Annotated in this window: 207 protein-coding genes, 2 tRNA genes and 1 pseudogene (1 of these 210 cut by a window edge); 89 read left to right on the top strand and 121 right to left on the bottom strand. The window is 54.0% G+C overall.

What is annotated here, in order from left to right; translation table 11 throughout:
• From DTL42_RS21765 to DTL42_RS21735, 7 genes are all read right to left on the bottom strand, one after another.
• Positions 1-683, bottom strand: partial view of a DUF1559 domain-containing protein gene (locus tag DTL42_RS21765; protein ID WP_114372147.1) — the 5' portion only. The gene continues 235 nt to the left of window position 1, outside the view; the window shows 683 of its 918 coding nt (coding positions 1-683); the start codon lies at positions 681-683; the stop codon falls past the left edge of the window.
• An 85-nt stretch (positions 684-768) separates the two neighbouring features.
• Entirely contained in the window at positions 769-1,209 is a 441-nt protein-coding gene (locus DTL42_RS21760; RefSeq protein ID WP_114372145.1) for a hypothetical protein, read from the bottom strand.
• A gap of 585 nt (positions 1,210-1,794) precedes the next feature.
• Entirely contained in the window at positions 1,795-2,430 is a 636-nt protein-coding gene (locus tag DTL42_RS21755) for an HAD-IA family hydrolase (RefSeq protein WP_114372143.1), read from the bottom strand.
• A 59-nt stretch (positions 2,431-2,489) separates the two neighbouring features.
• On the bottom strand, positions 2,490-3,083 hold the full coding sequence (locus tag DTL42_RS21750; RefSeq protein ID WP_114372141.1) for a hypothetical protein: 594 nt from the start codon (positions 3,081-3,083) through the stop codon (positions 2,490-2,492).
• A 377-nt stretch (positions 3,084-3,460) separates the two neighbouring features.
• Positions 3,461-3,661 carry a YjfB family protein gene (locus DTL42_RS21745; RefSeq protein ID WP_105350582.1) on the bottom strand — a complete coding sequence of 67 codons (201 nt, stop codon included), beginning with the start codon at positions 3,659-3,661 and terminating at the stop codon, positions 3,461-3,463.
• A gap of 222 nt (positions 3,662-3,883) precedes the next feature.
• A complete protein-coding gene (locus DTL42_RS21740) occupies positions 3,884-5,587 on the bottom strand; it encodes a VWA domain-containing protein (protein ID WP_114372137.1) in 1,704 nt (567 codons plus the stop codon).
• A 12-nt stretch (positions 5,588-5,599) separates the two neighbouring features.
• A complete protein-coding gene (locus DTL42_RS21735) occupies positions 5,600-7,039 on the bottom strand; it encodes a magnesium chelatase (protein WP_114372135.1) in 1,440 nt (479 codons plus the stop codon).
• Between the two features lie 504 nt (positions 7,040-7,543).
• Between DTL42_RS21735 and DTL42_RS21730 the strand changes: the two genes are divergently transcribed.
• From DTL42_RS21730 to DTL42_RS21720, 3 genes are all read left to right on the top strand, one after another.
• On the top strand, positions 7,544-8,236 hold the full coding sequence (locus DTL42_RS21730) for a hypothetical protein (RefSeq protein ID WP_114372133.1): 693 nt from the start codon (positions 7,544-7,546) through the stop codon (positions 8,234-8,236).
• Complete coding sequence (locus DTL42_RS21725; protein ID WP_114372131.1) at positions 8,233-9,000, top strand: hypothetical protein; 768 nt, start codon at positions 8,233-8,235, stop codon at positions 8,998-9,000. Before DTL42_RS21730 ends, DTL42_RS21725 begins: the two co-directional genes overlap by 4 nt.
• A 72-nt stretch (positions 9,001-9,072) precedes the next feature.
• On the top strand, positions 9,073-9,843 hold the full coding sequence (locus DTL42_RS21720) for a hypothetical protein (RefSeq protein WP_147274399.1): 771 nt from the start codon (positions 9,073-9,075) through the stop codon (positions 9,841-9,843).
• 62 nt (positions 9,844-9,905) lie between these two features.
• Here DTL42_RS21720 and DTL42_RS21715 read toward each other — a convergent pair whose 3' ends face one another.
• Positions 9,906-11,834, bottom strand: coding sequence for a hypothetical protein (locus DTL42_RS21715; protein ID WP_114372127.1), 1,929 nt, complete (start codon positions 11,832-11,834; stop codon positions 9,906-9,908).
• Between the two features lie 280 nt (positions 11,835-12,114).
• Here DTL42_RS21715 and DTL42_RS21710 point away from each other — a divergent pair, with 280 nt between their 5' ends.
• Together DTL42_RS21710 and purB are read left to right on the top strand one after the other, a co-directional pair.
• A complete protein-coding gene (locus DTL42_RS21710; RefSeq protein WP_234824308.1) occupies positions 12,115-13,518 on the top strand; it encodes an HD domain-containing protein in 1,404 nt (467 codons plus the stop codon).
• A gap of 521 nt (positions 13,519-14,039) precedes the next feature.
• Positions 14,040-15,467, top strand: a complete 1,428-nt coding sequence (gene purB, locus DTL42_RS21705) for an adenylosuccinate lyase (protein WP_114372125.1) — start codon at positions 14,040-14,042, stop codon at positions 15,465-15,467.
• 173 nt (positions 15,468-15,640) lie between these two features.
• Here purB and DTL42_RS21700 read toward each other — a convergent pair whose 3' ends face one another.
• Together DTL42_RS21700 and DTL42_RS21695 are read right to left on the bottom strand one after the other, a co-directional pair.
• On the bottom strand, positions 15,641-16,147 hold the full coding sequence (locus DTL42_RS21700; RefSeq protein ID WP_114372123.1) for a Fur family transcriptional regulator: 507 nt from the start codon (positions 16,145-16,147) through the stop codon (positions 15,641-15,643).
• Between the two features lie 254 nt (positions 16,148-16,401).
• Positions 16,402-16,680: a flagellar biosynthesis anti-sigma factor FlgM gene (locus DTL42_RS21695; protein WP_114372121.1), complete on the bottom strand. Its 279-nt coding sequence runs from the start codon at positions 16,678-16,680 to the stop codon at positions 16,402-16,404.
• A 1,084-nt stretch (positions 16,681-17,764) separates the two neighbouring features.
• Here DTL42_RS21695 and DTL42_RS21690 point away from each other — a divergent pair.
• Both DTL42_RS21690 and DTL42_RS21685 read left to right on the top strand, forming a co-directional pair.
• A complete protein-coding gene (locus DTL42_RS21690; RefSeq protein ID WP_114372119.1) occupies positions 17,765-17,977 on the top strand; it encodes a hypothetical protein in 213 nt (70 codons plus the stop codon).
• 148 nt (positions 17,978-18,125) lie between these two features.
• On the top strand, positions 18,126-18,371 hold the full coding sequence (locus DTL42_RS21685) for a ribosomal protein L7/L12 (RefSeq protein ID WP_114372117.1): 246 nt from the start codon (positions 18,126-18,128) through the stop codon (positions 18,369-18,371).
• A 9-nt stretch (positions 18,372-18,380) separates the two neighbouring features.
• On the opposite strand, the gene DTL42_RS21680 is transcribed toward DTL42_RS21685, so the two are convergent.
• Both DTL42_RS21680 and DTL42_RS21675 read right to left on the bottom strand, forming a co-directional pair.
• Positions 18,381-18,983 carry a hypothetical protein gene (locus DTL42_RS21680; RefSeq protein WP_114372115.1) on the bottom strand — a complete coding sequence of 201 codons (603 nt, stop codon included), beginning with the start codon at positions 18,981-18,983 and terminating at the stop codon, positions 18,381-18,383.
• Positions 18,984-18,992: 9 nt separating this feature from the next.
• Positions 18,993-19,526 carry a hypothetical protein gene (locus DTL42_RS21675; protein WP_147274397.1) on the bottom strand — a complete coding sequence of 178 codons (534 nt, stop codon included), beginning with the start codon at positions 19,524-19,526 and terminating at the stop codon, positions 18,993-18,995.
• Between the two features lie 287 nt (positions 19,527-19,813).
• On the opposite strand from DTL42_RS21675, the gene DTL42_RS21670 reads away from it, so the two are divergent.
• Entirely contained in the window at positions 19,814-21,109 is a 1,296-nt protein-coding gene (locus tag DTL42_RS21670) for a Gfo/Idh/MocA family protein (RefSeq protein ID WP_114372111.1), read from the top strand.
• Between the two features lie 108 nt (positions 21,110-21,217).
• A complete protein-coding gene (locus DTL42_RS21665; RefSeq protein WP_114372109.1) occupies positions 21,218-22,165 on the top strand; it encodes a sugar phosphate isomerase/epimerase family protein in 948 nt (315 codons plus the stop codon).
• Positions 22,166-22,175: 10 nt separating this feature from the next.
• Here the strand turns inward: DTL42_RS21665 and DTL42_RS21660 are convergent, their stop codons facing one another.
• Positions 22,176-23,132, bottom strand: coding sequence for a serine hydrolase (locus DTL42_RS21660; protein ID WP_147274396.1), 957 nt, complete (start codon positions 23,130-23,132; stop codon positions 22,176-22,178).
• Positions 23,133-23,556: 424 nt separating this feature from the next.
• On the opposite strand from DTL42_RS21660, the gene DTL42_RS21655 reads away from it, so the two are divergent.
• Both DTL42_RS21655 and DTL42_RS21650 read left to right on the top strand, forming a co-directional pair.
• Positions 23,557-25,587, top strand: a complete 2,031-nt coding sequence (locus DTL42_RS21655) for a methyl-accepting chemotaxis protein (RefSeq protein WP_147274395.1) — start codon at positions 23,557-23,559, stop codon at positions 25,585-25,587.
• A gap of 372 nt (positions 25,588-25,959) precedes the next feature.
• Positions 25,960-26,550 (top strand): ANTAR domain-containing response regulator, encoded by a 591-nt coding sequence (locus tag DTL42_RS21650; protein ID WP_114372101.1) that lies wholly within the window; start codon positions 25,960-25,962, stop codon positions 26,548-26,550.
• Positions 26,551-26,584: 34 nt separating this feature from the next.
• On the opposite strand, the gene DTL42_RS21645 is transcribed toward DTL42_RS21650, so the two are convergent.
• The 5 genes from DTL42_RS21645 to DTL42_RS21625 all read right to left on the bottom strand — a co-directional run bounded on the left by DTL42_RS21645 (position 26,585) and on the right by DTL42_RS21625 (position 32,521).
• Positions 26,585-28,165, bottom strand: coding sequence for a hybrid sensor histidine kinase/response regulator (locus DTL42_RS21645; RefSeq protein ID WP_114372099.1), 1,581 nt, complete (start codon positions 28,163-28,165; stop codon positions 26,585-26,587).
• A gap of 12 nt (positions 28,166-28,177) precedes the next feature.
• Entirely contained in the window at positions 28,178-28,564 is a 387-nt protein-coding gene (locus DTL42_RS21640; protein WP_114372097.1) for a response regulator, read from the bottom strand.
• Between the two features lie 2 nt (positions 28,565-28,566).
• Complete coding sequence (locus DTL42_RS21635) at positions 28,567-30,846, bottom strand: ATP-binding protein (protein WP_114372095.1); 2,280 nt, start codon at positions 30,844-30,846, stop codon at positions 28,567-28,569.
• Positions 30,843-31,436: a biliverdin-producing heme oxygenase gene (locus DTL42_RS21630; protein ID WP_114372093.1), complete on the bottom strand. Its 594-nt coding sequence runs from the start codon at positions 31,434-31,436 to the stop codon at positions 30,843-30,845. Before DTL42_RS21630 ends, DTL42_RS21635 begins: the two co-directional genes overlap by 4 nt.
• Before the next feature lie 299 nt (positions 31,437-31,735).
• Complete coding sequence (locus tag DTL42_RS21625; RefSeq protein ID WP_234824307.1) at positions 31,736-32,521, bottom strand: enoyl-CoA hydratase/isomerase family protein; 786 nt, start codon at positions 32,519-32,521, stop codon at positions 31,736-31,738.
• 638 nt (positions 32,522-33,159) lie between these two features.
• Here DTL42_RS21625 and DTL42_RS21620 point away from each other — a divergent pair.
• Entirely contained in the window at positions 33,160-34,695 is a 1,536-nt protein-coding gene (locus DTL42_RS21620; RefSeq protein ID WP_114372089.1) for an RNA polymerase sigma factor RpoD/SigA, read from the top strand.
• 125 nt (positions 34,696-34,820) lie between these two features.
• Here the strand turns inward: DTL42_RS21620 and DTL42_RS21615 are convergent, their stop codons facing one another.
• The 3 genes from DTL42_RS21615 to DTL42_RS21605 form a co-directional block, all read right to left on the bottom strand.
• A complete protein-coding gene (locus DTL42_RS21615; protein ID WP_114372087.1) occupies positions 34,821-35,111 on the bottom strand; it encodes a barstar family protein in 291 nt (96 codons plus the stop codon).
• On the bottom strand, positions 35,111-35,683 hold the full coding sequence (locus DTL42_RS21610) for a ribonuclease domain-containing protein (protein ID WP_199590195.1): 573 nt from the start codon (positions 35,681-35,683) through the stop codon (positions 35,111-35,113). Before DTL42_RS21610 ends, DTL42_RS21615 begins: the two co-directional genes overlap by 1 nt.
• A 330-nt stretch (positions 35,684-36,013) precedes the next feature.
• Positions 36,014-36,097: transfer RNA gene (locus DTL42_RS21605), tRNA-Leu, on the bottom strand.
• Positions 36,098-36,506: 409 nt separating this feature from the next.
• Between DTL42_RS21605 and DTL42_RS21600 the strand changes: the two genes are divergently transcribed.
• Positions 36,507-37,646, top strand: coding sequence for a DUF6268 family outer membrane beta-barrel protein (locus tag DTL42_RS21600; protein ID WP_114372084.1), 1,140 nt, complete (start codon positions 36,507-36,509; stop codon positions 37,644-37,646).
• A 20-nt stretch (positions 37,647-37,666) separates the two neighbouring features.
• On the opposite strand, the gene metF is transcribed toward DTL42_RS21600, so the two are convergent.
• Both metF and DTL42_RS21590 read right to left on the bottom strand, forming a co-directional pair.
• A complete protein-coding gene (metF, locus tag DTL42_RS21595) occupies positions 37,667-38,569 on the bottom strand; it encodes a methylenetetrahydrofolate reductase [NAD(P)H] (protein ID WP_114372082.1) in 903 nt (300 codons plus the stop codon).
• 9 nt (positions 38,570-38,578) lie between these two features.
• Positions 38,579-39,829: a putative sugar nucleotidyl transferase gene (locus DTL42_RS21590; RefSeq protein WP_114372080.1), complete on the bottom strand. Its 1,251-nt coding sequence runs from the start codon at positions 39,827-39,829 to the stop codon at positions 38,579-38,581.
• Between the two features lie 365 nt (positions 39,830-40,194).
• On the opposite strand from DTL42_RS21590, the gene DTL42_RS21585 reads away from it, so the two are divergent.
• The 3 genes and pseudogenes from DTL42_RS21585 to DTL42_RS21575 form a co-directional block, all read left to right on the top strand.
• Positions 40,195-41,298 carry a GGDEF domain-containing protein gene (locus tag DTL42_RS21585; RefSeq protein WP_114372078.1) on the top strand — a complete coding sequence of 368 codons (1,104 nt, stop codon included), beginning with the start codon at positions 40,195-40,197 and terminating at the stop codon, positions 41,296-41,298.
• A 134-nt stretch (positions 41,299-41,432) separates the two neighbouring features.
• A complete protein-coding gene (locus DTL42_RS21580) occupies positions 41,433-42,422 on the top strand; it encodes a succinylglutamate desuccinylase/aspartoacylase family protein (RefSeq protein WP_114372076.1) in 990 nt (329 codons plus the stop codon).
• An 85-nt stretch (positions 42,423-42,507) separates the two neighbouring features.
• A pseudogene (locus DTL42_RS21575) lies at positions 42,508-42,810 on the top strand (four helix bundle protein); the annotation flags it as partial.
• An 82-nt stretch (positions 42,811-42,892) separates the two neighbouring features.
• Here the strand turns inward: DTL42_RS21575 and DTL42_RS21570 are convergent.
• From DTL42_RS21570 to flhA, 5 genes are all read right to left on the bottom strand, one after another.
• On the bottom strand, positions 42,893-43,681 hold the full coding sequence (locus DTL42_RS21570; RefSeq protein WP_114372074.1) for a FliA/WhiG family RNA polymerase sigma factor: 789 nt from the start codon (positions 43,679-43,681) through the stop codon (positions 42,893-42,895).
• Positions 43,682-43,864: 183 nt separating this feature from the next.
• Positions 43,865-44,101 (bottom strand): hypothetical protein, encoded by a 237-nt coding sequence (locus DTL42_RS21565; protein ID WP_114372072.1) that lies wholly within the window; start codon positions 44,099-44,101, stop codon positions 43,865-43,867.
• A 220-nt stretch (positions 44,102-44,321) separates the two neighbouring features.
• Positions 44,322-45,191: a MinD/ParA family ATP-binding protein gene (locus DTL42_RS21560; protein WP_114372070.1), complete on the bottom strand. Its 870-nt coding sequence runs from the start codon at positions 45,189-45,191 to the stop codon at positions 44,322-44,324.
• Between the two features lie 39 nt (positions 45,192-45,230).
• Positions 45,231-46,385 carry a flagellar biosynthesis protein FlhF gene (flhF, locus tag DTL42_RS21555; protein ID WP_114372068.1) on the bottom strand — a complete coding sequence of 385 codons (1,155 nt, stop codon included), beginning with the start codon at positions 46,383-46,385 and terminating at the stop codon, positions 45,231-45,233.
• Between the two features lie 9 nt (positions 46,386-46,394).
• Positions 46,395-48,509, bottom strand: coding sequence for a flagellar biosynthesis protein FlhA (flhA, locus tag DTL42_RS21550; RefSeq protein ID WP_114372066.1), 2,115 nt, complete (start codon positions 48,507-48,509; stop codon positions 46,395-46,397).
• Positions 48,510-48,813: 304 nt separating this feature from the next.
• Here flhA and DTL42_RS21545 point away from each other — a divergent pair, with 304 nt between their 5' ends.
• The 3 genes from DTL42_RS21545 to DTL42_RS21535 all read left to right on the top strand — a co-directional run bounded on the left by DTL42_RS21545 (position 48,814) and on the right by DTL42_RS21535 (position 53,261).
• Positions 48,814-49,989: a sulfotransferase family protein gene (locus DTL42_RS21545; RefSeq protein ID WP_114372064.1), complete on the top strand. Its 1,176-nt coding sequence runs from the start codon at positions 48,814-48,816 to the stop codon at positions 49,987-49,989.
• 135 nt (positions 49,990-50,124) lie between these two features.
• Positions 50,125-52,047, top strand: a complete 1,923-nt coding sequence (locus tag DTL42_RS21540; RefSeq protein WP_114372062.1) for a DUF4332 domain-containing protein — start codon at positions 50,125-50,127, stop codon at positions 52,045-52,047.
• A gap of 98 nt (positions 52,048-52,145) precedes the next feature.
• Positions 52,146-53,261, top strand: a complete 1,116-nt coding sequence (locus DTL42_RS21535) for a pyridoxal phosphate-dependent aminotransferase (RefSeq protein WP_114372060.1) — start codon at positions 52,146-52,148, stop codon at positions 53,259-53,261.
• 10 nt (positions 53,262-53,271) lie between these two features.
• Here DTL42_RS21535 and DTL42_RS21530 read toward each other — a convergent pair whose 3' ends face one another.
• Together DTL42_RS21530 and DTL42_RS21525 are read right to left on the bottom strand one after the other, a co-directional pair.
• The gene (locus DTL42_RS21530) at positions 53,272-53,847 is read right to left on the bottom strand and encodes a hypothetical protein (protein WP_147274394.1); all 576 of its coding nucleotides are present in this window, start codon (positions 53,845-53,847) and stop codon (positions 53,272-53,274) included.
• A gap of 233 nt (positions 53,848-54,080) precedes the next feature.
• On the bottom strand, positions 54,081-54,773 hold the full coding sequence (locus tag DTL42_RS21525; RefSeq protein WP_114372056.1) for a hypothetical protein: 693 nt from the start codon (positions 54,771-54,773) through the stop codon (positions 54,081-54,083).
• 487 nt (positions 54,774-55,260) lie between these two features.
• On the opposite strand from DTL42_RS21525, the gene DTL42_RS21520 reads away from it, so the two are divergent.
• Positions 55,261-56,874, top strand: coding sequence for a transglutaminase-like domain-containing protein (locus tag DTL42_RS21520; RefSeq protein ID WP_158545509.1), 1,614 nt, complete (start codon positions 55,261-55,263; stop codon positions 56,872-56,874).
• A gap of 31 nt (positions 56,875-56,905) precedes the next feature.
• Here DTL42_RS21520 and DTL42_RS21515 read toward each other — a convergent pair whose 3' ends face one another.
• Both DTL42_RS21515 and DTL42_RS21510 read right to left on the bottom strand, forming a co-directional pair.
• The gene (locus DTL42_RS21515) at positions 56,906-57,355 is read right to left on the bottom strand and encodes a bis(5'-nucleosyl)-tetraphosphatase (protein WP_114372052.1); all 450 of its coding nucleotides are present in this window, start codon (positions 57,353-57,355) and stop codon (positions 56,906-56,908) included.
• Between the two features lie 8 nt (positions 57,356-57,363).
• On the bottom strand, positions 57,364-58,455 hold the full coding sequence (locus DTL42_RS21510; protein ID WP_114372904.1) for a TolB family protein: 1,092 nt from the start codon (positions 58,453-58,455) through the stop codon (positions 57,364-57,366).
• 334 nt (positions 58,456-58,789) lie between these two features.
• Here DTL42_RS21510 and DTL42_RS21505 point away from each other — a divergent pair, with 334 nt between their 5' ends.
• The 3 genes from DTL42_RS21505 to glnD all read left to right on the top strand — a co-directional run bounded on the left by DTL42_RS21505 (position 58,790) and on the right by glnD (position 63,426).
• A complete protein-coding gene (locus DTL42_RS21505; protein ID WP_114372050.1) occupies positions 58,790-60,253 on the top strand; it encodes an ammonium transporter in 1,464 nt (487 codons plus the stop codon).
• Between the two features lie 102 nt (positions 60,254-60,355).
• Positions 60,356-60,694: a P-II family nitrogen regulator gene (locus DTL42_RS21500; protein WP_114372048.1), complete on the top strand. Its 339-nt coding sequence runs from the start codon at positions 60,356-60,358 to the stop codon at positions 60,692-60,694.
• A 95-nt stretch (positions 60,695-60,789) separates the two neighbouring features.
• Positions 60,790-63,426, top strand: a complete 2,637-nt coding sequence (gene glnD, locus DTL42_RS21495; RefSeq protein ID WP_114372046.1) for a [protein-PII] uridylyltransferase — start codon at positions 60,790-60,792, stop codon at positions 63,424-63,426.
• Positions 63,427-63,447: 21 nt separating this feature from the next.
• Here the strand turns inward: glnD and DTL42_RS21490 are convergent, their stop codons facing one another.
• The 3 genes from DTL42_RS21490 to mutM all read right to left on the bottom strand — a co-directional run bounded on the left by DTL42_RS21490 (position 63,448) and on the right by mutM (position 66,838).
• Complete coding sequence (locus DTL42_RS21490) at positions 63,448-64,797, bottom strand: DUF1570 domain-containing protein (RefSeq protein ID WP_158545508.1); 1,350 nt, start codon at positions 64,795-64,797, stop codon at positions 63,448-63,450.
• A gap of 81 nt (positions 64,798-64,878) precedes the next feature.
• Positions 64,879-65,901 carry a DUF3500 domain-containing protein gene (locus tag DTL42_RS21485; RefSeq protein ID WP_114372042.1) on the bottom strand — a complete coding sequence of 341 codons (1,023 nt, stop codon included), beginning with the start codon at positions 65,899-65,901 and terminating at the stop codon, positions 64,879-64,881.
• Between the two features lie 97 nt (positions 65,902-65,998).
• Entirely contained in the window at positions 65,999-66,838 is an 840-nt protein-coding gene (mutM, locus tag DTL42_RS21480; RefSeq protein WP_114372039.1) for a bifunctional DNA-formamidopyrimidine glycosylase/DNA-(apurinic or apyrimidinic site) lyase, read from the bottom strand.
• Between the two features lie 172 nt (positions 66,839-67,010).
• Here mutM and trpB point away from each other — a divergent pair, with 172 nt between their 5' ends.
• From trpB to DTL42_RS21465, 3 genes are all read left to right on the top strand, one after another.
• Positions 67,011-68,225, top strand: a complete 1,215-nt coding sequence (trpB, locus tag DTL42_RS21475; protein WP_199590194.1) for a tryptophan synthase subunit beta — start codon at positions 67,011-67,013, stop codon at positions 68,223-68,225.
• 106 nt (positions 68,226-68,331) lie between these two features.
• Complete coding sequence (gene trpA, locus DTL42_RS21470; RefSeq protein WP_114372035.1) at positions 68,332-69,135, top strand: tryptophan synthase subunit alpha; 804 nt, start codon at positions 68,332-68,334, stop codon at positions 69,133-69,135.
• A gap of 371 nt (positions 69,136-69,506) precedes the next feature.
• A complete protein-coding gene (locus DTL42_RS21465; protein ID WP_114372032.1) occupies positions 69,507-70,046 on the top strand; it encodes a hypothetical protein in 540 nt (179 codons plus the stop codon).
• 24 nt (positions 70,047-70,070) lie between these two features.
• Here DTL42_RS21465 and DTL42_RS21460 read toward each other — a convergent pair whose 3' ends face one another.
• The 6 genes from DTL42_RS21460 to trpE form a co-directional block, all read right to left on the bottom strand.
• A complete protein-coding gene (locus DTL42_RS21460; protein ID WP_114372030.1) occupies positions 70,071-70,556 on the bottom strand; it encodes an LURP-one-related/scramblase family protein in 486 nt (161 codons plus the stop codon).
• Between the two features lie 25 nt (positions 70,557-70,581).
• Entirely contained in the window at positions 70,582-71,508 is a 927-nt protein-coding gene (locus DTL42_RS21455; RefSeq protein ID WP_114372028.1) for an ABC transporter ATP-binding protein, read from the bottom strand.
• Between the two features lie 42 nt (positions 71,509-71,550).
• Positions 71,551-74,247: a hypothetical protein gene (locus DTL42_RS21450; protein WP_114372026.1), complete on the bottom strand. Its 2,697-nt coding sequence runs from the start codon at positions 74,245-74,247 to the stop codon at positions 71,551-71,553.
• 70 nt (positions 74,248-74,317) lie between these two features.
• On the bottom strand, positions 74,318-74,563 hold the full coding sequence (locus DTL42_RS26100) for a hypothetical protein (protein WP_147274392.1): 246 nt from the start codon (positions 74,561-74,563) through the stop codon (positions 74,318-74,320).
• 92 nt (positions 74,564-74,655) lie between these two features.
• A complete protein-coding gene (locus tag DTL42_RS21445) occupies positions 74,656-74,964 on the bottom strand; it encodes a putative quinol monooxygenase (RefSeq protein ID WP_114372024.1) in 309 nt (102 codons plus the stop codon).
• Positions 74,965-75,075: 111 nt separating this feature from the next.
• Entirely contained in the window at positions 75,076-76,587 is a 1,512-nt protein-coding gene (trpE, locus tag DTL42_RS21440; RefSeq protein WP_114372022.1) for an anthranilate synthase component I, read from the bottom strand.
• A 292-nt stretch (positions 76,588-76,879) separates the two neighbouring features.
• Here trpE and DTL42_RS21435 point away from each other — a divergent pair, with 292 nt between their 5' ends.
• The 3 genes from DTL42_RS21435 to DTL42_RS21425 all read left to right on the top strand — a co-directional run bounded on the left by DTL42_RS21435 (position 76,880) and on the right by DTL42_RS21425 (position 80,982).
• Positions 76,880-77,389 carry a UvrB/UvrC motif-containing protein gene (locus tag DTL42_RS21435; protein ID WP_114372019.1) on the top strand — a complete coding sequence of 170 codons (510 nt, stop codon included), beginning with the start codon at positions 76,880-76,882 and terminating at the stop codon, positions 77,387-77,389.
• A 105-nt stretch (positions 77,390-77,494) separates the two neighbouring features.
• Positions 77,495-78,535: a protein arginine kinase gene (locus DTL42_RS21430; RefSeq protein WP_114372017.1), complete on the top strand. Its 1,041-nt coding sequence runs from the start codon at positions 77,495-77,497 to the stop codon at positions 78,533-78,535.
• Positions 78,536-78,675: 140 nt separating this feature from the next.
• Positions 78,676-80,982 (top strand): TIM44-like domain-containing protein, encoded by a 2,307-nt coding sequence (locus DTL42_RS21425; RefSeq protein ID WP_114372015.1) that lies wholly within the window; start codon positions 78,676-78,678, stop codon positions 80,980-80,982.
• On the opposite strand, the gene DTL42_RS21420 is transcribed toward DTL42_RS21425, so the two are convergent.
• The 3 genes from DTL42_RS21420 to DTL42_RS21410 form a co-directional block, all read right to left on the bottom strand.
• Positions 80,979-81,449 (bottom strand): hypothetical protein, encoded by a 471-nt coding sequence (locus tag DTL42_RS21420; RefSeq protein ID WP_199590193.1) that lies wholly within the window; start codon positions 81,447-81,449, stop codon positions 80,979-80,981. The two genes, DTL42_RS21425 and DTL42_RS21420, sit on opposite strands and share 4 nt — an antisense overlap.
• A gap of 5 nt (positions 81,450-81,454) precedes the next feature.
• A complete protein-coding gene (coaD, locus tag DTL42_RS21415) occupies positions 81,455-81,958 on the bottom strand; it encodes a pantetheine-phosphate adenylyltransferase (protein WP_114372013.1) in 504 nt (167 codons plus the stop codon).
• 102 nt (positions 81,959-82,060) lie between these two features.
• Positions 82,061-83,221 carry an aminotransferase class V-fold PLP-dependent enzyme gene (locus tag DTL42_RS21410; protein ID WP_114372011.1) on the bottom strand — a complete coding sequence of 387 codons (1,161 nt, stop codon included), beginning with the start codon at positions 83,219-83,221 and terminating at the stop codon, positions 82,061-82,063.
• A 286-nt stretch (positions 83,222-83,507) separates the two neighbouring features.
• Here DTL42_RS21410 and DTL42_RS21405 point away from each other — a divergent pair, with 286 nt between their 5' ends.
• Together DTL42_RS21405 and DTL42_RS21400 are read left to right on the top strand one after the other, a co-directional pair.
• Positions 83,508-83,690, top strand: coding sequence for a hypothetical protein (locus DTL42_RS21405; RefSeq protein WP_114372009.1), 183 nt, complete (start codon positions 83,508-83,510; stop codon positions 83,688-83,690).
• Positions 83,691-83,862: 172 nt separating this feature from the next.
• Positions 83,863-84,897: a prenyltransferase/squalene oxidase repeat-containing protein gene (locus DTL42_RS21400; RefSeq protein ID WP_114372007.1), complete on the top strand. Its 1,035-nt coding sequence runs from the start codon at positions 83,863-83,865 to the stop codon at positions 84,895-84,897.
• A gap of 63 nt (positions 84,898-84,960) precedes the next feature.
• Here DTL42_RS21400 and cobA read toward each other — a convergent pair whose 3' ends face one another.
• On the bottom strand, positions 84,961-86,505 hold the full coding sequence (gene cobA / locus DTL42_RS21395) for a uroporphyrinogen-III C-methyltransferase (RefSeq protein WP_234824305.1): 1,545 nt from the start codon (positions 86,503-86,505) through the stop codon (positions 84,961-84,963).
• 167 nt (positions 86,506-86,672) lie between these two features.
• Here cobA and DTL42_RS21390 point away from each other — a divergent pair, with 167 nt between their 5' ends.
• Complete coding sequence (locus DTL42_RS21390) at positions 86,673-88,115, top strand: tetratricopeptide repeat protein (protein ID WP_114372004.1); 1,443 nt, start codon at positions 86,673-86,675, stop codon at positions 88,113-88,115.
• A gap of 72 nt (positions 88,116-88,187) precedes the next feature.
• Positions 88,188-88,466 (top strand): 30S ribosomal protein S20, encoded by a 279-nt coding sequence (rpsT, locus tag DTL42_RS21385; protein WP_114372002.1) that lies wholly within the window; start codon positions 88,188-88,190, stop codon positions 88,464-88,466.
• Between the two features lie 177 nt (positions 88,467-88,643).
• On the opposite strand, the gene DTL42_RS21380 is transcribed toward rpsT, so the two are convergent.
• From DTL42_RS21380 to DTL42_RS21365, 4 genes are all read right to left on the bottom strand, one after another.
• Positions 88,644-89,495: a dihydroorotate dehydrogenase electron transfer subunit gene (locus DTL42_RS21380; protein ID WP_114372000.1), complete on the bottom strand. Its 852-nt coding sequence runs from the start codon at positions 89,493-89,495 to the stop codon at positions 88,644-88,646.
• Between the two features lie 28 nt (positions 89,496-89,523).
• Complete coding sequence (locus tag DTL42_RS21375) at positions 89,524-90,498, bottom strand: pseudouridine synthase (RefSeq protein WP_114371998.1); 975 nt, start codon at positions 90,496-90,498, stop codon at positions 89,524-89,526.
• 77 nt (positions 90,499-90,575) lie between these two features.
• On the bottom strand, positions 90,576-90,938 hold the full coding sequence (locus tag DTL42_RS21370) for a hypothetical protein (RefSeq protein WP_114371996.1): 363 nt from the start codon (positions 90,936-90,938) through the stop codon (positions 90,576-90,578).
• Between the two features lie 98 nt (positions 90,939-91,036).
• Positions 91,037-92,008, bottom strand: coding sequence for a type I phosphomannose isomerase catalytic subunit (locus tag DTL42_RS21365; RefSeq protein ID WP_234824304.1), 972 nt, complete (start codon positions 92,006-92,008; stop codon positions 91,037-91,039).
• 365 nt (positions 92,009-92,373) lie between these two features.
• On the opposite strand from DTL42_RS21365, the gene tatC reads away from it, so the two are divergent.
• Positions 92,374-93,504 carry a twin-arginine translocase subunit TatC gene (gene tatC, locus DTL42_RS21360; protein ID WP_114371994.1) on the top strand — a complete coding sequence of 377 codons (1,131 nt, stop codon included), beginning with the start codon at positions 92,374-92,376 and terminating at the stop codon, positions 93,502-93,504.
• Positions 93,505-93,615: 111 nt separating this feature from the next.
• Complete coding sequence (locus DTL42_RS21355) at positions 93,616-95,271, top strand: formylmethanofuran dehydrogenase subunit A (RefSeq protein WP_114371992.1); 1,656 nt, start codon at positions 93,616-93,618, stop codon at positions 95,269-95,271.
• A 46-nt stretch (positions 95,272-95,317) separates the two neighbouring features.
• Here the strand turns inward: DTL42_RS21355 and DTL42_RS21350 are convergent, their stop codons facing one another.
• Together DTL42_RS21350 and DTL42_RS21345 are read right to left on the bottom strand one after the other, a co-directional pair.
• Positions 95,318-95,905 (bottom strand): Uma2 family endonuclease, encoded by a 588-nt coding sequence (locus DTL42_RS21350; RefSeq protein ID WP_114371990.1) that lies wholly within the window; start codon positions 95,903-95,905, stop codon positions 95,318-95,320.
• Positions 95,906-96,273: 368 nt separating this feature from the next.
• Positions 96,274-97,980 carry an NADPH-dependent assimilatory sulfite reductase hemoprotein subunit gene (locus DTL42_RS21345; RefSeq protein WP_114371988.1) on the bottom strand — a complete coding sequence of 569 codons (1,707 nt, stop codon included), beginning with the start codon at positions 97,978-97,980 and terminating at the stop codon, positions 96,274-96,276.
• 397 nt (positions 97,981-98,377) lie between these two features.
• On the opposite strand from DTL42_RS21345, the gene folD reads away from it, so the two are divergent.
• The gene (gene folD / locus DTL42_RS21340; RefSeq protein WP_114371986.1) at positions 98,378-99,259 is read left to right on the top strand and encodes a bifunctional methylenetetrahydrofolate dehydrogenase/methenyltetrahydrofolate cyclohydrolase FolD; all 882 of its coding nucleotides are present in this window, start codon (positions 98,378-98,380) and stop codon (positions 99,257-99,259) included.
• A gap of 6 nt (positions 99,260-99,265) precedes the next feature.
• Here the strand turns inward: folD and DTL42_RS21335 are convergent, their stop codons facing one another.
• Positions 99,266-100,063 (bottom strand): TrmH family RNA methyltransferase, encoded by a 798-nt coding sequence (locus DTL42_RS21335; protein WP_158545507.1) that lies wholly within the window; start codon positions 100,061-100,063, stop codon positions 99,266-99,268.
• 109 nt (positions 100,064-100,172) lie between these two features.
• Positions 100,173-101,063, bottom strand: a complete 891-nt coding sequence (locus DTL42_RS21330) for a class I SAM-dependent methyltransferase (protein ID WP_114372898.1) — start codon at positions 101,061-101,063, stop codon at positions 100,173-100,175.
• A 152-nt stretch (positions 101,064-101,215) separates the two neighbouring features.
• Here DTL42_RS21330 and DTL42_RS21325 point away from each other — a divergent pair, with 152 nt between their 5' ends.
• From DTL42_RS21325 to DTL42_RS21285, 9 genes are all read left to right on the top strand, one after another.
• Entirely contained in the window at positions 101,216-102,421 is a 1,206-nt protein-coding gene (locus DTL42_RS21325) for a PDZ domain-containing protein (RefSeq protein ID WP_158545506.1), read from the top strand.
• A gap of 117 nt (positions 102,422-102,538) precedes the next feature.
• Complete coding sequence (locus DTL42_RS21320; RefSeq protein ID WP_114371980.1) at positions 102,539-103,582, top strand: glycosyltransferase family 9 protein; 1,044 nt, start codon at positions 102,539-102,541, stop codon at positions 103,580-103,582.
• 53 nt (positions 103,583-103,635) lie between these two features.
• Entirely contained in the window at positions 103,636-104,661 is a 1,026-nt protein-coding gene (locus DTL42_RS21315; protein ID WP_234824303.1) for a M28 family peptidase, read from the top strand.
• A gap of 31 nt (positions 104,662-104,692) precedes the next feature.
• On the top strand, positions 104,693-105,115 hold the full coding sequence (locus DTL42_RS21310; protein ID WP_114371978.1) for a hypothetical protein: 423 nt from the start codon (positions 104,693-104,695) through the stop codon (positions 105,113-105,115).
• Between the two features lie 11 nt (positions 105,116-105,126).
• Positions 105,127-105,372 (top strand): hypothetical protein, encoded by a 246-nt coding sequence (locus DTL42_RS21305; RefSeq protein WP_114371976.1) that lies wholly within the window; start codon positions 105,127-105,129, stop codon positions 105,370-105,372.
• Positions 105,373-105,565: 193 nt separating this feature from the next.
• Entirely contained in the window at positions 105,566-106,597 is a 1,032-nt protein-coding gene (locus DTL42_RS21300) for a DUF1559 domain-containing protein (protein ID WP_114371974.1), read from the top strand.
• Between the two features lie 184 nt (positions 106,598-106,781).
• The gene (locus tag DTL42_RS21295) at positions 106,782-107,087 is read left to right on the top strand and encodes a hypothetical protein (RefSeq protein WP_114371972.1); all 306 of its coding nucleotides are present in this window, start codon (positions 106,782-106,784) and stop codon (positions 107,085-107,087) included.
• Between the two features lie 549 nt (positions 107,088-107,636).
• A complete protein-coding gene (locus DTL42_RS21290) occupies positions 107,637-108,683 on the top strand; it encodes a DUF1559 domain-containing protein (protein ID WP_114371970.1) in 1,047 nt (348 codons plus the stop codon).
• A gap of 254 nt (positions 108,684-108,937) precedes the next feature.
• On the top strand, positions 108,938-109,135 hold the full coding sequence (locus DTL42_RS21285; RefSeq protein ID WP_147274391.1) for a hypothetical protein: 198 nt from the start codon (positions 108,938-108,940) through the stop codon (positions 109,133-109,135).
• 121 nt (positions 109,136-109,256) lie between these two features.
• Here the strand turns inward: DTL42_RS21285 and DTL42_RS21280 are convergent, their stop codons facing one another.
• Positions 109,257-110,387 (bottom strand): sialidase family protein, encoded by a 1,131-nt coding sequence (locus DTL42_RS21280; protein WP_114371966.1) that lies wholly within the window; start codon positions 110,385-110,387, stop codon positions 109,257-109,259.
• 213 nt (positions 110,388-110,600) lie between these two features.
• On the opposite strand from DTL42_RS21280, the gene DTL42_RS21275 reads away from it, so the two are divergent.
• The 3 genes from DTL42_RS21275 to DTL42_RS21265 all read left to right on the top strand — a co-directional run bounded on the left by DTL42_RS21275 (position 110,601) and on the right by DTL42_RS21265 (position 112,607).
• Positions 110,601-111,113 (top strand): hypothetical protein, encoded by a 513-nt coding sequence (locus DTL42_RS21275; RefSeq protein WP_114371964.1) that lies wholly within the window; start codon positions 110,601-110,603, stop codon positions 111,111-111,113.
• 54 nt (positions 111,114-111,167) lie between these two features.
• Positions 111,168-112,046, top strand: coding sequence for an RNA polymerase sigma factor SigJ (sigJ, locus tag DTL42_RS21270; protein ID WP_114371962.1), 879 nt, complete (start codon positions 111,168-111,170; stop codon positions 112,044-112,046).
• A 156-nt stretch (positions 112,047-112,202) separates the two neighbouring features.
• Positions 112,203-112,607, top strand: coding sequence for a hypothetical protein (locus DTL42_RS21265; RefSeq protein WP_114371959.1), 405 nt, complete (start codon positions 112,203-112,205; stop codon positions 112,605-112,607).
• A 37-nt stretch (positions 112,608-112,644) separates the two neighbouring features.
• Here the strand turns inward: DTL42_RS21265 and DTL42_RS21260 are convergent, their stop codons facing one another.
• From DTL42_RS21260 to DTL42_RS21230, 6 genes are all read right to left on the bottom strand, one after another.
• Positions 112,645-113,889: a GspE/PulE family protein gene (locus tag DTL42_RS21260; RefSeq protein ID WP_234824302.1), complete on the bottom strand. Its 1,245-nt coding sequence runs from the start codon at positions 113,887-113,889 to the stop codon at positions 112,645-112,647.
• The gene (locus DTL42_RS21255; RefSeq protein ID WP_114371957.1) at positions 113,870-114,229 is read right to left on the bottom strand and encodes an STAS domain-containing protein; all 360 of its coding nucleotides are present in this window, start codon (positions 114,227-114,229) and stop codon (positions 113,870-113,872) included. The genes DTL42_RS21260 and DTL42_RS21255 overlap by 20 nt, the downstream gene beginning before the upstream one ends.
• Positions 114,230-114,370: 141 nt before the next feature.
• Positions 114,371-115,147 carry an SDR family NAD(P)-dependent oxidoreductase gene (locus DTL42_RS21250; protein ID WP_114371955.1) on the bottom strand — a complete coding sequence of 259 codons (777 nt, stop codon included), beginning with the start codon at positions 115,145-115,147 and terminating at the stop codon, positions 114,371-114,373.
• 101 nt (positions 115,148-115,248) lie between these two features.
• Entirely contained in the window at positions 115,249-116,310 is a 1,062-nt protein-coding gene (locus tag DTL42_RS21245) for a 3-isopropylmalate dehydrogenase (protein ID WP_234824301.1), read from the bottom strand.
• Positions 116,311-116,610: 300 nt separating this feature from the next.
• Complete coding sequence (locus tag DTL42_RS21235; RefSeq protein WP_114371949.1) at positions 116,611-116,925, bottom strand: hypothetical protein; 315 nt, start codon at positions 116,923-116,925, stop codon at positions 116,611-116,613.
• Between the two features lie 343 nt (positions 116,926-117,268).
• Positions 117,269-117,547: a ferredoxin family protein gene (locus DTL42_RS21230; RefSeq protein ID WP_114371947.1), complete on the bottom strand. Its 279-nt coding sequence runs from the start codon at positions 117,545-117,547 to the stop codon at positions 117,269-117,271.
• 280 nt (positions 117,548-117,827) lie between these two features.
• Between DTL42_RS21230 and DTL42_RS21225 the strand changes: the two genes are divergently transcribed.
• Positions 117,828-118,199 (top strand): hypothetical protein, encoded by a 372-nt coding sequence (locus DTL42_RS21225; protein WP_114371945.1) that lies wholly within the window; start codon positions 117,828-117,830, stop codon positions 118,197-118,199.
• A 29-nt stretch (positions 118,200-118,228) separates the two neighbouring features.
• On the opposite strand, the gene DTL42_RS21220 is transcribed toward DTL42_RS21225, so the two are convergent.
• From DTL42_RS21220 to DTL42_RS21210, 3 genes are all read right to left on the bottom strand, one after another.
• Positions 118,229-119,398, bottom strand: a complete 1,170-nt coding sequence (locus tag DTL42_RS21220; RefSeq protein WP_114371943.1) for a hypothetical protein — start codon at positions 119,396-119,398, stop codon at positions 118,229-118,231.
• Positions 119,399-119,421: 23 nt separating this feature from the next.
• Complete coding sequence (locus DTL42_RS21215; protein ID WP_114371941.1) at positions 119,422-119,919, bottom strand: hypothetical protein; 498 nt, start codon at positions 119,917-119,919, stop codon at positions 119,422-119,424.
• Positions 119,920-120,210: 291 nt separating this feature from the next.
• On the bottom strand, positions 120,211-120,447 hold the full coding sequence (locus DTL42_RS21210; protein WP_114371939.1) for a hypothetical protein: 237 nt from the start codon (positions 120,445-120,447) through the stop codon (positions 120,211-120,213).
• Between the two features lie 522 nt (positions 120,448-120,969).
• On the opposite strand from DTL42_RS21210, the gene DTL42_RS21205 reads away from it, so the two are divergent.
• Complete coding sequence (locus tag DTL42_RS21205) at positions 120,970-122,484, top strand: 2-isopropylmalate synthase (protein WP_114371937.1); 1,515 nt, start codon at positions 120,970-120,972, stop codon at positions 122,482-122,484.
• Positions 122,485-122,895: 411 nt separating this feature from the next.
• Positions 122,896-123,783, top strand: a complete 888-nt coding sequence (locus tag DTL42_RS21200) for a hypothetical protein (RefSeq protein WP_147274390.1) — start codon at positions 122,896-122,898, stop codon at positions 123,781-123,783.
• Positions 123,784-123,803: 20 nt separating this feature from the next.
• On the opposite strand, the gene DTL42_RS21195 is transcribed toward DTL42_RS21200, so the two are convergent.
• Positions 123,804-124,622: a glycerophosphodiester phosphodiesterase gene (locus DTL42_RS21195; RefSeq protein WP_114371933.1), complete on the bottom strand. Its 819-nt coding sequence runs from the start codon at positions 124,620-124,622 to the stop codon at positions 123,804-123,806.
• 281 nt (positions 124,623-124,903) lie between these two features.
• Between DTL42_RS21195 and DTL42_RS21190 the strand changes: the two genes are divergently transcribed.
• Positions 124,904-126,157 carry a sialidase family protein gene (locus DTL42_RS21190; RefSeq protein WP_114371931.1) on the top strand — a complete coding sequence of 418 codons (1,254 nt, stop codon included), beginning with the start codon at positions 124,904-124,906 and terminating at the stop codon, positions 126,155-126,157.
• A gap of 23 nt (positions 126,158-126,180) precedes the next feature.
• Here DTL42_RS21190 and DTL42_RS21185 read toward each other — a convergent pair whose 3' ends face one another.
• Entirely contained in the window at positions 126,181-126,666 is a 486-nt protein-coding gene (locus DTL42_RS21185; RefSeq protein WP_234824300.1) for a DUF420 domain-containing protein, read from the bottom strand.
• Positions 126,667-126,946: 280 nt separating this feature from the next.
• Between DTL42_RS21185 and DTL42_RS21180 the strand changes: the two genes are divergently transcribed.
• Positions 126,947-127,696 (top strand): hypothetical protein, encoded by a 750-nt coding sequence (locus DTL42_RS21180; protein WP_114371927.1) that lies wholly within the window; start codon positions 126,947-126,949, stop codon positions 127,694-127,696.
• 19 nt (positions 127,697-127,715) lie between these two features.
• The gene (gene lpxB / locus DTL42_RS21175) at positions 127,716-128,939 is read left to right on the top strand and encodes a lipid-A-disaccharide synthase (RefSeq protein WP_114371925.1); all 1,224 of its coding nucleotides are present in this window, start codon (positions 127,716-127,718) and stop codon (positions 128,937-128,939) included.
• A 51-nt stretch (positions 128,940-128,990) separates the two neighbouring features.
• Here lpxB and DTL42_RS21170 read toward each other — a convergent pair whose 3' ends face one another.
• Positions 128,991-129,698, bottom strand: a complete 708-nt coding sequence (locus tag DTL42_RS21170; RefSeq protein WP_114371922.1) for a metal-dependent hydrolase — start codon at positions 129,696-129,698, stop codon at positions 128,991-128,993.
• A 333-nt stretch (positions 129,699-130,031) separates the two neighbouring features.
• On the opposite strand from DTL42_RS21170, the gene DTL42_RS21165 reads away from it, so the two are divergent.
• Entirely contained in the window at positions 130,032-131,240 is a 1,209-nt protein-coding gene (locus tag DTL42_RS21165) for a 2,3-bisphosphoglycerate-independent phosphoglycerate mutase (protein WP_114371920.1), read from the top strand.
• A gap of 84 nt (positions 131,241-131,324) precedes the next feature.
• On the opposite strand, the gene DTL42_RS21160 is transcribed toward DTL42_RS21165, so the two are convergent.
• From DTL42_RS21160 to DTL42_RS21045, 23 genes are all read right to left on the bottom strand, one after another.
• Positions 131,325-132,530, bottom strand: coding sequence for an NPCBM/NEW2 domain-containing protein (locus DTL42_RS21160; protein ID WP_158545505.1), 1,206 nt, complete (start codon positions 132,528-132,530; stop codon positions 131,325-131,327).
• A gap of 11 nt (positions 132,531-132,541) precedes the next feature.
• Positions 132,542-133,609 carry a prenyltransferase/squalene oxidase repeat-containing protein gene (locus tag DTL42_RS21155; protein ID WP_199590191.1) on the bottom strand — a complete coding sequence of 356 codons (1,068 nt, stop codon included), beginning with the start codon at positions 133,607-133,609 and terminating at the stop codon, positions 132,542-132,544.
• Between the two features lie 17 nt (positions 133,610-133,626).
• Positions 133,627-134,541, bottom strand: a complete 915-nt coding sequence (locus tag DTL42_RS26095) for a hypothetical protein (protein ID WP_147274389.1) — start codon at positions 134,539-134,541, stop codon at positions 133,627-133,629.
• A complete protein-coding gene (locus DTL42_RS21140) occupies positions 134,531-138,307 on the bottom strand; it encodes a DUF4175 family protein (RefSeq protein ID WP_114371912.1) in 3,777 nt (1,258 codons plus the stop codon). The genes DTL42_RS26095 and DTL42_RS21140 overlap by 11 nt, the downstream gene beginning before the upstream one ends.
• A 22-nt stretch (positions 138,308-138,329) precedes the next feature.
• Entirely contained in the window at positions 138,330-140,732 is a 2,403-nt protein-coding gene (locus DTL42_RS21135; protein WP_114371910.1) for a hypothetical protein, read from the bottom strand.
• The gene (locus DTL42_RS21130; protein ID WP_147274388.1) at positions 140,729-142,945 is read right to left on the bottom strand and encodes a BatA domain-containing protein; all 2,217 of its coding nucleotides are present in this window, start codon (positions 142,943-142,945) and stop codon (positions 140,729-140,731) included. The genes DTL42_RS21135 and DTL42_RS21130 overlap by 4 nt, the downstream gene beginning before the upstream one ends.
• A gap of 28 nt (positions 142,946-142,973) precedes the next feature.
• Positions 142,974-143,867 (bottom strand): DUF58 domain-containing protein, encoded by an 894-nt coding sequence (locus tag DTL42_RS21125; RefSeq protein WP_234824299.1) that lies wholly within the window; start codon positions 143,865-143,867, stop codon positions 142,974-142,976.
• Positions 143,833-144,873 carry an AAA family ATPase gene (locus DTL42_RS21120; RefSeq protein WP_114371905.1) on the bottom strand — a complete coding sequence of 347 codons (1,041 nt, stop codon included), beginning with the start codon at positions 144,871-144,873 and terminating at the stop codon, positions 143,833-143,835. Before DTL42_RS21120 ends, DTL42_RS21125 begins: the two co-directional genes overlap by 35 nt.
• 81 nt (positions 144,874-144,954) lie before the next feature.
• Entirely contained in the window at positions 144,955-147,420 is a 2,466-nt protein-coding gene (locus DTL42_RS21115) for a PQQ-binding-like beta-propeller repeat protein (protein ID WP_114371903.1), read from the bottom strand.
• 179 nt (positions 147,421-147,599) lie between these two features.
• Positions 147,600-147,926 carry a hypothetical protein gene (locus DTL42_RS21110; protein ID WP_114371901.1) on the bottom strand — a complete coding sequence of 109 codons (327 nt, stop codon included), beginning with the start codon at positions 147,924-147,926 and terminating at the stop codon, positions 147,600-147,602.
• A gap of 4 nt (positions 147,927-147,930) precedes the next feature.
• Complete coding sequence (locus DTL42_RS21105; RefSeq protein WP_114371899.1) at positions 147,931-148,380, bottom strand: DUF420 domain-containing protein; 450 nt, start codon at positions 148,378-148,380, stop codon at positions 147,931-147,933.
• A 3-nt stretch (positions 148,381-148,383) separates the two neighbouring features.
• Entirely contained in the window at positions 148,384-149,592 is a 1,209-nt protein-coding gene (locus DTL42_RS21100) for an SCO family protein (RefSeq protein WP_114371896.1), read from the bottom strand.
• Positions 149,589-150,455: an ABC transporter permease gene (locus DTL42_RS21095; RefSeq protein ID WP_114371894.1), complete on the bottom strand. Its 867-nt coding sequence runs from the start codon at positions 150,453-150,455 to the stop codon at positions 149,589-149,591. The genes DTL42_RS21100 and DTL42_RS21095 overlap by 4 nt, the downstream gene beginning before the upstream one ends.
• The gene (locus DTL42_RS21090) at positions 150,452-151,390 is read right to left on the bottom strand and encodes an ABC transporter ATP-binding protein (protein ID WP_234824298.1); all 939 of its coding nucleotides are present in this window, start codon (positions 151,388-151,390) and stop codon (positions 150,452-150,454) included. Before DTL42_RS21090 ends, DTL42_RS21095 begins: the two co-directional genes overlap by 4 nt.
• A gap of 12 nt (positions 151,391-151,402) precedes the next feature.
• Entirely contained in the window at positions 151,403-151,858 is a 456-nt protein-coding gene (locus DTL42_RS21085; RefSeq protein WP_114371892.1) for a cytochrome C oxidase subunit IV family protein, read from the bottom strand.
• 12 nt (positions 151,859-151,870) lie between these two features.
• A complete protein-coding gene (locus DTL42_RS21080; RefSeq protein ID WP_114371890.1) occupies positions 151,871-153,082 on the bottom strand; it encodes a cytochrome c oxidase subunit 3 in 1,212 nt (403 codons plus the stop codon).
• A gap of 34 nt (positions 153,083-153,116) precedes the next feature.
• On the bottom strand, positions 153,117-154,028 hold the full coding sequence (gene cyoE / locus DTL42_RS21075; protein ID WP_114371888.1) for a heme o synthase: 912 nt from the start codon (positions 154,026-154,028) through the stop codon (positions 153,117-153,119).
• On the bottom strand, positions 154,025-155,047 hold the full coding sequence (locus tag DTL42_RS21070) for a COX15/CtaA family protein (RefSeq protein ID WP_114371886.1): 1,023 nt from the start codon (positions 155,045-155,047) through the stop codon (positions 154,025-154,027). Before DTL42_RS21070 ends, cyoE begins: the two co-directional genes overlap by 4 nt.
• A gap of 6 nt (positions 155,048-155,053) precedes the next feature.
• Positions 155,054-156,868 (bottom strand): cytochrome c oxidase subunit I, encoded by a 1,815-nt coding sequence (locus DTL42_RS21065; protein WP_114371884.1) that lies wholly within the window; start codon positions 156,866-156,868, stop codon positions 155,054-155,056.
• Between the two features lie 6 nt (positions 156,869-156,874).
• Positions 156,875-157,633, bottom strand: a complete 759-nt coding sequence (coxB, locus tag DTL42_RS21060) for a cytochrome c oxidase subunit II (RefSeq protein WP_234824297.1) — start codon at positions 157,631-157,633, stop codon at positions 156,875-156,877.
• Between the two features lie 121 nt (positions 157,634-157,754).
• Positions 157,755-159,128 carry a c-type cytochrome gene (locus DTL42_RS21055; protein WP_114371882.1) on the bottom strand — a complete coding sequence of 458 codons (1,374 nt, stop codon included), beginning with the start codon at positions 159,126-159,128 and terminating at the stop codon, positions 157,755-157,757.
• A gap of 184 nt (positions 159,129-159,312) precedes the next feature.
• A complete protein-coding gene (locus DTL42_RS21050; protein ID WP_114371880.1) occupies positions 159,313-160,092 on the bottom strand; it encodes a cupredoxin domain-containing protein in 780 nt (259 codons plus the stop codon).
• Positions 160,093-160,121: 29 nt separating this feature from the next.
• Positions 160,122-160,907 (bottom strand): cupredoxin domain-containing protein, encoded by a 786-nt coding sequence (locus tag DTL42_RS21045; RefSeq protein ID WP_234824296.1) that lies wholly within the window; start codon positions 160,905-160,907, stop codon positions 160,122-160,124.
• 519 nt (positions 160,908-161,426) lie between these two features.
• Here DTL42_RS21045 and purD point away from each other — a divergent pair.
• On the top strand, positions 161,427-162,722 hold the full coding sequence (gene purD / locus DTL42_RS21040) for a phosphoribosylamine--glycine ligase (protein WP_114371877.1): 1,296 nt from the start codon (positions 161,427-161,429) through the stop codon (positions 162,720-162,722).
• 54 nt (positions 162,723-162,776) lie between these two features.
• Here the strand turns inward: purD and DTL42_RS21035 are convergent, their stop codons facing one another.
• The 4 genes from DTL42_RS21035 to DTL42_RS21020 all read right to left on the bottom strand — a co-directional run bounded on the left by DTL42_RS21035 (position 162,777) and on the right by DTL42_RS21020 (position 167,831).
• Complete coding sequence (locus DTL42_RS21035) at positions 162,777-163,508, bottom strand: NYN domain-containing protein (protein WP_114371875.1); 732 nt, start codon at positions 163,506-163,508, stop codon at positions 162,777-162,779.
• 124 nt (positions 163,509-163,632) lie between these two features.
• The gene (locus DTL42_RS21030; protein WP_114371873.1) at positions 163,633-164,919 is read right to left on the bottom strand and encodes a dihydroorotase; all 1,287 of its coding nucleotides are present in this window, start codon (positions 164,917-164,919) and stop codon (positions 163,633-163,635) included.
• A gap of 77 nt (positions 164,920-164,996) precedes the next feature.
• Positions 164,997-165,959, bottom strand: coding sequence for an aspartate carbamoyltransferase catalytic subunit (locus DTL42_RS21025; RefSeq protein WP_114371871.1), 963 nt, complete (start codon positions 165,957-165,959; stop codon positions 164,997-164,999).
• A 198-nt stretch (positions 165,960-166,157) separates the two neighbouring features.
• Positions 166,158-167,831 (bottom strand): efflux transporter outer membrane subunit, encoded by a 1,674-nt coding sequence (locus tag DTL42_RS21020; protein ID WP_114371869.1) that lies wholly within the window; start codon positions 167,829-167,831, stop codon positions 166,158-166,160.
• A gap of 387 nt (positions 167,832-168,218) precedes the next feature.
• On the opposite strand from DTL42_RS21020, the gene DTL42_RS21015 reads away from it, so the two are divergent.
• Entirely contained in the window at positions 168,219-168,722 is a 504-nt protein-coding gene (locus DTL42_RS21015; RefSeq protein ID WP_114371867.1) for a hypothetical protein, read from the top strand.
• Here DTL42_RS21015 and DTL42_RS21010 read toward each other — a convergent pair.
• The gene (locus tag DTL42_RS21010) at positions 168,719-170,410 is read right to left on the bottom strand and encodes an ABC transporter permease (RefSeq protein WP_114371865.1); all 1,692 of its coding nucleotides are present in this window, start codon (positions 170,408-170,410) and stop codon (positions 168,719-168,721) included. The two genes, DTL42_RS21015 and DTL42_RS21010, sit on opposite strands and share 4 nt — an antisense overlap.
• Positions 170,411-170,943: 533 nt before the next feature.
• Here DTL42_RS21010 and DTL42_RS21005 point away from each other — a divergent pair.
• From DTL42_RS21005 to DTL42_RS20990, 4 genes are all read left to right on the top strand, one after another.
• On the top strand, positions 170,944-171,948 hold the full coding sequence (locus DTL42_RS21005) for a DUF1559 domain-containing protein (RefSeq protein ID WP_147274387.1): 1,005 nt from the start codon (positions 170,944-170,946) through the stop codon (positions 171,946-171,948).
• Between the two features lie 4 nt (positions 171,949-171,952).
• Complete coding sequence (locus DTL42_RS21000; RefSeq protein WP_114371861.1) at positions 171,953-172,417, top strand: carboxypeptidase regulatory-like domain-containing protein; 465 nt, start codon at positions 171,953-171,955, stop codon at positions 172,415-172,417.
• 158 nt (positions 172,418-172,575) lie between these two features.
• On the top strand, positions 172,576-172,764 hold the full coding sequence (locus DTL42_RS20995; RefSeq protein ID WP_147274386.1) for a hypothetical protein: 189 nt from the start codon (positions 172,576-172,578) through the stop codon (positions 172,762-172,764).
• 109 nt (positions 172,765-172,873) lie between these two features.
• Complete coding sequence (locus DTL42_RS20990; RefSeq protein ID WP_234824295.1) at positions 172,874-174,055, top strand: Gfo/Idh/MocA family protein; 1,182 nt, start codon at positions 172,874-172,876, stop codon at positions 174,053-174,055.
• An 8-nt stretch (positions 174,056-174,063) separates the two neighbouring features.
• On the opposite strand, the gene DTL42_RS20985 is transcribed toward DTL42_RS20990, so the two are convergent.
• The 4 genes from DTL42_RS20985 to DTL42_RS20970 form a co-directional block, all read right to left on the bottom strand.
• Positions 174,064-175,563 carry a sulfatase-like hydrolase/transferase gene (locus DTL42_RS20985; protein WP_114372879.1) on the bottom strand — a complete coding sequence of 500 codons (1,500 nt, stop codon included), beginning with the start codon at positions 175,561-175,563 and terminating at the stop codon, positions 174,064-174,066.
• Positions 175,564-175,608: 45 nt separating this feature from the next.
• Entirely contained in the window at positions 175,609-177,069 is a 1,461-nt protein-coding gene (locus DTL42_RS20980) for a sulfatase family protein (RefSeq protein WP_114371857.1), read from the bottom strand.
• Positions 177,066-178,577: a sulfatase family protein gene (locus DTL42_RS20975; protein ID WP_114371855.1), complete on the bottom strand. Its 1,512-nt coding sequence runs from the start codon at positions 178,575-178,577 to the stop codon at positions 177,066-177,068. The genes DTL42_RS20980 and DTL42_RS20975 overlap by 4 nt, the downstream gene beginning before the upstream one ends.
• A 157-nt stretch (positions 178,578-178,734) precedes the next feature.
• Positions 178,735-180,225, bottom strand: coding sequence for a sialate O-acetylesterase (locus DTL42_RS20970; RefSeq protein WP_114371852.1), 1,491 nt, complete (start codon positions 180,223-180,225; stop codon positions 178,735-178,737).
• Between the two features lie 265 nt (positions 180,226-180,490).
• On the opposite strand from DTL42_RS20970, the gene DTL42_RS20965 reads away from it, so the two are divergent.
• The 3 genes from DTL42_RS20965 to DTL42_RS20955 all read left to right on the top strand — a co-directional run bounded on the left by DTL42_RS20965 (position 180,491) and on the right by DTL42_RS20955 (position 183,634).
• Complete coding sequence (locus DTL42_RS20965; RefSeq protein WP_114371850.1) at positions 180,491-181,684, top strand: substrate-binding domain-containing protein; 1,194 nt, start codon at positions 180,491-180,493, stop codon at positions 181,682-181,684.
• Positions 181,685-181,838: 154 nt separating this feature from the next.
• Positions 181,839-182,702: a KPN_02809 family neutral zinc metallopeptidase gene (ypfJ, locus tag DTL42_RS20960; RefSeq protein ID WP_114371848.1), complete on the top strand. Its 864-nt coding sequence runs from the start codon at positions 181,839-181,841 to the stop codon at positions 182,700-182,702.
• Between the two features lie 101 nt (positions 182,703-182,803).
• Positions 182,804-183,634 (top strand): alpha/beta hydrolase, encoded by an 831-nt coding sequence (locus tag DTL42_RS20955; protein WP_114371846.1) that lies wholly within the window; start codon positions 182,804-182,806, stop codon positions 183,632-183,634.
• 87 nt (positions 183,635-183,721) lie between these two features.
• Here the strand turns inward: DTL42_RS20955 and DTL42_RS20950 are convergent, their stop codons facing one another.
• Positions 183,722-184,588, bottom strand: coding sequence for an alpha/beta hydrolase (locus tag DTL42_RS20950; RefSeq protein ID WP_114372878.1), 867 nt, complete (start codon positions 184,586-184,588; stop codon positions 183,722-183,724).
• Positions 184,589-184,756: 168 nt separating this feature from the next.
• On the opposite strand from DTL42_RS20950, the gene DTL42_RS20945 reads away from it, so the two are divergent.
• From DTL42_RS20945 to DTL42_RS20935, 3 genes are read left to right on the top strand one after another with little or no spacing between them, the layout of a single operon-like run.
• Positions 184,757-185,728 (top strand): YHYH protein, encoded by a 972-nt coding sequence (locus DTL42_RS20945; protein WP_234824294.1) that lies wholly within the window; start codon positions 184,757-184,759, stop codon positions 185,726-185,728.
• 29 nt (positions 185,729-185,757) lie between these two features.
• Complete coding sequence (locus DTL42_RS20940; protein WP_114371844.1) at positions 185,758-186,120, top strand: low molecular weight protein tyrosine phosphatase family protein; 363 nt, start codon at positions 185,758-185,760, stop codon at positions 186,118-186,120.
• A gap of 5 nt (positions 186,121-186,125) precedes the next feature.
• Entirely contained in the window at positions 186,126-186,833 is a 708-nt protein-coding gene (locus DTL42_RS20935) for a phytanoyl-CoA dioxygenase family protein (protein ID WP_158545504.1), read from the top strand.
• Between the two features lie 26 nt (positions 186,834-186,859).
• On the opposite strand, the gene DTL42_RS20930 is transcribed toward DTL42_RS20935, so the two are convergent.
• Positions 186,860-187,681: an amidohydrolase family protein gene (locus DTL42_RS20930; RefSeq protein WP_114371840.1), complete on the bottom strand. Its 822-nt coding sequence runs from the start codon at positions 187,679-187,681 to the stop codon at positions 186,860-186,862.
• Positions 187,682-187,852: 171 nt separating this feature from the next.
• Between DTL42_RS20930 and DTL42_RS20925 the strand changes: the two genes are divergently transcribed.
• The gene (locus DTL42_RS20925; protein WP_114371838.1) at positions 187,853-188,551 is read left to right on the top strand and encodes a hypothetical protein; all 699 of its coding nucleotides are present in this window, start codon (positions 187,853-187,855) and stop codon (positions 188,549-188,551) included.
• Between the two features lie 90 nt (positions 188,552-188,641).
• Here DTL42_RS20925 and DTL42_RS20920 read toward each other — a convergent pair whose 3' ends face one another.
• Positions 188,642-188,806: a hypothetical protein gene (locus tag DTL42_RS20920; protein WP_199590190.1), complete on the bottom strand. Its 165-nt coding sequence runs from the start codon at positions 188,804-188,806 to the stop codon at positions 188,642-188,644.
• 528 nt (positions 188,807-189,334) lie between these two features.
• Here DTL42_RS20920 and DTL42_RS20915 point away from each other — a divergent pair.
• Entirely contained in the window at positions 189,335-190,246 is a 912-nt protein-coding gene (locus DTL42_RS20915) for a YybH family protein (RefSeq protein ID WP_234824293.1), read from the top strand.
• Positions 190,247-190,303: 57 nt separating this feature from the next.
• Positions 190,304-191,974, top strand: a complete 1,671-nt coding sequence (locus tag DTL42_RS20905; protein WP_147274385.1) for a protocadherin — start codon at positions 190,304-190,306, stop codon at positions 191,972-191,974.
• 73 nt (positions 191,975-192,047) lie between these two features.
• Here DTL42_RS20905 and DTL42_RS20900 read toward each other — a convergent pair whose 3' ends face one another.
• The 7 genes from DTL42_RS20900 to DTL42_RS20870 all read right to left on the bottom strand — a co-directional run bounded on the left by DTL42_RS20900 (position 192,048) and on the right by DTL42_RS20870 (position 198,334).
• Complete coding sequence (locus DTL42_RS20900; RefSeq protein ID WP_158545503.1) at positions 192,048-193,319, bottom strand: OmpP1/FadL family transporter; 1,272 nt, start codon at positions 193,317-193,319, stop codon at positions 192,048-192,050.
• A gap of 303 nt (positions 193,320-193,622) precedes the next feature.
• Complete coding sequence (locus tag DTL42_RS20895; protein ID WP_114371831.1) at positions 193,623-194,126, bottom strand: glutathione peroxidase; 504 nt, start codon at positions 194,124-194,126, stop codon at positions 193,623-193,625.
• 12 nt (positions 194,127-194,138) lie between these two features.
• A complete protein-coding gene (locus DTL42_RS20890) occupies positions 194,139-194,519 on the bottom strand; it encodes a YkvA family protein (protein ID WP_199590189.1) in 381 nt (126 codons plus the stop codon).
• Positions 194,520-194,686: 167 nt separating this feature from the next.
• Complete coding sequence (locus DTL42_RS20885; protein WP_114371829.1) at positions 194,687-195,259, bottom strand: hypothetical protein; 573 nt, start codon at positions 195,257-195,259, stop codon at positions 194,687-194,689.
• 87 nt (positions 195,260-195,346) lie between these two features.
• Positions 195,347-196,069, bottom strand: a complete 723-nt coding sequence (locus DTL42_RS20880; RefSeq protein WP_114371827.1) for a hypothetical protein — start codon at positions 196,067-196,069, stop codon at positions 195,347-195,349.
• Positions 196,070-196,100: 31 nt separating this feature from the next.
• Positions 196,101-196,808 (bottom strand): hypothetical protein, encoded by a 708-nt coding sequence (locus DTL42_RS20875; protein WP_114371825.1) that lies wholly within the window; start codon positions 196,806-196,808, stop codon positions 196,101-196,103.
• A 311-nt stretch (positions 196,809-197,119) separates the two neighbouring features.
• Positions 197,120-198,334: an argininosuccinate synthase gene (locus DTL42_RS20870; RefSeq protein WP_114371823.1), complete on the bottom strand. Its 1,215-nt coding sequence runs from the start codon at positions 198,332-198,334 to the stop codon at positions 197,120-197,122.
• Between the two features lie 327 nt (positions 198,335-198,661).
• Between DTL42_RS20870 and DTL42_RS20865 the strand changes: the two genes are divergently transcribed.
• The 4 genes from DTL42_RS20865 to DTL42_RS20850 all read left to right on the top strand — a co-directional run bounded on the left by DTL42_RS20865 (position 198,662) and on the right by DTL42_RS20850 (position 202,200).
• Positions 198,662-199,417 carry a hypothetical protein gene (locus DTL42_RS20865; RefSeq protein ID WP_114371821.1) on the top strand — a complete coding sequence of 252 codons (756 nt, stop codon included), beginning with the start codon at positions 198,662-198,664 and terminating at the stop codon, positions 199,415-199,417.
• Positions 199,418-199,667: 250 nt separating this feature from the next.
• Complete coding sequence (locus DTL42_RS20860) at positions 199,668-200,486, top strand: hypothetical protein (protein ID WP_114371819.1); 819 nt, start codon at positions 199,668-199,670, stop codon at positions 200,484-200,486.
• A 67-nt stretch (positions 200,487-200,553) separates the two neighbouring features.
• On the top strand, positions 200,554-201,363 hold the full coding sequence (locus tag DTL42_RS20855) for a hypothetical protein (protein WP_114371817.1): 810 nt from the start codon (positions 200,554-200,556) through the stop codon (positions 201,361-201,363).
• 27 nt (positions 201,364-201,390) lie between these two features.
• Positions 201,391-202,200 (top strand): hypothetical protein, encoded by an 810-nt coding sequence (locus DTL42_RS20850; RefSeq protein ID WP_114371815.1) that lies wholly within the window; start codon positions 201,391-201,393, stop codon positions 202,198-202,200.
• Between the two features lie 29 nt (positions 202,201-202,229).
• Here the strand turns inward: DTL42_RS20850 and DTL42_RS20845 are convergent, their stop codons facing one another.
• Positions 202,230-203,669, bottom strand: coding sequence for a sulfatase (locus tag DTL42_RS20845; protein ID WP_114371813.1), 1,440 nt, complete (start codon positions 203,667-203,669; stop codon positions 202,230-202,232).
• 264 nt (positions 203,670-203,933) lie between these two features.
• Here DTL42_RS20845 and DTL42_RS20835 point away from each other — a divergent pair, with 264 nt between their 5' ends.
• The 4 genes from DTL42_RS20835 to DTL42_RS20825 all read left to right on the top strand — a co-directional run bounded on the left by DTL42_RS20835 (position 203,934) and on the right by DTL42_RS20825 (position 207,626).
• Positions 203,934-204,596 carry a 3-keto-disaccharide hydrolase gene (locus tag DTL42_RS20835; RefSeq protein ID WP_114371809.1) on the top strand — a complete coding sequence of 221 codons (663 nt, stop codon included), beginning with the start codon at positions 203,934-203,936 and terminating at the stop codon, positions 204,594-204,596.
• A gap of 702 nt (positions 204,597-205,298) precedes the next feature.
• A complete protein-coding gene (locus DTL42_RS20830) occupies positions 205,299-206,288 on the top strand; it encodes a DUF1559 domain-containing protein (protein ID WP_234824292.1) in 990 nt (329 codons plus the stop codon).
• Positions 206,289-206,301: 13 nt separating this feature from the next.
• The gene (locus tag DTL42_RS26440) at positions 206,302-206,475 is read left to right on the top strand and encodes a hypothetical protein (RefSeq protein WP_158545502.1); all 174 of its coding nucleotides are present in this window, start codon (positions 206,302-206,304) and stop codon (positions 206,473-206,475) included.
• Between the two features lie 215 nt (positions 206,476-206,690).
• Positions 206,691-207,626: a DUF3472 domain-containing protein gene (locus tag DTL42_RS20825; protein WP_114371805.1), complete on the top strand. Its 936-nt coding sequence runs from the start codon at positions 206,691-206,693 to the stop codon at positions 207,624-207,626.
• Positions 207,627-207,666: 40 nt separating this feature from the next.
• Here the strand turns inward: DTL42_RS20825 and DTL42_RS20820 are convergent, their stop codons facing one another.
• The 3 genes from DTL42_RS20820 to DTL42_RS20810 all read right to left on the bottom strand — a co-directional run bounded on the left by DTL42_RS20820 (position 207,667) and on the right by DTL42_RS20810 (position 209,810).
• Positions 207,667-208,362, bottom strand: a complete 696-nt coding sequence (locus DTL42_RS20820) for a hypothetical protein (protein ID WP_147274384.1) — start codon at positions 208,360-208,362, stop codon at positions 207,667-207,669.
• Positions 208,363-208,443: 81 nt separating this feature from the next.
• Complete coding sequence (locus DTL42_RS20815) at positions 208,444-208,908, bottom strand: hypothetical protein (protein ID WP_114371801.1); 465 nt, start codon at positions 208,906-208,908, stop codon at positions 208,444-208,446.
• Between the two features lie 35 nt (positions 208,909-208,943).
• Entirely contained in the window at positions 208,944-209,810 is an 867-nt protein-coding gene (locus DTL42_RS20810; RefSeq protein WP_114371799.1) for an SDR family oxidoreductase, read from the bottom strand.
• 284 nt (positions 209,811-210,094) lie between these two features.
• On the opposite strand from DTL42_RS20810, the gene DTL42_RS20805 reads away from it, so the two are divergent.
• The 3 genes from DTL42_RS20805 to DTL42_RS20795 all read left to right on the top strand — a co-directional run bounded on the left by DTL42_RS20805 (position 210,095) and on the right by DTL42_RS20795 (position 212,815).
• Positions 210,095-211,183, top strand: a complete 1,089-nt coding sequence (locus DTL42_RS20805; RefSeq protein WP_114371797.1) for a S1C family serine protease — start codon at positions 210,095-210,097, stop codon at positions 211,181-211,183.
• A gap of 106 nt (positions 211,184-211,289) precedes the next feature.
• Complete coding sequence (locus tag DTL42_RS20800; RefSeq protein ID WP_114371795.1) at positions 211,290-212,462, top strand: trypsin-like peptidase domain-containing protein; 1,173 nt, start codon at positions 211,290-211,292, stop codon at positions 212,460-212,462.
• A 74-nt stretch (positions 212,463-212,536) separates the two neighbouring features.
• Positions 212,537-212,815: a DUF4404 family protein gene (locus DTL42_RS20795; protein WP_114371793.1), complete on the top strand. Its 279-nt coding sequence runs from the start codon at positions 212,537-212,539 to the stop codon at positions 212,813-212,815.
• A gap of 93 nt (positions 212,816-212,908) precedes the next feature.
• Here the strand turns inward: DTL42_RS20795 and DTL42_RS20790 are convergent, their stop codons facing one another.
• On the bottom strand, positions 212,909-214,171 hold the full coding sequence (locus tag DTL42_RS20790) for a PQQ-binding-like beta-propeller repeat protein (protein ID WP_158545501.1): 1,263 nt from the start codon (positions 214,169-214,171) through the stop codon (positions 212,909-212,911).
• A 293-nt stretch (positions 214,172-214,464) separates the two neighbouring features.
• Positions 214,465-215,760, bottom strand: a complete 1,296-nt coding sequence (locus DTL42_RS20785; protein ID WP_114371789.1) for a 6-phosphofructokinase — start codon at positions 215,758-215,760, stop codon at positions 214,465-214,467.
• A 345-nt stretch (positions 215,761-216,105) separates the two neighbouring features.
• Between DTL42_RS20785 and DTL42_RS20780 the strand changes: the two genes are divergently transcribed.
• The 5 genes from DTL42_RS20780 (at position 216,106) to DTL42_RS26435 (ending at position 220,684) form a co-directional block, all read left to right on the top strand.
• Positions 216,106-216,618, top strand: a complete 513-nt coding sequence (locus tag DTL42_RS20780) for an alpha-ketoglutarate-dependent dioxygenase AlkB (protein ID WP_114371787.1) — start codon at positions 216,106-216,108, stop codon at positions 216,616-216,618.
• A gap of 117 nt (positions 216,619-216,735) precedes the next feature.
• The gene (locus DTL42_RS20775; protein WP_147274383.1) at positions 216,736-218,415 is read left to right on the top strand and encodes a hypothetical protein; all 1,680 of its coding nucleotides are present in this window, start codon (positions 216,736-216,738) and stop codon (positions 218,413-218,415) included.
• 79 nt (positions 218,416-218,494) lie between these two features.
• Positions 218,495-218,938 carry a hypothetical protein gene (locus tag DTL42_RS20770; RefSeq protein WP_147274382.1) on the top strand — a complete coding sequence of 148 codons (444 nt, stop codon included), beginning with the start codon at positions 218,495-218,497 and terminating at the stop codon, positions 218,936-218,938.
• Positions 218,939-219,334: 396 nt separating this feature from the next.
• The gene (locus DTL42_RS20765; RefSeq protein WP_114371781.1) at positions 219,335-220,315 is read left to right on the top strand and encodes a DUF1559 domain-containing protein; all 981 of its coding nucleotides are present in this window, start codon (positions 219,335-219,337) and stop codon (positions 220,313-220,315) included.
• A 201-nt stretch (positions 220,316-220,516) separates the two neighbouring features.
• Positions 220,517-220,684 carry a hypothetical protein gene (locus DTL42_RS26435; protein WP_158545500.1) on the top strand — a complete coding sequence of 56 codons (168 nt, stop codon included), beginning with the start codon at positions 220,517-220,519 and terminating at the stop codon, positions 220,682-220,684.
• Positions 220,685-220,767: 83 nt separating this feature from the next.
• On the opposite strand, the gene accC is transcribed toward DTL42_RS26435, so the two are convergent.
• On the bottom strand, positions 220,768-222,111 hold the full coding sequence (accC, locus tag DTL42_RS20760; RefSeq protein WP_114371779.1) for an acetyl-CoA carboxylase biotin carboxylase subunit: 1,344 nt from the start codon (positions 222,109-222,111) through the stop codon (positions 220,768-220,770).
• Positions 222,112-222,161: 50 nt separating this feature from the next.
• On the bottom strand, positions 222,162-222,671 hold the full coding sequence (accB, locus tag DTL42_RS20755) for an acetyl-CoA carboxylase biotin carboxyl carrier protein (protein ID WP_114371777.1): 510 nt from the start codon (positions 222,669-222,671) through the stop codon (positions 222,162-222,164).
• A 322-nt stretch (positions 222,672-222,993) separates the two neighbouring features.
• Between accB and DTL42_RS20750 the strand changes: the two genes are divergently transcribed.
• On the top strand, positions 222,994-223,941 hold the full coding sequence (locus DTL42_RS20750) for a hypothetical protein (RefSeq protein WP_114371775.1): 948 nt from the start codon (positions 222,994-222,996) through the stop codon (positions 223,939-223,941).
• 50 nt (positions 223,942-223,991) lie between these two features.
• Here the strand turns inward: DTL42_RS20750 and DTL42_RS20745 are convergent, their stop codons facing one another.
• The 4 genes from DTL42_RS20745 to DTL42_RS20730 all read right to left on the bottom strand — a co-directional run bounded on the left by DTL42_RS20745 (position 223,992) and on the right by DTL42_RS20730 (position 227,500).
• Positions 223,992-225,098, bottom strand: a complete 1,107-nt coding sequence (locus DTL42_RS20745) for a M24 family metallopeptidase (RefSeq protein ID WP_114371773.1) — start codon at positions 225,096-225,098, stop codon at positions 223,992-223,994.
• 305 nt (positions 225,099-225,403) lie between these two features.
• Positions 225,404-226,081, bottom strand: a complete 678-nt coding sequence (locus DTL42_RS20740; protein ID WP_114371771.1) for an HAD family hydrolase — start codon at positions 226,079-226,081, stop codon at positions 225,404-225,406.
• 44 nt (positions 226,082-226,125) lie between these two features.
• Positions 226,126-227,256, bottom strand: a complete 1,131-nt coding sequence (locus tag DTL42_RS20735; RefSeq protein ID WP_234824291.1) for a S1C family serine protease — start codon at positions 227,254-227,256, stop codon at positions 226,126-226,128.
• A gap of 173 nt (positions 227,257-227,429) precedes the next feature.
• Positions 227,430-227,500: transfer RNA gene (locus DTL42_RS20730), tRNA-Gln, on the bottom strand.
• A gap of 215 nt (positions 227,501-227,715) precedes the next feature.
• Between DTL42_RS20730 and DTL42_RS20725 the strand changes: the two genes are divergently transcribed.
• Complete coding sequence (locus tag DTL42_RS20725; RefSeq protein WP_114371767.1) at positions 227,716-229,401, top strand: SpoIIE family protein phosphatase; 1,686 nt, start codon at positions 227,716-227,718, stop codon at positions 229,399-229,401.
• Between the two features lie 121 nt (positions 229,402-229,522).
• On the opposite strand, the gene DTL42_RS20720 is transcribed toward DTL42_RS20725, so the two are convergent.
• A complete protein-coding gene (locus DTL42_RS20720; protein ID WP_158545499.1) occupies positions 229,523-230,458 on the bottom strand; it encodes a 3-keto-disaccharide hydrolase in 936 nt (311 codons plus the stop codon).
• Between the two features lie 7 nt (positions 230,459-230,465).
• Between DTL42_RS20720 and DTL42_RS26640 the strand changes: the two genes are divergently transcribed.
• Positions 230,466-230,686: hypothetical protein (locus DTL42_RS26640; protein WP_214608593.1), on the top strand; the 221-nt coding region annotated here is incomplete at its 3' end.

Genomic DNA, 230,686 nt, shown 5'->3' with positions numbered 1-230,686 from the left:
TCGGTAGAGTTGGGGGCCAAGTAAGCCGTAAAGCTGGAGGCATCCCCCCACCACGAAAAGCCACGTAGATCAGTCTTCTGTCCTTGCAAGACCTCGCCAACTAGCAACGTGTTCGATGTACCATCTACGACATCTTTAAAGCCATAAAATTCGTTTGAGCCGCCACTAACATACTCGAATGGAGCTCCTCCAAAGATAACCCCGTTCAGGTCAGCTTGTTGGGCATAGCCGGTATTGCCGTAGTTCGCAGCATAGTTGTGCGAAGTAATCGAACTCAGGGGAGCGTTGGGGATATCGCTAGGGCAAGTCAATGCATCCAGACGAACCCGCGTGACATCTGTGTTATCGCTGCCGCTGTATCGAGATTCGGAAGTTGCGTACTTGTCGGTGATGTTGTAGTTCTCGTACAGGTTTTTTTGCTCAATGTACGGCAAGATCGATACCTGCCAGGTTCCCCAACAGCAGCCGTAAGCCCCCGCAGGGAAGCTGTTGTACGTGTCATGGTAATTGTGCATTGCCAAGCCGATTTGCTTCATGTTATTCGAGCATTGCATACGGCGGGCCGCTTCTCTGGCTTGCTGTACGGCAGGCAACAAAAGCGCGATTAAAACGCCAATGATCGCAATGACCACTAGCAACTCGACGAGAGTGAATGCGTTACGGTTTCCCTTAAATGACTTCACAGTGAAAGCTCCTGAAAAGAATAAATAAATGAGGACTCTAATATCGAAAGGTAGAAGTTGTTTGGTTTGGGTGAGTGCTGGTCAGCTAGGGAATCGCCAGGACAAAATGGTTTTCACCACCATCTTCAATGGTGACCGTTTCCTCACTTTTGGTGTTCCAACTGGCGGGAATTCGGTCGGGGGCCAATTTACGAGAATCGCCAGGAGCCTCGTCCGGAGTGACGGGAGTTGCCGATTCATCCGCGCTGGTGATACGGACCTTATAGGTTCCCGGCGGCAAACCTCTTTCTTGAGGAAGCGTGAACTTGCCCTGTTCGATGCTGGCTCCTCCCGGTCTGCCGGTGGTTTGATCAACCGGATCGAAAGAAATGTTGCCGGTGTCTAACGCCACATTCTTCAAAGTGACTTCTCCACTGACTGCTTGACGATTCAACGGATCGGACGGTCCAAAACATCCGGTCAAACTGACGGCAGCAAGGCCCAAAAAGAAGATGGACCAGTGGAAACAATGTTTCGTGTAAGGCATAGAGAATCCAACCTTATGCTTAGAGAGGAGAAGAGAGTGGGGCAAAAGATGTCACGTGGCATCATTGCCTGGCATCTATGATACCGCAGTTTAAAAGCAATCAAGATGCCAATTTCAAAAAACAGGAAAATTCATAATGTCGCCCATGTGGCTTTGCATGATCCTCCATTAAGTCTGCTTGTTTCATCTCACTGCGAAACAAAGGGGAGCATTAAATGATTGACGTATTTTGATCCATGAGGCGAAGGCAGAAATGTGATACGAAATAGCGTTGCCTCCTGGTTTGAGCGAGAGAATACTCCTTAGCCTGTCGTCGTACTGCGATCTCGTGCAATCTGGCGGTGTGCGCGGTGAGGCCATGCGGCAATTGGTAGTGAGATTTCCAACCAAGTTGCTATTCAAAATGGTTATGTTGTTCTCTCTGACAATTATCCTGCAAAGCGCAATGTGAGACGTAAGAAGTTTGGCGAGCGGCTTCCCTTTCTGCCACAGTGTTAGGCAGCGTTGCCCAATTAGGTAACGGGAGATGAAGAGGAGCAGCGGGTGGTGGCTAGAAAATGGCCATCAGCACCGGCGCTTTTTGGATCAGCGAAGATCTAGCGATAGTTCCTGCAAAAGCGATGGCAGTCGTTTCATCTCGCGGAACTCGGTGACTTCGGGCGAGGTGTGAGGAAAGCCGTAACGTAGAACGCGTATCCCGGCTGCTAAGGCTGCGACCACGCCGACATCGCTGTCTTCAACCACCACGCACTGCTGAGGAGTAACGTTCATCGCGTGAGCTGTGTGCAGAAAAATCGCTGGGTCAGGTTTCCAGGTGTTGATCTCGTAGCAGCTGAAAACATTCTGGCCGAAGTAATGATCAATGCCGCAGACGTTCAAGGCCAGCTGAATCTTGGCTGGCGGTGCGCTCGAGGCGACTGCCAAGGGAAACGTTAGCTGCTTGAGCATCTCTACCACGCCAGGCATTGGCTTTAAGTGGGTACGCATCCTGGCGGAGGCATGGTCGCGATAGTGATGTTCAAAGTCGGCAGGCAACTTGCGATTTAGCCGACGCTCGACATCGGCCAAGATGGTGGCCATTCGTTGACCGCGATAAGCTGCGATGAGTGTTTCTAGCGGGGCGTCCAACTCGGGCAGCAATTCCAGAAGCGATTCGGTACCCAGCGTTTCGCTATCGACGAGTGTGCCGTCTAAATCAAAGATCACGCACAGGTTCGACATCGAAGTTCCTAGGCAGCAGAGAGAGCCAGGCGAGAAGCAAAACGAATCGCCACGAATGCTTACCAAACACGACGCGGAGAACAGGCCGCGAGTCGTTTCGAGGCCAAGCGTGGGTGAGCCGGCGAAGTGCTGAGCTTGAGGCGATTTTCTAACTGAGCCGATGCGACAACCTCGCTAAGGAGGAAGCAAAGCTGATCGCCGGTCGTGGTCGTGACCATATCTAGCAGGCCTAACGGGGCATGTACGAGATGTTGTTTCTCGACGTTTGCACTGAAATAAGCCAGTAAATCATGGCGATCCGAGAGGTACGTTACCTGGTAAGGATCGTGCGGCGAGCCATCCCCTGTTTCTAGAAGCCCTTGCAGCAAAGACTCAGTGACGAAACGTTCTAGCTCGGCATCGTCTGGACAACCCATTTGCTGGGCTGCGATCGAGGCATAAAGATGTGCCGACGGGCTGGCAACCCAACCAAACGGCATTAACTCGGTCTGCTCGAACATCTGCTCGTAGCAACCGCGTTGGCATAGATCGGCCAAGTGATCTACAAAGCTGCCTACCGCACAGTAGTCGGCATCCACTTGAACTTCCTCTTGGAGTTTGAGAAAGCCAGCGCGGCTTGGTGCTTCGAGAAATGCTTGGTAGTGATCGATCATTCAGAGCCTTCAGAACGTGTTCGCTAGGGAGCAAATTCGCGGGTTCGTTTTCCTACGCGTTGATCTGCTTTTGCGATTCGCAAACACACACAAGTGTGTCACTCTTCTTTAGACTAACGACGACGTTTTAAAAACGCAATAACTTACATCTTGTTTGTCGCGTGATTTTGTGGCACGCGAGGTTCGTTGAATCGTCAACCAACACGCACACCCCATGCATAACGAACCATAGCTTCTCAATGCGTGGTGGCAACTAACTAACGTTGCGCGGCGAGTAACATTCGCGAATTGTTTCCTGGTTATCAAGAAACAGAAACGCCGCGAGTCGACTTTTCAACTCGCGGCGGCAATCGTTTTTCAAACTTGATTTAACTCGCTTAGCCGCTGGTGTTAATCAAATTACCAGTGCCAGGCGACTTGCTGATGCGGGCGGCCGATTCAATCAGCTGCACAGCGGCATCCCCTTGTAGTTTTTGTGCGTCTAATGTCTTCTTGGCGACGGCAATATCGACCTGATTCTGCGTTTGAGATTGCTGAATCGCCGATCCTGCTGCGGCAATGCCTTCCACACTTGTCATGTTCTGCTCCCGAAAGTCACTTCTATATTCTTGCTGGCAATGCTGACCGCAAGAAAAGGTGAGCATGCCGTATCCAATTCTTCGGCAATTTGTCTAACCAAGCTTGCCGAAAAGCAGAGCGAGACGAAGTTGTGCTTGTTTTTCCGTTTGAAAGGCGCAGATTAAGCGTTTGAAAGCGGTATTCCAGGCAAATACCGACGTCAGATCGTAGAAACCGCAACCCTAGCCCAGCACTTCCCGTTTGCGGTTCACGTAGTCCCATATCACGTAGCGGTCTAAATCTTTGCCGGCGGTGAAAAAGACGCGTCCCTTGGTTGATTCCGCCAGGCGGTACGCAAAACGAATGTCTTCTTCACTTTGCGACCAACTGGGGACCAAAAACATATTTATCGTGATGCCTTGCTGCTGGCACAACTTTCCTTCTCGCATCGTGGCCGCTTCGGTTCTGGGATCTGGGGGGTAGAGCAAAAAGAGCTCAGAACCCTCGAAATGAGCGGTCGGGAGGCCGTCGGTAATCAAAATGATTTGCCGATTAGGTGTGTCCTGGCTGCTGAGGAACAAGCGAGCTTGCTGCAATGCGTGCTGAATGTTGGTGAAGTGGGGCGGGATTCGATACTCACTCACCTCTGGCTTGCTCATATCGGCCCTTAAACGCACTACAGGGTCGTGAATGGTGACTGGCTTAGGCAGCAGACCGATCACTTCCCCAGGGGCAACCGGCTTGGCGAACGAGTACATTTCGATCATCTGTAGGAAGTCGCCAGGGAATTCGCTACGGATCAGTCCCTGCATGGCCAAGGCCATCCGTTTGACGTTCGCGTACTGGTAGTCGTAACGCATGCTCCCGCTCATATCCATGATGACGCAGGTCGCACACTTAGGGTTGTTTTTCGTTTTATGGATAACGATGTCGTCGCTGTGCATTCGCAGTGGACGCTCGTTCCCTTGGCGCAGCATGGCATTGATCAGCGTTTGGGGGATATCCATATTCGTGAGCGAGTCGCCGAACTCGTACTGCTTGGTCGATTGCAGTTCAACCGCCCCCTCCCCCACAATAGGCCCTTGATGGCGACCGCTGCGGGAGGCTTGGAGATTACTGAAGATCTTCTCGAGTAATTTCCCCTGAAAAATCTTGTACGCTTGCGGCGTTAGGTGGATGTTCCCTGATTGATTGGTCAGGCCTTGTTGTTCGGCTTGCTCGCGAAGGTACTGTTCGACTTGACGCTGCAGTTCCATCAACTGCTCGATTTCGCCTGGGTCGGCGTACTCCGAGAGCTGCTCCATGTCGATGATGCCGATCTGAGCATTCTCTTTGGCTTGTTTAAGTTGTTCCAGCAACTCGTCAATCTTCTCCAGCTCTTCCTTGACCTCAATCGCCTTGTCGATGGTCAGCGGCGTACGTCCGGTGAAATGGTAGTTGGCCGCTAATTGATCGACTTCGTACTTGCGGCTTAAATGCTCGACCAATTGCACAAGCTGCCGCCCGAAGAGAGAACGCTCGTCGTCTAGGCTAAACCAGACCCGTTCCAGGTCGTACAACTGTTCTTGGTCGAAGCCAAGTTGAAACCGCTCGCGGAGCGGCTTGGGGGCCTCCATCGGCTCGCCATGGTCGCGGTATGCTTTTTTGGCGGAACTTTGGGCGGCGTCGGTTTCGTACGTTTCTAAGATCTTCCGTTTGCGTTCCTCCAGCATCTTGATCAACGAATCGATGCTCGGCCCTAATCCCGAAATTTGACTCGGGTCGATTTTGACTGCGTTGGCCAACTGTTCTGGCGTCAGTTCGTACTCGTTGCCGAACATCAACCAGTGCTCCATCGCCGGCGAAACCATATCAGGCGGTGGTTGCTTGGGGCTGGGGAACTTGGCGGGATCGTACTTCTGGTAGGTATGGATGATCCCGCCAGGCATCTGTTTGTTCTTGGCCATGAAGTTCTCGTTTTACTCAAACTCGTAGGTAATCTTACCGTGGTGCTGCGCGCGGCTGATGCGATCTAACGCGTACAAACCGGCCAATACAAACTCGACGCAGGAAGCTCTCATCGCCGGGACTTCCGAGGCGTTTACCTCGAAGGCCCGATCCCAAACTGGGGGAACACGTTGCAGGCGATCGGTGTAATGCGAGGAAGGCAACAAGTCGCCGACCTCGATCTTCACCCCCTTCTGGAAGATCTCGCCAATCTGCTCTAGGCCGTGCTCTTGGATGTACTCTTGAAAGACGGTACCAACCGCTTCGGCAATCAACGCGTCGAGCACCTGACGTTCTGACATCTGGTGGCTTCCCATCATGTCGAGTTCCAGCTTGCCGAGGCTGGACGCGTAGATGTGCCCCAAATCGCTCAGACGCACCACCGAAGGCTTCTCGCCGAGCAGAATGCCGCGATGCCGGGCCGAGGCAATCACCGTGGCATAGTTAGCAATGCTAAAACGGGCGCTGACGCCTGATTGTTGATCGACAAACTTGCTGCGACGGGCCGCTTCGGTGATTTGCTCTAAGACTTCTTTCATGAAGTAAGGGATCACTACCGGAAATGGCCCCTCCATGTTGACGTCAGCTTCCTGCTCCATGATCTGAATCCCAATATCGCGTTGTCGCGGATAGTGGGTATGAATCACCGAGCCAATCCGGTCTTTAAGCTGCGGAATCACCTTGCCGCTACGGTTGAAGGTGGAAGGGTTGGCCGAAAAGAGCAACACCAAGTCGATGTCGAAGTTCACCGGGTAGCCGCGGATCTGCACGTCCCGTTCTTCCAGCATGTTGAATAGCCCGACCTGGACCAGTTCGTCCAGCTCTGGCAGTTCGTTCATCGCAAAAATGCCCCGGTGCATGCGGGGAATGAGACCGAAGTGCAACGCCTCTTCCGTGCTCATGCTAACTCCCCCGGCCAACTTGGCGGGGTCGATCTCGCCGATCACATCAGCAAACTTGGTGCCGGGAGCCAAACGCTCGGCGTAGCGGTCTTCTCGCTTCCACCAGGCGATTGGAATATCTTCGTCGGAATGCTCTGCCACAAACTGTTTACCGGACGAGGTAATCGGATGATACGGATCTTCATGCACCGGGCAGGCAGGAATGTTGAGATAAGGGATTGCCTCGTCGAGAAAACGAACCATCGTCCGCATCATGCGACTTTTTCCCTGCCCTTTTTCCCCTAGAAAGAGCATATCGTGCCCGGCAAGCAGCGCCAGGTGGATTTCCGGCAGAACGGTGTCTTCGTAGCCGATCATGCCGGGAAAGGTTTCTTCCCCGTCGGCCAGCATCTGCATGAAGTTCTCTTGGATTTCCTGCTTAACGGTACGCGACTGCCAGCCGCTTTCCTTCAACTGTTTGAGATTCTCAGGTCGGGATGGGGCATCGGTTAATTCGTTCGAGCTTGTCACTATCAGGTCTTTCCCGCAGATTCTCGGATTATTGGAACTCCCGGAATTATAGCGCAGTTAGCCTAAACGCCAAGCTTTTGCGATCATCCGGGGTCGATCATCCCAAGATAGGCCTTTTGCGGACGCTTAAAAAGCCAGGCCAACCAAGTCAACCTTGTGCGTGCCGAAAAAGCTCCGTACGCGTGGAAAAGACACTCGTGAATAGCATTTGCAGCTGCCCCGACAATCAAGTGTACAGCGGGCTTTGGCTCAGATAGGCTAAGGAGACTTGAATGAAGCTTATGATGCCAACCGAACAAGGGCGATCTGCGTTATTGAGGTCTGTGTCACCAATCCAAGAGGGGCGACCAACGGAAGCCCCGGATTCGTGGCAAATCGGTCCGTTGCTATGTTGGATTACCGGCGCAGAAATCTATAATCCTGAAATTCGTGGTGAGCGCGTTTGAGTTGTTTGCGTATTAAGTAAGCAGACATTCATACCTTCCCTATATGTGGGATCGCTACATGTCTTCAGAGACATCTCCGGAAACTGAAATCGAACTGGAAACGGTCGACGAACGCCCGCAACAGTTTCGTTTGCTCGACATGATGATCGGTATGACGATCGTGGCGATTGTCTGCGCGCTTATGGCTCCCCTGTTTCGGATGATGGTGGCCGAGAACCGGTTGCCGGTATTTATCATCTTTCTCGTTCAAGCGATGGTCACGGCGGGGGCAATCTTTTATGCCTCTAGCCGACGCCAGAAAATGCTGGTTGATGCTGGCAAACGGATTGGCCTGGGATACAACGGGCGATTGCCTGGCAAGTTTTGGCCTCAAGTGGTGAACTTCGGCGCGATGGCTTTTCTGGCGGTGATGCAGTTTGGCTTGACGTTGTTTCTGGCCATGGACAGTTTTCCTTGGTTTTTGATGGCTCAGCAGATTCAACTTGGCATCTACAGCGGCATGATGTTGTCGCAATTTCGCTGGGGAAGAACTCCTGGGACGACCGAGTTCTTTGAACAAGGGGTTGTCCTGGGCGGTTTCCATTTGGTGCCGTGGTCATACGTAGTGCTTCGCCCTAGCAAAATGGCCGAAGATCGATTAGTCATGGTGATGAAATCGCAATCAAACAGCATCGGGGGAACAACCTCGACCATCCAAGTCAGCGATTCGTTGCGAGATTATCTGCTGACCCACCATGGGGAAGCAGCATGAGTGTTTCCCCTCGTGATCCCTTGGCGATCGAAGCGGATGATCCGTTCGATGTGCCGCGTAAAGCCGAGTTCGATCCGGTTGTGTTTCACCTGAGCGACTTGATTGGGCTGGTGGCCTGGTTTGCGATCTTGTTTGCGTTGATCCGCCCCTTTGGGCCGATGATTCCCCTGCAATTTCAGTTCATGATGATGGCGGGGATCGCCATTCAAATGACCGTCTTCTTGATTTCGGTAGCCTCTCAATCACGCGCTCGGCATCATGCGATGAACTTGGGAAAAAACTGGCTTGGCATCTCGGTCGGAGGGCGTGTGTGGTGGTTTTGGCCTCGAATCGTTGTTGGCTTTGTGGCGATTTCGATCATCATAATTTTTCAGTTCTTCATCTCGATCTCCCTGGCATTTTTCTGGACCCCAGGATGGCTGCTCTCTGTTTTTAGCTTGTGGTTGCCGTGGGAGAGTGGGAAGAATTTTGCCAAGCTGCGGTTTGGACACATGAACAAAGCGATTGAATTCTTCGAGAACGGAATCATCGTCGACTCAACCCAGTTCGTTCCCTGGGAACAAGTCCGTCTGAAGTGGTGGCCATCGGTAGCGGAGCAACTGACGGTGATCACCTACCTACCGAAAGGATCTCCCATTGCTACCGTCTACGAGGTCGGCATCTCCTCTCAGTTGCGAGGTTTGCTCCAGCAGCAAGGCGTTTTGATGGACGAGAACCTACGAGGCGAAGCATATGTAAAGCCGGAGCTTTGGGAGAGCGAATGAAGCGTTTCCTTCACGTAGACGACTCCATATCGCTTGTGCCTGTTTGGAAAACCACTCATGTTTGGGAATTCAATGGAATCAGACCCCTTGATTGCCGCAGACCAACCCTTGCCGCTCGATCAACGGCACCAGTTCCAGTTGATTCACTTGTTGTGGCTAATGACGGCGGTGGCCTTCTTTTGTGCGTTGGCTGCGCCGCTGATACGGGCGATTGAGCCTGGCCAGCATCTCACGTTTTTGGGGCTGTTCGTGGTTCAACTGGCGATCACCGGCGCGACGGTCGGGTATTACTCGGCTCGCCGCGTTCAGGTTATCCGCTCGATTGGCAAGCGGATCGGGATTGGTTATCCCGGGACGATTCCAGGCAAGCATTGGCCGAAGATTATCAGCGGCGTCACGCTGCTGGCGTTTGCTTTGTTCCAGTTGACACTTGCTGTTGTGCTAACCGTGGCTATGCCAAATGAAGCGGCACCAATCGCCCTTGCCCCTTTCTATGCCCAACTAGCGTTCTTCACGGGATCGACGCTAACGCAACTTTTTTGGGGGCGTAGTCTTGGGGCGACCGAGTTCTTTGAAAAAGGAATCGTTCGTGGAGCCTTTGAGTTGATTCAGTGGGAAACGGTTACGGTACGTAAGAGCCAGTTTATGGAAGACCGAATCGTGATCACCGTCAAGCCAAAACTGATCTATATTGACGGATTGCCTACCCAGATGGCGACTTGGACAACCTCGCTGCAAGTCCCGGAGGACTTGCGAGACTATCTTTTGGCACGCTATCCGGAAGGCCCCAAGCCGCAGCTCAAACAGATTTCGACCGCAATTGCTTATTCGCCGGAGAGATGAAGGCACGAAAAAAGCCTCGGCGAACCGAGGCTTTACTGTATTTTCGTTTGGCGACGGACGTGTTACTTCTTCAGCATCAAGCCAGAAATGTACCAGCCGTTGTTTTCAGTGCGTGCGTACGAACCGGAGGGGCCGAGATAACCTTCGACTTGGGCGAAAGGAGGCAGCTTGCTGGCATCGATTTCCTGCTTTCGCGTGGCCGTTTCGTCTTCCTGACCGAGGCTCCAGAGTTGGTTGATCACCTTGCCAAGGGCCGATTCCGATTCGGGCATCTTGCCTTGCTGCATCAATTCGTAAGTGACCCGAGCCGCTTCGTCCGTGCGGACAAAGTGACGGAAGCTATCAGCGCCACTGCCAATTTCAGCCAAAGCTGCTTCGATTGCCAAGTAGTCAGGAGTATTGGCTAGTAGTTCCGCGTTCGGGCCAGCCAAGCGGGTTTCGATGGCTTTGCGAATGACTTCCTTGTTGTTGGCAAAGAAGAGCCAATCATCCATCACCGCGACCGAAGCGTTCGGCACTTTCGGGCCGACCTGGTTGGCGTTGAACTGGTGGTTCACGACCATCGCATCTGGAAAGCCTGGCCCGCTGATCACGAGTGTCGGGATTTCCTCTTCTTCTTCGTGGATCTCCCAGATCTCGTACTTGTCGCCAACCGAGTGTTTTTCGGCGTTGGGATCTTGTTCCATGATCTGCGTAACGGCCGCTTTCACAGGGGCAGCATTCAGCAGGTGCACAGCCACCAGGCGTTGTTCCGATTGCGGTGTGATAGGCTGCTTCACGTCGACCAGCATGCACACCTTGTTGTCCAAGTGATTGACAATCTGGGTGACAACGTCCACGCGAGGGCCCGCTGGGTCGGTCTTCAGACTGTCGATCAATTCGTCGAAGATCTCGTCGTCAGCGTATTCGTTCACGATTGTTTCGCTGTACTTGAAAGCCGCTTGAATGTTCCAGCGGAAGTCAAGGAAGGTGGCCAGCTTAGCGGGAACCCAATTGTACGTCTGAAACGATTTGTCGTTGGGGAATTCCAGCACGCGGGCCCCCAAGCGGAAGCGATCTCCGCCTTCGGCGCCGGGATCTTGCGGGGCGTAAATGAATGTGCTGTGAACCATTTCGGCTTTGAGGTTGGCTTTGTTCACCACGAAGTTGACGTAGCCACCCAGGCCTTTAACGGCGTCGAAACCTTGGTTACGCAACAAGTGCAGCATGTCGGTGCCACGCTTTTTACGGCCTCCTTGCTGCGAGCGAACCACTTCCGCGTAGCCGAACGGTTCGACGAACCACTCGAAATCGTAGCCATCTGCCATGCGGCCAGTAGCGGCTCGTTTCAAAACGGCTTGGAAAGCTTCCAGCGAAGCCAGGTTGTCGGCTTTGGCAGCGGCCATCGCTGGCAGAATGTAATTCAGCGTTGGCAGCGAGTCGGTCGCGATCAGCAAGTCTTGGTGGACCACATAGTAGGCTTCTTGTGGGCCGATTTCGCCAGCTTCTTTGGGCAGGACGAACTTGGTGACCTGAGTGCCCATCAAGTTAATCTTGGATTCTTTTGCACCGTTGGCGATTTGATTTTGAGTGATCTTGGCCAATAAGGCATCGACATTGGCCTTCTTGCCGGTGACATCCACCGTCAGGACCACGCCGTCCGTCTTCTCGCCACTGGGCTGATTGGTCGCAAAGCAGATTTCGCCAGCGTACACATCTTTCAGATCTTCCAGCGTGATTCCCAGCTTCACCCCGCCAGCAATCAACTTTTGCTTGATCTGATCTTTCAGGTCATCGGTAAACGGCTGCATGACCGGATCGGCCATCAACTTGCCGATCTGGGTTTCATCGAAATTGGCAGCAGCCTGATCGTAATTAGGGATCGAGACGTAGCTCTTGGTGGTATGCGGAAGAATAGAAGCCGCTGGTGGTGCAGCTTCACTCTGCTGCTGAGCAAAAGATAAAACACCTACGGCGAGTAGGACGAACCGGGCCCAGCGTATTTGTACCATCACTATGTTTTCTCCTCCGCCTTGAGTAATGCGGATTTCCCCAAAGGGTTGCCTGATGTTCATTCGGGAAAATCCGAGGTGCTATTTCTATCGGCTACTGCGGTTAAAATTCCAAACTCGGAACTACCCAGGTTCCGTACTTTCACCCGCAAGACAGCTATGGATTTCCGTTGAATGTAACAGTTATACCAGTTAACGAACTTCCTTGATTCTGCGAAACTAGCGAATCTGGTGCAAGCTCTGCTAGCCTCAATGCCCCATTCAACCCAAAGGAGTAAGGGTGAATCTGGATAAATTTGCTGCCGAAAGTCTCTGCTACGACCCCATTCATGGTTATGTTCCCTTTGTTTCGCTCGGAGAATCGCCCGACGAAGTCACTGAACGGGATGTTATCGACCATCCTTGGCTACAGCGGATGCGTCAAATTCATCAGTTGCAAACGGCTTGGTGGGTCTATCCGACGGCGGAACATACTCGTTTTCAGCATATTTTAGGCGTGATGCACCTGGCCAGCCGCTTGGTGAACCAGTTGTATCCCAGCTTGAAGACGGCATGCCCCGATGCCCCCTCGCGTGGCTATGTCGAATCGCTACTCCGCATGGCTGGCCTGCTGCACGATGTCGGTCATGGGCCATTTGGACACTTCTTCGATAGCCATTATCTGCAAGGGTACGGATTAACCCATGAATCACTGGGGGCTCATATTATTCGTACTCAGCTGGGGGAAATGCTGACCAAATTACGGCGAAACCCATTTTCTCAGTTGGAAGAGGAAGAGCAGCTCGATCCGGAGCAAATTGCCTGGATGATCCAAAGGCCCCAAGCTGGCGATGCCGCGAACCGACCGAAGTGGCTGGTCTTTTTGCGGAGTCTGCTGTGCGGGATCTATACGATCGACAATATGGACTTCGTGCTCCGCGATGCCTACATGACCGGCTACAGCCAGCAGTCGTACGATTTGGAACGGCTGATTCGCTATAGCTTCTTCACGGAAAAAGGGCTGACGATTCACGAGCGAGGCATGGCCGCGTTGATCCGGTTCATGAATGTCCGCGCCGAGCTCTTTCAAACGGTTTACTTCCATCGCGAAGTCATTGCGATCGACAAAACGTTAGAAGATTTGTTCGCTGCTAGTAAGCCGTGGCTGTTGCCAGGCAACCCAGTCGAACACCTTGATGCTTACCGAGGCTTTACCGAATTCAGCTTGCTGGTCGACGCGCCACGCTGGCAGCACTCCAGCGACCCACACCAAGCCGAAATCGGTCGTCAGTGGAACGATCTGCTCAGCCGCAAGATTCCCTGGCGTTTCATCTGCGAACGTTCGCTTCGTTTCGACGAAGGAGAAAGCCAGGAAACGACTATCTTCCGTAGCGAAAGCTTTGCTGCCGCCGCGATTCGCGATGTGCTGCCAGCCGAGTTAAAAGAAATTCCACTGAAGATCGCCCTCAATCGAACCGTCTTCCGCCCCAACACCCGTGGGCCGAGTGATCACCAAAACTTCCTATACGATTCAGCTCAGAAGAAGATCAAGGAACTGACGACCGATAAGATCTTCCGCTCGCTCCCGGTTAGTCGCCTGGTTTGCCGGATTTACGCCCAGGACTTGTCGCTTGCCCCGCAACTTGCTGCGGCCCTTGATCGTTTGGTGGGGAATCATGCGGTAGATGATTTGACGAATATGTAGTTCGCTGTGGTAGTTTCGCGCGGCTCCAGGTCGGGTCGCGCCAACGATCACGCAAACCACTGGCGCTTGGCTGGAATACGTTCCTTAAGAAGTACCAAGTCAGGCTAAGCATGATGAACACAATCGAAACCAGCATGACGGCTGTTAGCATGGCGAATGCTGGGTTTTCGTGAGCGAGCGAATGTCTGGCAATCCCTAGCGTTACACCAAGTAGGGCCATTCCGCCAAGCAGTTTGCCGAGCGAGAAGCGGGTTCTAAGCAGCAGCCTGGGAAGGTCGCTCCAGGGGACCAATACAATAAAGATCACGACCATCAGTAGGAATGTGGTCAGCAGAAAGGTGGGAATTCTGCCTAACATGGTATTCTCCGAAGCGACAAGTGGAGCGGCTGCGTTTACTTATTCGTTGCAGCCTCGGTTTTCTTGCGTACCGAGCACACGTCAGGCCCTGCCGAAACGGTCTATTTTGCGTTAAAATCAATCGATTCCATCGCCCATTCGATTGTAAACAGGGATTTGCCACGTGTCGCACGAACAATACGAAAACCCGTTGATCTCTCGGTATGCCTCGCGAGATATGAGCTTTCTGTGGAGTCCCCAAAAGAAGCACTCGACCTGGCGGCGGCTGTGGCTGGCCCTGGCCGAGGCTGAGCAAGAGCTGGGGCTAACGATTGGAAACGACCAGCTCGAAGCGATGCGGGCACACCTGGACGATATCGATTTCGACCTGGCCGCAAAGCACGAGAAAAGCCGTCGCCATGACGTGATGGCCCATGTCGAGACATTCGCCGAGGCTGCCCCGGTTGCCAAGCCAATCATCCACCTGGGGGCAACGAGCTGCTTTGTCACCGATAACACCGATTTGATTCTGCTGCGACAATCGCTGGAACTGGTTCGTGATCGCTTGGTTCGCACGATCGTGCTGCTGTCGGACTTCGCCAAACAGTACCGCGACCTCCCCTGCCTCGGCTTCACGCACCTGCAATCGGCTCAGCCAACGACTATCGGCAAGCGTGCCACCCTGTGGTGCTACGACTTGGTGCTCGATCTGGAAGAAGTCGAACATCGCCTGGCCCAGTTGCGGTTCCGCAGCACCAAAGGAACCACCGGCACCCAGGCCAGCTTTCTGGAGCTGTTCCAAGGAGACCACGCCAAGGTCAAGCAGTTGGAAAAGCGGGTCGCCGAGAAGATGGGCTTCGATCAGGTGTACGCCGTCACCGGGCAAACCTATTCGCGAAAAATCGATAGCCAAGTGCTGGACTGCCTGAGCGGTATCGCCCAAACGACCCACAAAATTGCCACCGACCTACGAATTCTGGCCCATCGCCGCGAGGTGGAAGAACCGATCGAAGAAAACCAAATCGGCTCGTCCGCCATGCCCTACAAGCGGAATCCAATGCGGAGCGAACGCATTTGCGGGCTGGCTCGTTACGTGATTAGCAATCAGGCCAATGGGGCGAACACCTTGGCAACGCAGTGGATGGAACGCACCTTGGACGATAGCGCCAACCGACGCTTGAGCTTGCCACTTTCGTTCCTGGGGATCGACGCGATCCTGATTATTCTGGCCAATGTCTGCAAAGGAATGGTCGTTTACCCAGCGCTGATTCGCCGGCATTTGGCCGAAGAGTTGCCGTTCATGGCGACCGAAAACCTGATGATGGCCGCTGTCGCAGCTGGGGGGGATCGCCAAGATCTGCACGAGAAAATTCGCGTCCATTCACGCAACGCCGGCGCACGAATCAAAAACGAAGGGCTCTCGAACGATTTGCTTGATCGCTTGAAGGAAGACCCTGCGTTCCCTGAGTTCGATGCCGCGGCGGTTTTAGAACCACTGCAATATGTGGGACGTGCCCCTGAGCAAGTCGACGACTTCCTAGCCGATGTCATCCAGCCAATTCGCGATCGCTATCCGAACGTTTCGCTCGAAAACGAGGAGCTGAAGGTCTAATAGCCTAACCGCATTGAGCCAGGTAGGGTCCGCTGTGCGGACCACCAATCCGGCTTAAATTGCCGCAATAGCCAAAGAAAACTAAGGCGTTTCGGTCCGCACAGCGGACCCTACGCAGAGGCAGGCCTGCTTTCTGAGCACTGAAAACATCAAACGATCGATCGCCAGGTCGATCAAATTAAATCGATTCGCCGCTTCTTCCGGCGCGATTTCTTTTGGCATTCTTCGCAGACACCGTTAATGATGAAACGGTGTCCGGTAGCGCGGAATTGGTGCAGGCGAGCCACTTGGTCGCGTAGTTCTTTCAGTTCTGCACTTTGGAACTCGATCAGGTTTTGGCATTGGGTGCAGTAAAGATGGTCGTGATCGGGGTAGCCGTAGTCGTGTTCGTAAACGGCACGACCGCCGATTTCCATTTTTCGTAGTAGGCCAGATTCGACCAGTTCGTTCAGGGTGCGATAGACCGTAGGACGACTAACACGATCAGCCCCCTTGCTTTGGTGGGAAAGCTCATCGATCAAGGCGTCAGCATCGAAGTGCTCGTGATGGCTGAAGACATGCTCGATCAGGATTCGCCGCGGCTGCGTAATCCTCTTGCCCTTACTTTTGAGGTATTCCTCAAACCGCTCTATTGGGGAAAGAGCGACGTCAACGGCTTCCAATGCAAACGGGTCTGACATGCGAGTCTCAATAGTGACAATAAGGGGCACCGCTTTATTGAGACTGAATTGCTATTGCTATGTAGTTGCGGAGTAAAGGGATACGCAATAACGTTGGCTATCAGTCTCAATATGGAATTCTAGGTTATAGTTGCCCAGGTACAACCCCTATTTACCTAATTGAGATATCCTTGCTGTCACGAAAAAAACGGCCAGTTTCCTTGATCGGAAACTGGCCGAGGCGTGGGTCTTTTTTTAGCGTAAGTGGTTGCTGCTTAACCGATTTCGTCGAGTAGCCGTTCCAAGGCCAAGTCGAGCTTGTCGTCGGTAAGGTAAGTCCCATCGGCGATTTGGGCTTTGATCTGAGCAACACGATCAGCGCGAATATCCGGAATGTCCTTCACCTGGCTGGCGAAGTCGGCTTCGTGCGAGATGTCGAGTTCATCCACAGTATCAAACTGCGGACGCTGTTCGATCGCCGTAGCTTGGTGGCTGCGGTGTGGACCTTGGATGGTTTGGGCCGGGTGGACTGCGGTTGGGCCATTAATATGCATGGTAAATCCTACTCCCTTTGGACGTCGTTTTGCTCAAAGCTGTGGGTTGTTTGGGTCGGCTTAAAGCAGGCGTCCCGAAAAATCATGACCGGAATCGGAGGTCTGGGTTTTCCCTAATCGTTTTGCCTGGCTTCGTCAGGCAAGCGCTGGGAGGCAGTTTCCCTACCTCGCAAATATAGTTCATTGGCGTCTTCCATGTAGCCGCATTCCGTGTCAGGTCTAGCCCATCCGTGTGAAGCAAGTGACTCACGGCGAAGTGATTGTTAGGAAGTACCCTACTTATCGACTTGCTAGCACTGGAGGTTCAGCCAGTTCTGACTCGGTCTTATTATGCAGTCCCTGGCAACGTCGCCGACCAGGAAAACTCGTCTAACCAGGCAAAACAAACGGTTTAATCCGGTTTTGGCTGGCCATTCAAGGTCTTTGGGCGGCGAAATACTGCCTTGCGTTTTGCATAATCGATACGATTGCTCCACGCAAATGGTTTGCCAAAAAACGTTGGCATGTGCTCTTCCAGCGGAAATTCTGATATTCCGCCAGGCAAACGAGCCTGAGGTTACGCGAATCGCCGATAGGGCTCAATCGCAATTGCGGCTCATCGGTAACGAAACTTGAGAAAATAAGAACGCCAAGCCGAACAATTCTCGAAAATATGGCATCTTTAAAGGAAACCAAATGTGGTCGGGGCACGTTTATAACTAGAGAGGGCGACTTGCGAGATTCGGCGGAAAGAAGATTTTGGCCCCAAAAGCCACTCATAAGGCCTCTCCTTCAGCGAATACCTTGAAGGAGACACCGATCATGCTTGGGCAAGGTTAGCTTGAATACCCAGTCTGGGGTGCGTCAAATTAACCTAAAAGTCCGCGCCATGTGATTTTCTTCCACGCTGCGGGCTCTTTGTGACTAATTAATTTGCATTAGTCGTATTGCACCCGAAGCCCTTTTTCAATTAATCTAACCAAAGATGTGAACGCGGTGACTCGCTTTCGCGTCTAAATATTGAGCAGACTACAATGTGCAACGCATGATACGTTGCCGTTAAGCTACAGGGAATGTAGTGAACTTTCCCCCCGGGAGTTCGCTAATGAACGAATCGCTTTTCGATACCATGCAAATCAAGCTGGAAGATGCTCGGGACCAGGACGGGACTCACATCATGGTAGGTTTGGCTCCTTATTTGGAGCTGGATACCTGGATGGACCAACAAATGGTCAAGTTGCGTCTGGAATTTCACGACTTTGAAACCAATAAATCTCAGCGTTTGAGTGATTGGGCCAAGGTCGCTCCAAGTTCTTAATGAATTGTCAGTAACCTAAAACGCGTGCCAACGCGACGCTATCCATTTCATTCCTTTTTTGGCGTCCTCAATTTTCCAAATATGACCTAAAATAAGGGTGCTCCTCAGTCTGGGGGGCACCTTTTTACGTTCTTGCAGAAAGAAAGTCATGTCGGAAGAACCCTCGTCATTGGAAGACATCAAGAAGCTGCTCCGCGACGGCCAAAAGATCCAGGCCATTAAGCTTCTTCGTCAAGAGTCGGGCTGCGGGCTGAAAGAAGCCAAAGATCAAGTCGATGCCATCCAGGCTAAAATGGTCGCTGACGGCGAAGAATTACCCAAAGGCAAAGGTTGTGCCGGAGCGGCCGTTATTATCGTGGTCGGACTTGGCCTTTTGAATTGGATTTGCAGGTAAGATCTGTAGTTACCAGAATCGCCAGAACGGCTTATGGCGATATTGCACCAGACCCTGTTTCGTGAGTCGCCAGTTCTTAGTTTTGACCGTTCGCTGCTGCCCATGTTGAATATGGCCAACGAGAACTTCTTCGCCTGGGATCTCCAGTGATTGCCACTGGGCCAAACCGGTGGGTATGTCTGCGGCTACGAAGCACAGTTCATCATTTTGAAAGAAGCTTTTCTGGTCGAGATCTTCTATCGATCGACGAAAAACGTTGTAGCGAATTGTTTCATTTCCTAGCGACACGGAAATCTGCATCGTCGATAACGTCGCGATATTGAGTACTCGAAACGTGGTCACAATATCTTCGAGCGACGGCTCGAGTTGAACGCCGTCGGCCAGTTTACTGTACCAGGGCGATCGATCTTTCAACTGTAGGTCTTGCCAGAATAGAACGGAGAGCCACAATGTTTCCTGCCAATGGAAGCCTGGGCAGCCAAGCCGCCACGAACGAATCACTGAATAACGAAACAGCCACTGCCCGATCGTTTCCTCCCCTGGTAGCGGAGCGAGAACAAAGGTTGCTGGTTCTTTCACGTCTAGCGGGCTGGGTTGGGTATCGATCGACATCACAACGCCTCAATTCGCTAACCAAAATTTCCACCACGGCGCCGGTGGAACGTAGTCGAGATAAAAGACCATGTCTTCCGTAGTGCTGATCGTTTTACTTGGTTGCCCAGTGTCGAGATTGTAACCGAGAGGATCCATGCCGACTTGAACCGGTTCATCCCATTGAAAGTAGGCCTGCCGCTCGGTCCGCAGTACGTTGATCGGATACGATCGATCCTCTGCACACAATTCGAATGTTCGCACTTCTCCGAACTTCGCCGGCGTGAAGTGCGGTATTCCGCCGACAAGTTTTTCGAACGCGAAGGACCAAATATCGACTCCGCCGGCTTGGCCACACTGGGCGATTCCATCTTGAAAAGTCAGCGCCTCGTGCCACACTACCGCAGTACCGGCCAAAACCGGTTGCCATGAGAAGCCACGCATATCCCAGTCCCAGTAGTCCGATCGAGCGAACAGCATTCGTAGTAAGAACTTCCCTTGGCTCTCCCATTGGGGCAATGTGCTATAGTGAAACTTGGCCCTGGTATTGTGTGTTTGCGGCATCTAGGTGAGCCTCGCCTTGGCTTGCCCTTCGTTGTTGCGATCATATCTCCATTATGTCATTTGAGCACGATACGTTGCAACGTATTGGTGGCTCGATCGACATCCGCATTCTGCAGACCTCCAACGAATCGAGAAACTTCTCTTGCATCTCGTTTCTCAAGAAGTGACGATGGGGCATGTCGTGGTTTGCCGCCGCGAGGCTTTCCTCGGGGCGATCACAAAGATCCAACTCTCATCCGTCCAGCTTCCCACCTAGCTCCCCTTCCCTACTTCGATAGGAACTTGCCATGCCCAATGGTCATGTGAACCGTCGTCAATGGATGACTCATGTTTCCGCCGCCGCTTCTTCCGCAATGGTCTTCGGGGCGGTCGCTTCTTCCTCTGCAGATGAAAAGCCGCGTGATGTCAACTCGCGGCTGGGCGTGGGGGCGATTGGCTTGAGGTATCAAGGTTCGGTAATCACTGAGAAAGCGGCCGCGCACGGAGATATCGCTGCCCTGGCCGATGTCGATCGCGAGATCCTAGCGAAAGCCAACCGTGATTTCGGCGGCAAGTCGGCTTTGATGGAAGATTATCAAGACCTGCTCGCCCGAGATGATGTCGACGTGGTGATGATTGGTACGCCTGATCATTGGCACGCCAAGATGGTGATCGATGCCTGTCGTGCCGGTAAGGATGTCTATTGCGAAAAGCCACTGACGTTGACCATCGACGAAGGGAAGAGACTGCGCGACGTAGTGAAACAAACAGGCCGTGTCGTTCAAGTAGGTTCGTGGCAACGGAGCGATCATCGCTTTCGCACGGCGGTCGAGATGGTGCGCCAAGGCTGGGTCGGCAATTTACAGCGTGTTGACATCGTGCTAGGCAAGAACAAGACCGGCGGGCCATTCACGGTGAAGCCGGTTCCCAAGACCTTCAACTGGAATTTGTGGCAAGGCCAGACACCGGACGTGGCTTACATTCCAGAGCGTTCACACTACACGTTCCGCTGGTGGTACGAATACAGCGGCGGGCAGATGACCGATTGGGGCGCTCACCACATCGACATCGGCCAATGGGGAGCCGACGCCTTGCCGGTCGAGATTGAAGCAACCGCTAAGATGCCTCACGTAAAGGACGGCTACAACGTGGCAATCGATTACCACGTACGCTACCAACTCGACAACGGCGTCGAGATGACCGTCGCCGACGAGGGACGTAACGGAGTGATGTTTACCGGCGACAAGGGACGCTTGTTCGTCAATCGCGGTTCACTGGAAGGAGCCCCAACCAACAAGCCGCTCCCCCGTAGCGACTTTCAGGTTTACAACTTCGACAATCTCGATCGCCCTGAGCGGGCCGGAAAGCTCGACGCGATTATCAATCACATGGGCAACTTCTTCGATTGTGTTGCCAGTCGCAAGGTGCCGATCTCCGATATCGAAAGCCAGCACCGCAGCGTCAGTACGTGCCATCTGGGGAATATCTCGATGAAACTAGGCCGCAAGCTGACCTGGGATCCGAAAGGAGAACAGTTCGTGAACGACAACGAAGCCAACCAACATTTGGCCCGCGAACAACGGGCCGGATTTGAAGTCGCGTAGCCTTCATCTTCGTAGGTCAGGCTGTCCTGATGCATCCGAGGATACTTGTCGGAAAACCATATCCGCTGTCTGGCACGCACAGCGTGCCCTACCTGGAATAACTTGATTATGACCAACGCTTCTTCAATCAATCGTCGTACGTTCCACGCATTGGCTGCCGGGGCGGTTGGGGCTGGGCTTTGCTCTGTCGGTGAGGCAAACGCTACCAAAAAGTTTCAACTGAACTACATGCTTCCCTCGTGCATGTACGGCTACCTTCCGTTGGCCGAGGTCTTGCCGGAAGCCAAGAAGATTGGCGCGAAGACAATCGACGTTTGGCCTAAAGTGCATGGCGATCAACGGGAACAGATCGACGTGTTAGGGGCAGACAAGTTTGCTGCACTGCTGAAAGAGAACGATGTTGCTTTGGGCTGCATCACGCAGTACAAGCTGGGCCCATTCGGTTTACAGAACGAAATGCGTTTCGCTCAACGTTTTGGTTGCCAACTGATGGTGACCGGTGGCGAGGGGCCGAAGAATTTGCAGAGGAGCGAACTCAAAAAAGGAGTGGCAGACTTCTTAGAGAAGATGAAACCGCATCTGGAAGTCGCAGAAGAAACCGGGGTGACTATCGCCATTGAGAATCACGCGAACAATCTGATCTTCGAGCCCGACTCGCTCAAGTGGTTGTTAGAACTGCGGCCATCAAAGAACCTCGGCATCGCTTTGGCTCCGTATCACTTGCCGCAAGACCCTGGGCAACTAGCCCAGTTGATTCGCGATCTGAAGGAAGGGCTGGTGATGTTTTATGCCTGGGAGCATGGCAACGGCTGCCACAAACCAATGCCAACCGAGCAGCAGCTATTGCAGATGCCTGGTCGGGGAACCCTCGACTTCCAACCGCTTGTCGAAGCTTTAGCCGAGATTGACTATCAAGGGTGGACCGAAGTGTTCATGCACCCAGTGCCTCGTGGAATTCCGATCTTGCCGACCTTGAAAGAAACAACCGACGAAATCAACCGAGGGCGTGCGTACTTGGATGCTTGCGTCGCGAAGGTAAATGCTGGTCGAGCGTAACACTTGGGTTTTATTCTTTCTTCACGAAGTAATCGTAAACGGCCTTACCGATCTTGGCTGACAAAACATCACCTTCGTTGTCGTCGGTCCAGCTTTCATCTTGATTGTTCATAGTCAGAACACAGAAGAGGATCGCCCCCTTCCCATCTGGTAGGTCGATGATTCCGGCATCGGTGCGGGCCGCGTTGACAGAACCGCCTTTGTGGGCGACTTTCACGTTGGCAGGCAAGTAGCGGGCTGCTTTCATGCGATCTTCGCAGTCGTACAGGTGCTTTAAGATTTGCTCAGACGTAGCCTGATCGACGAACGAACGATCGTGCAACGCCCTTAGCATCCGCTGCATATCATTTGCCGAGGTGCTTCCCAAGCCGAACGCTTTGCTACGTTCCATGTCGTTGGAAGTATCGCGCCGAAAAACTTTGGAATTGAGGCGTGTCTCGTCACAGCCGAGCTTCTTCATAAGTGTGTTCGTGGTGTCTAGACCGACGGTGTCGATCACTAAGTTGGTGGCGGTATTGTCGGAATAAGCGACCATCAACTGGATCGCGTCTCGAAGGCTAAGCGTCAGGCCAGGCGAAAAGTGTTTGGTCAGAATGCCAGAGCCAGGGACCTTGTCGGCTTCTGTCAAGGTAATCATCGTGTCGAGCGAAACGCCGCCGTCGTGAACTTTAGCGTAGGTCGCCATCAGTAGCGGCAGTTTAATCAAACTGGCGGTCGACATTGGTTTGTCTGCCTGATAGGCGAACGACTCGCCACTGGGAAAGTGCTGGATCACGACACCGACATCTCCACGATGCTTCTCGATGAGCGGAAGGAGCAATGCCGAAAGCTCAGGCGAGCTCGTGTTTGCCTGCGGGGTGGGCTTGTTGGGCTCAGCGCCGTGAATTGGATTTAGCTGCGTGCCTGGCAATAGGCAAAGAGTTCCCAGAATGCCGAGCAGAAGAGTTCGCCGATAAGTTAGCACCACGAGATCACCGTATTTAGGTAGAAGTAAATGGCAGTTGGGAAAGTTCGATCATAGACTTTGGCGAATAGCTTCCCAAGTCTTTGTTGCGCAGAAGAATCTTCCATCGGCGCAGAGCAGGTCTAAGCGGTCCCCTTCACATTGCTGACGAAAAGCCAGGCAGAAGCTCGGATTCTTCTCACGGTAACCCAAACGAGGAATTCTGTTTTGTGTATAACTGGCATGCAAAACATGGGCTTTGTCAGGCACTAAATGCGACTGCTCACGTAGTGCTCAAGTCGTTAGCAATCCGAGCGGGTAAGCCGATTATGCGGACTGCGGTCCGCCGCAAGGTACGAGCCAATTTGTCCAAGCGAGGGGCTTTTCTGAAAAAGCAATGTAACGTTGGAAGTCGTTTTTCAACTTGACGATCCTGGGGGCAGGTTTTATGCGTTGGGATTTTACTATCCGTCGACGGTTGTGGTTTTTAGTGGTAGCGGCCATCCTGCCGACGCTTTTGCTGGCATATTGCCAAATCAGCCGTTGCTGGGAAGCCTACCAACAAGCCCAACAAGGGCCTGAGATCGTGGCGGTCACACGGTACTTGGGTGATCTTACTCACGAACTTCAAAAAGAGCGTGGGATGAGTGCCGGTTTCATTGCTGGGGGTGGAACGACGTTTGTCGATGAGCTGAAAAAGCAACGGCAAGAGACCGACGCCGTCTTGCAGCGTATCGACTCTGGACTGCAGGAGGCAGTCGCCGCTGGGTTGATCAACGCCGCTGCCATGCAAGAGATTCGGCAGCGACAATCGCGAATCGTAACGGCAAGAACCAACGTCGATGCACTGCAGGAAGCGGGGCCAATCTTGAAGGAGTATACCAGCTTCATTCAGGCGAATTTTGACCTGGCGATTGCGTGTGCTCGCACCACCCACGATGGCCGCTTGGTCCAAACGCTGTTGGCTGCTGAAATGTTGGCCATGGCCAAGGAGTACGCCGGTTTAGAGCGGGCGAACGTATCTCAAGCGTTGGCTGGCAAGCAGGCCGATGCGGCACTTCGGCGCAAAATTGCTGACTTGCAACGTGCCCAAGAAGAGCATCTGCTGCATTTTGAATCGCTGGTGCCGCTGGAAGTGTTGAGCATGCTAAGCGATGCTCAAAAGGCTTCTCATACGCTTCGTGCGGCTGAAATCGCTGCGCTGGTGACCAACGCCATGGACGGAGATCATTTCGATATCGAGCCGAACGAGTGGTGGAAAGTACAAACAGCTCGTCTGGGAGATTATCGCCAGATTCAATTAGTCCTAGCAGAGGAAATCAAAGCTCAGGCGGCTCAGACTGCCAGCCAGGAGCTACGCCGCTTGATCGGAGCGGTAGTTATTTGTGGACTAGCGATTTTGTTTGTCGGTGGAATTGGTTTCCAAACCGCGCGGACGATCGCCAAGCGGACCAAACGATTAACGTCATCGATTCGTAAGATTGCCACCGGAGAAGCGAGTTTGCAAGAACGCTTGCCCTGCATGGAAGGTGAATTGGGCGAGATCGCCGCCAGCTTTAATCAAGTACTAGAACGCTTGGACAAAGCGGGCGAACTATGTTCGTCTAGTTCCAGTAGCCTGGCTTCCTCCGGGGAAGAACTTTCACGCAATGCCGAATCGGTGAAGCGAGACATCACCCAATCGCAAAATCAGAGCGAAGAGATCACGCGCGATGTCGCTTCGATGTTTGAAAGTATTCGAGGCGCCTCCGGTTCAATCTCTTCGGTTTCGGATTCGCTGCAATCTGCTTCGCAGTCGATTCAGCGTTTGGTTGATGATATGGAGAAAGCAAGCAAACAAGCCAATCAGGCTTCTCAAACAACCCAGTCCGCAGCTGAAATTGTCTCGCAGAATTCCGCGCAAATTGAACGTCTCGAGTCGGCGGCTGCGGAGATCGGCGACGTGGTGCAATTGATTCGAGACATTGCGGACCAAACGCAACTGCTTAGCCTGAACGCGACCATCGAGGCCAGCCGAGCGGGGGAAGCTGGTCGTGGTTTTGCTGTGGTTGCCACGGAAGTCAAACAGTTGGCGTTGCAGACAAGCAGTGCCATCGAAGGAATCGAGAATCGGATTGCGGCGATTCAAAGTGCGACGAGTGCGACAACCAAATCGACAACACAAGTCAGCGATCTGTTTCAAAAGATCCTCAACGCTACCGAACTTTTGACAGAAGTAACGCAAGAGCAAGGCCGCGCGGCTACCGCTTTAAGCGAAGAAGTCGGTCGCGTGGTCGAGAGTTCGCAAAGTGCTCGTGGCAACATGGATACCACCGTCGATCAAACCCAGGCCATCAATCAGCGGCTCAAGTCGATCGATCAGTTGCTTAATACAGCTGTGGTCGGGATGGGACAGGCCTACGATGCCAGCCACGACCTGAGCGAACTGGCCAGCACGATGAAAGAGCAGATGAATATGATGCTATGCCGACACAACTGACCGTGCCTAGCGTTCCTCATACCCAACTCGAGACACGCCGTGTCTGATTGACCAAGACGTGTCTCAAACCTCGTGGAACCGGTAGTCCTGCCCAGTAGTCCCCAACGCTACCTGGCAGCACCGGTTCCCGTTGTTTCTTGAGCCGTCTCGGTGTGCGTCTAAGCGGTGACCGAGAACGTTACCGGTCGTTCGTAGGCTACTGGTTGGGTGGCCCCCTCGCTTGGCAAACGGAATACGGCTCTGCAGGTTACCAACGGCTGAGCTTGTCTTGTCTCCGGCCACTGAGGAGGGCTTGTGCCAAAGGGTGGCAGTAAGTAGCCTTTTTCTAGCTACTTTCATTTTCCCTGGCCGATGAACTCGCCTTGAACCTTCATGAAGATTGATCCAGAACAGATCGAAGTAATTATTGCTCATTGTTCCGCAGAGATTCGGCAGAGCATGAGCGAGCTTGTGGAGGAGATGGGGTTTCGGTTGCGGGCGATTTGTTCGTCAGCGAAGCAACTGTTAGATTCCGGGGTGCCGAAACCTCCAGATCTCATTATCTCGGGCATCGAGTTAGAAGATGGCGAAGCGATTCATGCATTGATTGCGATTAGCAATCTTGATCCTACGCCTGCGATTGTGATCACACCCAAAGAATCGTTGCTGGATGTCGAGAAGGCCCTGAAGGATCACGTCATGGCCTATTTGGTCGAACCGATCGATACGGAGCAGATCAAGCCAACGATCTATCTCGTGCTCGAGCGGTTTCAGCAATTCGAGTCTCTCAAGGAAGAGAATCGCGACCTGAAACAGGCCCTGGAAGATCGTAAAGTCATCGAGAAGGCGAAAGGCTTGATCATGGGGCGCTTAGAGCTGGACGAGAGCCGAGCCTTTCGCGAACTGCAAAAACAAGCAACCGCAAAGAGAATGAAATTAGCAATCTATGCTAAGCAGTTGATCGCGGAAGAAAATGGCCGCTAGGGAAGACAGCGTCTGGCGACAACCTAGCCGTGGGTTAGCCAAAATAGTCGATTAAGAGCGACTGCAATTGACCCACGCTAACCGGTTTCACCAACACCTGATTGCAGCCAACTGATAAACAGCGTTCGACATCTTCACTTAACGCCGCTGCGGTTAGCGCGACCACTGGCGTCTCAATTCCCTTTGCTTTCAAGAGCGAGGTTGCCTCGTAGCCGTCCATCACCGGCATCTGCATGTCCATCACAATCAGGTCGAATGGGGATTCTCGGGTGAACACCGAGTCACAGGCCTCTTTTCCATCCTTGACGAATTCAGGTTCAATACCGAAACGGCCAAACACCTTCTTTAGCAGGTATCGATTGGCGTCGACGTCCTCAGCAATCAAAATCGATAACTTGGTCCACCCATCCCTCGGTATTGAATCCTCGCGAGGCGGAGTCACAGGCGATAACGTTTGTTTTGTAGGGGCGCATTCTGCGGCGTCAACTTCCAAAAGAAACGTCGAGCCGTTCTCCGACGTTTCCTCTAGCTTCAGGAAGCCTCCCATCATGTTGGCCAGTTGTCGACTTATCGCCAGACCGAGGCCAATTCCCAGCAGTTTCTTTTCGCGGCTCGCTGGCCCTTGATCGAAAGGTGTGAAAATACTTTCCACAACATCGGCGGAAACACCTGGTCCGGTATCGATGACCCGAATCTGCAATTTCTCGGTGGCGTAGTTGTATTCAGCCAAGCACTCGATGCCACCTTGATCGGTGAATTTAATGGCGTTGCCTAAGAGGTTGATTAATATTTGCCTCAGACGCACCGCGTCGACCATGAGAAGCGATGGGCAATTGTTTGGCGTTTGCCAGCGAAACTTCAGACCGTTCTCGGTGGCCCGATATTTAAGGAGTTCGCACGCCGAGTCGATCAAGCGGCAAATGTCTGTCGGACTAGCGCTAACTTCCAGTTTGCCTGCTTCGACCTTCGCAATGTCCAGCAAGTCGTTGAGCAGTTCTAGCAAGTGCTCTCCGCTATTGGCGATCATGCCTAACATCTTCTCAGCGTCATCTGCGGAAAGGTCTTGCTGGAGGATCTCGGCAAAGCCAATAATTGCCGTCAGCGGGGTTCTCAGTTCGTGACTTAACGAAGTGAGGAACTGCGACTTGGAACGGTTGGCCTGTTCCGCCAGGGTCATCGCACGTTCCGCTTTGCGTTCACTCTCGACCACCTTTTGTAAGAGCTTATGGCGCTCGATGGCATTCTGAGTAATACGAGGCAGGATTTGTTCTGTGATTTGTGACTTCCCAAAGAAGTCTTGCACGCCTCGTTCGAGAAACGACGCGTCAAACCGATCAGTGCCGACGCTGCCGGTAATGAGCACAATTGGGATCGGGGGAATGCTGGCTCCGGCCAGGAGAAGCTCCACGAATGTCTTCGCGTTCATATCTGGCATGCGATAATCGAGAATGACCAGGTCAATTTCCGATTTCAAAGTCGCGATCTTTTCAAGGCCATCCGTACCGGTAGCCGCTTCTGTGAAGCGATAACGCACGTTCAAATTACGGCGCAACGCGGATATGACGGCGTTTCTATCCTCGGGAGAATCGTCGATGATGAGGAAATGGTACTTCAAAATAAGCCTGACTTAGCTGAGCGACGATGACATCATGCGGCGAACCGTCTGCAGGTATTCTTCTGGGTCGGCTGACTTGGTTTGAAAGTCTGAGACACCGAGTTCTAAGGCCCGGGTGCGATCTTGAGGATTGGACGAAGTGGTAAAGACCACGATTCGGCGCAAACGATCAGGAATCGCCTGGGCAATGTGCTTTAGGATTCGGAACCCATCGCATCCTGGCAGGTTTAAATCTAGGATCATTAACTGAGGATCATTGTCTTCCATGAGCTTCAGTCCGTCCTGGCAGGACTTCGCTCGCAAAATCCTTGTGAGCGGGTTTTCAAGCTGGATGGCCATACGCCCCAGCTCGAAATCCAAGTCACTATCTTCCACAAAACAAACCAGTATGGGAGGCATCGCTAATCTACCTGTTCCAGCGTAAACAAGAAGGTGGAACCAAGGCCTGGTTCCGATTCAATCCAGATTTCACCCCCATGCCGGTCGACGATCTTCTTACAAATCGTCAGGCCAGCACCTGAGCCTCCACCGAACTGATCGGGAAGGTGCAGGCGGCGAAAAATCTGAAATACGTCTTGTTGAGCCTCTAATGCAATTCCTATACCGTTATCTCGAACAAATAGCACTGTTTCCTTCGAATTGGCTAGGTGGTGATCTTCTAAAACCCCTATTTCCAAACGTTTTATCTCACTTGTGTTGTACTTTAAACTATTGGAAATCAAGTTTGTAAATAACTCCCGTAGACAGAGGTAGTCCGCCCAAAGGAGGGTCTCTCCCGCAATAACGATCTCGATTCCCTGGGGAGTCGGTCGACCAACGACCATTTCCACGGCTTCTTCCACAAGTTCTCGTAACGAGACCTTTTCGAACTCGAGGTTGGCTTGGCCAACGCGGGATAATCTGAGAAGCCCCTGAACAAGCTCGTCCATGCGAGATGCTAGTTTTGAGAGCGACTTTAGGCGCGAGTCAGTCGCATCGTTGATGCTTTCCCCAAGTTCATGTTGCAAGAGGAAAATGGTCTGCTTGATCCCTCGCAGTGGTTCCCGCAGATCGTGAGAGGCGGCATAAGCGAACGCGTCAAGATCGGCGTTGATCTTGGCGAGTTCCTCGTTTAGGCGATGCAGCTCAGCAGCCCTCAAGCTAAGTAGCTCCATCAGCCCACTATGAAGCTCTTCGGCCATCTCGCGGTCGACCAGCGACCAACGACGCGATTGGCGATGGACGGTCGTCTTCCATTCCTCGAAAGATTTACGGGGGGAAAGCCGAACACCGTCACCGGACTTAATGGTCGACTTTTCGGGATTGCCTGCCCAGGTAACCTCGCTGACGTACTCATCACGAAAAAACAATAGCCAATTGACGTCGGGGGCGAATAAGCGAACCGCCAAGCAGCCGCACGCAGCTCCCACGGTTTGGGTAGATAGCTCAGGGAAGCTCTCGGCCAGCGAATGGGTTGACCAGATCTTGGTGGCGTCCTCGGGCCGAGCCTCTAGCCGCTTGATAATCGCTTGAACCGTCTGAGTATCAGGCGTGGAGCCGATCAGATGACATTTGCGATCCGTGGCGACGGCCAAGCCACTTGCTTCCACAATTTCTCGCAGGTCAGGCCAAATTTTCTCGACCGATTGCCAAATGTTGGTTATTCGTGTGATCTGATCGAGGACATGATGGTAATGTTGGCGGCGGCGAACGCGTTCTTTGTTGACCTCGGATTGAACTCGTGCCGAAAGGTAGTTGCCAGCCACCAAACCCATGATTTCACACGCCGCTCGCTCTTCGAGGAGCAGCGGTTTGGCTGAATAGTGATGGCAGGCAATCAGTCCCCACAATTGATTATCGATGACAATCGAGATCGACATCGACGCTTGGACGCCCATGTTTTGTAGATACTCGATATGAATCGGTGACACCGCGCGGAAACAGCTCAGGCTCAAATCAAGTGGCAATTCGGCATCAGCGTGGCAACTCGGCACGATCGGCACTGGATTAGCGTTCACGTCGCCGATGGAACGCACCGTATTGAGAACATACAAGCGGCGAGCTTGCTCTGGGATATCGGTGGCCGGGTAATGCAGGCCCAGAAACGGTTCTTTCCCTGCAACGACCGACTCGCCGATCACCTCGCCATGGCTGTCTTCAGCAAAGCGATAGAGCATCACACGATCGAACCCACTCATATCGCGAATTTCGTCCGTGATTGCCTGATAAAGTTCCGGCAAGCTAAGGCATTGCTGCAGCCGCTGATTCGCTTTGGTAAGTTGTAGCGGTAAGCTCAACTCTTCTGGCTTCTTGGATGTGCCGTTGGCAACACGGGGCTGTTCCAGCTCGACAATGAGCATGCCTTTGTACACATGCGCTGCGGCCGAGAGCGAAGCTTGTGACTCCCCTGCCCTGCTACGCAGTTGCATAGGACGCACGACAGCCCGTAGGCCGGTAGCAACTTTGTGCAGCAGTAGGACCGAGTCGTCGTCCAGTAAAGAAGCCAAAGGAGTGCCGGGCTCAGGCATTGTGCCTAGCCACTGCGGAATATTGGTCGAGGCATGACGCAGCGTGAGGTCGCCCAGCTGAAAGGCTAGCAACGCACCATGCGGTTGAACGGCACCAGCCAGATGGATGGGCTCTCGATCGCAATTGGTCAGGTCAACCGAGGAGGCTGTGTTGTTCGGTTCCGATTTCGTCATTTCTGGCTACCCAACTGCTCTCCATAAACCACAAACATCTTCTTAGCGGCATCCACTGCCTTGGCTTGGTCAGCCGTGGCCTCTAAAAACTGATCGAGCCAGGCCTTGGTCTGCTGCCACCGGCTTCTCGTATTCGTTCCATATCCGTTCAGATATTTCAGCGGAACCTCTGCCTCAGCAGGAAAACTGTTTCGGACAAGATGGCAAAGTTGCTGACCTCCCATCGTGGAGCCCTCCAAGACATACAGAACCCCTGCCGCCGTCGGCGCATCAGCGATCCAGGTAAATTGACTGGTATCGGCTGAAGGAGCAATCGCCGGCTCTTCACTACCTGCGTGTAGATCGGAATCGCGTAGGGCGCAAAGATCGGACAAGGCCCATTCCCCTTTCCTCCGCTTACGAAACCAGTCTTCCGGCACGGCTAACAGTTGATCAAGACGTTGATCGACTTCCGGCAGGAAGCTGACCATCCGGATTAAGAACTGTTCGTACTGGGGAATTGTCTTCAGCCAACCGGACCAATCAATCGATTGCTCGACTGCCGTATGCAGTTCGCTAGTCTCGGTTTTAAGAAGATCACTAACACTCATGTTGTTGCCGGCTTCAATAGATATGGCGATGGGAAGCTTTATGAGTACCAAGGTATCTCGGTACGACTCAAGTTTCGAAACGCGCCCTTCGCGAGTTCTCGTTCGTAAACCTAAGCCGGGCTGCCATAGGCCGGCACGGCAGGTTAAGAAAACCTACCATTGAAATAACATCATAGAGTCATACGGTTCCCCGTCAACTGGTTGTCTTTCGGGAGACCGTACTTGAGAAAGGGATCGCTTCTAGCTAAGTAGATCGCGGCACGTTTTTGGGAATTCTTTCCTGTGGCAGACACTTCCGATTATGGCCACTGTGGTTCCCGTTTTTCGACGAATGCGGTCAAACCTTCTTTGGCGGCTTCGGTCGTGCGACTGGTAGCACTTGCGGCTGCTCCTAAAGCGATGTGCATCTCAAGCAGCTCGCCAACCGTTTCGTTGAGTTGCTTCTTGGTAAGCTGAATTGCCTGAGGAGCCGACTGGGCGATCTGTTGAGTAAGTTCGGCGCCACGTGCCCACAGGTTATTCAACGAGACAAGCTCGCTGACCAAACCTATTTGAAGGGCCCGTTCGGCGGAAACCGCTTCTCCTGTTAGCAGCAATCTGGCCGCGTGGCTTCCTCCTACTCGGAAATGCAGCAGCGGAGTGCAAAGCCCCGAGACAATACCGCGTTTCGGCTCAGGAAAGCCAAAGGTCGCCTCTGGACTGGCAATTACAATGTCGGCGGCCAAAGCAAGTCCGGCACCTAAGCCCATTGCCGGACCATTCACCGCCGCGATAATCGGCTTAGGGAATTGCAGCATTTGCTGCAACAGCTCGGCTAAGCTGGTGGTGTCTTGATGCCAGCGATCTTGGTTGTCGTCTTCTTGGACGATTGCGTGCATCTCTTCCAAGCACAAGCCAGCACAGAACGCCGCTCCGCCCCCGGTCAGCACGATCGCTCGTACCTTCTTTTCGCCATGCAAGTCACGAAAAGCTTGAATCAGGTCGAAGATCATCGAACGCGTCAACGCATTCCGTTTCTCATCGCGATGCAGCGAAATGGTTCCTACGTTCTGGTGAACTTTAACCTTGATCTGGGGCTCTGACATCTTGATCACGATGAGGCAGTTGGGGTTAGGAGGAAACAATTCGACTACACGTTCATCGTAGCATGATCGTGCAAAAAAGAACTACCGGGGCAATTCGCCTTTATGAGGGGAAATCAATGACGCCATTTAGGGAGTATTCTTTCAAAAACGGGCAATTAATCTAAGGCAGAAATGGCGTTGCCTGGTTATTTCTCCTGTATGCCACGCCCGCCTGTTGTTTGGCCCTGGGTGCGATGATGCCAAACAACCTCACGCCGTCCGGGACCCTGCCTGCGCGGTGCCTAGCCTAGTTAAAAAGTACCGATTTTGCTCTGGATTTCCTCTTGGACCAGTTCTAGGGAACGAAATTCGGCGGCCTTCCCTCCAACTTCTTGGACTAACAACTGGGGTTGGCGGCAAATCTAGGGTGCGTTGGTGGAAATTATCAACCGGTTTTCGGCCTGATTTGTTGCTCTAGGGCAACATCCACGATGCAAACTAGATCGGACTGAATTGCTGCAACGTTTTATGTAGTAATAAGTTAGGGTATTCTTTTGACGCAAAATATACCTTTCGGCACAGGGGGTGCATTTCATCGTGGTGTCGCCCGATCGTGGTCAACACGGTCGTCAAAAATACCAACGATGGAGAACGCACCCATGGCTCACTCGCACGAAGCTTTTCACGAAGATGATGATTTCGATTCGGTTTCGATCAACAACTTGTCCGTTGTCAGCGATACGGCTGATGAAGAAGAAGTCGTTGAAGAAGTCAGTCAGGTCGACGACCCTGTCCGGATGTACTTGATGCAGATGGGCGAGATTCCGATGCTGACCCGGGCCGAAGAAATCTCTGCCGCTACCCAAATCGACAAGTGGCGTAGTCGTTTCCGCCATGCGGTGATTGCCAACGATCTAATCTTGCGTCACGCGTTCGAGCAGCTCTCGAAGGTTCGCGATGGCCAACTTCGCTTGGACCGCACCGTGGAAGTCTCGGTGACCAATGCCAAGGAAAAGAAGCTGATCATGAAGCGGATTGTTCCGAACCTGATCACGCTCAAGGCAATGCTGGAAGCCAACGCCGCCGACTGGCGAATTGCTATCTCGATTAAGGCCAGCCCGGCCGATCGCCAAAATGCGTGGAAGCGTCTCTGCCGCCGCCGCAGCAAGGGAGTTCAACTTGTTGAAGAACTGAACCTGCGAACCAACAAGATCACTCCGCAACTGTCCAAGTTGCGAGAAATCTCGCACCGCATGGACACCTTGCTCGAAAACATCGAGCTGGCTCGCGAATACGGTGGGCATCTCAATGGTCAATCGCTGGAAGACATGCAAAAGGAACTACGCGGTTTGATGCGGGTTACCTTAGAAAGCCCGGCTACGCTTCGCCGTCGTGTTCAGAAGATTGCCGAATACCAGGAAGAATACGATGCCGCCAAGCGTCGCCTTTCGGCTGGTAATCTGCGTTTGGTCGTTTCGATCGCCAAAAAATACCGCAACCGTGGTCTCAGCTTCCTCGACTTGATCCAAGAAGGAAACACAGGCCTCATGCGAGCGGTCGACAAGTTCGAGCATGAACGAGGCTACAAGTTTTCGACCTACGCCACCTGGTGGATTCGTCAGGCGATTACCCGAGCGATTGCGGATCAAAGTCGTACGATTCGCGTACCGGTACATATGATCGACACCATGGGTAAGGTACGTGCCGTCACACGTGAATTGGTGCAGGAACTGGGCCGCGAGCCATCGCCGGAAGAAGTCGCCCAGCGGATGGATATTTCGGTCGACGATGCCAAGGTCATCGTCAAGATGAACCGCAATCCTCTTTCGCTCGATCAACCGGTCGGCGATCACGACGACAGCTTCTTCGGCGAATTCTTAGAAGATCACCGCAACGATGACCCGTTGTACGAAACCCACCAGGAAGCTTTGAAAGAGCGTCTGGGGGAAGTGATGCAGCACCTCAACCACCGCGAACGAGAAATCATTCGCCTCCGCTACGGCCTGACCGACGGTTACGCCTACACGCTGGAAGAGGTCGGTAAGATCTTCAGCGTCACTCGTGAACGCGTTCGCCAAATCGAATCGAAGGCCGTCCGCAAGCTGCAACAACCTTACCGCTCGCGTGGTTTGGCCAGCTTCCTGGAAGGTGCCGAAGACATCATTGCCGCTTCCGATACCGCCGAAACCGCGTAACGAAGCGAGCCCTCTCGCATTGCAAGTGTTCTCCTGATTGGGTGTGTGAAAGGACGGATGGCCAGGCGACAAACGGCCTCCGTCCTTTCTCCGTTTCTTGCACGAAGGTGCTTCGGCTGAGGGAATCAGCCCACCAGTTCAATCCGCAAGCACTCGTTCTCTGCGGCGGCGTCTTTTAGCGTGTCTAGCACCTTCAATCCTTTCCACCATAGATAAGGATTGCCAGAGTCCCAGTGCCGGGGCCAGGCCAGGCAAACAGGCTCGGTGATGTCGCTGGTCGCGCAGTCGAACAGGGCGTCGAGGTTGTGCCCGAAGTAGCTGGGGAAGTCGAGGTTCGCTTGCAGAAATGTGTAAATGGCTTCTAGCGAGGTCAGGCTCGCCGGGACCACCACGCGGCGTTCGTTAGTGCTGGGCATTAGTGGGTTTTCACCTGTTGAAACGAACGGTAATGGTCGCGGGTTACAAAGATCAGCCCGTCGTTGGAATAAACCAACCGCTCTGCGCCGCGGTGGCCTCCGTGGTAGTCCAAGTCGGCCTCGAAATATTTGCGGCCTGGGGCTTCGGGCAACTCTCCTTCCCGGTTGTAGAAGCGATCTCCCCCGATACTCTTGCCAGGGGCGACTTTCCCCAAGTTTCCTTGCGAGGCATTCCAGCCCAACTTATCTGCCTCGCGCTTGGTGATAAACGAGTCGGGAAGTGTGCCATGTTGCACAATGTGCTGCACAACCGCCACTTCTTCCGGACTATCGAGCACGCCACGATTCAGCGCTGCCAGGTCGTCCGTTTCGCTCGAAGAGGATGCGGCTGGTTTTTCGCCGTCGAGCTTGGCATCGCCAGGGATCTCATGCACCGGATTCTCGATGGTGACTTCCATCGGCTTGGTCGGCGCCTGCGGGCGATTGTCCGGCTCGGTTTGATAGATCGAGCTGATCAACGAAACGACGATAATCACTGCCACCATGATCAGCCGCAAATGTAAACGTGACATCAAACGTCCTTCAGAACAAACAAACCACCCCGGTCGACAGGGCAAACAACGCACCTTATCAAACCATCCCGGCTGTTGGGGCTCAAGACGTCTGCCGAGGATTGTCACTTCAGGTCGGCGGTCCCAACATCGCTACCGGCATCGGGTGCCATGCCTCACGTCCGCGTGAGCATGACGAGCTGGTTGGGATTTACAGATAGTTTGGATGCCTGCACTCGGCCACGATTCAATATCCTTAGGCGAAGAGGATGGCCTTAAGAGGCATGCTCACGAAGACGTGAACATGGCACCCGGTTTTGAAGTGAAAGTTCGGGTGTGTTAGAAGAAAAGTACCAGAGGGGGGAATCGAACCCCCACTCCCTTGCGGGAACTGGATTTTGAATCCAGCGCGTCTGCCAATTCCGCCACTCTGGCACATTGGGGATGTCCGCGTTATTGAGGGCCGTTTTGGGCGGCCTGCGGGGCATCCGGCGGCAATGTTAAGGGTTGCCGCTGCTGTGGAAAGGTCGGATTTTAAACTGAAATGCCTTGGGGGGCAATGACCTGGGGAAGATTCGCCGGGGCCTTTTTCCCTTCTCTTATGAAGCGGCTTGTGGGCGGGCGATGCTTCTCGCCTGGTTGGGGGGCAGGTTGGTGCTAGCGAGACTGGCTTGACGGGGTAAACGTTGACACGATTCGCTGGAATCTCTATACGTTTGCCTCCTAAGTTGTTCCCCAGCTTTTGAGCGGGATAAAACATGGGTTACGCGACCTCTGTGGACGCAGTAATGGACGGGAGGCCATTGGTGCGGAGAGACACGAGGGAGAGCGATTGGCCAGGGGTATGATAAGAACACAAATTTGGTTGCTGGCGATCTTGTCGGCTGGGGGCCTGTTTGGCCCTGGCTGGGTTGCTGCGCAGACGACCTCCCAGACCGAACCGGTGCGGCTGCCTGCTTTAGAAGAAGAGCCGCCTGTGTGGACGTTTGCGCCGCAAGCAGAGGAAACCGAGTCTGTCCTGCTGATGGACTCGGAAGTGATCTTGAACGAACGCAAGCCACCCCCCAAGGACTTTGGCGGCATGGGAGGAGGCGGACCATTCGGCGGGCAAGGCGGCCCGGGCTATGGATCGGTCTGGTACCCGACCAAGCTGGTCAAAGGACAAGATGTCGACTTTCAACTGATCCGCCAAAATGCCTCGGCCGCCCTGCCGGTGTGGCGGGGAGATAAGGGAATCATGCTGATGAGCATGAACGTGGGGAACTCGCTATTCTTCACCGACGCGGTGCTGCCGGACTCGCAGCGTCCTTTTCCCGCCGAGTTGTGGCGGGTGAATCTAGGTTTGAATTACATCCACAAGTTTGACAACGGTTCGACCTTGGTCGTGCTGACGGGCTTGGGATCGTCTAGCGATAAGCCGTTTCATAGCTGGGAGGAAATGAACTTCACGCTCGGAACCTTCTGGCGACGGCCCGCGCGAAACGAACGGGACGCGTGGATGTTGGGGGTGATGTACTCTCCGTCGGGCTCGCTGAATTTTCCGATCCCGGCGATCGCGTATCAGTGGAATCCGTCCGATAGTTTTCAGATGAGCGTGGGGCTACCGTTGTCGGTTACCTGGCATCCGTTTGCCTGGGAGAATTGGACGGTCAGTTTCTCGTACTTGCCCCTTACCAACGGAAGCTTGATGGTTACGCACGACTTTACCGAGCGAATCCATCTGTACAGCGGGTACCAGTCGATCTCCGATTCGTACTTTCTCAGCGATCGGGAAATTGAAAGAGACCGGTTTTATGCAACCGAGCTGCGGATCGTCAAAGGTTTGCGGTACGACTTAGGACGTAATGCCGTGTTTGATATTTGTGCTGGTTACGCGTTCGATCGTAAGTATGGCGAAGGAGCGAACCAAGGGGCCTCGCTGCACGACAACGTGGACGTGCAGCCAGGCGAGTTTGTAGAAGCTCGGATTCAGCTTCGCTTTTAAGACGGCTACGAAAGCGACGGTTAGGCGTTAACCGGATCGCCGCTGGTTTTGCCGTCTAAGTGGTCTTTCAGCTGGGTTAAGATCTGCCCGGTCGCGTCGGCCTGGTTCAGGACGTAGAAGTGAAAACCAGGGACCGTATTATCGACCAGATCGATGACCTGCTGGGCAGCGTACTCGGTGCCGACTTGAGCCTGCCAAGCGGTATCGTCATGCTTTTCGTTCAGCTTCTCGGACAGCTCGGCAGGAATGTTGGCGCCGCATAGCTTCGCGATCTTCGAGATCTGAGCCAGGCTTTGAACCGGAAAAATGCCAGGCACAATCGGCACCGTGATGCCCGCCTTGTCACAACGTTCGCGCCACGCGTAGAAGTCGGCGTTGCGGAAGAAGAGTTGCGAAACGATGACCTGAGCTCCCGCATCGACCTTTCGTTTCAAGTTGTCGAGATCGGCCTCAGGGCTGAGGGCTTCGCGGTGCGTTTCAGGGTAGCCAGCGACCAAAACGCCCAGGTCGCTGAACTCGGCGTTGATCAGCTCGACCAGTTGGTTGGCGTATCGCAGCCCGTCTGCGTTGGGCTTGAACGAGGTCTCGCCTTGGGGCGGGTCGCCACGCAGGGCCACAATGTAGTCGACCCCGCGCTGTTGGGCTTCGGTGAGGAACGACCGTAGATCGTCGACGCTCGAACCGACCACGGTCAGGTGGGCAGCGACCGGAACCGAGAAGCTCTTTTTAACCGACTCGACGATGTCGAGCGTACGGCCGCGAGTCGAACCACCGGCGCCGTAAGTGCAGGTGATATAGGCCGGATTGAACTTGACGAGCTGCTCGACTTGCAGCATTAACGACTGCATCCCCTTCTCGGTTTTAGGAGGATACAGTTCAAACGAAACCGGCAATTGGCCTGGTTGGTAAAAATCGGAAAGCATGAGGCAGTTCTAAAAAACGAGGGGCTCACCCGTAAGATGACGTTCTTCCTGGGTGAGAAGATACATATTGTGAATGAGTTGGATATCGCAGTCGGTTTGGGGGACATTTCGGCGAGCAAACATGCGCTGCTGCGTCGAGATCATCACGTCTGGTGGCAACTCGGTCACTTGACCGAACAGGCGGGCGTAATTCACGAAGCTGGGAACGTTGGTGGTGACGAACCCATACAGCATACTGCAGACGCCGATTGTCTTTCCCGTAAATATACCGGTATTGATGGCGGTCTTTGAGTAGTCCCCGAAAATCGAGCCGACGAATTGCATCTTGGTGGCGACCCGACCGGTGGGATACTCCATGTTGACGGTGCCGTAAGTATTCTTCAAGTCGCTGTTGGATGTCCCTGCGCCCAGGTTAATCCAACTGCCAAGGTAGCTGTGTCCGAGGAACCCGTGGTGCTGCTTGTTCGAGTAGGGTTCGATGACCGTTGCTTCGACTTCTCCGCCAATTTTTGTGGTATGCCCTAACGAGACGGCGTCTTTAATGGCCGAATGCTCGATTACTTTCACGTTTTTCCCCAGATAGGCAGGGCCACGTAGAAAGCAGAAAGGTCCGACCGACGTGCCTTCTTCAAGCAAGATTGGCCCACTTGTAGCATCAATGGCCAAGTTCTCGCCCAAGCGAACATCGCCAGCGACAAACAGCCCGTCGCGAACTTCCTGATAACGCCCTGTTTTCAGGCGTGCTTCGAGGTTCTCGTTGATGATGGCCTCGTTGAAGTGAACCACATCGTGCGAGTATTCAAACAGGTTGAGTTTCAGCGTGCAAATCGGTAAATCGCCGGACTGCGTCAAGTTTTGGACGAAGGTAAGGAACTCGTCGTAATTCGATTTGTGCGTCGGTATACGGGCTTCGGGGGGCAGCAACGCGGCAACCAAGCGACCTTCGTGCTGAATCAGCCCGGCCTGCGTTTCGGCTGCCCACTGGGTGATTTGGCGCAGATTGGAAACACTGGGAACCAGGCTTGCGTTCAGGATCAAGGTAGGCTGATCGGCGGCAAGTTGGGTTTCGTGAAGTTCAGGAAACGATTGTTGCTGGAGCGAAGTAAGGTGGTGCCGTACAATCCCCCGACAGGCAGCAAACTGGCTAAGTGCCAACTCGGCCAGGCGATAACTACCACACAAAATAGCGTATGCCGGTCGTCCTAAAACGATCGGATACAGCTTAGAGACCGTTCGATCCTCGAAAATAATGCAGTTCATACGGTAAGCTAATAGTGGAACAATCGATTGGGCATGAATTGGTTGTAACAATTGGAACGAATGCCGTGAACATCAGGGGGCGGCTGCGGCAATCCCGATATCATTTGATGCCCCAACCGGGGGAAAACGTACGGATTCGGACCAATAGTTGAGTAATCCTTGCTTACAATCTATACGCATCCCTGGTTGTACCTGAAGAATTTACGGAAGGATTCCCCCTGAACTACTGTTGCCCCCTCGCTTTGTTCAACCTGTAACCTAATGTTTGTCAACGAACTTGCTCAAAACGAGTAAGTCGAAAGGGGGAACGGCTAGCCAGCAAGGGCTTGGTCATTGCAATACAACTTGAATTACGAACAGAGACCATGGCTGAGCTACTAACCTTTATCCTGGGGGACTTGTTTGGAATTCTTACCCTGCTTCTTGGAATTGCGGTAGGAATTACTTTGGGACGCATGTGGGCGGCCTACCTCACGCTTGCTAAGATCAATGCGGCTGAGAATAAAGAGCCAGCCACCAACTATCGCGAGCAGTTGGCTGGCATGATCCAGTTTACCCACCTCTTCTCTGGCGATTTAACGAAGCAGATTGAACAGTTAGAGACATTAGGTGAAAAGCTCGATTCTCCCTCGGATTCGGCACCGGTCGACGACGAAGCTCGATCGACCAAAGCAGTGCAACTGGTGGCAGAAATTGCAGCAGCTAATCAGCGTTTAAAGCGTCGCTTGGAATCGGCCGAGGCCACACTTAAAACGCAAGCTCAAGAACTGGAAGATTCGCTTTCGGAAGCGAGAACCGACGCCCTGACGCGCTTATTCAATCGGCGTGCATTCGATGAAGAACAGGGGCGTCGCTGGGCACATTGGCAGCGTAAACAGCAGCCGTACTGCATGTTGTTACTAGATATCGACCATTTCAAGCAGGTAAACGACAAGTACGGTCACGATGCTGGCGATCTCGTTCTTAGGGAAGTGGCCAGCCGTTTAATGGCCGTCATGCGCGAGACCGATTATCTGGCTCGCATCGGTGGCGAGGAATTGGCTGTCTTGCTACCCGAGGGAGATTGGGATGCCATCGCAGCGGTCGCGTGCAAGTTGCTGGATGCCATTCGCCGATTACCGGTGATTTATGGCGAATGCGAGATCTACGTTACCGCGAGTTGTGGCTTGATGTCGGTCACGCATGCCGAGTCAAGCAGTGGTTTGATAAAGGGAGCGGACGAAGCGTTGTACGCGGCCAAGTCGAATGGACGCAATTGCGGCTATATCAACGATGGAACCACTCTTATTCCAATCGAGGATCTAGCCTCTGGAAAAGTCACCGCGTTGAAGAAAGTTCCCCGCGATCAATTAGAAAGAAAAAAGCCTGACTCTTCAGACGTGAATTCTGCGGCAACGGTCAGTGATATCGAAATTGCGGCCTCGGAACTGAAGAACCGTTTGTTTCGGATGTCTCAGCGAGCTTGCTGATATCCGCGTCGGTAGCTCAAACAGGGGCGAACTGAGGATGCCTAGAAACGCGTTTAAAAGCGGTCAGATTGATGATTAGATTTGTTGCGTAGACATCGAAAAATGCTGCGAGCCAACCGAAGGGATAACGCAGGATGGATTCCGGTCCCCATTCCAACTCACGAACCAGCCGGCCTAGTCGCACTTTTGTTATCGGTGGTCAATCGATTTCCCCTGGGAATCGATTACGTTTCGAGATCCCGGTTGCTCGCCTGCCGACAGGAACACACATTAACTTACCGATTGAGGTCATTCACGGCCCTTTCGAAGGCCCTACGGTCTGGGTTTCTGCAGCCGTGCATGGGGATGAGCTCAATGGTGTCGAGATCGCACGTTTGGTACTCGACAAGCTAAAGCCGAACCGATTGTTCGGTACGTTGATTGTCGTTCCGATGGTCAACGGCTTTGGTGTGATCAACCAAAGCCGTTACTTGCCAGACCGTCGCGATTTGAATCGCTGTTTTCCAGGTTCCAAGTCTGGCTCGCTGGCTTCACGTCTGGCGCACTTGATGATGACCGAGGTGGTGCAGCGTTGTCAGTACGGAATCGATTTGCATACCGGGGCCAACTACCGCACCAACTTGCCGCAGGTTCGTGGCGACATGGACGACATCGAAACGTACGAGTGCGCTCTGGCATTCAATAGTCCGGTGGTCGTACATTCCGACGTACGCGACGGCTCGCTACGGGCTGCGGCCAAGGCCAAGGGAATTAAGGTTCTCTTATACGAAGCTGGCGAACCGATGCGTTTCAATCCGGATGCCATCAAGTTGGGTGTCTCGGGCGTGATGCGTGTGCTGACTTATCTGAACATGCTGAAAACCCCATTTAAGATTCCCAACAAAAAACCAGCCCTCATTCGCGAATCGACCTGGGTCCGGGCGAGGCGTAGCGGCATCGTGCGGCTTTCGGTTGAATTGGGGGACAAGGTCACTGCCGGCCAGAAGATCGGCCTCATCGCGGATGTCTTCGGCGATGACCCATATACTTTGAAGGCCCCGTTTGATGGGATTGTGATTGGGCACTCGAATAATCCGATCGCGCACCAAGGAGATGGAATCCTCCACGTCGGGGCCTTCGTTTGAAGTTTTCAGTGTTCAGTTTTCAGTAAGAGAAGAGACGGGCGTGTACCAGTCGTTTGAGGATCTCGAAGTTTGAAAACGCTCTTGTAAGCTGGCCGTTCGTGTTTACGAACTGCTTCGCGAGAGCAAAGAGTTTGCATTGAAGGATCAAATGCAGCGAGCAGCGGTCTCAATTGCCTCGAATATTGCCGAAGGAGCTGAACGTGGTGGAAAAGAGTTTGGACGGTTCCTGCGAATTGCAAGAGGCTCTGCCGCTGAACTACGTACCCAATGCTACATCGCCTCCCGGATCGGAATACTCTCCCACGAGCAGCGCAGCGAACTTGTGCTGGAGCTGAAAGAGATCGCGAAAATACTAACTGGCCTGTCGCGTACTCTTACTGAAAACTGAACACTTCAAACGAACCAAAAAAAACGGCGGCTTCTCAGAAGAGAAGCCGCCGTGTGGTTTGTTGGTGTCACTCGAAACCGCGTTAAACGGTTCCAAATTCAGGTTTTCGGCGTCCGAGCTGCGTTTGCAGGCGTTGGACGATGCTGCTGTGCATCTGGCTGACTCGGCTTTCGCTCAGGTCGAGCGTAGCGCCGATTTCTTTCATCGTCAGCTCTTCGTAATAGTACAGGATGATGATCAGACGCTCGTTGCGATTGAGCCCCTTGGTCACCAGTCGCATCAAATCGTTCTTTTGAATGCGACGTGTGGGGTCTTCCCCCTTTTTGTCTTCCAGAATGTCGATCTCACGGACATCTTTATAGCTGTCCGTCTCGTACCATTTCTTGTTCAAGCTGATCAGCCCGACGGCATTTGCGTCGGAGACCATCTTCTCAAGTTCTTTGACGGGCATTTCCATGTGCTGGGCTAGCTCGGCATGCGAGGGCTGGCGACCGAACTTGGCTTCCAATTGCTTGGTTGCTTCGTTCAATTTGCTGGCCTTCGAGCGGACCAAACGTGGTACCCAGTCCATGGTTCGCAGTTCGTCCAGCATTGCCCCACGAATACGTGGGACGCAATACGTTTCGAACTTCACGCCTCGGCTCATGTCGAACGCATCGATTGCGTCCATCAAGCCGAAGACGCCTGCCGAGATGAGGTCGTCAAGTTCGACCCCTTCTGGAAGACGAGCCCAAATCCGTTCACCGTTGTATTTAACCAACGGCAAATAGCGTTCTACGAGTCGGTTTCTTAATTCTTTCCGCGACGGGTCTTCCTTGTAGCTCGTCCACAATTCAGACACGTCATCCCTGGTCGCGGTCGTCGTTGCCATGCGTTCCTCCGTGAATCGCCTGTGCTAGGCTAACACGTCTTTTCTTATGAAATCGACGGACCTGAATCCTTCAGGTCACTTCCCCGTTGTTGGCAATGTGCCATCTTCGGAAAGGGAATCGATCAGGTTATCCAATACGCGTAAGGGACTCGGAAACTCCCGGGGAGGAATATCTTTGTCGGCCTATGCCGCGGTTTTCGTGGAGCTGTTCATGAAGGAGGCCGTGGCGTCGCCACTTTGCTCCATCTTGTCCAGCTCCGCGTTGATGCGCTGCCGCACCGATTCGTCCACAATTCGAGCGGCAGCATTTCCCATCAGCCAGCCCAGTCCCGCAAACAGGAACAAGGCTCCAATTGCCACAAGCAGGATTGATTCCAGACCGCCAGACATGACCAGTCCCCGTGCAATCACGGTGGTCATCGCTGTTGTTCCCAGAATTCCCGCGTAGTCGCGTCCCATCGTTCCCAGGCTGGTTGATTTTTATCGATCCGCAAACCTCGACCGTCACGTGCGCACGTGACGTTATCTCGTTGAATCGACGCTCTGAAAACGAGAATTGAAGTAATTTTGCGGATGTCATTTGTTTTGCTTGAAAAACTTGTTGCCAGTTATGAAGTGATTGCAGCGATAGCATGGTGGTTTAAGCAGCTCGTTTCGGTTGGATTAACTGCGAAAGAGCTGACGCTTCGCGAACCAGACGATCGGCGATTCGTTGAATCGATTTGCTGGCCACGTGTTCCGCGTATCGCTGGACAAACGGTTGGGCTGCATACGAGGCGGCTCCGACCTCGGAGGCGACCTCTACGTGCCCGCACGACTTAATCTCCAGGTGGAGAAACTTCTGAGAGGTCGCGTTCATACCGGCAACCAAGTCGGTGTGCCCCGCCGCATGCGAGGCACGATTCATCAAAACGTGTGTTTGGTAACGAGGCGTCTGGGTTTGCAGCGTGCGAATCCGTTCGTAACCTGCCGTGATGACATCGGCGGTCGGATGTAACGCCACGAGAAACAATTGAGCCATGCGCCAAAGAGCCAGGGTAATTGGCGTGATGTGGCTGCCGGCATCGATCAGCACGATATCAGCGTGCCTGCCAAGTCCCATGAGTTGTTCGATTAGTCGATCTGCCGCGGCGGCGGTCCACTCCCCTGCTCTTTCGCTGGCCTCGGTTGGCAACAAAAGGGAAGCGGCTAAGCCCGGCACGAGGTATTCGTGCAGATCGAGTTTGCCGGAAAGGAGTTCGTCGATCGTGACTTGCGGTGTTCTTCCGGTCAGATGTGCCAAGCCGCGATTGGTGGCATTCAAGTCGACCACGGCTACGCGCTGGCCAGCCAAGCCCATCGCACAAGCCAGGTTGTGGCAAAGCGTGGTGGTGCCGACTTGTGCGCTGCCACCAAACAGCACAAAAGTCTGGGCCTTCGCGAAGGCAGGTGTTCCGCCAATCATTGCACGCTTGGCCAGCATTCGCAGGAGCGTAGCTTGATCGCGGGGAAAAGAAGGTTCAATCGACATAGTTTGTACGAAAACGCGGTGCTTGGTGAGTTGGGCGGGTTAAAGGATACGGCTTACCAGATCTTCTGGATCGGCGGCGGCAATTGCCTGAGGGACATCTTGTCCATTGGTCACATACGCCAGCGGTAACTGGGGATCTTGTAGAAAACTCAACGTGTTACCCAACGATCCAACCTCATCGATTTTGGTAAGTACCCAACTCGTTGGCCCGACACTGGTGAACTTTTCCACCGCCTCAGCCAGGCTTCGCGAACTGCTGGGGGCGGAAAGTACCAAATAGGTCTCATCAGGGGAAGCGGCTTTTATGAGAGATCGCAACTGTTGCACCTGAACTTCGTCGCGCGGGCTACGGCCTGCGGTGTCGATGAAGATTTGCTGGCAGTCCGATAATTCATTGATAGCATTGCGAACCTCCATCGGCGTGGCGACGATCTTCATCGGCAGGTCCATGATTTCGGCGTAAGTCTGCAGTTGATCGACTGCCGCAATCCGATAGGTATCGACCGTGACTAAACCAACACGACGCTTGAAATCGAACTTGGCCCGGGCCGCCAGTTTGGCAATGGTGGTTGTCTTGCCCACACCCGTCGGGCCGATGGCAGCCACAACGCGGGGATAAAGCAGCGTGTCGTCGATATCTCTGCCCATCGGAATGGATTGCATGAGTTCTTGGCGAACCGCATCGATTAAGGCAGCCTCTTGCTGCTGCGATTCTTCCGGATAAGCATTGAGAACTCGCTCGCACAAACTATCGGCCAAAATGCCAGGCACTTCGGCTTCCACCAGACGCTCGCGAATTCGCAAAAGAGCCGGCGGGTAAGCAGGGCCGTTGCCAAAGAATGTTTGATTGAACGACATCGCTTCCAGATCGATCCCCTGATCAAACGGGAGCGTTGGAACACTGGCCGTCGGCGTTTCCTCTGGCGGGGCGATGTTCTGTTCTAGCGTCGGTGGTTCAAAGGCTTCCGGCTCTTCTTCGTCGTCTTCTTCCAGAGGCTCTTCAATTTCGAAGCGACTTTTGAGATTGGCATCGCGAGCTGCCGCCAGTTCGATTTCTTTGCCACCGAAGAAACCTCTCAGGCCACGCTGAGGAACTTCTCGAGAGTGGAGCAATGCGGCATCAGGCCCTAGTTCCTGGCGAACAAGTTCCAAGGCTTCGTGCATCGATTTGGCGCGAAAAGATTTAATGTTCATAAGCTTCACTTACTGAGGCTGCGCCCCTTTGCCGGGAGGAGGATTGCCAGGCATCGCGTCGCTGATGAGCCCCATCGATTCAATCATCGTGTCGCGGGTGATTTCGTTGTGGCTAAGCACGATCAGGTCGGGAATAAAGTTGCCGGTCAGTTGCTTGACGGCGGGACGAATTTGCGGGTTGACCAGCACGATGGGCGGTTTGCCAATTTCACGCAGTTTCTCGACCCCGGTAGCGATCGACTTGCAGGTCATTTCAATCGCTTGAGGGCTCATGCGAGCGAATGCGCCCCGTTCCATGTCGATGCCTGAAGCAATCCGATCTTGCATGGCCGGATCCATGGGAACGACGTGGATACGATTTTCGGCGTCGCGATACTTGGTGCAGATCGAACGAGCCAGTTTGTGGCGTACGAATTCGGTTAGCCAAACCGGATCTTTGGTGCGGCCGATGTTGTCGCCGAGGGTTTCCAAGATACGCGCCAGTTGGCGGATCGAAACTTCTTCCTTCAGTAGCAATTGCAGCACCGCTTGAACATCGCCAACTTTCATGGCCCCAGGGACCAACTCGTCGACCACAGCCGGAGAAGTCTCTTTCAGTTCGTCCAGCAGATGCTTGGTTGCGTCGCGGGTAAGGAGTTCGTCGGCGTGCTTCTTGGCCACGCGTTGGAGGTGCGTTGCCAAGACCGAGGTCGGTTCGACAATGGTGTACCCCATCATCTCGGCTTGTGGCCGTAAGCCAGGCTCAATCCAAACAGCGGGCTGGTTGAATGCCGGGTCACGTGTTTTCTGACCAGGTAAATCCCCTTTGGCGCCAGCCATGGCAATCGCTAAGAGGCCGTCAGGGTAGACAACATTTTCGGCGACGACGTTGTTGCTGATCTTGATCCGGTATTGGTTTTCGGTGAGCCGCATGTTGTCGCGAATGCGGACCTTGGGCAGGATGACGCCAATTTCGCTGGCTACGTTTTGTCGCACGCCGGTAATACGCGGCAACAAATCTCCACCCCGAGCAGGCGCGGCTAAGCGGACTAGCCCGACCCCCAGTTCCATTTCCATGGGATCGACCGTTAAGTAGTCCTCGATCCGGTCGTCCTTCTTGGCAGCTTCCTGTTCTTCCTGGGCCTTCTTTTCATGCTCTGCCGCATCGGTCTTGTTTTGCTTTTCCGTTTGCCCCTTCTTGGTCATTACGGCGATGCTAACGCAGCCTGCGCCGAGGAGTAGTAATGGAAGCATGGGCAAGCCCGAAAAAATGAGCAGGCCAAGGAAACAGCCGGCGACACCCAGGGCTTCAGGCCGCGAGAAGAGCTGACGAATGAATTCAACCGGAAGGTTGGTTGCTTCCGTACTACGAGTCACCAGCAAACCAGCGGCGAGCGAAATCAAAAACGCCGGCACTTGGCTAACCAAACCGTCACCGATGGTCAGCTTGGTATAGACTTGGCCTGCTTCCATGACATCCATGCCGGACGTGACACCGATGACCAGGCCGCCAATGATATTGATCAACGTGATGACAATACCGGCAATCGCATCGCCCCGGACGAACTTACTGGCACCGTCCATTGCCCCGAAAAAGTCGGCTTGCTGGGTGATTTCGGCTCGGCGTTGTTGGGCTTCGACTTCATCGATGATGCCTGCGTTCAGGTCGGCATCGATTGCCATCTGGCGCCCTGGCATCCCGTCTAAGGCAAAACGTGCCGCCACTTCACTGATACGCGTGGCACCCTTGGTGATCACCAAGAACTGGATGAGCACGATGATAATAAAGATGATGATCCCGACTTCTACCCGATCGCCGGCGACAAATTCGCCAAAGCTTTGAATCACCCCCCCAGCGGCATCCATCCCTTCGGTCGCCGCCCCGGTGAGAATCAAACGTGTAGTCGCCACGTTCAGCACTAGCCGAGCTAAAGTGGTGGCCAGCAGCAGCGAGGGGAAAATATTGAACTCAAGGGGAGTCTGCACGTAGATCGTCGTGAGCAAAATGATCACGCCCGCCGTGATGTTGGCGGTCAGCAGCAAGTTCATCAGCGGAGTCGGCAACGGCATCAGAATCACCAGAACGCTGGTGATGATACCAATCGGAAGGACCAGGTCCTTAAGTCTGCTAACGCTGAAATTCACGGTTTTCTACGTTCTTTTGGGTTTTTGTCTCAAGTTTTTCCAGGCTCGAACCGACACGAGCGTGGCGAAGAGTACAGAAAACCAAGGATCGGTGTCCAGATCGATCGATTCTTTGGAAGTCGTTATGGCCAGTCAGGTTATCGCCTGCCTAATTTTGGGCCCCTTGACCGCCGGGGGAGCAGCCAATTAGCGTGAAGTGCTAGCGGTAACGGCCTGTCCGATGTCGCTGGTGAGGCGAGGCGTTTTCGCATAAACTCCGTCTCTCGGTTGCTCCCTTTGTCTCTGAATCAGGAAAGCGGTTTCTTTGAACGCTCCATCCCCCGCTGTTGACAGTTCCACCAAGCCAGTCGATAGCAAGCCAGCTAAGAAGCCTAAGGCCAACAATTATCCTTGGTACACGCCCCGGGTCTGGCACGGCATGCGTATGGGAACTTGGAGCAGTCTGCTAGCAAAGAACGGTTTCAAGGTGCATCCGATGAAGCTGGGGCTGGCCATGACGGCCTCCGCTTTTTCAGTCAATAACAGCATCTGCCACCAGCTACAGCGGCTGGCTTTCGGCACGCAGATCGACAACGCCAAAATCGAAGCCCCCATCTTTATCTTGGGGCATTGGCGAAGTGGTACCACGCTTTTGCACGAGCTGATGTCATCTGACGATCGCTATGCCACTCCGAATACCATTCAGTGCTTCGCGCCGAATATGTTTTTGATTTACGGACGGCTGATCGAGAAGTACTTCAATTTTTTCATGCCTCGGAATCGTCCGATGGACAACATGACGATGGGGTGGTCGAAGCCGCAAGAGGATGAGTTTGGTCTGCTGAGCTTGGGAGAGATGTCCCCTTATGTGCGGATGGCTTTTCCGAATAATGCTAAGCCAGATCCTGACTATCTCGACTTGGCAGCCGTTTCAGCGGAGGAACGCCAGGCGTGGCTCGATACGCTCGATCTGTTCATGCGAATGGTTACCGTGCAGGAAAAGAAGCCGCTGATCTTGAAATCGCCCACGCATACCGGACGGATCGGCGAACTGGCCGAGCGGTTTCCGGAGGCCCGCTTCATTCATATTGCCCGCGACCCGTATGACGTGTTCGCTTCGACCGTGCGGCTGTGGCATACGATGGACGAAGTGCAATCGTTTCAAGTTTCTAAGGACGACTATCGCGAATACGTCTTCGATTGCTTCGAGCGAATGTATGCTGCCTACGAGCGAGGCTTGGCGGAAGTGCCTGCCGAGCGTGTGGGACATACGCGTTACGAAGACCTGGTGAAAGATCCGATTGCCGAGTTGCGTCGTGTTTACGATTCGATTGGATTGGATGGCTTCGACCGGATTGAGTCTGGAGTGAAAGCGTATGCCGAACGCACAAAAGACTTTCGCCGCAATAGCCACACCATGGACGATGCGACGCGAGAAGAGATTCAGCGGCGTTGGCGAGGCTATTTCGAGCGTCATGGCTATGCGTTAGACGATGCCTAGTTCGGCTGGCAGTGCTATCAAATCTCCCTTGGGGAAACTGGGCGTTTTTCGCTAGAATGCGAAGCGTTCGTTAGATAGCACCCACCAGGAAAGGTTGCGGGAGGCGATCAAGCTTCCGTCGGGAAGGATGCCCGGATGCATTTGTTGTTTGACATTCTGTACGCTGCACATGCCAATGGTACGCACCATAAGCTGGCGCTGGATGCGTTGAACTATTTGCATGGCGACGAGGCATCACGGCGGCGGAATCTCTTTCTGAAATATTACGAGCCCTATCTGCGGGGCTCGAAAGACCCTGATAAGAAGTTCAAGGACTTTCGCAATCATGTGCTGCACGTTTCGCAGGACTATTGGGGAGGTGCCGAGAAGGCTGCACGCAAGTGGTACGATGCTTTGGTCGAGGCGCTTCGCCATCAAAAATGGTCCGATGCTGCCTACAGCGCTGGCGTATTGAGTCATTACTACTCCGATCCGATCATGCCCTTTCATACGGCCCAGTCCGAGGCGGAAAACAATATCCACCGGGCGGTCGAATGGAGCATTAGCTGTAGCTATGATCGTCTGCGTGCCACAGCCGTTTTACGCGGGCAACTGGGGGTTCATGTTCCCAGCGGCAACGATTGGCTGGAGCAGATGGTCCGTGAAGGGGCGGAGAAGTCACATCAGCAGTATCAGGTGCTAATCGATCATTACAATTTCAAGCTGGGGCGGCGTAATCCACCTCGCGGGCTGGATGTTGTTTGCCGCGATATCGTCTCGGCTTTGCTGGGGCATGCCATCGGAGGTATTGCTCGCATTCTGGAACGAGCGTTCGACGAGGCGGCTGTTGCTCTGCCACGCGTCCTGTTGGTGGCCGAAACGGTGCTTGCCACCATCGAGATGCCCATTCAGTGGGTGACCAACCGGATTGAAAACCAAGAGCAAGCCGAACGGATTCGCCAGATGTTTCGCGAGTACCAGAAGACTGGGAAGGTCGAGCGGAACTTGCCGGAAGATGTTCGGGCGGTTCGAGACGAGCTGTTGGCCGAACAGAATCAGGTGCCAGAAGAGACCGAGCAATCCGAACAGTATGAAGGTTACAACTTGCCGGAAGTGAATCTGGCCAGCCTCACGCGTAGCCGCCTTGGCCTTAGCTCTGCGGGAAAACCAGCGAAAAAGACGCAGACCGATCGTGTCGTCGAGCGTCGTTCAGAGCCCGCGAAGGTCAAGCCTGGCCGAGTGGAAAAACTTGACGTCGGATCGGAGATGCAACGCCCTACTCTTCCCCGAGAGGTGCCTGTCGAGCAGGTTTCGTCGCGTGAAGTCCCGCAGGCGGAGGAGGTAGGCCCGTTGCACGAGTCCTCATCACCAGAGTTTCAACCAGCGAAGGGAGTTAAGATTCGCCCGAAGCTTTCCCCCAAAAAGAAGATGGAACCTGCGGTCGATGAGTTTCAGGCCGAAGCTGCGAGCGAAAAGCCTGCTAAGTCAGGAAAACTGAAAATTGCTCGCACTGAGCAGGTGGCGGAATCGGAGCGCCAGGAAGAATTGCCCCAAGCCAAGAAGAAGAAGTCACAGCGAAACGAAGTGCCGGCTCGCGACGGTCGGGCGATCGAAGAGAAGAAGCCGGTCGAAGGCAAGCCGTTGAAGTTTTACCTGGAGGCCAGCGATTTGGTGGTAGACGCGCCTTCCATTGGTAACAAGACGGCCAAGCGGCTCAATGGAGTGGGGATTCGGACGGTCGCACAATTGATTGCCGCCGATCCAGATGCGGTGGCCCCCAAAATTAAGGTTCAGCAAATCAATGCCGATATCTTGGCCGAGTGGCAAGCCCAAGCGGTGTTGGTTTGCCGCATTCCGATGCTGCGTGGCCACGATGCCCAGTTGCTGACCGGCTGCGGCTATGAAAGTCCAGAGGCGGTCGCCCGTGCAAATGCCGAGATGCTGCTGATCGAGGTGGAGGAGTACGCAGAAACGTCCGCTGGACAACGCATTTTGCGGGGAAGTTCGCCCCCTGACTTGGAAGAGGTGACCAACTGGATTGCCTGGGCTGGGCAGGCTCGGCGGCTGCAAGCCGCGTAAAACCGGGCGTTTTTCTCTGTCTCTTGTCGCTGGAACGGTTCTGGGTAATACTGGCAGATCGGTTTTCGATCGCACCCCTTGTATGAACGTATCTTTCCATGACCCATCCTTGGATAGCCGAACGAACGGCTTCTTTCGACAGTAGTGGCATCCGTAAGGTTTTTGACCTGGCGGCCAATATGACCGATCCGATTAATCTTTCGATCGGTCAGCCTGATTTTGATGTGCCGGATGAAGCCAAGCAGGCCGCGATCGATGCGATTGAAGGTGGGCGAAATGGCTATGCTCTGACGCAGGGTATGCCGATTTTGCGCGATAAGCTGCAAGCTCAGGTCGACGCCGAATATGGTCACCCGGATCGTAAGGTGTTTGTTTGTTCCGGAACGAGTGGTGGGCTAGTGCTGACGATGTTGGCCATGGTCAACCCAGGGGATGAAGTCATCATCTTCGATCCGTACTTTGTCATGTATAGCTCGCTGGTCAAGCTGGTAGGTGGCAAGCCGGTTGTGCTGGGTACCTATCCCGATTTTAAGATCGATATCAACCAGGTTGCCGACGCGATTACGGACAAAACAAAGCTAATTCTGCTGAACAGTCCAGGTAACCCGACGGGGATTGTCGCTAAAAAGGAAGAAGTGGCCGCGTTGGCCAAGCTGGCGGAAGAGAAGAACATTGCGATTATCTCGGACGAGATTTATCGGCTGTTCACGTACGACGACAGTTTCGCGTCGCCTGCCTCGTATAACGAAAACACGATTGTCATCGATGGCTTCTCAAAGAGTTACGGAATGACAGGCTGGCGTTTGGGCTATGTGCATGGGCCGGCTGCGGTGATCGAAACGATGATTAAGCTGCAGCAGTACACCTTCGTTTGTGCCCCTCAGCCAATGCAGTGGGCCGGAGCGGCAGCGATGGAGGTTGATATGTCCGAGCATGTCAACGCTTATCGAGTGAAGCGAGATAAGCTCATCGATGGGCTTTCCGACCTGTACGAAATTGCCAAGCCGGAAGGGGCTTTTTACGTTTTCCCGAAGGCTCCTTGGGGAACCGGGAGCGAGTTCGTTACCAAGGCAATCGAGAACAACTTGCTAATAATCCCGGGCAAGATCTTCAGTGGCCAAGACACCCATTTCCGTATTTCGTACGCCGCTTCCGATGCGACGATCGATCGCGGGATTGAAGTGCTACGCAAGCTGGCCAAGCAAGGCGGCTAATCGCACGCCGTTATTGCAGCAAACCGAACGGTTTCGAGGGTTGTTCGTCCTCGATGCCGTTAAGCCGAGCGAGAATATCTTGCAAGATACGCTGTTCTAGCAGCACGTCGCGGCAAAGGGGAATCCAGCCCTCGATTTCTGGGCCGAGTTCTGGTTGTTCCATGCCGCTACGCAAAGTGCCGTCGAAGCGGGCACCATCCAGGGCCATGTCCACATCGGATGGCCCCGTGACGTCTTCCATTTCTTTGTAAACTTCAACACCGATAAAGAACCCTTCTGGTTCCGGTGTTACGCGGACGATGCAGCGTCGGCGAATGGTTTGGAGGGTGCTTTCCAGTTTCTCGTAACCACGAGTCGAATCGGTGTGCCACGGTTCCAGAATGGTGCTGCCGATGCGTGGGTACGTTTCCAGGCGCCCATCGGTTAGTTGTCCGGCGACAACTCGGACGCGTTGTTCGCGCCGAATTTTAAAGTGGTCGTCCACCGCATCGACAATCTGTTCCCACATCAAGTCGTAGTTCTTGATCGGGACGAAGTGTGGATTATCGACCATCTGGCGAGGCGCACTGCCAGTATGATGCAACAACGGCACAACGCTGCTGCAACCAAGGCAGCAAACGACTAGAACCAAACCGAATTGAGGTAACCACCTCGCCAAGATCTTCAACTCCCGCTTACCAGAAAATTGGGTGGCGGAGTTTGACGGATCTGGGTATTCCAAGCAAGGGCAATCTGACCGCTGCTAGCAAACAATCAGGCCGCAAACCCAGAGGACTCGGCCTGAACTGTTTTCTGGTGGTTTTTTCGCATTCCTAAGGGCTAGCCGTAATGTTCGTCCATTCCTAGACGCATCCGAAGCTCATCCAGTTGCTGTTGATAGCGTTGATGCGACGAGTGGACATGCTCCGCCTCGGTGATGAAACGCATCTCAGGCGTTGGGTAAATGTCGCGGTCGATCATCACGTTTTCAAACGGCTTCAAATCGGTACCGTAAACGATCAGCAATTTATGTTCGTCGAACTGAACTTCCATCGGTAGATGGGGGTTCAGCACGGCGATACCAGTGCAGCCGTCGTTCAGCAACATATCTTCATAATCGTAAAGAATGCTTTTGAGGACCGGCAGATCGATATGTTCGCGATACATGTCGCAATGGGAAGGAGACTGCTGATAGTGACTCGACTCGAGCACCACATCCACCTCGTTGCCCAGGGGATCTAGCAATTCGATAAACGTTTCGAACAGGTTGGATCGAGTCGCGCTTGCCATCAAGACAGGAACGCTACTTCCAGTTTGTTCGTCACGATAGACTTCACGGCGGAAGCCTTGCGTGGGGACGACCTTCAGGTCGAAGGAAGGACGGACGGCTTCGGTCAGTTCAAATCCGTTGTAGCTGCCAACGTCCAGGTGTGCTTCCAGTTGTTCTTCCGAGAGATGTTCGAAACTGTTCCCAATACGGGCCAGTTCGTTCTCGTGGAAGACGCTTTTGAAAAATCGTTTAAGGAAGCCCATAAGTGACCTCTGCTGCTGTTTTCTTGGCCTTGAACGGGAACACTCAGTGTCCCTGCTCAAGTCGTTCATTTTTTTCTTTTTGAATCCTAGGTTGAATAATTCGCTGTGCGGTTGTGTTTGCCGCAATCTGTGGCGGAAACCTCGGTAGCTAACTAGCTTTTTGACCGGAAGGCCGAAACAAGAGAGCCAACTCACGCGAATCTATTAAAAACATAGCTCTCTAAAACGTGTTAGCACCTTGTCTTACGGAACAATTTTTCAAAACAAGAGATCCAAGTTCTTTGACGCTTGCGGGCACAAATCGAGTGCTATGGAACGCAACAGAATGGCGGGTTGACCGATATAACCGTTAGATTTCACCACGCATGTTGCGTTAACGAATCACCAATTGCCCTGCGATGAATCAAGGAAGAAACGTTCGTCCGGTTTGGTATACTTTGAGAGAAAGTTCCCATTCTTGTTTCTTGGTTTTCTCCCCCGGATGGCCATGCTCTCTCTTCGCCGCCATTTCGCATGGATTTTACTACTTGGGGTCGCTGGGGCTGGTCTTGCCGGTTGCGATAGTGCTCCGCGAGGAAATTCCACGAATTCAAAACAGAATGCTACGTCAGCCCCGGTGGTGCCTAGTCCGGCCCTGAAATTCAAAGATGACGTCGAGCAAATCAATTCACCCCACGCCGAATGGGGGGCTCTTTTCTATCAAGGAGAGAAGATTGGCTTCATGATGACGAATTTCGAGCGTCTTAAGGGGGAAGACGGTTCGTATGTTCGCGGAACGATGGTCCAAAGAATGGTGCTGCGGCGTGATGGTCAGGCGTTGGATATCCGCAGCGAGAATATCACACTCGAAACACTTGATGGTCAGCTAAGAGAGTTCAGCACAAAGATTGAGGAAGGAACCGCAGTGAGGCGGTTTGTTGGTAAGGTGAGCCCGGACGGCAAGTCGCTAATGATCACGAGCGAAATGACCGCGGGAGGGAAGGTTTCGACGGACAGAGTTAATTGGTCCGCGGAATACGGAGGCTTACTGGCAAATTACCTGCTAACCCACAATCCTCCTCTCAAGTCAGGCGAGCAAAGGGAAAAGACCATTTTGCTCCCCTCGCTTAATCAACCAGGCATGACGCGTGTGGAAGTACTGGATGAAGAACTGGTACGAATGCTTGATGGATCGAACGTGCGGCTACTGAAAGCAAGACTCATCACCCAAATTCCTGGCCAATCGCTGCTTAGCACCACCATCTGGATGGATGACTCTGGCGAGATCGTGAAGTCGACTTCCCCCATTCAGCAGATTGAAACCTATCGCTGTTCGAAAGAATTTGCCTTGAGTAAGGGTAAGCCGGTAACGTTCGATTTGGTCACCGACATGATGGTGCCAGTCCGAGGCATGCCACGGGTGAATGTGCCCCTGATGCCTGAATTAACTTACCGCTTGAATCTGAAAGGTAGCGATCCGGCTGAGGTTTTTGCTTCGCAGACCAACCAGGTCGTAACTCCGATCGATGAGCACACGGCTAATCTCGAAGTCTGGCGGGTTCGCCCAGATACGAAACTTCCCGCAGCCTTGGCAAACGCTCCGATACCAACTGCGGAAGACCTGGCCGCGAGTCCCTTGATTGAGGTTAATTCTCCGGCAGTACAATCGCTCGCCAAGTTGGCCTCGCTGCCGGAAGAGGATGTTTGGCAGAAAGCCGTCGCCCTAGAGAAATTCGTCCATCAAACGATTCAGCAGAAAAACTTTTCGCAAGGCTTTCTTTCTGCTGCTGCCGTGGCCGAGCAGAAAGTGGGCGACTGTACTGAGCATTCCGTTTTGTTGATCGCCTTGCTGCGAGCGAACAAAATACCGGCTCGGGCCGCGATGGGAATGGTGTATGTTGATTATGGTGGCAAGCAAGGTTTCGCCTACCACATGTGGACCGAGGCTTGGATCCACGATCGTTGGATTCCCCTAGACGCCACGCGTGGTGAAGGGGGAATTGGTGTCGACTACATTAAGGTCACACAAACCAGTCTCACAGGATCGAGCGCGTTTGCGGCATTTCTACCAGTGACCCAAGTGATTGGGCATCTGGAGGTCGAGGTGGTCGAAACGAAGTAGTCCTTCGCAGGTGAAGCTCTGCCCTGCCCTGTTATTGTTGCGAGCTTTCACTCAAGTACTGAGCTACGGCGGCTAACAGCGGGTTGATGGTTTGTTCCTGAATGTTGTGCGGGGGTTTCCAGGGAAACCACTGAAAGTCGCCATGCTCGGTCAGGTTCAACTTGACGTCTCGTTCCAGGCGAGCGAGAAAGTAAACCACCGTCTTTAGGGCATCGCTACCGCCGAATTTTCGCTTGTAGTTCACTACGTATTGCAGCTGAAAGCGAAAGCCAGGATCGACTGTGATGTCGTCGGCCTGAATACCGGTTTCTTCTTCCAGTTCGCGCAGGGCACACTCCATTTCCGATTCGCCGTCGTCGACATGCCCCTTAGGTAAGTCCCAGCGTTTGGGGTGTTTCATCAACAAGAATGACTCGATCGGATTGCCTTTTACAATCAGAAAACCGCAAGCTTTAGTCTGGGGTAGTGAGGTGTCGGCCATGATGCGAATTATTGTCCTGCCGTGGATTCGTCTTCAGGGAAAGTAAAGTCAGCGATGAAGAGTTGGCTGCTGTGGTCATCGGTACGGGTGCTGGTCCACATTAGTTGTTTGCCATCTGGCGAAAAGACCGGCAATACGTCGGCGGCGGGGCTATCCGTAATACGCCACACTGGGCCCGGCTTGATGGTGTCGTCGGTCTCTTCGTACTTCATCAGCCACAAGTCGTAGTTCGGGCGCCCTGGCTTCGAGTGATCGGCCCCAGCCCAAATGATATAGGGCTTGGTTGGATGCCAATAGGGAGCCCAATTGACGCCGACGTTATCGGTCAAGGCAATTTCCTTCTCGCCATCGATCGAGACCACATAGATTTGCAGGAAGCCTTCTTTTTTGCGGTCGCTGCGGAAGACAATCCACTTGCCATTCGGCGAAATGAAGGGCCCACCATCGTATCCCTTGGCGTTGGTCAATTGCTTGAGATTTGTGCCGTCGGCATCCATCAGGTAAATATCAGGATCGCCATCGCGGTCGCTGCAGAAGGCGATCTTCTTGCCATCGTACGAGAACGCCCCTTCGGCATCGTAGCCCTTTTCGGACGTGAGCTGCGTCAGCTTGCTGGTGGCCATGTTTTTCAGATAGATATCGGTATAAGGATCGAAGTCCCACGAATAGCGACGGCGTTGGCCACTTTTGCGTTCTTCCTCTTGCCGTGCGATTTCTTCCTGCTCGGTTTGTGTCATGTTGGGGTCGAGATGGCTGCTGGAGAACAAAATGTCTTTGCCATCTGGCGTGAAATAAGCACAAGTCGTACGTCCACGACCGGTGCTCACCAGTTCCGGTTTACCACCTTCCAGTGGCTGGGTGTAGATCTGGTAGAACGGGTATTGGGGAGGAACGGCTTGGTAAACGATTTGCTTGCCATCTGGCGAAAAATAGCCTTCACCGGCTTTGACCATCCCGGAAGTGACTTGACGCACGTTTGAGAGGTATTTCCCTTCGATCGATTTCTCGGTCGTAGCCTCCTGCCCTAACGTCAACCCTGAGCAAGCAGCAACGAGGAGTAAGCAAAGCAGAGGAGAAACAAAACGACTCTGAAGTGGCATGGCGGTGGGCTCCCAAACAAGGAATCGGCAGGTCGACAACGGGGCTTTTCGTTTCATTATAGGCAGAACGCCCCCATTCGTCCGAGAATAACGATAGAGGGGGAAGCGAAAAAAGTTGCGAGAACTAGACTTATCCACTTTACGTGGAGCCTGCCTCCCCCTATTTTTTGTACTGGCTTGCTGTCCGTTTCGCATCAGGCAAAACGTTGAACCTTCTCTCCAGGCTCGGCGGCGGAACCCAGCTTAAGTCCTATAGCGCGATGATTCAGGCAAATCATCAGGCGGCGCGTTCCCTATTCAAATCATTATTTTATTGGTTTTGAGGTGGAGATTCATGCGCACGTTTATTCTCCGCAGGCTATCGGTCTGCGCGGTGGTCGGATTCATGGTTGGCCTTTTGGCTACAGCAACCATGGCTCAATCTTCGAATGAGGAGCCGGCACCGGTAGCCCCTGCCGCACCTGCTGAAGATGGATTGCCCAATCTGACTGCTGGCGAAACGCAAATCGAATCGGAATCGCCCCCCCAACTTGATACCGGGGATAACGCCTGGATGCTGACCTCGAGCGCTCTGGTCCTCTTTATGACCGCCCCAGGCTTGGCAATGTTTTACAGCGGGCTCGTCCGCAAAAAGAACGTGCTGGGCGTGATGATGCAGTGCTTGTTCCTGATGGGCTTAATGACCGTGGTTTGGGCGTTGTGGGGATACTCACTTTCGTTTGGCGGCGATAATCCTTACTTCGGCAACGACGAATTCTTGTTCATGAACAACGTTCAGGCAAGCTTTAATCCCGAAACCAACGCGGTGGAGTTTCCTATGGCGGATACGATCCCCATGTACACCCACATGTTGTTTCAAGGGATGTTCTTCATTATTACTCCGGCCTTGATTTGCGGTGCGTTTGCCGAACGGATGAAGTTCTCGGCGATGGCCGTTTTCTCGGTCTTGTGGGGCACGCTGGTTTATTGCCCCCTGTGTCACTGGGTATGGGATGGTGGCATCTTGGCTCACGGCCAATCTACTTCACTGGCAGGCGGAGCTTTGGATTTTGCTGGCGGGACGGTCGTGCATATCAGTTCAGGGATTTCCGCTTTAATCTGCGCGATTTTCGTCGGTCGTCGTTTGGGGTATGGCCACGATGACATGCGTCCCCACAACCTGACGTATACTACCTTAGGGGCCGCGATGCTGTGGGTGGGGTGGTTTGGTTTTAATGCCGGAAGTGCCCTGAAAGCGGATGGAATCGCCGCGAATGCCTTTGCCGTAACGCACTTCTCGGCGGCAGCCGGGGCGGTGGCTTGGGCTCTTATGGAGTGGCTACTTCGTGGCAAGCCTAGCGTTCTGGGATGTGCCTCCGGCGCGGTGGCTGGGCTGGTGTGTATTACGCCAGCGGCTGGCTTCGTGTTGCCGATGCCTGCCCTGGCAATGGGGGCAGCAGCGGGCATGTTGTGTTATTACACGTGTGCGGTGATGAAGCAAAAGATGGGCTACGACGATTCGCTGGACGCGTTCGGCGTGCATGGTGTCGGTGGTACGCTGGGTGCCGTGTTGACGGGCGTTTTCGCGACTCGCAATGTCATGGGGGGCGAACCGATCGGCCTGTATGAAGGTGGTGGCGCGACGCTGTTGATCGGCCAGGTCGTGGCCGTGCTGGTGACGGTTGGCTTTTCGGTGGTTGCCACTTTGATCTTGCTCAAGCTGATCGATGTGTTTATCGGACTGCGAGTTACCCAAGAAAGCGAAATTCGTGGTCTTGATATCTCCGAGCATGGGGAAGAAGGTTACATTTTCAGCTAACACTGGCATCGGTTTATCGATGTTAGCTCATTCATACGGCTGGGCCTGGTAAATCAGGCTCGGCCTAGCAAAACAAAACCAACGCGCATTAGGAGATATTCCATGAAAAAGGTCGAGGCGATCATTCGCCATTTTAAATTGGATGACGTCAAGAACGCGCTGAGCGAACAAGGAGTGTTCGGAATGACCGTGATTGAGGTCGCTGGCTACGGTCGTCAGAAAGGGCACACGGAAACTTACCGGGGCACGGAATACGCCGTTGACTTTGTTCCCAAGAAGAAGATCGAGGTCGTTTGCAGCGACGAGAACCTGCAAAAAGTGATCGACACGATCCTGCGAACGGCACAGACCGGGCAGATTGGTGACGGCAAGATCTTTGTGACGAACTTGGAAGACAGTATTCGGATTCGCACCGGCGAGACTGGCGAAGACGCGATTTGACTGACCTAGTTTTCGTCATGCACTAATCAAAAACCTAAACGGCGTATCTCTGAGTAGCTGACGCCGTTTTTTTCAATGCGACGATAGAAGCACCCATGGCAGCATTGCGACTCCGCGAATCAGTTTTAGAAGCCAAGCAGAAACTAGCCGCCGGGCGAGAAAAGCTCCGACGGCAGCACGAGGCTGGTGTGCCTGGGGTTCAGCTTTGCGCCCAGAATACCGACTGCTTTGATGGGATCATTCTCGATCTGGTCAATGCGGCCGCCGATGACGTGCCTGGCTTCACGCCTGAAAAGGTAATGTCGAAGCTGGCCATCGTGCCGCATGGCGGGTATGGTCGCCGGGACACGGCCCCGTATTCCGATGTCGATCTGATGATCTTGCACGAGGGAACGTTTCGCGAACCTGCGATTCAGTTTACCAAGCGATTGCAGCAAGATGTTTTTGACGTTGGTTTGATTCTAGGTCATAGCTTACGAACCCCGTCGCAAGCGATTTCTGCCGCGATGGCCGATGCCACGATCTTTACTTCCTTGGCCGAGAATCGCTACTTGGCCGGAAGTGTCAGTTTGTTTCGTCAGTTTGCCGATCCATTTCGTCATCGAGCCAAACAAAATTTCCGTAGCTTATACCACGCCATCATGAGTTCGCGCGATGAAGAGCGGATGCAGTATGGCGAGGTTGTCCATATGCTCGAGCCCAATATTAAACGTTCGAGCGGGACGCTGCGTGGTATTCAAATGGTGCGTTGGCTTGGTTTCGCCAAGTATGGTGAAGTGGAACTCGACGCGTTGAATCGGATGGGAGTAATCACGGACAAAGACCGCAAGATCCTCCGCGATGCTCGTGACTATTTGTTGCGGCTACGAAACGAACTGCAATTTCACGCCGGCAAGTCGAGTGATTTACTGGATCGAACCGAGCAAATTCGCCTTGCCGAAAAGTATGGCTACCAAGGAACCGAAGGGTTGTTGCCGGTCGAGCAGTTCATGCAGACCTACTTTGAGCATACCAGCGGTGTACGCGATGTGGCCCGTCATTTTATAGCCTCGATCCGTCCGAAATCGCTCGTCGTTTCGCTGTTTGGGCCTTTGATGACGCGGCGAGTCGATCGAGACTTTCATGTTGGCCCCTACCAGATCAGCACGTCAAAGCGATGGAAACAGCAACGGGCGGTTCAGTTGGATGAAGTATTAGAACTGATGATCGCTGCCAATCGCTTTGAACGCCATATCGATCATCCGACTTGGGAAGTCATTCGGAACAAGTTTCAAGGGGTTGGCGAAATCGAACTTACCGAGGCGACGCGTCGATCGTTCTTGGCGTTGCTTTCCGAGCCAGGCCGATTGGGCGAGTTGCTCCGGCGTTTGCACGAACTGCGGCTGCTGGAAAAGATCGTCCCCGGGATGGCCCATGCCCGTTGTCTTTTGCAGTTCAATCAATATCACAAATACACGGTCGATGCCCATTGTATTAAAACGGTCGAGTGTGCCACCGAGTTTCTACATCGCGACGACACGCTAGGGGCCGTTTATCGGTCGATCAAAAAGAAGTGGCTGCTGCACCTGGCGTTATTGATTCACGATCTGGGAAAAGGTTTCTCGGAAGATCACAGCATCGTCGGGGCGCGGATCGCTAATGAAGTGGCCGATCAGTTTTGGCTGACTCCCCAAGACAAAGAGACACTACATCACTTGGTGCTGTATCACTTGACGATGTCGCATTTGGCATTCCGGCGAGACACTTCCGACGAACAGCTTGTGCTGCGTTTTGCCATGGAGAATGGACCAGCCGAGCGTTTGAAAATGTTGTTTGTGCTGACCTGTGCCGATTTTGCTGGCGTGGGACCTAATACGCTTAACGATTGGAAGGTGCGTGTGCTGACCGATCTATATCGCCGGGCGATGCAGCATTTGGGCGGTGACGACACGATCGATACCGTGGCATTACGACGTAAGAAACTAGATGCCTTGGCAACGAGCGTGCATGGTCGAGAGAACGAGGCTTGGTTCCGTAAGGTGATAGATTCCCTGCCAGATGCCTTCCTGCAGGAAACGCCTGTCGATCGCATTCTGAGCGATCTGGAACAACTTTCCGAAATGAAGGAAGACTCGCCGATGGTCGCGTGCCAGTTCCGACCGGATCGGGGCGTTTTGGAAATCACGATCGGCACCAAAGAAGAACTCATGCAAGGCGTCTTCCACCGTCTAACCGGCGCCGTGACCAGCCAACGCATGACCATCTTGGCCGCAGAGATCAATACCTTAGCCGATGGTTTGGTGCTGGATCGTTACTTCGTCCAAGACCAAGACCACGACGGCCAGCCACCCGATGAACGAATCGAGGACATTTGCCAGCGGATTCGTAAGTACGTCACCGATCCGAACGACCAAGCGCCGACTTTCACAACGACTTGGGCGTCACGCAATCAGCGCATGGCAGAAGAAGCGATTCCGATCCCCACGGAAATAAAAATCGACAACGACACGGCCGAGAACTATACGATTGTCGAGGTCTTCACACAGGATCGCCAAGGGTTGCTCTATCAGATCTCGCGTTTGCTTTATGAGATGGGCTTGAGTGTGCACGTGGCACGAATTACCACTCATCTAGATCAGGTTGTCGACGTGTTTTACGTTACCGACGAGCATGGGGCAAAGATTGTCGAAGGCGAACGACTTGAGCGAATCAAACGCGAACTTGGCGAATCGCTGCTCGAGCAGAAGTCGTAATCGCGGCTGATAGCCAACCCGTTACGGTTCTAGCTTGCGCATGAAGTCAACCCAATTCGCTTGGAGCTGAGAGACCGGTTCGCCGAACGTATCCTCGATCGTTGGTTGAGGTGTACCACGACGATGAACGTACTTTTCCAACCGTTCCGAGGTGAACAGTTCTTTCTGGAACACAAGGTACCACGCCAGTCCCCAGGCCACGTCGTAGTCGAGTTGGCTTTTGTGCAGGTTCTCGAACAAGAGAAAACTGCCTGATTCGGTTTGCAGCATCCTTTGCAGGCCCAGCCCGTGGTCGCGTTCGATGCGGGCTTTTAATTCGGCCAGGAGTTTTCGCGGAGGCTGGTCGATACGAAAGCTGGCGTTCTCGAATTGGGCATGTTCAAACAATTGGGCCAAACCTTCGTTCAGCCAGACCGGTACGTCGTACTGGTCTTGAGGGAAGAGGAAGTTCTCGACATAAGCGTGAAACGATTCATGGCACAGGTGCTGTGTCGTTTGCTCGAGCAGCGAACGAAGCTGGGCCTGATTGCGGCGGTTCGTGGTTTGGATTTGGCCTTGCTTCTGGCGGTAATCACGTTGCCAAGCCTCGCGTCGGGACTGGACTTCCGAGGCAATCTCGTTGGGGGACCACCCCATATCCTTGAGTTGTTTGGCCAGCGCATTCAGGTTGGGGGACAGTTCTTTGTCCGCCATTTGCCATTGCTGCAAAGTAATCGCGTGTTGCTGTTCGATTAACGCCAAACGTTTTTGAAACGCCCCCAGGTCGCTACCAATTAAGACTTGATTGGTGTGCGGAACGTAAACGGCCGGGTTGTCGATTTGCAGGCCAATTCGCCGGAGATATGCTGAATAACTGCTGATCGAATCGAAAACAATGATCTGGATCTTGGCGTGTGGCTGGGTTGCTGGCGGCATCCAGTGTTCAAACGCTTGGAAGATTTGATCAAGACGCAAAGCGAGGGTTCGTGTCAGATCTTCTTCCAGCGGGCTTGTCAGCACAAAGTGGTCGCTAGAGTATTGCCACACGCTGTCCGATTCGAGAACATCGGACTTCACTTGGACAAGCTGTAGCAAACTTTTTTCCGCCTCGCGGATTTGCGTGCGATTGCGCAGATGATCGACCAACACGGCCAACTGCTGACGATCAGGGCCGCTGATCTTTTCTACATTCAAAACACGTTCAGACGAGACCGTGTGGATGACGGCAAACATTGGCTTGCCTGGCGGGCGATTGATTTCTAAAAACTCGGTGCCACGTGGCGATTGCTCCAGCAGCATGCCACTTAGCTGCGATCCATCTTGCAAGTGAAGATGGTCCATCGCTAAGTCCTGCAAAGGACCGACGGTTTGGGCCGATAGCGGCAATGCCATACCCAGCATTGCCGCCCAGACAAATAGAAAAAGAAACAAGACTCGCTTCACCGTGCAAACCTGCCCTGCTGAAAAACAAAATTAGGCGGTGTTCGTCGGCACGTCAGGCGAATCGGCCACATTGACCCAGCAGTGGACATGAGGATTGCCGCGGAAGTACCAAACAAACGCAGGCCCTTCCAAACGCCAATTGTCGTAGACTTTGTCTTTGCCTAGGTCGCCATCTTCATAGAAGGCCAAGTGGCAAGCGTCTAGTCCGCCATTTTTATTCAGGCAAGCAACTACTTCGTCCTGATCGCTTTGACGATACGGTTCAATTAGCACTTTCAACGTATCTTGTACAGCCGATTTTTGATCGCTGGAGAGGTCGGCCACTTTAATGCCAGAGAACTTTCCTTCGGGGCCTTGAAAGGCCACTTTCTGTTCAATGGGGCTCTTTTTAACAAGAGCAATCTCCTGTTGCTTGCCATCCAAGATTTCATACACCTTGTTGGCCGCTTTGGCTTGATGCCAGAAAACGTTGCCGGGGTGGTTGGGTTTTTCGTTGAAGCTTTGCGCGGCGTGGCCATAGAAGATGGGACCGCCGAAAGCGACGTGCTCGGCCGAGTTGCCATCGCAACGCATCGTCATGTGACGACCGGTGATAACCAGCTCAAACTTCCCTTCCCCGGGGTTGCCGAAGATGGCGATGTTTTGCTGTTTGCCGAAGCCACCGGCATCGTCTTTTAGTTGACGATCGAACTTCTCGACCCAATCAGGATTGACGATTCCGACGAAAATCTGGCGGACCAGTTCCTTTTGGTCGCTCGTGAAATAGTTGCTGTCGATGGTCTGGTCGGTGATGTGCCAGTTGTTTTCGACATGGTTGCGTAGTTTGCCCAGCAGTGGATCTTCGTAGTCCCAAGCGAAGGCAAGCTCTTGTTTCTGCTTGGCCGATAACGATTCGTACAGCACCTTCACCAGGGATTCTGCTTGGGGATTAGCTGCGGCCTGATCGGCTGCTAACAAGGAAGTCCCCCCAAGGGCAAGGCCCGCCGTGGTGGCTGCTGCGGTTTGCAGGAAGTCACGGCGATTAGGAGAGAGGAGTGGTTTGCGATCCGTCATTGGGTGGGCCTCCGAAAAGGGGCAATAGGTGAGAAGTGTATCGATCTTCATTAAACCGAACGCACGCTCGGAAAACAATGAAAATGTTTTCGGCCAGCTACTTACTCTTCTGGCAGCGGGGACAAAAGAAAGTTGCTCGTTGAGCCTGCACCGTGCGAATGATTGTCGCTTTGCCACAAGAGCGGCAGACCTCGCCTTCCTTGGCATAAACCCGATGATGGTTCTGGTAGCTGCCTGATTGATTGAGGGCGTTGCGGTAAGTACCGTCGTTGAGTGTCGAGCCTTCGTACGCGATCGCTTCAAGCAGAATTTCACGCATGCAAGCATGAATCCGCTTCCAGTCTTTGGGCTTTAGTTCGTGGCAGGCCTGTGCCGGATCGATTTTCGCCTGGTGTAAGATTTCAGAAGCGTACAGATTGCCTATTCCGGCGACTCGCTTTTGATCGAGCAAGGCGACCTTGATCGGTTGCCGCGTGGTGGCGAACTTTTCGCGGAATTCGGCGGCTTCGATATCGAGCGCATCTGGCCCTAAACGGCCCAGATGAAACTCTTGCTGAAATTCCTTTTCTGAGAACCACCGAACCGAACCGAGCCCGCGACGGTCCCAGTAGAGAAGCTCCTTGTGTGGGGCCCCACCAATGGCGAGCCGGACTCGTAAGTGCTCGATCGTCGGAGGGTCTGAAATCAAGACGAGCCCGGTCATACGCGGCTCGAACATCAAACGTGACTGATCGTCCAGCACCAGCAGCACTCGTTTTCCCAGCCGATCGATTCGCTCGATCGTGCGGCCGGTAAGCGTGGTACGAAGTTTTCGGGCGCTGGGGGTGATTCCAATAGGACGCCGCTCGCAAGGGAGCTGTTCGAACGTTTCGATCCGACCGCCGACCAGGCCTAACACGCCCCGACGCATCGTTTCGACTTCAGGAAGTTCCGGCAATGGGGTGTTCTCCGTAGATAGGCATGAGAGTCGCCTGGCTCATGCGTCCACTTGACCCCCTGAATCGTTGCCAGGATACTTAAAGGTTTATCACGCAGGCACATGCGTCGCAAAAGGAAAGTCTTCCTGGGACGATGCCACCTTGAAAAAATCGTGACATATGGACCCGCCGATGGATAGTCTAGGTACTGCCAGTCATAACGTTCCCGATGCTGCTGGCCGTTTTGGTCCGTTCGGGGGACGTTACGTTCCCGAAACGTTGACCCAGGCCCTCGATCAATTAACCGAGGAATACGAAAAGGCGGTGAAAGATCCCAGCTTCTTCGCTGAGCTGAAGGATCTGCTGCGGGACTTTGTGGGCCGCCCCTCTCCGTTCTATCACGCTCGCCGTTTAACCGAGCAATGTGGTGGCGCCCAGATCTGGCTGAAGCGGGAAGATACCAATCATACCGGCGCCCACAAAATCAACAACACGCTCGGTCAGGCTTTGCTCACACTGCGAATGGGTAAGAAGCGAGTTATTGCCGAGACTGGTGCCGGTCAGCATGGCGTGGCGACTGCCACGGCTTGTGCTCACTTTGGGATTCCCTGTGTTGTTTATATGGGCGAGGAAGACATCCGTCGCCAAGCCCCCAACGTCTTCAGCATGAAGCTGCTTGGCGCCGAGGTTCGCCCGGTGACGACTGGCTCGCGGACGCTGCGTGATGCCATCAACGAGGCGATGCGCGATTGGATGTCTTCGGTCGAAGATACCCACTACATCTTAGGCAGCGTGGTCGGGCCTCATCCTTTCCCCCGCATTGTACGTGATTTTCAAGCGGTGATCGGCGAGGAAGCGCGGACCCAAAGTTTGGAACGCCTGGGTAAGCTGCCCAACAAGGTCGTTGCATGTGTTGGCGGCGGCAGCAACGCAGCCGGGATGTTCTATCCGTTTATCGAAGACACCGATGTTGAGCTTGTTGGCGTAGAAGCTGGCGGACGCGGCCCGAAACCGGGCGACCACGCTTCGCCACTCACCTACGGCGAGCCTGGTGTGTTGCATGGTAGCTATAGCTTTGTCATGCAGGACGAAGATGGCCAGACCTGCGATGTCCACTCGATGTCGGCCGGTCTCGACTATCCAGGCGTCGGCCCCGAACATAGCTACTGGAAGGCGACCGGTCGGGTCGAGTACACCTGTTGTGAAGACAACGACGCCATGAAGGGCTTCGATGCCCTAGCCGCAACAGAAGGTATTTTGCCAGCCCTGGAATCCTCGCATGCCGTTGCCAAAGCGATGGAACTGGCCGCGAAAATGCCCAAGGATCAAGTCGTGCTCGTTTGTCTTTCCGGCCGTGGAGACAAAGACGCCGCCGAAATTGCCCGCCTCAAAGGCGTTAAGTATTAGTGGAATCGCCGAAGTATCGGTATCCTCCTTTCCGGCCCACTTCCTTTCCTGCGAGAGAGAAAGCGAAGTGGCACCCCAACAATCCAACCTGGAAGGTTCGTCGTCGATGTCCGCAGTTGATCGTGCGTTTGAAGCTCTGCGTCAGCAAAATAAGAAGGCCCTGGTCCCCTTTGTGACTGCCGGGGATCCTTCGTTGGAGATCACCGCTGCGGCGCTGCAAGAGTTAGGCAAGCGAGGAGCGACGGTTTGTGAAGTCGGCATTCCTTACAGCGATCCGATCGCCGATGGCCCAGTGATTCAAGCTTCGTACACGCGGGCACTCGATAAGAAGATCAAGCTGAAGTCGATCCTCGACACCATCGGCCAGGTCACGCCTTCCCTCCCCTGCCCTGTGGTGACAATGATTAGCTATGCGATCATTCATCGTCATGGGCCAGAGAAATATCTAGACATGGCTCAAGCTGCCGGCGTCAGTGGCGCGATCGTGCCAGACTTGCTAGTAGAGGAGTCGGACAAGTTCGTCCAGCTATGCAAGCAGCGCGACTTCAGTTTGATTCAGCTGATCACGCCAACTACCTCGAAAGAGCGTGCGAAACGAATTCTCGAAACGTCGACCGGCTTTGTCTATTACGTCTCGGTGGCTGGGATCACCGGCGAGCGAACGGAATTGCCACCTACGATCGTCGAGAACGTAAAGTGGCTCAAGAGCCAGACCGATCTACCAATCTGCATCGGTTTTGGCATCAGCAAGCCAGAGCATGTTCACTTGCTGAAAGAAGCTTGCGACGGAGTCATTGTCGGTTCGGCGATCGTCCGGCGTCTATGCGAAGCAGGCAGCAAACCGCAAGCTGAAGTGATTCAAGAAGTAGGCGACTACGCCGACACGCTGCTGGACGCACTCAACGGCTAGCTGCGGTTGTTTTTCTGAAACCGGCGACGCTATCAAGCCGGTGGTGATGGTGGCGGTGTTTTTCGTATCGTTGGCGATGCCAACACGTTGCGCCTGGCCTCGGGGCGGCTTCGCGCTACAATGGTATGAGAGAAATTACTTGTCTTGACTCGAACTATTCACCGTAATTATTGTAGCATTAGAGCGATTACCGATTTGGCCGTTTTTCAGCGGCTGAAATGGTGATATTGCCCCATCATGCGTGTGGACTCAACTTGACCAGCGGGCAAAGAGACGACCTGTTCGATCCTCGCGTCGAGCGGCAAGAAGCGATCCTTTTGCCGGCTGGGTTTTGCTGACCGACTTTTAAGTACGGGAGGGGAACCTTCTTTATGCACGCCGACCATGATTCAACACCGATGTACCGTTTCTTTGCAGGCATCACCGAGCAAACTTTTCACGGCCAGTTGGGCGTTCCAGATACCGATCTAATCGACTACCTGACCGGCCTTCTCACGCGATTTATCCGCAGCGATATGGTTTTTAAGGTTCGTAGTTTAACCGGCAAACCACTGACTGAAGTGGCTGACATGCTGATCGAAGCAGAGGCCAGGATTGGTGCGGCCAAGCGATCTGTCCACCAACACGTAGGGGACTTTTTGCTGTTCTGGAGTGGCGTTTACCCGGAAAGCCTAGCCCGGATGCAGCGTAGCGATCGGAAAGATCATTTGCTGAATTATTGGGCCGAAGGAAAGCGAGCGTACTCAAAGGCCAGCGAACTTTCTGCTGAAGAGGAAGCAGGCGAAGAGGCCCTGCTGCTGAACAAGCTAAGCCACGAGTTTGAACTGTGTGCTTACGGCTTGGGAGAAGTACGCCGCGAATGGGAACGCCGCGACCAAGAAGGAGATTCGAGGCCGATTATTTTGGTTTAGCAGGCGGTTTGGCCCAGGGCAAACTTAATCTGACCGCTGGTCGTCCAAGATTTGATCGATGACGATGCATGCGCAGAGGATGGTGACGTCGTCTTCTCCCTTAACCGTTTCAATCCCATAGCTGTCGGTCCAGGCCCAAAATGCTTTCGAGATTTTGGCAACCGTACGGCCTTGGCGTTGAAAGGCATAATTATGCACCCAGAAGCTGCCATCGATTGTGTAATCGTTGGGACCAGGGATATCGAGCACGAATTTTTGCTGGAACCAAGTGAATTTCTTCCGCATCACTGCGAAGAGTTCGCCTTGTAGGTAGATCTCGTAACAAGGCATCCACGAGAGGAGCCGCTGCGAGATGTAGGCTAGTTCGTTCCCTTGCATGTCGCGGAAAGAGAGCTGATCTCCCCAAGAAAAGACCTTTCCCACGATTTCATAAACAGGGTCTTGGTGTTCGTTGTAAACGTAATATTTGTCGCCCCAAGACCAGAAGCGTTCCTTGATAACATATCGCATGCACTAGCTGCCCAGAATAGTGTCCTTAGGTCACCAGCCCTTTGGTTACCATCATGAAGACGTCTTCCAGTGTTGGGTCTTTTTCGGCAAAAGTACGCACGTTGATCTGGTTGTCGACCAACTTCTTCAGCAGCGAGGCGACTCCTTGGTCGTCGGTTTGAAGTTCGCAGGTAACCTGGCCACGATCGACATCGACGTCGACACATTCAGGCATGCTGCGAATGATCGAGAGACCGGCGTCCATGCCGTCGACAAATTTGATGTTGATGATTCGGTTTTTGCGAATGCGGCGGTAAACATCTTCGATGCTACCGCTCATCAGCAGTTCTCCTCGTTCGACAATGCCGACCGAGGTACAGCAGTCGGCCAGTTCGGTCAGGATGTGGCTGGAAATAAGGATGGTCTTACCCATCTTGCGAAGTTCTTTGAGCAACGCCTTGACTTCCAAACGAGCCCGTGGATCGAGACCACTGGCTGGTTCATCCAGGATGAGCACCGGAGGGTCGTGAACCAAGGTTTTGGCCAGGCAAAGCCGCTGCTTCATCCCTCGCGAAAGACCGTTGACAAAGTCGTTGCGTTTGTGGGTCAGGTCCAGTAGTTCCAACACGTCGGTGATGACCGCTTTGCGGCGAGTGCGCGGAATTTTATAGGCGACGGCGAAGAAGTCGAGAAACTCCCAAACCTTCATGCCGTCGTACACACCGAAGTTGTCCGGCATGTAGCCGACACTGTGCCGCACATCCATGGGCTGCTGGGCAACGTTAAATCCGTTGACAAAGCCCTCGCCTCGCGAGGCTTTTAAGAGCGTGGCCAAAAAGCGAATGCTGGTGCTTTTGCCGGCGCCATTGGGGCCGATGAAGCCAAACATCTCGCCCGCTTCGATCTTGAGATTCAAGCATTTGACCGCAGTGAAATCACCATAGTCTTTCCCGAAATCAACTAATTCAATCATCGCGTGCGCATCCTAGGGGCGGCGGAAATCATGGTCGTGGAATTAATTCGTGGCTTCTTCAAGCAGGTCTAGTTCGATGGCTTGCATTTGGGCTGGTTCCTGACCGCCGACGCGTCGGGTGTGTAGGTCAGCCTTGGGTACCGGAAACTCGCCGTAGCTAAGGTGTCCGAGTACCATGGTGCGAATTGTACGCTGGCTGGAAGCTGGCGAAATTGTCAGGCCTGGCATGTCTTCGTCGGTCCAGCCTATCAGCCGGGTTTCGCCAGGGTTGAGATGTTTTACCTCTTTTACCGCGTTTAGCAGATGCCGCAGATTTACTTCTCCGGCGGCACGATTCAAGCTTAACACAGGCGATTCGAGCCACTGGGGGAATAGCTCCCATTCGTCTTGGGGCTTGCTGAAGGTGACTTTCTGTTTTGAATCGGGCTCTAGATCACCCAGCCAGGCGACTTCAATGGCCTTAGTGCGGGCATTGCGACGCACGATGCCAACGTCGTGCAGGGTTTGCGACGACCCATAGGTCAGTTGATCTTGCCCCTCTTGGTTGACGTTCCACTGGAAGACGGGTTGTGAGGACGAAGAGAGGAAGTACTCGCTGTGGACCATCGTCGACGAGTTCGAGGCTACCTGCAGTCCGGATAGTTTGATGTCGTTGCCTTCCTGGCGGTATTGAACTTCGCTGAACCCGCTGTTGAAACGCCTCGCTTGGTTGCTTTGAGAATCTTGCGAACGGCCAAACGGCAATGCCACCGCAGTCGACTCGGTGAATAGCATATCGTATGACGTGCTTAACGAAGTATAAAGCGAAGTAAAGCGTGTGAGGTGGGCGCGATGGTAGTTGGGCTGGACTTCCATGAAGGCAATTTCGGTTCGACTACGGGCAAAGCCGATGTCGAGTTCGGCGAGTTTAATCACGAACAATGCCCCGAAAATCGCAATTACCGGCGCAGCGATCCAAGCCCATTCCACCCGGCCAATCAACCAGAATACCAACCAATTCAGTGGCACCAGCACTAGCAGATACCCTGCCGTCACACGCAGCACGAAGTTGCCGTTGGGAATCGAAATGCCGGCAGCGTCGCGTAGGCATTCGCGCGCTGCGGCGGAGATACCGCTCTTGTCATTCCAGCCTGCCACGCCTGATTGATCGTCGTAGCCAAAGCCCGAGTACAGGTTATTAGGGTCTTGCCTTTGAATCGCTTCGCGGAGAGCTTGTTCTTCTAAGGCCTGGTTGTTGTTTTGGGATGGGGTACGCTGGGCAAATTGTCGGATTCGTAATTCCTCTAAATCTGTTACCGTCCCCTCTTCTGGCTTCGCGCTTGAATCGGGGCTGGTTTTCACCAAGAGCTTGGCATCTTTCAGTTGATTCGCGGGCAAATTGTTGCTCAGGTCGCGGCTCATAAAACGTAACGAGGTTACCCGACGCGGGTCGTTAAAAGCTTCTCGGTCGGCCCACAGCGTAACGATTTCGCTGGCTCCTTGAACTTCCTTAAAATCGCGAGCCGGACGACGCAATAAAACCGCATTGAAGAAGCTGTCGAAGTTTTTCCAGTTCTTAGAAAGATCAGGGGCACGAATCTGGAATGCGGTCACCGCAATCCGGCCTCGGCCAACATGGCGTTCCGCGACGAGGTCGCCAGTGTTGGGGACATATTGGGCGTTAGGATGCAGCTTGAGTTCCGACCCACGCAATGGACCACTAGGTAGTTTGATGGTGTATCGATAAGTATTCATGTTGCCTTGTTCCCAGATACGTTCTTCTTGGACGAACGTATCGTTGATCTCAGCAAACCGTTCGATCCCCAATTCGATGCTACCGGTGTCCTCGGCGGGCAAGTAGTCGGCCAGGAAACTGAGTTTCAGTTGATTTAAGGAATCAGGACCACTGATAATCAACTGGCCGCCATAGTGCAGCCAATCGAGCATTGCTTGTTGTTGGTCGAGTGAGAGCATGTTGGGATCGATGTCGTCCCAGAACACATAGGCAATGGAAGTCCAGGCCATCGAGTTCTCAGGCACCGCAACCCGGTCGACCACTTTCGGAAGGATCAAACGATAGTGGGGGGCTGTCTCTTCAGCCGAGTTCAAATCGTGCAGCGGGCGAATCACGTCGGTCGCTTCTAGAAACTGGTAGGCGTCGGCAGAAGAAGCCAACACGACCATGTAGTATTCCTGCTTATGCATTCGAGTCGTGGGCAAGCGGTCGACAAGTACGGCGCGTCCGCCACCGGCAGGCCGTAAATCGCAGGCAAACATTCGCGTCGACTTGTTGTTCTGGTTGAAGAGCGGCGGATAAAAAAGAACATCCGACCAACGCTCTTTCCCTTTCGGCAGGGCAAGCGGACGCGTCGAAGAGAAGTAATAGTCGGTGTCGCGAATGGGGACTGGCGAGTTTTGCGAAACGGTGTAAGCGTAGAGCTCGCCCCGGAAGTCGAAATTGTTCGCCTTCATTTGCGTGCTAACGTTAGTCCAGTGCCCTGGCTTCACTCGATTAAGCCGAGTCTTGCGATCGTCGGACGGCAGCACGTTTAGCTTAGGAGGCTCGAAATCTTCTTTGGTTTCTTCCTTTTCCAGGCGTTTCTGACGTTCTTCGACAGTTTCTGCTCCTTCGAAACAGCCCGAGCAGCCCGTTGTGGCTAACGTCCCCAAGAGGAGGAAAAAAGTGAGCCACTTGTTGCGCAAAGAGGATGTGAACAACGGAGTGAATTCGTTTCGCGCCGAGTCGTTTTTCAGTGCCATGCTAGAGAGATCTTCAGCCACCGGAATGAGGAGTCCGCTTCGTCGAGCCAGTTGCTGCTCGCGTCAGGCGTTATTTCTTTCCTCGTAGCGTAGGAAAGTTAAGGGTGCGAAGCAAGCAGAACGCCAAGTTACTTTGAGCTTGCTGACTTACGGAATTCTGACTGCGGGCATAACAACCGGTTGGTTTTCGCTTGAGGAAGCTACGATTAAGGGGGATAAGACGTAGCGAAAGGTGACTCGCCCGCAGGTATTTCCTGCCTGGCACGTCGGCCGCCGGGACCGGCAAGATGTTGCGGAAGTTGATCTTTGCACGCAAAACTACGGCTCTGGCGAGCCTTCTAGCCATAAATAAAGGGGCTTCCCAATGGTTGCCCCTGTTGAATGCGCAGCGTAGTCCTCAAGCAGGTGTTAGGCGGGGCTGAGAACCTGGATCTTGGTATCGGTGACAATATCTTTCACCTTTTCGCGATAGTCGTCCATGTGCGGAGCCGCCAAGTGGGCATGCAAAGCTTCGACCGATTCCCAGGCTTCTACCACGGTCACGACGTTATCGCGAGGTCCAATTTGCACGTCGAGCTTGGCATCGACATCGATAGCCGGGCCGTAGCTGATGCAGCCTTCTTCTTCCAATACGAGCGGAACCAAATTGTGGAAGTGTTCCAAGAATTTGTCACGAGTACCTTCGGCGACTTCAATCGTAGCGATAACGTGAATCATGGTGCGCAATGAACTATATCCGAAAAAAGGGGAAGTCGGGCAGAACCGATGTTCCGCCTCTCTTTTATTCTGGCAAGTTACCTCTGCCTGGGAAAGCGGATACCGCTTGAGCTACTTCGCCTTCGCGGCGGCCGAGCGTTTCTCGGTGATTTCGATTGCTTTGAGGATGCCCCGGGCTTTGTTCAGGGTTTCCTGATATTCCATCTGCGGATCGCTATCGGCCACGATACCGGCACCTGCTTGCACGTACGCAGTGCCGTCTTGAATGACGATTGTCCGCAGTGCAATACAAGTGTCCATGTTGCCGCCGTAATCGATATAGCCGACCGCACCGGCATAAGGGCCACGGCGGTGAGGTTCGATTTCGTCGATGATTTCCATGGCACGAACCTTCGGCGCCCCAGAGACCGTCCCGGCCGGTAAACAGGCTGCCAACGCATCGAAGGCATCTTTCCCCTCGGGAAGCTCGCCGGTGACGTTCGAGGTAATGTGCATCACGTGGCTGTAGCGTTCGATTGCCATCACGTCAGATAGCTGCACACTGCGATACTTAGCGACACGACCCACGTCGTTGCGTCCCAAGTCGACCAGCATGATATGTTCGGCCCGTTCTTTCGGGTCGGCCAGCAATTCTTCGGCCAAGCGTAAATCTTCCGCCTCGGTCAAGCCGCGGGGGCGGGTGCCTGCCAAGGGACGCACGGTAACGACGCCGTCCATCACACGAACCATGATCTCTGGCGAACTACCAACCAGGGTGGTTTCTGGCGTGCGAAGGAAGAACATGAACGGGCTGGGGTTCACGATCCGCAAGGTGCGATAAATCTCGAATGGATCGCTTTGAATATCGACTTCTAGCCGCTGGCTGAACACCACTTGAAAGATATCGCCGGCCTCGATGTAGTCGACGCATTTGCGGACTGCCGCTTCAAAGGCTTCTTGCGTGAAATTCGAGCGGTAACCAATGGTGGGAACGCCGGCCAGGTCGATATCGGTGGGGGTTAGCGTTGGGTCGTGCTTGGTCAGCTGCGCGACAATCGAATCGGCCTGGCGGCAAGCCGCTTCGTAAATCGCTTGATGGTCGTTGGCCTCGCCTCGGGGGCATTTGGCCATAACGATGATGTAAGCGATTTTACTGACATTATCGAAAACAATCAGATTGTTATAAAACCCGAACGAAAGATCAGGCAGCTTACGGTCGTCTTGCGGTGCGTTTGGTAAATTTTCGACATACCGGACGACGTCGTACCCGGCGTACCCGATTGCACCACCATTAAACGGGGGAAGCCCTTCAATGTGAGCCACGGTGCCGGTATCTAGGCGTTTGCGCAGTTCTTCCAGCGGGTTGCTGCTGGTAAATGTCTCACTCCCCTCAGGGCGCGAAATGGTTACTTGATCGCGGGTAGCGCTGAGATGGTATTCAGGCTGAATTCCAATAAAGGAATATCGCCCAACTTTCTCACCCCCCACCACGCTTTCAAACAGGCAAGCGGGTTGTCCGTTGTCTAGTTTATGAAAGGCAGAAACAGGGGTCATCGAATCGCTGATTAAGCGTCGATAAACGGGAATAATCTCAAACTTGCCTGCGAGCTTCTCGAACTCGGAGAATTCAGGGAGGTACGGCATAAATCAGGTGTCTGCCAGGGGAACCGCGAAGCCAATATATCGGAGGAGACGCGTGGGAACAGATAAATGTTCACGTCCACGAAATTTCGGTCTCTGGTAACATTGAACGGGATGTCGTCTTATCTTGACACCCCCCTTAGCGTCGATAGAATCCAGAATAATCCTCGCGCGGTATCTCTAATTGCAATTTGGATTTACGTTGATCGTTTCCTGCTTTAAGGCTTTCCGCTTGTCTTAGGGCGAGGAAATTGTGCTATTTGTTCAGTTAGGTGGAAGGAGGGGATCTTTCGTTATGAAGTGCCAGCAGTGCGAAAAGCCAGCGACCTTTCACATTACCGAGCTTACCGGTGAGAAGCCGCACGAATTGCATCTCTGCGAGCAATGCGCGCAGACCTACTTATCCCAAAATCCGTCGGGGGGGATGCCGATTCAGCCATCGTTGGCAGGAATGTTGCATCAACAATTGAAAGTCACCGATACCGCCAAGGAACTAGCCAAGCTCGACGAGCAGGCTTGTCCGATTTGTGGTATCACTTTCTACGAGTTCCGCAATCAAGGCCGTTTGGGCTGTCCGCACGACTACACCTGCTTCGGCAGCGAACTCGATCCGCTAATTGTCAACATTCATGGCGACAATATTCACGCGGGCAAGCATCCCAAACATCATCGCCAGACGTCGCAGCAGCAAACGCAACTCATCCAGCTGCACAACGACATGAAAGTGGCGATCGAGAAAGAAGATTACGAGCGTGCCTCCCAGATCCGGGACGAAATTCGTAAGATTGAAGAAGGTCAAGAGTAACGTGGAAGCCCCAGGAAGATCCTGAGGCGGCAAATCGCCAATCTGGTGAATGAAGGTTAGGAATACGTGGAATTACGCGAATTGGCATGTCGATCAGGCGAATGGATGCGCGGCAGCGGGCCTGAGTCCGATATCGTGATCAGTAGCCGAATCCGTCTGGCACGTAATCTGGCTGAGTTCCCTTTTATTCGCCGCTGCGCATCGCAAGATCGCAAGTCGATCGAAAAGATGGTTCACGACCGTCTGCAAGCGATCCCAGGCTTCAACACGCTGTATTATCTGCGTGTCGACGAATTGGCCCATGTCGATCGCCAGTTTCTCACCGAACGCCAGCTAATCAGCCGCGAACATGCCGAGGCCGAAGGGGCTCGGAGCGTTGCGATTGACAACGACGAACGCTTGAGCGTGATGATCAACGAGGAAGATCATCTCCGAATTCAAGTCATGAAAAGCGGGCTAGATTTGACCAGCGCCTGGAATCAAATCAACGAAGTCGACGACCAACTGGAAAGCAAGCTTAGCTATGCATTTCACGAACGTTTGGGCTATCTAACGGCTTGCCCCACCAACGTTGGCACCGGCATGCGCGTGAGTGTGATGCTGCATTTGCCCGCCCTGGTGATTACCAACCAGATTGAAAAAGTCTTTCGCAGCCTGCAAAAGATCAACCTGGCCGTGCGCGGGCTGTATGGCGAAGGTTCCCAGGCGATGGGAGATTTCTATCAGATCAGCAATCAGATTACGCTCGGCAAATCCGAAGAAGAACTGATCGGCCAAGTGAGTGGCGTCGTGCCGATGATTATCGAGTACGAACGCAAAGCTCGTGACTTTCTGATCACCCAGAACCGCGAAGATCTGCACGATAAGATCAGCCGAGCCTATGGGATCCTCTGCACCGCTCAGACGATTAGCAGTGAAGAAACGATGCACCTCCTCTCAAGCGTCCGCATGGGGGTGAACTTGGGCTTGATCGACGACCTCGCGATCTCCGACATCAACAAGCTGTTTGTTGAAACGCAACCCGCCCATTTGCAGAAGTTGCGTGGTAACGAACTTGATACCGCTGGTCGCAACATCGAGCGGGCTCTTTACTTGCGCCGTTATCTGCAAGACCGAGGAAAAGAACACCGAGACGAGCGGAATTAGGCTTCGCCAGTCGATTTTCGCGCAAGATTCTTCTAGACTCGACGAATAAGTATTCGAACATCACTTTTGGCTGCGCTAGTGCGTGGCCACTTTTCGGTTTGGTTCCTTCTTCGCCGTCGTCCTTGCGGGCGATTGAATAAATGGCTTGGTTTGTGGCGGAAAATGCGATTCTCACCGCCGCTAGCGGTATCGAGGCCGTGGTCTTTGCGGTCGTTACGCTCGTCATTTTAACTGGTTTGGCTTCCGAGCATCTGCGTGGCGAATTATGGGAACTCGCGACCATTAAGCTGGGAAGCAAAAAAGCTCGCCTGAGCCAAATGGAGCAAGCGCTCGATGCCATCCAAGAGGCTGACCCCAACTTCGACCTGGAAACATTCTGTAAAGCTGCGACGAACGCATTTGTTACCGTCGAAAATGCGATCGACGAGGGAGATCTTGCCCAGATCCGGGCTTTCGTTTCCGACGGAATCTATCAGCGGTTTGCGTTCCGGTTAGATGAAGAGGTTAGTTTAGGAAGGTCGCGACGTACCGAAAAACTAACCCTTTCCCAAGTCGCCCCGGTTGAGATTAGTTCGGCCAAGAACACCCACAACGCGTTCGAGGTGATTTCGCTCCGTTTCAACGGCAGAGCGATGCGTGAATATCGCATGCAAGAAGGTACGGCCGAGATCGCGGTGGATGTGCCGGAAGAAATATCCGAAGTTTGGACCTTTCTCCGTCGTCGAGGTGCCAAGACAAAATCAAAAGACTTCGGCTCGGTAAAAGGGCAATGTCCGAACTGCGGTGCGGATGTGTCCGTGAACCAGTGGGAGAAATGCCCGTCGTGCGAGAGCACCGTCCGCTCTGGCGAGCATGATTGGGTTTTGTCCGAGATCTCGGATCAATCATCTTGGAGGATCACTAAGCCGTTCAAGATGAGCAGTGCCACCCGCTACTGGATCAAGCAAGACCACGGTTTCAGTTCGCATTATTTGGAAGACCGTGCCAGTGTGATCTTTTTTCGCAAGTTCCTGACCGATCGTCTGGGCTCGATCGATGCACTCGGTAAGGTTGCCACCGATCGGTTTTGCGAAGCGTACGAGAAAAAGCTTGAACCAGACACCTTCGGCAATCGCACGATTTATCTAGAGCCACGCATCCTAGCGGCGGATGTTTCTGGGGTGATCGCGGAGGAACCGTACGACAAGGCCCTGATGCACATCCGCTGGACGGCCCGGCGGGGCATCGATCGAAGTGGTCAAATAGTGCTCGAGAAAGAGCCTGTGCAAAACAGCACGATGATGGTCCTGGTCCGGAAGCATGGCGTGAAGACCCGGATTGAACGGACAATTACCAGTTCGCATTGTCCCAAGTGTGGTGCCCCGGAATCAAACAACGCTTCGCATGCGTGCGAGTTTTGCCAGACGGTTCTTAATGATGGGGCCCTAGAGTGGACACTGGCCGACATGTTGCCCTTCACATCAACGGAAGCGATGGCACTACGTAAGAAGGCATACGAAGGGATTTCCACCAAGGTAACTGTCTCGCCGGCCTACCTTGCCGAGGACGTCCCTTTGAAACGCGCGGTAGTCGTTGAACAGGCCATGCCACAGTTCACCAAGAGTGAGATTGAAGGGGTGCAAATCGACGGTCACGCGCCAAATGTCTTGATTCGCGAAGACGACGTGACCCTTTGCCGTGTGCTGATCGATCTCTCGCGTCAATTGCAACTCCCGAAAGCGAAGACGCATGCATTCATTCGCCTGGTTGCCAAAGAATGCCAGGTCTCGAATGTCGCACTCGCTGCGGCAGCAAAGGATCGCCAGCCGCTCGACCGGTCGCATCTTCTCGAATTGAATGCGCCAGTTTTGAAGTACTGGTTGCAAACGTTGATCAACGTGGCGCTGCTCGATGCTCAGTTCGAGGCCTGGGAAAAGGTGTTCGTGTTTGCAGCGGCGAAAGAGCTCGGGCTCAGCAGTTACGATGTCGAAGCCGCGATCCGGGCGCGCATGCTCGAACTGGATCAGTGGACCAGCGGTATGCGTTCGGTCGATATGTTCTCGTGGGTTGTCGTCGTAGCTGCCGCCGATGGCCGTTTCGATCCGCAGGAGATCGAACAGCTCAAGCAACTGGCCGACCGTTACGGAATTAGCCGCTCGCAGTTAACAGACATGTGTCAGGCTGCAATCAATAAGCAGCTTATCGCCCAAATTCCTCAGGATGCCAACATCGCCCAGGTATGGCTGGTCCAAATGATCGATATGGCCTTCGCTGACGGCACGGTCTGTCGGGCAGAGCAGAAAGTGCTTGCCAAGATGGCCGAGCGAATTGGTTTCACGCCGTATGATCTGAAGCATCTGATACGCCGTCGCCGCGCGGTACTCTACAAACAAGCCCGCAACGCGCTGAACGGCAAACCTCCTGCAGAAGAGGACGAGCTTGTTCTGAAGGCAGACTGGAGCGACTAAAACGCGTCCTTCTCAGAGGGTTCGTCCCGAGATTCGGCGCTCTCAGCTTTATCCTTTTGAGGAATCATCGCAAAGAGAAATTCCAACCACTTGCGATCTTCTTCCGACAAAGCAGCGGTACGTTGCTCGGTGTAGGAAGTACTTTCCCACAATGCCCCGGTGTAGCTGAAGTGTCTTAGATCTGCTTTACCATCGAGCAAAACAATCTTTTGTTGGCCGAGATTACCAGGCAACGTGTCTCGGTACGGTTTCCACTTGGCTTCAGCATAGATGCGTTCCAGGCGAGCGACTGCGTCGGGATGGGCAATGGTTCGCTGACCATGATTGGTCTTAATCATGATGCCATCTGCCTTTTGGAAGTCTGCCAACCAATGTGGATCTGGAGCGGAAGAAGCCAGGCGACAGCCTGCCACAGTAGCTAATGCCGAAACCAGCATCAGATTGACAATTCGCAAAGGCAAAGCCATCTTGGCTACTTTCCTGCTGCAAACTTGGCCCGTAGGTCAGGGATAATCGAAGCTGGAACAAACTTCTGTAGTTGCTCGTCGTTGGCCAGTGGGGTGATCTGTTTTAGCAGCGAACTGGAAACGTGACCGTATTCTTCGTCTGCCATCAGGAAGATGGTTTCGATTCCGGAGTCTAGCTTGCGGTTGGCCATCATCATCGTGAATTCGCCAGCGATGTCAGTCAGCGGGCGAATGCCGCGAATCATGACGTGGGCGCCAACGCTACGTACGAATTCGACCGCCAGTCCGTCGAACGTTTGGGTTTCGACATTCGGCATGTCGGCCGTCACCTTTTGGACCAGGTCGATGCGTTCTTCTGGACCAAAAAGCCCATTTTTCTCAGCATTGACCCCAATGCCGACAATCAAGCGATCGACCAGCTTGCTGCTCCGCTCGATCAAGTTGAGATGTCCCAGAGTAATCGGATCGAACGACCCAACATAAACGGCGATTCGGTTGCTGTCCGCCATCAACAATTCCAAAAAGCAAAGCTTGAAGGTGAAAAAAAATCAGGAAGAGCGAACCAAAGGAAGCCGTACCTAATTCAACGACTGTCGCTGCCTGCAGAAAGCTTACTCGACGGCAGCCAGGGTTTCTACTAAACGTGCGATATCGGCTTGATTGTTGTAGGCATGTGGGCTGAGCCGCACGAAGTCACCACGAACGCTAAAGTTCACCCCCATTTTCTGGCCAGCCGCCCTTAATGCTTGTGGTAGCTTACCAGGGACCTGAAACGAAACGATGCTTGAGCGTTCGTCCCCTGCCCGGCTGGTGATCAGCTTGGCACCAGCGTTCGTCAGCGCCTCGCAGGCCCAATCGGTAACTTGCAGCACTCGCTCGCCGATGGCTGATGTCTGAGGGCCGGCACCATATTCTAGTAAAAGATCTAAGCTCGCCCCCAGGCCAATCAAGCCAGGCATATTCTGCGAGCCCCCTTCGTAGCGTGCTGCCGTCGGGCGGAAAGTAAGGTCGGTCTTGTCGAAGTTCTTCCGGTCGGCCACGCTGTTCCAACCCACACCAATCGGGTGCAGTTCGTCGAGCAGTTCCTGTTTGCAGTAGAACAGCCCTGCCCCTTCTGGGCCGAGCATCCACTTGTGGCCATCGGCGGCCAGGAAGTCGATATCGGCAGACCGGACATCCAGCGGAAAGACGCCCATCCCTTGAATGGCATCGAGAAAGAACAAGGCCCCGGCATCGTGGGCAATTTTTGCCAATGTGGCGGGATCGATTCGCCAGCCTGTCTTGTAACTGACCCAGCTGATGGTCAGAATTCGCGTGTTGGTGTCACAGGCCTCGGCAATCCGGCTGAGATCAGGTTCAACCCCTTCTACCGGAATAACCCGAACTTCGACGCCTTTGGCTTGTTGATGCAGCCACGGATAAAGGTTCGAGGGGAACTCATTCCCCAAAACTACTAGATTGTCGCCAGGTTTCCAAGAGATACCTTCCGCGACAATATTGATTCCTTGGGTCGTGTTACTAACCAACGCGATCTCATCCGGGTGGGCACCCATCAGCTTGGCACCCGATTCCCTTGTTTTTTCGATCGCTTGTTCCCAGCTCAGCCAAACTGTGTCACCTTCGTGAGCTGCCTGTTGGCACCAGTTTGTGATCGATTCGGCGGTCGTTTGGGGTAATGGAGCAACCGCTGCGTGGTCGAAATAGGCCCATTTTTGGGTCACTGGCATCGCTTGGCGGAACGCTTGCCACCGCGAATCGTCGGAAAACGTCATGAAAAGCTTCTTTTATGATCGACTGAAAGACTTGTTGGAAATATAGTTACGACTTAAATTAAGACGTTTTTCATCAGGGCTGGTAACTTACCACTGTAGAGACTTTTCCATTTTGCCAACACCAGCCCAGGATGTGGCTACTGCCTTTCGCCTCATTTCGAGACGACTTCCAATCGTCCAGGTGACATCTCGATAGAACGAGGTATACTGGATGGACTGGATAAATTGGTCAAAATTTTCCTCTTCACTACCGTAGCGTTCCGCTGATTTGCTCCAGGAGTTGCTAATGTCGAAAGCGCTGACGATTGTGGGAATGGTGATCGCCGTTCTCCTACTCTTGATATTCGCGCTCGACCTTGTGGCTGGCATCCCCTTTGGTGGGGTCAGCATGATAATGGACATTGCGTTCATCATTTGTGCCGGCGTGCTTGGGTTTCTGGCTTACACGACCTTCACCGAACAGAAGTAGTGTCCACGATTTGCTGAATGCGATCGATTGGACAAAAATTAGCACGACTTGTCGCTTTAACTCTCTGAATAAGCCAAAGTTTGCTAGACGGCGCGTGCGCCAGCGGGAAAAATAGGGGAAAGCCATAGCGAACCACGGGAGGTAGCAAGTGCAGAGTTTGAATCGTCGACGGATGTTGGGATTGTTGGGTGGTTTGTCTGCCGCCGCAGTTTCCCCTCAGTTGTTTGCTGCCCCTCCTTCCGATTCGCAACGTCGTACTTGGGGAGCCTGTGTCGAAAAAGGTTTGGCCTGGGTCGCTCGCACGCAATCTCGTTTAGGGCATTGGACGGCAGCTAACTATCCGACGGCAATGACGGCTCTGGCTGGCATCGCACTGTGTGCTTCCGGCTCGACAACCATGCAGGGGCCGTATGCGGAGAACCTGCGTCGAGCAGTCGAATTTCTCGTTTCGAAGGCACGCCCTAACGGTTTGATTGGCGATCCGCTAACCGATAACCGTTATACCTATGGGCACGGCTTCTCGATGCTATTTCTCTCGCAAGTTCTCGGCGAGGAAGAAGACGAGTTCCGGCGTCAAGATTTGATTAAAATTCTCAACAAAGCCGTCGAATTCAGTGTCTCGGCTCAGACCCAATCTGGCGGCTGGGGCTATATCAGTGCGAAGGACGGTAACGACTTCGACGAAGGGTCAACCACGATTACCCAGGTGCAAGGGCTACGGGGCTGCCGTAATGCAGGCATTCCTGTACCATCCGAGGTCGTCGATAACGCCAAGAAGTACATTTACGACTGCCAAAACCCTGACGGTGGGATCTCGTATAGCTCGAAAAACCGAGGAACTTCCCGCCCGGCGATTACGGCCGCTTCGATTTGCTGCCTGCAAAATGCAGGTGAATCGAAAACCAACGTCGTCGATAAGATGCTGGAATATTGCAAGAAGAATCTCTATCAAATTCAGTCCCAAGCCCAGGCGTTCAGCCACTGGCACTACTCGTACTTGTACTATTCTCAGGTCGTTTATCGCGAAGGGAACGAGGATAAAAGCTTGTGGGAAGTTTTCCGCAACCGCCTGTACGACCGCATTACTGCCGAGCAAAATAGCGAAGGATACTGGGAAGATAGTAGCATCGGGCCCATCTATGTGACGGCTTGTAATCTGATCATGATGCAGCTGGATCTCGGTTATCTACCGATCTATCAGCGTTAGGCAATTGGCCGTTCGCCTTGCTTCGCATCAGGCGACAACGTTCACGGCAAACGCAGAAACACGCTACGTGTTCTTCTCTGCCACATACGCCAAGATTGCTTCGACAATACCGTCCATCGTAAAGACCTTAGCCTCGACGGTCGGCTCGTAGCCGAGTTCTCGTAGCGTATCGGAAGTGATCGGGCTGATGCTGACCAGCTTGCTGCGCTGCATGGCTTGGGGCATCAACTGGGCCGTGGCCCGGGCAATCGCGCTGCTGGTAACAATAATCCAATCGACACCACGCCCGCTGAGGCGTCGCTCGACTTCTGGTGCCGGCTGGGTGACGTCGTCGCTTTGATAGGCGATGACTTCCGTGACGTGGGCTCCGGCCGCGGCGAGCCCTTTGGGAAGGACGTCCCTGCCGCGAGAAGCCCGAATGAGTAGCACGTGCTGCTGCTTAACGGTGTCGCTTAACGCATCGACTAGCGATTCGGCGCGATAATCTTCCGGCAAGATGTCGGTATGGAATCCAAACGAGCGAAGCTGGTCGGCGGTTCCTGGTCCGATTGCAGCAAACTTCACGTGACCAAGCCGACGGTAGTCGAAGCCAAGTTGCTTGAGCCGTTGAATAAAGAAGGTCACCCCGTTTGCGCTAGAGAAAACGACCCATTGAAACGATTGCAGATTTTCAATCGCAGCATCGAGCGGCTCTTGGTCGTGGGCTGGACCAATCGCGATCGAGGGCTGAAGCACAATCTCTGCCCCCAGTTCGGCAAGTTGCTGCTGTAAGCTGAAAGCTTGATGCTCTGGCCGCGTCACTAGGAAAGAGTGACCGAATAGTGGTCGCTGCTCGAACCAATTGGGAATACTGCGGTCGGCTGCCACTTCGCCGACCACCGTGATAACCGGCGGGCGAATCTTCGAACCAGAATGAAGTAGGCTCGGAAGCTCGCCTAAGGTGCAGCGGAACGTTTCTTGATCAGGCCAACTACAGCGGCGGATAATCGCACAAGGAGTGTCTGCCGATTTGCCGTGCTCGATGAGTTGCGCACTCCACTGAGGAGCGGTCGTGACGCCCATGTAGAAAACCAGCGTGCCCGGAAAACTTGCGAGCGCCCCAAAGTCGATGGTTGAACCATCTTTGCCAGGCTTTTCATGACCAGTCACAAAGGCGACCGCCGAAGCATGATCGGAATGGGTTAGCGGAATACCAGCATACGCGCTGGCGGCCAATGCGGCGGTAATACCAGGGACAATTTGAAACGGAATATCATGCTGACGGAGGGCGGCGACTTCTTCGGCGGCCCGGGCGAAGACGGTTGGATCGCCACTTTTCAGCCGTACGACCGTTTTCCCTTGCTGGGCATGGGCCACCATCTGAGCGTTGATTTGAGCTTGCGTCCACAATTTGCGTTCGGCGTGGCTACCTAGGCAGTGCCTTTCGGCATGAGGCGAAACGTAGTGCAGCAGTTCCGGATTGCTCAGGTAATCGTACAGAACGACATCGGCTTTTCTCAGGCAGCAGATGCCGCGCCAGGTCAAAAGCCCAGGATCGCCAGGCCCACTGCCGACCAGGTAAACAGTTCCTGGGGATTGAGCCTCAGGCTGGGTTGAGATGGGTGTCACGGAAATCCCTCAATTGACGCTTTGTATGCGAAGTTTTGGTCCAACATGAATTTAAGACGAATCCCCCTCGTAACGGAAGCGGTTGATACAATAGAAGTAACGGATTATGGTGCTTGGCTGGCACCCCTTTTCACCCCCCCGTTTTCGATTCGATATGGCCATAGCTTATGTCTGACGGTGCAAGTTCTACGACTCCTGAAGAATCTAACTACGAAGTTTCGCCAGCACTAAGAAAGCGTTTGCAGCAGCTTTACGAGCATGCATCGCAAATGATGAGCAAGCCGAAGTACGACTACGACTATGCCCATAGCTTGCTGGGCGAATGCTGCCGACGAGATCCAGCGAACCTGGTTTACGTCGAAAAGATGTTCGAAAACCTCGACTTAAAGTTCAAGGGGAAGAAAAAAGGCTCGGTCTTCTCCGCATTTGGCGGCAAAGGAGGCGTTAAGAAAGCCTTGGCGGCCAAGAAGTGGTTGGAGGTGATTTCGGAAGGAATCGACCTTTTAAAGAATAATCCTTACGACAGTGTCACACTAAGGGCAATGGTCGATGCTTGTGCAGCACTTCGCTTCAATGAAGTTGGCCTGCGTTACATGAAGAACGCCATGGACGGCTCACCTGGGGATATGGAAGTGATGCGGCACTGTGCCCGTTACCTCGGAAAGGTTGGCCAATTCGATCAAGCCATCTCGTTGTGGCATTTCATCGAGGAAAAGAAGCGTGGCGATGATGAAGCAAACAAGATGATCTCGCAGTTGACGATCGACCGCGAACGCCGCGCCCAGGGCCTAGCCACGGTGACCAACCGCATCGACCCGGAAGAAGCCGCCAAACTACGTCGAAAGCAATTAGCTGCCCAGGAAGAAGCGGGAGGGGCCGCCCCACCGGTGGCGAAGGGACCGCTGACGGAAAAGCAAAAGCTGAAAGCTCGAATCGAAAACAATCCCGATGTCTCGTCCAACTACATTATGCTGATCGATCTTTGCTGCGAAGAAGGAAAATTCTTCGAGGCAGACGAGGTGCTAAAGCAGGCATTGACCCATTTTGGCGATACGTTGGAATTGATCGAGAAGCGGGAAGAGCTTTTGATCGTTAAAGCTCGCCACCGCTTCCGTTTGGCCGAAAAACAGGCAGCCGCCACGCCCAACCCTGCGCCAGAGCTGCTGGAACTTGTCGAGACGTCCCGAAACGACCTAAACCGGATAGAACTCGAGGTTTACTCGAAGCGAAATCAACGCAAACCGGGGGATGTTGCGTTGAAATATGAGCTTGCAGTTCGCTTGAAACGGGTCGGCAATTTCGAGCAAGCCGAGCAATTGTTTGAAGAAGTAGCCCAAGCGGACGATAAATTATTCCCAATTTGCTATTTAGGTAAGGGAGAGTGTCTGCAATCCCGAAAACAGTATGCGGCCGCTCTGGCGGCGTATGAAGAAGGCCTAACTCGTTCAGAGAACATGAGTTCCGACGGATTAAAGCTGCTTTTATATCGAGCCGGAGTGTTGGCTCAGGGGCTAAAAGAGTGGGTTTCGGCCAGTCGGAACCTCAAACGGCTACATAAATTGGACGCTTCCTACAAAGATGTGAAGCTACGGCTAGACAAACTGCTGTAAATGCGGCATGATAATTAGCTTCTAATAAGAGTCTGACAAAGGACTGTTCGTTTCCGATTACCCGGTTCAACCATGCCCAATACCAAGAGCGCCAAAAAACGTCTTCGCCAGAATGTGGTTCGCCGCACACACAACCGTGCGGTTAAGTCCTCTCTCCGATCGTCGATCCGCAAGGTTCGTGAAGCAGTTTCCGCTGCCGATTTCGAGAAGGCAGAAGAACAGTTCCGCGCCACGGTGAAGAAACTCGACAAAGCCGGCGCGAAGCGGGTCCTGCACCCGAAGACAACCGCCCGTCTCAAGTCGCGTTTGTCGCACCACATTAAGACTGCCAAGCAAAAAGCTTCTGCCTAGTCTCTAGGTGGTTCTAAGCCTCGCTCAGGTTATAGCTTCATCGGCGATCATTTCAGATCGCCGGTTCGAGGCCCTGTAGGCGTTAGAATTAGCTCGACATGCAAGTGGCATCAAAATTATTTCGCCTCGCCGTGCTTTTGCTCAGCGAGGCGTCTTTCGTTTTGAAGCCGCTTGGTCTTAGGCTTCTTCCCAGGCAATCTCGCAGGCATCGAAGATCGGGCCTTCAACACAAGTTCTTTTGTAGTCCCAGCTTCCATCTGCTTGGCGAACCGGGGCGACACACGTAAAGCAAATCCCAATCCCGCATGCCATAGGTGTTTCCAGGGAAACTTGGCACGGAACATCTCGCTTTTGGGTTAGTTCGCTAACCGCCTCCATCATCTTTTCAGGGCCACAGCACAGCACATGGCATTGGCCCAGATCTTCGTCGATCGCTTGATCGAGTAAGGCCGTTACCAGGCCGTGATAACCGGCACTGCCGTCATCGGTGCAGATTTTCAGATCGAGGCCCGTTGCGCGGAAGTCGTCTAGGCCTGCCAGATCGGTCGCTGTGCGGGCTCCATAGCAAAGGGTGACCTTCTTGGGTTTGGCCAGGTCGCTCTCCCCTGCCCCGTATTCTTGCTGGCCGAAAACCTGCTTGGCGACAGCCAGGAACGGCGTTTGTCCAATTCCACCAGCCACCAAGATCAGGTGATCGGTTTCTGGCAGGGTGAATCCGTTGCCCAGTGGGCCCCAGACTTCTAGTTTCTGGCCAGGCTCCATCTGTTTCAGCCGCGAGGTTAACTTGCCGTGCACCTGGTAAACGACATCGACGTAGGTTGGCTGGCCGTTGTCATTCATGATAACGTCGTACAAGGCGAAAGCCCGACCTAGAAGTGGATCGAAGCAGCCACCGATCCGAACCATGACAAATTGGCCTGGCTTGATCTTGGCGGCGATCTCTGGGGCCTCGAAACGAACCCGATAAATACGGGTTGCCAGTTGGACGTTCTCGACGATCGAAGTGGCTTGAAACTGGAATTGCGACATCAGCGGGCTAATCTTTCTAGGGGCTTTGCTACCGTCCGGTTTGCTTCTTGCGAGACGCCTTTTTCTGCTTCACAATCCGCCCCTGACCACGACGAGCTTCGGTGATCAAGGGTGTTTTCTTCTCGCCGCTACGGCTTTTCTTTTTCTTGCGCCCAGGCCCAACGCTTTTCTTCTTTGCGGTTTTCTTGCCGGGGGCAAGGCCACCGCTCGTGCTGGTTGTCCGCCTTTTGCCAGGCTTGCGTTTGGGCGTTCCTTTCGCGCGTTCGGCGTCGGAGTGGGCCCGCAACGCTTTGACCTCGGAGGGGCTCAGTTCGCGGAAAGCCCCAGCGGGGACTTCTCCCAGCTTCAGAGGGCCGATCGAGATTCGTTTGAGCTTCAATACCTTATGGCCGACTTTGGCCAACATACGGCGGATCTCGCGGTTTTTGCCTTCTCGGAGTACAATTTCGAGGATAGCGCTCTTTTTCAGCTTCCGTTTGAGCTTACAGCTTTCGGCTTGAACGAAGCCTTCGGCGAAGTGAACGCCGTTTTGAATCATCTTCAGCTCTTCGGGCGCCGGCATGCCGGCCACTTCCACATGGTACGTCTTGGCAACGCCGTAACGCGGGTGAGCCAGTTGATTCGCCAGTTCGCCGTCGTTGGTGACGATGATCAGCCCTTCGCTCTGACGGTCGAGCCGCCCGATCGTAAAGAGGCGTTCGTCCTGGGGGACCAAGTCGACCACGCGGGTCCGGCCGTCTTGATCGAAGTTGGTGCTGACCACTCCGACCGGCTTGTTCAGGATGAAATATTGCTTCCGGCGGGCGCGGATACGTTGGCCATCGACGGTGATTTTTTGCTTTTCCGGATCGACGACGGTACCTAGTTCTGTGACGAACTCGCCATCGACCTCGACGCGGCCTTCCTGGATGATTTCCTCGCACTTGCGGCGGGAGCCAATCCCAGCCTCAGCCAACACTTTGTGCAGACGCGCGGAGGAAGACGATGACGATGAACCAGGCATTGCAGGCCGATAGCGGGAAAGAGGAATTCAAGCGAATTGCTCTATGATACGCCCGAAAAGGCCCGGCGTCATGGGGATTACCAGGCAACGCGGCGAGGTGGCGAGGCATAGAAATTGGGCCTCAGCTTTTCTGCCTCGGGCAGCGACTGCTGAAAGTCGCGGGGCCGAACACCCAGCATTTCAGGCCCGGCATCGGTATCGGGATAAGGATCGTCGAGTAAGGCTCGACGCTGTTGATCCTTCATCGTGCCCGGGTTTCGCCAGTTCGGGCCGACCATGCCTGCGCAGCCAATACTCGAAAAAAGCAGACCTGCCAGGGCCAGCTTGGCTGTTAACGAGCATCGGTGGAAATAGTTCGGGCCGGTCACCTGACGGCTCTCCAAGGGAGGAAAACGTGGAATTACGGTACGAACGATACCGAGTTCTCCATTTCGGAACAATGGAGATACTTCTCCCTCCTGGGAGGGTACAGTTTGCCTTTTTAGTAAAACAGAGGCCAACTGCGCCCTTGCGTAGAGATGCGTAATTTGAGTTTAAATTACGGCAAATACATATCCAGCAAGACGGTTGGCTGCACGGCGTTGATCTGAATTGGCCCGCACTTGGCGGGAATGAGGAACGTGGAGCCCTTGCCCAAGGCTTGGTCAAGCTGGGCGTGTGAGGTGCGAATCTTTCCTTCCAAGATGGCCACGATATGGAACTTATCAGTGCCGCCAATCGATTTTCGCCCTTCCAGTTTCCACCGATCGAGCACAAATTTCTCGCATGTTACGAGGCGGCTGATGACTGGATCGGAAGTTGGTTGCGGAACGCGTGGCTCGACGGGGCCTCGCTCGAAGTCGATCGTGTTCAGTGATTGGTCGACGTGTAGTGGGCGTGGTTTGCCGTCGGCGCCAACGCGGTTCCAGTCGAACAAGCGAAACGTCGTGTTGCTGGCTTGTTGGATTTCGGCCACCAGCAGGCCCTTCCCCAGGGCATGAACGGTTTTGGCGGGAATAAACAAGCAATCGCCTGTTTTCGGCTCAATAACGTGCATGCAGTCGATCACCTTGTTGGTGGCGACCGCTTCTGCCAGGGCTTCGCGCGTGACTTCGTCTTTGAGACCGACGTAAACCTTGGCGCCTGGCTCGGCGTCTAGGATGTACCAGGCTTCGGTCTTGCCCAAATCAGGCGGATCGAGCGTGGCGCCCATGACGTCGTCGGGGTGAACCTGGATCGAGAGATCGCGATTGGCATCGAGAAATTTAAACAGCAGCGGAAAGGTGCCCGTCGCCGGTTTGCTGCCGAAGAGGTCTTGGGGGAAGTCTTTGACCAACGTCCCCAACGTTTTCCCCTTTAGCGGGCCGTTCGCTACGATGCTTTGATCGTCTCCATGGTCGACAATTTCCCAGCTCTCCGCGAAATCGCCTTCCGCAGGAAGGGGTTTGCCTAGCACGGTCGCCAATCGGCGACCGCCCCAGATATAGTCGCGAAAGGTTGGTTCAAAAATCAGGGGATAGTTCAGCGGCACAGCGTTTTCCTCTTAGGGTGCGATCGTAACGATTATCCAGGGTGACAAGCACGGCAAGCGATGCTCGGTTGGCGATCCATGGTTATTGTAACATCTGCGGCGTGTTGTTAGGATGGAATCCATGTCAGGTGGCAGGACCGGCCTATATCTATGCCCCACTGCTGTCGCGCGTAGTGCTCTTTCGGGGTGCCGGCAAGTAACCACCGACATGGTGAGACAACCTGTTTGCTTCGATGGTGCGTAGCGATCGCCGATAGTTCGGTGGTCGTCGAACAGCCAGATCCACTCAGGCATAAGCTTACCGCTGCCCATTCTTCCCCACTGTGAACTCGTAATACGCGCTTCCTGAAGCGAGGCTTCCCGGAATGAACAGCAAGATCAACGACGATTTCTTTGAAGGCTCTTCGATGTCGTTCGGCGACCATCTCGAAGAGCTCCGCTCGTGTCTTTTCAAGGCCGTTATTTGGCTGGGCGTGGGCGTTGCCATCGGGCTCTATTGTGGGGCCGATGTGGTCAAGTTTATCGAGCAGCCCATTCAGGAGGCTTTGGTACGCTACTACCAAAAGAAGTCGATTGCTCGCTTGGAAGAAAACCTCGGCATTCAATTAACCGAAGCTCAGGAGGCGGAGGTCTTAAAAGAACTGAAAGATAAAGACTGGGCACCGGTCGACGTCTGGGTCGAGCCGGACGAAATCAAGCGTTTGGCGAATTACACGCCACCTAATAAGGACGCGCAGGGCAAAGACAAAGAGATTGCCCCGGCAGCCGAGTCTAAAGAAGAGGCCGAGCCGACAAAAAAACCTGCGGACGAGAAAAAGAAAACCGACAAAGAGCTGGATGTGCGGAAGGCTCTGCAGGAGGCCAAAGTCTTGCCGGTGGCCGAGCCCGTTCGCTTGCGGACTTGGCAGCGGATCGAACCTTCGACAGAAGCGCTACGCGTCGAAGAAGTGTTCATGATCTGGATGAAAGCGGGCATCGTTTTTGGCGCGATCTTGGCCAGCCCATTCATTTTCTGGCATCTGTGGCAATTCGTCGCGGCTGGTCTTTATCCGCATGAAAAGAAATATGTGTGGATCTTCATGCCGTTTAGTTTGGGGCTCTTTTTTGGTGGGGCATGCATCGCCTATTTTCTGGCTTTTACGCCGGTCCTCGACTTTTTGTTTAGCTTTAACTTGATGACCGGTATCGATCCTCGTCCGCGAATTAGCGAGTGGATGGGATTTGTGATCATGTTGCCGTTGGGTTTCGGGATTAGTTTCCAGTTGCCGCTGGTGATGTTGTTGTTGAACCGAATCGGTATCTTCAGCATCGAGGCCTATACTTCCAACTGGCGCGTGTCGGTGTTGGTGATCTTCTTCCTGTCGATGATTTTGACGCCGTCCGATCCGATTAGTATGTTGCTGTTAGCCGTTCCGCTGACTGGTCTATACTTCATGGGCATTGGCCTATGTAAGTGGATGCCATCGACGCGGGCCCCTTTCCCTGAGGCGAAGTAACAGAAGCATTCTTTTCCCCTCTCCCTTCAAGTGAGTGGGGAAAAGAATAGATGACTGCGCCCAAGCACGGTGAACGCCTTCTTCCCCTTCTGTAAAAGGATTGAAACGGTTGTGGGTTATCTCGTACTCGAAAACGGTACCGTTCACGATCCAGCCAACGGCGTTGATGGCGAAGTTCGCACGCTGTGGCTGAAAGATGGCCAGGTGGTCGCTCCTCCGGCGGAAGACAGTCCGCCAATCGATCGCCGGATTGATTGTCGCGGCTACGTTGTCATGCCTGGCGGGGTTGATATGCACTGTCATATTGCCGGGCCGAAGGTCAATATCGGGCGACAGATGACGCCAGAGTATCGCCGCGAAGAAGGTATCCCCCGCAGCGAAGGACGCCGCAGTGCCAGCGGCGGGCTACTGCCCAGCACGGTTGGCACCGGCTACATGTTCGCTGGCTTGGGCTACACGACGGCCATGGACGCGGCCATTCCTGGGTTGCATGCTCGGCACGCTCACGAAGACTTGCTTGATACGCCGCTGCTGGACAAAGGTTTTTATCTGTTGTTCGGCAACAATCAGTTTGTGATGGATCGGATTCGGGAAGAGCGGACTGCTTGCCTCGATGCTTACCTGGCCTGGACGCTCGGTTCGACGAGTGCCTACGCGGTGAAGATCGTGAACCCTGGCGGCGTCGAGAACTGGAAGCAGGTCAGCCGTAAGACAGTTCAGCAGCTTGACGAACCGGTCCCTGGGTTTGGAGTTTCTCCCCGGCAAATCGTGCGCAACCTGGCGGCCTCGGTCGATCGCTTGCAGTTGCCGCACGCAGTGCATATCCACTGCAATAACCTAGGCGTGCCAGGCAATAGTGAAACGACCTTACGAACGATGGAGGCCCTCGACGGCCACAGAGGGCACTTTGCCCACACGCAATTTCATAGCTATGCCGGCGACGAAAACGACCCGGCCAGTTTCCGTTCGGCGGTGCCCAAGCTAGTCGAGTACGTCAACGAGCACGAGAACATCACGATCGACGTGGGGCATGTGAACCCTGGGCAAACGTTGGGGATGACGGGCGACGCGCCCTTTGGTTACTTCCTGTCGAAGCTGACCGGTAATCGCTGGTATGCGGCGGATGGCGAACTGGAAAGTAGTTGTGGCGTGATACCGATGGAGTTTCAGCCGCAGAAAGTTCTGGTGCATGCCGTGCAGTGGGCCGCCGCGCTGGAATGGTATTTGATGATGAAAGATACGTGGCGGATCGCGATGAGCAGTGACCATCCCAACGGCGGCGCGGTGTTTCGTTATCCGGAAATCATTCACCTGCTGATGGACGCCCCGTTCCGCCGCGAGGCGATCGGGCGGATGCACAAGACCCTCGGCGATCGCACAATCTTGGCCGACTTGGATCGCGAGTATTCGCTGAGTGAAATCGCCATCATTACCCGGGCCGCCCCGGCGAAAATGCTTGGCCTGACCGCCAAGGGGCATCTTGGCATCGGTGCGGACGCAGACGTGACCATTTACACGCCGAGTGCCAATCGGACCGAGATGTTCCAAAGGCCCCGCTACGTGGTGCAAGCCGGACGAGTGATTGTCGAAGATGGCGAAATCGGCCGCGAGGTATTCGGCAAGCTATTCGCGGTTGCTCCCAGCATGGACGATGGGCAGCTACCGGTGATCCAAAAATGGTTCGACGACGCCCACACAATCCGCTTCCGAAACTTCGCGATTGAGAAAGAACATTTGGGGGAAGTTGAGACGGTGGAGTCTTCTTAGTAAGGCAATGCACACAACTTTGAGATCGCCTGTATAGAGTCGAGCATCACTTGAAAATTCGATTCAAGTCCAAAGTGAGTTCTTGGTCGGGAAGAGTAAGCACGACTTGCGAATCGCTGGGGATCAGCGTGGGCTGCCAATCGGATTGCCTGTCGCTGAAATCGTAGCGTTCGAGACGTTGATCCGGAATATTGACAACCCAGTATTCCCGCACCCCAGCCGTTCGGTAGATTTCCGCCTTAGCTCGATCTCGTTCAAGGGACGTGTCGGCAACCTCAATGACCAGGCGACAGTCTGTGCCGCTGGGGTGGCGATTACGAAAGTCTTCGTGCGCGCCGCAGACGATCGCAATATCGGGCTCTGGTTCACTTCGCTCGGAAGTGATGGGAAGTTGGCATTGGCAGAGCCAGCCCTTAGGAAGCTCACGCAAGAAGAATTCGTTGAGCACACGAACAATGAAACCATGAATGGGCCGCTGATTCATTTTCTCGACAATCCATCCTTCGAGCAACTCGACGCGATCTTCTGGAGTTAGCACACCCATTTCGCCGAGTCGATGATATTGTTCAACTGAGAATCTCCGCAGCGGCAATGGCGGCGCAACCGGGGTGTTGAACTCAAGGTGAGAGGCCATGGTTTCGTTTTCATTCCAATGGGCGAAGTCGTATTGCTACCACATGATCCCGAAAAGAGATCCTTGTGGCGTCTGCTTCTCGATTTGGCCGGTATAACTTGGGTTGACAAGCCTATTTGTATTATGGGGGGCCGTTCCTTCAAAGCAATACGAATGTCTACGCTGGTAGCCGAAACCTCGGCAGCCCTTCTTGCATGGAGCTGGGGTTTCCCTTGCGATTGACCGCGTAGACCTCAATCAAAGAGAACAACAAGGGGTGTGATGCGGCCAGATAACACGCTAACAAAAAAACGGTCCTCTCGCACCGTTGCTGGCGAAGAGAGGACCGTGAAGTCATTATCGTTGCGTGATGGCAAGCCAAGCTGGAACTAGCCGCCGGTGGCTTCCAGCAGCTTCTCTTGCCCCAGGCGATCGCAGAAGTCACCCAGGCTTTCCCCTGCGGTGCGTTGCTCTTTGAACACGGTGAGAACTTTTACCAGTTCCGGAACGACTTCATCAGCGGGGACCATGTCTTTGTAGATGTAGCTCAAGCGGTTACCGAGCAGGCGGCCGCCGAGGAACATCGTGTACTTTTCCTTCGCACGACCGACTAGGCCGATGTCGCTGTTGTAAGGGCGGGCACAGCCGTTGGGGCAGCCGGTCATTCGCATGGTGAAGCGTTCGCCAGAAAGACCAAGCTTCTCGACTTCCTTCTCCAGGTCGTCGACCATGCCAGGGAGTGCCCGTTCGCTTTCCGTGATCGAAAGACCACAGGTCGGCCAAGCGACACAGGCCATCGACCAACGCAAGGTATTGCTGATTTCTTCGGTAAGCACCACTTTGTGCTTCCGGAGGATCTCTTCCAACTTCGGCTTATCGCTTTCGGCGATATCGCTGAAGATGATGTCTTGGTGGCCAGTGAACTGGATGCCTGGTTCAAGAGTCGTGCAGATCTCGCGAATGGCCGTCTTCAGGCTGTGTGTTTCGTTGTCGGCGATACGGCCGTTTTCGACGTTCAGCCCATAGAACCACTTGCCATCCCCCTGCTCCGACCAGCCTTTGTGGTCGTCGAAATCGGTCACGTCCGATGGGTGCGGTTCCGGTAGTTCGCGGCCGAAGTATTCTTCGACCTTCTTCTTGAACTCAGGCAGGCCCATGTTGCGGACGGTGTACTTCAGACGAGCCACCTTGCGGTCTTCGCGGTTGCCGAAGTCGCGCTGCACCTTGACGATCGCTTCGCAAACGCCGATCAGGTCTTCAGGCGAGACGTAGGTCAGCTTCATGCCCAAAGCTGGGTAGGTCTTATCGGCGCTGGGGGTACGGCCCATGCCGCCACCGACCAGGATGTTGTAGCCGACGATCTTGCCATCTTCGTGGACAGCGATCATCCCCAGGTCTTGGGTGTAAACGTCGATGCAGTTGTCTTCCGGCAGGCAGATGCCCATTTTGAACTTACGCGGCAGGTAGTGCTTGCCGTAGATCGGTTCGATCGTTTCGCCGGTGTCGACCTTTTCCTTCTCGCCGGTCTCAGGATCTTGCAGGAAGATCTCTCGGTAGGCGCCCGTCTTCGGGGCGAAGTGGTCGGCCAGCTGGAAAGACATGTCTTGGATTTGGCTGTGCAGCTCGTTGTTCTTGAACGGAGCTGGGCAGCACATGACGTTGCGGTTGACGTCGCCGCAGGCACCCAAGGTTGTGAGGCCAACCCCTTTCATACGCTGCATCAGAGTGCGAACGTTGTCTTTGTGGATGCCGTGGAACTGCGTGGCCTGGCGGCTGGTTATGCGGAGCGTGCCGTTGCCCAGTTCGTCGCACAGGTCCAGCTCTTCCATCAGCTGCTTGCTGGTCAAAAGCCCTGCGGGAAGCCGGGTGCGGATCATCATGATGTACTCTTTGCCCGAACCACCGGCAGCTCGGCTGGCAGCGCGAGCGTCGCGGTCGTCTTGCTGGTACATGCCAAAGTGCTTGATGAGCTGGATGCTCTCTTTGCTGAAGTGGTCGGTTCCATCGACCATTTCGTTGGCAAGATTACCGCGAAGGTAGTTGCTTTCGTCTTTGATGCCCTCAACCGGGCTCAGCTTTTTATCAGTGGAAGCCATGGAGCAAAGTGATTTGGGGAAATAGGGAAGGCAGGTTCGTGTGCCTGCGGGAAGTCAGTTCTCGGCACGCAATAAGCCCCCTCTATAAATGGCTCTCCGGCCAAAATAGTGGGAACATGCGCCTAATATACACATTCGGACAATTCTTCGTAATGCGTCAATCTGGCTAAGATTTCCTTAGCCGACTCCCTTTTGAGGCTGCTTGAGGGGGGAACGTGGCTGCTGTTTCTTGTTTCGGGCAGGATTGTGCTATCGCGGTTCTGCTTGCAGTGCGGCCTCTCTGTAACGATTTAACCTAATCTCGCAGTGTTTGGGTGGTAGTAGGCGAGGGGGATTCGGCGATAAAATAACCTTATTCCCAATATGCAAGACAACACCCTAGCGGGGAGTATGCCAGGTGAGTGCCAAGATTCTGGATGGAAAAACGGTTGCCAATGCCCTGCAAGAGGACATCGCCCAGCGGGTCGAACTGTTCGTCAGCAATACCGGCATTACCCCCTGTTTAGCGGCCGTTTTGGTGGGGGAAGACCCCGCCAGCCAGGTGTATGTCCGCAATAAGGAGCGAGCTTGTGGCAAAGTGGGCATGGCCAGCGAGTTGTTCCGCATGCCGGAAGACGTCTCGCAGGCCGAACTCCTCAACTTAGTTCAGGGACTTAATAAGAACGACAAAGTAAGTGGCATTTTGGTTCAGTTGCCGTTGCCTAAGCATCTCGATGCGTCCGAAGTTCTCGATGCGATCGACCCCCAAAAGGATGTCGACTGTTTTCATCCGAGCAATGTCGGTTTGCTTTCGCAGGGCCGTCCGAACTTTCTTCCTTGTACTCCGCATGGCGTGCTGCAGATTCTCAAGCATTTCAATTTACCTACCGCTGGGAAAAACGTTTGTATATTGGGACGCAGCGATATCGTAGGCAAACCGCTGGCGTTAATGCTCATGCAGCGAACGAGCGAAACCTGTGGCCCTGACTTTGCCAACGCCACCGTGACCGTCTGCCATAGCCGTACGCCAAACTTGAAAGCGATGACCACCCAGGCCGATATCTTGATAGCCGCGATCGGCGTGCCGAAGTTTGTCACGGCAGATATGGTGAAACCAGGGGCCGTGGTGGTTGATGTGGGGATCAATCGAACCGATGAAGGACTTTGCGGCGATGTCGACTACGACGCGCTATTGGAAGTCGCCGGAGCCGTTACCCCAGTGCCAGGGGGCGTGGGACGTTTGACCGTCACCATGTTGCTGGAAAACACCCTGAAAGCGGCCATTCTGCAGGCCAAATAGGGTTGGCTAAGAGCGTTGCCTTAGGGCTTCGTAAAGCAGCACGGCAGCCGTGGTCGAGACGTTTAAACTATCGGCGATACCATGCATCGGCAGATGAATGTTGGTGATCCCCGCTTGGTGCCACTTGTCGCTGAGTCCGTGCGCTTCGCTACCAAGTATTAAGGCAGTTGGCTGAGTCATATCGACCGTTGTGTAGGGGATCGATCCGTCGACTCGGGCGGCGAGCATTTGGACCCCCTGCCCTTGGAGAAATTCAATGGTTTCTTCCGAGGTCGCATCGACGACGGGAACCGAGAAGATCGTTCCCAGGCTCGCGCGAATAGCGTTGGGGTTGAAGAGATCGGTCTGACCATCGGCAGAGATCAATAGGTTCGCCCCGACGGCATCGACCGTCCGCAGAATAGCCCCCACGTTGCCGGGCTTTTCGACCTGCTCGATCACCGCGATCAAGGGGCACCGGGGAAGCTTGACGTCTTGGAGGTTCCGCTGAAAGAGCTTGGCGACCGCGACGGCGCCTTCCAGACGCTCGCCAAAGGAAAGCTTGGCCATGACTTCCGAGCTTACGTGCGTAATCGCGGTTTCGGGGTGTTCGGCCAGCGTACGGGAAAACGGCCCGGCCTCGGGTCCCGAGAGGGCTTCCGGGTTGAGGAAGATTGTTTCGATAGGAAAACCGCACTCTAAGGCCCGGCGAATCTCCCGCAAGCCATCGATGATCGTCCGCTGCTGCTGCGTCCGCCCGCGCCGGTCACGAAGCTTCACCGCCGCTTTGATCTGAGCGTTTTGAAGTGAGCGGATGATTTCCATACCGAGAGCCTCTCGAACAGGCGGTTTCATTCGCCCCGTCGGGGCTTAGGTGTTGGGTTGTTAATGGTTCGTTATTTGGGGCAATGCGATGCGCATTTAACCGAATTCTTTAAGAGCGATCGCCCAACGTCTTGCCAACTTCTTCGTAGCGGGCAAAGTAGCCGCTGGGAAGTTGACGTCCTTTTTTATCAGCGATTGTGAGCGGGCCAGCTTTGATTTGTTGGGGGCGAATGCTGGGGAAATGTTCGGCCAGCATGGCCTTGAGAGTGTCGTCTTCGTAGCCGGGGGAATGGCACGTGAGGAGGACCAATTTAGGAGATCCGTGCATCAACTCGTTCAACTGCTCTAGCAGCAACGGCAGATGTTTGCCGATACGCCAGACTTCCCCTTTCGAGCCGTGCCCGTAGGTTGGCGGGTCGAGGATGACACCGTCGTAAGTGTTGCCCCGTTTGATTTCTCGTTTGACAAACTTCCGGGCGTCCTCGGCGATCCAGCGAATGGGGGCTTCGGAAAGCTCTGAAAGCTCGGCGTTATTGCGGGCCCATTTTACTACATTGGCGGCCGCATCCACGTGGGCTACCTCGGCGTTGCCCAAGGCGCATGCCAGGGAAGAGCCACCGGTATAAGCGAACAGGTTCAGCACTTTCAGCGGTTGGCTGCTGGTTTGGCAGGTTTGTTGCAGCCATTTCCAGTTCTCGAATTGCTCTGGAAAGAGCCCTAAGTGACCAAACTTGGTGGTTTTTAGCCGAAATTTCAGCGGGCCGGCGGCGATCTGCCAGTTTTCTGGCAAACGGTCGGCGTCGAGCCAATCCCCTTCGGTTTCGTTTTTGCGAACGTACTTGGCCACCGCTTGGGGCCAGATTTTGGGGGCGGCGACGTTAAAACCTTCTGCGGAAGGGGAATAGCGATCGAGAATTACCGGCCCAAATTGCTCCAGCTTTCTGCCGGCACCGAAATCGAGCAAGCTATATTGAAAGGAAGCCAATGGAGGGGCGGTCATGGTCGGAAGTTGGCAAAATGGGGTTAAGGGGCGAGAAAATGGTTTTGCCCTGGAATAATTGGCAGTATGTCCCCACAATAGCAGAACATGGCTTGCCTGTCGTCGACCCTATTACCTTGAGATTGCTTGTGACTTTCCGTCGAAAATTCTGCATGCTCGGTTGCCTGGTGGTAGGCAACATGATGATGTTGCCGCTGGCGGTGGGGGCTGAACCCGAAGTCGCGGTGACCACGGAACCAGCCAAGACCGAGGCTCCTCCGACCGAAGCGGAAATCAAGCAGTGGATCGAGCAACTCGATAGCGACAAATTTCTTGTCCGGGAAAGCGCTACGCAAAAGCTGACCACTGCTAAGGCGAACGCAATTCCTCTGTTGTCCGATAGTATCCCTACGGGAAGTCTCGAAAAAGCATTCCGCTGCATTCATGTCTTACGCAACTTTGCGATCGGAGAAGACATTGAAATGGAGCGAGAGGCAACCGCCAAGCTGGCGTTAATCGCCGCCACCGAGAACGACCGAATCGCCGCCTATGCTGAGGATGTCCTCAAGCAAATCGCCCCGATCAAGCAAGAACAGGCCATCCGCATTCTCAGCGGCTTGGGGGTTCGGTTTTCTTCGTATAGCCCTCAGCAAGCGGCCTTGCAGTTCAATGTCCTTTCCGGGCCAGGAATCATTATCGATTCGAGCTATCGTGGAACGGCGGACGATTTGTATTACTTACAGCACCTTGGTTTCATTCAAGATGTGCAAATCAGCAACGATAACGTCACCGCCGAATGGTTCGCTCAAATCGCCAAGATGCCGAAGGTGCGTTTGATGACCATTAAAGATGGGCCCGTGAACGTGGCGATGCTACGCGAGTTAGAGCCGATCTTGCCGCAGTTAGAAGCAATTCGCTTGTATTATATTGATGTGGACGCCAGTATCGCATCGCTGGCTGCCAAGCTGCAAAACGCAACGTATGTCGAGTTCTATGGTCTACCTCTGACCAAGGCCGACGAGCAACGCATTCTCGCGGCCCTGCCTCCGGCTGCGAAGATTGGCGTCAAGTTTCGTAGTGGCGGTTTTCTGGGGGTGAGCGGGAACAGTTCGACGGCTAACGGTCCAGATCCCCGGGGAACTTGCTACATCCGAAATGTCAGCCAAGACAGTGGAGCCTACAAAGCCGGGTTGCGGGCCGGTGATATCGTAACGGAAGCCGTAGGAACCGAAGTGAAGAGCTTTCAGCATTTGATCGACCTGCTTAAAGATAAGAAGGTGGGAGAAACGGTCGATCTGACAGCCATGCGCCGCGGGCGGACCATTAAATTGAATGTGGTCCTAGGAAAATGGCCGCTGAGGCCAGATTATGGCCCTTGATTGCGGCCCTGGCGATCTTCCCCGGGATGCTATTGCCCTGCAGAAGCGGTTGCCCCTACGATAGGCTCCGCTTCCGTGCCCGTTGATTAGGCACACGACAAAAGGAGTTGTCGGTCCATGCTATCACCTGCCCCACGCATTCTTATTACCCGCCTCAGTGCCCTAGGCGATACCGTCCTAACGTTACCGGTACTATGCGCGCTGCGGCGCGCGTTTCCAGCGGCACAGATTGGTTGGGTTGCCGAACCAGCCGCCGCCAAGGTGCTGGCGGATCGGACCGATCTCAATTTTCTGTTCACGGTCGAAAAAGGTTGGCTGACCAAGCTCAGCGAAGTTGCTCGACTTCGTAAGTCTTTACAGCGTCATCAGTTCGAGATCGTGATCGATGCCCAGGGACTCACCAAAAGCGCCGTCGCTGGCTGGCTTTCAGGACGTGCTGAGCAGATTACCTTTACGCGGGGCGAGGCCAGAGAAGTTGCCCCTACCCTGGCACGTACGCGGGTTCAGCCGACGGCGACCTACGTAGCACAGCGTTATTTGCAGTTGCTCGCCCCGTTGGGTATCGAAAACCCACGGCTGGAATTTCAGATGCCTTACGATAGTGTCGCACACGATTCGATTGCCGGCAGGGTGAAGCGGATTGCTTCGGGCAGATATGCCGTGCTGAATGTTGGTGCCGGTTGGTATTCCAAGACTTGGCTACCGACTCGATTTGGTGAGGTGGCGGCCGATTTGTTCATGCGTTACGAGCTGCCCAGCGTTCTGTTGTGGGGGAACGACACAGAATACGAATACGCCGAACAAGCGGCCCAGACGGCTCGCTCGATTGCCCCGCACTGTGTGACGGTGCTCCCCAAACTGTCGATCGCTGAGATGAAAGAAGCGATCCGGCATGCGAAGCTACTAATTAGCGGCGATACGGGGCCTTTACACTTTGGAGTGGCCCTCGATACGCCGACGATTTCCCTGTTCGGCGTAACCAAAGCAGAGTACTATAGTCCCAATCGAGGTATTCATCGCACGGTTCAGAATCGGTACGAGCCACTTTCCAGCCGTAAGCGACGTCGGGCCGGAAACGAGGCCATGCAGGCCATCGATACGGTTGACGTGCTGAGCCAGGTAGACAGCTTGCTCGCGATGCGCCATTCTAAAGCAGCATAACGTGGTCTATGCCACGTAACTTGGAATATTGAGTGTCTTCCCCGAGTATCCCATTGTCGACCGATTCAGAAGAAGAACGCGTACCTCGCTGGAGCACCTACGTGGCGGCTTTGATTGGTGTGGTGGCGATTGTCGTGATGGTGGCTCTGAATCGAGCCCCCAGTGAAGAGCCGGCCCCCCCCGCAGCCAAAGCAGAAGATCTTTCGCGGTACCTCCCTTTCGATGGCCAAAAGGCGTACCAGCATTTGGTCGATGTCTGCAAGTTAGGCCCGCGCGTTAGCGGCAGCCCGGCAATGAAGTTGCAGCAAGACTATATTCGCAAATACTTGACCGAAGCCGGCGCCCAGGTGCAATTTCAATCGTGGGATATTCGCCATCCTGAAACAGGACAACCGGTCACTCTCTCAAACATTTTCGGTCGCTTCCATCCCGAGCGAACCGAACGCATTTTGCTTTGTTGCCACTACGACACCCGCCCTTATGCCGACGAAGACCCAGATAATCCGAAGGCGCCTTTCATCGGTGCGAACGATGGGGCAAGTGGTGTTGGTCTGCTGTTAGAGATGGCGCGACATATCGAGCAGGTCGATACCAAGTATGGGGTCGATCTGGTTTTTCTCGATGCCGAGGAATTCATTTTCGATCGCGAGCGAGATCCGTTTTTCGTCGGATCGACCTATCTCGCCGAAAAATATCGCAATGCAGACATCAATTTCCGTTATAAATGGGGCATCCTGGTCGACATGGTTGGCGATAAGGATTTGCAGATTTACCAGGAACGGAACAGTCTCTCTTGGCGAGATACACGTCCCTTGGTGATCGATGTGTGGCGTGTGGCGAAGAAGCTGAACATTCCTGAGTTCGTTGCTCGTCCGCGGCATACGGTCAATGACGACCATGTCCCCTTGCATGATATCGGTGGTATTCCGATCATCGATATTATCGATTTTGATTACCCGAGTCCCGGCTACGGGCCTAAGTATTGGCACACCACGAAGGATGTGCCAGAGAACTGCTCGGCTGATTCCTTGGCCAAGGTCGGCAAAGTGATCCTTACCTGGCTCCAAGAACTCGAATAGAAACCCGCCTTCCCTAGGCGGATCAACGCTTATGCTCTTCGCCACTTCGCTGCTTGCTCTGACTCTGGTTGCGACTGCTTGGATGATGCACAATCATCATTTGCACACCGTCAAAATGGTCGAACAGCATCCCGAGTGGGATCCCAAGAAGCGTAACTTTCTCTTGGCTCAAGTTCATCGCCGCAAGAAAGTAACGTTTACCATTATGGCGATCGCTGCGGCCGTTTTGCTGAGCCCGATCATTCCACTAAACCTCTTCTTTGTCGCGTATTGGGGCGTCATTTGTTTGTTGGTGCTGTGGATTGTGCTGCTGGCCACCATCGATATGTTCGCCACGAAGAACTATATTCTCTCGCTTCGCGATCAACGCATTGCCAGCCGCCGCGCACTTGAGGAAGAGGTCAAGCGAATGCGGGAAGAAGTGGCCACGACCGAGCCGCCTGCCAAGGAGTAGTCAATCCTGCCATGGTGGAAGAAGAGAATCCAGACTCTCAGCGAGAATCCTCCCCTGCTCTCCGCTTCGGCTGTGGAGCAATCTTAGCGGCGGTAATCTGTATACCGCTCACCGTCTATTTTAGTTTCCCCAGTTGGCCCACCGCTGTGGCAATTCTCGCAGCCGCCGTCACAGGAGGCTGGCTGACCTACCGCTTCGGCGACCAGGTGCTGATCCACATGTTGCAAGCAATTTTCTCGCCTTGGGGCCCACTTTAGAGGGGGTGGGCGGGGAAGGTAAAATGCATGTCAGATGTGGATAAAGCGATATTTTATTAAAAACTCGGTTGACTTTTTGTGCTCTTAGGAAATTATTCGGCTAACCCCACCTTTTATTCCTTCCTGTTGTCGAGCCTCTGGCGAACTCTTTAGTCGCAGGCTCGGCGTACATTCTCAACAGCCGAGATACATCATGCCTACTTCTAAACGGTGGGGCTTCACGCTCGTGGAGCTGCTGGTGGTGATTGCCATCATTGGAGTCTTAATCTCCCTTCTCTTGCCGGCGGTGCAACAAGCCCGCGAGGCAGCACGTCGGATGCAATGCAGTAACAACATGAAGCAGTTGGGACTGGCAATGCACAACTATCACGACACGTACAAAAAGTTTCCTTGTCTCTGTTACCTCGACGGGAATAACAACCCGTCCTATCAAGGCTATAGTGCCTTTGTCCAGATTCTGCCCTATATCGAACAGGGCAATTTGCACGAGCAGCTACGTGTTGCGAGTTCCAATTTTTTAAACAATTGGGACAGTAACAGCACGATTCAAAATCTGCGAGCAATCAAGATCGACGCGTTCGTTTGCCCTTCGGATACGACGTTTCCAGCCTCAACGGCGTGGCTAGCAAATGGGCCTGGCTGTAACTACGGCTTGAGTTTTGGGGCCACTACAAAGTGGAATAGCCTCTCGAATCAAAATGGTATGTTTCGCCAGCAGAACGGGGCCCAAAGCCAAGAAACCCGAATGGCCGACGTAACCGATGGGCTTAGCAACACAATGATGGCTTCAGAGCATCTTGTGGGGGATAACAACAACAATTCGCTCATGAACGGTAATTCTTCAGAGCCCCGTATCGGATCTGATCCAGGCTGGAATCCGCCACAATTCCCCACTCAGACGCAACTCAATACGTTCGGTCAAACTTGCCAAGGGATTACCACCCATAACTCAACCAACGGATGTCAATGGATTGCTCCGATTCCCACCCAAACGATGATCAACACGGTGGCGACTCCGAACTGGAAATATCCTGATTGCCAGATTACCGGCAGTGGTTTTTCTGCCGACCGTGATGGGATCTTCACCCCACGTAGTCGCCACCCTGGCGGCGTTCTGGCGGTAGCAGGAGATGGCTCCGTAAAGTTCGTGACTGAGACGGTCAATTTGCTGACCTTCCAGTGCTTTGGGGCCCGTAACGACGGCAAGCCGGTCACCCTTCCCTAGTCAATTGTTGGGTCGCTGGGAAGTGTCCAGTACGGGACTTGCTCTACCCGCCGTTCGTCGTTTTTTGCTGTGCGACGAACGGCTCGGCTTTGGCGAGTCCGTTTCGTGCCGATGGGTACTTTCCCTCTTTCTGCACTTTGAATTTACCCCGTTGCGTATTTGATTTTGGAAAGGAAGCGTCGCGATGAAGTCGCTATTTCATATTGCAGTGTTAGGTTTGTTTGCTTTGGCAATCGGGTGTACTCCGGCAAGCACGACGGTTGAGCAGGTCACCATTCCCCTGTCCGATCAAATCAAGGCCGATCTCGATTCGATCGCCGCTTCCAATCAAACCGGAAGTGAAATGATCCCGCTTGGTGAGAAGATTAACGAGTTCGCGAAAGAACAACCCGAGAAAGGGACGGAACTGCAGAAGGATTACGAGAAGCTCAAGCATGCTCACGGCCATGCCGCTGGGACGCTGGCCAAAAAAATGGCCGCCAAGTTATAAGGCGGCCTTCTGGCGAAAGTTGTCGCTCTGTTCGGAAGAGATGTTCTCGCTGAAAACGTCCTCTCGGACGGAGCTTGATGTTCTCCGATTCATAGAACCACGGTTGGCAGACGCTCTGTGATTAAAATCGTTTGTACGCTACCGACGTACTGATTTTTCTTTTTCTCTCCTTGGCAGGGGCTCGGTGGAATGTTTTGAAGTTTCCAGGTCTATCTTTAAGCTTGAGATTTGCGGACAGACCGCAACAACGTTTCATGCGGAATCTGAATGGTGTTTCTGTTTTTTATCCGTTTTTGGTTCTTTACTTTTTTTGCTGCAAGTCGAGTCGCATAAATATCTTGCGATAGGAAAATGCGTTTGATGGGGGTTGAACCTAGGGTAATGATGACTTGATAAATGTGATTTTATGGGTAGTATTTGATAATTATGACCGTGATAAACGGGTGTGATGTCGCCCCCTACCCATGCTCACACCTGTCAGTGAATCTGCAGAAGTCCTGGTTTTTCTTTTTCTAGTTTTCTTCTTTCCCCTTGCCCCCCATTCCTTTCATGCAAAACAGAAAACGATTGGGCTTCACATTAGTGGAGCTTCTGGTGGTGATTGCCATCATTGGTGTATTGATTGCGTTGCTGTTGCCTGCTGTCCAGCAGGCGCGCGAAGCTGCTCGCCGAATGCAATGTACGAATAATTTGAAACAGCTTGGTATCGCATTCCATAATTACCACGATACCTTCAAGACCCTGCCGGCGATGAATTATCGCCCAACCGGAAAAAATCCCTACCTTGGCTATGGAGCCATGGTGCGTATTTTGCCGTTTATTGAGCAGAATAACCTGTACGATCAACTGCAGGTTACTTCGCTCAATTTCGGTCGTGACTGGGCCGATGGCGCGAATGCTACGCTTCGCCAAACCAAGATCGAAGCCTATTTATGTCCGTCCGACACAGGGTATCCCAGCAATCCATCCGGCGGGAGCTGGCATGATGGTCCTGGTAGCAATTACGGCGTCAGTTTTGGCTCGTCACGAAGCTGGGCCAGTGTTTCAAATCAAAACGGTATGTTCCGCGGGCCGATCGGATGGGATGGGACAAACGAAACCGGTGGCAAGCCAGAAATGGGTTTCAATGGTGTAACCGATGGCCTGAGCAATACTCTGATGGCTTCCGAGCATCTGGTGGGTGACGACAATGACGATGTACTAGCAAATGGTAACACTTCCGAACCACGCGAAGGTTCCGACGTTTCCTGGAACCAATATCCCACGCAATCTGATATTGATACTTTTGGTCAAGCATGCCAGGGAATCACGACCCACAACGGCACCAATGGACAGCATTGGATCATGTCATTACCTACCCAGACAGCGCTGAATACGGTTGCTCCGCCAAACTGGAAGTATCCAAACTGTCAGACCAGCGGTAGTGGTATCGCCTCAGACCGCGACGGCGTTTACGCTCCACGTAGCCGTCACCCAGGTGGGGTGCTGTGTGTTGCGGGCGACGGCTCGACAAAATTCGTTACGGAAACAATCGACCTCACGTCATGGCAGTCGTTTGGTGGGCGTAACGATGGTAAACCCGTCACCTTACCGTAACACTTCTAAAGAGCCGTTTTACGCTCTAGCTTAAAAATTTGGTCAACTTGGCAAGCCGATTCTGCCGTCTTGTGAGACGGCAATCGGACTTGCCAAGTCGATCCGTTCTCAGCTCAACGTCTATTTCAATAGAGAAAGTAGGTACGCCGATGGCGTCGTCAATTCGTATCGCCTTATTGATGTTTGCGGGATTAATCGTTGGTTGTGGTCCGGGTGGAACTCCAGTACCCGAGAATAAGATTCCAGTTACTGAGATGATACGCAATGACTTGAAGTCGATTGTTTCCAATAATCAACTAGGCAGCGAAATGGTCACCATTGACGAAAACTTGAAGAAGCTGGCCGAGAGCGAGCCTGAAAAGGCAGCAGAACTTCGCAAGGAGTATGAGAAGCTGGAAAAGGCGAGTGGTCGACCTGCTGCACAAGCCAAGAAGATGATGGAGAAGCTTTAATCGGCTTCTGTGCTTAGAACATTTTCGTCGGTGATCGACGACTAATCGCCGACGAAGTGTTTTAACTAGGCAGTTCTTCCTCGATCCATCATTTCACTTTTTACGCTACCTCATAAGTCCCTTATCGCTCCTCGTAGAACCACTCGATCGGAAGACGTTGTGTGTTGGTTACGGCCAGGCCGTTGTTCTCGCGGCGATCGCCGGCGCAGTAGGCCATGACGGCGTGGCCATCGATGAAGTCGAGGGCGATGTAGCAGTACCAGCCATTTGGGTTGTCTTCTAGGGTTTTCACGTGCGTCCAAGTCTTGCCGTCATCTTGAGAGATGGCCGACCGAAGTGGTGTTCGCTTTCCTTTTAGCGTAGTTGGAATGTTGGAGTGATCGTTCCAGATCAGCAGCAAGTCGCCTGTGCTGGGAATGCGTTCGATGGTGGCAGGCGAAAGAGGGGAAAGCATGTTCGACGGTTCTAGCTGCGACCAGGTCTCTCCACGGTCGCTACTGTAGGTCACAAATTGGCTACCGGCGTCGGTGCGAATCCACATCATGAGTCGTCCGTCGGTCAGTTCGACGACACCTGGTTCCTGAGAAAGAACATCTTTGCCGTTTCGTGGGGCTGCCCGTGGTGCGTATTGGCTGCGCTGCCAGGTCGCACCGGCATCGTCCGAGTAATATACAAGTGTCTCGGCTGCGTTGTTTCTTTTCGGCATGCCAGGGCCTACGTGCTGGGCCACCGGGGCAATCAAGCGACCATCTTGCAGTTGCACGACTCGGTCGTTGTTCATCACATAGTAGCCCATGTCTTCATCAGGGATCACGCAGGTGGCTTCGCCCCACGTTTTCCCTTCGTCGGTACTGATCCGCATTTGGGGGCGACAGTCGGTATGCGAGTTCTTGCGAAGGTAAAACAGGGCCAATCGCCCATCGGCGAGCCGCAGCAGCGAGACCGACATAACGTTGAGCCCCGCTTCGTTGGGAATCACCAACTGGTCTTCTGGCGACCAGGTTTTCCCACCGTCGGCAGAAACACGGCTGGCTAGGTGCGCCTGGGCGTGGTCGCCGGAGCCTCCGACGAAATGGGTGTAAATCAAAAGGACTTTGCCATCTTTCAGTTGGACGACATCCCCTTCACTGTTGCGTGGATTGTCGGGGCCGGGTGGCAAGGCAATGTTCGATTGAGGAGGATCGGCCAGGGTGGTCGAGATTAGCGAGGTGAAACCAAGCAAGGCGAGCAAAAGCAACGAGGTTCGTTTCATCGAGTTCCTCCGAAATCACAAACAAGGGATGAAGCTGGCAAGGCCCTCATCATACGTTCCCTAGTTGAGGGAAACGACCAAAAAATGGTATTTGAATGTGCCGAAAATTCTTTGCCCTGCGTGTCACAAAGCAGCCGGTGAAATCGTCTGGTTGGTAGTAACGGGGAAAGAACCCCAAGTGCGAGCTATCTACATACCAGCGGAGTAATGGTTATGAACGTTCAAGAAACGAAGACGCAACTGGAAGCCTTCGGACAGAAATACGACTACGATATGGGCTACATGGTTCAGCTCTTGGAAGATTCGCCGCGAGCATTTGAAGCGTTTGCGGCAGCTCAAGCGATGGGGCATGTTCATCAGCAACTCCCTCTAGATGCGTTCTTTGTTGCGCGGGTTACCGCGATGAAGACCGACGATTGCGGACCATGTTTGAACTTGGGATTGAAAATGGCAGCCGAAGCTGGCGTCGATCGCGAGATTCTGACCAACGCCGTCAAGGCACCTGAAAAGTTGCCAGCGCCGCTGAAAGACATTCACGATCACACGGTAGCGACGTTGCTGAATGAAGGGGACGATGCCGATCGGATGGAACGCATTCGCAACCACTACGGCATCGAAGCGTTCGCTGAGCTGGCAGTTGTCATCACGGGTTGCCGTATCTACCCAACCCTGAAGCGAGCGATGGGGATGGCTGCCTATTGCGAAGTGGTTTCATTCGACTTTTGATGTAAGAGACGATTAGCCGCTACGCTTAATAGCGAATCAGTACAGGGCGAAAGTATGGTCAGTGGTCACGAATTTGAAGCGTTGCGGCAAGAACTGATTGGATTCAGTTATCGGATGCTGGGAAGCATGCCCGATGCTGAGGATATCGTTCAAGAAGCTTATGTCCGCTGGGAACAAGCAGGCCGACCGGAACTCGATTCGCCACGAAGCTGGTATCTGCGAGTTTGCGCGCGGCTTTGTTTAGATCGGATAAAATCGGTACGCTATCAACGCGAGATGTATATTGGGCCGTGGCTGCCAGAACCAATCCTGCCAGATCATGCCGAGCAGGCGGAACTGGATGAGACGGTTTCGATTGCCCTGATGCTAACCATCGAACGATTGACGCCAACCGAGCGGGCCGCATTTATCTTGCATGACCTGTTTGGGTACGAGTTTGCCGAAGTGGCAGAGATCGTGGGGTTGAAGCCCGATCATTGTCGCCAGTTAGCCCGCCGAGCACGCGAACATTTACGTGGCGAGAAGCAACGATCGCGTATCGATGTCGATGGCGTGCGTCGCATTTCGGATGCGTTCTTTCAAGCGATCCAAGCTGGCGACTTGGCCGCCCTTCGCAGCGTGTTGACCGAGGATGTGACGCTTTATACCGATAGTGGTGGAAAAGTCAGTGCCGCCAAAGCTCCCGTGGTTGGTTTCGACAGCGTGACCACGTTCCTGATTCGTGTGTTTAAGAACGCACAACGTGAATACCCCTTTGAATTGCGAACCGTCTGGTTTAACGGCTCGCCGGGGGTGCTTTGCATCTTAAACGGCGAAAAGATATCGGCCTTTCAGTTTGAACTGATCGAAGGACGAATCAATACGGTCTTCGTTCACCGTAACCCGGACAAGCTGGCTCCGCTGGATCAGGCCGCAAACCGGGCGTTACCATGAATGGTTTTCAGCGGCAGCGAATCGGAAGTTCCATTCTTTTTGTCCGCATCTTTCACCGATTACGCGATGTTAGATAAACCGGTCTGCACCTATTGGCTTGTCTGTCCAGATACTAATTGCGACGCCGGTTGAAGAACCTTACTGAAATGGTTGCGTATGATGTTGCCGTACATGGTTCGAGCTACGCTGTCCATTGCGTTGGCTTCACCTTTCACGCCCGTCTTTCTTGTGCTGCTGGGGTTAGCGGTGGTGATACGTTCGCATACCCCGGTGACTTGGCACCCACGAGAAATGGTTGTGTTGTTACCTCTTTTGGTCACCGTAGCCCTGATTGTTTTTGGCGAGGTGATGGCCTTGAAACATGGGATAGGCCCACTTTGGTCGTGGCAACAACTGACGATCAGAGCCTTGCTTCTCTCGCAGATCGTAATGTCCGGAGCGATCTTGTGGGGCTTGAAAGGTCTCCGGATATCCTGCCTCTTTTTGCTGCTCTTCGAGTTCTGTCTATCACTCGCAGCTGGGTTCGAGGCCGCTATGAGTGTCTCGAATCGATGGTTGTAAGGGCCCATGAACGCACGACCTCAAGAGAAGAGACGCGTTATGTCCCTGCTTCTAGATCAAGGTATTCGACCGGAACATTCTTCAGCACTTCTTCCATGCTCGTTTCCCCTTGGGCGACTTTGAGCATGGCTGCTTTGCGGAAGGTGATCATCCCGAGGTGTTCAGCGGTCTTCTCTAGTTCGTGAGTTGGACGCCGAGCGATGATGGCTTCGCGCAGAGTGCGGTTGATTGTCACCATTTCAAAAATGGCTGTCCGACCGCAGTAGCCTTCGTTTTCCGCCGTTGGATCAGGCCCGTAGAACGAGGTGCCTTCTCCTGGTTCAAGCAGCGATTGGATATCGGCAAATGTATTGCCGGTGTCTCCCAGTTCGTAACGGACACGTGTGTTGGGATCGAGTTTGCGGACCAGGCGTTGGGCGATCACGCCCCGGAGGCAACTAGCGAGGAAGAATGGGTGGATGTCGAAGGCCAGCATGCTTTGCACGGCTCCGGTGGCCACCGGCGAATGCAGGGTCGCGAACACAAGATGCCCACTGTTGGCAGCACGGACAGCCGTCAGAGCGGTTTCTTTATCGCGGATCTCACCCACCATGATGATGTCGGGCTGCTGACGAATGACGCCACGCAGCAGGTCCGGAAAATCGAGCCCGATCTTCATGTTGACCTGAGATTGGCGAATGCCTGGCAGCGAGAATTCGATGGGATCTTCCAGCGTGTTGATCTTGCGATTGCCATCGTTCAGATGCTGAAGGCAAGCGTAAAGGGTGGTCGTCTTGCCGGTTCCGGTTGGGCCGGTAACCAAGACCAAGCCAGACTCGGACTGCAGCATTTCCATCAATGCTTGTCGGTCGTGTCGGCCCAGGCCGATTTCGTCGATCGAAAGCAGGCTCGACTTGCGATCCAGCAAGCGGAACGTCAAGTCTTCCCCTTCGCGTGTGGGGATGATGCTCATCCGCAGGTCGATGATTTTCTCGTCGTCGCGATAGAACCAGCGGCCATCTTGCGGGCGGCGACGTTCGGCGATATCGAGCCCGGCCAATGCTTTGGCGTAGTTCAGCAGTTGACGACCTTCGCTGGTAGGCAGCGTGGTGATCGTTTTCATCCTGCCCCAGAGTCGCATCGAGATCTGGTACTCGGGATCGCCTGAGAAGACAAAAATATCGCTCGCACCCACCAAGTGGCAATGCTCGATCAGCAGCCGCATCAAGGCTTCCGGTTCGAGCGTGGTGACGTCGATGTTTGTAAATTCGATACCGTGGGAGTTATTCTTGGGAACTGACACCGGCGAGTTTCTCCGCTTCCGCGACGTTGGCCGCGTTTTCAAAAACTAAATCCATACGCATCAATCGAAAGACATTGGCGACCACCGGAGGAGCCGAGTGGCAGATCATACGGCCGCCGTTATCCTTGAACTTCTTATGGCAGACCAGCAGCCAACCAATTCCGCTTGAATCGACCATCTCGGCATCGCGAAGGTTAAGCAGAACGTTCCGCTGGTAAGCATGCTCTCCTAAAAGGTCGGCAATCAGATCGGCGTCACGCGAGGTCGCATCTTGGGTTACCTTGCCAAAGACGGCGACGTGGACAACGTTATCCTTGATGGAGCTAAGTTCTAAGTTCATGGAAAAGTCAGGTCGTCATGCTGTGGTTGCCGGAAGCAACAGGACAAAAGGAGGTAACGTCTTGAGGAGAGGTTTACCGGGTCTCTGGGAAGAGACGAGTTCCGGGCATGAAGGGAATTTCTAAGCAGGTTAATCGGTGGCTTAATCGAACGTACGACAAGTCAGGCCACCGTCTGCTAGGATCGTAGTACCTGTAATGTAAGCTCCTGCGTCACTACCAAGCAATAAAGCTGGGCCTACCATGTCGATAGTTTTTCCCCAGCGTTTAAGCGCCGTGCGCTCCGCGAAGCGTTGTTTTTGTTCTTCGTTGAGTAGACTCATCGGCAAATCGGTGGCAATCGGACCAGGGCAAATACAGTTGACCGTAATACCGTGGGGGCCAAGCTCCAACGCATGAGCTTTCGCCATGCCGATCAGCGCCGCTTTCGTGCCTGAGTATAAACCGCGACCAGGGTTCGAGGCCAACGCCATCACGCTTGAGAGGTGGATGATCCGCCCCCACTGCTTCTCCTTCATGTCGGGCACAACATGGCGAGCGAGACGCATGCACGCGGTGAAATTGAGTTCAAGGACTTCGTCCCAAGTAGTATCGTTTGTTTCTGCTAGTAGTTCAGGGCGGTTTGTGCCGGCGTTGTTGATCAGAATATCGATGCCTTGAAATTCTTGCAGGACATCGATTGCCATCGCATCGACCGCCGCCCGATCGGCCATGTCGCAAACGCGATAGATAACGCGGCTACCTAGGCCTTGGGCAATTTCTTCCGTGGCAGACTTGAGCTCGTCTTCGTTTCGGGCGGTGATGCAGACGTTGGCGCCACATTCTGCAAAGGCCCGGGCCAGGGTTTTCCCGATTCCTTTACTCCCACCGGTGATGAGAGCGGAGCGGCCAGTTAAATCGAATAAGCTTCGAACGGACATGGTCGGCGGCCTCCTGTAAGCGGGATAGAAGATAGGAGTGGCCCGGCTCGGTGAACGAATTTCACGGAGCCAGGCTTGGTTCGGCTGCCTTCCCGTGGTGATTAGGAAAGCGCGTCGACGACCAAATCACCAACTTCGGTGGTGCTGTAGCCCATCTTGCCGGCGCTTTGGCTCTTCATCTTGGTACCGGTGACTGTTTGAATGGCCTTCATCACGCGAGCCCCAGCCGCTGGCTGGCCGGTGTGTTCCAGCAGCATCGCCCCGGCGCTGATGGCAGCGATTGGGTTAATGACGTTCTTGCCGGTGTACTTCGGAGCACTACCACCCATCGGTTCGTACATGCTGGTTCCACCGGCGTCGGGATTGATATTTCCACCAGCGGCAACGCCCATTCCACCTTGGATGATTCCGCCCAAGTCGGTGATGATGTCGCCAAACATGTTGGTGGTGGCGATCACGTCGTAGTATTCCGGATTCTTAACCATCCACATGCAGCACGCATCGACGTGATTGTAATCCGGTTCGACGTCTTGGTAGTCTTTGGCGACTTCCTGGAAAGTCCGCCAGATCAGGTCGTGGCCGTAGGTCAGCACGTTGGTTTTCGCAACTAAGGTCAGCTTCTTCCCTTTGGGGTTGTTACGTTTTTGGGTGTATTCAAACGCCCAACGCAACCAGCGTTCGCAACCTTTCCGCGAGTAAATTGCCGTTTGCGTGGCGACCTCATCGGCGGAACCCTTCTTCAGAAAACCACCAATGCCGGCGTACAAGTCTTCGGTGTTTTCGCGGACAACAACAAAGTCGATGTCTTCGGGGGTCTTGCCTTGCAGGGGTGTTTCGACGCCTGGGTAGAGCTTGACCGGGCGTAGATTGATGTATTGATCGAGCTGGAAGCGAAGTTGCAGGAGCAACCCTTTTTCCAAGATACCAGGGGCAACGTCTGGGTGCCCGACGGCGCCTAGGTAGATCGCGTCGAACTTCTTCAACTCGTCAACGGCACCTTCAGGCAAAATCTCGCCGGTTTTCAGGTAGTGATCGCCACCGAAACCGAATTCGGTCTTGTCGATGGTGAAGCCTTCCAGCTTGGCGACGGCATCCATCACTTTCAAAGCTTCAGCGGTGACTTCTGGCCCGGTTCCATCTCCACCAATAACGGCAATCTTCATGTTCGGCATCTTTTCGGAAGGTGAGGTGTTGAGAAATGACCGATCGCGAGGGTTTTGCCCGGCGCCAAGTCGCTACGGCTCCGGCACGATCAAACCTTCAGTTTATCCGTCAATCCGGGGAGGAACAACGGGCCAAAGCCTCAAGCCAGTTCGCCCCGAGTAAGAAGGGGGAAGTCAAGATCGCCCGGCTCTTGGCGGGCCTATCGGGAGCCGAACCGTGCAAGGCCAGGTCGTTACACGCGACTTCATCGGCCTGGCCTGAAAAAAAGCCAGGTAAAAAGGACGGGCAATTACGAGAAATCAGTTGTCGCTAAACGAAATCGACGCCGCTGGCGTATCGCGACCGACGGGGTCGGTCATGAATCGCTGATAGCAGTCGCGACAGACACGGAAGTCTCGTTCCGGCTGGTCGTCATGCAAGGTTGGGTCGGGGATCGGGTAGACCTGTTCGAGTGTGTCGGCCAAAACGGAGAGGTTATCTCTATCGGTATCGTCGTAGTCGAGTTCGTCGAAGTGGGGCTCAATCTCCAGAAAGGCAGTGACGCGAATGACGAAGCATGGATCACTGCTTTTGTCAAAAACTTGCTGGCAGCACTGGCAAGTAAATTGACTCATCAGAAAAGTCCTTCTGTTTTTCTATCGAGAAGGCCGCATGATGGCGCGGCGAATTAGCACGTTTTCATCCTAACCCGGCGTGACAATCTGAAGCAATACGAGTCTGTAGAATAAAACGCACTAGCGTATTTCGTGCGGAAATATGCGTTAAATCGACTTGACTTATCCACGGAGAGTCGTTCGCTTTTGGCTAAGTCGCAAACGGAACGAGCCTGCGTAAACGCTTGACTCGGAGGGCTTTTTAGGGAGAGATGCTTACAAAAAAAGCCACAACGTTTTGAGTTGTGGCTTTTGAATTCTTTGAGAGTTGCAGACGCCATTACGGTGTCTGTTGGACGATTGCTTATTGATCGGCCAGCGGTGTCTTCTTCTCGGTGATCACTTCACACTGAGGCGCCATTTCGGCGTTCAGCTCGACGAAGCCACTCCATTCTTCCGGAACATTGTCTTCGTGGAAGATCGCTTCGACCGGGCATTCCGGCACACAAGCTTCGCAGTCGATGCATTCTTCGGGATGGATGTAAAGAATCTGGTCCCCTTCGTAGAAACATTCGACGGGGCATACAACGACGCAATCCGTGTACTTGCAGTTAAAGCACGGTTCGCAGACTACGTGAGTCATTCTTTATATCTCCTGGCCAGTGGGCGGCGCTGTTGAAAACATTTTCTCGTTTCGGGGCAGCACGAACTTGGGCTTGCCCCAGATTGCAAGTCGCGTCTATGAAAGGTATTGACGTGACCGTCTTTTGGTTTTTATTCCTGTCTCAACAAGGTGTCAAGGCAACATGGCCTCATTTAGGGCCGGTTTCCAACCTAAAACCAGTATTGAGCTTAAGTCTCAGCTAGTTTAGATTTTTGAACCCTTGTTTCGCTTGTATTTAACGCGCATGGAAGCGTTCGTCATGAAATCTAGTTCGGCTGACTTGCAGTTGTTGGATGAGCTTTTCGCCTCCCCTGCCCTGCATTGGCGACGTTTTATCGACCGTTATGCCAGTACTGTGGTGCAGGTCGTACAGCATTGCCGCCAAACTCAGAAGTGGACGCTGACCAGCAAAGAGGCAGACGACGTGGTGGTGAGCGTCTTCGAGCAGCTTGCCGACAACGACCTGGCTATTCTCCGCCGCTTTGATACGAGCGGCAGTTTCACCACTTTTCTGACGGTTGCTTCCCGAAGAATTGTCGTTCAGGAATTACAAGATCGGGGCGCTGAGCAGCGGATTCAAACGGCCCTGAAGGACGCTTCGTCCGAGCGGTTGCAAATTCCTGGCACTTAAGCAGCTCGCTCGATTAGCGAACGGTTTCTCTATCGCATCCCTCGAATAGGCGGCGAGTTAAATTCTTCTCGCGCTGCCGTCTCGTACACCGGGCGAATCGAGGTGACTTGCCCACCCGGGCTCATGTTCGCCCCTAGGGGGTAACCACCTCTCGATGGATACTGCGGCTGCGTGTTTGTGGGGGCATAGGGATCGAATTGACCGCTGCCAGGGTACGGTTGGCCGACCGGTGCCGGTTGCTGGCCGGGATAGGGCTGGCCGGTGGGAAGTGGTTGCCCGCCGTTTGGATAGGCTTGGTTGGTCGGCGCGTATTGGCCACTGGGGAGCGGTTGTCCGGAAGGAATTTGCATGCCTGCGTTGCCTACCAAGTTGATCTCTGGCACGTCAGGCCGATGCGGTTTGGCGAAGGTGCCGGTTCCTTCGGTCAACTGATTGATACGGTAGCCGATGATTTGAATCGAGAAGTCCGCCCCAGACTTTGGCAGGCGAATGTCGACTTTGTACGGCAGCGAAACGCCAGAGCTCGGATCGTAGCGGTAGTTCGACGCCATGGCCGAGGCGATCGGCTGGCCGGCCATATCGTACATGTGCTGTTCGAGGACGTAACCATATTGCTTGTCGATGACGGTGACTTTGGTGAGTTGGCCGGCGGAAGAGTTCATCGTCGTACGGATTTCGTAGTTACCGGTCGCCGTCGGGAACGGTCCCTGGTGATAGTCGTTCGGATCGAAGCGAGCCAGCCCCATCGCTTGCGCAACCCACGAGGGTTCAACCGGCAAGATGGTCTTGGCCATTGTTTGTTGGAATTGATCGTGCCTCGCATACATCAGGCCAGGCGATTCAAAACCACGTCCCCACACCCAAAATTCTTCTTCATTGCTTCCCAGGTCCAAAAGTTGGCCGGTTAAAGCGGTCTCGCCAATCATGCGAAACTTCATCGGTGGCATCATGTAAATTTGAGCTCGGATAGAAGGAAAACCCTTCAGGCCGAGACTGGCACCGGTTGATTCCAGCGAATGAACCTTTTGCGTGTTCGAGTTGACTTGGGCCATGAGCTGGTCCATCGTCGGCGCGGTCTGGAACACGACTGGCGGCTGATAAAGGGGATCGACAGGACGCATTAACTGCGGACAGCCAGCGCCACACGCCATGCCGACGAGCAAGATCGCGGCAACTGAGTGCCGTTGGAAATGTGTCACAGTCGCATCCTTGCGTTGTGCTGTTATTCGGCTGGGGGATCGCCGGTTTGCAGCAGCGAGGTCAATTCGTTCTGGATTTCGACAATCCGCTTGGCGGTCGGCTCGACGACAGGGATTTTGTACGATCCTTCTCGTTTTAGCCCTACCATCACCAAACGTTGGATACCATCGTCGCCGGTCTCGGTGTCATCTAGCCGCACAATCTTGCGGCGGACCATCAGCAGCGCTACCACGTAGGCGGCGTCTTGTTGCTGAGGATCTTGCAGCAGTTGCTCGAAGTGATCGAGCATAATATCGTGCGGGGCCCAACTGATTTTATTCGACTGCGGATCTGGCATGGTCGCCTTCCACCAGCAGATCGAATTCTCTGGAGGGCCTTCCCAGGCTTCTTTGCTGAAATCTTGCCGTACCACTTCCGCCCCATCTGGCATCAGGACCGAAAAATACTGATCGCCAGGACGAAGCTCGCGCTCGGTGGCGTAGCACTTACGGGTACAGCGTTGAATGTCGAAGTCGATCATGGCAGCCAAGCTCCAATGTATGGGGGCGGCAGATCGTACGGAAATCGTGCGGTCAACTCAAGATGGACGTGTGAAAGTTGCTCCTCGCCATGCTAGCAGATGGTTGAACGCTTTCTGGTAAGAAGCCGGTTTTGCCCACCGATTTCACAGCAGAACACGGATGAATAGGCAAGCAAAAGAAAGCTTGCGTTAAGTAGAAAACGTACCCCGCATAGATTCCCGCTCTATTCAGGGCGTAAGCGTAAGGCTTGTCCCTTCGATGAAGTCTGTTTCCGTCCATTCTTTCCTGGGCTAATATGCCGTGAAGAAGCGGTTGTTGCTGCCGCCGTGGCCGATTTTGATACGGACTTGCTTGGCGCATTTGGGGCAATTGCCGACGTAATGGGTGCCGTCCTTATTTTGGTAAATACGGGCGTAGTAGCTGCAACAGGCGAATTTGATACCAAGAAAGGGACGCACGCGGCGGCCAGTTTCCTGGGGTGGTTGGTTCGGTTCTGGATCGCTGGTGACGTCCAATCGCTCGTTCATGGCATGAGAACTCCGCGGTTTTGCCCGCTATTGGCAATTCAATACGAGAAACTGATTCCATTCATCGGCCAAGGATACCCCCGATTTTGGCTGTTTTGCGGTCAAGGTCCTGGGAATCTCTGCTTTACGGGAAATACGCCGCCTTGACCGAACCTAACTGTGGGAGTAGAGTCATTTCATAGCAAATACACTTACTTGCGAGCAAGATTTCATGAATCTAAACCTTCTACCTCTGCAACTACTGCTAAGCACCTCTGGGTGTTAGGGAAGGTTTCGCGTTCGCACTATAACGAGATTACCAAAAAGCCCTAAGGCCCAACGCCTTAGGGCTTTTTTTGTTGATTGATAACCGATTGTTGATTTGAAGCAGGCTGAGTTTCCCATGTCGATGTTCCCCAAGATCGAAGTTGCTGGAGTGGTCAACGCTGCCGGCCTGCTCCTAGTCGCGCCGGCTTGCGGCCGGCTCTTCGATTTCAACGACATTTCATAAAAACGAACCAACATCAAACACACACCTATCCTATGAACGATTCCACCATCAAAATCTTCGATACCACGCTCCGCGACGGCGAACAATCTCCGGGGGCCAGCATGAACTTGGCCGAGAAAATGGAGATCGCCCAGGCCCTGGTCGACTTGGGGGTCGACATTATCGAGGCTGGCTTTCCGATCGCTTCGCCAGGAGACTTCGAGTCGGTCAAAGAGATCGCCTCGAACATTCGCGGCGCGTCGATCTGTGGTTTGGCCCGCTGCAACCCGCGCGATATTGAACGCGCCTGGGAAGCACTCAAGCATTCCAGCCAACCGCGGATTCACGTCTTCCTGGCGACCAGCGCGATTCACCGCGAGTTCAAGTTGCGGATGACACCGGAAGAAATCATCCAGCGCGGGATCGACTCGTTGAAGTTGGCTTCTTCGTTATGCGACGACATCGAGTTCTCGCCGGAAGACGCCTCTCGGACCGAGCCTGACTTCTTGTGCCGTGTTGTAGAAGCGGCGATTGATGCCGGGGCGACCACCGTTAACATCCCAGATACGGTTGGCTACGCCACGCCCAATCACATGCACAAGATCATCACCGATCTGAAGAACCGCGTCCCCAATATCGACAAGGCCGTGATCAGTGTGCATTGCCACGACGACCTCGGCATGGCAGTCGCCAACAGCTTGGCGGCGGTCGAAGCAGGTGCCCGGCAGGTCGAATGCACGATCAACGGCATCGGCGAGCGAGCCGGAAACGCTTCTTTGGAAGAAGTTGTCATGGCCTTGCGGACTCGGCACGATTACTACAACGTCGAGTCGAAGATCAACACCAAGCGTTTGGTGCCAACCAGTCGGTTGCTTTCCAACATTACCGGCTTGCAGGTGCAGCGGAACAAGGCGATCGTCGGACGCAATGCGTTCGCCCACGAGTCTGGCATCCACCAAGATGGGATGCTCAAAGAGCCCACCACTTACGAGATCATGCGGCCTGAAGATGTCGGGCTCGAAAAGACCGATCTCGTCCTCGGCAAGCACAGCGGACGGGCCGCGCTTTCCGACCGGGCCAAAGCGTTGGGCTATCACTTGTCCGCCGAACAGCTTCAAGTGGTGTTCGAGGAATTCAAGAAGCTGGCCGACAAGAAAAAGGAAATCTACGATGGCGATATCGCCGCGCTGTGCGATCAGCAGATTCGGGGTGATGGCCGTCAGGTGTGGGTTCTGGAATCGCTTGACGTCAGCCATGGCACAGGCAAAGAGCCTTGCGTGAAGATGACCCTGAAACATGGCGACGAAACGAAGTCGGCGGAGATCACCGAAGGAGACGGCCCCATCGATGCTGCCTTCTGGGCGGTCGAACGGATCACCGGCGTGCCGCTGACGTGTAAAGACTTCCAAGTCCGCAGTGCGACCCTGGGCCGAGACGCCTTAGGGGAAGTCACTGTCGAAATCGAGTCCGACAAAAAGGTCGTCCGTGGTCGCGGCAGCTCGACCGATACGGTCCAAGCAACCGTCCATGCAATTCTGGACGCAGTGAACCGGATTTGTCAGATGTAGTCCGATGAGTGTCTGATTGTGGGTTAAATCAATAGCCTGCGGAGCGTTTTCGCTCCGCAGGCTTTTTTCGTGGCCCGTTTGAAGTTTTCAGTGCTCCGTTTTCAGTCAAGAAAAGACGTTGTTGGCATGTTGCGAGTTTCATACTCAAAACTCTTGGGGCTCGTGTTGATGCTGCTTTCGTTCGGTGGGGTTACTTTGTGAGGTGCGCAGCGTGAAGGATGGGCCGATGGTCCATGTGTGGATTTCCAAGGTATTGTGGAACTGTCAACATGGCAAGAAAAACGTTGACGACAAACCAAGCGTGACAGGGCCTGTGGAATCAGGCAGAATGCTGCTCTGGAATGACTAGTATGTTTGGGGCAGGTTCATTTAGGTCGGCACGATGCCGCCAAAAGAGTGTTGGGGCAAGCAATGGACTGGTTAGAAAAACTAAACGCCGAGCGTCGCGGAGATTCTGGCCCGCCTAAGCCGCCACCTCAGAAGCACGAGCCGTCACCAGTAGCCATTGTCGCGCTGATATTACTCGTGCTGGGGCATCTGGCTGCGTACACAGTTTACGACAAGCACGATGGTTTTAGCTTGGCGGCGATGTTGCAAGCAACCACGCTCGGCTTTTGGATTGGGGCTGGACGTGGGCCGTTTTGGCTACGCTGGGGAATCATGGGGATATCGGCGCCCTATTTTCGTTTTTTAATGGAGCCTGAGCCGTGGCCCAGGACGGCGCCAAGAATGAGTATTGAGGGTTCCCCCTTACAGATCGGGCTGTTCCTATTTTGTTTGGCGGTGGTCTGCTCGGTATTGCCCAGGGCGTTTTCTCCCGTTCGCGCGAAATGGCAAGTTACCCAATTCTCCATCGCCGGCATGATGGGAGCGATTGCTGCTGTGGCTTGGGTGTGTGTGATGTGGAGGCCAGCCGTTGTCGAATTCGATCCCGACCGCCGATTTTGGACTGGCTACATGGAAGACGGACTGGCGTTTTTGTCTCTTGCTGTGGTGGTGGCGTGTGTCGGTAGTATTCTCTGTTTTGATCAGCCAGAGGTTCGCAAAACCGTTTTGTGGCGGGCTGTCGGGGTTTGGCTACTTACCCCCTTGTTCTATTTCGCCGCTTCATGGTTTCTTGGAATAGGCTTGGAAGTGGAAATTCTATTTGCGATCGTGATTGCTTACCCCATTACTTTGGTGCTCTTGTATCCACTCGATATCGCAGCCAACGGATTCGGTGTGCGTTGGCTGCGGAAATTGGATGAGAGTCCACCAGCGGACGAGGCAGAGTTGTCCGCTGGTGAAGATGTTGATTAAGGGATCGGCTGCCAAGCGAGTTACTCTGGCAGTTGTTCTTTCACGCTTTGAATAACCATGGGGATATCGGTGCAGTGAATGGACGTCCCCAGCCCTAAGGCCATGTAGTAGTCTTCAACGCTGTGGCCAGGCCAGCAACTGACGATCAGGCCGTTCTTTTGGGCTTCCTTTACCGCTTCGCGCGAAGTCCCTTCCAGGCGACATCCGATCCGCCCGGCACCAAGCTGCTTAGCTCGTTCGATGAGCTCTTTCGAACATGGTTTGCTGGCAATCAGTAAGATAGGAGCTTCGGGATCGAGGGCGTGAATCTCTTTCAGTGGACGTTCGTCGAACGAAGTAAAGACGTAGGTCGAACTTTTCGGCTGTTGCTTTTGGGCGGCTTGGTGCAGCTTCTGGCAGTATTCGGAAATCCGCTCGTTGGGATAAAGCTTCTTGTTGCTGGTTTTCATTTCCAGCTCCAGATAAACGCCTGGCTTGTCGGCAAAATAGCCCAAAAGTTCATCCAGGAACAGGAACTTCTGTCCCTTCTTGGTCACCACGTCTTTCAGTTCGGCGGCGGTCTTGTCTTCGATCGCGCCGGTGGCTTGATGGGTGCGGTCGAGGCTATCGTCGTGCAGCACGACCAGGACACCATCTTTCGTCATACGAATATCGGTTTCGAAGCCACGAATGCCCCGTTCGTAGCAATTGCGAAACCCTTCCATGGTGTTTTCTTCAAACTCATGGGCGCCGCCTCGATGGGCCATGATGATGGGCCCTTTTTCTGAAGCAGAAAGAAAGCTGCTTGAAGTGATAAGGCAAGTAATCAGCAGTAAGCTGCGGGAAACGAAGCAAAGCATGGTGGGAAACTCGTGTGTCAGGAGGGAGGGAAAGAGGTGAGCTAACTAATGATTTTAGCTTACCACCGCGACTGGGACTGGTCTGCAGTGGAAATGAAAAGCTTGGCAGAGCATATTTCCGGCCTGAAAATTTCGCATCGAAGTCAAACTTCACCGTGGCGGGACGATGCTTGCTGCCAGTGGGGCGATCGGCCCTTCTGGCATACTTGAATTGCCCATACGGGACAGGTAGCTTGAGGGGCTGCCTCTTCTTGATTTTCCCACCCAAAGAAAGCCCCGCCGTGATTCGATTTGCCAGCGCAGTGTTTGCCCTGCTCGTTATTTCTTGTGTGGTCACACCCTGCTCCGCTCAACAAACGGATCGCCCTGAGGCGAATCGCCAGCAGGAATTAAAGGTCCTGGGCGAGGTCGCCGACTTGGCGCTCTTGCCGCCGGTGCTTAATACCGATCCAGAGCCGAAATATGAGGTCGCTAATCTTGCATACGGGATGACGATTGGGATCGAGCGGACGCCCAAAGGGCGTTTGTTTGCGGCATGGATCGGTGGCGAAGATGGTCCTAAGGCATACATGCTGGTTGCTAAAAGTGATGATGATGGTCAGACGTGGAGCGAGCCGCTGCTGGTGATCGATGGTCGGGCTTCGCATTTGCCGCTTCCTCGTTCGGTAATCGTAGGCAACTTATGGATCGACCCATTGGGACGGTTGTGGGTCTTCTTCGATCAAACGATGAACCACTTCGACGGGCGAGGTGGCTTGTGGTTCACACGTTGCGACGATCCCGACGCCGATACGCTCGTTTGGACCGAACCGAAACGGATCTGGCATGGCTCGATGCTTAACAAGCCGACGGTACTTGAAAACGGCGAGTGGGTTATCTTCGCACAGCTTCTGCAATCGAACGGATTCGGCCCGTTTTCCGTGGGGCTGTTCCCCGAGTTGGAGCCGATGCGGGGGGCGAACCTATTGGTGTCGACCGATCAGGGAGAAACATGGACATACCGTGGCGGCGTGAAAATGCCGCAGCCAGATTGGATGGAACATCGGGCGATTGAGCGGAACGATGGTTCGCTGTGGATGCTTACTCGGACCCGCGTTGGCCCCATGCTCAGTATTTCTGACGACAAGGGACGAACCTGGAGCGAGCCGACCTTGCCGCCGCAAATTAAACATCCAGCGGCTCGTTTTCATTTACGAAAACTGGCTTCCGGTAAGTGGCTGCTGGTGAAGCATGGCCCGAAAATCGACCAGCACCAAGGCCGCAGCCAGCTAACGGCGTGGCTTTCAGACGACGAAGGCCAGAGTTGGTACGGCGGGTTGATGCTCGACGAACGGAAAGGTGTTTCCTACCCAGATGGTTTTCAGGCTCCGGATGGATCGATTTACATTTCGTACGATTGGGAACGTAGCAAGAAGGGGCATATCTTACTGGCCAAGTTCACCGAGGCCGACGTAGCTGCCGGCAAGCTGGTGAGCGAGGGCTCGAAACTGCGACAACCCATTATGGTGCCGGGGAAGTTGAATCCGGCAGAGTAAGACATTTATCTGAGCGGCGGTCGTTAGGCCACAAATGCCGCGTAATAAAAAATCCAACCAGTGACCGCTGTTAGCAGCATGCCAATCGCGGCGAGGCGGGCCCAGAAAATGTGGGTGTTGCTGTAAGCGTTGGGGGCGGCTGGGTTAGGAAACCGAAGCAGACCATGCCAGATGACAAAGATCCACAGCAGGGGCGTCGGTATGGCGAATAGAAGATGGAAGTAGAGCAGTCCCTTTATTGTGTTCATGCCAATGCTGGAAGGCTCGGCTAAGGCTTCCCAATCGGTGAAGAAACGCATGTCGATTTCAAAAGCCAGCACCGCCAGAAGCAGCACGATGCCGGTGATGACTTGGATCCATTTGTGGACCTCGTACATGCGCCGATAGCGGACAAGGTAGATACTGATCCCCAAGATCAGAATGATACCGAACATGGCCAAGAAGACGAAGTCGATCATGATCGACCCGCGTGTTGGCAGAAAGCCGGCGTTTTGTGCTAACAGACTCATTGCGTTCATCGATTCGCCCCACTGCGAGCGTTGTACGTTTTTAAAGACGCTCGCTTCGTAACAGTATCGTCATACCCCGATGATATCAGGGACGAAAATCTTTCCCAGGTGGGTGGATCTTCAGGTTTATTACGGAGTTACGACATTTCGCCACCGGTCTGCTAGCACGCTGCTCGGTTTCCACCATTTGCCCCGGGAAACTGACCTGTTGGTGATTGCCCTGTTTTGGCATACTCTCGCCCGATTATTTCCCTGGATCCCTTTCTTTCCGAGGAATTATATGCGCGAGCTTTCTCTCTTCATTCCTTACACCGACTGGAACGATTCGATCCGTCAACAGGTGGAAACGATGGAAGAGGTGCTGCGCGGTATGGATCTTCGGAGCGAGATAATTTTGCTTTCTTTGTCCGCCGACTGCCAGGACACCCCGCTACGGTTCGCCCAGCGGGAGGGTATTCGACGGGTAGAGATTCGCCGGCCAAGGACTTACTCATCCGCCCTGTTTTGCGGGACTCAGGTCGCGGAAGGAGAGTTAGTCGTTCACTTGCCAGCCGAAAGCGGTATTCCGGACTCGATTTTGCGAGGAATATTGCAGCAATTGATTCAGCAGGACTTAGTCCTTGTTTCGACAAGTCAGAAACCTGCGTCGCCGGTATCGGTCGTTGCCGATTGGATTCAGCGACGCATGGGGAACCCGGCCCGATTGGACGTTTCGCGGCTAGTTTGGGGAGCCCGTCGTGAAGCACTAACTCGCTTGCCTCAGATACAAGGGTTAAGCCGTGGCTTACCTTTGCTGGTTGGCATGTTGGGTTACCGTGTGGCCTATTGCGCTTCCCCATTGATCGGTGGCCAGCCGATCCAGGCTTCTCCACTTCCCGATTGTTGGTCCTGGAAAGATTGGGCCGGACATCGCTGGTTACAGCAGCGTTGGACCCAAGTCGATTTCAGCGAAGTAGGTACTAGCGCGAATATCCTGCCGGATCTGCGTGTGGCCTTCTTCGAGGACGAATCACGACGCAAGGCGGGCTAGAGCGAGGTTGACGGAACCGATGGAGATATTTTTCAGCGTCGGCGAACCAAGCGGCGATTTACACGGCGCAAACTTGGTTCGCGCGCTTAAATCGCGCCGACCAGACATCCGTTGCGTTGGCTACGGCGGGCCCAAAATGGCCGAGGCTGGTTGCCAATTGCACGAAGACTTAACACGCTGGGCCGTGATGTGGTTCCTGCGTGTGTTCTTGAATTTGCATAACTTTATTGGCTTGATGCTGCGCGCAAATCGCTATTTTCGCGATCACAAGCCAGATGCGGTCGTGCTGATCGACTACCCAGGCTTCAACTGGTGGATTGCTGCCCGGGCCAAAGCGCATGGGATTCCGGTGTTCTATTATGGAACCCCGCAAATCTGGGCTTGGGCTGGGTGGCGAATCGGCAAGATGCGGCGGTTGATCGATCACGCGCTGTGCAAGTTGCCGTTTGAAGAAGGTTGGTATCGCGAGCGCGGTGTCAACGCGACCTACGTAGGACATCCTTACTTCGACGAACTTGAGAACCAGCATCTCGATACCGACTTTTTGCGTCAACAAACGGAAAACACGACCCCGCTGGTGACCTTGTTACCAGGTTCGCGTAGCCAGGAAGTGACCTCGAATCTGCCGGTCTTTCTGGAAACGGCTCGTAAAATTCAACAACAAGTCCCAGAGGTTCGCTTTGCGATTGCCGCGTTTAACGATCGGCATGCTGCCCAAGCGTTCGAGCATGTATTAGCCAGCGGAGTTGAAGCAGAGGTTCACGTTGATTTAACTCCTGAGTTAATCCACAGTGCGACATGCTGCCTGGCATGCAGTGGGTCGGTTTCGTTGGAACTGCTGTACCACGAAAAGCCAGCGGTGATTCATTATCGCATCAGCCGCGTCGCGCATTGGGTGCAAAGCCAGTTTCGCAAGGTGAAGTACATCACGCTGGTTAATCTGCTGGCCCGCGACGATTTGTTTTATGAAAACGGCTACTATACCTACGACCCCGACGCACCAGGCGCTGAAGAGGTGGTTTACCCTGAGTATCTGACCTATCGGAATCGCAGCGATGACATGGCTCGGCGAATTGCTGGTTGGCTCGAAGAGCCCGCTTCAACCCGGCGCATGGTGCAGCAGTTGTGTACGCTGAAAGAACGAGTCGTCGGCCAAGGGGCATCAAGCCGTGGGGCGGATTATATTCTTTCGCACATGGAAGAAACGCAGCGTACCAAAACCGCTACGTCGCAAGCGGCCTAGCCTGATGGGTGTGTTAGGCCGCCAAGACAAAAGCGGGGCTTGCGTGGCTTTTTAGCCCAGCGAAAGCCGTTGCCCTGGGATGGGGACGTGAGGCGTGGCGTTGGTCTCGTGGCGAACCTTGGTGGTCCATTCTTCGATGTTTTGTGCGATGACCGGCCAAGTGTTGTAGTGGCCTGGAATGACATGCGTTGGCTGGAGCAACTTCACTGCTCGGATCGAATCTTCTGCCCCCATGGTGTAGAAGTCGCCAACCGGAAGTATGGCCGCATCGAGACCTAATTCGCCGATCAGTTTCATATCGCTGAACAGCGACGTATCGCCGGCAAAGTAGACCTTACGACCGGCGGTTTCAATCACAAAGCCAGCCGGTGGGCCACCGTAGGTACCATCGGGCAAACCGTTGCTATGCGGGGCCAGGGTCATCCGTACCGAACCTAACGGCAATTTGAACGTGCCGCCGAGGTTCATTCCGGTGACCTTCTTCACCCCTTTGCCAGCGAGCCAAGTTGCGGTTTCCACCATCGTGATCACTTCAGCGCCGGTTCGCTGGGCGATTTCTACCAGGTCGATCGTGCCGTCTTCGTTGGCTCCAAGGTGATCACCATGGCCATGCGTAAGCAGAATGATATCGGCTTCGACCTGATCAGCCGTGATATCGGCAGCCGGATTACCGGTGAAAAAGGGATCGATCAGAATCTTGTGATCGGCCGTATGCAGCGACCAAGTCCCGTGTCCGTGCCAAAGAAGTTGCAGTGCCATGGTGAAGATTCCTTTTTTCTGAGTTGGCTCGCTGAATGAGTGGGGCGCATTATGCCTGCTGGCGGTGAATGCTATCACTTCAGGCAGGGTAAACACGTTTTCGCTTATCGCCGCGAATTCCTCCCAAGGTGAAGCAAAACCTGCCTGATTTCGTGTTTTTCAACACCATAGCGGACACTTCTTAGGATTGCCAAGTCTGGACTCGCATTAAGTTTTCAGACGGGTTCTCCTTTTTCAACGTGGTTGTGAAGTAAGCAAAAAAGCTGATAATTGGGGCATCGATCGTTTACGAATCAACCCACCCATTTTGAATATTCTGGAAAGAGTAACGCCATGGACCAAATCGACCTGGTTCGCAGCTTGAAAACCAAGAACGACTCGAAGATCGTTATGTTTGTGGGGGACGGCCTGGGTGGGCTGCCGCACGAACCAGGCGGCAAAACGGAATTGGAAGCCGCCAAGACTCCGAACCTCGACGCCTTGGCCGCGAAAAGCGTGCAAGGTGCCAGCATACCAGTGAAACCAGGCATCAGCCCTGGGAGCGGTCCGGGGCACTTGGGGTTGTTCGGTTACGATCCACTGAAGCATTTGATTGGTCGCGGGGCCCTGGAAGCCACCGGTATTGGTCTTGTGCTGCAGCCTGGCGATGTTGCCGTGCGTTGCAATTTCTGCACGATTGACGCGGACGGTAAGATTACCGACCGCCGTGCCGGACGTATCCCGACCGAAGAAAGCGCCCCGCTGGCCGAAAGCCTTAACGCGATCAAGATCCCTGGTGTGGAAGTGATTGTGAAGCCGGTTAAAGAACACCGTTTTGTGGTGGTGTTCCGTGGTGGCGACGGTCTGGGTGGCAATGTGCACGATACCGATCCGCAAGCGACCGGTGTTCTGCCGCTTGACCCAGAGGGTGTCGACGAAGCAGGCAAGAAGACGGCTGTGATCGCCAAGCAGTTTGTGGAAGCCGCTAAGAAGATGCTGAAGGACGAGAAGAAGGCCAACTGCCTAACCATGCGTGGCTTCTCGGCCAAGCCTGCGATTCCGTCGTATGAAGATGTCTACGGTTTGAATGCCGCCGCGATCGCTGTTTATCCGATGTACAAGGGCCTCGCCAGCTTGGTCGGAATGGAGATTTTGGGCAAGCCGCAAACCCTGGAAGAAGAGATCAAAGTTCTCGAAGAGAACTGGGACAAGTACGACTTCTTCTTCATCCACTTCAAGTACACCGACTCGAGCGGCGAAGATGGCGATTTCGATGCCAAGGTCAAGCGAACCGAAGAGTTCGACGCACAGATTCCGCGGATTCTGGCATTGAACCCGGACGTGCTGATTGTGACTGGCGATCACAGCACGCCGTCGTTCCTGGCCAGCCACAGTTGGCACCCGGTTCCCACGTTGTTGTACTCGAACTGCTGCCGACCAGATGGCCATAAAACCTTCGGCGAAGACACTGCCTGCCGGGGCGGACTGGGACATTTCGAGGCTCAGTACCTGATGACGCTGGCGATGGCCAACGCTCACCGCTTGCAGAAGTACGGGGCGTAAGCTCCCTTGGCGAAAAACAATGGGCGGCGGAAAGCAGGCTTTGCTTCCGCCGCTTTTTTGTTTCGAAGGAGGCTCTCCCCTGCCCTACTCTGGTTCAAAGCGGGCATCGAACCAGTTGGCATGATCTAGGACATCGGCCCCATCGGCGAACTCGACCACCAAGGCGATCCCCTTCATCCCTTTCACGGGCACATCGACGTCGACGGGCAAGTCTCCACCACGGACGATTGGGCTTTCAAAGACTGGTTTCCATTGGCTGCCGGTCTCGCTGACGTAAACTTTGAAGACCACACTGCCAGCGCCGTCGGTGTCGTCGTCGATGCCGACTTTGGCTTTGAAGCGAGCATCGCTTGCTTCGACCCGGTAGGCTAACCGAGCGGTTGCATGCAGCCCGATTCCTTTCTGGCTGATATAACCGTCAGACTTGAGCGTGCCGCCGAGAATGTTACGGTCTTTTTTGTATTCCCAACTAGGGGCCAGAAAGCCCAGAGTTTTGAAGCCGATTGCGTCTAAATCGGAAAGGTACCGTACATCGTTGCCAAGGGGACGCAAATAAACCATGTACGCATAGGCGTTTTCTAACGCCGAAGAACGCAGTGCGAAACCGCTACGCATTTGCAGGGTAACGCGGTCGTCAGCGAGGCGGATATTTTGGGCCAGGAACATGCTGCCATCGCGGAACCCAATCCAAACCCCTTGCTGCGGGGGCGCGGACGTCGCACTCGTTTGTGCGAAGTAAATCTCTTCGATCCGGCGGCGATCGAGTTCCAGCGATTTCTCGCCAACTTGAAACTCTACCTTCAGCGCCGAGAGGTTACGGAACGTGCCGTCGATGTAGTCGCCGTTGGAAAGCAACAGGCGATCGTGCGATCCTTGGTAGTTGTGAATGCGATCGAGCGATTGGCGTGTTTGGTCTGGATCGAGATGCGCCCTTAGTAAGATACCTCGGAGCGGGCGCAAGGGAACTTGCATTTCGTCCCACAACTGGCAGTAGGCATGCAATGTTACCCCTTCGGTTCGTAGTTCTTTGGCGGCGAAATACGAGCCGTCTTCCAACGCGACGACACTGTCTTCTTTGATCAGCCCTGGATTGCCAAACCGCACTATCTGAGAAACGTCGATATTCTGTCCCGGCCCGGTCCATTGTCCGGAAAGGGGAAACTCGTTGAGCGACACCGTACGTTCAGGTTGGCCGATCGTCTGGATCTGGCTGGTCAATGCCGACTGAGCCAAGCAAGGCGAAGCCAGGCCGATCAGCAAAACAAAACTGGCAAAGCGGAAAACAGACACGGAAAATTGCATCACTTCTGAAAAATAGGCAAATAGTTGTTCGGAAGTTGCAAGACGATGCAGGCCATCGCGGTGCCGTATTCGGGGCAGATAAAGTCGGTCCAGAACCCCTGAGTTGTTTGGCGATCTTGGAGGACTTGGCGAATGGTGCGGTAATATTGTTCCCAACGCTGCGTACCGACCTGCCAGAACGCTTGGGCAGCATAGTATTGCCCGTAGAAGAAATGATTGTTGCCGCGGAATGTGCTTTCATGCGGCAAGTTGTCTTCTAGGTAAAGGAGGGCACGTTCGATGACTTCCCCTTCGTACATACCGGCACTGTAGAGCGCGACGACCCCTGCGGCTGAACGAGGGAAAGCACTTGGTCCCCCGCTAAGCATATAGCTGAAACCGCCGTCGGCATTTTGGCTGCGGGTAACGTAACTTACACAGCGGTCGACGGTTTCGTTAGGAACATAAATGCCAGCGTTGCGGGCCGCTCGGAGGGCCATCATTTGACAAACGGTAACCGAGATATCGGCTTCGCTCCGCACCGGTTGATAACGCCAGCCACCATCGGCGTTTTGGGTGTCGACAATCAACTTGATAGCGGCTCGGAGGGTGTCGCGCAGTTCAGGGTTCCCGGTCATGCCGTAGACTTCTGCCAGAAACAACGTGGCGAAGCCGTGCCCATACATGGGGCCATGCGTGCGGGCATTCGGTACCGCGACGAAACCGCCACTTTGCGTGTTAGCCAACAGGTAATCGACACAGGACGAAATATTCGCTCCGTACGGTCCCCGGTTAGGGGAACTGCCTGAGGCCATGAACGCCAAGCCTGCCAGGCCAACCACGGCCGTGTTGGCTCGATAGCCGTCGTTGCCAAACGCGCCTCGTAAATCGCCCACCGAGGTTTGGCGTTGGGCCAGGTACTGCAAACCGTTATCGATGGTCGCTTGGATGTCTTGCGTAATTAGTCCGCGCGAGCCTCTGCGCGATGTGCCACGCCAATCCTGGGCCGGCAGCAACGAACCGATCCCACAGCCGGCCGCCGTTGCCAGGGCAGATTGAAGCATTGTTCTACGGGAAAAGGATTTCATGGGACGTCGTTGCTTTTCTAAGGTTCGACTTCCGCCAACTTGCGAAAGTATTCCTGGGTAAGGCGTTCGTACTTGGGCAGAAAACGTTCCATTGAGGTGTTCGAGATCTGCTTACGGAGATGGGGTGGCAAGTTTCCCCAAGCCTTCTTGATCAGGGCATCTTGTTCTTCTGGTGAAATGGCCAGCACGGCTTCGTTGCGTAGTTGGTCGGAACTGTCTTGCCCCTCTTGGGCTTGCTTTCCCTGCTGCATCTGCGACTCGCTGGGCTGGGAATCGCTGCCAGAGGATGGCTGCCCTGATTGTTGCTGATTTTGCTGCTGCGACTGTTGCTGCCCTGATTGCTGCGATTGATCAGAGGACTGCTGTTGCCCCTGCTGCGATTGTTGCTGGTTTTGCTGCTGATTCTGTTGTTGCTGCTCTTGGTTCTGGTTTTGTTGTTGCTGGGAGTTATTCTTTTGATTTTGTTGCTGCTGCTGTTGTTCCAGCAGCTTGTTGATTTCTTCGATGATCTCTTGCTGCATCGCCACGGTTTGTTGTTCGGCCTGGCCTTCGGCGATGCGTTGCTGGACTTCGCGCATCAAACCGCCGATTTTGGAAAGAGGGTCGCCGGAGGTCGCTTTGGCGGAAGGGTCGGCACCAAAACCACGAGCCCCTTCGGCAGCGTCGTCGCTGGGGTCAGGCTGCCCTGCCGGAGGCTTTTCTTGCGATGGTGGCTGCGTGCTTTTCGGAGCCTCTTTCGCTTCGGCGGGAAGGTTGAGGTCGTCGAATAGGTCGCTGCCCAGGTCGTTAAAAAGTTCCTGGTCCAACGAAGACATGCTGGGATCGGCAGGGTCACTTTCTTGGGCGGTGACTTGACTAGGGGCGATCCCGCCACCTACAGCCAAAAGCCCCACCGTAATTAGTGACAGCAAGATGAGCGGTTTACTCGGCATCGGGCACCTCTGGCGTGTCTTCTTCCGGATTGGTCGGTTCGATCTCGGGAAGCTTGTCAGGATCGAACAACTCCTCTTCGGTGGTCTTGATGAGGTTTAAGGTCAACTCGGATAGGCGTCCTTGTTCTGCAGCGAGTCGTGCCAGCTTGTTCGGATTGGCTTGCTGCGGATCGGCGGCGATTTCTTCCCCTAACTTTTTCGTGCGTGCTTTGAGCGACTCTTGCATTAACTTCAGCAGCCGCAACTGGGCCGTTTGGCTGATGCCATCTTGGCTGCCACCGGGTTGCTGTTGTTGTTGGTCTTGCCCCGGCTGTTGCTCTTGCTGCGCTTGTTGCTGTTGTTTTTGTTCTTCCTCTAATGCTGCCACCAATTGTCGCAAACGGTCGACCGCTTCATCGGCCAGGGCAATCATCGAAGGGTCGAGCTTACCGGAGTCTAGCAGACGGGCTAGGTCGGTCGTGACTTCGGCTGAAAGTTGTAGCGAAAGATGATACACCTCGGCCTTGGCAATCGCATCGGCAAACGAGCGAATTTCGTCGGTCAGGGTGGCCTGTTCGATTGAGAGTCCCGCTAAGGTTTGGCTTTGGGCTGAGGTGAGGTCTCCCTCGGCGAGTTGCAGTTCGTGCAGGCGAACCATTTCGTCCCGGATTCGTTCCTGGCGAATGATGAGCAGTTCGATCGATTGCTTCAGCTTAGCGGCCATTTCCTGGGCCAGGTCTTGCTCGAGCTTTTCCTTCTGCTTTTCGAGTTCCTGCTCGGCCTGTTCGAGATCTTGTTGAGCTTGCTCGATTTGCTCTTCCAGTTGCCCTTGGTCCATGTTCTGGGCTTGTTGTGCGGCATCTTCCAAACGCTGGGCCGCGTCGCGCAGCTTTTGAGCGGCACTCTTGGCTGATAGCCGTTCTAGCTTGCGGGCCAATTGTTCGGCTTGTTGTTGCAGCTGTTTCGCCTGGGCGGCCAACTGCTCCAGTTTTTGTTGCTGCGTTTGTTGTTGCCCCTTTTGCCCGGCTGAATCAGACGGGTTCTGTTGCTGGGATTCTTGAGCTTTGGTTTTTAGTTCTTTCTGCTGCTTTTTCAATTGTTGCAGGTCTTGTTGAGCTTCATCCAATTTGCGAAGTAGTTCTTTTTTGTCTGTTTCGCGACGATTTTGCAGCGTATCGAGAACGTCTTGCAGTGACTTTTCGACTTGCTCTTGCGAGTCTTTGGCAGTGGCAAGCTGGTTTTGTTCGATTCGCTGACCAGCTTGGCGCATTCGCTGCGAGACGGCCGCGTCTCGGTTTTCGGTGATCGCGTCTTGCAGCGTGTTGGCGACGTCTTCGTTCTCGGGATTGTTTTGCAGCATGTCTCGCATACGCGCTTGGATGCGGTCCATTTCGCTGGCTAAGTTGGTTTGCTGTTCCCCCATTTGCTTGAGCGAAGCTCGCTGCTCAGGCGTCATCTGGTCGACTTCCTGGCCGAGGGTTTCTCCTTGCTTTGATTGAACGTTTCGCGAGAGTTCGGCTTGGCGGTTGGCCAGGTCACGAACATCAAGGGCAAAGCGGCGGAAGGTATCCCACTTGTTCAGGTCATTCTGCCAATCTTGCAATTGCCCGGCGACTTTCTCTTGTCGTTGGCCAATTTCTTGGAGCTGTTGTTGGGCTTCCTGCTGCTCGGCTGGGGGGGCGTCTTCCGTTGGTTTGTCGGCATCGGGGGAACCGTCTGGCGAGGGTTGCTGCGGATCGCCGTTCTCTTGGCGATCGTTGCCTGGTGATTGAGAACGTGAAGCGTTGCGGCGTAATTGTGTTAATTCCGATTCAATCGGATTCAGATCCGAGTTGGCGATTGCTTCGATTTTCTCTTTCAGTTCCCGCAGCAAACCAGCGGCGTCGTGATCGTGTTGGCGGTTTTGTTCGAGTTCGTTCAACAACGAATCGATCTTCGCGGCGGCACTTTCTTCACCGGCGACCAGTTTGTCGCGGACGCTCTTCTGGTTTTGTTCACCATTTTGCAAATTGGCCATTTCGGCAGGGCCTAGCGGGGCTCCTTCTTCCAGTTCAATCTCGACGCTGCGTGTTTGTTGGCGTGCATCTTGTTGTAAACGCCGGGCTTCGGCGATTTTGGAAATGATGTCGCGCTGCTGACGATTCACCCGTTGATCGAGTTGTTCGTCGGAGATGATCGTGATGAGACGTGGCAGGCTGTTGCCGATTTGGGGACGATAGTCGCTGGCGGTCACGACCAGTTCTAATACCATGCCGGGGGCTAGGTTGTTCAGTTGGGACAAATCAAGCGGATATTCAACCAATTGCTCTTCTGCTTGTCCCATGGCCAAGTTGGTTGGGGCTGATACCAACGGGCGATCGGTCGGGCCTGTGTATAGGTTGTCTTCCAAGACCAACGTGTTGTCGGCTGGTTTACGCAGGGCAAGCTTGATCGACTCGGTCTTGAGGTCGTCGCGCACACTGGCCGAGAGATCGAGCAATGCTTTGGGGGTAAGCGTCATGTTCCGCTGGGGTTCGACCCACGACACTATCGGAGCTTTGTCTTGAATAACGCGGACCGGATAACGTTGCCCTTCTGCTTTCTTAAGGCCAGACTCGACGGTGACTTCCACCCAATAGTTGCCACTGGCCGTTAGAACTGGTCCGACCGGAGTAGCGGTTGATTCGGTAGCAGACTTCGTCATGAAAGAAAGGCGATCCTCACCGATTTCCAGGGGGAACGTTTCGGTTTCGCCCGAAGCCTCAAACACAAACCGCGCCTCGTCGATCTTCTGATCGACCTTGCCGAAGAGCTGAAGCGAGGTGCCAGCCAAGGCGATAATCGAACGCGGTGATTCACTGGGGAGCCACCGCGTATAAGCAGGAGGAACCAGCGTGATTTGAACGTCGGAAAACTTCGGTGGCTTAACGACATCGACCGGCTGCCAAGCCATGGTGTTGTCGTCGCCTCCTTGAACGCGGAATTCAAACGGTCTTTGGATTCCTTCCAATTGATAGACCATCCGCTCAGAGGGGAAGTCAAACTGCATGGGGTAGGTTAACGGGCGACCGTTCGGTTCGTACCGAATTTGGAGCTCGACCAGTTCCGGTAGTTTTTGATTGAGGTCTTCAACCTCGAACATCGCGCGGCCACCTAGCGGAACGACCTCAGGGGGATCGACCACCGCCAAGTCATTCACACGCGGCCACTCGACCGTTCGCCACGGCATGGCTAAGCGTGTCAGTGCGGTACCAAAAGCTTGGGGAGAAAACACGAGCACGGTAAGCAGAACGAAGAGACCTCCGCCGAGAGCATACAACGAACGCGTGGCCAATTGCCGATTCAACGCCACCGACAAATCGGTATGGCTCAGCGTGTCGGTCATCTCGCTGATATGTTTACGGCGAAAATAAGGTGAACTGCCAGCGGCATCCGCTTCGTCTTGTTGCAGAAAGAAAAGCGCGCTGGAGATCTTATCGTGAAGTTCGGGGAAGAATTGTTCGATACGTTGGGCGATCTGTTGTAGCGACGGATGCCACTGCCAGGCCGGGAGTGTCCACCAGACAAACGCGAAGGCCAGGCCGGCCAGGGTGATCAGCGAGAGGAACCAACGCGTGCCGACATCGTCTTGCCGCAGAAGGTAATCAAACAGAGCCATCGCTAAAAGAAAGCTGATCGCTGCAAACAGGCCCCATGCAGTGCCGCGCAGCCGAACGCGGCGCATCACCGCTTGGCGCGCTTCTTCCACGCGGGTGACCAATAGGTGGCGCACCTTGTGGGAGTTCGATTTGCCAGCGTCGGAAGCCATCCGTTTTTTTCCTCTGCGAAATTTAAACCAAGCCCATGCGTTTGCGCACGACCCACTCACCAATTAATAGTGTGACGAACAATAAGGCAAGTTTCCAGGAATTCCAGAGCGGTTCAGGGGGTAACGTCTGAATTCTTACCTGTCTACCTTTCGGAAGCACATCTAACAGCGAATCTGCTTCCAGAAATGAAAAATATTGACCACGTGTCATCGTGGCAGTTTGTTTTAGTTGCGGCAAATCCATATCTAAGCGAGTCATTTCGCCTGCGACCGGTTCCACCGTGAATTCTGTGGAGGGTGGTTTGGTTTCTCCGGAGTTCCCTCGTAAGAGGGGCTGTACGATCCAGAGGCGATGCTCACCGGTGGTCAGACCAGGAATGGTGGCCTCGAACAGGTCGCGGTTGCCGGCGATGCGGCTCATGGTGATGGTCCGTGTTCGCCCGTCAGGCTTTTCGAGCGTGAGCTGCACGCCGTCGTCTTCAGGCGGGGCTTGGCTTTCGTCGAGAAATCGGACCCGCGCGGTGGCTGATTCGCCGGTGCGATAAGTCGAGCGATCGACGGTCAGTTCGACCGCACCGTCGGAATCGAGCAAGCTGGAGCGAGCCAAGTAGCGGATTGATTGCATCCAGAATTCGTCGTGGTAATCCCACCGCCATAAATCGTCGGTACCCAGGAACAGGACTTTCCCGCGACCGATAAACTGCTGTGTTAAGAGTGGTTGCTGGGAGCCATCGGGCTGGTCGGCGTTGGCCAAGCTTTGGGCACCTGGCTTTAACCGTTCGATGGGGACGTTCCAGTACACTTGCGACATGCCTCGCCAAGCGGAAATCGTTTCCGCAGGCAGCGGTGTAACTTGCAGCGGGAGCGTGTTCAGGCCCAATTCCGTAAGGCTCACGCGAACCGGATCGACATAGGCCTGGTCAGGATCACCCTGGCGAACGTCATCCAACGAAAACGGGAACAACGCTTCCAGCGGTGTCGAGCGATAATCCCACGGGAGGAAGAATTGCCCACCGACAAACATGAGACCACCCCCTTTGACTTCGACAAAGTCTTGCAGGTGCTGTAGCTGTTCGCGGCTGAGAAAGGCAGAGTTGACGTCGCCGATGATCACCACGTCGTACTCGAACAGTTCTTGTCGCGTTGCCGGAAAAGCAACTTCGGCGGTCTCGTCTTGATCGGCGTACGCTTGGTCGGCGTCTTGCAGAATGGTGGTCAGGGCGAACGCTTTTTCTGCTTGCCCAGAGGCAGGGCTACGTTTGAGTTGACGTTCGAGCAGCATTTTCAAGAAGCGGAACTGGAAGCGAGGATAAGCTTGAACGTAGAGGACTTTGATGGTGGCATCGAGCACTTTGACTTTGCGAGGGACGATGTTTTGATCGTCGTCTGTCTCAGGCGTGCTGCCTCGGGCTTGAACCTGAAACTCGAATTCGCCCACTTCTTCCGGGCGGAATTGTAAGCGAAGCTCGCGGGTGACCTGCTGCTCGGATAAGGTGAGCGAAATTTCGTCTAGTATGCGGCTAGGGTCTTGCTTGTCGGCAACCGAGACGGTGACTACCTCGCCCGGCATGCCTTGGGCGGATACGCGTACAACGAACGTGAGCATGTCCCCCACGAACGCCACCGGATCGACGACCACCTCTTCGATTTTCAGTTCGCGGGTAAGTTGCTGACTTCCGATGCCGATGGGGAAAATGGGGATGCCGCGGAGCGAGGCTTGTTGAGCTGCTTCGGTCAGACTGGGGCCCTCGATGGTGATGCCATCGGAAAGCATCACGACAGCGGCAGTGGGGCGGCCTCGTTGTTGTTCTAGAATTTGCGTGAGGCTGGTCCCCAAGCGGCTGACCTGGCCTTGGGGATCGGTGGTGCGAAGCAGGTCCGAGAACTGGTAGTCTGGCACGGATAGTGCTCGGCCAGATTCGCCCATCCAATAGGTTCGTACGTTGTACCGTTCACGCAATTCTCGCAGGAGCTTCTCGTTGTTTTCCAGCAGCAGTGTGCGGGCTTGGTTCCAGCGGGTGGGCTCGCCTAGATTCGCGGCTTCGACGCGTGAACGGACCAGCGATTCTTCCTCAGGTGAAAGCGTGTCGAGATGAGACATGCTTTGCGAGTCATCTAGGGCAATTACCAAGTCCGGGGCATCGGTTTGAAACGGCTGCTGCTGCAACCCATACAGCATGAACAGCACAATGCCCACCAGCGTCAGGCGGCTAATCAATAGGCCGACCCATTTGGGGATGGCACGTTGCCGGTTTTCCCGCCGATAGATCCAGCCGAAGAAGACGATCGCCCCAATCACAATGACCAGCGTGACCCAAGCTGCCCAGGGAGCTGCCCACTGCAAGGTAACTTCCATGGTCGAGTCCGTCGCCGGACTATCGTCGGCCAAAGCCCATCGAACAAATTGTCGCCAGGCATCGTTCATCGTGCGGCTGCTCCATAGCGATAGGCGAGGAAACTTTCCAGAAACAGCAAGCCTAGCACCATGATCAATGCGTAGCGAAACAGTTCAAGTGAGGAGGGTAACGCGCTGATCTGGCCTCCTCCTGCTGAATCGAACCCATGGTCTCCCGGCTGAAGCCCGATCGGCAAGGTATCGATCGCCACGCGGGTAAGGTCGCTTTCCCGCGTATCTGGGTTCACCGCGAACTCGACAATTTTTTTCGAATCGGCAGACAACGATTTCGCATAGTAGATTCCGACTTGATTGGTGCGATCGAAACTCCAATAGAGGCGTTCGTCGCGGGCAGTCGCTTCGATGCGGCTCGATTGCCGGTCGGGACGGATCACTTCGATTAAATTGGCTCCCAGATCTCCTTGGATAACCCCTTCAAAGACATCGCCTAGTTGGCGATTACGGCGGTCGAGTTGAGAGGAAACGGCCTGGGCGAGCGACTCTTGAACCAGCGGAGGGAAGCTGGGCCATGTGGGAAACACCGTCCAGGCAGCAGGCGGTTCGACACTCCGATCGACCGAGGCGGTACTCGCCGGCAAGCAGAAGACAATGACCTTGCCACCTTGTTGCGGCAAGGTTTTGGCAGTCTCTTCGGCGGGCGTTTGGTAACGCGACGTGATGATGGCCGGATCTCCGGTTCCAAACCACAAAGCGGCCTGGGCGGGAGAATCTTCCGGGATGGTCACGCGGTAATAGGTCCACACCGGCGTTGTTAGGAGTCCGCCTGCTTGCTGGCCACGGAATGGCTGGACCATCGCGTGGTCGTAGTCGCGAGGATCGAGGAAGTATTCGCCACGTTGCGAAGGGCCATCGAATTTGAGGGGAACAATCGCTGGGGCTTGCGGGGTAGCAGCCGCCAAAGAAGCGTTCCAGTTGGCGGCATTCACGTGGTCTCCTAAAAAGAAAACCAGCCCCCCGCCCCGCTCGACATAACCGCGCAAGATCGCCACTTCGTCCGGAGCGAAGCGGGCCACGTTCGAGAGGTAGACAGCATCATAACCGAGCAGGTCGATATCAAGCAGCGAGGAGGAACTTAGCGTGTCGATCTTCACCGACGATTGAGCCGAGTCGGTAGGATCGAGGGCCAGCTTCAGAAATTTTAGGGAGGGGACGTTGTCCGCCAGGCAAGCGATCCGAAGTTGCTCTTTCACTTCGACGACTACGAAATAGTGGTTGTCGGTTGAAAGCAGATCTTTGTCCAGGTGGAACTCGATGGAGTGCGTCCCAGGCTCTTGGAAAACGGTTTCCATCTCGATGCTGACCAACTGGTTGTCGACAAAGGGAACGATCTTCTGCGAAACGAGCTTGCCGTCGACAAGCATTTGCACCACCTGACTCGGCAACTCGGTGGCGTTGTCGCAGGAAAGCTCGATACGAAAACGGGCCGGCTCACCAGGCGTGAGGAACGGGGAAAGGGGACGAACACTCAAGATAGCACTGTTGGTGGTGGTTGGTTGTCCCAGGTCAAAGGCACGAACGATTGCCATCTCTTCAATTTTTTTAAGAAGCTGTTCATTCGTCTGTGAAATGCCACTTTCCCACGTGGTGGCGCCATAGTCCGTCAGCAAGCAGACTTGAGCACGTTGCAAGCGTGGAAAGTCGCGTGAGGCGATTCGCAATGTTCCTTCGACTTGGGCCAAGGCCAAATCCGCGACGGCGACTCCAGGATCGATTTCAATTTGATCGATTTCGCGGAGGACATCGTCGGGATCAAACGCTGGTTCCGAGATGATATCTTTGGCCGTGCGTCCCATGGCGATCAGAGTAAAACCATCTCCTTCGGCCGCATCGTTGACAATCCGACGAGCCATTTCTTTGGCTTTGTCGAGCCGCGTTTGTCCTTCTTCGCCGTAGGCCATGCTGTAAGAATGGTCGATCACAAGGACCGTATGCGTCGCCGAACCAGGGCCACCAAAGTTGGCGAAGTTCGTTCCACCGGTACACGAGATGTCGGCGAGTGCGATGGCAAAGAACAGTAAGATCGCACAGCGAACCAGGAGCAAGAGCAACTGTTCGACTTGAATGCGGCGGCGATTTTTCTTCATCGCTGACAGCAAGAATTTCATCGCGGCCCAGTCGGTTTCGCGGTAGCGACGACGATTCCAGAGATGAATGAGAATCGGCGCAAGCGCGGCCAAGCCCCATAACAACATCGTCGCACTAGAGAAAGCGAAAGGGTTCACGGAATTCCGATGATCAAAACAGGTTGAGTTAAACCAACCGCGCGTTGCGGTGATTCAGGAAGTTACGCAGGACGGCATCAAATGGTTGATCGGTCCGAATTTGGGCATAGTCCATTTGGTTGGCCAACGCTTGCGAACGGAGGTCGTTGACGAACGCTTCGATCTCTTGGCGATACGCTTTGCGAACCGAGATGGGATCGGCCAATAGTTCTGGAAATGCTTCCAGACCGTGGAACATGGTGGGGCGGTCGAACGGGAAATCGAGTTCCGCTGGATCTAGGATTTGCAGCAGCACGATATCGTGCTTGCGATACCGCAGATGCTTGAGCCCCGCCATGATCGAGTCGACCTCGTCGAAAAAGTCACTCATGACAATCACCAAGCCACGACGATTCAAACGCCCGGAAAGCTCGTGCAAAAGAGGCCCCATCTGGGTTTTCTCTTTCGACTCTGCCGTTTGCAGCACATCAATTACTTGTTGCAGTTGGACCGGGCTGCCGCTGGCCGGAACCAAGTTGCGAATCTGATCGTCAAACGTGACCAACCCGACGGCATCTTGCTGTTGCAAGATCAGCCAACCGATCGTGGCGGCCAGACACTGGGCGTACTCTAGCTTCGAGATGGCCGCAGTGGGACCACGATAGCGCATGCTTTCGCTGACGTCGACCACCAGGTTGCATATCAGGTTGGTCTCGTCTTCGAATTGCTTGATGTAGTATTTGTCGGTCCGGCCTAAGACTTTCCAGTCGAGATAACGGAGGTCATCTCCTGGGGCGTAGTCGCGATGCTCGGCGAATTCGATCGAGAATCCACGGTGGGGACTTCGATGCGAACCGGCGATCAACCCTTCCACGATATGCTTCGCCCGGAGCCGCAAGCCCTGGACATTAGCCAGCGTCTGAGGATCTAAAAGCTTCGGCAAAATTGCTGTCCTCTACCGTGGTAGGTGTCGATTCCAAAATTTTCTGAATCACGTGATCGGTGGTGATGCCTTCCGCGTCGGCGTTGAAGCTGGTGCGAATGCGATGTCGTAGCACCGGCAAAGCGACCGCTTGAATGTCTTCGGTGGTGGCGAACTCGCGGCCGTGCAAAATGGCCCTCGCTTTGGCCCCCAGTACCAAAAACTGGCTCGCTCGCGGACCGGCACCCCATTGAATGTAAGGAGCCATCGGCGAGGACGTGCCTTCTACCTTTCGCGTTAGCCGAACGAGGCGAATTGCATACTGGGCTACCGGGTCGGCCACTGGGACGCGACGCACGACCTGCGAAAGTCGAATGATCTCTTCACCGGTAAGCAGCGGTGTAATCGTGGTATCGATATCGGCGGTCGTCCGTTTGACAATCTCAAGCTCTTCTAGCTCCGACGGATAATCGATCCGCACGTTGAACATGAAACGGTCCAACTGGGCTTCTGGCAGCGGATAGGTTCCTTCCTGCTCGATTGGGTTTTGCGTCGCCAGCACAAAGAACGGAGAAGGTAACGCATGCTTGGTACCGCCAGCGGTGACCTGCTTTTCCTGCATCGACTCTAACAGAGCGGCCTGGGTCTTGGGGGGCGTACGATTGATTTCGTCGGCCAAGATCACATTACTAAAGATCGGACCACGAACAAAACGATAGGCCCGTTCGCCGGTAGCTCGGTTCTCTTGGATGATTTCTGTCCCGGTAATATCGGACGGCATCAAATCAGGCGTGAATTGAATGCGGTTGAATTCCAGATGCAGGGCGTTGGCCAGCGAGCGAACCATTAAGGTTTTTGCCAAGCCTGGCACCCCTTCCAGCAAGCAGTGTCCGCCCGCAAAAAGGGAGATCAAGAGCTGCTCGACGACCTCTTGCTGTCCGACAATCACCCGGCCGATTTCGCGTTGCAAAAGTTCGTACGATTCGGCCAGTTTTGCCGCTGCGGCGGCATCGTTTTCGCTACTCATCCGTATAGTTTCCGTCCAGGGTTTCGCTTGCGTGTTGTCTTGGCTGCTGGATGTGCTGTGTTAAGGGATCATCGGGCTATTTTAATTGCGGGAGGAGTCGAATTCTTGCTGCGGTGCCGTCTCGGCAGGAGCAGGTGCATAAGCGGTCATGCGGCTAGGCGAGGCGACAATTAAGTAATCGCCAGAGACGACGAGGTTGCCTCCTTGTTCACCAAATTTGGCCACGTTGATTGGTGGGCTCGCTTCGTTGATATGCGATTTTTCGTCCAGGTGGGCCTGCAGCCGATAAATCGTATCACGGGTTGGCCAATAGACCTGATCGCCCACCAAGACTCCGCGTCCGAACCCATGATCACTTGTTCCCTGAGATACCTGAGGGAACTCGGCGCGAATCTTGCCAGAGTGCAGGTGAATCCAAAATAACTGATTGCCGCTGACCAGCACATCTTCGTCGGTTGCGCCCAAGATATGCAGGGGATCGACGCCCCCAGGAACCGTTTGCCATACAAGCTGCCCTGTTGCCGCGTCTAAAGCAAAAACGCGATCGCTATCCAAAGGCATACAAATGACCAGCCCTTGCGTTACCACACAGGGGTTAATATTGCGTTGTACCAAATGATGGGCGAGTTCCAGTCGCGGGGTAGGAGTCATTTCGCGGCGGGGATAACGCGTCAACCAGAGGGTTTCCCCACGCTGGGCATCCAACGCGGCAATCACGCCGTGGTTGGTGTTGTAGTAGAGAACACCATCCTTCAAGGTCAGCAAGTTATGAGAACGGTGCCCATAGTCGGTCTCTTGGATAAGGCCGCTACCGTAAGGCTGGGTGATGGAAAGCGGTTTCCGCCATAGCATCTGCGAAGTCGTCCAATCGAAACAGGCAACGGCCGATTCATCGCGGACGCCTGACTTGGTCATGCCACAATACAGCCGATTCCCTTGAATGATAGCGGTTCCTTCAAACGACCAGGGACCAGAAATGCCCGTTGCCGGAGGGACCCGAGCGATGGCTTTGCCTTGCTTGCTCATATCGAAGACGACCATATCCGCCGGGTCTTGAAACTGAGCTTGAAATATCGGAACGCCATTCGCGGTGGTTCCGATACGCGCCACCAGCATGTTGCCATCGACCGATTGGGTAAAGCGAGGAATCCCCAGGGCATTTAAAAACTTGACGGACATCGCAGAAAGCATGTTGCCCCGTCGGTTACGATCAGAACGAAAAGCATCTTGACCGTTTCCAGAAAAGAAAACCCCATATTCTGGATCGACGTGATCGAAAACCGTTCCGCCGGTGGGAAACGCTGGCAAGCCACTATCTAAAGCGAAGGCCCGTACGTTTTGCTCGTCGGCAACGACGACAACGCGGTCTTGAACAATTGGAAACGTGGTGTTGAGGGCTTTCGCCGATTCCGCGATCAATGGAGCGATCTCGGTTGACTGCTCTGGCACTGAAGAGCCTCCAGACATCTGCGGTAAGATGTACGAGTCGAGCGATACGCTCCAACTGGGTTGATAATGACGCACCGGCACGACCTGCTTCGCATGCCCATTGCGAGAATAGGCCCCAGCAAACGTGGGCCAGTCCCCTTTCTTTTGACCAGGAAGTTGACCAGGTGATGTTTCGATTAGCTTCGTAAGAAACTGAGCGTAATTGGTCTGACGACCTCCAAGGTAGCCCTGGCTGTCGGGATAAAGTTGCTTGAGAATTTCTAACTCGGCTTGGGCGCGATCTTCGGCTCCTTCCAGCCACGAAGCCAGGCACAAGCGAGCCCAAACCGAGGCAGGATCGATGCTGCTGTTCGGAATTGTGGCAAGCGGGCTGGAAGAAGTGTCGTCGTTCAATCGCTGCTGGATGTAGTCGCGGTGCTTGCTCCAATCGATTCCATCCACCGCCACCCACATCGGCTGGCCTGGCATGGCGAGCAGGACGCCAGATGGATCTGACGGAGTGCGGAACTGAGGAGAGATGCGTTCCCACGCGGTGCGGGCTTCGTTAAAGCGGGCTTGTTCTAACAGGAGGTCTCCCTGAAAGAGCAGTGCTTTGTCGGTGTAGCTGCTAAGAAAGTAGTCGTCGATTGCTTGAGCTAACTGGACCGGGTCGCGAGAAGCCTGGGCTTGGTCGAGAACTTGCTGAGCCAGGGGATCGATCTGGCGGCGATAGACTTCCAAAAACTCAGGCGTCTGCCGCGAGTAGGCCGCAATACGACGTTGCAAGTAGGACTTCAAATCAACGTAGTAGAGGTACTGGCTACCCAGATCAACACGATCGTTACCTCGGGCAATCAGTTCGTCACTGTGGCTCCCGATCAGCCGCCCCAGTGTATCGATGGCATCTCGCCAGTTTTTTTGTTGTAACTGTTGATCGATTTGCGAGAGGAGATTTTTGGTGTCGTTCTTAATCTCAGGCAAATCGACCGTCAGCGAGAAGTCGGCTCGCAGCCCAACGTCCCCACCCTGACCGAATGACTGGCTAGTTCCCAAGAACGTTATCGCGATGACTCCCACGAGCCCCACGGATCGTATTATTCGCGCAGTCGGATCGATCATGCCCTCGCTTTTCCTGGCGTCGTAAGACAAATGCTCACTACAGTATAGAACTACGTACCCAGCCAGGAAAGCAAACCGCTGGCCAAGGAATTCAGAAAAGGGAGCTTGATGGGTAAATTTCACCCATTGAGGCAGGACAGCAGAGGGGTGTGGGGGAAGTCGTTGCCGTTTTCGGCGGACTACGAATCCCAAGCCGGAGGCTGCGTGGGAATACCTTGCTCCGCTTTTTTGAGGGCCAGTTCGGTCAAATCGTCGGCGGACAGTTGTTTGCGTTCGGCGACGGGGCGGCGAAAGTACGACACCACAATGTAGGCAAAGAAACCTGCCAGCAGCAAATACGGAATCACCATCATGAACACGATGCTAAAGGCATACGCCGCAATATAGTTATCGCTGAGGCCATCTTTGCACGTCGGACAGGCCCATATCTGCGATGCGTTGCCGGTCACCAACAGAAAGCCTGCGGCGGAAAAGATGCGTCCGAGATGGTTCTTCAGGTTCTTCATAGAATTAGCTTGCCGCTTGAGCCGGAAAGAACTGATACAGACAAAGATACACTAATACACCGGTTACGGAAACATAAAGCCAGATCGGAAACGTCCATTTGGCGATGCGACGGTGGGCTGCTCGGTTGTCCTTGAGACCGTGATAGATCGTAATCAACGCTAAAAACGGCACTGCAGCCGCTAGGACCACGTGCGATAAGAGCATCGCGTAGTAGCTGTAACGGACCCAACTGGGGGGATAGTCTGGAAACGGCTTACCGTGATCGGTAAGCAGCGAGTGATAAAACAGATAGCAGCCCAGGAAGATGGTCGAGACGCCAAAGCAGCTGAGCATCGTCCATTTATGGGCATTCACTTTGCCTTGCTTGATCAGCACGAAACCGACGATCAGCAGCAGTGTCGCCAAGCCATTGAGTGAGGCATTCACATGCGGCAATACATTTACCAGTTCCACGCACTAATCCTTCTTCTCTGGGGCATCGTCGGTGCTGTTCTTCTCGGCTGTGGCCGGAGCGGCTTCTGCTGCTGGAGGCAACATTTTCTCTAGCTTTTGATGCAGGGCTTTCATCTGCTCTGGCTGGCTCGTGCGGTACGAATCGATCACCTTACCTTCACGATCGACCAGGAAAACTCGATCGCTGTGGTATTGTTTTTCCACTTTGATGTTGAAGAACTCTTGGCCGATCTTTTGGATGTAATCAAAGTCGCCCCGGACAAAGTGCCAGCGATTCGGATCGGCTTGAAATCGGGAAGCGTAGCCGGCCAGCATCGCTGGGGTGTCGTTTTCGGGATCGCAGGTAATACTGACTATCTTCAAACCACGATCCTTAAAGTCGTTGCGTAGTTTGGCGATCTCGAGGTTTTGCATCAGGCAGGCGCCGGGGCAGGCGGTATAGAAAAAGCTGCCCAGCCAGACGTCCCCATCTAGCGATTTGCTATCGAACGGTTGCTCTAGGCTGTCGGTTAGCTGGAAGCTTGTCATGCCCCCTGGCTGCGGTTTTTGCCAGCCTTGGGCGACTTCCGTTTCTGCCGGTTCTTCTTTCCCTTCGTAAGGTTCCGCCAACAGTTTTTCGATCATCTTCTTAGCATGGCGAAAGTCGCTATCTTGTGTTGCGCGAAATGTGCCCCGCAGCTTGCCGTTTTTGTCGATGATCATGAGGCGGTCGCTGTGGGTCTGGGTTTCGAACATGACCTGAAACGAGTCTTCCACGATCGGCTTTAGCTTGTCCATATCGCCGGTGAGAAACGTCCAGACGCCCGGTTGAGCCTGCATCGATTCTGCGTATTTGCGGAGCACTTCCGGCGTGTCGTTGACTGGATCGCAAGTGATGCTGACAAACTTGACTCCCTGATCGGCGAATTCTTCCTGCAAGATCGCAATCTGTTGGTTCTGTAGTTTGCAAATCGAGGGGCAAGAGGTGAAGAAGAAGCTGGCCACCCAGACATCTCCGGCCAGCGACTTGGTGTTGAACGGTTCTGCTTCCGCCGAGGTCAATTCAAAGGGAGGAATTTGCCGATCGAGCTCCATCGCTTCCGCCGAGCCAGCATGATCGTCAGCTTCCGGCAGCGGCCCGCGCGCGGGGCGGTTGATGGTGGCCCACATCATCATAAGCCCCAGCACAACAAGCAGGATGGCGGATACAAAGATTCCAGTGGTCGCTTTCATAGCCAATCTCCACGTCTTGTCTTAGTGGCTGCACGACAAGACAACGCAAACATTACGATGGCAAATAGTAGGGTAATCGTTACACCGAAGGAGACACTTGGCAACCAAAACTGCCCGCCAGATTCCCCCCCGAGGAAGCTCGGCGCGACCTCCGCGTGCATGATCCGACGAATCGCTCCGAGGGCATAAGTCACGGGATTTAACGTCATCACCCAGCTTAGCACCCATTGCCCTGGCGAAGTAATCGCGCTGCCGGAAGGAATGGGAAAGAAAGCGCCGGAAAGAAGCCACATGGGCATCAACAGCAAGTTCATTACGGCATGAAAGCCCTGTGTCGAGTCCATCCGCCAAGCCAGCCAAAAGCCAAGCGAGGTTAAACCAATGCTCGCGATCACCAAGATTCCAAAGATCGCCAGGAACTGCAAAAGTGTCAGCGAGATTCCGACGAAGAAGCCGAGGCAAAGGAAAATCATGGCCTGACCAACCGCCAAGATGGTGCCGCCGAGAACCTTGCCCAGGACCATCGACCACCGCGGGATTGGCGAGACGAGGACCGATTGCAGAAAGCCTTCGTTGCGATCCTCGATGATGGAAATCGTGGCGAAAATTGCTGTGAACAGCACAATCAGTAGCAGCGTACCGGGGAAGAAATAAACGGTGAAGCTTTCATCGCCTCCCCCCTCCCCTTGCGTGCGAAAGACGCCAGTTAAGCCGGTGCCAAATAGCAGCCAGAAAATAATGGGCTGGCCAATCGCACCAATAATGCGGTTGCGCTGCCGCAAGAAACGAATGATCTCGCGATAGCAAAGCGACCAAGCTGCCGACAACGGGTTGGGGGTGAAAACGGTTTCAGCGGAGGTCATAAGGTCACCTCCTCGGTGAATTGTCGACCGGTCATGGCGATAAAGACATCTTCCAGCGAAGGTTTGGCCAACGTGATGGCGTCGACCAAGTCGCTTGCCGTGTGCATGATCGTACGGATAGTGCCAGGCCCGTCTTCGGTTTCCAGCCGGACGAAGTCACTGACCTCGGTGGCTGCAAGATGGAGTTCGGTTTGCAGTTTCTCGATAAGCTGCTGGGGTTGCCGTGTGCGAATGGTGATTGTGTCGCCACCGATTCGATCTTTTAAAGCGTCTGGCGTATCGAGAGCGACCAGACGTCCTTGGTCGAGGATTGCAATTCGATCCGCTTTCTCGGCTTCGTCCAACAAATGCGAAGTCAGGACGACGGTGACGCCGTGATCGGTTCGCAGGAATTCAAGGTAACGCCACATCGCTTGGCGAGCCGCCGGATCGAGCCCGGTGCTTGGTTCGTCGAGCAGCAGAACCTTGGGCGAATGCAACATCCCTTTGGCCAGTTCGACGCGGCGGCGGAGCCCGCCAGAGAGATCTTCGGTAATGTCGTTTTGGCGATCAGTCAGTTCCAGCTTGTCGAGCAGCAGTGTCGTGCGTTGCTGCAGCGTTGGCCCTGTTACGCCGTAGAGAGCCGCTTGCTGGGCGATGTTCTCTCGCACGGTGAGCTTCTTGTCGAGGCTCGGCATCTGAAAGACGACCCCGATTTGCTGACGGACCTCGTGCTGATGGGCTGTCACGGTACGACCGTAAACACTGATCGAACCGTGACGTAGCGGCATGAGGGTGGAGAGCAGGCGAAATAAGGTGGACTTGCCACCACCGTTGGGCCCAAGGAAAACGAAGATTTCGCCTGGATCGATCGACAGGGAAACATCCGCGAGCGCTTGACGCTTTCCGTAAAAGTGGGAAACGTTCTCGATGGAAACGGCTCGAGGTGAAATCATTCGTTGTTCAACTTAATGGTTCGCGCTGGGGGCATCCGCAGCGACGGTTTCTACCGGATCGACATGCGGCACTGGAGCGTGATACCAACGCACTTCCGAGTATTTTTCAGTTCGCAAGCCGATATCGGGAATCAACATGCACATCAGGAAGATCGCCATCATCGATGCTGGGATCGTCAGGACCCATTTCCAGTTGGCTTCCCACAAAAGGTGCATGAAGAACAACATGACCAATAGGGCCTTGCCGCACGAAACAGCCATCATGAAAGCCATGCTGACCTTGGGTGGAATGGCGGTATCCCACCACTGGAAGTAGGTCAAAAACGAACAAAGCGTCAGCACGCAGAGGGCGACAAAAACGGCCCAGTACTTACCGTTGCCGCTAGTCGCGTGCAGCGTCTCGTCGTTCTCCAGATGGGCATCCGGGAGAGGCTCGCCATGGGGTGGCACTTGGCTGGAATCACTCATGGGGGTGCTTCTCTAAAACAGGTACAGCATCGGGAATAGGAAGATCCAGACCAGGTCGACAAAATGCCAATACAGCCCGGCGTTCTCTAGGTAGTTCGCTTTGGTAACGTCGAGGGTGCTGAAGAGCACCAGCAGGAAAATAAGCAGCCCGATCACCACGTGCAAAGCATGAAATCCAGTCAGCAGAAAGTAAGTGCTGGCCCACATGTGACCACTGGGGATTACCATCGGAAGTTTCATCCAGGGCATTTCGTGGTTGATGCCGTGATTGAGCAAATGGGCGTCATTGGCCAGTAAGAGATCGAGGAACGCAATTCGTTCTTGAATCGGCTTCAGCTCGGTTTGCGTCTTGGCCTGATCTTGCATCAGCGTGGCCTGTTCGGCACGCATCTTGTTGGCATCTTCGTCAGACGGTTTGTCGTCGCCTTCCGCAGCCAGTGCCGTTTGGATTTCCGTTTTGCGGGTTTCGATCCCTTTAAGCTTGTTTTCGAATTCGGCTAAAGGAGCTTCCAGCGACTTCTTTTCATTGCGTAGCCGGGTCGCTTGGTACTCGGTCGTTTCGTGATGGTGAACGCCGTAGACCAACGAATCGATGATCAATTGGGCTTCCAGCGGATTGTTCGCAGTGAGCGAAGCTTGGCGCGCCGTATAAGTGACACCCCCGTTGAGCATCGTATCGATGAACGATTCTCGCGTAACGCCGGGGACGGCTTCCAATTGTTTCTCTTCGTCCGAGAGCGAAGTTCGGAGTTCTTCCAAACGAACCTTTAACGCCGAGACGTAGTAAACATCGGAACGGTCGTAGAGACGACGATATTCCTTGTTCGGGAAGATACCGTGGGCGAACTTCTCTTTGTATTCAAAGGCTTTGATGCCCAGAAACGTACAACCAAGGGTAAAAGTAACCAGTAGCCACCTTTTCGCTAGGCCAGAGTTGTTGGCGCGGGCTGCTTCCAAGGCCAGCACGATCGATAGGCTACTGCAAATCAAGACGAACGTATTGATCGCTCCCAGTGGTTCGCTGAGATAGACATCGTGCGGCGTCGGCCAGGTGCCGACCGGGCTGCCGAAGCGAAGCACCACATAGGCGCCGATCAGGCCGGCAAAAAACATGATTTCCGTCGACAGGAAAAGCCACAGGCAAAGCTTGCCCAACGGCAAGGGCAATGCCGGGTGGTATTCTAGTTGGACGTGGTCGTGATGGTCGTGGTTGGAATCGGACATGCGGGGTTCGTTCTAAGACTCGTTCCGTGGAAACTTACACGCCGCTGGGCAGAATGACCAACAGGCCGAGTTGGATCGGCAGGTAAAACAACGATGCAAACAACAACTGACGAGCCGTTCTTTCGTCACGCGACGTAAAGAAGCGGAGCGAGGCAATCAACATAATTGTGCCGCCGAACAGCGAAAGCAGCATGTAGGTGATATTGGGCATGGCAATGTAACTTAAGCCAGGCACAACGCTCGCCAAGAGCAAGGCCATAGCGCCCGAGACCGCTTGGAGGCCAGCTTTGGTACCGCTGCGGTCGACAACCGACCACATTTGCATGCCCCCTTTTTCGTAGTCTTCGCGATAAAGCCACGCGATTGCCATGAAGTGAGGGAATTGCCAAAAGAACAAAATCGCAAAAAGCGAAATCGCCTTGATGTCGAGGGTGGGATTCACGGCCAGCCAGCCCATCAGCATGGGCAAAGCACCTGCGATGGCACCGACGGTCGTGTTCCAAGGAGTCCACTGCTTCATGGGCGTGTAGATGCAAACATACAACACCCAAGTCAGCACTCCGATCAATGCCGGCATCCAGCCAACGGTCGCCAGCAAGTATGCGACACCGACGGAACCAAGCATCGTGCCAAAGACTGCGCTGCCGTAACGAGACAAACGTCCACTGGGGATTGGTCTGCGCGAGGTTCGTGCCATGCGGCGATCGGCGTTGACTTCGAGGCACTGATTCCAGACGCAACTGCTTGCGGCGACCAGGGCTGTGCCAATGATCACGTTCACCAGGCGAAAAATATCTGGCTGACCACCGCTGGCATAAAAGCCGGCAATCGCCACGCAAACTAATAGCAGCAAGGCAATCTTGGGCTTGGTGAGTTCCAAGTAATCGCTCAACTGCTGTTTCATGCCCGACCGGCGTTCGGTCAAGGTGGCGGGTCCTGTGCTCATGCCATTACCTCCTTGGCAGACGCTTGAGGCGTCGGCGGAGCGGAGTTCTTAGAAGAGTTAAGAGAATGGGAGTAACATCGCGCACTGTAGGCCGCCAGCATTACGGCAGCGCCTAAAATGGCCGAACCAACGGCCACATGGCCGGTTACGATCATCGCTTGTAGGTTGCTTTCCCACTCGATCACAAAACTAGCGAAGTTTGCTCCGCCAGGTAAGAAAGTGGGCCAACCATATTTCACGGTATAAGCCGCGATCCCTAAAACAATTTGCCCGACAACCAGCAGCACGGTAATGACCGCGACGCCGAAAATGTGCCGATTGGCTTGCCGATCGCGAAAGGCCAGCCACAGCAGCAGCAACGCGTTGCCAGCGATAAGGAAAGCGGTGATGACATGAAAAAGAACCGCCACCCGAAAGGATTGGTGCTGCATCGTGGCAGGCACATGGCGAATCAATGAACCGAGAGCAATTTGCAAGAACGCCAAGATCGTGAGCGAAACCGATCGCAGCAAATAGGCCCGTCCCAGCGAGCTATCAACGGGGGACATTGCCTGCCAACGTCGTGAGGTGCGACATTCCAGATAAACTAAGTACCCAAAAAACAGTGGGCCAACGCAGCCATGCACGCGGGCGATGGTTGTAGCATCAAGCACGACGCGTAAGCCCCCCAGGACGCCCTGAACTAAAACCAGCACAAGGGCAACAATGCCGAGCAGGATTTGCGTGCGATCTTTCCGCCAAATTGCCAGCACCAAAAACAGGATGCACAAAAAGCCAACCGTCGAGGCCAGCAATCGGTGACCATGTTCCAAGAACAAATCGTACGGACCAAACACCCAAGTCTGCCAAGGGTACAAGAACATGTTGTACCCGTAGGTCGACGGCCAGTCAGGCACGGCCATGCCGCTTTTGGTGGTTGTGACCAGGCCGCCGATCCAGATCAGCGGATAGGTCGCCAAAACCAACAACAGCGCCAAGCGGTGCGGCCAGCGAGACTCGGATTGGGAAAGTTCAGTCATGGGGTTCTATTTGTCGGTCAACGTCGGTGACACGTCCGCTTGTCCACGTTCGTTGGGTGGTTGCGTTTGCGGGTAGTAGTCCTTATCTGATTCGGGCGAACCATACTCATAGGGGCCACGGTAGACAATCGGCTGGAAATCGAAATTACCATGCCCAGGCGGGCTTGGGGCTTGCCATTCCAAACCGTTGGCATGCCATGGGTTTCGGCCTGCTTTGGGGCCGAAGAACATGCTGTAAAAGAAGTTCAAGATGAATGGGATCTGCGAAGCGACCATCAGGATGGCGCAGATCGTCATGAATTGGTTGATCGGCTGAAGGTGACGGAACGTTTCGTAGTGGTAAGGATCAGCCAAGCGACGGGGAAAACCAACGGCGCCCAAAATGTGCATCGTGAAGAAGGTACCGTTGAGGAAAATGAACGTTAGCAGGAAGTGCGTTTTCCCCCAGAACTCGTTCATTGTCCGGCCAAACATTTTGGGGAACCAGAAGTAGATGCCCCCGAACACTGCCATGGCGGTTCCGCCAAACAAAACGTAATGGAAGTGGGCCACGATGTAGTACGTGTCGTGAATGAAAATATCGACCGGTGTGGCCGCCATAAAGATGCCAGACAACCCACCGACGACGAACATCGAAACGAACGCCAGAGAAAACAGCATCGGCGAGGTGAACTGGATCTTGCCGCCGTAAATGGTGCCCAGCCAGTTGAAGGTTTTCACGGCACTAGGTAGCGCGATCATCATGGTTGCGACCATGAAAGTCATGCCGAGGCCGGGGTTCATGCCGGAGACAAACATATGGTGCCCCCACACAATGAAGCCAAGCCCGGCAATGCCGTTCATCGCGTAAACCATCGGCTTATAACCGAACAGCGGCTTGCGTGCGAAGCAGCAGAGAATGTCGGAAACCATCCCCATGGCAGGCAGAATCATGATGTAAACCGCCGGGTGGGAATAGAACCAGAACAAGTGCTGCCACAACAGCGGTTGCCCGCCACCAGGGGCCATCGGCGAGTTGTTGACCGAGAGGGCTTCCGGAATGAAAAAGCCGGTTCCTGCGGTTCGATCGAGTAGCTGCATCAAACCTGCCGCTGTCAGCACCGGCAAAGCAAATGCTTGCAGCAACGCAGTGATAAACATCCCCCAGATCGTAAGGGGCAAACGCATCATCGTCATGCCTGGGGCCCGCATCTGGATGATGGTGGTCAGGTAATTGACCGAGCCCAACATCGAGCTGATACCAACACAGGTCAGACCCAGCAGCCACATCGTTTGGGCCAAGCCACTACCGGGCGCCGATTCTGGGATCGAGGCCAACGGTGGGTAACTGGTCCAGCCACTTGAAGCGCCGTTGCCGGCAACAAAGAAGCTCCCGCCAAACAGGAAGAAGGCCGGCCACATCACCCAGTAGCTGAGCATATTCATCGTGGGAAAGGCCATATCGTCGGCCCCGATCATCAGGGGAATCAGGTAGTTGCCGAATGCCCCGGCCAAGATCGGAATGATCACTAAAAATGTCATCACCGTGGCGTGCATGGTGAAGAGCATCGTGTAGAACTCAGGCGAAATCTGGCCACCTTCCGCCGAGAATAGCATCGGGCCGATCACCGGCATATCGCTCCACGGCCAAGCTAGTTGCCAGCGAATACCGATCGCCAGCAAACCACCGACCAGGAACCATAACAAGGTCGAGAACAGGAACTGAATCCCGATCACTTTGTGGTCGCGTGAGAAAACGTAGGTTGTAATGAACTCGCCAACGCCAAATTCGCCGGACGAGTGGGCGTGTGCGGCATGCCCATCCGCAGTGATGCTGCTCATCGTATCTTACTCTGCCTCAGCCAGCGAAAATTCGGACAATTCTTGTTCGTCATAGGTCTTCTGCAACCAGGCATCGAAATCGTTTCGCGACTGGACGGTGATCTGACCTTTCATCTTGTAGTGTCCCCACCCACAAAGCTCGGCACAGACAATGTCGTAGGCGCCATCTTTGATCGGCTTGAACCAAATGAACTGCTTCATCCCAGGAACCACGTCCTGTTTGACGCGGAAGTTAGGCAGAAAGAAACTGTGCAGGACGTCGTCGCTCTCGATTTCCAGAACGATTTCTTCGTCACGGGGAATATGCAAAAGGTTGGTCACGTAAAGGTCGTCTGGCGTGTCGAACTTTTTATCCGCCCCGGGATACTGGATCCGCCACTCAAATTGGCGACCGGTGACGCGGGCAATCGGCGGCATCGGCTGGCCGTTGGCCAGCGTCGGACGACGCATCCGAGCCCCAGCCCAGGCATCCATTTGATAGATGGCCAGAAAGAGCAGGATGATTGCCGGCACAACCGACCACATGACTTCCATGTAGTGGCTGCCATGCGAGAAGACGACCGGCTGATCATTCTTCGCTGCGTCGTATTTCCAGAGGAACCAAAACAGCAGGATCCCCGTCGCAATGAAGACAATCCCCGTTAGCCACAGGATGCAGTAGAAAAGGTGGTCGATGCTCCCGTTTTCGACAACCCTTTCAGGGAACCAGTGGCCTTCAAGCGGATACCAATCCATGGCCGCCCACACAATAATGAGGGTGCCCAAGATTGGGATGCTCAGAAAAACAAGACTCCAGAATCTTCCCACCAGGGATTCTCCTACTTACAGCCTACGCTGTGTGATAAGCCAGGCGAATCAGTTCGCCCGACGATCAAAGATTGTGCAATTAGTTTCTTAGGCGAATGTTCTCTTGCTCGTGCAGTTGAGGTTGGCTCAAGCTGTCGTACGGCAAGCCTTTAAGGACGAAGTCGACCATGTGCCAAATGTCTTCGTCTTGCAGGTCATAAGCGGCGGCGGGCATCTTTGCTCCTTCGATGCCGTTTTTGATCCGCCAATAGACATCAACCGGTCGGCGACCGCCGCGGAAGTTGCCTAGTCGCAAATTACGTGGATCGAGCTTCCGAGGCGGAAGTGCACCCAAGGTCAGAAATTCTTCGACGTTCTCAGGGGCCTTCGGATCGTAGAAATCCTCCGTCCAGTCGTCGTAGAACATTTCAGCCGTCTGTCCATCGCCCAGCCCAGATTGACCGTGACAAGTGGCACAGCCTCCCTTGCCAAAGAAGAGTGTTTTCCCGGCAGCAACGGATTCGTCGAGATTCCAATCTGGACGCTGAGGAACTTCCGTTGGCTCAGCATCACGCCACTTCTCGAAGATCGGGAAGATAAAATCCATCCGCGCGTATTCGGTCAACTCGTCCACTTCGGACTTGAGGTCTTCCTTCGCTTCGGCGAGTTCCTCTGGCGACATTTCTTTGATGTATTCTTGTTCTTCCTCATTACGCTTCTCGGCGGGCTTGGCAACCGCTGCGTCGAGCTGGGAAAACTCCATCAGCAGATTCCGCTCGGCTTCTCCACGGAAGGTGAGGTACTTCACGTATTGAACGAGTGCTTCCACCTCTTGCTCGGGCAGTAGTTTGAAGCTGGGCATTGCCGTCCCAGGGGCACCGTTCATGATGATACGTTTGAGATCGTCATGCGTTGGCGGCACACCAGTGGGAGTCGACTTCCACTTGAATTTGCCCAAGCGAAAATCGCGGGGGTAAGGGTTCAGAAATGCGGCCGTGGGGCCAGCACCGTCGCCGTTGATGCCGTGGCAATGAACGCAGTGCTGTCGATAGAGACCACGCGGGCTGCCATCTTCCTCACTGCCGTAAGGGCCAGCGGCCATTTGAAGCATGTCTAGATTGAGCATATCCTTAATGCTGGATTGCTCTGCTTCCAGTTCCGCCTTTTCTTCTGGATCGAGACTGTCGGGATCTTCGTACAGATCGGGGAACAGTTCTTCGTAATTGAACTGCGGAACCTTCGGTTGATCAGGCGTGCCGAAATTCTCTGCCAGAATGTTCGCGATCGGCTCGATTTGATACTCGAGACTAAAATTCGATCCTTGCGTAAGTTCTGTCTTGCGCAGGGCAACTTCGTTCAGTTCGAACTGGGGCGGTTCCGACGTACATCCGACGATTGCCCCAATAATGACGGCCAAAACCAGGCCTCCCGCCTGATTACGTCCGCCAAACTTAGGAGCCTGGCAAATTCGCATTGTTGATTCCAGATAGTCTCGGCTCGGCAAAGCAAAGACGACGCTGTTAAGGTTTTTTCAGGAACGTAATCTCGCTGGGCTTTTGTGTGTTTCGTACGACAAAAGCTCGGCGATCAGTGTAAATTCTAATGAAAGGAACGCGGGGCCAGGAACGGCCCCAGCGTTGGCTTTGATGGTGTTCAGGTTATTTTAGCAATTTGGAATCGATCACGATGTCGCCGAGGTCGTTGTCGCCTTGCTTGACGTCGATTTCGATGATTCCTTTGCGGTCTTTGACCGTCTTGCCGTCGATCTTCATTTCTTTGACATAGTTGCTGACCGGGTGCCATACCTGAAATTGGTGTTTGCCGACCGGCAGGTTTTCGATGGTAAATGTGCCAGCTGGGCCGGAAACTGCCATGTAAGGCGAATCACGCATCACGATGCGGGAGTTCATCCAGTTGTGGATCGAACAACTGGCCAACATCGGCGACTTTTCTTCCTGCTTGAACGTGTGGTTCGCTACGCCCCCGGCAGGCACCAAGAGGTTAATACCTGGGTTGTTGAAACCATCGATCTTGAAGTTGTGCGGAATCGGGTCGAGGTTTTTTAGTTCGATCTCTTGGCCGGTACAAACTAAAGCCACTTGGGGCTCGTACAAGCAATTCTTATTTTCGACAACCACTTTTTCTTTTAGCTTCTCTTCGTACATGGGGTGAGGCTGAGGAGCCTTCGCGCCACGATCCAGAAAAAGCCAAAGTGCCGCATCTTGCAAGTTTCCGTCTTTATCGACTTTTAAGACGGGATTTGGAATTTGCCTGCCACAGAACCCTTGGTTTTGACCAACTTGTAAGGGAGCAAGTGCTTTGACTTCGCCGTTAACGACGAAGCGTCCTTTTACCGTGCCCCACTGCTGGGCAAATGCGTTCTGGGACATGAAGCCCAGAACGCCCAACAGCAAGACTGCGAACTTCGCAGTTCTCATGACAATCAACTCCTCAAAACCAGCGTGGGTTATTTAGGGGTCAGCAGTTTGGCGTCGAGCTTGATGTCGCCCAGGTCGTTGTCGCCTGGCTTAACTTCGATTTCAAGCAGGCCTTTGCGATCTTTGACCTTCTTACCGCCGACGTTCATCTCTTTGATCGTCCCGGGGATTTCGTGCCAAACTTGCAGCTTGTGCTTGCCAACCGGCATGTTTTCGATGGTGAATGTCCCATCTTCAGCCGAGACGGCCATGTAAGGAGATTCGCGAACGATGATCTTGCCGGCCATCCAAGGATGGATCGAGCAACTGGCATTCATTGGGTAGCGTTCTTCCGACGTAAATTCATGCTGGAAAACACCACCGACAGGAACCAAGTTGTTCATGCCCGAGTTGGCGAAGCCTTCCACTTTGAAGTTATGAGGAATGGGGTCCGAGTTCTTGAAGTCGACCTTTTGACCGACTAGAACCCCCACGATGTGTGGTTCGTACAGGCAAGCCTTGTTGTCTACGAGAACTGGTTTCTTAGCGGCTTCGGCGTAGGAAGGATGCGGAGTAGGGGCTTTGTCGCCACGATCGAGGTACAGCCACATGGCCACGTTCTGGACGCCGCCATCTTCACCGACCTTCAACGAAGGGTTGGGGAGCTTGGCACCGCAGAATTCAGAATCTTTGGTGATGTTGTCATCAGGAATCGTGGGAGCTTTGCCGTCGATCAGAAAGCGACCAGTGACGGTTCCCCAATTTTGAGCCATGGCACTTTGTGCACAAACTCCAATCACGGCGACAACCATCAATCCAAGTTGCGATATTTTCATCCAGTACTCCTTAATGGCAATTCGTTTTAGGGGGGTGGGAAGGTTGGAGGGGTGAAAAGCAAGGGAATCTCACCGCCTCAGTAGGGCGCGTTATTCCACCACACATTATATGCATCTGGGAATTTTGTGCCCGTGATTTCTGTCGCACCCCAATGAGGGGAGCGTAATCAGTTTAATTTACGAGCCAAGCCGGATTGTTTCCACCCCCGGATAGGCGGTTTTAAGTGACTGTAAAAGATCTCAAAAACCGTAAGGCTTATCGGAGGGCGTTTTAAGGTGGGCACCGAACGGGTCAGCGTGTTGTGAAGGATTGCATTATAGAGTGCCTGTTTTACCAAGCGGTGCGCTGGAATCAAGCATTACTTTCTTTCAATCCCAGACACATTTTTGCCAACTTAGCAACAATCGGACAGTTTGACTTCGTTTTTCCGCAGGAGGTGATCGTGGAAATGGTAATTTGGTACACTGCACGATTCTTCATTTCATCGATTTTTTCGCCATGAAAGCGGCTGCGGTTTTATGAACGTATTGGTCTTAGGTTCGGGCGGACGCGAACACGCGTTAGCTTGGAAGTTGTCACAAAGCTCGCGCGTGCGGAATGTATTCGTGGCGCCAGGCAATGCTGGGACGCAGATCGATGCCGAGAACATCGCGATTGACGAAACCGATTTTGCGGCCTTGGCGGATTTCGCGAAGCGGAACGACGTCGGGCTAACCGTGGTTGGACCAGAAGCCCCCCTGGTGGCAGGCGCCGTCGATTATTTTCGCGAACGTGGCCTGAAGATCTTCGGCCCCAATAGGGTTGCCGCCCAGTTGGAAGGCAGCAAGGCGTTTTGTAAGCAAACCTTACGCAGTGCCGACGTCCCTACGGCCGACTATCGCGTTTTTCGTGAACCAGATGCGGCTGCTCGTTACATTAAAGATCGCTTCCCTCACGAAGGAGAGGATGTGCCGGTCGTGATCAAGGCCGATGGCCTGGCCGCTGGCAAAGGGGTGACTGTCTGTAACACGGCAGAGGAAGCCTTAGAAGCGATCGATCAGATCGGGCGTTTGCGTGTGTTTGGAGATGCGGGCGCCCAGATCATCATCGAGGAACGGCTCGATGGCGAAGAGGCAAGCGTCCTTGCAATTACCGACGGCAAGACGATTCTTACCTTGCCTCCGGCCCAAGACCATAAGCCAGCTTACGACGACGACCAAGGGCCCAATACGGGCGGCATGGGGGCTTACTCCCCTACCCCGCTGGTAACGCCTCAAGTCATGGCGATGGTCGAAGAGAAGGTCTTGGTTCCGACCGTGCATGGGATGAAGCGAGCCCGAAATCCGTTTCAGGGCGTTCTTTATGCCGGTTTGATGATGACCAACCAAGGCCCCAAGGTTCTTGAGTACAACGTCCGTTTTGGGGATCCTGAATGTCAGCCGATTTTGATGCGGTTGAAATCTGATTTGGCAGACATTTTAGAAGCGTGTGCTGAGGGTCGTCTCGATTCGATCGACCCGCCCGAGTGGGATACGCGTCCGGCGGTTTGCGTGGTGATGGCTTCCGAAGGTTATCCTGGCAGCTACGAAAAAGGAAAAACAATCCGTGGTCTGGATGAAGCCGCGAAGCTGGAAGACGTCAAGGTCTTTCATGCGGGCACCAAATTCAACGGCGACCAGATTGTCACCAACGGAGGCCGCGTGCTTGGTGTTACCGCAATCGGCGAAACCATTTCTGCGGCGAAGCTAAAAGCATATACCGCCGTCAAATGTATTCGCTGGGATGGAGCCTGGTGCCGGAAGGATATCTCGGACAAAGCCCTGCGACACCCGTAAGCGACGGGCTTTGACCTCTTGTATATATTGGTTGAGAACTGCTGCCCAGCGCGTCTACTGTTCGCCTGGGCCGAAGAATTCGTTGGCGATCTTCTTTAAATAGTCGGCCGAGAATACGTTAGACGCTGCTTCTTTGCCCTCCCCTGCCTCGGCGGGTTTGCGTTTCTCGCTTGGCTTCGCGGGGGCTTCATGGGTTGCCGCAGGTCGTGAGGGAGAGGCGGCTTTAGGTTGCCGCGTTTGCGGGTCCGCCGTCTCTGGTGGCATGAGATCTGCCAGATCGATTTCGCCAAAGAACTTAATCCATTCGTTGACTTGGGCGTTGGGAACCGAAGCGGATGGCTGTTTAGGGGGCGGGGGCTTCTTCGCCTCTTGCTCTTGAATCCGCTTTCTTGTTTGCCGCATCAGCCGAAACCAGCTATCGCTATCGATCGCGGTCGCTTTGCGGCGACGGGCAGCCCGCTGCACGCGGTGATCGCTGGAAACAACGGTTAGGCGTTTGGGGGCATGATGATCGCGAATCAGTTCTTCGATCATCTCGTCGGCGTCAGCATAGCCGGAAGCGAAACGGACAGTAATCTGGTGGTGATTAACTGTTCGAGGGAGGCCAGGCGGAGCGTTGGCCGAATCGAAAACGACCGTCGTTTGGGACAGTTCCTTTGGGTCGATGACCTTGAGCAAAGCATCGAGAAGAGCTCGACGTTCCCCTTCAAACGAACCCTCTCCATCGACCGAGCCGACCATGCCGGCAGCAAAAAGCAGATTGTATCCGTCGATGATGAGCGACATGAGGCATTCCTTTTAAGGGCACGTTCCGTTCATCTTTTGGCTGGTAAAGACGCTACAGATGAATAGGAAACGCCCTGGTTCCTCTCTTCCTGCAGGAGCGAGAAGCACCTAAGAGGAAAGCGAACTACGCTGCATCGTACCGAAACTTGCTGACACCGCCTACAATCGTTTCAACCGCGCGGCCGATCAGTTCCACTCCGTGGAAGGGGCAGTTGAAGCTCTTCGAGCGGTAATCGGTCGTGTCGACGGTCCAGCGATGTTGCGGGTCGATAATGGTGATGTCGGCATCGGCCCCAACTTGAAGTGTGCCCTTCGCGAGCCCCAAGACCTGGGCGGCGTTGAACGACATCGCTTTAATGACGGTCGACCAGTCGAGATGTCCAGCGGCGACCAGATGAGTGCTCACCAAGCCGAGTGCCGTTTCCAGGCCGACCATGCCGAACGGCGCCTCGGTGATCGCACACATCTTCTTTTCGGAAGACCGGGGAGCGTGCCCGCTGGCGATCACGTCGATCGTGCCATCTTTGAGGCCGGCGATGCAGGCCTTGATATGATCGGCGGAACGCAAAGGAGGATTCAGCTTAAAGCTGGTATGGAAGTCGCGCATTGCTTCGTCGGTTTCGGCGAACTGGTAGGCACAAATACTGGCCGTGACGCCTACGCTGCGCATTTTAGCACGACGAAGTATCTCGACGGTGCCGCTGCACGAGATGCCGAGCAGATGCAGTTTGCCTCCGGTTGCTTCGCAAATGCGAATATCGCGTGCGGCCATGACGTCTTCGGCCTCGGTGGGCATCGGCGCCAAGCCCAGCACGGTAGAAACCTTGCCGTCGTGCATCACGCCGTCTCGCGAAAGTTCGACCATTTCAGGCCGGTTGAGCACCGGGCGATTGAACATCAGCGTGTATTCTAAGGCTCGCCGAAGTAGTTCCGGGTTCGAAACGGGACGCTGGCCATCGCTAAAGGCTATCGCGCCGGCGTTATTCAAGATGCCAATCTCGGCCATCTCTTCCCCTTGCCGTCCGCTGCTGACGCACGCAACCGGGTAGACGTTGCAGTGATCGGCATCGGTTGCTTGGCGACCAAGGTAGGTCACGGCGGCGGCGCTATCGACAGGGGGATTCGTTTCCGAGATAGCGGCAATCGAAGTAAAGCCGCCTGCAAGTGCAGCAAAGGCGGCCGATTCGATGGTTTCGTCTTCCTCGAAGCCTGGCTCTCGAATCTGGACATTCAGGTCAATCAGCCCAGGAACAACCAGCTTTCCGGATGCATCGATCACTCGGGCAGCGGAGGTGTTTGCGTCGACGTCGATCGCTCCGATACGTCCCTCGTCGATCAGCAGGTTCGTAATCCGATCGATCCCCTGGCTGGGGTCAATCACGCGACCGTTTAGAATAAGCGTGCGAGGCATGGTTGTTTCCACTGGGCTTGCCATGGCTGGGCAAGGCACGAAGGTGAAGTCTCTCTCTTAGCTGATTGATGGGGAGGCTACGATGTGGCGCGACCGTCGTTCAATAGCCACATCGCTGCCATTCGCACGGCGAGCCCATTGTTGACCTGGTGAAGGATGACGGAATGCTCGCCGTCAGCGACTTCCGGGGTGATTTCCACGCCACGGTTGATCGGGCCTGGGGCCATGATCAGGATGTCCGATTTGGCACGCTCCATCCGTTTGCGGTCCATCGCATATAGCAAGGCGTATTCGCGAACGGAAGGAAATGGTCGGGTGTACTGTCGCTCGAACTGAATACGCAGCAAATTCAGCACGTCGCAGCGGGGTAAAATGGAATCGAGATCGTGCGATACTTCGACACCGAACTCTTCCCAGCGGCGGGAAACGAGTGTCGAGGGGCCGCAAACGATCACGTGGGCACCCAGTTTTTGCAGCCCCCAGATATTCGAGCGGGCCGTCCGGCTATGGGCGATATCGCCAACCATCGCAACCGTTTTGCCGGCCAGCGTGCCCCGGTGTTGACGGATTGTGAGGATATCGAGCAGGCCTTGAGTGGGGTGCTCGTGGGGGCCGTCCCCTGCGTTGATGACCCCACAATCCAGGTTTTTGGCCAGCATTTGCGGAGTGCCAGGAGCCTTGTGGCGGCAAACGAGCGTATCGATGCACATCGATTCGATCGTCTTGGCCGTGTCCAGCAAGGTTTCCCCTTTCGAGAGGCTGCTGCTGGAGGCTGAAAACTCGACGACATCCGCGCCCAAGCGACGGGCGGCCAAGGAAAAGCTGGTTCGAGTACGTGTCGAGTCCTCGAAAAACAGATTCACGGACGTGCGACCGGTAAGGATCGATAATTTACGTCGGCAGTTTTCAGTGGAGTCTTTGAACGCTTGTGCAACGTCGAGAAGAAGGGTGATTTCGTCCGACGTCAAACTTTCTAAATCGAGCAAATGCCGCTTAGTCCAGCGGCCTTGAAAGGGCTCGAGAAACCCAGGCGTCTCCATGGAATTCCAGAATATACATAGCGGTTGGGACGATCTACTTGGGGCCAAATTCTAAGGATTCCTACCGCTGGTCACAACCTGGGGGACGGGGGAATCTGCTCCGTTTTTGCCGGGAAACGAAAAACGGGTGATTCGAGAAGGAGGTCTCGAATCACCCGTCGCTTGCTTGCAGAACGGTTAGGAAGCCAATCCGACTTACTAACTACTACCTGGCATGGGAACTGGTAGTGCTTCAGCCGGCTGCAGGCCGTCCGCTCCATTGGCCGGTAGGTTCATAGGAAGATCCGGTCCCACCGGGCCGGTTGGGCCCGCCGGGGCGTTGGGCCCCGAAGGAAGCGGTGGAGCGTTCGGATCGCCTGGTGGTGGCAATACGAGTTCGCTGGGAACGGTATCGCCCGGATTCTGTGCTACCGAGAAGGGATCGATCCAACCACCACCCAAGGCTTTGTAAAGCGAGACCACTGCTAGGTAAATGTCTCCTTCAGCTGAGGCGGTCTGGTCGTCGAGTTCGGCCTGAACACGTTGAGCGTCCAACAGCGTGAGGAATGGGATCAAGCCCCCATCGTACTGTACCTTCGAGATCTCAGCCGCTTTGCGAGCGGAAACCGCTGCTTTTCGCAAGCTTTGAGCACGTTGGATGCTGTAACGGTATTTCGAGAGCGAATCTTCCACTTCGGCAGCGGCTTCGACAACCGAGTTCTGGTAAGCGTAGACCAGACCTCGCCAGCGAGCCCGTTGAACTTCGATGTCACTACGAACACGGCCGAAGTCCAAAAGTCTCCATCTCACCCCAGGACCAGAGGCATAGGCAATACTACGCGGCTCGAACCAACGGGTGAACGACGTTGTGTCGACCGAGAACGTACCGGTTATCGTAAAACGCGGATACAATTCGGCCACAGCCACGCCAATACGGGCAGCTTGAGCAGCCAGTTGCCGTTCGTAGGAGCGAATGTCTGGACGCTGACGAATCAACTCGATAGGCAGCCCCACGCCAATATCTTCCGGCAGCAGAGGGAACTGCTGGTTCGGAGTGATCTGCTGGGCAAGATCGGACGGAGGTTCGCCCATCAGTGCCGACAGACGATGGTAAGCCAATTCCATTTCCTGCTGCAGCAGCGGCAACGCGGCTTCTGTTTGGTACAGGTTGTATTTGGCCTGTTCAACGTCAAGTTGAGTGACGGTACCAGCATCGAGCTTGACTTCCGCATCTCGGAGAGCCAACCGTTGCAGTTCGATATTTCTCTCAGCGAACTGAATCCGACGCTGGTAGGTACGAACGGTGATATAGTTGGCACCAACTTCACCCTGAAGGGTAACCATCAGAGCATTGTGATCTTCGATGGCCACTTCAATGTCTTGGGTGGTAGCCTGCAAGCGGCGACGGACAGCCCCGAAGACATCGATTTCCCAGGTGGCATCGAAGCCAGACGACCAGTAGTTAAACGGCTTGGGGGCAATCTGCGAAAAGCCGAACGTGTTACCGGTACCCGACTGCTTCCGGCGTGTGTAGCTGGCGATGCCATCAATGTCGGGGAATAGCCCGCCACGAGCAATGCCACGCAACGCCCGTGCTTCGGCGATCTTTTCAGCGGCTTGACCGAGGGTCAAGTTTTGCTGAGCCGTTCGTACGATCAAACTGTTGAGAATCGGGTCGTTAAACTTTGTCCACCAGGCAACCGAATCGTTGAACGATTGATTTACCCCCGGAGGTAAGGGAGGTATCCATTCACTGCGGAACGGCGCTCCAGGATCGATATGGTCTGGCCCAACAAGGCAGCCAGTGAGCCCCAGCACCGTCGCAGCGACAGCACCGAGGATCAACTTGCCTATTATGATGGGCGAATTGTTGTGGGGTCTTGGGTTTCGCATAAGCCGTTCGCAAGCTAACTGTTTCGTGGTGAGATATTTTACTTCCCAATAAAATCTCCTCAGCTAAGTTATCGGTGGAACGGTTGTATGGAATTTGTCGTCAAGTTTCCGGACTATACGGGTCCCTCAATCGTTAATGTTGACGATAGTAACGATAGCAATTTATTGCGGGGTTCCGCCGGTTTTACCTTCGGATGGGGTAAAACCAATCGTATCTATAGGGAATGCTAGCGAGGCATGCATTGCCTATTTTGACTAACCGGATTTTTCTCTGGAATCGGATTAACTTTCGTCTGCGGTGTAACCGATACCTAAAACAACGGCTGCGTAAGAGACGCGTCGTGCAGATGCCCCCTTTTGGTCCTCGCTTCGCAAGGGATTGTGAGAATGGTTCACCGATTTCCCCTGTTCACTTTCCCCGTACTGTTGATCATCCTCTTGGGAAGTGGTTGCAGCATGATGCGCTCCTCGGCGAGCTTAGATTCGGCTTCGCCTCAGGACCAAGCGAACATGATGCCCAATCAGCCGATGATTCTTGTCGAGATGCAGTCGAAAGAGCACAAAGGTTCGACGCAGAAGATTCTCTTAGCCCAAGCTCCGACGGTGCAAGCCGCCGTCGACCAAGCCAAAGCGAATGCGAAGTTCAAGCGATTCCATATCGCCGTGAGCCGATTGCCGCAGCATCCTGGGGCCCAACCTCAGAAGTTGATTTCGCAATACGATCACGTCGATAAAGCCATTCCCATGGAATACGATTACCAGCTTCAAGCGGGCGATCGTGTCGTGATTGTGGAAGATCCAAGCACTACCATGGACGACATCTTTGGAGGCGTCGTCGGGCCATTGAAAATGATGGCTGGAGCCGATGCCGGCAAAGCGTCCCCTTTCTAATAGGCGACGCGCCAGCGAGTGCGGAAGAGCCAAACCATCAGGCCGAACAGAATGAGGTTCGCGCCGATGGTAAAGCCTAGGTAGAGACCAAATCGCGTCCAGTTCCCGGCATTGTCCGTCGCACCATCCAGATCGACTTCCAACGGAACGTCCCACAAGGCAGAAAAAGGGCTGGCTAAGGTCAACTGCTCTGCAAACTGCACGACCGGGGACGTTTCAGGCTTGTTTTCTTCAAGCAAACCTGCGGAAGTGTATTCGACAACCGAAGTGTTCGTTATCGGTGTGAATGCCAGCTGGGCAAAGTAGTCGAAGGCCAGCGTCCCACAAAACAGGGCGATAATGACCAGATAGGTACACATCAAGCTGTGAGAAGTCTTACGGAACATTACCGAGCAGAATAACGCCAGCATGGACGTTGTGATGCAAGTCACCAAAACCACCAAGAGATAGGCCAAGACAGAAAGCCAGTTGGTCCAATAGTAAGGCACCATCAAGCACGCCAACGCGAGCGGCCAGAGCAAAAAGCAAGTCAGCACGCTGGAAACTCGGAAGCCGGCGATCAATTTGCCGGAAAGAATCATCCAGGGGGAAATCTCGGTCGTAAGCAGCAAATCGAGCGTCTCGCGTTCCCGTTCCGAAGTAATGCTTCCTGCCGAGAACACCGGCCCCACCAGGATGTTGAACAAGATCACATAGGCCATGTACAGCGGAGCGTACTGCGGCTTGAAATAGAGGCAAACGGCCATAAGCGGAATCGCCAGGAACATGCTGATTTGGATGACCAAACGGAGCATGAGCGTTCCTTGAGCGAAGATTTCGCTGTGAATCTCTTTGTCGTAAACCGGATTTCTATGGTCATCTAACAGCTGCGACCGCTTGGGGGGCGCAAAGAAACGGTCGGGGAACTGGTCGCGTTGGATCACCAGCCCCACAGCTTCGCGGGCCTCTTTGTCTAAGTCGATGACTTCCTTTCCTTCGCTGCCGACATCGTTCGGGTAAAGCAGCGTTTGGGCCGTGTAGGCGGAAAGCAGTACGATTGTCGCCAATGCCAACAGAGGGACGGTCATCAACAACACGACCAGGCGCAAACTACCGTCCTCCCCTAGCATCCGCCAAAAGAAAGCACCTGCCAAAGCGATCGGCAAGATCAGCAGATAAGAAACCACCAACGATGAGGAGGTCCGCTGAAAGAAGCTGCTACAAGCGACACTAATCATGCCGAATGTCGCCACCGCGACCATCAAAATTGCGTATGCGGCCAGCAGTTCGTAAAGCGAAACACCACCTAGCGGTAAACAAAGCATCACGATCGGAAGCGAGGTGAAGATCAGCAACGCCAAGTGGGCCAACGAAGCGAGCAGCTTGCCGACGACGATCGCCCCCGGCTTAAGCGGACTGGCCAGCAGCATTTCGTACGTTTTACGTTCTTTCTCGCCGGTAAGCGTTCCCGAGGCGAAGCTGGGAGCCATGAGCGAGGCTAAGACGAACTGCCCCAGGAAAAATAAATCGAACAGTCGGCGAGCCGATTCTTGATCGGTCGAAAGATCAAGCCGTTCGACTTGCGGCCACGCAAAATAGACAATTGCCGCCAATAAAACCTGATAGGCAAGCAATAGCAAGAAAGCTCGAGCTGTCCGAAGATTGACGAGCAACTCCCGCTGCAAAACGGGATTTTCTAGTAAATACATTCCTGCGAAACCGTATCAGGGCCAACGAAACCGACTCATCCTCCCGACGAGGCCCGCTCATTGTAACGCCCTGAAAGTTGCGGAAGCTAGTATTCGGACAAGATTCCTGGCGAATCCGATTTCCGTGTTTTCTCATTCACCGCAGCCCAGAGTTCGAAACTTCATTTTCAATTCGGCTGAACTACCGCCAGGGTTAACGCAGGTTCTATAGCACGAGATAGCGCATCGATTAGGCAGTTCTAAGAACGATCGCCTAACGAGGCGGCAGCAGTCCTTGCTTTTGGGGGATAGGAGACAGTGCCAAGTGTTTTACTCCTGGTTTCTGCTGAAGTTTGTTAAAAACTCTTGGGGAGATCGTTGGTCGTTGCCAGGCCGTTAAGGGGAAGTCGTTTTCGCTAATGGCGATTCTCGTTCGGTATACCGCTGTTTAGCCTCGATAATGGTTAAATGTTGCCCACAGTTTGGAACGCCGTTTGAGTCCTTACTGAGTTGATTCCTGTGCCCTTACGAAATTCTCCCTCGGAGACCTCAAATTGTACGCTTCCAGAGCCACACGAAGTGGATTTTCCCTGGTTGAACTATTGATCTTGGTGGCTACCATCGGCCTGATCGTGGCTTTGTTGCTACCCTCGGTCCAGCAAGCTCGCGAGATTTCACGGAGGATGCAATGCACCAATAATCTGAAAGAGATTGGTGTGGCGCTACACAACTATCACGACATCTTTTCCGCTTTGCCGTATCGAGAAGGTGGCCCAGGCCAGCATCAATTCAACGGCGGCCCGATTGCTCCGTTTCAGCGATTGAGTGGGCTCGTGGCGTTGTTGCCGTTGCTCGAGCAAGGAGGAGTGGTGGAAGAGTTGCAACTATCAGGGCAAACGAAAACCCCTTGGGAAAGTAATTACCAGCCTTGGAAGCATCATTTCAATATCTTGCGTTGTCCTTCCAGCCCAGATCACTACTTGCAAGAGGGGATCGGCGATACGAACTACGCTTTTTGCGCGGGGGATTCGCCCGATACCGAATCGCTGGAACCACGGGGCATCTTTGGCCTGGTGAATCATGCGACCTTCGATAGCATCACCGACGGAGCCAGCCTCACGATTGCATTGGCTGAGCGGGCATTTCCGAGCAGTAAACGGGACAAACGCAATGTGGGATATGGAAGTGATCCCGAAACGCCAGCCGAGTGTGCGGTGACGTTTGACTCTTTTAGTGGTTACGCCAAATCGAATCCTGCCCCGGGTGGTCGCTGGTCCGATGGTGGCTCGGCGTTCTCGGCCATGAACACCTGCTTGCCACCTAATAGCCCGCAATGTGCTTATGCAAGCCATGAAGCCCAAGATGGCTACTATACCGCATCGAGCGAACACCCCGATGGGGCGATGTGTGTTTTTGCCGACGGATCGGTCCGCTTTATCACTGAAGCGATCGACTGCGGCAATCAAGGCGCACAGGCTGTTACCTCTGGTCCAAGTCCCTATGGAGTTTGGGGATCGATGGGAAGCAAGAGTGGCAGCGAACAAACTCCAGGAGCCTAGCAAGATGAATCGTTATGGCCTGATGCCCATTGTGTTGGGATTGGCCTGCGTGATTGGTTGCAATTCGGAATCTTCCACCAAGGTTCCAGGGCGTTCCGTAACCGTCGAAGCGGGTGGAATTGTTACCCTCAACGGAAAACCGCTGGCAGGGGCAACGGTGTTGTTCAGCTCCGAGCAACTCAATCTTACCGCCTATGCTAAGACCGACAAAGCGGGAAGATTTCAGCTATCCACCTACGAGCCTGGCGACGGCGCGCCGGCTGGTCATTACCGGGTAGCGATTAAGAAAGTCGATCATGCCGTCACCAGCCCCAGCGATCACCCTGCCTTGCCACCAACGACGGAATCTTCCCCGCTTTTGCCTGCGAAATATGCCGATTGCGAGACCTCTGACTTAGAGGCTGTTGTGGCTGAAGGAAAGGATAACTCCTTTACTTTCCAGCTTTTTGACCTCCTTGAGACCTCTTAGGACATGCCACTTCTGGGCAGGAAGAAGAGGGCTCTTCCCTCCTTTCGCAACGAAGAACAATTTCCGAAACTGGAAAACTGAAAGTCGTTCTTGATCAGGCAACATGTGTGCCGGGCGGATTTTCGGCGTGCATGAAGGAACCAGTTGAGAGGTTGGCGATGGGACCAATTTTCGGTCTGTGGCGAGATACGTGGTGGTTGTGGACCATCTTTATGACTGCTCTTTTGGGAGCCGTAATATTTGTGACCCCCTTCTTTCTGTTCATGGCTCCGGCTTTTGTGGTCATGTTTCTCTATTTTGCGTTCGTTCGCTACGACGAAAACGGAAAGAATCGCGGCGATATGTGACCAGCGATGGCGACCACGCGTTGGGAACGCGTAGAAAGTGGCGTGAGACTTGGGGACGTGGTAGAGTGAACGGCCTTCCTTCCTCGCTCCTTTCAAGTTGAATCCCACCATGCTGAAACGTCGCACCTTCTTGGCCGCTTCGTCGGCGGTATTGTTGACACCCCATCTCTCTTTCGCGGCAGAAACGAAACGCCGCGTTGCTGTGATTGGGCATACCGGCCGGGGAAATTACGGACATGGCTTAGATACCGTTTGGCAGCAGGTGCCAGAGGTCGAGATTGTTGGCGTTGCGGATGCGAACCCGGCTGGCTTAATCGCCGAGATGGCGAAGCTGAAAACAACTCAGGGCTTTGACGACTACCAGGAGATGCTCGAACAGACCAAGCCAGAGTTTGTTACCGTAGCCCCACGGTATGCCGATCAGCATCATGACATGGTCTTGGCTGCGATAGAGTCTGGCGTGAAAGGGATTTACTGCGAGAAACCGTTTGTCCGCACGCCTGGGGAGGCCGATTCGTTGCTTGCTGCGGCCAGCCAGCATGGGACGAAGGTTGCCGTTGCCCATCGCAACCGCTATCACCCTGCCCTGGCCCAAATCGATCAGTTGATCGCCTCGGGCGAGATGGGCCAAGTGTTAGAAATTCGTGGCAAAGGGAAAGGAGATCGGCGTGGTGGCGGCGAGGACCTGTGGGTCTTAGGAACACACATCGTTAATCTCTTCACGTACTTTGCCGGCCCGCCGAAAACCTGCTCGGCGGTGATGCTGCAAGAGGGCAAGCGAGTCACTTCTGCCGATGTTAAGCCCGGTGCGGAAGGGCTCGGCCCGTTGGCTGCCAACGAGCTACATGCCCGTTACGTGATGGAAGATGGCACGATTGCTTACTACGATTCCATCGCCAACGATGGGACGGCTGGAAATGGTTATTGTTTGCAATTGATCGGGAGCAAAGGGATCGTAACCTGGCACATCGACCGCGACCCGGTGGCTCATTTTACGCCAGGCAACCCGTTTGATCCTGCTTTACCGCCGAGAAAGTGGCTGCCGATCACCTCGGCTGGGGTTGGCAAACCGGAGAACCAACCAGAAGTGATCCGCAAGGTGCATAATCATGTCTTGGCGATTGAAGACTTGATGGCCGCCGTCGATGAAGATCGGCCGCCACTCTGTGATATTCAAGCCGGAGTGACGACTGTGGAAATGGTGTGTGGCGTGTTCGAGTCGCATCGACAGAACAGCCAGGCAATCAAGTTTCCACTAGCTGAACGTGGGAATGCGTTGACGAAGCTATAGCGAAATAATTAATCCTGATCCCACAACGAATAAGGATCGTCGAGCCGATTCATCTCTTGTTGAAGCAGTGTTTCTAGTTCTCGACGTTTGTCGATGTATTGTGGCTGATCTGCCAGATTTGTTTCGTTGGGCTTGGGGGAATACCCCGTCACGGTAATCACGTCTTGCTCGTGATGCTCTGGCAGGAATTCCAGCGGATTTTCGGCCAAGTTGAATAGCTGTGTCTCGTGAATCCCAGCGCTAGGAACATCGTATTTGATAAGCTTCCAATCACCTTGGCGAACGGCACGCATGCCTGGTTTTTCGCCCCCACAATATACGCCGTATAAAACGTCTCGCACGGTCGCTTGCTTGCCTTCTAGTACTGGTTTGAAGCTTAGACCTTCGTTGGTCTCGGGGGCTTGCACGCCAGTCAAATCGCACATTGTGGCCAGTACGTCCATCAGATACACATTGCCTGGGGCTCGCGAGCCTGGGGCGATACCGGGCCCTTTAACGATCAAGGGAACACGCCAAGTGTGTTCGTACAGGTTTTGTTTCCCTTGTAGCCCATGCCGTCCGATCGCCATTCCGTGGTCGGCGGTGTAGAAGATGTAAGTGTTCTCGAGTTCTCCCATCGTCTCCAGCTTTTTCAGCACCCGACCAACTTGAATATCAATATTCTCGCTGCACGCGAAGTCTCGGCCTAGTTCGTTGCGGATGGTTTGTTCGTCTCGGTTTTGCCAAACCCCACTCACGTTCACTTCATCGCGGACTTTTAAATGGCTGTTTTCGAAAGGATGTTGGGGAAGCCAATTGTGAGGCAAGCTGGGTTGCTGAGGATTTGCTGGCGGCAGTCTATTTTTATCGGTGTGATTAGTCGCCCCATACTTTGCTAATAACTCAGGTGTGCCATCTCGGGTATCGTGTGGATGCGAGAAGCCAAAGTAAATCAAAAACGGGTCGGTATCGTTTGCTTTCTCACGTTCGTTCAAATAATCGAGTACTTGCTGGCCATGCCAAGCACTGCCGGTCTCGGCGGTGCCACCTCGTTTCAGGGCTTCTCGCACGACGGTGAATTGTTTGTTGGCAGCGGCATAACTGTTGCCGGTTTTGCAGGTTCGCATCGTGTCGTAACCTGCTCGATTAAAGACGGCCGCCATCGTGTTGTTGGCCAGTCTTGGCGGTACCAAGTTTGAAGTGGCTTCGCGCGGTTTCCCTTTACGAGGAATGTGCCACACGCTGCGACCTGACATTACCATGTGCCGCGATGGCGTGCAGACAGCCCCTGACCACGACCCCATATGGTACGCAGCATCAAACACCATGCCTTCGGCTGCCAGTTGATCGATTACCGGTGTGTCGAGTTGGGACTTGGGATTATAAAACCGGAAATCAAAGGGAGATTGATCGTCGGCAATGATAAATAAAATATTGGGACGTTTCTCCTCTTCAGCGGAAACGGTCTGCGGGTAGCAGCCCAGCAATATGCATAGGATAGGCACGCAAATCAATGTTCGGGGAAGCATGATTAATCCTTGCAGAGAAGGGAAAAGCGGCATGTCAAAAGGAAGCTATTTCTGTCCGCTTTTCCAGAGGATGATCTTCGAGGTATCGTTTGAAGAGGTTGGTCCGGCTGTGCTTCTGCCGCGACGAATGTCTTCACGCAGTTGCGCCAAAAGTCGTGCTGCAATGTCAGGTTCGGTGAGAAAGCGATTCGAGGTTTCGCCCACGTCTTCGACCATGTGGTAAAGCTGGGCTTTGGGGGCATTGTTGTCTACTTCTTTTTCCGTGGGGGAAGTCCAGCCACCGGAAGCCCGGGCCAACGCAAGTTTCCAAGGCCCCTGGCGATACGCAAAATGACCACTGATCGAATGATGAATCACGCCAGCACGGGTTGAATTGATCGGTTCACCTGACAGAACAGGCAAAAAGCTAACGCTATCTTCGCCACTTCCGGCGGCGATCGGATGAGCAACGATTTCAGCGACGGTCGCAAACAGATCGACATGGCAGATCAACTGGTTGCTAGTGGACCCTGGCGGAACTTTTTTTGGCCAACGGACGATAAACGGCACACGGTGTCCACCTTCCCAAATGTCGGCTTTCGAACCACGTAAGTTGCCAGAGACCAGATGCCCTTGCTCGGCCAATTGCGCAATGTCGGCTGCTTTGCTGCAGCCGTTATCGCTGGTGAATATTACGAGCGTGTTGTCGGTTAATCCGTTCCGGGCCAAGGCCTGAGAGATTTCGCCCAGCGTGTTATCGGTTTGCATGACAAAGTCGGCATAGTCCCCGAGCCCGCTTTTGCCTTGCCAATCTGCAGTGGGCAAAATCGGTGTGTGCGGCGAGCCGAGGGCGACGTATAAAAAGAATGGCTTGGCATCCTGAGCGTGGGCATCGATATATTCGACCGATTTCGTGGTTAGACGCGGAAGCATATTGATCGGAGGATCGTGAGCAATCACACGATCATTTTCAATGACCGTCTGCATGTCACGGGCATGATGGAAACCGTGAAAGTAATCGAACCCTCGCGCGACTGGGCCATCGGGAATCTTGCTGCCAACGGGCGGAGACTTGAACTGCTTTGCGTGATAGGGCTTGCCTGTTTGAGGATCGCAATATTGAAAGTTTAAGTGCCACTTGCCGATGATTGCCGTTTGATAGCCGTGCTCGCGTAAGAAGCTTGCTACCGTAGGGCGACTCTCTGCGATTAGGCAAGGGGCGAAGCCCGTCACCACGCCCCGCTGCAACTTGGTACGCCAACTGTAACGCCCCGTGAGCAGACCATACCGGGTTGGTGTACAAACGGAAGAACCGGAATGCGCGTCGGTGAAGATCATCCCTACCGCCGCCAACCGGTCCGCACACGGCGTTTTGATTTTTCCGTGTTCTGGATTCAAGCATTGAACGTCACCGTAGCCGAGATCGTCGCAGAGCACGTAGACGATATTGGGTAGGTCGTCTGCCGAAAGCGAACCTACCGAGAGGGAACTCAGCAACGCCACGACAAGGATGAGGCGATGTCTCATGGTCTGTTTTGCTTTTCTAAACGGGGGGCCGAGTGCCCTTGTTTTTGGAGCTTTGCCAGCAAATCTTGTAGCTGCTGCACTTTCTGGGGATGCTCGGTGGCTAGGTTTTTTCGTTGGCCAATGTCGTTTGCCAGATTGTAAAGTTCAACGGCCTGATTGTCGTCGCCAGGATAATCATGGCGGGCTTCCCATGGCTTGAAACCACGCGAGCGATACCCGGTTTTCGCGTCGACGAGGAGCCAGTCGCCGTCGCGGATTGCGTATTCGTTGGCGAACGTGTTATGCACATGCGTCTGACGAACCTGGTCGGCTTCCCCTTTCAGATAGGAAAGCATGCTGTGAGAATCTTCGGCGGCATCGTCGGGAAGTTGATAGCCTAGTTGGTCAGCGAAGGTCGCCATCAAGTCGATTTGCGAGACCAAAACATCGCTAACTTGGCCTGCTTGTGTGATGCCAGGCCAGCGGATGATGAAGGGGACGTGGTGTCCTCCTTCGTAGATATCACGCTTAAGGCCCCGGAAAGGTTCCGCCGACCAATGCCCAAACTTTTCGTCTCGGGCGTAGGCGTAATGTTCCGGTCCGTTATCTGCCGTGAAGACCACGATGGTGTTGTCGGCCTGGCCCGATTTTTCGAGGGCGTCTAACAGTTTGCCCACCATCGCGTCGGTCTCGACGACAAAATCGCCGAACGGCCCGGCCCCGCTTTTACCGTCGAAGGCATCGTTCGGGATGATGGGGGCGTGGGGGCAAGGAAACGCAAAATACAAAAAGAACGGTTCGTCCTGGTTTTTGCGTGACTCTAAATAGGCCACGCCCTTTTCGGTCAGGGTTGGCAATACGGCGTAAGGATCCCAACCGGTAACCATGGGGCCAGGGCGACATTCCCAGTTCCCTTCTTTGATTTTCTTCCAGGTCTTTTCGTCTTTCAGCGTATCGGGGATTTGCGCCATCTGATTGTCTTCGATCCAAGCGTACGGCGGAAAGTTAATTACCGTGTCGCCGAAGTAATGGTCGAATCCGTGCGCCAAGGGGCCATCTGGAATCGGTTGCGACCAATCAAAGCAATCGGGACCGATCCCTTTCTTGGTACGAATGGCTTCCCAGTCCCAGCCTAAATGCCACTTGCCGATGCATGCCGTGGTGTACCCTTTTGCTTGCAGCATTTCTGGCATCGTAAGCCGTTCCGGCTGAAACACCGAGGGCCCCATAGCTCCGACGATGCCATGAAAGTCGCGCCAATGGTGCCTTCCGGTCAGGAGGGCGTAACGGCTGGGCGTACAAATCCCAGAGGACGAATGCCCATCGGTGAAACGCATTCCTTCAGCCGCCAGGCGATCGAGATTGGGCGTGGGGATTTTGCCTTTTGGGTTGTAACACGAAAGATCGCCATAGCCGAGATCGTCGGCATACAGAATCAAAATGTTGGGGCGTTCTTTCTCACCCGCTTCAAGCGGATGTGAAAACAGCGTCAGGCAGGCAAGTACAGCCAGGGCGATCGTGCGAGTCATAGGCAAGCCGTGAGGAAGGAGTCGAGCGAGCGAAGTTCTTACTAGTTTAGAGGGTTAGGAGGAGGTGTTTCATGCAAAATAAGGGGCGATTTTGCCTGCTTTTTACGAAATCGCCAGAAATCGAGAAGCGATTGCCTCGCTGACCTAAGAGATGTCCCTAGGGTTGGTCGTCATCCGTGCGGAATGGAACCGCAGGCAACTGCTGAGCGTTTACCAAGTTCACTTCTGGAAAGGCGGCAAATGCGTAGCGAACTGCGGTCGGTTGGGGGACTTCCGGGTGGGTTAGCCGGATGCTCTCCCCGGCAATTTCCGCCTCGGCTGGCTTCCACTGGCGATCTTTTCCAGCGATCCAGAAGCCTGTCGGCGACTTGCCATCGTTCGTTTGCAGGCCTTCGGCATGGCTCAGCTTAACTACGGCCGCACTACCCTCTAATTTCAGTTCGGCGAAAGTTGGGCCAGATGCTTCGACCGAGCCTGGGTTAAGTAAGTTCTCGGCAATCAAGGCTAGCCGTTTACCGATTGGGCGTTTGTCTTTGGGGTGAATATCTTTCACGTCACCCAGGTCGATGGTGTTGGCAATGCCCGTGTTAGGAAGCGTCAAGAGTTTGGCCTGAGATTCACGGAACCAAGCCCAGCTATGGCCTGTCGGCGAGGCGACCTCTTTGGTGGGAGAAGAACCAGCAATGTGGCCATAACGGGGCAGCATCACGGCCAGTACTTGGAGGTCTTCCGTCCAGAGCGATCGCAAGTGCTTAGTCCAAGCCGGTAATGTCTCGCCGTACTGTTTCATTGAAGACAGCGAACCAGCATTCGCTTCGCCTTGGTACCACACCATGCCGCGTACCGTATATGGGGCCAGCGGGTAAAGCATGGCGTTGTAAAGAAGATTGGGGCGTGTTCGCAGGTAGATGTTGTCTTCCAAGATCCACTTCTTACCAGCGTCGCGATCTTGGATTAACTTGGCGACTCGATCGTGATCTTGGGTGTCGAGTTGTTTAAGCTGCTGGGCGAAGTGAGGCATCTCTGGGGCCATGCTGCGTGGCATCCAGCCTTCGATGGACGAACTTCCCCATGAAGTCTCGATCACCGCGACCGGCACATCGAGGGCTTGTTGCAGATCGTAGGCAAATGTCGTGGCGACCGCGCTCGAGCCAGGACCGACAATCCAGCGAGCATGGCACTTCGCTTGCGGCTCGAAAGCAACATCCTGACGCACGCTCAAGCAGCGGATGGGAAGACTCTTGGCTTTTTGGGCCAGATCCTTGATCTCGGGAATACCGCCGTACCCCATCTGCATGTTCGATTGGCCTGAGCAGATCCAAACTTCCCCGACAAGCACATCTTCCAGCGCAATCGACTGACCTTCGCTGGTGGTGGTCATTGTAAATGGGCCGCCAGCAGGCATGGGCTTAAGTTGAAGTTGCCAACGTCCCTGGTCGTCGGATTGCGTGGTGGCTGTTTGATCGGCGAGGACCACCTCAACGTGTGTGTGGGGCTTGCTCCACCCCCAGACGTTCAGCGGCAATTCCCGTTGAAGAACCATGTGGTCGCCAAAGGGAGAAGCCAGTTCTAGGTCTTGTCCCAAGGCTGGCGAATTGGCCGGAAGTGCTAGGCAAAGCAAAGCGAGGGGAAGAAAAAAACGAAACATTCGGGAGATATTCCTAACAAGAACGGGCGGGGTGGCAAGTTGGGCATGGTTTTCGAATATATGCTATTTTTACCCAAGTGAAATCCAGTACGCAAACTGGGCTTTGCGGCTTGTGAATCGGCTAGTGAGGCTGCAAAATGCGTTATTAGGTTCGTAATTTGTGGGGCCGACTATTGCAAAAATAGAGAAATACACATAAAACTTCGCGCAGAAAACCATGAAATATCGCGCACGCCGTTGACTTGCACCTTTGCCAGGGAAGCTGATGACCGACAAGATCACCATTGGTATTCACGCCGCGTCGTGGACGGACTATTCCCGCCGTGTTCTGCAAGGGTTGCTGAACTACATCGAGGAGTATCCTTCGATTCAGGTCCGCGACTTTCGTTATTCCAGCAACGATCCGAACCTGGTGGGCAATCCTCCGTGGGCCGGTAAGGTGGACGGGGCGATTGTTTCGGCGGGGCGTAATCCGGGTATTCTCTCTTGGCTTAAGCGTGGCCGGGTTCCGGTGGTAATCGCCGGGGGAGACTTGATCGACTCTGGCCTCGTTTCGGTTTATACCGATGTCCATTCGGTTGGTTACCTGGCTGCCAAGCATTTGACCGAAGCTGGTTTCGAGCATGTTGCATACGTCGGCTATCAGAAGTCGGACGGATCGAAACGCCGACGCGATGGGCTGGCAACCGAACTGGCCAAGGAAGGGATTCAGCTTAAAGCGTTGGCCTTAAAAGAGATTCCACTCGACTCGATCGATAACGCAGACGCCCCCACCCAAGAGACCTTAGAGAAGGTCAAAAAGCTGCTGGAGAAGTCGCCTAAGCCATTGGCTGTGGTAGCTTTAAACGATCGGATTGGTCAGTTGGTGTTGCAGTGCGCTCATGAGCTGAACTTGTCGATCCCGGATGAAGTCGGCGTGTTGGGGGTGGGCGATACCGAACAAGCCAGGATGTCGGATCCACCGTTATCGAGCTTGCAAACGCCAGCCATAGAAATTGGCTATCGCTGTGCCTCGCTCTTGCATGCGATGATTTTAGGGCAACCTCCGAAAGAAACGGTCTTTGAAATTCCTGCCCAAACGGTGATGGCCCGTCGTTCAACGGTTGGTTGGAAGCGAGCCGCGGTGACCGATATCGATCGCGCCCAGGACTACATTTACAAACATGCCTGCGAAGGAATCCGGCTGAAGGATGTCGCCACCGCCGTACGAATTCCGATTCGAACGCTGGAAATTGAATTCAAGAAACAAACCGGTCGTTCGATGGGAGAAGTGATTCGAGAGGTCCGTTTGGAACGGGTAAAGCACCTGCTAGAGACGACCAATCTTTCCACCCAGCGAATTGCAGCCATGGTGGGGTATAGTCACTATTCCTATCTCAATAAATTGCTCCGCGACGAGCTAAACGTCACGCCGAGTCAGTATCGGAAGCAACAGCGGTTGGCAAACGGAGGCCGGTAAGCTTAGCCCGGCATCCTATCTTGGCCCGAGAATTGCACTGCGATGATCGACTCATGCTTCTAAAAAGGGAGTCTCTTCTCGCTTCGAAGAGGTTTCCCAGACGATAATGATCGTTTTTGCCAGGTTCGACTACTAAGGGCGAAGGAGACATCGCATGCGTTGGCGAGGGCGTCGGGGAAGTGACAATATTGAAGATCGTCGATCGGCTCGTGGCCCTGTCATGATGGGGGGCGGTGGTTTGATTGGGATCGTTCTGGTCGTAATCGTCATTTTGATGGGGGGCGATCCCAGGGCGCTGCTGCGAGCCCTCGTGAATCAACAGCAACAAGCGGGTGGTGGCGGAGCCCCTGCTCAGGTCGATCAGCAAGATGACGAGCGGGCCCAGTTTGTGTCGGTTGTTCTCGCAGATACCGAGGATGTTTGGACTCAGCAATTTCAGCAGTTGGGCAAGCAGTACCGCGATCCGAAGTTGGTCATGTTCCGCGACCAGGTGCAATCGGCGTGTGGTTTCCAGCAGGCGGCCACAGGGCCTTTCTACTGCCCCTTGGATCAACGCGTTTATATCGATCTCAGCTTTTTCGACGAAATGGAGCGAGGGCTGGGTGCCGGTGGTGACTTTGCCCAGGCTTATGTTATCGCTCACGAGGTCGGGCATCACGTGCAGAACTTGTTGGGACAAAGCGAGGCCGTTCACAATCGCCAGCAGCGCGTGAGTGAAGAAGAAGCGAATGAGTTATCGGTGCGGCTGGAATTGCAGGCCGACTTTTATGCGGGGGTTTGGGCCCATCATGCTGAACGGAACTGGGGCATTCTGGAAGAAGGAGACGTCGAGGAGGCTTTGAACGCCGCGACAGCAATTGGGGACGATCGTCTGCAGAAAAGATCACGTGGGTACGTCGTACCAGAATCATTCACCCACGGCACCTCGAAGCAGCGGGCGAAGTGGTTCTTTCGCGGGCTGAAGACGGGCGATATGGAACAAGGTGATACCTTCAGCATTCCTTACAATCAGTTGTAGGTAACGACCCGTGTCGATTCACCGGGACGCGTCGATTACAATCGTAATCATGCGTCCTGCGTCCCCTGCTCTACCCTCCCTTTCCTGCTAGTGTGCCCCTCATGTTGAAGAAGACCCTCGGTTTAGTGTTGCTGTTTGCCCTGGCGATCGCTCCTTCGTTTGCGTTCGCCCAGGAAAAGAAATCTGGCTCTAAACTTGAGAAGGATATTCTTTATCGCAGTGAGGAAGGCCTAGACGACTACGCGAAAAAACAGTGCCGTCTCGACGTTCACTATCCCAGCGAGAAAGGGTTTGCCACGGTCGTGTGGTTTCATGGGGGTGGTTTAACCGGAGGGGACAAGGCGATTCCCGCTTATCTGAAAGACCAAGGCTACGCGGTCGTTTCCGCCAACTATAGGCATCATCCGCACGTGAACGCGCCAGTCTATATCGAAGACGCTGCAGCTGCCGTAGCGTGGACGTTTGCGAATATCGAATCGTATGGTGGCGATCCCAACAAGATATTTGTCAGCGGTCACTCGGCTGGTGGATACTTGACCAGCATGGTTACGCTCGACAAACGCTGGCTGGCCGCCCACCAGATCGACGCCGATCAGATCGCCGGAGCGATTCCGCATAGCGGTCACACGATCACCCATTTCACCGTACGAAAAGAACGTGGAATCGACAGTTTAAAAGTTGTGGTCGATGACCTTGCCCCGCTCAATCACGTGCGCAAAGATGCCCCGCCCATCTTGCTAACGACCGGTGATCGCGAAATGGAAATGATCGGTCGGTACGAAGAGAACGCCTATCTGTGGCGAATGTTCCAAGAGGCTGGCCATCCTGATTGCACACTGCGTGAGTTGGAAGGATTTGACCATGGAAACATGGTTCAGCCAGCAGCTTTGCTGATGAAACCATTTGTGAAAAAGCACGCGTCTGGGAAGTAGACGGGGACAACGGATTGTGGTCGGAGGATGGTTGTTCTGGTGTCTTCAGGTAAGCAATCTTTCATCGCGAGATAGATCGTACCCTGATTACAAGTGTTTCTTGAGGAAAGCTTCGACTGCTTGGCGGTATTTCGAGGCGTAAAAAGCCTTGCCGCCGTGCCCTGCCCCTTCCAGAATGATTAATTCCAGCGGGAGACCAGCTTCGTCATAAACTTCTTGGATGCGTTCCGATTGGTCAAGCAGGACGGTCTTGTCTTGGTCGCCGTGAAAAACCAAAAACGGTGGATCGTCTGAGGAAACGAAGTTAACAGCCGAGGCTTGTTTGGCCAGTTCAACCTGTTGATCGGCCCCGCCCCCCAGCAGCTTATAGACGCTTGTTCCTTCTTGGTTGGCAACGTGGGGTTGCGTCTTCGAGCGTAAGATAAAATCGGTCGCTCCGAAGTAATCGATCACGCAATCAACGCGTGACGACTGATCGAGATTCCCGCCTACGGTGCCTTCTAGCTCTTTCACGTCACCACTGGTTCCTAGTAACGCCGCCAGTTGGCCACCGGCGCTTGAGCCTGCTACGGCGATCTTATCGGTCGAGTAGCCGTACTTCTCTTGATGAGCACGCAGCCAGCGGATGGCTGCTTTGCAATCGTGAATCTGAGCCGGGAACGTCGCTTTGTCCGTAAAGCGATACGAAATGCTGGCCACGTTGTAGCCGTGATCGGTTAGCCATTTAAGTGGGCACGAGGTTTTGCTGCCTCCTTTCCAACCACCTCCATGAATCCAAACAACCAGCGGGCCACCGGTGCTATCTGGTTGATACAAATCGAGCTTCAAGCTGTGTCCATCGACGTTGGCGAACTCGATATCTTTTGTGACGCGCGGTTCGGCGGCATTGGCCGAGGATAACAAACAGACGAGCAGCAAAAACAAAAGTAAACGCATCACGATCGAGGCGGGCATGACAAGAGACTCGTGGAAAATGTGGCAAATCGTTTCATGGATCAGGCCGATCATAAAGTGCCTCGACTAATATTTCTAGCCAGTTAGGCGAAACTTCACCGTTGACAGGTGGTTTAATACATCGTGTACTGATAAACCCGTAGATTGTTGTTAGTCGGAGCCTTTATCGTGCAGAAGTTTCATTTCGTGGTCATCGGGCTGTTGTCGGTGGTATTAGCGGCGGCGCCAATCTTGGCTCAGTTTGCACCACATTTCCGTCAGCATGTGGTGAACCAAGCTCAAGCACTGCGTTTGATTCCGGCGAATCAAAAGACACCGGGGGATAATCGTGTGACAATTGAGGTCGTGGGTGATCAGCGAATCATTCGAGCCAACGGCATTCCTGCACACCCTACCGGTGCCTTTCCTAATCGGGGCAATCCTAACCCAATTGCCGCGCAGCAATATGTCTTTCATGTGCCTGCTCAGCCGCAAATGGCCGAGCACATTACTCCCCTGCGAATGCAGGACTTCGGAATTGGGATCAATGGGGTTCCGTTTGATCCTGGGGCAGCCGAGTGGTACCAAGGCAATCCACGCGGCGGCTGGCAGTACGAAGCCCTATCAGGGGCGGTGCCATTAGGAATTGATGCAAACCATGCCCATGTTCAGCCGACGGGAGCCTACCATTATCACGGCTTACCGACTGACTTGTTGAAAAGCTTGCACGTTCAGCCAGGAAAGCATTCGCCGATTGTGGGCTGGGCGGCCGATGGATTTCCGATTTATGCGTTGTATGGCTATCAAACAGCGAACAATCTTGAGAGCGAAGTTGTCGAACTCAAGTCGTCTTATCGGCTCAAAAAAGGAAAACGCCCCAGTGGCAAGGACAGCCCTGGTGGCACGTATGACGGAACGTTTCTAGCAGACTACGAGTACGTAGCCGGATCGGGCGATCTGGACGAATGCAACGGACGCCTGGCTGTGACGCCAGAGTTTCCGCAAGGAACGTATGCCTATTACTTAACGAACCATTGGCCGGTAGTGCCACGTGGGTTTCGAGGAACACCGTCGCGCGATTTCGAGCGTGGTCCTCAAGCTGGCGGCAGACGTGACCGCCGAATGCCTCCGCGCGGCTTTGGCCCTCCACCCCGGCGATAATTCTGTAATACAAATCAGGAGCGATTCCTTTGCCTTGCCGAAATGTTCTCTTTATCTGTACGCGTAATCTTTGGCGTAGCCCTACGGCAGAGCGGATTTACTGCGACGATCCTCGGTTCGCGGTACGTTCACGCGGGCTTAGTTCCAAAGCGGCACGACGCCTGGCCGTTAAGGACTTGGAATGGGCAGAGATTATCTTCGTGATGGAACACGAGCATCTTGCGAGGCTGCGCACTTTGCATCGCCGTTCTCTACCAGGTCGATCCGTTTACGTACTTGATATTCCAGACGAGTATCCCTACATGGATCCCCGACTGGTCGAACTTCTGCGGGAACGGGTAGAATCTTATTTGTACCAAATTGAAGAAGATCAAGCCATGTCCGCCGAATGAACACAATGGAAGACCTTGCCCGACAGGGCTATGCGATGTTGCCTGGCGTCTTCACATCGGAAGAGGTCGAGCGAATTACGCAGCGACTATTCGAAGACTTCGCAGCTTATTCTGGGCCTGCAGTGCTGAAAAGCCGCGATCGGATTTATGGGTCACGCAATTTACTTGCCACCAGTACATGGTTGTTGGAACTTGCTCAAAAGCCGGTACTGGGTGACCTTCTAGAAGCAGCTCTCGGAAACGATGTCGGTTTGGTGCGTGGCCTCTTCTTCGATAAGCCTCCAGATCGCTCGTGGTCGCTTCCTTGGCATCGCGATCGGACGATCGCCGTAAGAGACAACACGCTGCCGACCACTTCTTTCAAGAGCCCGACTCGCAAGGCAGGGATTGCCCATTTGGAAGCGCCCGACGAGTTGCTGGCAAACATGCTGACGCTCCGGATTCATCTCGATGCAATGACCGCTGAGAATGGCCCTTTAGCCGTGATCCCCGGCTCTCACCGGTTGGACATAGCGAAAGAAGAACCCCCGCTAGTATTGCAAGCCTCCGCAGGTGACGTACTGGCCATGCGCCCCCTACTCTCGCATTCGAGCAGTATGTCAAAAGAAGGCACGACCGCACATCGCCGGATCGTGCATCTTGAATTTGCCGCCACGAAGCAACTGCCGGATGGCATCGAGTGGAATGACTTCTTACCGTTGAGGGCAACTTGATGAAGTCTGCGATTGCCATGGGGTAACTAAGAAGCCGAAGGTTGCTCGCCGACATCAATTTTGAACAAGCGAGCCGCGTTCTTCCAAAGGATGAGTTCCAAGCTTTTATCTGGCAGTCCCAGGCCACGGATGAATTTCAGGTAGCTCTTCATTCCGCAAATCGGCCAGTCGGTGCCGTAAAGCAGGTAGCGTGGTTCGCCTGCGTACAAGATCATTTCGCGAATCTCTTGCAGCATGAATTTTTCGAACCGATCTTCGAAATCTCCTAGCACGAGCCCGCTGATATCGGCGTGGGCGTTTTCGTTTTTGTAGACGACTTCCATGCAATCTCGAATCCAGGGATTGCCGACATGGCAAATCACTAGCTTCAAATCAGGGTTGTCGACGGCAACGTCGTCGATGTGCAGTGGGTGCGAGAAGCGAACCTTACCGGTCGGGCTGTAGGTATCGCCGCTATGGATCATCACCGGCACGTCGAATTCCATCGCCAGATCGTAGATCACGCGGAGGCGGTTGTCGTGCGGATAGAAGGGTTCGTAACCGGGATAAAGCTTGAGCCCTTTTACCAGACCATCGGCCAGAAAGTCGGCGATTTCGCGAAGGTCTCGCTCTTTGTAATGCAAATAGCTGATGCCAGCGACGACGAAGATGTTGTCTAGGTCACGTGTGGCGGCTACTACGTCTCGGGTTGCCGGGCGATGCTCGGTGATCTTGTACGAACTGAGCACCATCGCATAGTCGACGCTGTTATCGTGCATTTCGGCTTGTAACTTGTCGAGACACTCTTTGATCGAAACAACGCGCTCTTCGTGATAGTTATTCAAATGGGTGTGGCAGTCGATAATCATCCTGAACTCCTCAGTTGCTAATCAAAATTTGTCCTATCGCGGTGCAAATTTCATTCCATTTGTTGTGATTTGATTGTTCGATAATCAAGTCTCTTTCAAATACCATACCGGCGGTAATCCTTGCTACACTATTCTTGTCTTTTCTGTGGATGACTTGGGGGGCCGATTACCATGATCGCCGATTTGTTGAGTGACGAAGGGAAATCAAATTCCAAGCCTGCCCCGCAGGTCTCGGATCATCCGTGGCGACTTGCGGCGAGCATCTTTTGGGCGGTTGTGTTTTTGGCGATTAGCTTGCTGGCTCCGCAATTGCCTGAAGTGTTTCCTCATGTTCAACTCGGTTGGATGTTGGCTTGCTTTCTTATGGCAGTTTCTGCCGCGTGTATGACGACTGGCAACTTGCCGCTGCGTCTTCTTGCGGCAGCGGTGGGATCTGCGTTTGCGATGACCCTGTTAAATGGCCTGATTCAATACAACCTGATCGCGGACGAAATGGCCTTCCGGCCATATCCAGTGGTTGGGGTGGATGGAGGAAGCATCTTGGGGGCCGCGCTGATTTCGCTCGTCGTGACGCTGCACTGCGGAAGAATCGAACTCCTCTTGCGAGAAGTCCCGTTGGGGCAACGCGAAAAAAAGGGAATGTGTCTGGGCTTAGTGCAGAGTGGTTGGCTGATGCTGGTGATCGTTGCCCTGCTCTTCGCTGGGCCAATGCTGGCCACAGATCTAAGCGGCAAATCAGCTCTTTCTGGTGAGAACCCTTGGCTCTTACTTGCTGTCGGAGGAAGCTTATTGGTGGCCGGTGCCGGAAGCGGACTGTTGGTGGCTTTGCTGCCGACGCGATCACAAAAAACAGCATTAGCACATCAATGACCTCACGGCACCAGTTTCTTTCTGAGAAACGCTCGCTACAGAAGAAACACGTCGCTAGGGTGCGATGAGGTCAATCTCTTGGGAAATGAATTACGATTCAACTGTCTGATAGCCAATCCGGCTGGTGGCTCCCAATAGCTTGAGGTTCAGCTTGCCCCCGTGGAATAGCATTTCATCGAGCGCGTTTTCGACGTCTTCCCGCGAGACGGTTTCGCTGCCGTTGTGTTCTAGATGGAACTGCACACTGCGGCGCATTAGTTCTTTGATGAACGACGCGCTAACGCCAATCTCGATAACTCGCTACCGAAGCAGAAAATCAACAGGCTGTTAGCTCATGGTATCGGATCGTTACAAAAATTGGCTCCAATTCTTGCATTTTGAGAAACGCTCGCCGAGCGAGGTTTTATCTACGGGTTTAGCAAGAAATAATTTGCAATAGGCGGCGTAGTGCGCGGAAAATAAAGAATGGAGGTCGCTGGCGGATGGATCACTAGGCGGCGATGGATGTTGTGTTTCGGCAACATGGACAGCATTTTCGCCAGGCGGAGCGAGCCGAGCAAATTCGAATTAAAGCTCTAGTGCCGGTTGTGACGGTGCCGCCAGGGGTGGATTACAAATCGAGAAAACTTAATAAGCCGGAAACCTGATTTAGGGGTAGAGTTGAACGCGTTGTCACGCACGTTGACGACTACTCGAACTCGTTTGCTCGAAAGTGTCGGCGCTCGCCTGCTGACCAACATCGACTTCCATAATTCAATGCAGAGTCTACTAAGGACACCCATCATGAGAGTTTGGCCCAAGCTCACTCGCCTTCTACTGCTGTCTTGCGTATCGATGGCAATCACCTCGGCCAATGCGGCCCTGGCTGACGATGCCAACAAGCCTGCAGATACCCTGGCCGAGATTCGGTCTGGCTCCGAAGCGTTCGTCAAAGCTTTTAATGAAGCAGACGCGAAAGCTGTGGCTGCGTTATGGACGCAGCAAGGAGAATACGTCGACGATGCCGGTCAGGTATTTAGTGGACGTGAAGCAATCGAAAAGGAGTACGCCAAGTTCTTCGCCGAGCACAAAGGTGCGAGCATCAACTTGACGATCGATTCGCTCCGCTTGGTCGGCGACAGCATTGCCATTGAAGAGGGACGCGCAGAGGTTGAACCTTCCTCTGGTGTCCCAGGGTATACGCTTTACACCGTGGTTCACAGTAAAGTCGACGGCAAGTGGCTGATGGCTTCGGTCCGCGATAGGTTTGTCGCCAAGCCGTCGAATTACGAAGGTCTTGCTGACCTTGAATGGCTGATTGGTACCTGGGTGGCTGAAGAGCGAGGCGCGAAGATGGAGTCGGTTTGCCGCTGGGTGGCAGACAAAAGCTTCGTCGAAAGAACCTACACCACGACCATGCACGACGGCACCAAGACCTCCGGCGTGCAGTTGATTGGCTGGAACCCTGTGACCAAATCGGTCCAGTCTTGGAACTTTAGTCCAGATGGCGGGCATGCGGTTGGCTTGTGGGTGCCGATCGATTCTGGCTGGCGGGCCAACATGCGCGGGATGACTGGCGACGGTACCATCACCACTTCGATCAACGTGATGACTCGTTTGGACGACAACGCTTACTCTTGGCAGTCGGTCGATCGAACCGCAGGCGATGTCGCCCTGCCTGATTCGGATGAAGTGGTTGTCAAACGTCAGAAGTAATCGCACGTCCTGTTGTTCATTCAACCAATTCAAAATATCTCAGCGAGAACGATTCCTATGAAACGCTTTATTACCTTCGCGTCTATCACGCTCTGCTTTACGATGCTTCTTCCTACGTCACCTAGTTGGGGCCGCGGCTTCGGCGGAGGGGGCTTTCATGGGGGCGGCTTTGGTGGTGGAGGCGGCTTCCATGGAGGTGGTCCTGCCCTGGGGGGCGGTGGTTTTGGTGGCGGCTTCCATGGCGGTGGTCCGGCACTTGGTGGAGGCGGACTAGGTGGCCTTGGTGGTGGTGATTTTCACGGCGGACCTGGCTTGGGCGGAGGCGGCCTCGGCGGGGGTGGTGGCTTAGGTGGAGCAGGCCTGGGAGGGAACGGCTTCGGTGGACGAGGCTTGGGCCCTGGCGGCCTGGGCGGTAATGGTGGCGGTGGCCTCGATTCGCTGCGTGGCAATCTGGGCGGCGCCGGTGGATCTGGACTCAACAACCTACGTGGGAATCTTGGCGGAGATGCCGGGCTGAACAATATGCGTGGCAATCTTGGGGGAGGACTCGGCAATCTATCGCAAGATAGTTTCGGCGACCGCTTCTCTGGTAATGCCCCGACACGAAACCAGTTGAGCGGCTTTCTCGGGCTCCCTTCCGATGGGGGAATGCACAACCTGAGTAACAACGTCGACGTTAATCACGGTTCGTATACCGGGCCTCGTGGAGGTGAAGCCGCTGGCAGCAGCATTACCGGACCTGGCGGCAATACGTTTTATCGTGGCGGCGGCGAAGGCGCCAATGGAGGCACGTTCGGGGCACGCGGTGTTCAAGGTGCCGATGGCGGTGGTGCAGCGCAAGCGGCTGGACGCGGACCTGGCGGAAATGCGTTTGCCGGTTCCGGCGTGCGTGGTCCCGATGGAGGTGCCGCTGGCCGAGGAGCCGTGGTTGGCCCGAACGGGGCCGCAGCCGGTCGAGCCGTGCGAGGCCCTAACGGAGGATTTGCCGCTGGTGGTGCAGCCGTGGGGCCGCGAGGCGCCGCAGCCGGTTTCGTGCGGGTTTCTCCTTCAGGACGTTATCACTCTGCAGTTGCGGTTCGCTCGAACTTCAACAATTGGGGCATGTATCATGGTGGCTGGTATACCAACCATCCAGGGGCTTGGTTCTGTGCTGGTTGGGCCGCTGGAACCGCTTGGCAATGGGCTAGTTGGAATTCCGTCGGAGCTTGGATGGCGTACTATCCGGCGACACCGATTTACTACGACTACGGCAATAACGTTACCTACGTTGACAACAGCGTGTACGTGAATGGCCAAGATGTCGGCACATCGCAACAGTACTACGATCAGGCCAGCCAGTTGGCTACCCAAGGTGCTGAAGCGAACGCTCCGAGCGATGGCGATTGGATGCCGCTGGGCGTGTTTGCCTTGACCAAGACAGATGAAACCAAGTCGAATGTCACCATTCAGTTGGCAATCAACAAGCAAGGTATCGTCCGAGGCAATTACACGGACAACCAATCAGGCGATACCCAAGTGATTCAAGGTTCGGTCGACAAAAAGACGCAGCGTGTTGCCTTTACCGTGGGCGACAATAAGAACGATGTGGTCGAGACGGGACTTTACAATCTGACCAAGGATGAGGCCCCGGTGCTGATTCACTTTGGGGCAGATAAAACCGAGCAATGGTTGCTGGTGCGACTCAAAGATCAGAAATCCTCTTCTGACGATTCTTCTGCCAGTAGCTAATCTTTGAGAAAACCGGGTGCCATGTCCTCGTCAACGTTGCATGGCACCCGTTTGTTTTTCTTGACAGGGCTTGTTAGTAAGTGCTCCAGCTGTCAGGAGCAGGGATGCGTTGGCAGCACGCCCCGCGGCCAAATCGCCAGGTGATACCGGCCCCTAGCCAATAGCTTTGAATCGATGTGGTAGTAAAGTTGCCCAATTGCTGGGTATCTTTGAGCATGCCACCGGCCATGAGGTCGAAGTCAATGCCTGGTAGCACATCGACCACGCCGATACCAGCCGAAATGCGATGCTGACTCGTCACTGCGAGCAGCCCTTGCGTGTAACGAACCGAACGTAGATCGGCCAGCGGGACACCACCGACGGTTCCGCCTGGGGAGTTGTCGATGGGGTTTTCTGCCCAGGTATACCCAGCACGTAGGCGGTACTTACCCAGCGAATACTGAGCACCTAGCTGCACGACCCATTGGTTGTCGTACACGGCACTGTACATCGCAGCTTCGTCCCACATCTTGTACGTCACGTCGGCAGCCAGAAGTAGATCGCCACCCATCAGCGCCGTATTCGCTACGCCAAAGCCGAAGTTTTGGGGCAGATCCATCCGTACGTCGTAGGCCGTTTGGTTTAGGCCTGGGTTAATCAGCACACCGTTGTCGAACTGAAACGATTGCTCAGTTTGATAGTACATGCCAAGAGTATTGCAGGCGTTCAGCTGGTAGTTCGCACCGATGGTTCCCCGTAGAGCGTAGTCGGCTGTCATGCCGCTTGCCCCGACAAAAGGACCATCAAAGAACGCAATGCCAAGCGACATGCCAGCCCCGATCGAGAGCTTGTCGGTTACGTCAACACCAAGCATGATCGGCAAGTTGAAGATGGTGATCTCCGTATTGGTGCCGTTGCTTTCAGGGAAATTACGGTAGTCGACAAAACCACCAGCGGTCGTGACAAACCCAATCCCAAGCGTCACCGGCAAGCCTAGTTCGCGGAAATCTTGCGTTACGCCAATGTTACCTAGCGGTGTGCCGGGGGCCGTTGACTTGCCTGAGAAAGGGCTGACCAGTGGTGTGCCAATCGCAGGAATATTGCCTTGCTGGTCCATGGTAATGGTCGGTTCGACCCAGCCACCACCAAACAGAAATTGCGTACCTTGGAACTGAGTTAGCGAGGCAGGGTTGCCATTGATAGCACTGGTCAAGTCTTGCGGGCGCGCGATGCTGGTCCCACCCATACCGCCGGATGCTGGCATAATGGTGTTTTGAAGTTCCACTCCAAACGACTGCCCATAAGCTTCCGTCGCAGCAAAAGCGATTGCCGCAGTGGCAAGGAGAAGCCCAAAAGTGTTTTTCATCACATCCATGCCTTAAAAATAGAAGTGGCCAACCTAATACTGGTGACCGTTTCGTCGCACCCCCGTTATGACTAATCGGAATTACATCTTTTTGACAGCAATAATTTCCCGTGATTGCGACCAGTACGGAGTGATAGCTGCGCCGTGTCGTAAGGATTTGGTAGGCAATTTGGTGATAGCAGTCTGCCGAAGAAGAGACATCGGCGGGATGGCCGTGCTAGCGTTTGTCAGATAGTCGATATTCAAGGTGAGAAGTCCTTTCGCCCTCACCCAGATCACGACAGCAAAGCCAAGCAGAGAAAATCAACGAGCTGTTAATGCTTCGCGAATCGCAGGTTCGATCTTTTCAGGACTTGTTTGCGGGGCAAAGCGTTTGATGGGGGTACCATCGCGACCAACTAGGAACTTGGTGAAATTCCATTTGATCCCCTGCCCCAACATGCCCGGCAGTTTCTTTTTCAACCAGACGAAAAGCGGGTGAGCTTCCTTTCCGTTGACGTCGACCTTTTCGAACATCGGAAAACTGACACCGTAATTGATCAGGCAGCCCGAGGCAATTTCTTCGCTATTGCCAGGCTCTTGGCCGCCAAACTGGTTGCATGGAAAACCAAGAATGACCAGTCCGTCGTCGTGATGCTTTTTATACAGTTCTTCCAGGCCAGCATATTGGGGCGTGAAACCGCACTTGCTGGCCGTGTTCACCACGAGCACCACTTTGTCCTGAAACTGCGAAAGTTCGACGTCTTCTCCGTTGAGCGAATTGGCGTGGAAGTCGTAGAAATTTTCGGCATTGGTATCGGTCGTCATGGACTCTTCTCGTTATGTCGAAGGGGATGTCGCATCCACGGTCATCGGATCGTGGGTGGCTTCTGCCTGACGATACTTGTTCAGTTCCCAGGCCAACGCGGCCACGGCGGCAAGGATCACAGCGGCATCGTCGCTCAAACCAATCAACGGCAGCAAGTCAGGCACGGCATCAATCGGTGTAATCAGATACACAATCGCCCCGATCGCCATCGACCGGGAAACCCAGCTGGCGTTCTTATCGGTGATCATACGCCACAATGCCAAGACGTCGTTCCACAACTTGCGAATCGGTCCACGGTTCATCCCACGAATCTTTTCGCGAATCGCTTCCACGTCTGCTTCACTGGCCCGCTGGGCGTATTCATTCAATCGATCGTAAGCTTCTGCACTCATAGGTTACCTTTCTATCTCCTCAATAGAATCGTAGAAGCTAACCACAAGATGTCTAGCCTCGCCATTGGGTGAAATGTCTGACGCAGACCATTTCCCCTACGGTTATTCGTGGTTGGAAGGCGAAAATTGGCACCTGGAGCGATTAATTGTCAAAACGCAGTGACAATTCATTGCTGTTTGGCACTGCTGCTCGATTCCGGCTTCTCTTCCTGGTTCAGTGTCCCACGTACTTCTTCAATTACCTTGTGGTATTCGTCTATTGTCCCCTCGGTGACGGTAGCCTTCGATGGGCTGACATAAATCCACTGCCCTGCCGACCACAACACCGAGAACAGTCCGGCGTCAATTGTGAGAGTCGATCCCTTGTCGACGACTTCCGCGCTGCTGTTGGTTCCTGCTCGGCGGATGTGGTAGTAATTCTCTTCCACTTTGCCTTTGCCGGACACCTCGGCATCGTACTTCTTACTGTAAGTTCGGAACGAGTACCGCTCGCGGTTGAAATTCTTGGTCTTATGGATTTGTAGAAAGGAAATGAAATCCTTCCCCTTGATGATCACGCCATCTTTTAGCGGAACTTTGAAGCTTTTGGTGGGAGATGAGTTGCTGATGGAAGGAGCCCGTTTTATTTCGGCTTTGAGTTGCCAGGGAATATTCGGTGGAGATTCCGGCTCGTCGGCCTGAGCCTCGATATCGACGCAAAACAGGGCGAACAATAGCAGCAGGCTGGACGTTCGTTTCAAGGGACTCTCCTTCGCAGTTGGGGCTTGTCGAGTGACTCGGGTAACATGGTCGATGGTAGCCCGTCAGGAAGAAGGGGGCCGAACAGATTAGCGAATTTCCTGTCGGTCGCGTGCGTAACCGATCTGTGCTAAGGATTCCAACGCCAGATTGGCGTTTTCTAATAGCCACCGGTGCGAATGAACGGTCGTTTCCTTAGAAATCGTTAATTCGTCAATATAGATCAGTCCATGATCATTTCGTTTGGTTCGCTTGTAGATTGCCAACACGCGAGGCGGCTTGGAAAAGAGCAGGCGTCGCCGCGGATGCTCCAGAACGATGAAGTCACATTCCCATTCCGATTGCGGCGGTGGCATTGTGACCACCGTCGAGACGCATTTGCGGGTTGTCACCGTTTGGGCGGTGGGATGGTGCTGCGGGTCATACCCGGTCTGTAGCTTCTCCCACAGTCTTCGCATCGTGCCGGCAGGGTGGTTGATCGCATATTCGCGAAACTCGTCGTTATGCAGAAAGAGATCGGCCAGCGCCCCGCGAAACTCGTAGTTCAACGGCCGCGTACGTTGAGCGATGAAGTGGGTAACCAAGCGATCCGTAAAATCTTGCTCCTCTTGGGTCACGGGATTTTTGATCGCTGTGCCTGCCATGGCCCGTACATGAACGCTTTGCTGAATTTCAAGAGCATCCGCTTCGGTCAGCATGGAAATGGCTGCCGTGAACAGATCGCCATTGGCTGCTTCAAGTGCCTGCTTGCAGTCGGCCAAGCCAGCATTGGTCAGCCGACGGAGTTCCTTGAGTTGCTTCGGGTCGACCATGCCCAATCGTTCTCCTGGTAGGAGCAAGGTTTTACGGATCAATCGGAGAAAGCCAGAACATTAGCCCAGCGTTCTTGTCGTCGGTTACGGTTGTCATGGGCGGCAAGGCTTGGAGCTTAAGGAGCAAGACGTTATTGCCACCATCAAATGCCATCTGCGAAGTTCCTGCGACGGCACCGCGCACGCGATTGAAGGTTTCATCGCTAATGATGGGGGCCATATCTTTGTCCCGTACTACCCAATACGTATCGGTTCTTTTACCTTGAGCATATTGAATCACTTGATGGAATCGCCAGCGATCTTGTCCATCGCGTTGGATGCTGGTGGTGATCAGTAATTCCCCATCGTCGATGGGTTGGTGGCTGCTTCGCTGTTTGGGAAACGCGAGGTCGTCCGGTTCGTGTTCGATGACTGGAATGTCCCGGAATATCGAACATAACTCGTGCTTCTGTCCCGGCGGAATATATACACGCCACTGCCAGGTGAGTTCTTGATGAGGGTCAACGGCCAGCACATAAGTCCTAGAGGGATCTTGGATCGAGAGGTGTCCGAACTCGGTCCGGTATCGCTTTAAGGTTTGGTTGGCATCGTACAGCAGCCACGAAGTCCGCAAGTGCGAACCGATCAGGCAAATCACTAACAAGAACACGATCATACCACCCAGTGAAAACTGGAATTGCCGAGGTGGACGCTCGGTTGGTGCTTTCACCTCAGGTACCAACGAATTTGGTTCCGGCATGAAAATGGATTCTGACTTAGAGGGTTCTGTTCGATCGCAGGAACCATATTGATACGGTGCGAATGCGGGCGATTCAAGTTAAATGGGCGAGAAATATCCGCGTGGCAGTTCGTCTCGAATCGACTTGGGAACGCACAAAAAAAAGGATGGCGACCAGAAGTTTCCGGTCGCCATCCTTGAGATTTATTGATGTCTGCTCCGGTAATCCAACATGACTATGGGCCAACTTGCCACGAATCCGGGGCTTCCGTTGGTCGCCCCTATTGGATTGATGACGCAGACCTCAATAGTTCGCGGATTGAAGCGAAGCGTTAGTAAGGACGCGGGGTGACGCGGCCTTGGACGCGGCTGGGCAGACCCTGAATTCGCAGGAAGCCTTCGGCGTCGTCCTGGTTGTAGCTGCCGCCACCTTCCATCGTGGCAATCCCTTCGTCGTACAAGCTGGTCTCGCTGGAACGGCTATCGACGATGATGTTCCCTTTGTACAGCTTGAAAGTTACTTCGCCGGTACACTTCTCCATGGCGTTCTGGATGAACGCCAGCAAGGCGTCGAACTTGGCGTTGTACCAGAAGCCGTTGTAAACGTCTTCGGCAACGATCGACTTCAACTGGTCACGCAGGTGAATTAAGTCGCGGTCGAGAGTCAGTTGTTCGACGTTCAGCAAGGCATCGTACAGGATGGTCATACCAGGGGCTTCGTACACGCCACGACTCTTCATGCCGACGAAACGGTTTTCGACCATATCGATCCGACCGATGCCGTTACGTCCGCCGATCTCGTTTAGCTTGGTGACCACTTCCAAAGCGGTACACTTCTCGCCGTTGACGTGGGTGGGAACCCCCTTTTCGACCTTGATGGTGACCGTTTCGGCCTGGTCTGGGGCTTCCTGCGGGCTGACGGTCATGCCGAAGTCGACCAGTTCGACACCGTTGACGCCCAGGTCTTCCAGTTCGCCGGCTTCGTAGCTGATGTGCAGGCAGTTTTCGTCACTGCTATACGGCTTGGCGGTCGAAGCCTTGACGGGAATGTTCTTTTCGTTGCAGTAAGCGATCAGTTCGGTTCGGCCTGGGAACTTGTCGCGGAACCGCTTGATCCGCCACGGAGCGATCACCTTCACGCTCGGATCGAGGGCTTCGGCTGCCAACTGGAAACGGCACTGATCGTTCCCCTTGCCGGTCGCCCCGTGGGCGTAGGCATCGGCGCCAACTTCCTTAGCGACTTGCAGACACAACTTGCTGATCAATGGGCGAGCGATCGAGGTACCCAGGAGGTAAATCGATTCGTACTTGGCTTGCCACTGCAGCACTGGGAACGCGAAGTCGCGGCACATCTCTTCGCGGCCGTCAACAATGCGAGACGAAACGGCGCCACAATCCTTGGCTTTCTGCAGGATGGCTTCGCGGTCTTCGCAAGGCTGTCCCAAATCGACGTAAACGGCGTGTACGTCGTAACCTTCGTCTTGCAGCCATCCCAAGATGACCGAAGTATCGAGACCCCCAGAGTAAGCAAGGACACAGCTTGGCATTTTGATGCTCGCAGGCGAATGGGCAATGAAGCGGGAAAAAAGGATTCGGGAGATTAGCGTCCCGCTGCACTGCGGTCGGCCAGACGACCTGATCCCAGCTTGGGAAGAGGAAGCCCCGAAACAAGAGGTTCATTCTGCGATAGGGGGGGCGATGAGACAAGGGGCGGTCCGGGCGAAATAGAGACCTCTTTGCTGGCTATTTGCCTTGCGAACGGCATCTTGGCCGGGTACCTTGCAAACGCCACCAGCAGGGGACGCCTGATTTTGCGCTGGCTCTCGGCCGTGCAATGCGACGATTTCCTCCCAATTTGAACGAACACGCGTACGATGTCTGACCAAAAAAGATTCCACGCAACCAACCCCTTTGCCTCGCCCGAAGTGGTGGAGGTCGACCGGCAGACGTTTCCCAACGTACCGAGCGGCCGGGTGATGTGGAGCTGCCTGGTGATTGGCAGCGTGCTGAACTTGCTGACGTCGATTTCGTATTACACGAATCCGGACATCTATCTCATTTGCAAAGTAATGTGGAGTGTGCCCAACTTTCTGTACGGCATTGTGTATGGTTTGGGTTTGGCTCTGTTGACGCATGCGGTTGTCCATCGACGGTTATCAACGCTCGCGCCTGGGCACTGGCGGTTGATCGTTTTCTTGTCAATCTTAGGGGACGAAGTAGTGCCGTTCGTCTCGTTGGTTCTGTCGACGGTGCTATACCTCGTGTTCCCTGTGGTAACGAAGGAGACACGCGTCTGGCGATGTCACGCGTGGGTAATGGCAGTCGCATGTTCATGCGACATGTTCGGCAAGGGGCTTGCCATGGTGCTGGAAGGTATTCAAGCAAACGGGATTCGCTCTTTGCTCGGAAAGTACGAACTGCTTTACAGGGTGATGATTACAATCAACTGGGGGTTGATCGTCCTAAACGTTGTGGCAGTGATTTTAATTTTGCTGAGCATTCGTTCCGATCGCAAAGCAAACATTCCCCGTGATAGTTGTCACTATGCCGGACTCATTCTCATTGTGCTGGTCCCGTGGCTGCATTTGGCGGTGTTCCAGATCATCATCATGTTGGCCGCCTACGAATAACTGGCAGCCGAACTCGCGACTTTGATTTTCGCCTTATCAGAATCCACCAGGAGTAAGACTCGATTCCAATTCGCTCGCCGGATCGGCAATTTGGCATAATGAATTGCCATTATTTATCTGTAAATTAAGCTGAGCCTATTGAGATCTGCGCCATCCATTCAATAGGGGCGACCAACGGAAGCCCCGGATTCGTGGCAAAGCGGCCCGTTGCCATGTTGAATTACGGGCGCAGACAGCTATAAGAGTTCGTATGAGTCCTACCAGCCCAGAGAACACCCCCTTGGAACAGAACCCGTTTGCGGCTCCCAGTCTCGAGTCGATGGAAGTTAAGGTCGAAACCCCGGCCAATGGGGTTGCACCTAGCCTGGGGTTAATCGCCGCGTGCGTGGCCGTAGGCGTGCTGGCGAAGCTCTCGTTTTTGTACGAGTTCGCCCAATTGCTTGAAATCGATTGGATCGATATGTGGGCTTGGACGTTGGGAGAAATCGTTGGCGGCGCGGTTGCCGGACTAGGAGCGGCGATCTTTTTCTACGCATTGGCCAACAACAAACTAATATCGCTGATGCCTGGCCATTGGCGGTTGGTGGCCATGGCCGGGGTGATCGTGGGGGATCTGCTCTACTCGTTTCTCATTTTGGTCGGGCTGATTCACGATGATAACAATTTCATCGGTGTGCAAATGATGGTGCAGGAAGGGATTGCTTCATTGGCTGCGGCACTGTTGTTTGGCTTTGTCGTACGCACCACCGGCGAGAGACGGGGCTGGCGGATTTATGCCTGGATGTCTTTCATTTACTACATCCTGATACTGGTAGCTTCGCTAACTGCCATGTCTTGGTACGACGACCTGGGGGGGCAATTTCGCCCTCTGTACCTAGTATCTTCCAAGATTTCCAGCATGATTGAATGGGCAATCTTGTTGCCCTTGGTAATCGCGATCGTGCTGGACTTTCGCGACAAGATACCTCGAGACGTGTACCACTACTTAGGCTTGTTTCTTCCTGTCGTTGTGCTGCTGATCGAACTCTTTCTGAATATCTTTCCTTTCGGATTTATGTGGCCGATGTGAGAAGGTCGCACGCAATAGCCATCGGCCAAGCTCTTTCTCTCCCTTCATTGTGAAACAAGCACCAACGATGAACGATTCACTTGACACGCCCGATGCGGATGAAAGCAAGCCTTTTCGCTCGCCGCAGGAAGAGTTATCGCACCACGCTGCGCCGGCTGACAAGTTTGTGTTGGGGCCTCTGCTCGTAGGGCTCTCGCTGGTGGTGGGCGAGCTGATGCAGATTCCGTTTTTCAACATGATTGCAGAGGGAGATCGCTCGCTTGCTGCTAAGGTGTTCTTGCTCTTTCCGCATCTTGTGGCCGGGGTGATCGCAGGGTTGGGGTTAGCCCTGTTATTTCAGGCGATTTATCGCCGACGCTTTTCGGAACTGATGCCGGGGCACTGGCGATTGGTTGTGGGGCTCATCTGGGTCGTGTCCGATCTGGTGGCCTCACCGTGGTACGGGGAGCCAGGGTTTACGGTCGGTATCTCTAGCTTCTTTATGGCCAACATCATTGGACAATTGGTGGTTGGCTTTTTCGCATTGTTGTTTTTCGGGCTCGTGGCCTACTGGACCAAAGAATCTAAGTCGTGGCGAATTGTGGCTTGCTTCATGCTTGTCGTGGTTGCCGCTATTACGTTACAAGTGCCGGTTTCCTTGCGTGTAGCTCAGGCCGATGCTGCCCCGATGCGGCTGCTTGCTGTGTTTCTATCCGGCATTCATCTTTTCGCATCTCTCGGGACGTTGGTAGCATTTTTCGCCGGGCTTTACTTAGACTACAATAGGCAAACGCCACGCGATGTCTATCACTGGATTGGCATCGCCTACATTTTTGCATTGCCAGTGATCGATATCTTGAGCCAAGCTTTTCTCTATGAAGGTTCTTGGAATAGATAAGTAGTTATCCTCAATTCCAATTCAGCAATGACCAATCCATTCTCCGACGTCGACTCACCAGAATCCCACAATCCGTTTCAGTCGCCTGCTGCAGAATCGCTTGAAACCATCGAATGGGAACCGCCAGAACCGCTAACGCTGCCCAGTTGGCGGCTGGTGGTGGGGTGTATTCTGGTGGTGAGCATGATTCTTGGTATTGTGTGGTTCTCCTTCCTAGATTTTCAGATACCCACCTTGATGGTGGACCGTCTGAAACTGACATTTGTTATTTCTTTGCTGATCGTGGCCGTGACGGCTGGGATGGGGATCTCGCTACTTGTTCAGTCAGTCCGGCATCGCGAGTTCTCGCGTCTCATGCCTGGCCATTGGCGCCTCATCGCATTTTCTACGACCTTAGTCGGTCAAATCCTCTTTGCAGTTGTGAACCTAGTTGTGGACATCAATGAAAGAGATGGATTCGCGTACCTCTTGTTTTACCTGCCGGAAGCAATCCTAGCCTGTGCGTTCTATTGTTGGGTGCTAGGAACAACACGTGAGACGACCTGGTGGAAACGATACGCGGGAATATGCATCATCTACTATCTGTCGATTGGAGCTGAAGCGGTCGCCCGGTGGTTGCTCTACCAGCAAATTTTAAGGAGCCTATGGAACCCCTTTAACGGATTTGAAGTGTCTTACGTCGTAGCTGGTTTTGTCGCGGTCATCGCGATTGTGATGGCCATGTTGGCAGACGACCGGCGGAAGACAAAGCGAGATGCCTATCACGCGGTCGGATTGGTAATGCCGCCGTTCGCGCTCTTCGCAACATGGATATTGTACGGCATGCTCGTGGTATAATGACGGCATCGCCAGACATTCCTCAGCCATTACGACCCCAAATCGTTCGTCCGCAATTCTTGCAACTTGTCAGCCAGCCGAGCCTTGAAGTCGTCAACCAAATCGGCGTAATCAGGATCAGAAGCCAGATTGGTGAACTGCTGTGGATCTTTGTGCATGTCGAATAATTCCACGCCACCGGAAGCATCTTCGTTGTACTGAATGAACGCCCAATCGGCCGTTCGCAGCAGAAAACCGTTTTGCATGGGCGAGACATTGAGAATCTCGTCGTGGACGATCTCTTTCGGGTTACTCAGCAGTGGCGAGATGTCTTTGCCTTGTAGGCGGTCTTGCGGCTTGAGCCCGCATAGTGCGGCGGTGGTGGGGTAGAGATCGAGTAGCTGCGTTAACGAATCACAAACCGCTGGGGCTTGGCCGGGCACTTTGATGATCAACGGCACGCAGGCCGATTCTTCGTGCAAGCTCACCTTCGCCCAGAAGTCGTGCTGGCCCAAGTGAAAGCCGTGATCGCTGGTGAAAATGACAATCGTGTTGTCCGCTTCGCCGGAGGCTTCCAGCGCGTCGAGCACCTTACCGACCTGGGCATCGAGAAACGCGACCGCCCCGTAGTAGCCCCCGATCGCTTTCTTCTGGCGGCGGAGGTCCATCTTCATGTTCTTGCTGGTCTTGTAGTTGATTCCTTGCTTGGGAATGTCATCCCAATCGCCAGGCACCTTCTCAGGTAGAGCATTTTTTGAATACGGCTTGTAGGCGTCTACATACTTCCGGGGAGAAACAAACGGCACGTGCGGACGTACGAAGCCGACTGCCAAGAAGAACGGTTGGTCATCTTGGGCGTGCTGCTCGATCAACTCGACTGCCTTGGCAGCTGTCTTGCCATCGCTGTGTACTAGATCGTCACCATCCGCTTCGACGACGACAAACGTGTTGCCACCAACCACCGGCCTCTTGCCGTCGGGGTTACCTTCTAATGTTTCGCCGTCGCCAGGGGCTTTCCATTCAGGGCCGGGGCTGTTGAAACGTTCGTCCCAGGAAAGCGGATCGTCAGCACCGTCACTTCCTTCTTCGATCCCGCCAGGAACGCCCATGTGATAAATCTTGCTAACGCGGGCCGTGTAGTAGCCGTTGTCGCGAAAATACTGCGGCCAAGTTGGACGATCCCCAATCTTCGGACGCGGGCTCACATAGCCAAACACCTTGGTCGCGTGTGGGTAATAGCCCGATAGGAACGAAGCCCGCGATGGCCCGCAGTAGGTGGCGTTGCAATAGGCGTGCGTGAATCGAGTTCCCTGAGCCGCCAGGCGATCGATGTTAGGGGTTTTTGAATCGGTGTTTCCGTAGCAAGAAAGGGCGGTCGGCGTAAGGTCGTCCGAGATGATGAACAACACATTCATCGGCTTCTCGGCGGCTGCCGTCAACGAACCAAAGCACAATACGATCAGCAGCGGCAAGCAGAACAAGCGAGTCATTGGCAGCAGTTCCTGGGCAGGAGGAATTTGTTGGCAGGCTATGCGTTCTCAGTGTAGACCATGTTGTCCCCGTTTTCACGGGAAGAACGAGTAAGATCTTTCTCGGCTTGTTTGATGCTGGGGGGATGGTGACCCCTGGCAAGCCAGTTTTTAAGAAGCGAAATCTTGCTTCCATAAGAGACTTGATGCCACCTGGCATCAGGTTCACAATAAGGGCTCGTTTTCTGCTCTCCTTTGCCCACCTCCGATTCGAGTAACCAGCCCATGCGTTTTTGGTTGTCGCTCTTTTTGCTTGGTCTCTGCTTTGCCTGTTCAACCTTCTCCGCGATGGCCGCTGAAGGAGACGACGGGTTTGTGCCGCTGTTTAACGGGAAAGACTTTGGCGGGTGGATCGCGAATCCTGGGTATGTGGCCGAAGATGGCAAGATTGTTTGTGCGCCAGCCAAAGGCAAAGGGAATTTGTTCACGAAGGACGAATACGCCAACTTTGTGCTTCGTTTCGAATTCAAACTGCCGCCAGGGGCAAACAATGGGCTGGGGATTCGGGCTCCGATGAAAGGGACGACCTCGCGTAGTGGCTTCGAACTTCAGATTTTGGATGATACCGCTGAGAAGTACGCCAAGTTGAAACCTTATCAATACCATGGTTCCCTCTACGGCCTCGCCCCGGCCAAGCGTGGCCACTTGAAGCCGATAGGCGAGTGGAACAAGCAGGAAGTAACCGTCGATGGCGACCTGATTAAGGTGGTTCTCAATGGGACTGAAATCTTAAGCGTGAACCTTGAAGAGATTCGTAACAATCCCACACTGGACGGCAACGATCATCCCGGCCTGAAACGCTCGACCGGCCACATCGGCTTGCTTGGCCACGGCAGCCCGGTGGAGTTTCGTAATCTGGAAATCAAGGTGCTGCCGGAAACAAAATAGGCGATACACCATCGATTGCGTGCGAGGTGGTAAGGCAGCCAAAACGCCTTGCTTGCTGCGGCATTTCTAGGATCGATGTTTTTTCTGGGAAGGTAATTGGTCTCGTGAAGGAAACTACTCAGGAGACCAATTTCACCTTATCTTTTGCGCAGGTCGATGACTGTGGCCTGATATTAATCGGCGACAATTGGTACTGACGAATCTTATCGCTTCCGGCCAGCAAGCGTATTTTCTGAATACGCTTTATCTTCTCGCTTCCGGCCGAAGATTGCTTCTTACATGTACCGCCTTACGTGATGGAAATCGGACGGCGTGTGATTGTGAAGAACGTGCAATGATTCAAAGTGTAGAGGATCAACGATGTGTGAAAGATTAATGAAGTAAAAGGTTCTGATAATGCTGGCTCTTCATGGAATCTAAATCGTTGCGGAAGTTAATGTGCCATAAAAGAATAGCAATGGGGTTTAGAATCGAATGGGATGTCCTTGGTGCATGTTTCGTGGTAGCGAACCGAAGTTTATTGCCTCCTTGTGAGGTTGAAAAACAGCAATAAAACAATCTCAAGTCACGCGACATCATCTCTTGTGGGTGGCCAACTCAAGAGGGATGCAGCGTGGTTGAAGCTGGCTCCAAGAGATGGAGCTTGAATTGCCATCGTTACCTCGAATTCTGTTGACATTTCCTCGGAAACGGAGCACTTTCGTGTCCACCAATTTTTCCCGCCGACATGCATTCACGCTTGTCGAACTGCTGGTCGTGATTGCGATCATCGGTGTCCTCATTGCCCTCCTTTTACCAGCCGTTCAGCAAGCCCGCGAAGCGGCTCGTCGTATGCAATGCAGTAACAACCTGAAGCAAATGGGATTGGCTGCCCACAACTTCCAAGACACCTACGGCTATCTGCCGGGTGGTGCCCGTGATGGTCATACCACGTACGACTGGAAATGCTGCAACTCGCGGCACTCGTCCGGTTGGAGCTGGATGTTCCAGATTCTGCCTTATGTAGAACAAACGGCTATTTATGAGCTAGGTAAGTCAGGCGATTCAAGCGAAGACGTCAACAACACCAAGCACTCGGCGGTTGGTGCCACGTTCGCGCCGATTTTCAACTGTCCCTCGCGTCGCGGAATCCAAACGTTTAGTGGTTCGTACCGCGCAGACTATGCCGCAAATGGTGGCGAATCGAGCAGCCCCAACGCACTTACCAGTGGCAATGCCGGTGTCATTCGCCAAACGGAGTCGCAAGGTTGGAAAAATGTGATTGAGCGAATCAAAGACGGTTCGTCGAATACGTTGATGTTTGGTGAAAAGTCTCTACACGATACCGCTTGGGGTGCTGATGGTGGCGACAACGAACCGTGGCACAACGCTGGTTGGGATCAAGACATTGTTCGCTACGGAGCTTTGATCTCTAGCGGAACAAAATATGGCGTGCCACCGATTCCTGATACTAAGGGCAGGCATTTGGTTGACGGTAGTTGGATGTTCGATCCTTCGGTGCCCAATGGCAATACCTGGTTTACCCCGAGTGGCACCAAACAATGGCACACTTACTTTGGCTCGCCACACCCTGGCGGTGCCATGTTCGTGCTGGCCGATGGTTCCGTGCAGCACGTTCCCTTCACCGTCGACACCGAAACGATGCGTCGCCTGTCCGTTGCCAACGACGGCCTCGTGGTTGAACTACCCTAGGAAATTACCCCTCATGAAATACGTTACTTACTTTATGATGTTGGTTGCCCTTTCGGCTGCTATTGGCTGCGGTGGTTCTTCTAAGGCACCCAGCGGCGAACTAACCCCTGATGCCCAGGCTCAGATCGAAGCCAACGATCAGGAAGTTCATGATGCCGAATCGGCAATGCAGAAAGGGAAGAAGTAATCTTCTTCGCTCACGCCAATATTTTCAGGCGTGAAACTTGAAATTATGAAAGGCGTTCCGCTTATTTATGGTGGATCGCCTTTTTTTTGTGTTGTGAAACAACCGAATGAAAGGTGTACCGTTCACCCAGGATGCGGCAAGCCCGCTCTAGGTATTACGCGAAATCGTACGTATACTAATAGCTCCTACCCCACAATCCTCTGGGAGCTTTCCTAATGCGTTGGACGAGTTTATTGGTTTGGTTATGTTTGGTTTCGCTGGTTTGGGCGGACGATCCTTGTGCGCAGCCGACGCCTGATGCAATGGCTCAAGAGTTGGGAGTAAAGTTACCCCGACGACCTTGGCACCTGGCCAACATTTGGTGGTTCTTCGAGGGACCAGTCAAGAATTTCGAGACGCTGGAAATCGACATCACCATCGATCGTGATGTGCCGGAGACCTACAACCTTTATATCTCTCCCTGCGGTTCGTCGTTGATTAACGGTTTGCAGTTTTACGGCGGGCTGCAAACGAATATCAACGGCTGGGTCAGCGGTGATGAACAAACCCGCGTGCATCGTGGCCATGGGGCGATCTTCTCAAGGTGGTCCTCCGACAAGAAGACACCAATCGGCCTAGAGCATGTTCGTAAAGCGGACGACGAGTGCCTGGTGGAAAGTGCCGGGTACGAAGGAGAGTTCGCCAGCGTCCGGCGTACTTACGCGTGGAAGAAGGGAACCTACACCTGGGGAATTTACAAAGGGGAAACGATCGAGCGGGATGGAAAGCCTGCGACGTGGTTCACCTGCCGTGTGCGTAATCACGCCGACGACGAGGTAACCGAGGTGGGAAGTCTATTGTTTGAGGGGGCAGAGTTCGAGTTTTGGAATCGCCATTCGGCATTCGTTGAAGTCTATTCGACCTCCAAAATTCCTCGCTCGAACATTCCCAAGGTCAACGTTACATTTGGTTGGCCTCGCATCAACGGCGAAAAAGCTGCTTTGAAGCGGGCCATGGCCTTTTACCCAGACGAAGCGGCGGGATCGACCAGTTCGCCTGATTGTGCCAAGGTACAAGCCGACGGCGAGAATGCGGTCGTGGAAGTGGGGGCCATGTTCGTCCGCGATCCGAAAGAGCGACGGCATGCGTTGGAGTTGACTGCGGAGAAGTGAACGACGTCACCGATTGACTGGTTGAGTCTGCCGCCGATTGTTACGGGGCAGGCTCTAGCCAGATGAGAATGCCATCGCCTCGATTGCTCCAGATTCCCCACGAACCTTTCCGCTGCGTTGTCACCGAACGAATCAAGACAATTCGTTCACCTGGAGCAAATGATTGCGTTCCATTCTCCGGCAGAATCCCAGTTGTCTTCAGTTGGCCATACACCCAAGCAAGATTTTTGCCAAGTGACTGCCCAGCGCTGCGGTAGACTGGGACTAATCCATCGCATGAATGAATGCTACATCCCAGACCGTGACGTATGTAACCTTCAGCATTTCCGCTGGTGAGATAGTAAGAAACCAATGCTTCGTTGGGCAGAGGCTGGCCGTGGGCAGGCGGGAAATCGTCACTGGGTATCTGACCCGTTGAGTGGCAGATCACGTACTTCTCTCCCGCCGGAATGCTAATTCGCCACTCGTAGTCGAGTGTGCCAAACGGCCGCACCGCGGTAACTTGAATCTTAGAAGTATCAGGCGGATCAACCAGCCCGACGCTGCGGCCCATCTTCGTGACGGCTTCGGTTGCTACGTAGCCCCAGTGCGTATAGCGCAAGTAAGCGAACAAGACGCTCAACAAGACGAAGCCAACCACCACTTTGCGGAGCGTAAAACGATACCAACTCCGCTTCGGCTGTTCCGAGTGCGACGGGGCAGCGGCTCGATCGTTTTCGATAGGGGGCGGTTGCATGCGAATTAGTTTAGCCGGTGGAGAGGCCCCGGCCAACGTTGCTGTATTCGATGAGCCATTAAAGGTTGACGGGCGGCTCGTTCAATCCCAAGCGTTGAAAATGATTTGCCCAAGTGAAGTCGGTTTCCAATAGTTTACCTGTTCGATCTCGGTCGGCGATAAGCTCGCTAGATCGTCGTCCGTGATAGGTTGCTGAAGATCGGACAAGGAAAGAACGCGATACATGCCTAATTGCGTGAATGCGGTTGCTTGTTCTGGGGCATCAACGAATCGAAGTTGTTTCCCTGGCAGCGAGGCCACGGCAAATCCGAGTAGCGGAAAGTGCTGATTCAACATCGCTGCGATCTCTCCATACGGCGTAGCAAACTGGGCCGTTATGAAGTTGCGTTGATTGTTTGGCTGCTGAATCGGCGCACTTAGAGAGCACTTGGTTACTTGACTCACGGTGTGACAAGCGGACCGAAACGCATTCAGATCGCACATTGGAAGTGGCTGATCGCGACGGTCTCGAAAACCCGTGATTCCGCGTTGAAGTATCGTGCCCATTTTCTTTTGGAACCTTCGAGGTGCCCCAAATTATCCTAACCCAAAATGCTCGCCAGCCCTGCCTGGTAGTTGGTGTATTTTGGCTGGAAGCCCAATTCGTTTACGATTCGCTGGTTGCTCATCTTGCGATCGGCTTGAGCACGTTGGGCGGCTGGGGAGTTGGGTTCTGGCTGTTCGAAGGTTGGCTCGGGGGCGTCTAATAGGCGGGCGACTTCGCGGTAGTAGTCGCGGCGATCGACTGGGTGGCCGTCACTGACAATGTAGACCGGCGAGAACGTCTCGGCGTCGGCGGCCAGGCTAATTGCTTGAACGGCATCGTCGACGTGGATTAGGTTGAGCGCGCCGCCAGCGGGTGCGGGGATGGGTTTACCTGCTTGAATGTCGTCCATACGTGGCACGCGGTCAGGGCCATAAATGCCAGCCATCCGCAAGATAATACTACGACTTTTCCAAATCGGGTGACTTTGCAGGCACTGCTCGGCCAGCAAGAAAGCTTTTCCGCCAGCGCGGGCCGGATCGCAATGGGTTGTTTCGTCGACGGTTTGCCCGGCGGCGTCACCATACACTCCGGTCGTGCTCACGAAGATCAAACGCCGAGTTTGCTCGCTGAGGTGATCGAGGACTTGTTTCAAACCTTCGTTATAAACTTCTTCCCGCGTTTTGTTGCTGTCGCGGTCGTACCCAACCGCAAAGACAACGGTGTCGGTTTCTGGTAAATCACGCAAACTTTGCGGGTTGGTGACATCCGCTAATACAGAGCGCCAACCTGCCTGTTCAAACTGTCGGGCTCGCTCTGGCGATCTCGTCGTCGAAAAAACGAGATCGCCCATTTGTTTCCAACGGTTGGCCAACGGCTGGCCAACATAGCCACATCCGACAATCAATCTTGTGCGGGAAACCACGGGGTTTGCTGCTTTCTAAGGGGGGAGGGAAAAGCGGTAAGCCTTGTCAATTTCAATGCTTCTGTCAATTTTGCCAAATCCCGGCAGACACTACCAAAGTATTCCTGGGTTGACTACTATAGATTGTGGAATTGCTGATAGCAGTGACTTCGAGGCGTGGTCCCTCCTCGGTCGCGGACGCCCAAGACGTGACAAACTCTTGATCGTATTCCTAGAATAAAGCCGAACCCCGTTACGATCCTGCCGTAGTCGAAGGTGGTAAAACTGATTCTTAAGGGCACAAAATGAAACAACGGACTATCCTCGCCTCTTCTCCTCTTCTCGCAGGCTACTCGTGTTCGAAGTTAACGGCATCGTTTTTTAACTTACTGATTCTGTGTGGATTGGTTTGCTGCTTTCCCCTGACAGCCCATGCTCAGGAAAAGGAAAAGCCTGCCAGTGTTCAGCAGACGACGCACTTTTCAGAAGTGCTCGTTGGCGATGCTCCGCACGACGTAGCCGACTTGCGTTCGATGGAGAAGTTGATTCAGCAGGTCACCCAGAAGGCGCTAGATGCCACAGTTGGGGTGATCGTCGGATCAGCGCAAGGTTCTGGGGTGGTGGTAAGCGAAGATGGTTTGATCCTCACCGCAGGGCATGTGATTGGGAAGCCTGGGCGAGAGGTAACGGTTATCCTCAACGATGGCAGTCGCGTCAAAGGGGTAACGTTGGGAACCGATCGGAGTATTGACTCTGGCGCGATCCAAATCACCACCCCCGGAAAATATAAACACCTTCCGGTCCGTTCTTCCGCGAACTTAAAAGACGGAGAGTGGGTATTAGTAATGGGGCACGCAGGCGGCATCGTCAAAGACCGTCGCCCTGCCCTGCGACTCGGCCGCGTACTGGCCAACAGTAGCGATGTGATCGCGACCGACGCGACCTTAGTGGGTGGCGATAGTGGTGGCCCCTTGTTGGATATTCAAGGCAATGTGATTGGGATCAACAGCCGTATTGGCAACCGAATTACGGCGAATTTGCATGTTCCTTCCACGCAGTACCTCGACAATCTCGACCGATTAAGAAAATCGGAGGTGTGGGGACGGCTTGGCGGAACGCAACCATATTTGGGTGTGCGTTGTGACACAGAGCGACAGGAAGTTGTGGTCACGCGTGTTACCCCGGGTTCTCCGGCAGACAAAGCGGGAATCCAAGAGGGAGATCAAATCTTGCGATTTAACGATCGCCAGATCGACTCCTTCGACAATTTGAAGCTGATGGTAAATCAGTATTCTCCGGGCGATCGCATCAACGTACGGATACGGCGCAGCTCGGGCAACGTTATTACTCTCGAAGTTGAACTTACGGATCGTCGTCAACTAGATCGCGAATAGTCCCTGGCGGGAAGTTCTCGATTTGACTACTCGGAAGATTGTCGCTTGTTTCGAGGAGCGGCAGTTTGTCTGAAGCTATGCGACGACGAAACAACGGAGTGAACAGATGCCCCGGTTTCGTTTGAATTTGCTATTCTCGTTTTTGGTGATTGCACCGCTGGCTGGACTTGTCCTGGTACCTGCTCCGGCCCATGCTCAGATATTTGAGAGTGATGGTGTCGCGATGCGTTTCATGAAACGCATCCACCAACGCAACAGCAGCGAGGTGCTTGGTGCTTTTCATACTGTTGTAGGAAAAGCCCGCAGTGCGACGGTCGAACTCAAGCGAGGCGACCAGCAGGTTGCCATGGGGGGCGTTGTCGATCCCAATGGATTGATCGTCACCAAGGCCAGCCTGGTGAACACCTATGGTGACGAGGCGCCCTTAGTGGTCGCAATGGCCAACGGCGATCAGTACCTTGCCAACGAAATTGTCTCGATCGACAAAGAGCACGATTTGGCGCTTGTAAGGATCGAAGCCAAAAACTTGCCGGTGATGGAAATCGCCGCCGATAACAAGCCAGCGGTCGGCAGTATATTGGCGACCGCCGGGCTCGGCGAGGAACCTGTCGCGATCGGAGTGTGTGGCTTAGAACCGCACAAGATTGATGTGAAAAACGCAATGTTGGGCGTAATGCTTTCGCAGCGTCCTGGGCCAGCGGTTGTGGATCAGGTAGTCGAAGCCAGCGCGGCCGCAACCGCTGGGATTCTGGCACAAGATGTCATTCTTTCGATCAACAACACGCATATCGAAACGGGATCGCATTTGATTGAAACGGTTCGTACCTACGAGCCAGGAGACTCGCTACGTCTGACACTGCGACGTGCCGAAGAGGAAATGCACCTCAACGTGATTCTCGGAGAATGGGTTGCCGGGCGTGGCCAGGCCCGGCATGAGTTCCAAAATCATCTTGGCGGCGAACTGAGCACCCGTCGGAGCGGCTTCCCGGCTGTTTTCCAGCACGATAGCTATTTACAGCCGGAACAGTGCGGCGGGCCGATTGTGAACCTGGACGGCAAGGTGGTGGGCCTCAATATTGCTCGTGCTGGGCGTGTGGCAACCTATGCCATACCTGGCAACGAACTGAGCAATGCGGTCTCGAAGATGCTTTCTGCCGCCGGAGCGACGCGCAATTCGGAAATTGTCCAGTCGCATTTGAGCGCCAAACCGGTCATTTCCGAAAACATCGATCCACCAGTGGTTAACCCCGGGTGGATTCCACGCGAGACGTCGAAGTAGAATAGTTATTGGCACCTCGCGGATAAGTTGGAATTGGTGCTGCTCGAAACCCTCTGCATGACGATCGACAACCCATGGAAGACAAACTCTCCGAATTACGCCAAACACTCCAAGAGTTGCAAAAAGAACTCCGCGATGTCGATCATCTCGACGCGGATACGAGAGTTCGGCTGGAGGGGGTGATGGAGTCGATTAACGATGCATTGCACCGAGAAGACACCGCTGCCCTAGCCCACCCTTCCCTGCGAGAAACCCTCGAAGAACGTTCTTCGCAATTGGAAGACACCAGCTACCCTTCCCTAACCCGGGTACTGAACAACCTGGCCGATATTTTGGGTAACAGCGGGCTATAGACGCGAACTCGATCTCAAGAAACTAAAAGACCGCCAGCATGTCTCTGCTGGCGGTCTTTTTTTGTGTTTTAGCCGATGAAGGGAGAAACGCTGTTACGAGCCCTGCTGCCCACCCACCGAGATCAAATGCGAATACGTTCTCAGGTACATCACTCCGTTAGAAACGGCTGGGGTTGATTCGCTTCCTTCGCCGAGTGGGCTTTTGCCAAGTACCTTCAACTGGTCATCCGCAGAAACGACAACCAGGTTGCCTTCTTCCGAGAGACAGAACAGGCGATCGCCGACTAGGATGGGAGAGCCGTAGTAGTTGCCGCCGACACGCTTTTGTCCGAGTACGTCTCCGGTTTTACCGTCGAGGCAACTGACGATGCCTTTGTCGTACCAGACGAAGACCTTGCCGTCGTGAGCGACCGGTGTGGGCACGTACGAGGCAGACTTAGACATCCGCCAGGCCAGCTTGGGTTGGCCACCGTTGGGATCGACCGCGCTGACCGTGTTGCCGCCGCCACCAGAACCACACGAACCGAGAATAAAATCGCCAGCGACAACCGGGGACGAAACCGAACGCATGTTGAAGACTTGCTCGGACCAAAGTTCTTTGCCCGTTTCTGGATCGTGAGCAGCAATGCCATGCGCGCTGCTGTTGCAGATCAGCAGTTCCTTACCTTCCTTGGTTGTGTAAATACAAGGGACTGAATAAGCGGCCACATCGCTTACACGGTCGACTTCCCACTGGCGTTCGCCTGATTTGCGGTCGAAAGCAATTAGGCGGCTTTTGCCTGGCGAACGGTTGCCAACCTTACGCGGGTCGCCTAGCTGCATTAGCGATAAGATCAGCTTGTCTTGGTAGATCATCGGCGAGGTGCCGAAACCATGTTGGCTGACCCAAGGGCCCAGGTCGGCGGCCCAAGCAAGATCGCCGTCGTGGCTTAAGGCCATCAACTGGGTGCTCTCGTCGTCGGCCCATACCACGTAGACGTGATTTTCATCGACAGCCGGGCTGCACGAGGCATAGCTGCTTTTGGTGTGCAGGTGGCTTTCTGCAGACGGAAATTGCTTCTGCCAAACTATTTTGCCGGTTTGGGTATCAATTCCCAGCACATAACGAACGGCCGTTTCCGGATCGGCGCTCATCAGAAAGAGACGATCGCCCCAAATCGCTGGCGACGAGTGCCCGGTGCCTGGTAGCTTTGTTTTCCAGTTGAAATCGGCCTCGGTAAAGGACGAAGGAATGTTCGCTGCCGGAGCAACTCCACTGCCGTTGGGCCCACGAAAACGAGTCCACTCTTGAGCCGAAGCGGAAGCACACGTCAGGCACACCAAGAAGAAAGCAAGCCAGGGTCGAACGGTCGGCATAAAACAAAACCCCAAGACAGGGAAGAAGGAGGGATATCGAGGACGGGACATTCGCCCTTGATGGTAATCGGTTTCCCCGCAACATTCCACGCGCCAACCGCCGAAAGTGGATGAACTCTGGCGGGGGGATTATTGCTTTCTCTACGAAGGGGAGCGAGAGAAATGCGTTTGGTGATTATCTGTGGCCATCTGCATAACCCGTGCTGACGCTTCCCGTTCTGTCCTTGGCAAACACAAAAAAAGAGGCCGCACCAAGGCGGCCTCTTTCGTGAATGGTTGATAGTCGAACGAGCTTAGTCGTTGACGTAGGTTTCCAGGAAGCGGGCCAACTTTTGGAAGTCGCAACCAGGTTCGATGTGGCGGACAACCGTGACCAGGTTCTCTTGGTTTACCAGGTCCGCGAAATCGACATAGTGCAACTCGAACTGGCCGCTGGCCGAGACCATCACGCCGTTCAGCTTCTTTTCGACCAGGGCACGGTAGGCACCAACGCCCAACTGGCTGCCGAGAATCACGTCGTAGGCGAGTGGCTTGGTGCAGCGAGCTTCGTAACCGATTTGAACCCCGGTCACCTTGCGGCTGCGGCCAGTCTTTTCTTCGTAAGCCTTGGCGACCCATTTGCTGAACGTGCGGCCCAACTGAATATCGGTGATCGCAATGTGGCCGTGGTCGTCGCGGGCAACGCCTTCCAGGTAGCTTTCCGGCAGCATCTCGGCTAGGCCTTCGGCCAGCACGATCACGCCAAATTCTTTCCCTTCGGCTTCGCGGGCCAGCATGGTCTTGACGATGCGGTCGACCACTTTGGGCACGTTCATCGTCTTGCGGGTCTTGCCCCCTTCTTCCCATTCCTTCTCGACGAAGTCACCCATGATGTCTTCGACGCTGATCACCAAAGAGGCTTCCCCGGCGATTGCGGCACCGTAAGCTAACCAGCCAGCGCTGCGTCCCATCGCTTCGCACAAGAAGTATGCCTTCGAGGCTTCGCCATCGTACAGCAGGGTACGGATTTCGGTGGAAAGGAAGTCGACTGCCGTGAAGAAACCGAACGTGAAGTCGATACCGTTGTAGTCGTTGTCGATCGTCTTGGGCAGATGAACGACCGGCATCTTCTTGCTACCTTCAGGTAGCGTGTCTTGGAACATCTTGAACTTGTTGGCGGTCTTCAGCGTGTCGTCCCCACCAATCGAAATCAAAGCGTCAACACCCAGCGAGCACAATGCATCGTAGGTGGTTTGGAACGCCTTGCAACGTTCCTTATCTTTCAAGTGGTCTGGGTGCGAGATCGCTTTGCCAGGGTTGGCCCGGGCAGTGCCGATCATAATCCCCTGCTTGGCCCGGCTGCGGCTGAGGGCCTTGTGGCTGAGGATCATGTAATCGCGGTCTTCTTCCATTGGGCGATCTGGGCCGAACTCCATCAAGTTCGAGTAACCGTTCTTGATCCCGAGCACTTCGATGCCAGCACGCAGGAACGAAACCGCAGCAGTCGAAATCACCGCATTGGCTGCCGGAGCCGGCCCGCCTGAGAACAGGATGGCAACGCGTTTAAAGTTGTGTTCTGGCTTTGGCGGATGGGAGAGGCTATTGGTCATGGTTCCATTCCAACGGGAGAAAGCAATTTTCAGACAATTGATTGAATTGCTGATTTTATGCGGTATGGGGTGGTTTTCAACCTAAGGTAAAATCATCGGGTACTTTGGCTATCTCTGGGGTAAGATAGTGTGCGGTAGGACTCTTTTAATGGGACTGTAGCAGGCGTTACGGCCGCTTCAGCTCTTTGGCAGGAATATTGTTCGGCGTTTCTTCATTGGGTTGCAATTCATTGGAATGTTCGCGAATGTCACCGGGGAACCATCGCAACGTGCAACCTTATCTTTCGAGAGAGCCTGAAGAGATCGATTCATTAATCCCGCTCATTCTTGTTAATCGCTGAAATCATGGTCCCAGAGATTTTACTTGAACACGCGTTTTTGGCTGCTCAGCAAGATTTGTTTGACGAACTGGTTGGCACCGTTCGCTGGGACGAAAGCATGCGGGCCCGAAAGACGGCCAGCTTTGGCAAGCCGTACATCTATTCGCAGATGAGTTATGCGTCGACGGAGCTACTTCCCGGTCTTATCGAACTGCGAGATCAACTCGCGCTGCATTTAGAAATTCCATTTAACAACTGCCTGGCGAACTACTACGAGACCGGCGAGAACACGATGGGGTACCATGCCGACGATACGTCTGGACTGCTACCCCGGACTGGCGTGGCGATTGTTTCTCTCGGAAGTAGACGCACGATCTCGTTTCGCTCGATCGACGGCACCACAGAGGTAGCTTATAAGCTCGAACCGGGGTCGCTGCTTTACATGGGAGCCGAAATCCAAATGGCCTGGAAACATGCCATCAAGCGGCAACCAGGGGCCGGCCCACGGATCAGCCTTACGTGGCGGGCGATCCAATAAACGTGGGGACAATTGTTTTGTCGGCAGTGGGGAATCAGGGTACCCTAAAGATTTGGCTTGTTTCATCGGCTCAAGCTCCATCAGGTAGCCGATTTGAAGTTCTCATCAGGCACCATCATGAAAATCAAACGCTGTTATCTGTTGGTATGGATCTTTCTGACAGCCAGTACCGTTTACGCTCAGAATCCGCCTGCTGCGATAAGTGAAACAACGGACCCGGTCGTAACCGTGGTCGAGTCCCCGGAAGCGGAATTGGCCAAGCAGCAACTTGCTGAGATTGACAATCTGATCGAGCGAATTTGGACGACGAAGGTCTCACTCAGCGTGAGTGATGTACCGCTGGAAGAGGTGATGCTTCAAATTGCGAAGCAATTGGGCTGTGAATTGCGGATTGACGATCGCAGTTTGGAAGACTTGGGACTCACTCGCGAAATACCCATTTCGATTGATGTGAAGAACCTGGCAGTTGGGAGCGTGTTGGAGTTGGTCTTGGGGCAAGTTGATATAACCTATTTGGTTGAGCCCAATCGATTGGTTGTTCTGTCGGTAGGCGAGTCTGATGATCGCAAATACTTCTTGACTCGCTTTTATCCCGTTGACCAGTGGCTGGGGGATGGAAAGTGTAAGTTGAATCTGGAAAAGGTCCGTGCGATTGTCTTGATGATCGAAGCGTATACCTGGGAGGAAATGGGCGGCCCTGGTTCGTGCGAGATCTATGGGGATGGCTTGTTGATAACGCAGCCCGCCACGTTCCACGATCGAATTCGACGCCTGTTTTCAGCCATGATGAAAGCGAAATCGCTCCCCAATGATAGCTATCAGGTTGCTTCGATTCCAACGCATCCGCTAGGGGAACAAGCGGACAAACTCAGGCGAAAGATCGAACGTCAATTGATTTCGGCCAAGTGGCGAGATGTACCGCTGGGCGAGGTAGCCAAGTTATTGGAAGAGCAGCTCGATTTGAAAGTGATCATTGACCAGCGGGGGCTCGAAGACATCAGACTCGATGAAAGTACTCCCGTAAACGGCACATGGAATGAAGCGTCCGTGGCGACGTTGCTCAACGATATGACACGAAATCTGGATCTGGGCTGGAGAATAAAGGGGGACTACCTGGAAATCACCAGTTTTGAGGAATTGGAGGCTTCGTTGGAAGTACGTGTCTATCCCGTCCGCGATTTGGCACCTTCGGTCTCGTTGTTAGAGGGAGCCGATAAGCTTGAAACGTACATTGGCGGCACCTTTTGCGGGGTGGGTGTGCCGAATAGGCCCTCGGTTCCCAGAGAACTTGAGCTACCGACGCCTAAACAGCGATTGATTGAAATGATCGAATGGCAGATCGTTCCTGATGCATGGGAAGAGCTTGGCGGAGTAGGAGCGTTGTTGCCCTGCGAAGCGTCTGACACGTTGGTCGTTTCGCAAGTGGGATGGGTAAATACAACGTTGGAAAGCTTGCTGCAAGATCTGCGGCAAACGAAGAGAATTGCTGCGGAAGAAGCGTATCGTCAACAGGCCGCCGAGGTGATCCTAATGACTTATTCGATTCCAGCAACTGAAGACAAGCCACGATTCAGCAGTATGGATATTGGCCTGCTGGCTCAGCGGCTAACGCGGGACATTGCTCCCGATGCTTGGGGCGAGGGACGTTCGATTCAAGCGTTAAGCAACCGATTGATCATCCGCCAGCGACGTGATATTCAACGGGCCATTTATCAGCATTTGGTCGAGATTGGTTATTTTAAGTTTGATCGAACCGAAGCTGGCTTGGGGGGCGGCGGCATCGATTTAGCCAAGTAGGGAATCAAATCTTTTGGGCCTGCTGGTTCGTCATCCAGACTTAATAAGTCGTGCTCAAGCACATACCAATGAGATGCCCATGCCCCGGAAATATATTTACGCCTCGTTGATCGTAGGGATTGCCATTCTTTTAGCGGCGATCTTAGGCAATCCGGCTTATGGCGGCATGGCGTTTCAACGGTTGACCGTTTCCATTTATTTGATGTTAGCAACCGTGGGGATTGTCGTTGGTCTCTTTGGCAATCCGCACGTTCGGCCAGGGGCGATGGGGCTGGGGATTTTCGGGATCTTGTACTTCTTTTTCTTCGAGGTGTTTCTAGGCCAAGGAAACAACATGTATCGGTCCTCGAATGCTGGCGATTTCCTGTCTGAAAGGGTTGTCAGCTATTGCCTGTTGTTGATGGCGGGGCTGATTTCGCAACTGCTAGGGATGCTTCTAGCACCGTCCTCCAAAGCAGGAACGAGGAAACTAGGTGCCTCTTCTCCGCATCGCCCACCGGAACCTCCTTGCCCGCTTGATTAGTATGACGATCGCTGTCGAACGTTGGCGGACTATTGGTTTCCTGCTCTAACAGATTTTTTATTACTTTCTTCGGGGGGCATGTGGTTCCTGGGAGGTAGCTGGCTTTGCAGGCAAGAAATGCCAAATGCTTGGGCAGATTAACCTTTGTCGGTCTTACTTTTGGGGACGAGATGACTTTCAATGAAATTCTAGTTTTTAACTTTGTTTACTGGACTTTACCCATCTCTTTCCAGTAGCATCTAGTTTCTCGTGACATCAATTTGTTCACGATCCCTCCATTGTGGCACACCCTGTGCTTATTAAGGCAGTAGTTTGTTTCTTCGTTGGGAAGTCCAAACTCTAAGTGGTCATATTTTGCCCACTCTTCATCTCCCCATATTTCTTTTAGAGGATTTCATGACAGACAAAAAGGTTTACCAAAAAGGCTTCACGCTCGTTGAACTCTTAGTGGTAATTGCAATCATCGGTGTTTTGATTGCCTTGCTTTTGCCGGCAGTGCAACAAGCTCGCGAGGCAGCTCGCCGGAGTGAATGTTCGAATAACCTGAAACAACTTGGCTTGGCTCTGCATAACTTCGAGAGTGCTCATAAGTATATTCCAGGCGGAGAGTACTCCGACGCTCAGTACTTTGCTCCCCACGCGATGTTGGCGGATTACATGGAACAGGGCAACATCTCGGCCAAGTTTGATCTGACGAAAGGTGTTTTCGATCAGCCGAACTACGATCTTAGCTTCCTGTCGGTGAAATCGTTTATCTGCCCCAGCGACGCGTTCCCGGCAGAAGGATCGGGACAAGCCTACACCAACTATCACTGCAACTGGGGCAGTTGGGTTGTGCTAGGCAACTGGGACGGCGTGTTTGGTCCGCAAGCCGATGGCCAAGGGGCCAGCACCGCGAAGGCACTCAAGCCTTTGAAGTTTGGCAAGATTGTTGATGGCTTAAGCAACACAGCCGCTTTTGCTGAAGTAGTTAACGGCGCGGGCGATACAGGAGCCCCAAACTCTGAGTTCGACTGCTACGAAACCAGTGTCCCTTCGGCCACGACTTTGATCGGGGTACAGCAAGAGCTAAAGAAATTGGATTGGAAGTCGTTGACCGTTGCTTGGTCAGGCTCGTGGCGTTATCGAGGTACACCTTGGATGGAAGGCTCGATCTGGCGAACTGGTTACAACCATGTCTCGACACCGAATCAGCCTGGTTACGTGCCAGGAGGCGATTTCAATAAGATCGTCTCGCCAGCGAGCAGCTACCATCCAGGCGGCGCTCAAATGCTTTTGTGTGATGGCAGCGTTCAGTTCATGCCCGAGACGATTGATGGTACTGCTTGGATTGCATACGGTACCCGTCACGGCGGGGAAGTAATTGCTAAGAATTAACTTCGCCCCGGTCTCGTTTTCTTAAATGACCGCAATGCCGATGTTTATGTCGGCATAGCGTTGTATTTAGCAGGGCAACGCAGAGCACAATCGTTTCCCAAAAAGCCTCTAGCTTTCAGATTGAATGAACGCAAAGTAGGTCTAAATTTCTCATTCAACTTAACATTGGAGTTTTCAACTTTGATTCCGAAAATGCAACGTATGTCTTTACGCTTCCGAGGCGTGTTGAGCCTCGCGCTACTTCTCTCGGCGATGATTTTGACTGGCTGTGGCAAGTCGGCCGCTGAGAAAGAAGTTCCCAAGGAAGAGAAAGAAGAAATGCGACAAGAGTTGCGAGATATGTCGAACCGCGAACAAAGCGGCAAATAGTTTTCTGCCACAGGCAAAGTAGAAAGATCAAGAAACAAAAAAACGACGCTCAGTGATTTTCTGAGCGTCGTTTTATTATGTCGTTAAGAGAACCACGTGCGTTCGACAAACGTCGTGTCGATCTTCCCTTCGGCGAAGGCCGAGTGGTTAAGCACCTTCTTGTGAAAGTTCGCCGTTGTCGTGATGCCGTCGGTCACCAGTTCGTCCAACGCACGCAGCATACAACGGATCGCCTCGGGACGCGTCGCTCGGTGGACCAGCAGTTTGCCGATCATCGAGTCGTAGTGCGGCGGCACGGTGTAGCCGCTGTAAACGTGCGAATCGAACCGTACGCCAGGGCCACCAGGGACGATCAGCTGGTTGATCTTACCGGGGCAAGGCATGAAGTTCTTATCGGCGTCTTCCGCATTGATACGGCATTCGATCGCAGCGCCCTGCAGCTTGATGTCTTCCTGTTTCCAAGGAAGCGGTTCACCCGAGGCCACGCGGATCTGAGCTTGAATCAAGTCGATGCCGGTTACCATTTCGGTAACGCAGTGTTCGACCTGAATACGAGCGTTGACTTCGATGAAGTAGAAGTTCTCGTCTTTGTCGACGATAAACTCGACCGTACCAGCGTTCTGGTAGTCGGCCGCTTTAATCATGCGGACTGCCGCCGAGCAAATCGCTTCCCGCGTTTCCGGCGAAAGGTTCGGCGCTGGGCTTTCTTCGATCAGCTTCTGGTGACGACGCTGCGTGCTGCATTCTCGCTCGAACAAGTGTACCGCGTTGCCATGGTGGTCGGCGATGACCTGGACTTCGACGTGCCTAGGATGTTCGACATATTTTTCAATATAGACACCAGCATTGCCGAACGCGGCAGCCGCTTCGTTCTGGGCTTGGTTCAAGGCATTCTTAAGCACCAAGTCGTTCGCGGCGACTCGCATGCCGCGACCACCGCCGCCGGCTGTCGCTTTGATCAAAACCGGGAAACCGATTTCGTGCGCGATCCGCAAAGCTTCTGCTTCGTCTTCGATCAAACCGTCACTGCCAGGCACCACCGGCACATTGGCTTCGCGGGCCATGGTCCGGGCCGTGTTCTTATCGCCTAGCTTGGCCATCGCTTCCGGCGATGGGCCGATGAAGTCGATGTTGCAGCTACGGCAAATGTCGTTGAATTCGGCATTCTCGGCGAGGAACCCATAACCTGGGTGAATCGCTTCGACATTGCCGACTTCTGCCGCGCTGATCACGCGGTCGATTTTTAAATAGCTTTGCGCGCTTTTGGCGGGGCCTACACAGTAGGCTTCGTCTGCCAGTTTCAAATAGGCGGCGTCACGGTCGGCTTCGCTGAAGATAGCGACCGTTTCGATGCCTAGTTCTTTACAAGCACGGATAATACGGAGAGCAATCTCGCCACGGTTGGCGATCAGAATTCGATTGTACATGCGTAGGTGTCAGGTCCCCTTCCCTGTGGAAAGGTGAAGTAAGGAGTTGCTTAACCTTGCGGATCGATCATGAACAACGGCTGGCCATATTCGACCGGCTCTTCATTCTTAACCAGAATTTTGACAACCTTGCCAGAGAGTTCCGCTTTGATGTCGTTGAAAACCTTCATCGCTTCAATGATACAGACCACCGTATCGTCGGAAACGTGATCGCCTACGCGAACAAAGGGGTCTGCTTCAGGTTTGGGGCGAATATAGAACGTCCCAACCATGGGGCTTTTAATGGCAACCAAGTGGGAGTCGGCTGCGGCGGCACTTTCGCCACCGCCGGCTGCTGGTGCGGCAACCGGGGCTGGGGCAACGGCTTGCTGCATCGGAGCGACCTGCATCGGAGCAGGTGCTGCGTAGATTGGGGCCTGGCTGCCACGCTTCAGCGAGATCTTTTGATCCCCTTCACGCAAGTCAACTTCACTCAGATCATGCTGCTTCATCAGCTCGACAAGGGCACGCACCGTATCAACGTTAAAAACATTGCTGGGCGTCGATTTCGAATCAGACATTCATGCGCTCCCACGGATTGTCCGCTAGAGGATTATGGTCGAATTATGTTTATGGCAAAGCTTTACAGCGTAAGGGATAAACGTAGGTTTCGTCCAGATGGGATTAGGAACTCGTAAATTGACTCTCTTGCCCGGCTTAAGTGAGAATTGTCCTCGCTATAACGCGTTAATCAGGGCGGAGATAGTGGAGGTTCGTGCTGAAAACAGGCAGAGCAGCGACGATTCATTCGGTACCCGAACAATTGGTTGCTTCCGATGAGAACGCCCCCTATAACGGAGGGACTTGCAGGCACCGCAAAAAACGAATCTTGGAGAATCAGTGATGTTCAGGAACCAAATCGTAGTCGTTGTCGGCTGCACACTGCTAGGACTTATCTTGCTTCCCTCGGCCTGGGCGGAAGAGATCGATGCCAAGGAAGCCCTGAAGAAGATGTCTGAAACCCGCGATCGGCTGGTGAGCGGTCGATGTTCGATTGCTGGATTTTCTGAGGCTCTTGAACGTACCAGAATAACAAAGGGAAGCATCAGCGAGGATCGCTTGGAACTGGTCTTCGACGATCGTATACCGGCGTATTTTTTAGAAGATGGCTTGAAGTCGGCTTTTCTCGAGACTTCTGAGCATCAATATAGTGCCCGGGATGGTCGTAGTTTTATCGTTCTTAATCCGACCGATTTGCATGTGTCGGAGCGAGGTGTCGTGCCCTTTAACGTCCAAACTCTCGGTTTTTCTCTAGGACCGGCATCGCGTTTACAGCAGTGGATGTCGAACCATGCTTTGTTGAAAGAAGCGTTCGCGAATTCAGAAGTGTTGGAGTCGGAGAAAGGGGAAACGCTGTGGCGAATCAAAGTTCTTTTGCCAAAACAAGAAGAAAACCATTACGCCGTCACGATGCAGTTGTGGCTCGATCCTTCGCGTGATTATGTCACGACCCGGATCGAACAACTCGGAGCCGATCGAACAAGGCTGGTCGCCCGTTCAGAAATGTTGTGGGCGAAAGTCAATGATGTCTGGGTGATCACGAACTTTCGCGAATTCAGAAGCCAAAGCCATAGCCCCTTTATGAATTGGAAGCTAACCTGGACAGACGTCAATGAAGCGATTCCCGAGAGCGAATTTGATTTAGAGAATCTGCCTAATCCAGGTCGCTCGGCATCAATACAAGCCGGCTATCAGAGGTTTCGCGGTTGGGGTTCTCTACCTACTATCCATAGCAACGCCCCCAAACCGGAAGGCGATCCCGATTGGAGCAGCTTGCCGCCGGTTGAATAGGCAAGCCACGGTTGGTCCCCTCCCCTTGTTGTCGTGAACCAGGTAACTCGCTACAGCGTTACCTGCATCTCTTCAAACGACTTGGGCACGCTGGTCATTACTTCGTGCCCATCTTTGGTGACTAGGATATCGTCTTCGATGCGCACGCCCCCGAAACCGGGAATGTAGATACCTGGCTCAACGGTCACAACCATACCGACTTCCAGCGGGCGATCGACGTTTGAGCCGAGACGTGGGGCTTCGTGGATATCGAGCCCGAGACCGTGCCCCAGGCCGTGACCGAAGTTTTTGCCCCAGCCTGCCTTGGCGATCACGCTACGGGCGGCGTGGTCGACATCTTTCATGATGGCGCCCGGTTTGATTTGTTCGATCGCGGCGAGCTGAGCCTTCAAGCAAACGTCGTACATCTTCTTCATCTTGGCGGGGGCTTTGCCGGTGAACAGCACGCGGGTCAGGTCGCTTTTGTAGAACTGGTAATCAGCGCCCCAGTCGATCAGCACAAAGCTGTCTTCTTGAATCTTCGTCAGGCCAGGCGTACCATGTGGCAAAGCAGCCCGGGCTCCGACACCAACAATCGGTGGGAAGCTGGTTCCTCGGCCGCCGTTGCGCTGGATTTCGAAATTGATGATCGCTTCGATCTCTTTTTCGGTTTGATCGCCACGCAGTCCTGCTTTTACGATTGCAAACGCCTTTTCAGCTAAGGCAATCGCTTCTCGCGTCAAAGCGATCTCTTGCTTGTCCTTGATCTCGCGAAGCTGCTCGACAAAGCCATCGACGGGCTGGACTTTCACTTTGTCGAGCTTGGCACACAACTTATGGAACAACTCGACGGTCATCGAAGGGCTTTCGATGCCGAGCGTTTGGATTTTGGCTTTAGCAACCGCTTTTTGGACGGTACTAAGGATAGGAACGCCTGGTTGGCGGATTTCCAATTCCAGTCCAGGGCATTCTGTTTCTAGCTGCTCGCTATAACGTGGATCGCTAAACAGAATTTCGTTCTTGGGAGTTACCAGCAGATAGCTATCGTCACCCGTAAAGCCCGTCAGGTAGGTCACATTCTTGAAATTGGTGACCAACAACGCATCGGCACCGCTTTGTTTGATCAAGCGGCGGAGTTTTGAAAGGCGGGGGTTCGATTTGCTGCTGGAAGACGCCATGAGTTGCTACGCTTTCGAGAAGTTGGGACTGGATGAATCCTCTGCTAAGGTCCAATTCTCGGGATATGCTTAGCGTTCGCAACCCAGTGCCAAAAAGTAGAGTCGAGAAACAAAACCGGCCGCGTCCAGCGGGCTTGCTAGATGCGGCCGGATATCGGATTGAAAGCAGCGAGGAATTACTTCTTCGTATTCAAATCGAAATCTTCGAGAGGGGAAGCACTCGCAGTCCCTGCAAGACATAACAGAACGCTGTGTGTTTTCCTGCTTCGTTGCCGAAGACTGCGGCTCGTTGCGGAGTACGCAATCTAATTTAAGATGAAAGAGCTGATTGACTTCAGATCAGCCAAGTCTGAGACCAAGAGGTCGGGGGAATGCTGACGGAGTTGTTCTACCGAAAAAACACCCGTGGCTACTGCGATTGATTGCGCACCGATCGCTTGCGCGCAAATGATATCGTTGGGAGTATCGCCAATTACGTAGACGTCGCGCGGAGAGATGGCCTGACCATGGTGCGTAAGGGCAGCTTCCAGAGCGGCCTGGGCAACGTTGTTACGGTGGGCGTGTACGTCGCCAAAACCACCAAAAGAGAAATAGTGATTAATGCCGTAATGCGTCAATTTAAGTTCGGCTCCTCGGGCGACGTTGCCTGTTAGAAGGCCAAGTAACACGTCGTCACGCTCGGAAAGTTGAGCCAACAACGGCGTGACGCCCGGCAGAACGGTACCTTGGCGAAGAGGAAGATTTTTCTCGAGGCCAGCCAGGTAAAGGTCGATGAAGTGCTGCCAGTTCTCTTCCGAAACGGATTTGCCGTGCTGTTCAAACAGTTCACCAAAGATGCCGCGGTCGGTCTTCCCGCTGAGGTGCAGGTCGTGCTCGATTTGTGTTAGTTCGGCAGCTTGCAGAAACGCAGCCACCATAGCGTCCTTGCCTGCTTTGCCGGTGTTGATCAAGGTTCCATCAATGTCGAAAAGACAAACTTTCATCGCAAGCTTTGGCTGGGGGTGAAGGTAAAGAACGACTGCTAATACTAAGTCGATTCCGTCAATTTTACTTGTAGTTCGACTTCCTCGGCGGTACCGCCAGGGCGTACGCCGCGAATGACCTTCATATCCAGCACGTCGCCCACCTTGTGGTCGAACAGAACGTTGACCACATCGCCGTAATTTTGGATTGGCTTGCCGTCGATGGCGACGATGATGTCTCCTAGGATGATGCCCCCTTGCGGGTCCTGGACGGTGGGATGAATGCCAGCGGCCTCGGCAGGACTGCCTGGGATGACTTCCCCCACGATTGCCCCTTGGATGCCAAGTTGGGCGTTGATTGTCGGAGGTGCGAAGCGAACGCCCAGATAGGGACGTTTGATAACGCCAAAACGAATCAACTCGGTGACGACCGCGTTGACCGTATCGACAGGAATGGCAAAGCCAATGCCTGCATAAGCACCACTGGGGCTATAAATTGCTGAATTCACCCCAATGAGCCGCCCACTGCTATCAAGCAAGGGGCCGCCGCTGTTACCAGGATTGATTGCGGCATCGGTCTGGATCAGATCGTCAATCTGGCGACCATCTTCCGCTTCGATCGAACGCCCCAGCCCGCTAATGATTCCGGTGGTGAGCGTATGATCGAAACCAAAGGGATTGCCGATCGCAAATACTTTCTGGCCTACGCGCAGATCGGCAGAGGTGCCGATGGGGATAGGGGTAAATTCCTTGCCTTGAAAATCTTTCACTTGTAGCACGGCCAAGTCGTTTTCGGGCGAAGTACCCACGACAGAGGCGACGTAGCTCGAAGCGTCGGCAAAGGTAATATGGGCTCGCCCAGAGCCCTGGACGATCGGCTTAATCACATGGTAATTGGTGACAATGTGCCCCTCTTTATCCCACACAAAGCCACTCCCCTGCCCGGTTGCCATTTCGGAAACTTTAGCCGTTCCGGCGGCCAGGAATTGTTGGGAGGTGGTGATAAAGACAACCGAATCGGCAGAGTTTTCAAAGAGATCGATCGTTGATTTTTCGTCGGCGGCCAAATCGCCTCGCGGGGAAATGACCCGTGGCTTGGCATCTGGGTTGAGCACCACCTGGTCCGCTGGCGAACTAGTCCAATAACTGATTGCCCAAGCCCCGAACACAGCGACAACTAGGCAGTACAGAAACACCCTCAGAAGCGCAACGGCGTTTGAATTTGATTGGGACCGATCATGGTTCCCAGCAGGGCCGCTTTGAGAGGAAGGCTCCATCGAAACGGACGCGAAGTAGAAGGAGTGGTGGGGCGGGAATTCCTTTCCGCGCGAAAAAAAAGCTCGCGGATCTTGCGAGCCAACGGAAAAAGCTGGGGAACAAGGATTTGAACCTTGACTAACAGAGTCAGAATCTGTCGTGCTACCGTTACACTATTCCCCAGTGCTTGGAATGCCTAAGATTAGGGCCTAAGTCGTCTGGCGTCAAGGGATTCAGGCGTCGAACTATGGTGGACCTGGGTGGAAATTGTTAGACTACCCCTACCCTGTTCTGCTTGTTCTTACAGAGAGCGAGCAAAAAGTCCTTTTCCTCGACAAATTTCGCGATGGTGCGCCTTGTCTTGGGCCACTTCCTGTTTTGGGAGCTCTTTCAAAGGTATGTCCAGTTATCTGGTTGCACTGAATGGCCCGGACGCCGGCAAGAAAATTTTTCTCGCCGGACAAGAATTTGTTATTGGACGACACCCTGAGTGCGACATCATTGTCGAAGTTGGGGCGGTAAGCCGTTACCATGCCAAGATTTCCCGAGTCGACGGTAAGTTCAAGATCGAGGATCTAGGAAGTCGGAACGGGACTTTCGTAAACGACGTGCAGCTCTCAGGCCCTCACATTTTGCAGCACGACGACTCGATTCGCGTATGCGATGTTTCCTTCGAGTACAAAATTGAAGGGCACAAACCTTCGCCAACGGAAACCGTCGGGCTAAAGGCCGATGGACCAGGGGCGTTTGGCGCAGTGATGATCGACGATGACGGGGCTACCTCGACAATTATGTCGAAATTCGAGGTCTCCTCGCAAAGTGGATCGATTCACCTAACGGCCAGCCCTGAGGTGAAGCTCAACGCGCTCTTGCAGATTACTCGCGAACTGACGGGGACCCTCTCGATGGAGGAGGTCTTGCCTAAGGTGCTGGAAAGCTTGTTCCATATCTTCCTGCAGGCCGATCGCGGATTCATCATCATGATGGATGCGTCGGGCAATATGATTCCTCGCTGGACGAAAGCACGGCGCGAGAATGACGAGGAAGAAATTCGGATCAGCCGCACCATCGTTAAGCACGTGATGAAAACCCGTGAAGCCGTCCTGTCTGCCGATGCGGCAGCCGATTCACGTTTCGAGATGAGCCAAAGTATCACCGACTTCAAGATTCGCTCGATCATGTGCGCGCCATTGGTTAGCGCGGACGACGAAGTGGTGGGGGTCATTCAAATCGATACGCTCGATCAGCGCAAACGCTTCCAAAAGGAAGATCTCGAGGTGTTGGTCAGCGTTGGAATGCAAGCAGCGGCGGCAATCGAGCGGGCTCAATTACACGATGCGGCCATTCGCCAGATTTCTTTTCAGCGCGATCTGCATGCGGCGAATCAGGTGCAAATTGGTTTTCTGCCATCCTCCGATCCCTTGGTCGAAGGCTATCGTTTTGCCCACTACTATTTGGCCGCCAATTCGGTTGGTGGAGACTACTACGATTATATTTCCTTGCCCGATGGCTCGACGGCCATTTTGGTGGGAGATGTTGTGGGGCATGGCATTGCGGCCTCGCTAATGATGGCCAAGCTTTCGGCGGAGGCTCGCTATTGCCTGGCTTCTGATCCCGATCCCCAGAAGGCCGCGTATCATTTGAACAATGACTTTGCCGCCGCAACCCCCGACGACAAGTTTGTCACCCTGGCAATTGCCATTCTAAACCCCGCCAATCACGAGATTACGTTGATTAATGCCGGGCATAATCCACCCATTTTGCGGAAAGCGGATGGAACTTGTTCCATGATCTTCGAAGAAGAAATCGGCTTGCCGCTGGGGATCATGGAAGACATGGATTATGATGTCGCCCGTTTAACGCTTAGTCCCGGCGAGATGCTATTCATCTATACCGATGGCATCAACGAAGCGATGAACTCGAAAGGGGATCAGTTTGGCATGGAACGCATGATGAAGTGCGTGTCCGATCACACAGATGTCGATGTAATTAGCGAAGCGATCATCCACGATTGCCGCAAGTTCATGGACGGAAGTCCCCAGTACGACGATATGTGCATGGTCGGTCTGGAACGCCAGGCTTAACGCCGGGGGAATTTCTCTGATCCGCTCCGTTTAGCATTGCCGGTAGCGTTTCGCCCGGAAGCTTGCTGCCAATGCAGCAAGCGGAACGGATGTTGTGTGCGGGCACTTAGGCCGGGCACCGTTAATTCGCCGGATGAGGAAGTTCTTCCCCGATCGTTGCTGGTTCGTTCAGGTACTCGATCCAGATATTGCGGAACACGACCGGATTACCGTGGTCTTGCAACTTGAGCACCCCTGGGGTTGGCCCTTCCTGCTTGCCAGCGCCGGTTTTGTTGGGGATCTCGTAGTTGTCTTGAACGAGGATTCCGTTGTGTACCACGCTGATGCGGGCTGGGGCTATCTTGTTACCTTCGCTATCGAAGCGGGCTGCCGTGAAGAAGACATCGTAGGTCTGCCACGAAAGCGGCGGGAAGCTCATGTTGATGTCTGGAATCTTCGTGCGATAGAGCGAACCGCAATCGTTGAACTGCGGATCGAGCCCGAAGGAATCGAGGATCTGCACTTCGTAACGCTCTTGGATGTATAGCCCGCTGTTGGAACGCCCTTGGCCGGTGGCATAAGGCATATAGGGCAAGCGAAATTCGATGTGAAGACGGAAGTCTCCCACAGGACGTTTCGTTACGGTGCCGAACTGAAGGTTGCCGTTTTCGTCGATCTTGCCATTCACGAAGTGTTCCGTCGACGTGCCATCAAACAACACCACGGCATTGGGGGTCGGCTTGAGCCCCAGGAACTGGCTCTGGCGATCAACCTTCGACAGGATGCCCAGCGTGTCGCCGTGCGAGTTAACAATGGTGGCTTTGTTGTCTTCAACGGAAACACGGTAATCGCCGTGGAATAGTAAGGCCCGGCGTCCTTCACGCTCGCCAGTGAGTTCAAGTTTGGCTCCGTTGTACCAGCCGTTACCTGGTAAACCGCCACGAAGCTGACGACCGACAAACTTGCCATTGCCACGTGCGACCACTTGAATACCAACGTCTTCAAGCACGCCGTTGGGAAGGCGAATCTTACCGAAGTATTCTCCCTGAAGAGCAAAGTCGGCATCAACCTCGCTCAAGTCGGTAATGGCAATCTTACGCGGATCAGGCTTTGGCTGCGGCTTCGGTACCGGTTTGGACTCAGACTTCGGTTCTGGTTTGGACTCAGACTTCGGTTCTGGTTTGGACTCAGACTTCGGTTCTGGTTTGGACTCAGACTTCGGTTCTGGTTTGACTTCGGTTCTGGTTTGGACTCAGACTTCGGTTCTGGTTTGGACTCAGACTTCGGTTCTGGTGTGGACTCAGAC

The sequence above is a fragment of the Bremerella cremea genome (assembly GCF_003335505.1).
GTDB classification, from domain to species: Bacteria; Planctomycetota; Planctomycetia; order Pirellulales; family Pirellulaceae; genus Bremerella; species Bremerella cremea_A.
This window is presented reverse-complemented; position numbering and strand designations above follow the sequence as displayed.

Coding starts and splice junctions, on each gene's coding strand:
- DTL42_RS21760 (WP_114372145.1), bottom strand. CDS start 1,209: ATGCCTTACACGAAACATTGTTTCCACTGGTCCATCTTCTTTTTGGGC.
- DTL42_RS21755 (WP_114372143.1), bottom strand. CDS start 2,430: ATGTCGAACCTGTGCGTGATCTTTGATTTAGACGGCACACTCGTCGAT.
- DTL42_RS21750 (WP_114372141.1), bottom strand. CDS start 3,083: ATGATCGATCACTACCAAGCATTTCTCGAAGCACCAAGCCGCGCTGGC.
- DTL42_RS21745 (WP_105350582.1), bottom strand. CDS start 3,661: ATGACAAGTGTGGAAGGCATTGCCGCAGCAGGATCGGCGATTCAGCAA.
- DTL42_RS21740 (WP_114372137.1), bottom strand. CDS start 5,587: ATGGCCAAGAACAAACAGATGCCTGGCGGGATCATCCATACCTACCAG.
- DTL42_RS21730 (WP_114372133.1), top strand. CDS start 7,544: ATGTCTTCAGAGACATCTCCGGAAACTGAAATCGAACTGGAAACGGTC.
- DTL42_RS21725 (WP_114372131.1), top strand. CDS start 8,233: ATGAGTGTTTCCCCTCGTGATCCCTTGGCGATCGAAGCGGATGATCCG.
- DTL42_RS21720 (WP_147274399.1), top strand. CDS start 9,073: ATGGAATCAGACCCCTTGATTGCCGCAGACCAACCCTTGCCGCTCGAT.
- DTL42_RS21715 (WP_114372127.1), bottom strand. CDS start 11,834: ATGGTACAAATACGCTGGGCCCGGTTCGTCCTACTCGCCGTAGGTGTT.
- DTL42_RS21700 (WP_114372123.1), bottom strand. CDS start 16,147: ATGTCAGACCCGTTTGCATTGGAAGCCGTTGACGTCGCTCTTTCCCCA.
- DTL42_RS21695 (WP_114372121.1), bottom strand. CDS start 16,680: ATGCATATTAATGGCCCAACCGCAGTCCACCCGGCCCAAACCATCCAA.
- DTL42_RS21690 (WP_114372119.1), top strand. CDS start 17,765: ATGAACGAATCGCTTTTCGATACCATGCAAATCAAGCTGGAAGATGCT.
- DTL42_RS21685 (WP_114372117.1), top strand. CDS start 18,126: ATGTCGGAAGAACCCTCGTCATTGGAAGACATCAAGAAGCTGCTCCGC.
- DTL42_RS21680 (WP_114372115.1), bottom strand. CDS start 18,983: ATGTCGATCGATACCCAACCCAGCCCGCTAGACGTGAAAGAACCAGCA.
- DTL42_RS21675 (WP_147274397.1), bottom strand. CDS start 19,526: ATGCCGCAAACACACAATACCAGGGCCAAGTTTCACTATAGCACATTG.
- DTL42_RS21670 (WP_114372111.1), top strand. CDS start 19,814: ATGCCCAATGGTCATGTGAACCGTCGTCAATGGATGACTCATGTTTCC.
- DTL42_RS21665 (WP_114372109.1), top strand. CDS start 21,218: ATGACCAACGCTTCTTCAATCAATCGTCGTACGTTCCACGCATTGGCT.
- DTL42_RS21655 (WP_147274395.1), top strand. CDS start 23,557: ATGCGTTGGGATTTTACTATCCGTCGACGGTTGTGGTTTTTAGTGGTA.
- DTL42_RS21650 (WP_114372101.1), top strand. CDS start 25,960: ATGAAGATTGATCCAGAACAGATCGAAGTAATTATTGCTCATTGTTCC.
- DTL42_RS21640 (WP_114372097.1), bottom strand. CDS start 28,564: ATGCCTCCCATACTGGTTTGTTTTGTGGAAGATAGTGACTTGGATTTC.
- DTL42_RS21635 (WP_114372095.1), bottom strand. CDS start 30,846: ATGACGAAATCGGAACCGAACAACACAGCCTCCTCGGTTGACCTGACC.
- DTL42_RS21630 (WP_114372093.1), bottom strand. CDS start 31,436: ATGAGTGTTAGTGATCTTCTTAAAACCGAGACTAGCGAACTGCATACG.
- DTL42_RS21625 (WP_234824307.1), bottom strand. CDS start 32,521: ATGTCAGAGCCCCAGATCAAGGTTAAAGTTCACCAGAACGTAGGAACC.
- DTL42_RS21620 (WP_114372089.1), top strand. CDS start 33,160: ATGGCTCACTCGCACGAAGCTTTTCACGAAGATGATGATTTCGATTCG.
- DTL42_RS21615 (WP_114372087.1), bottom strand. CDS start 35,111: ATGCCCAGCACTAACGAACGCCGCGTGGTGGTCCCGGCGAGCCTGACC.
- DTL42_RS21610 (WP_199590195.1), bottom strand. CDS start 35,683: ATGTCACGTTTACATTTGCGGCTGATCATGGTGGCAGTGATTATCGTC.
- DTL42_RS21600 (WP_114372084.1), top strand. CDS start 36,507: ATGATAAGAACACAAATTTGGTTGCTGGCGATCTTGTCGGCTGGGGGC.
- metF (WP_114372082.1), bottom strand. CDS start 38,569: ATGCTTTCCGATTTTTACCAACCAGGCCAATTGCCGGTTTCGTTTGAA.
- DTL42_RS21590 (WP_114372080.1), bottom strand. CDS start 39,829: ATGAACTGCATTATTTTCGAGGATCGAACGGTCTCTAAGCTGTATCCG.
- DTL42_RS21585 (WP_114372078.1), top strand. CDS start 40,195: ATGGCTGAGCTACTAACCTTTATCCTGGGGGACTTGTTTGGAATTCTT.
- DTL42_RS21580 (WP_114372076.1), top strand. CDS start 41,433: ATGGATTCCGGTCCCCATTCCAACTCACGAACCAGCCGGCCTAGTCGC.
- DTL42_RS21570 (WP_114372074.1), bottom strand. CDS start 43,681: ATGGCAACGACGACCGCGACCAGGGATGACGTGTCTGAATTGTGGACG.
- DTL42_RS21565 (WP_114372072.1), bottom strand. CDS start 44,101: ATGACCACCGTGATTGCACGGGGACTGGTCATGTCTGGCGGTCTGGAA.
- DTL42_RS21560 (WP_114372070.1), bottom strand. CDS start 45,191: ATGTCGATTGAACCTTCTTTTCCCCGCGATCAAGCTACGCTCCTGCGA.
- flhF (WP_114372068.1), bottom strand. CDS start 46,385: ATGAACATTAAATCTTTTCGCGCCAAATCGATGCACGAAGCCTTGGAA.
- DTL42_RS21540 (WP_114372062.1), top strand. CDS start 50,125: ATGCATTTGTTGTTTGACATTCTGTACGCTGCACATGCCAATGGTACG.
- DTL42_RS21535 (WP_114372060.1), top strand. CDS start 52,146: ATGACCCATCCTTGGATAGCCGAACGAACGGCTTCTTTCGACAGTAGT.
- DTL42_RS21525 (WP_114372056.1), bottom strand. CDS start 54,773: ATGGGCTTCCTTAAACGATTTTTCAAAAGCGTCTTCCACGAGAACGAA.
- DTL42_RS21520 (WP_158545509.1), top strand. CDS start 55,261: ATGCTCTCTCTTCGCCGCCATTTCGCATGGATTTTACTACTTGGGGTC.
- DTL42_RS21515 (WP_114372052.1), bottom strand. CDS start 57,355: ATGGCCGACACCTCACTACCCCAGACTAAAGCTTGCGGTTTTCTGATT.
- DTL42_RS21510 (WP_114372904.1), bottom strand. CDS start 58,455: ATGCCACTTCAGAGTCGTTTTGTTTCTCCTCTGCTTTGCTTACTCCTC.
- DTL42_RS21505 (WP_114372050.1), top strand. CDS start 58,790: ATGCGCACGTTTATTCTCCGCAGGCTATCGGTCTGCGCGGTGGTCGGA.
- DTL42_RS21500 (WP_114372048.1), top strand. CDS start 60,356: ATGAAAAAGGTCGAGGCGATCATTCGCCATTTTAAATTGGATGACGTC.
- glnD (WP_114372046.1), top strand. CDS start 60,790: ATGGCAGCATTGCGACTCCGCGAATCAGTTTTAGAAGCCAAGCAGAAA.
- DTL42_RS21490 (WP_158545508.1), bottom strand. CDS start 64,797: ATGGCATTGCCGCTATCGGCCCAAACCGTCGGTCCTTTGCAGGACTTA.
- DTL42_RS21485 (WP_114372042.1), bottom strand. CDS start 65,901: ATGACGGATCGCAAACCACTCCTCTCTCCTAATCGCCGTGACTTCCTG.
- trpB (WP_199590194.1), top strand. CDS start 67,011: ATGGATAGTCTAGGTACTGCCAGTCATAACGTTCCCGATGCTGCTGGC.
- trpA (WP_114372035.1), top strand. CDS start 68,332: ATGTCCGCAGTTGATCGTGCGTTTGAAGCTCTGCGTCAGCAAAATAAG.
- DTL42_RS21465 (WP_114372032.1), top strand. CDS start 69,507: ATGCACGCCGACCATGATTCAACACCGATGTACCGTTTCTTTGCAGGC.
- DTL42_RS21460 (WP_114372030.1), bottom strand. CDS start 70,556: ATGCGATATGTTATCAAGGAACGCTTCTGGTCTTGGGGCGACAAATAT.
- DTL42_RS21455 (WP_114372028.1), bottom strand. CDS start 71,508: ATGATTGAATTAGTTGATTTCGGGAAAGACTATGGTGATTTCACTGCG.
- DTL42_RS21450 (WP_114372026.1), bottom strand. CDS start 74,247: ATGGCACTGAAAAACGACTCGGCGCGAAACGAATTCACTCCGTTGTTC.
- DTL42_RS21445 (WP_114372024.1), bottom strand. CDS start 74,964: ATGATTCACGTTATCGCTACGATTGAAGTCGCCGAAGGTACTCGTGAC.
- trpE (WP_114372022.1), bottom strand. CDS start 76,587: ATGCCGTACCTCCCTGAATTCTCCGAGTTCGAGAAGCTCGCAGGCAAG.
- DTL42_RS21435 (WP_114372019.1), top strand. CDS start 76,880: ATGAAGTGCCAGCAGTGCGAAAAGCCAGCGACCTTTCACATTACCGAG.
- DTL42_RS21430 (WP_114372017.1), top strand. CDS start 77,495: ATGCGCGGCAGCGGGCCTGAGTCCGATATCGTGATCAGTAGCCGAATC.
- DTL42_RS21425 (WP_114372015.1), top strand. CDS start 78,676: ATGGCTTGGTTTGTGGCGGAAAATGCGATTCTCACCGCCGCTAGCGGT.
- DTL42_RS21420 (WP_199590193.1), bottom strand. CDS start 81,449: ATGGCTTTGCCTTTGCGAATTGTCAATCTGATGCTGGTTTCGGCATTA.
- coaD (WP_114372013.1), bottom strand. CDS start 81,958: ATGGCGGACAGCAACCGAATCGCCGTTTATGTTGGGTCGTTCGATCCG.
- DTL42_RS21410 (WP_114372011.1), bottom strand. CDS start 83,221: ATGACGTTTTCCGACGATTCGCGGTGGCAAGCGTTCCGCCAAGCGATG.
- DTL42_RS21405 (WP_114372009.1), top strand. CDS start 83,508: ATGTCGAAAGCGCTGACGATTGTGGGAATGGTGATCGCCGTTCTCCTA.
- DTL42_RS21400 (WP_114372007.1), top strand. CDS start 83,863: ATGTTGGGATTGTTGGGTGGTTTGTCTGCCGCCGCAGTTTCCCCTCAG.
- DTL42_RS21390 (WP_114372004.1), top strand. CDS start 86,673: ATGTCTGACGGTGCAAGTTCTACGACTCCTGAAGAATCTAACTACGAA.
- rpsT (WP_114372002.1), top strand. CDS start 88,188: ATGCCCAATACCAAGAGCGCCAAAAAACGTCTTCGCCAGAATGTGGTT.
- DTL42_RS21380 (WP_114372000.1), bottom strand. CDS start 89,495: ATGTCGCAATTCCAGTTTCAAGCCACTTCGATCGTCGAGAACGTCCAA.
- DTL42_RS21375 (WP_114371998.1), bottom strand. CDS start 90,498: ATGCCTGGTTCATCGTCATCGTCTTCCTCCGCGCGTCTGCACAAAGTG.
- tatC (WP_114371994.1), top strand. CDS start 92,374: ATGAACAGCAAGATCAACGACGATTTCTTTGAAGGCTCTTCGATGTCG.
- DTL42_RS21350 (WP_114371990.1), bottom strand. CDS start 95,905: ATGGCCTCTCACCTTGAGTTCAACACCCCGGTTGCGCCGCCATTGCCG.
- DTL42_RS21345 (WP_114371988.1), bottom strand. CDS start 97,980: ATGGCTTCCACTGATAAAAAGCTGAGCCCGGTTGAGGGCATCAAAGAC.
- DTL42_RS21335 (WP_158545507.1), bottom strand. CDS start 100,063: ATGGAAATCATCCGCTCACTTCAAAACGCTCAGATCAAAGCGGCGGTG.
- DTL42_RS21330 (WP_114372898.1), bottom strand. CDS start 101,063: ATGACCGCCCCTCCATTGGCTTCCTTTCAATATAGCTTGCTCGATTTC.
- DTL42_RS21325 (WP_158545506.1), top strand. CDS start 101,216: ATGCTCGGTTGCCTGGTGGTAGGCAACATGATGATGTTGCCGCTGGCG.
- DTL42_RS21320 (WP_114371980.1), top strand. CDS start 102,539: ATGCTATCACCTGCCCCACGCATTCTTATTACCCGCCTCAGTGCCCTA.
- DTL42_RS21310 (WP_114371978.1), top strand. CDS start 104,693: ATGCTCTTCGCCACTTCGCTGCTTGCTCTGACTCTGGTTGCGACTGCT.
- DTL42_RS21305 (WP_114371976.1), top strand. CDS start 105,127: ATGGTGGAAGAAGAGAATCCAGACTCTCAGCGAGAATCCTCCCCTGCT.
- DTL42_RS21300 (WP_114371974.1), top strand. CDS start 105,566: ATGCCTACTTCTAAACGGTGGGGCTTCACGCTCGTGGAGCTGCTGGTG.
- DTL42_RS21295 (WP_114371972.1), top strand. CDS start 106,782: ATGAAGTCGCTATTTCATATTGCAGTGTTAGGTTTGTTTGCTTTGGCA.
- DTL42_RS21290 (WP_114371970.1), top strand. CDS start 107,637: ATGCAAAACAGAAAACGATTGGGCTTCACATTAGTGGAGCTTCTGGTG.
- DTL42_RS21285 (WP_147274391.1), top strand. CDS start 108,938: ATGATACGCAATGACTTGAAGTCGATTGTTTCCAATAATCAACTAGGC.
- DTL42_RS21280 (WP_114371966.1), bottom strand. CDS start 110,387: ATGAAACGAACCTCGTTGCTTTTGCTCGCCTTGCTTGGTTTCACCTCG.
- DTL42_RS21275 (WP_114371964.1), top strand. CDS start 110,601: ATGAACGTTCAAGAAACGAAGACGCAACTGGAAGCCTTCGGACAGAAA.
- sigJ (WP_114371962.1), top strand. CDS start 111,168: ATGGTCAGTGGTCACGAATTTGAAGCGTTGCGGCAAGAACTGATTGGA.
- DTL42_RS21265 (WP_114371959.1), top strand. CDS start 112,203: ATGATGTTGCCGTACATGGTTCGAGCTACGCTGTCCATTGCGTTGGCT.
- DTL42_RS21255 (WP_114371957.1), bottom strand. CDS start 114,229: ATGAACTTAGAACTTAGCTCCATCAAGGATAACGTTGTCCACGTCGCC.
- DTL42_RS21250 (WP_114371955.1), bottom strand. CDS start 115,147: ATGTCCGTTCGAAGCTTATTCGATTTAACTGGCCGCTCCGCTCTCATC.
- DTL42_RS21245 (WP_234824301.1), bottom strand. CDS start 116,310: ATGAAGATTGCCGTTATTGGTGGAGATGGAACCGGGCCAGAAGTCACC.
- DTL42_RS21235 (WP_114371949.1), bottom strand. CDS start 116,925: ATGAGTCAATTTACTTGCCAGTGCTGCCAGCAAGTTTTTGACAAAAGC.
- DTL42_RS21230 (WP_114371947.1), bottom strand. CDS start 117,547: ATGACTCACGTAGTCTGCGAACCGTGCTTTAACTGCAAGTACACGGAT.
- DTL42_RS21225 (WP_114371945.1), top strand. CDS start 117,828: ATGAAATCTAGTTCGGCTGACTTGCAGTTGTTGGATGAGCTTTTCGCC.
- DTL42_RS21215 (WP_114371941.1), bottom strand. CDS start 119,919: ATGATCGACTTCGACATTCAACGCTGTACCCGTAAGTGCTACGCCACC.
- DTL42_RS21210 (WP_114371939.1), bottom strand. CDS start 120,447: ATGAACGAGCGATTGGACGTCACCAGCGATCCAGAACCGAACCAACCA.
- DTL42_RS21205 (WP_114371937.1), top strand. CDS start 120,970: ATGAACGATTCCACCATCAAAATCTTCGATACCACGCTCCGCGACGGC.
- DTL42_RS21200 (WP_147274390.1), top strand. CDS start 122,896: ATGGACTGGTTAGAAAAACTAAACGCCGAGCGTCGCGGAGATTCTGGC.
- DTL42_RS21195 (WP_114371933.1), bottom strand. CDS start 124,622: ATGCTTTGCTTCGTTTCCCGCAGCTTACTGCTGATTACTTGCCTTATC.
- DTL42_RS21185 (WP_234824300.1), bottom strand. CDS start 126,666: ATGAGTCTGTTAGCACAAAACGCCGGCTTTCTGCCAACACGCGGGTCG.
- DTL42_RS21180 (WP_114371927.1), top strand. CDS start 126,947: ATGCGCGAGCTTTCTCTCTTCATTCCTTACACCGACTGGAACGATTCG.
- lpxB (WP_114371925.1), top strand. CDS start 127,716: ATGGAGATATTTTTCAGCGTCGGCGAACCAAGCGGCGATTTACACGGC.
- DTL42_RS21170 (WP_114371922.1), bottom strand. CDS start 129,698: ATGGCACTGCAACTTCTTTGGCACGGACACGGGACTTGGTCGCTGCAT.
- DTL42_RS21165 (WP_114371920.1), top strand. CDS start 130,032: ATGGACCAAATCGACCTGGTTCGCAGCTTGAAAACCAAGAACGACTCG.
- DTL42_RS21155 (WP_199590191.1), bottom strand. CDS start 133,609: ATGAAATCCTTTTCCCGTAGAACAATGCTTCAATCTGCCCTGGCAACG.
- DTL42_RS26095 (WP_147274389.1), bottom strand. CDS start 134,541: ATGCCGAGTAAACCGCTCATCTTGCTGTCACTAATTACGGTGGGGCTT.
- DTL42_RS21140 (WP_114371912.1), bottom strand. CDS start 138,307: ATGGCTTCCGACGCTGGCAAATCGAACTCCCACAAGGTGCGCCACCTA.
- DTL42_RS21135 (WP_114371910.1), bottom strand. CDS start 140,732: ATGAACGATGCCTGGCGACAATTTGTTCGATGGGCTTTGGCCGACGAT.
- DTL42_RS21120 (WP_114371905.1), bottom strand. CDS start 144,873: ATGAGTAGCGAAAACGATGCCGCCGCAGCGGCAAAACTGGCCGAATCG.
- DTL42_RS21115 (WP_114371903.1), bottom strand. CDS start 147,420: ATGATCGATCCGACTGCGCGAATAATACGATCCGTGGGGCTCGTGGGA.
- DTL42_RS21110 (WP_114371901.1), bottom strand. CDS start 147,926: ATGAAGAACCTGAAGAACCATCTCGGACGCATCTTTTCCGCCGCAGGC.
- DTL42_RS21100 (WP_114371896.1), bottom strand. CDS start 149,592: ATGAAAGCGACCACTGGAATCTTTGTATCCGCCATCCTGCTTGTTGTG.
- DTL42_RS21095 (WP_114371894.1), bottom strand. CDS start 150,455: ATGACCTCCGCTGAAACCGTTTTCACCCCCAACCCGTTGTCGGCAGCT.
- DTL42_RS21090 (WP_234824298.1), bottom strand. CDS start 151,390: ATGATTTCACCTCGAGCCGTTTCCATCGAGAACGTTTCCCACTTTTAC.
- DTL42_RS21085 (WP_114371892.1), bottom strand. CDS start 151,858: ATGAGTGATTCCAGCCAAGTGCCACCCCATGGCGAGCCTCTCCCGGAT.
- DTL42_RS21080 (WP_114371890.1), bottom strand. CDS start 153,082: ATGTCCGATTCCAACCACGACCATCACGACCACGTCCAACTAGAATAC.
- cyoE (WP_114371888.1), bottom strand. CDS start 154,028: ATGAGCACAGGACCCGCCACCTTGACCGAACGCCGGTCGGGCATGAAA.
- DTL42_RS21070 (WP_114371886.1), bottom strand. CDS start 155,047: ATGACTGAACTTTCCCAATCCGAGTCTCGCTGGCCGCACCGCTTGGCG.
- DTL42_RS21065 (WP_114371884.1), bottom strand. CDS start 156,868: ATGAGCAGCATCACTGCGGATGGGCATGCCGCACACGCCCACTCGTCC.
- DTL42_RS21055 (WP_114371882.1), bottom strand. CDS start 159,128: ATGCGAATTTGCCAGGCTCCTAAGTTTGGCGGACGTAATCAGGCGGGA.
- DTL42_RS21050 (WP_114371880.1), bottom strand. CDS start 160,092: ATGAGAACTGCGAAGTTCGCAGTCTTGCTGTTGGGCGTTCTGGGCTTC.
- DTL42_RS21045 (WP_234824296.1), bottom strand. CDS start 160,907: ATGAAAATATCGCAACTTGGATTGATGGTTGTCGCCGTGATTGGAGTT.
- purD (WP_114371877.1), top strand. CDS start 161,427: ATGAACGTATTGGTCTTAGGTTCGGGCGGACGCGAACACGCGTTAGCT.
- DTL42_RS21035 (WP_114371875.1), bottom strand. CDS start 163,508: ATGTCGCTCATCATCGACGGATACAATCTGCTTTTTGCTGCCGGCATG.
- DTL42_RS21030 (WP_114371873.1), bottom strand. CDS start 164,919: ATGCCTCGCACGCTTATTCTAAACGGTCGCGTGATTGACCCCAGCCAG.
- DTL42_RS21025 (WP_114371871.1), bottom strand. CDS start 165,959: ATGGAGACGCCTGGGTTTCTCGAGCCCTTTCAAGGCCGCTGGACTAAG.
- DTL42_RS21020 (WP_114371869.1), bottom strand. CDS start 167,831: ATGCGAAACCCAAGACCCCACAACAATTCGCCCATCATAATAGGCAAG.
- DTL42_RS21015 (WP_114371867.1), top strand. CDS start 168,219: ATGGTTCACCGATTTCCCCTGTTCACTTTCCCCGTACTGTTGATCATC.
- DTL42_RS21010 (WP_114371865.1), bottom strand. CDS start 170,410: ATGTATTTACTAGAAAATCCCGTTTTGCAGCGGGAGTTGCTCGTCAAT.
- DTL42_RS21000 (WP_114371861.1), top strand. CDS start 171,953: ATGAATCGTTATGGCCTGATGCCCATTGTGTTGGGATTGGCCTGCGTG.
- DTL42_RS20995 (WP_147274386.1), top strand. CDS start 172,576: ATGGGACCAATTTTCGGTCTGTGGCGAGATACGTGGTGGTTGTGGACC.
- DTL42_RS20990 (WP_234824295.1), top strand. CDS start 172,874: ATGCTGAAACGTCGCACCTTCTTGGCCGCTTCGTCGGCGGTATTGTTG.
- DTL42_RS20985 (WP_114372879.1), bottom strand. CDS start 175,563: ATGCTTCCCCGAACATTGATTTGCGTGCCTATCCTATGCATATTGCTG.
- DTL42_RS20980 (WP_114371857.1), bottom strand. CDS start 177,069: ATGAGACATCGCCTCATCCTTGTCGTGGCGTTGCTGAGTTCCCTCTCG.
- DTL42_RS20975 (WP_114371855.1), bottom strand. CDS start 178,577: ATGACTCGCACGATCGCCCTGGCTGTACTTGCCTGCCTGACGCTGTTT.
- DTL42_RS20970 (WP_114371852.1), bottom strand. CDS start 180,225: ATGTTTCGTTTTTTTCTTCCCCTCGCTTTGCTTTGCCTAGCACTTCCG.
- DTL42_RS20965 (WP_114371850.1), top strand. CDS start 180,491: ATGACCGACAAGATCACCATTGGTATTCACGCCGCGTCGTGGACGGAC.
- ypfJ (WP_114371848.1), top strand. CDS start 181,839: ATGCGTTGGCGAGGGCGTCGGGGAAGTGACAATATTGAAGATCGTCGA.
- DTL42_RS20955 (WP_114371846.1), top strand. CDS start 182,804: ATGTTGAAGAAGACCCTCGGTTTAGTGTTGCTGTTTGCCCTGGCGATC.
- DTL42_RS20950 (WP_114372878.1), bottom strand. CDS start 184,588: ATGCCCGCCTCGATCGTGATGCGTTTACTTTTGTTTTTGCTGCTCGTC.
- DTL42_RS20935 (WP_158545504.1), top strand. CDS start 186,126: ATGGAAGACCTTGCCCGACAGGGCTATGCGATGTTGCCTGGCGTCTTC.
- DTL42_RS20930 (WP_114371840.1), bottom strand. CDS start 187,681: ATGATTATCGACTGCCACACCCATTTGAATAACTATCACGAAGAGCGC.
- DTL42_RS20925 (WP_114371838.1), top strand. CDS start 187,853: ATGATCGCCGATTTGTTGAGTGACGAAGGGAAATCAAATTCCAAGCCT.
- DTL42_RS20920 (WP_199590190.1), bottom strand. CDS start 188,806: ATGCGCCGCAGTGTGCAGTTCCATCTAGAACACAACGGCAGCGAAACC.
- DTL42_RS20915 (WP_234824293.1), top strand. CDS start 189,335: ATGAGAGTTTGGCCCAAGCTCACTCGCCTTCTACTGCTGTCTTGCGTA.
- DTL42_RS20905 (WP_147274385.1), top strand. CDS start 190,304: ATGAAACGCTTTATTACCTTCGCGTCTATCACGCTCTGCTTTACGATG.
- DTL42_RS20900 (WP_158545503.1), bottom strand. CDS start 193,319: ATGAAAAACACTTTTGGGCTTCTCCTTGCCACTGCGGCAATCGCTTTT.
- DTL42_RS20895 (WP_114371831.1), bottom strand. CDS start 194,126: ATGACGACCGATACCAATGCCGAAAATTTCTACGACTTCCACGCCAAT.
- DTL42_RS20890 (WP_199590189.1), bottom strand. CDS start 194,519: ATGAGTGCAGAAGCTTACGATCGATTGAATGAATACGCCCAGCGGGCC.
- DTL42_RS20880 (WP_114371827.1), bottom strand. CDS start 196,069: ATGGTCGACCCGAAGCAACTCAAGGAACTCCGTCGGCTGACCAATGCT.
- DTL42_RS20875 (WP_114371825.1), bottom strand. CDS start 196,808: ATGCCGGAACCAAATTCGTTGGTACCTGAGGTGAAAGCACCAACCGAG.
- DTL42_RS20870 (WP_114371823.1), bottom strand. CDS start 198,334: ATGCCAAGCTGTGTCCTTGCTTACTCTGGGGGTCTCGATACTTCGGTC.
- DTL42_RS20865 (WP_114371821.1), top strand. CDS start 198,662: ATGTCTGACCAAAAAAGATTCCACGCAACCAACCCCTTTGCCTCGCCC.
- DTL42_RS20860 (WP_114371819.1), top strand. CDS start 199,668: ATGAGTCCTACCAGCCCAGAGAACACCCCCTTGGAACAGAACCCGTTT.
- DTL42_RS20855 (WP_114371817.1), top strand. CDS start 200,554: ATGAACGATTCACTTGACACGCCCGATGCGGATGAAAGCAAGCCTTTT.
- DTL42_RS20850 (WP_114371815.1), top strand. CDS start 201,391: ATGACCAATCCATTCTCCGACGTCGACTCACCAGAATCCCACAATCCG.
- DTL42_RS20845 (WP_114371813.1), bottom strand. CDS start 203,669: ATGACTCGCTTGTTCTGCTTGCCGCTGCTGATCGTATTGTGCTTTGGT.
- DTL42_RS20835 (WP_114371809.1), top strand. CDS start 203,934: ATGCGTTTTTGGTTGTCGCTCTTTTTGCTTGGTCTCTGCTTTGCCTGT.
- DTL42_RS26440 (WP_158545502.1), top strand. CDS start 206,302: ATGAAATACGTTACTTACTTTATGATGTTGGTTGCCCTTTCGGCTGCT.
- DTL42_RS20825 (WP_114371805.1), top strand. CDS start 206,691: ATGCGTTGGACGAGTTTATTGGTTTGGTTATGTTTGGTTTCGCTGGTT.
- DTL42_RS20820 (WP_147274384.1), bottom strand. CDS start 208,362: ATGCAACCGCCCCCTATCGAAAACGATCGAGCCGCTGCCCCGTCGCAC.
- DTL42_RS20815 (WP_114371801.1), bottom strand. CDS start 208,908: ATGGGCACGATACTTCAACGCGGAATCACGGGTTTTCGAGACCGTCGC.
- DTL42_RS20805 (WP_114371797.1), top strand. CDS start 210,095: ATGAAACAACGGACTATCCTCGCCTCTTCTCCTCTTCTCGCAGGCTAC.
- DTL42_RS20800 (WP_114371795.1), top strand. CDS start 211,290: ATGCCCCGGTTTCGTTTGAATTTGCTATTCTCGTTTTTGGTGATTGCA.
- DTL42_RS20795 (WP_114371793.1), top strand. CDS start 212,537: ATGGAAGACAAACTCTCCGAATTACGCCAAACACTCCAAGAGTTGCAA.
- DTL42_RS20790 (WP_158545501.1), bottom strand. CDS start 214,171: ATGCCGACCGTTCGACCCTGGCTTGCTTTCTTCTTGGTGTGCCTGACG.
- DTL42_RS20785 (WP_114371789.1), bottom strand. CDS start 215,760: ATGACCAATAGCCTCTCCCATCCGCCAAAGCCAGAACACAACTTTAAA.
- DTL42_RS20780 (WP_114371787.1), top strand. CDS start 216,106: ATGGTCCCAGAGATTTTACTTGAACACGCGTTTTTGGCTGCTCAGCAA.
- DTL42_RS20775 (WP_147274383.1), top strand. CDS start 216,736: ATGAAAATCAAACGCTGTTATCTGTTGGTATGGATCTTTCTGACAGCC.
- DTL42_RS20770 (WP_147274382.1), top strand. CDS start 218,495: ATGCCCCGGAAATATATTTACGCCTCGTTGATCGTAGGGATTGCCATT.
- DTL42_RS20765 (WP_114371781.1), top strand. CDS start 219,335: ATGACAGACAAAAAGGTTTACCAAAAAGGCTTCACGCTCGTTGAACTC.
- DTL42_RS26435 (WP_158545500.1), top strand. CDS start 220,517: ATGTCTTTACGCTTCCGAGGCGTGTTGAGCCTCGCGCTACTTCTCTCG.
- accC (WP_114371779.1), bottom strand. CDS start 222,111: ATGTACAATCGAATTCTGATCGCCAACCGTGGCGAGATTGCTCTCCGT.
- accB (WP_114371777.1), bottom strand. CDS start 222,671: ATGTCTGATTCGAAATCGACGCCCAGCAATGTTTTTAACGTTGATACG.
- DTL42_RS20750 (WP_114371775.1), top strand. CDS start 222,994: ATGTTCAGGAACCAAATCGTAGTCGTTGTCGGCTGCACACTGCTAGGA.
- DTL42_RS20745 (WP_114371773.1), bottom strand. CDS start 225,098: ATGGCGTCTTCCAGCAGCAAATCGAACCCCCGCCTTTCAAAACTCCGC.
- DTL42_RS20740 (WP_114371771.1), bottom strand. CDS start 226,081: ATGAAAGTTTGTCTTTTCGACATTGATGGAACCTTGATCAACACCGGC.
- DTL42_RS20725 (WP_114371767.1), top strand. CDS start 227,716: ATGTCCAGTTATCTGGTTGCACTGAATGGCCCGGACGCCGGCAAGAAA.